Source organism: Halomonas sp. H33-56 (assembly GCF_040147035.1).
In the GTDB taxonomy this organism is placed as follows: Bacteria; Pseudomonadota; Gammaproteobacteria; order Pseudomonadales; family Halomonadaceae; genus Halomonas; species Halomonas litopenaei.
Map to the genome: position 1 here is coordinate 2175162 of NZ_JAMSHP010000001.1, position 230686 is coordinate 2405847.

Annotated in this window: 189 protein-coding genes, 2 tRNA genes and 1 pseudogene (2 of these 192 only partly in view); 126 read left to right on the top strand and 66 right to left on the bottom strand. The window is 63.4% G+C overall.

The features are described 5' to 3' along the window. Together NFH98_RS09215 and NFH98_RS09220 are read left to right on the top strand one after the other, a co-directional pair. Positions 1 to 471, top strand: partial view of an HlyD family secretion protein gene (locus NFH98_RS09215; RefSeq protein ID WP_349622584.1) — the end only. 591 nt of this gene lie to the left of the window's left edge; 471 of the gene's 1062 nt are visible here — the last part of the coding sequence; the start codon falls outside the window, past its left edge; its stop codon occupies positions 469 to 471. A 37-nt stretch (positions 472 to 508) separates the two neighbouring features. Beyond that, a complete protein-coding gene (locus NFH98_RS09220) occupies positions 509 to 1588 on the top strand; it encodes a DUF2955 domain-containing protein (RefSeq protein WP_249742878.1) in 1080 nt (359 codons plus the stop codon). A gap of 184 nt (positions 1589 to 1772) precedes the next feature. Here NFH98_RS09220 and NFH98_RS09225 read toward each other — a convergent pair whose 3' ends face one another. The 3 genes from NFH98_RS09225 to NFH98_RS09235 form a co-directional block, all read right to left on the bottom strand. After that, positions 1773 to 3038, bottom strand: a complete 1266-nt coding sequence (locus tag NFH98_RS09225) for a lactonase family protein (RefSeq protein ID WP_349622585.1) — start codon at positions 3036 to 3038, stop codon at positions 1773 to 1775. Positions 3039 to 3488: 450 nt separating this feature from the next. Continuing rightward, positions 3489 to 4757 (bottom strand): Y-family DNA polymerase, encoded by a 1269-nt coding sequence (locus tag NFH98_RS09230; protein WP_349622586.1) that lies wholly within the window; start codon positions 4755 to 4757, stop codon positions 3489 to 3491. Then, positions 4754 to 5203: a LexA family protein gene (locus tag NFH98_RS09235; RefSeq protein ID WP_349622587.1), complete on the bottom strand. Its 450-nt coding sequence runs from the start codon at positions 5201 to 5203 to the stop codon at positions 4754 to 4756. The genes NFH98_RS09230 and NFH98_RS09235 overlap by 4 nt, the downstream gene beginning before the upstream one ends. 785 nt (positions 5204 to 5988) lie before the next feature. On the opposite strand from NFH98_RS09235, the gene NFH98_RS09240 reads away from it, so the two are divergent. Together NFH98_RS09240 and NFH98_RS09245 are read left to right on the top strand one after the other, a co-directional pair. Then, positions 5989 to 7107 (top strand): ParA family protein, encoded by a 1119-nt coding sequence (locus NFH98_RS09240; RefSeq protein ID WP_349622588.1) that lies wholly within the window; start codon positions 5989 to 5991, stop codon positions 7105 to 7107. Next, entirely contained in the window at positions 7104 to 7769 is a 666-nt protein-coding gene (locus NFH98_RS09245) for a RelA/SpoT domain-containing protein (RefSeq protein ID WP_349622589.1), read from the top strand. The genes NFH98_RS09240 and NFH98_RS09245 overlap by 4 nt, the downstream gene beginning before the upstream one ends. A gap of 182 nt (positions 7770 to 7951) precedes the next feature. Here NFH98_RS09245 and NFH98_RS09250 read toward each other — a convergent pair whose 3' ends face one another. The 7 genes from NFH98_RS09250 to NFH98_RS09280 form a co-directional block, all read right to left on the bottom strand. Continuing rightward, positions 7952 to 8947, bottom strand: a complete 996-nt coding sequence (locus NFH98_RS09250; protein WP_349622590.1) for an ion transporter — start codon at positions 8945 to 8947, stop codon at positions 7952 to 7954. Between the two features lie 210 nt (positions 8948 to 9157). Continuing rightward, complete coding sequence (recD, locus tag NFH98_RS09255; RefSeq protein ID WP_349622591.1) at positions 9158 to 11365, bottom strand: exodeoxyribonuclease V subunit alpha; 2208 nt, start codon at positions 11363 to 11365, stop codon at positions 9158 to 9160. After that, positions 11362 to 15354: an exodeoxyribonuclease V subunit beta gene (gene recB, locus NFH98_RS09260; RefSeq protein ID WP_124804710.1), complete on the bottom strand. Its 3993-nt coding sequence runs from the start codon at positions 15352 to 15354 to the stop codon at positions 11362 to 11364. The genes recD and recB overlap by 4 nt, the downstream gene beginning before the upstream one ends. Then, complete coding sequence (gene recC / locus NFH98_RS09265; RefSeq protein ID WP_185696453.1) at positions 15351 to 19073, bottom strand: exodeoxyribonuclease V subunit gamma; 3723 nt, start codon at positions 19071 to 19073, stop codon at positions 15351 to 15353. The genes recB and recC overlap by 4 nt, the downstream gene beginning before the upstream one ends. Before the next feature lie 617 nt (positions 19074 to 19690). After that, positions 19691 to 19912, bottom strand: coding sequence for a hypothetical protein (locus tag NFH98_RS09270; RefSeq protein ID WP_124804712.1), 222 nt, complete (start codon positions 19910 to 19912; stop codon positions 19691 to 19693). A gap of 220 nt (positions 19913 to 20132) precedes the next feature. Continuing rightward, positions 20133 to 20492, bottom strand: coding sequence for a hypothetical protein (locus NFH98_RS09275; RefSeq protein WP_108133728.1), 360 nt, complete (start codon positions 20490 to 20492; stop codon positions 20133 to 20135). A 553-nt stretch (positions 20493 to 21045) separates the two neighbouring features. Next, a tRNA-Pro gene (locus tag NFH98_RS09280) sits at positions 21046 to 21122 on the bottom strand. A gap of 205 nt (positions 21123 to 21327) precedes the next feature. On the opposite strand from NFH98_RS09280, the gene NFH98_RS09285 reads away from it, so the two are divergent. The 7 genes from NFH98_RS09285 to NFH98_RS09315 all read left to right on the top strand — a co-directional run bounded on the left by NFH98_RS09285 (position 21328) and on the right by NFH98_RS09315 (position 27260). Then, the gene (locus NFH98_RS09285; RefSeq protein WP_045991507.1) at positions 21328 to 21681 is read left to right on the top strand and encodes a CidA/LrgA family protein; all 354 of its coding nucleotides are present in this window, start codon (positions 21328 to 21330) and stop codon (positions 21679 to 21681) included. Then, positions 21681 to 22409 carry an LrgB family protein gene (locus NFH98_RS09290; RefSeq protein WP_045991506.1) on the top strand — a complete coding sequence of 243 codons (729 nt, stop codon included), beginning with the start codon at positions 21681 to 21683 and terminating at the stop codon, positions 22407 to 22409. Before NFH98_RS09285 ends, NFH98_RS09290 begins: the two co-directional genes overlap by 1 nt. A 75-nt stretch (positions 22410 to 22484) precedes the next feature. Then, positions 22485 to 22658, top strand: coding sequence for a DUF2970 domain-containing protein (locus tag NFH98_RS09295; RefSeq protein ID WP_083970217.1), 174 nt, complete (start codon positions 22485 to 22487; stop codon positions 22656 to 22658). A 129-nt stretch (positions 22659 to 22787) separates the two neighbouring features. Next, positions 22788 to 23906: a cytochrome c oxidase subunit II gene (coxB, locus tag NFH98_RS09300; protein ID WP_502878739.1), complete on the top strand. Its 1119-nt coding sequence runs from the start codon at positions 22788 to 22790 to the stop codon at positions 23904 to 23906. Positions 23907 to 24117: 211 nt separating this feature from the next. Continuing rightward, positions 24118 to 25749, top strand: a complete 1632-nt coding sequence (gene ctaD / locus NFH98_RS09305) for a cytochrome c oxidase subunit I (protein WP_045991505.1) — start codon at positions 24118 to 24120, stop codon at positions 25747 to 25749. A gap of 15 nt (positions 25750 to 25764) precedes the next feature. Beyond that, positions 25765 to 26400: a cytochrome c oxidase assembly protein gene (locus NFH98_RS09310; protein WP_083970215.1), complete on the top strand. Its 636-nt coding sequence runs from the start codon at positions 25765 to 25767 to the stop codon at positions 26398 to 26400. Beyond that, positions 26397 to 27260, top strand: coding sequence for a cytochrome c oxidase subunit 3 (locus tag NFH98_RS09315; RefSeq protein WP_222569057.1), 864 nt, complete (start codon positions 26397 to 26399; stop codon positions 27258 to 27260). Before NFH98_RS09310 ends, NFH98_RS09315 begins: the two co-directional genes overlap by 4 nt. Before the next feature lie 21 nt (positions 27261 to 27281). On the opposite strand, the gene NFH98_RS09320 is transcribed toward NFH98_RS09315, so the two are convergent. Beyond that, the gene (locus NFH98_RS09320; protein WP_045991503.1) at positions 27282 to 27473 is read right to left on the bottom strand and encodes a DUF2909 family protein; all 192 of its coding nucleotides are present in this window, start codon (positions 27471 to 27473) and stop codon (positions 27282 to 27284) included. On the opposite strand from NFH98_RS09320, the gene NFH98_RS09325 reads away from it, so the two are divergent. The 13 genes from NFH98_RS09325 to ihfA all read left to right on the top strand — a co-directional run bounded on the left by NFH98_RS09325 (position 27472) and on the right by ihfA (position 40270). After that, entirely contained in the window at positions 27472 to 28227 is a 756-nt protein-coding gene (locus tag NFH98_RS09325) for an SURF1 family protein (RefSeq protein WP_349622592.1), read from the top strand. The two genes, NFH98_RS09320 and NFH98_RS09325, sit on opposite strands and share 2 nt — an antisense overlap. A 218-nt stretch (positions 28228 to 28445) precedes the next feature. Continuing rightward, positions 28446 to 29099, top strand: a complete 654-nt coding sequence (locus tag NFH98_RS09330; protein ID WP_185696454.1) for a redox-active disulfide-containing membrane protein — start codon at positions 28446 to 28448, stop codon at positions 29097 to 29099. After that, positions 29092 to 30132 (top strand): COX15/CtaA family protein, encoded by a 1041-nt coding sequence (locus tag NFH98_RS09335; RefSeq protein ID WP_124804716.1) that lies wholly within the window; start codon positions 29092 to 29094, stop codon positions 30130 to 30132. The genes NFH98_RS09330 and NFH98_RS09335 overlap by 8 nt, the downstream gene beginning before the upstream one ends. Further along, the gene (cyoE, locus tag NFH98_RS09340; protein WP_349622593.1) at positions 30125 to 31045 is read left to right on the top strand and encodes a heme o synthase; all 921 of its coding nucleotides are present in this window, start codon (positions 30125 to 30127) and stop codon (positions 31043 to 31045) included. Before NFH98_RS09335 ends, cyoE begins: the two co-directional genes overlap by 8 nt. 154 nt (positions 31046 to 31199) lie before the next feature. Further along, on the top strand, positions 31200 to 31667 hold the full coding sequence (locus NFH98_RS09345) for a DUF2489 domain-containing protein (protein ID WP_045991499.1): 468 nt from the start codon (positions 31200 to 31202) through the stop codon (positions 31665 to 31667). Positions 31668 to 31986: 319 nt separating this feature from the next. Next, complete coding sequence (locus NFH98_RS09350; RefSeq protein ID WP_045991498.1) at positions 31987 to 32799, top strand: OmpA family protein; 813 nt, start codon at positions 31987 to 31989, stop codon at positions 32797 to 32799. Between the two features lie 267 nt (positions 32800 to 33066). Next, positions 33067 to 34965 carry a threonine--tRNA ligase gene (gene thrS / locus NFH98_RS09355; protein WP_045991497.1) on the top strand — a complete coding sequence of 633 codons (1899 nt, stop codon included), beginning with the start codon at positions 33067 to 33069 and terminating at the stop codon, positions 34963 to 34965. A gap of 94 nt (positions 34966 to 35059) precedes the next feature. After that, the gene (infC, locus tag NFH98_RS09360; protein WP_083970214.1) at positions 35060 to 35599 is read left to right on the top strand and encodes a translation initiation factor IF-3; all 540 of its coding nucleotides are present in this window, start codon (positions 35060 to 35062) and stop codon (positions 35597 to 35599) included. Positions 35600 to 35687: 88 nt separating this feature from the next. Further along, positions 35688 to 35882, top strand: a complete 195-nt coding sequence (gene rpmI / locus NFH98_RS09365; protein ID WP_045991495.1) for a 50S ribosomal protein L35 — start codon at positions 35688 to 35690, stop codon at positions 35880 to 35882. Between the two features lie 37 nt (positions 35883 to 35919). Next, positions 35920 to 36273 carry a 50S ribosomal protein L20 gene (gene rplT / locus NFH98_RS09370; RefSeq protein WP_045991494.1) on the top strand — a complete coding sequence of 118 codons (354 nt, stop codon included), beginning with the start codon at positions 35920 to 35922 and terminating at the stop codon, positions 36271 to 36273. 176 nt (positions 36274 to 36449) lie between these two features. Next, positions 36450 to 37469, top strand: coding sequence for a phenylalanine--tRNA ligase subunit alpha (gene pheS, locus NFH98_RS09375; RefSeq protein ID WP_045991493.1), 1020 nt, complete (start codon positions 36450 to 36452; stop codon positions 37467 to 37469). A gap of 65 nt (positions 37470 to 37534) precedes the next feature. After that, on the top strand, positions 37535 to 39916 hold the full coding sequence (gene pheT / locus NFH98_RS09380; protein WP_348828041.1) for a phenylalanine--tRNA ligase subunit beta: 2382 nt from the start codon (positions 37535 to 37537) through the stop codon (positions 39914 to 39916). A gap of 57 nt (positions 39917 to 39973) precedes the next feature. Next, positions 39974 to 40270: an integration host factor subunit alpha gene (gene ihfA, locus NFH98_RS09385; RefSeq protein WP_045991491.1), complete on the top strand. Its 297-nt coding sequence runs from the start codon at positions 39974 to 39976 to the stop codon at positions 40268 to 40270. 270 nt (positions 40271 to 40540) lie between these two features. Here ihfA and NFH98_RS09390 read toward each other — a convergent pair whose 3' ends face one another. Beyond that, on the bottom strand, positions 40541 to 41920 hold the full coding sequence (locus tag NFH98_RS09390) for a uracil-xanthine permease family protein (protein WP_108133571.1): 1380 nt from the start codon (positions 41918 to 41920) through the stop codon (positions 40541 to 40543). A 242-nt stretch (positions 41921 to 42162) separates the two neighbouring features. Further along, positions 42163 to 42369, bottom strand: a complete 207-nt coding sequence (locus NFH98_RS09395; RefSeq protein ID WP_045991489.1) for a DUF2788 domain-containing protein — start codon at positions 42367 to 42369, stop codon at positions 42163 to 42165. 152 nt (positions 42370 to 42521) lie between these two features. Between NFH98_RS09395 and NFH98_RS09400 the strand changes: the two genes are divergently transcribed. Further along, positions 42522 to 42986, top strand: coding sequence for a flavodoxin domain-containing protein (locus tag NFH98_RS09400; RefSeq protein WP_045991488.1), 465 nt, complete (start codon positions 42522 to 42524; stop codon positions 42984 to 42986). After that, on the top strand, positions 42986 to 43354 hold the full coding sequence (locus NFH98_RS09405; protein WP_045991487.1) for a hypothetical protein: 369 nt from the start codon (positions 42986 to 42988) through the stop codon (positions 43352 to 43354). The genes NFH98_RS09400 and NFH98_RS09405 overlap by 1 nt, the downstream gene beginning before the upstream one ends. 139 nt (positions 43355 to 43493) lie before the next feature. Here NFH98_RS09405 and ppnN read toward each other — a convergent pair whose 3' ends face one another. Both ppnN and NFH98_RS09415 read right to left on the bottom strand, forming a co-directional pair. After that, complete coding sequence (ppnN, locus tag NFH98_RS09410; protein ID WP_045991486.1) at positions 43494 to 44867, bottom strand: nucleotide 5'-monophosphate nucleosidase PpnN; 1374 nt, start codon at positions 44865 to 44867, stop codon at positions 43494 to 43496. Between the two features lie 26 nt (positions 44868 to 44893). Beyond that, entirely contained in the window at positions 44894 to 45184 is a 291-nt protein-coding gene (locus tag NFH98_RS09415; protein ID WP_222516845.1) for a YfcL family protein, read from the bottom strand. A gap of 241 nt (positions 45185 to 45425) precedes the next feature. On the opposite strand from NFH98_RS09415, the gene NFH98_RS09420 reads away from it, so the two are divergent. Beyond that, a complete protein-coding gene (locus NFH98_RS09420; protein ID WP_045991484.1) occupies positions 45426 to 46343 on the top strand; it encodes a LysR family transcriptional regulator in 918 nt (305 codons plus the stop codon). A gap of 80 nt (positions 46344 to 46423) precedes the next feature. Here NFH98_RS09420 and gcvP read toward each other — a convergent pair whose 3' ends face one another. Both gcvP and gcvH read right to left on the bottom strand, forming a co-directional pair. Then, a complete protein-coding gene (gene gcvP, locus NFH98_RS09425; protein ID WP_348828043.1) occupies positions 46424 to 49318 on the bottom strand; it encodes an aminomethyl-transferring glycine dehydrogenase in 2895 nt (964 codons plus the stop codon). A 146-nt stretch (positions 49319 to 49464) separates the two neighbouring features. Further along, complete coding sequence (gcvH, locus tag NFH98_RS09430) at positions 49465 to 49857, bottom strand: glycine cleavage system protein GcvH (protein WP_045991479.1); 393 nt, start codon at positions 49855 to 49857, stop codon at positions 49465 to 49467. 564 nt (positions 49858 to 50421) lie between these two features. Between gcvH and NFH98_RS09435 the strand changes: the two genes are divergently transcribed. Together NFH98_RS09435 and gcvT are read left to right on the top strand one after the other, a co-directional pair. Beyond that, positions 50422 to 51813, top strand: coding sequence for an alanine/glycine:cation symporter family protein (locus tag NFH98_RS09435; protein WP_045991478.1), 1392 nt, complete (start codon positions 50422 to 50424; stop codon positions 51811 to 51813). Between the two features lie 83 nt (positions 51814 to 51896). Next, positions 51897 to 53006 (top strand): glycine cleavage system aminomethyltransferase GcvT, encoded by a 1110-nt coding sequence (gcvT, locus tag NFH98_RS09440; RefSeq protein ID WP_045991477.1) that lies wholly within the window; start codon positions 51897 to 51899, stop codon positions 53004 to 53006. Positions 53007 to 53158: 152 nt separating this feature from the next. Here gcvT and NFH98_RS09445 read toward each other — a convergent pair whose 3' ends face one another. From NFH98_RS09445 to NFH98_RS09470, 6 genes are all read right to left on the bottom strand, one after another. Beyond that, positions 53159 to 53791 (bottom strand): alpha-ketoglutarate-dependent dioxygenase AlkB family protein, encoded by a 633-nt coding sequence (locus NFH98_RS09445; protein WP_349622594.1) that lies wholly within the window; start codon positions 53789 to 53791, stop codon positions 53159 to 53161. Between the two features lie 150 nt (positions 53792 to 53941). Then, positions 53942 to 54514, bottom strand: coding sequence for a phosphatase PAP2 family protein (locus tag NFH98_RS09450; protein WP_348816058.1), 573 nt, complete (start codon positions 54512 to 54514; stop codon positions 53942 to 53944). A gap of 150 nt (positions 54515 to 54664) precedes the next feature. After that, positions 54665 to 55825: a glycosyltransferase family 4 protein gene (locus NFH98_RS09455; RefSeq protein WP_349622595.1), complete on the bottom strand. Its 1161-nt coding sequence runs from the start codon at positions 55823 to 55825 to the stop codon at positions 54665 to 54667. A 163-nt stretch (positions 55826 to 55988) separates the two neighbouring features. Continuing rightward, a complete protein-coding gene (locus tag NFH98_RS09460) occupies positions 55989 to 56924 on the bottom strand; it encodes a LysM peptidoglycan-binding domain-containing protein (RefSeq protein WP_349622596.1) in 936 nt (311 codons plus the stop codon). Beyond that, a complete protein-coding gene (yihG, locus tag NFH98_RS09465; RefSeq protein ID WP_222516842.1) occupies positions 56867 to 57742 on the bottom strand; it encodes a 1-acylglycerol-3-phosphate O-acyltransferase, YihG family in 876 nt (291 codons plus the stop codon). Before yihG ends, NFH98_RS09460 begins: the two co-directional genes overlap by 58 nt. Positions 57743 to 57872: 130 nt before the next feature. Further along, positions 57873 to 58775 carry a LysR family transcriptional regulator gene (locus NFH98_RS09470; RefSeq protein WP_349622597.1) on the bottom strand — a complete coding sequence of 301 codons (903 nt, stop codon included), beginning with the start codon at positions 58773 to 58775 and terminating at the stop codon, positions 57873 to 57875. Between the two features lie 182 nt (positions 58776 to 58957). Here NFH98_RS09470 and NFH98_RS09475 point away from each other — a divergent pair, with 182 nt between their 5' ends. The 3 genes from NFH98_RS09475 to NFH98_RS09485 all read left to right on the top strand — a co-directional run bounded on the left by NFH98_RS09475 (position 58958) and on the right by NFH98_RS09485 (position 62025). After that, positions 58958 to 59659, top strand: coding sequence for a CoA transferase subunit A (locus NFH98_RS09475; protein ID WP_045991472.1), 702 nt, complete (start codon positions 58958 to 58960; stop codon positions 59657 to 59659). A 57-nt stretch (positions 59660 to 59716) separates the two neighbouring features. Next, on the top strand, positions 59717 to 60376 hold the full coding sequence (locus NFH98_RS09480; RefSeq protein WP_045991471.1) for a CoA transferase subunit B: 660 nt from the start codon (positions 59717 to 59719) through the stop codon (positions 60374 to 60376). A gap of 356 nt (positions 60377 to 60732) precedes the next feature. Further along, positions 60733 to 62025 carry an MFS transporter gene (locus NFH98_RS09485; RefSeq protein WP_045991470.1) on the top strand — a complete coding sequence of 431 codons (1293 nt, stop codon included), beginning with the start codon at positions 60733 to 60735 and terminating at the stop codon, positions 62023 to 62025. A gap of 9 nt (positions 62026 to 62034) precedes the next feature. Here the strand turns inward: NFH98_RS09485 and NFH98_RS09490 are convergent, their stop codons facing one another. The 3 genes from NFH98_RS09490 to NFH98_RS09500 all read right to left on the bottom strand — a co-directional run bounded on the left by NFH98_RS09490 (position 62035) and on the right by NFH98_RS09500 (position 64312). Continuing rightward, positions 62035 to 62793, bottom strand: a complete 759-nt coding sequence (locus NFH98_RS09490; protein WP_348828050.1) for a VOC family protein — start codon at positions 62791 to 62793, stop codon at positions 62035 to 62037. Positions 62794 to 63030: 237 nt separating this feature from the next. Continuing rightward, positions 63031 to 63294, bottom strand: coding sequence for a GrxA family glutaredoxin (locus NFH98_RS09495; RefSeq protein WP_045991468.1), 264 nt, complete (start codon positions 63292 to 63294; stop codon positions 63031 to 63033). Positions 63295 to 63481: 187 nt separating this feature from the next. Next, positions 63482 to 64312 (bottom strand): inositol monophosphatase family protein, encoded by an 831-nt coding sequence (locus tag NFH98_RS09500; RefSeq protein ID WP_108133581.1) that lies wholly within the window; start codon positions 64310 to 64312, stop codon positions 63482 to 63484. Positions 64313 to 64433: 121 nt separating this feature from the next. Between NFH98_RS09500 and hybE the strand changes: the two genes are divergently transcribed. Next, the gene (gene hybE / locus NFH98_RS09505; protein ID WP_108133582.1) at positions 64434 to 64853 is read left to right on the top strand and encodes a [NiFe]-hydrogenase assembly chaperone HybE; all 420 of its coding nucleotides are present in this window, start codon (positions 64434 to 64436) and stop codon (positions 64851 to 64853) included. A gap of 142 nt (positions 64854 to 64995) precedes the next feature. After that, positions 64996 to 65763 carry a 3-hydroxybutyrate dehydrogenase gene (locus tag NFH98_RS09510; protein WP_375038409.1) on the top strand — a complete coding sequence of 256 codons (768 nt, stop codon included), beginning with the start codon at positions 64996 to 64998 and terminating at the stop codon, positions 65761 to 65763. A 373-nt stretch (positions 65764 to 66136) separates the two neighbouring features. Here NFH98_RS09510 and NFH98_RS09515 read toward each other — a convergent pair whose 3' ends face one another. Together NFH98_RS09515 and NFH98_RS09520 are read right to left on the bottom strand one after the other, a co-directional pair. Continuing rightward, on the bottom strand, positions 66137 to 66676 hold the full coding sequence (locus tag NFH98_RS09515; RefSeq protein ID WP_045991464.1) for a response regulator transcription factor: 540 nt from the start codon (positions 66674 to 66676) through the stop codon (positions 66137 to 66139). Positions 66677 to 66697: 21 nt separating this feature from the next. Next, positions 66698 to 67957, bottom strand: coding sequence for an ATP-binding protein (locus NFH98_RS09520; RefSeq protein ID WP_045991463.1), 1260 nt, complete (start codon positions 67955 to 67957; stop codon positions 66698 to 66700). Between the two features lie 317 nt (positions 67958 to 68274). On the opposite strand from NFH98_RS09520, the gene NFH98_RS09525 reads away from it, so the two are divergent. Together NFH98_RS09525 and NFH98_RS09530 are read left to right on the top strand one after the other, a co-directional pair. Continuing rightward, positions 68275 to 69603, top strand: a complete 1329-nt coding sequence (locus NFH98_RS09525) for an efflux RND transporter periplasmic adaptor subunit (RefSeq protein ID WP_349622598.1) — start codon at positions 68275 to 68277, stop codon at positions 69601 to 69603. Beyond that, positions 69600 to 72752: an efflux RND transporter permease subunit gene (locus NFH98_RS09530; RefSeq protein WP_349622599.1), complete on the top strand. Its 3153-nt coding sequence runs from the start codon at positions 69600 to 69602 to the stop codon at positions 72750 to 72752. Before NFH98_RS09525 ends, NFH98_RS09530 begins: the two co-directional genes overlap by 4 nt. 144 nt (positions 72753 to 72896) lie before the next feature. Here the strand turns inward: NFH98_RS09530 and NFH98_RS09535 are convergent, their stop codons facing one another. Further along, positions 72897 to 74450 (bottom strand): alkaline phosphatase D family protein, encoded by a 1554-nt coding sequence (locus tag NFH98_RS09535; protein WP_349622600.1) that lies wholly within the window; start codon positions 74448 to 74450, stop codon positions 72897 to 72899. Positions 74451 to 74760: 310 nt separating this feature from the next. Between NFH98_RS09535 and NFH98_RS09540 the strand changes: the two genes are divergently transcribed. After that, positions 74761 to 76350, top strand: coding sequence for a peptide chain release factor 3 (locus NFH98_RS09540; protein WP_349622601.1), 1590 nt, complete (start codon positions 74761 to 74763; stop codon positions 76348 to 76350). Between the two features lie 76 nt (positions 76351 to 76426). Further along, the gene (locus NFH98_RS09545; protein WP_349622602.1) at positions 76427 to 77206 is read left to right on the top strand and encodes a TatD family hydrolase; all 780 of its coding nucleotides are present in this window, start codon (positions 76427 to 76429) and stop codon (positions 77204 to 77206) included. A gap of 54 nt (positions 77207 to 77260) precedes the next feature. Here the strand turns inward: NFH98_RS09545 and ygfZ are convergent, their stop codons facing one another. After that, positions 77261 to 78289, bottom strand: coding sequence for a CAF17-like 4Fe-4S cluster assembly/insertion protein YgfZ (gene ygfZ / locus NFH98_RS09550; RefSeq protein WP_349622603.1), 1029 nt, complete (start codon positions 78287 to 78289; stop codon positions 77261 to 77263). Positions 78290 to 78479: 190 nt separating this feature from the next. Between ygfZ and NFH98_RS09555 the strand changes: the two genes are divergently transcribed. The 10 genes from NFH98_RS09555 (at position 78480) to NFH98_RS09600 (ending at position 92630) form a co-directional block, all read left to right on the top strand. Beyond that, complete coding sequence (locus tag NFH98_RS09555) at positions 78480 to 78677, top strand: hypothetical protein (protein WP_045991458.1); 198 nt, start codon at positions 78480 to 78482, stop codon at positions 78675 to 78677. Beyond that, the gene (locus NFH98_RS09560) at positions 78677 to 79096 is read left to right on the top strand and encodes an OsmC family protein (RefSeq protein ID WP_349622604.1); all 420 of its coding nucleotides are present in this window, start codon (positions 78677 to 78679) and stop codon (positions 79094 to 79096) included. The genes NFH98_RS09555 and NFH98_RS09560 overlap by 1 nt, the downstream gene beginning before the upstream one ends. A gap of 77 nt (positions 79097 to 79173) precedes the next feature. Continuing rightward, positions 79174 to 81204, top strand: a complete 2031-nt coding sequence (gene uvrB, locus NFH98_RS09565) for an excinuclease ABC subunit UvrB (RefSeq protein WP_349622605.1) — start codon at positions 79174 to 79176, stop codon at positions 81202 to 81204. Positions 81205 to 81560: 356 nt separating this feature from the next. After that, positions 81561 to 83066: a fumarate hydratase gene (locus tag NFH98_RS09570; RefSeq protein ID WP_349622606.1), complete on the top strand. Its 1506-nt coding sequence runs from the start codon at positions 81561 to 81563 to the stop codon at positions 83064 to 83066. A gap of 161 nt (positions 83067 to 83227) precedes the next feature. After that, positions 83228 to 84661 (top strand): cardiolipin synthase, encoded by a 1434-nt coding sequence (gene cls / locus NFH98_RS09575; RefSeq protein ID WP_349622607.1) that lies wholly within the window; start codon positions 83228 to 83230, stop codon positions 84659 to 84661. Between the two features lie 247 nt (positions 84662 to 84908). Continuing rightward, the gene (locus tag NFH98_RS09580; protein ID WP_108133590.1) at positions 84909 to 85826 is read left to right on the top strand and encodes a LysR substrate-binding domain-containing protein; all 918 of its coding nucleotides are present in this window, start codon (positions 84909 to 84911) and stop codon (positions 85824 to 85826) included. A gap of 881 nt (positions 85827 to 86707) precedes the next feature. Further along, positions 86708 to 88267, top strand: a complete 1560-nt coding sequence (locus tag NFH98_RS09585; RefSeq protein WP_083970689.1) for a TolC family protein — start codon at positions 86708 to 86710, stop codon at positions 88265 to 88267. 11 nt (positions 88268 to 88278) lie between these two features. Continuing rightward, a complete protein-coding gene (locus NFH98_RS09590) occupies positions 88279 to 89085 on the top strand; it encodes an efflux RND transporter periplasmic adaptor subunit (RefSeq protein ID WP_222516830.1) in 807 nt (268 codons plus the stop codon). Beyond that, positions 89082 to 90491 carry an efflux RND transporter periplasmic adaptor subunit gene (locus NFH98_RS09595; protein ID WP_222516829.1) on the top strand — a complete coding sequence of 470 codons (1410 nt, stop codon included), beginning with the start codon at positions 89082 to 89084 and terminating at the stop codon, positions 90489 to 90491. The genes NFH98_RS09590 and NFH98_RS09595 overlap by 4 nt, the downstream gene beginning before the upstream one ends. Positions 90492 to 90494: 3 nt before the next feature. After that, a complete protein-coding gene (locus tag NFH98_RS09600) occupies positions 90495 to 92630 on the top strand; it encodes a site-2 protease family protein (RefSeq protein WP_349622608.1) in 2136 nt (711 codons plus the stop codon). A 1932-nt stretch (positions 92631 to 94562) separates the two neighbouring features. Here NFH98_RS09600 and NFH98_RS09605 read toward each other — a convergent pair. Both NFH98_RS09605 and NFH98_RS09610 read right to left on the bottom strand, forming a co-directional pair. Then, complete coding sequence (locus NFH98_RS09605) at positions 94563 to 95165, bottom strand: hypothetical protein (RefSeq protein ID WP_181248679.1); 603 nt, start codon at positions 95163 to 95165, stop codon at positions 94563 to 94565. 606 nt (positions 95166 to 95771) lie between these two features. Beyond that, on the bottom strand, positions 95772 to 96380 hold the full coding sequence (locus tag NFH98_RS09610) for a hypothetical protein (protein ID WP_348828059.1): 609 nt from the start codon (positions 96378 to 96380) through the stop codon (positions 95772 to 95774). A gap of 288 nt (positions 96381 to 96668) precedes the next feature. On the opposite strand from NFH98_RS09610, the gene NFH98_RS09615 reads away from it, so the two are divergent. Continuing rightward, complete coding sequence (locus tag NFH98_RS09615; protein ID WP_349622609.1) at positions 96669 to 107864, top strand: cadherin-like domain-containing protein; 11196 nt, start codon at positions 96669 to 96671, stop codon at positions 107862 to 107864. A 94-nt stretch (positions 107865 to 107958) separates the two neighbouring features. Here NFH98_RS09615 and NFH98_RS09620 read toward each other — a convergent pair whose 3' ends face one another. After that, positions 107959 to 109050: a bifunctional nicotinamide-nucleotide adenylyltransferase/Nudix hydroxylase gene (locus tag NFH98_RS09620; RefSeq protein WP_348828061.1), complete on the bottom strand. Its 1092-nt coding sequence runs from the start codon at positions 109048 to 109050 to the stop codon at positions 107959 to 107961. Between the two features lie 245 nt (positions 109051 to 109295). On the opposite strand from NFH98_RS09620, the pseudogene NFH98_RS09625 reads away from it, so the two are divergent. Together NFH98_RS09625 and NFH98_RS09630 are read left to right on the top strand one after the other, a co-directional pair. Then, positions 109296 to 110192: pseudogene (locus NFH98_RS09625) on the top strand (YihY/virulence factor BrkB family protein); the annotation flags it as partial. A gap of 231 nt (positions 110193 to 110423) precedes the next feature. Next, on the top strand, positions 110424 to 110705 hold the full coding sequence (locus tag NFH98_RS09630) for an acylphosphatase (protein ID WP_348828126.1): 282 nt from the start codon (positions 110424 to 110426) through the stop codon (positions 110703 to 110705). A 144-nt stretch (positions 110706 to 110849) separates the two neighbouring features. Here NFH98_RS09630 and NFH98_RS09635 read toward each other — a convergent pair whose 3' ends face one another. The 3 genes from NFH98_RS09635 to NFH98_RS09645 form a co-directional block, all read right to left on the bottom strand. Beyond that, positions 110850 to 111791, bottom strand: coding sequence for a nucleoside hydrolase (locus NFH98_RS09635; protein WP_348828062.1), 942 nt, complete (start codon positions 111789 to 111791; stop codon positions 110850 to 110852). 28 nt (positions 111792 to 111819) lie between these two features. After that, positions 111820 to 112731: a ribokinase gene (locus NFH98_RS09640; RefSeq protein ID WP_348828063.1), complete on the bottom strand. Its 912-nt coding sequence runs from the start codon at positions 112729 to 112731 to the stop codon at positions 111820 to 111822. Positions 112732 to 113139: 408 nt separating this feature from the next. Then, positions 113140 to 114084: a D-2-hydroxyacid dehydrogenase gene (locus tag NFH98_RS09645; protein ID WP_349622610.1), complete on the bottom strand. Its 945-nt coding sequence runs from the start codon at positions 114082 to 114084 to the stop codon at positions 113140 to 113142. A 239-nt stretch (positions 114085 to 114323) separates the two neighbouring features. Between NFH98_RS09645 and NFH98_RS09650 the strand changes: the two genes are divergently transcribed. Further along, positions 114324 to 114596 carry an FmdB family zinc ribbon protein gene (locus NFH98_RS09650; protein WP_045994967.1) on the top strand — a complete coding sequence of 91 codons (273 nt, stop codon included), beginning with the start codon at positions 114324 to 114326 and terminating at the stop codon, positions 114594 to 114596. A 45-nt stretch (positions 114597 to 114641) separates the two neighbouring features. Continuing rightward, positions 114642 to 116420: an aspartate--tRNA ligase gene (aspS, locus tag NFH98_RS09655; protein WP_045994968.1), complete on the top strand. Its 1779-nt coding sequence runs from the start codon at positions 114642 to 114644 to the stop codon at positions 116418 to 116420. Positions 116421 to 116487: 67 nt separating this feature from the next. On the opposite strand, the gene ubiM is transcribed toward aspS, so the two are convergent. Continuing rightward, on the bottom strand, positions 116488 to 117759 hold the full coding sequence (gene ubiM / locus NFH98_RS09660) for a 5-demethoxyubiquinol-8 5-hydroxylase UbiM (protein WP_348828065.1): 1272 nt from the start codon (positions 117757 to 117759) through the stop codon (positions 116488 to 116490). Positions 117760 to 117987: 228 nt separating this feature from the next. On the opposite strand from ubiM, the gene NFH98_RS09665 reads away from it, so the two are divergent. From NFH98_RS09665 to NFH98_RS09715, 11 genes are all read left to right on the top strand, one after another. After that, positions 117988 to 118740 (top strand): YebC/PmpR family DNA-binding transcriptional regulator, encoded by a 753-nt coding sequence (locus tag NFH98_RS09665; protein WP_349622611.1) that lies wholly within the window; start codon positions 117988 to 117990, stop codon positions 118738 to 118740. An 18-nt stretch (positions 118741 to 118758) separates the two neighbouring features. After that, complete coding sequence (gene ruvC, locus NFH98_RS09670) at positions 118759 to 119310, top strand: crossover junction endodeoxyribonuclease RuvC (protein ID WP_108133601.1); 552 nt, start codon at positions 118759 to 118761, stop codon at positions 119308 to 119310. A gap of 398 nt (positions 119311 to 119708) precedes the next feature. Beyond that, on the top strand, positions 119709 to 120320 hold the full coding sequence (gene ruvA, locus NFH98_RS09675; protein WP_045992044.1) for a Holliday junction branch migration protein RuvA: 612 nt from the start codon (positions 119709 to 119711) through the stop codon (positions 120318 to 120320). A gap of 2 nt (positions 120321 to 120322) precedes the next feature. Beyond that, positions 120323 to 121351 carry a Holliday junction branch migration DNA helicase RuvB gene (gene ruvB, locus NFH98_RS09680; protein ID WP_045992045.1) on the top strand — a complete coding sequence of 343 codons (1029 nt, stop codon included), beginning with the start codon at positions 120323 to 120325 and terminating at the stop codon, positions 121349 to 121351. 30 nt (positions 121352 to 121381) lie between these two features. After that, a complete protein-coding gene (tolQ, locus tag NFH98_RS09685) occupies positions 121382 to 122059 on the top strand; it encodes a protein TolQ (protein ID WP_181248684.1) in 678 nt (225 codons plus the stop codon). Positions 122060 to 122074: 15 nt separating this feature from the next. Continuing rightward, entirely contained in the window at positions 122075 to 122515 is a 441-nt protein-coding gene (tolR, locus tag NFH98_RS09690) for a protein TolR (RefSeq protein ID WP_108133603.1), read from the top strand. 8 nt (positions 122516 to 122523) lie between these two features. Next, complete coding sequence (gene tolA, locus NFH98_RS09695; protein WP_349622612.1) at positions 122524 to 123741, top strand: cell envelope integrity protein TolA; 1218 nt, start codon at positions 122524 to 122526, stop codon at positions 123739 to 123741. A gap of 95 nt (positions 123742 to 123836) precedes the next feature. After that, entirely contained in the window at positions 123837 to 125096 is a 1260-nt protein-coding gene (tolB, locus tag NFH98_RS09700) for a Tol-Pal system beta propeller repeat protein TolB (protein ID WP_240184157.1), read from the top strand. A gap of 58 nt (positions 125097 to 125154) precedes the next feature. Beyond that, the gene (gene pal / locus NFH98_RS09705) at positions 125155 to 125706 is read left to right on the top strand and encodes a peptidoglycan-associated lipoprotein Pal (RefSeq protein ID WP_045992086.1); all 552 of its coding nucleotides are present in this window, start codon (positions 125155 to 125157) and stop codon (positions 125704 to 125706) included. Between the two features lie 31 nt (positions 125707 to 125737). Next, positions 125738 to 126547, top strand: a complete 810-nt coding sequence (gene ybgF, locus NFH98_RS09710) for a tol-pal system protein YbgF (RefSeq protein WP_348828068.1) — start codon at positions 125738 to 125740, stop codon at positions 126545 to 126547. Positions 126548 to 126560: 13 nt separating this feature from the next. Next, the gene (locus tag NFH98_RS09715) at positions 126561 to 127325 is read left to right on the top strand and encodes a YciK family oxidoreductase (protein ID WP_045992050.1); all 765 of its coding nucleotides are present in this window, start codon (positions 126561 to 126563) and stop codon (positions 127323 to 127325) included. Positions 127326 to 127568: 243 nt separating this feature from the next. On the opposite strand, the gene NFH98_RS09720 is transcribed toward NFH98_RS09715, so the two are convergent. Further along, positions 127569 to 128231 (bottom strand): HAD family hydrolase, encoded by a 663-nt coding sequence (locus NFH98_RS09720; RefSeq protein WP_222516818.1) that lies wholly within the window; start codon positions 128229 to 128231, stop codon positions 127569 to 127571. Continuing rightward, a complete protein-coding gene (gene ubiG, locus NFH98_RS09725) occupies positions 128228 to 128953 on the bottom strand; it encodes a bifunctional 2-polyprenyl-6-hydroxyphenol methylase/3-demethylubiquinol 3-O-methyltransferase UbiG (protein WP_108133608.1) in 726 nt (241 codons plus the stop codon). The genes NFH98_RS09720 and ubiG overlap by 4 nt, the downstream gene beginning before the upstream one ends. Before the next feature lie 145 nt (positions 128954 to 129098). Between ubiG and galU the strand changes: the two genes are divergently transcribed. Together galU and NFH98_RS09735 are read left to right on the top strand one after the other, a co-directional pair. Further along, positions 129099 to 129989: a UTP--glucose-1-phosphate uridylyltransferase GalU gene (gene galU, locus NFH98_RS09730; RefSeq protein ID WP_045992053.1), complete on the top strand. Its 891-nt coding sequence runs from the start codon at positions 129099 to 129101 to the stop codon at positions 129987 to 129989. 4 nt (positions 129990 to 129993) lie between these two features. Beyond that, entirely contained in the window at positions 129994 to 131286 is a 1293-nt protein-coding gene (locus NFH98_RS09735) for a nucleotide sugar dehydrogenase (RefSeq protein ID WP_348828069.1), read from the top strand. A gap of 164 nt (positions 131287 to 131450) precedes the next feature. Here the strand turns inward: NFH98_RS09735 and NFH98_RS09740 are convergent, their stop codons facing one another. Beyond that, a complete protein-coding gene (locus NFH98_RS09740; RefSeq protein WP_348828070.1) occupies positions 131451 to 132017 on the bottom strand; it encodes a Fe-Mn family superoxide dismutase in 567 nt (188 codons plus the stop codon). 234 nt (positions 132018 to 132251) lie between these two features. Here NFH98_RS09740 and NFH98_RS09745 point away from each other — a divergent pair, with 234 nt between their 5' ends. From NFH98_RS09745 to tamB, 3 genes are read left to right on the top strand one after another with little or no spacing between them, the layout of a single operon-like run. Further along, positions 132252 to 133121: a hypothetical protein gene (locus NFH98_RS09745; protein ID WP_348828071.1), complete on the top strand. Its 870-nt coding sequence runs from the start codon at positions 132252 to 132254 to the stop codon at positions 133119 to 133121. A 32-nt stretch (positions 133122 to 133153) separates the two neighbouring features. Beyond that, positions 133154 to 135034: an autotransporter assembly complex protein TamA gene (gene tamA, locus NFH98_RS09750; RefSeq protein ID WP_348828072.1), complete on the top strand. Its 1881-nt coding sequence runs from the start codon at positions 133154 to 133156 to the stop codon at positions 135032 to 135034. A gap of 34 nt (positions 135035 to 135068) precedes the next feature. Further along, positions 135069 to 139172, top strand: a complete 4104-nt coding sequence (tamB, locus tag NFH98_RS09755) for an autotransporter assembly complex protein TamB (protein ID WP_348828073.1) — start codon at positions 135069 to 135071, stop codon at positions 139170 to 139172. Positions 139173 to 139299: 127 nt separating this feature from the next. Here the strand turns inward: tamB and NFH98_RS09760 are convergent, their stop codons facing one another. The 8 genes from NFH98_RS09760 to can form a co-directional block, all read right to left on the bottom strand. Continuing rightward, on the bottom strand, positions 139300 to 140346 hold the full coding sequence (locus NFH98_RS09760) for a hydrolase (protein WP_349622613.1): 1047 nt from the start codon (positions 140344 to 140346) through the stop codon (positions 139300 to 139302). A 30-nt stretch (positions 140347 to 140376) separates the two neighbouring features. Further along, on the bottom strand, positions 140377 to 141306 hold the full coding sequence (locus NFH98_RS09765; protein ID WP_349622614.1) for a LysR family transcriptional regulator: 930 nt from the start codon (positions 141304 to 141306) through the stop codon (positions 140377 to 140379). Between the two features lie 108 nt (positions 141307 to 141414). Then, on the bottom strand, positions 141415 to 142443 hold the full coding sequence (locus tag NFH98_RS09770) for an ABC transporter ATP-binding protein (protein WP_349623109.1): 1029 nt from the start codon (positions 142441 to 142443) through the stop codon (positions 141415 to 141417). Positions 142444 to 142508: 65 nt separating this feature from the next. Next, on the bottom strand, positions 142509 to 143531 hold the full coding sequence (locus tag NFH98_RS09775; RefSeq protein ID WP_349591088.1) for an ABC transporter ATP-binding protein: 1023 nt from the start codon (positions 143529 to 143531) through the stop codon (positions 142509 to 142511). 10 nt (positions 143532 to 143541) lie between these two features. Further along, a complete protein-coding gene (locus NFH98_RS09780) occupies positions 143542 to 144483 on the bottom strand; it encodes an ABC transporter permease (RefSeq protein WP_045992061.1) in 942 nt (313 codons plus the stop codon). Then, positions 144480 to 145526: an ABC transporter permease gene (locus NFH98_RS09785; protein WP_045992062.1), complete on the bottom strand. Its 1047-nt coding sequence runs from the start codon at positions 145524 to 145526 to the stop codon at positions 144480 to 144482. The genes NFH98_RS09780 and NFH98_RS09785 overlap by 4 nt, the downstream gene beginning before the upstream one ends. Positions 145527 to 145630: 104 nt before the next feature. Further along, positions 145631 to 147202 (bottom strand): ABC transporter substrate-binding protein, encoded by a 1572-nt coding sequence (locus tag NFH98_RS09790; protein ID WP_045992063.1) that lies wholly within the window; start codon positions 147200 to 147202, stop codon positions 145631 to 145633. Positions 147203 to 147599: 397 nt separating this feature from the next. Further along, positions 147600 to 148247, bottom strand: coding sequence for a carbonate dehydratase (can, locus tag NFH98_RS09795; protein ID WP_045992064.1), 648 nt, complete (start codon positions 148245 to 148247; stop codon positions 147600 to 147602). 222 nt (positions 148248 to 148469) lie between these two features. Here can and gorA point away from each other — a divergent pair, with 222 nt between their 5' ends. The 12 genes from gorA (at position 148470) to NFH98_RS09855 (ending at position 161372) form a co-directional block, all read left to right on the top strand. Further along, positions 148470 to 149831 carry a glutathione-disulfide reductase gene (gene gorA / locus NFH98_RS09800; protein ID WP_240184148.1) on the top strand — a complete coding sequence of 454 codons (1362 nt, stop codon included), beginning with the start codon at positions 148470 to 148472 and terminating at the stop codon, positions 149829 to 149831. A gap of 311 nt (positions 149832 to 150142) precedes the next feature. After that, entirely contained in the window at positions 150143 to 150721 is a 579-nt protein-coding gene (ectA, locus tag NFH98_RS09805; protein WP_045992066.1) for a diaminobutyrate acetyltransferase, read from the top strand. Positions 150722 to 150806: 85 nt separating this feature from the next. Continuing rightward, entirely contained in the window at positions 150807 to 152072 is a 1266-nt protein-coding gene (gene ectB / locus NFH98_RS09810; RefSeq protein ID WP_045992067.1) for a diaminobutyrate--2-oxoglutarate transaminase, read from the top strand. Positions 152073 to 152266: 194 nt separating this feature from the next. Beyond that, positions 152267 to 152659, top strand: a complete 393-nt coding sequence (locus NFH98_RS09815) for an ectoine synthase (protein WP_045992068.1) — start codon at positions 152267 to 152269, stop codon at positions 152657 to 152659. 258 nt (positions 152660 to 152917) lie between these two features. Further along, positions 152918 to 153889, top strand: a complete 972-nt coding sequence (locus NFH98_RS09820) for a SphA family protein (RefSeq protein WP_348816107.1) — start codon at positions 152918 to 152920, stop codon at positions 153887 to 153889. A gap of 589 nt (positions 153890 to 154478) precedes the next feature. Further along, a complete protein-coding gene (locus NFH98_RS09825; RefSeq protein ID WP_349622615.1) occupies positions 154479 to 155486 on the top strand; it encodes a TRAP transporter substrate-binding protein in 1008 nt (335 codons plus the stop codon). Positions 155487 to 155543: 57 nt separating this feature from the next. Then, positions 155544 to 156173: a TRAP transporter small permease gene (locus NFH98_RS09830; protein ID WP_231498708.1), complete on the top strand. Its 630-nt coding sequence runs from the start codon at positions 155544 to 155546 to the stop codon at positions 156171 to 156173. Between the two features lie 2 nt (positions 156174 to 156175). After that, the gene (locus NFH98_RS09835) at positions 156176 to 157456 is read left to right on the top strand and encodes a TRAP transporter large permease (protein WP_253556326.1); all 1281 of its coding nucleotides are present in this window, start codon (positions 156176 to 156178) and stop codon (positions 157454 to 157456) included. Between the two features lie 74 nt (positions 157457 to 157530). Next, positions 157531 to 158673 (top strand): mandelate racemase/muconate lactonizing enzyme family protein, encoded by a 1143-nt coding sequence (locus tag NFH98_RS09840; RefSeq protein ID WP_349622616.1) that lies wholly within the window; start codon positions 157531 to 157533, stop codon positions 158671 to 158673. Then, the gene (locus tag NFH98_RS09845) at positions 158670 to 159533 is read left to right on the top strand and encodes an amidohydrolase family protein (RefSeq protein WP_222516809.1); all 864 of its coding nucleotides are present in this window, start codon (positions 158670 to 158672) and stop codon (positions 159531 to 159533) included. Before NFH98_RS09840 ends, NFH98_RS09845 begins: the two co-directional genes overlap by 4 nt. Positions 159534 to 159583: 50 nt before the next feature. Further along, the gene (locus NFH98_RS09850; RefSeq protein WP_349622617.1) at positions 159584 to 160396 is read left to right on the top strand and encodes an NAD-dependent epimerase/dehydratase family protein; all 813 of its coding nucleotides are present in this window, start codon (positions 159584 to 159586) and stop codon (positions 160394 to 160396) included. Between the two features lie 217 nt (positions 160397 to 160613). Next, entirely contained in the window at positions 160614 to 161372 is a 759-nt protein-coding gene (locus NFH98_RS09855; protein WP_108133624.1) for a FadR/GntR family transcriptional regulator, read from the top strand. Between the two features lie 627 nt (positions 161373 to 161999). Here NFH98_RS09855 and NFH98_RS09860 read toward each other — a convergent pair. After that, on the bottom strand, positions 162000 to 162683 hold the full coding sequence (locus NFH98_RS09860) for a type 1 glutamine amidotransferase domain-containing protein (RefSeq protein ID WP_108133626.1): 684 nt from the start codon (positions 162681 to 162683) through the stop codon (positions 162000 to 162002). A 450-nt stretch (positions 162684 to 163133) separates the two neighbouring features. Here NFH98_RS09860 and NFH98_RS09865 point away from each other — a divergent pair, with 450 nt between their 5' ends. From NFH98_RS09865 to yidD, 6 genes are all read left to right on the top strand, one after another. Continuing rightward, entirely contained in the window at positions 163134 to 163985 is an 852-nt protein-coding gene (locus tag NFH98_RS09865; RefSeq protein WP_108133627.1) for an ATP-dependent zinc protease family protein, read from the top strand. Positions 163986 to 164046: 61 nt separating this feature from the next. Next, positions 164047 to 165561: an inactive transglutaminase family protein gene (locus NFH98_RS09870; protein ID WP_348828077.1), complete on the top strand. Its 1515-nt coding sequence runs from the start codon at positions 164047 to 164049 to the stop codon at positions 165559 to 165561. Positions 165562 to 165564: 3 nt separating this feature from the next. Continuing rightward, a complete protein-coding gene (locus tag NFH98_RS09875) occupies positions 165565 to 166545 on the top strand; it encodes an alpha-L-glutamate ligase-like protein (protein WP_348828078.1) in 981 nt (326 codons plus the stop codon). 72 nt (positions 166546 to 166617) lie between these two features. Further along, positions 166618 to 167136, top strand: coding sequence for a Fur family transcriptional regulator (locus NFH98_RS09880; RefSeq protein ID WP_348816116.1), 519 nt, complete (start codon positions 166618 to 166620; stop codon positions 167134 to 167136). A gap of 5 nt (positions 167137 to 167141) precedes the next feature. After that, positions 167142 to 167585, top strand: coding sequence for a phosphoribosyl-AMP cyclohydrolase (hisI, locus tag NFH98_RS09885; RefSeq protein ID WP_213227839.1), 444 nt, complete (start codon positions 167142 to 167144; stop codon positions 167583 to 167585). Positions 167586 to 167685: 100 nt separating this feature from the next. After that, positions 167686 to 167985, top strand: a complete 300-nt coding sequence (yidD, locus tag NFH98_RS09890; RefSeq protein ID WP_348816173.1) for a membrane protein insertion efficiency factor YidD — start codon at positions 167686 to 167688, stop codon at positions 167983 to 167985. A gap of 268 nt (positions 167986 to 168253) precedes the next feature. On the opposite strand, the gene NFH98_RS09895 is transcribed toward yidD, so the two are convergent. After that, positions 168254 to 168679 (bottom strand): SufE family protein, encoded by a 426-nt coding sequence (locus NFH98_RS09895; RefSeq protein ID WP_348828079.1) that lies wholly within the window; start codon positions 168677 to 168679, stop codon positions 168254 to 168256. A gap of 173 nt (positions 168680 to 168852) precedes the next feature. Between NFH98_RS09895 and NFH98_RS09900 the strand changes: the two genes are divergently transcribed. Both NFH98_RS09900 and NFH98_RS09905 read left to right on the top strand, forming a co-directional pair. After that, positions 168853 to 169272, top strand: a complete 420-nt coding sequence (locus NFH98_RS09900) for a hypothetical protein (RefSeq protein ID WP_348828080.1) — start codon at positions 168853 to 168855, stop codon at positions 169270 to 169272. Continuing rightward, the gene (locus NFH98_RS09905) at positions 169272 to 169430 is read left to right on the top strand and encodes a hypothetical protein (RefSeq protein ID WP_156088610.1); all 159 of its coding nucleotides are present in this window, start codon (positions 169272 to 169274) and stop codon (positions 169428 to 169430) included. The genes NFH98_RS09900 and NFH98_RS09905 overlap by 1 nt, the downstream gene beginning before the upstream one ends. A 121-nt stretch (positions 169431 to 169551) precedes the next feature. Here the strand turns inward: NFH98_RS09905 and NFH98_RS09910 are convergent, their stop codons facing one another. After that, a complete protein-coding gene (locus NFH98_RS09910) occupies positions 169552 to 170754 on the bottom strand; it encodes a tyrosine-type recombinase/integrase (RefSeq protein ID WP_348828081.1) in 1203 nt (400 codons plus the stop codon). Positions 170755 to 171291: 537 nt separating this feature from the next. Here NFH98_RS09910 and NFH98_RS09915 point away from each other — a divergent pair. The 6 genes from NFH98_RS09915 (at position 171292) to NFH98_RS09940 (ending at position 182251) form a co-directional block, all read left to right on the top strand. Continuing rightward, complete coding sequence (locus NFH98_RS09915) at positions 171292 to 172326, top strand: DNA-binding protein (RefSeq protein WP_213227851.1); 1035 nt, start codon at positions 171292 to 171294, stop codon at positions 172324 to 172326. Positions 172327 to 172719: 393 nt separating this feature from the next. Beyond that, positions 172720 to 175941: a type VI secretion system Vgr family protein gene (locus tag NFH98_RS09920; protein WP_349622618.1), complete on the top strand. Its 3222-nt coding sequence runs from the start codon at positions 172720 to 172722 to the stop codon at positions 175939 to 175941. Positions 175942 to 176048: 107 nt separating this feature from the next. Further along, positions 176049 to 180884 (top strand): RHS repeat-associated core domain-containing protein, encoded by a 4836-nt coding sequence (locus tag NFH98_RS09925; RefSeq protein ID WP_349622619.1) that lies wholly within the window; start codon positions 176049 to 176051, stop codon positions 180882 to 180884. Continuing rightward, complete coding sequence (locus tag NFH98_RS09930) at positions 180881 to 181264, top strand: hypothetical protein (protein ID WP_157033035.1); 384 nt, start codon at positions 180881 to 180883, stop codon at positions 181262 to 181264. Before NFH98_RS09925 ends, NFH98_RS09930 begins: the two co-directional genes overlap by 4 nt. 231 nt (positions 181265 to 181495) lie before the next feature. Further along, complete coding sequence (locus tag NFH98_RS09935) at positions 181496 to 181738, top strand: hypothetical protein (protein WP_108449289.1); 243 nt, start codon at positions 181496 to 181498, stop codon at positions 181736 to 181738. A gap of 39 nt (positions 181739 to 181777) precedes the next feature. Then, positions 181778 to 182251, top strand: a complete 474-nt coding sequence (locus NFH98_RS09940; protein WP_348828086.1) for a hypothetical protein — start codon at positions 181778 to 181780, stop codon at positions 182249 to 182251. A gap of 458 nt (positions 182252 to 182709) precedes the next feature. Here the strand turns inward: NFH98_RS09940 and nfuA are convergent, their stop codons facing one another. Continuing rightward, positions 182710 to 183300 (bottom strand): Fe-S biogenesis protein NfuA, encoded by a 591-nt coding sequence (nfuA, locus tag NFH98_RS09945; protein WP_045992189.1) that lies wholly within the window; start codon positions 183298 to 183300, stop codon positions 182710 to 182712. 320 nt (positions 183301 to 183620) lie between these two features. Between nfuA and metH the strand changes: the two genes are divergently transcribed. The 5 genes from metH (at position 183621) to NFH98_RS09970 (ending at position 192459) form a co-directional block, all read left to right on the top strand. Further along, complete coding sequence (metH, locus tag NFH98_RS09950) at positions 183621 to 187322, top strand: methionine synthase (protein WP_349622620.1); 3702 nt, start codon at positions 183621 to 183623, stop codon at positions 187320 to 187322. Beyond that, on the top strand, positions 187322 to 188737 hold the full coding sequence (locus NFH98_RS09955; protein WP_349622621.1) for an MATE family efflux transporter: 1416 nt from the start codon (positions 187322 to 187324) through the stop codon (positions 188735 to 188737). The genes metH and NFH98_RS09955 overlap by 1 nt, the downstream gene beginning before the upstream one ends. A 140-nt stretch (positions 188738 to 188877) precedes the next feature. Then, positions 188878 to 190530 (top strand): nitrite/sulfite reductase, encoded by a 1653-nt coding sequence (locus tag NFH98_RS09960; protein ID WP_349622622.1) that lies wholly within the window; start codon positions 188878 to 188880, stop codon positions 190528 to 190530. Then, the gene (locus tag NFH98_RS09965) at positions 190523 to 191065 is read left to right on the top strand and encodes a DUF934 domain-containing protein (RefSeq protein ID WP_213227867.1); all 543 of its coding nucleotides are present in this window, start codon (positions 190523 to 190525) and stop codon (positions 191063 to 191065) included. Before NFH98_RS09960 ends, NFH98_RS09965 begins: the two co-directional genes overlap by 8 nt. A gap of 404 nt (positions 191066 to 191469) precedes the next feature. Continuing rightward, positions 191470 to 192459: an AraC family transcriptional regulator gene (locus NFH98_RS09970; RefSeq protein ID WP_349622623.1), complete on the top strand. Its 990-nt coding sequence runs from the start codon at positions 191470 to 191472 to the stop codon at positions 192457 to 192459. Between the two features lie 58 nt (positions 192460 to 192517). Here the strand turns inward: NFH98_RS09970 and NFH98_RS09975 are convergent, their stop codons facing one another. After that, complete coding sequence (locus NFH98_RS09975) at positions 192518 to 192964, bottom strand: hypothetical protein (RefSeq protein ID WP_213227871.1); 447 nt, start codon at positions 192962 to 192964, stop codon at positions 192518 to 192520. Between the two features lie 245 nt (positions 192965 to 193209). Continuing rightward, a complete protein-coding gene (gene smrA, locus NFH98_RS09980) occupies positions 193210 to 193827 on the bottom strand; it encodes a DNA endonuclease SmrA (protein WP_349622624.1) in 618 nt (205 codons plus the stop codon). A 169-nt stretch (positions 193828 to 193996) separates the two neighbouring features. Here smrA and NFH98_RS09985 point away from each other — a divergent pair, with 169 nt between their 5' ends. The 5 genes from NFH98_RS09985 to NFH98_RS10005 all read left to right on the top strand — a co-directional run bounded on the left by NFH98_RS09985 (position 193997) and on the right by NFH98_RS10005 (position 196573). Further along, complete coding sequence (locus NFH98_RS09985) at positions 193997 to 194428, top strand: gamma-glutamylcyclotransferase family protein (RefSeq protein WP_349622625.1); 432 nt, start codon at positions 193997 to 193999, stop codon at positions 194426 to 194428. Between the two features lie 81 nt (positions 194429 to 194509). Continuing rightward, complete coding sequence (locus NFH98_RS09990; RefSeq protein WP_108133412.1) at positions 194510 to 194860, top strand: arsenate reductase family protein; 351 nt, start codon at positions 194510 to 194512, stop codon at positions 194858 to 194860. A 71-nt stretch (positions 194861 to 194931) separates the two neighbouring features. After that, the gene (wrbA, locus tag NFH98_RS09995; protein ID WP_045992200.1) at positions 194932 to 195552 is read left to right on the top strand and encodes an NAD(P)H:quinone oxidoreductase; all 621 of its coding nucleotides are present in this window, start codon (positions 194932 to 194934) and stop codon (positions 195550 to 195552) included. Then, on the top strand, positions 195549 to 195953 hold the full coding sequence (locus NFH98_RS10000) for a DUF2069 domain-containing protein (RefSeq protein ID WP_045992201.1): 405 nt from the start codon (positions 195549 to 195551) through the stop codon (positions 195951 to 195953). Before wrbA ends, NFH98_RS10000 begins: the two co-directional genes overlap by 4 nt. A 131-nt stretch (positions 195954 to 196084) precedes the next feature. Then, positions 196085 to 196573, top strand: coding sequence for a c-type cytochrome (locus tag NFH98_RS10005; protein ID WP_045992202.1), 489 nt, complete (start codon positions 196085 to 196087; stop codon positions 196571 to 196573). A gap of 12 nt (positions 196574 to 196585) precedes the next feature. Here the strand turns inward: NFH98_RS10005 and NFH98_RS10010 are convergent, their stop codons facing one another. Next, entirely contained in the window at positions 196586 to 197413 is an 828-nt protein-coding gene (locus tag NFH98_RS10010; protein WP_349622626.1) for a cytochrome b/b6 domain-containing protein, read from the bottom strand. Between the two features lie 264 nt (positions 197414 to 197677). Here NFH98_RS10010 and pdxH point away from each other — a divergent pair, with 264 nt between their 5' ends. After that, on the top strand, positions 197678 to 198319 hold the full coding sequence (gene pdxH / locus NFH98_RS10015) for a pyridoxamine 5'-phosphate oxidase (protein ID WP_108133409.1): 642 nt from the start codon (positions 197678 to 197680) through the stop codon (positions 198317 to 198319). A gap of 80 nt (positions 198320 to 198399) precedes the next feature. Here the strand turns inward: pdxH and NFH98_RS10020 are convergent, their stop codons facing one another. After that, positions 198400 to 201147, bottom strand: coding sequence for a bifunctional acetate--CoA ligase family protein/GNAT family N-acetyltransferase (locus NFH98_RS10020; RefSeq protein ID WP_045992205.1), 2748 nt, complete (start codon positions 201145 to 201147; stop codon positions 198400 to 198402). 228 nt (positions 201148 to 201375) lie between these two features. Between NFH98_RS10020 and NFH98_RS10025 the strand changes: the two genes are divergently transcribed. Then, positions 201376 to 202311: a histone deacetylase family protein gene (locus NFH98_RS10025; protein WP_348816129.1), complete on the top strand. Its 936-nt coding sequence runs from the start codon at positions 201376 to 201378 to the stop codon at positions 202309 to 202311. A 326-nt stretch (positions 202312 to 202637) separates the two neighbouring features. Next, a complete protein-coding gene (locus tag NFH98_RS10030) occupies positions 202638 to 203270 on the top strand; it encodes a helix-turn-helix domain-containing protein (RefSeq protein WP_045992207.1) in 633 nt (210 codons plus the stop codon). Positions 203271 to 203301: 31 nt separating this feature from the next. On the opposite strand, the gene NFH98_RS10035 is transcribed toward NFH98_RS10030, so the two are convergent. Next, complete coding sequence (locus tag NFH98_RS10035; RefSeq protein ID WP_045992208.1) at positions 203302 to 204159, bottom strand: formate dehydrogenase accessory sulfurtransferase FdhD; 858 nt, start codon at positions 204157 to 204159, stop codon at positions 203302 to 203304. A 223-nt stretch (positions 204160 to 204382) separates the two neighbouring features. Between NFH98_RS10035 and NFH98_RS10040 the strand changes: the two genes are divergently transcribed. From NFH98_RS10040 to NFH98_RS10090, 11 genes are all read left to right on the top strand, one after another. After that, positions 204383 to 204814 carry a DUF3305 domain-containing protein gene (locus NFH98_RS10040; protein WP_349622627.1) on the top strand — a complete coding sequence of 144 codons (432 nt, stop codon included), beginning with the start codon at positions 204383 to 204385 and terminating at the stop codon, positions 204812 to 204814. Then, positions 204811 to 205611, top strand: coding sequence for a DUF3306 domain-containing protein (locus NFH98_RS10045; protein ID WP_349622628.1), 801 nt, complete (start codon positions 204811 to 204813; stop codon positions 205609 to 205611). Before NFH98_RS10040 ends, NFH98_RS10045 begins: the two co-directional genes overlap by 4 nt. A 119-nt stretch (positions 205612 to 205730) precedes the next feature. Next, positions 205731 to 207542 carry a 4Fe-4S binding protein gene (locus NFH98_RS10050; protein WP_349622629.1) on the top strand — a complete coding sequence of 604 codons (1812 nt, stop codon included), beginning with the start codon at positions 205731 to 205733 and terminating at the stop codon, positions 207540 to 207542. Next, positions 207539 to 208198, top strand: coding sequence for a TorD/DmsD family molecular chaperone (locus NFH98_RS10055; protein ID WP_349622630.1), 660 nt, complete (start codon positions 207539 to 207541; stop codon positions 208196 to 208198). Before NFH98_RS10050 ends, NFH98_RS10055 begins: the two co-directional genes overlap by 4 nt. A 2-nt stretch (positions 208199 to 208200) precedes the next feature. After that, positions 208201 to 208413 (top strand): twin-arginine translocation pathway signal, encoded by a 213-nt coding sequence (locus NFH98_RS10060; RefSeq protein WP_349622631.1) that lies wholly within the window; start codon positions 208201 to 208203, stop codon positions 208411 to 208413. Between the two features lie 18 nt (positions 208414 to 208431). Further along, the gene (locus NFH98_RS10065; RefSeq protein ID WP_348816134.1) at positions 208432 to 211287 is read left to right on the top strand and encodes a formate dehydrogenase subunit alpha; all 2856 of its coding nucleotides are present in this window, start codon (positions 208432 to 208434) and stop codon (positions 211285 to 211287) included. Between the two features lie 34 nt (positions 211288 to 211321). Further along, a complete protein-coding gene (gene fdh3B, locus NFH98_RS10070) occupies positions 211322 to 211945 on the top strand; it encodes a formate dehydrogenase FDH3 subunit beta (RefSeq protein WP_045992214.1) in 624 nt (207 codons plus the stop codon). A 9-nt stretch (positions 211946 to 211954) separates the two neighbouring features. Beyond that, on the top strand, positions 211955 to 212998 hold the full coding sequence (locus NFH98_RS10075) for a formate dehydrogenase subunit gamma (RefSeq protein WP_108133400.1): 1044 nt from the start codon (positions 211955 to 211957) through the stop codon (positions 212996 to 212998). A gap of 149 nt (positions 212999 to 213147) precedes the next feature. Beyond that, positions 213148 to 213477 carry a DUF1244 domain-containing protein gene (locus tag NFH98_RS10080; RefSeq protein WP_108133399.1) on the top strand — a complete coding sequence of 110 codons (330 nt, stop codon included), beginning with the start codon at positions 213148 to 213150 and terminating at the stop codon, positions 213475 to 213477. Positions 213478 to 213497: 20 nt separating this feature from the next. After that, on the top strand, positions 213498 to 214010 hold the full coding sequence (moaB, locus tag NFH98_RS10085; protein ID WP_108133422.1) for a molybdenum cofactor biosynthesis protein B: 513 nt from the start codon (positions 213498 to 213500) through the stop codon (positions 214008 to 214010). Then, positions 214000 to 215223, top strand: a complete 1224-nt coding sequence (locus tag NFH98_RS10090) for a molybdopterin molybdotransferase MoeA (RefSeq protein WP_045992217.1) — start codon at positions 214000 to 214002, stop codon at positions 215221 to 215223. The genes moaB and NFH98_RS10090 overlap by 11 nt, the downstream gene beginning before the upstream one ends. A gap of 68 nt (positions 215224 to 215291) precedes the next feature. Here NFH98_RS10090 and NFH98_RS10095 read toward each other — a convergent pair whose 3' ends face one another. The 6 genes from NFH98_RS10095 to NFH98_RS10120 form a co-directional block, all read right to left on the bottom strand. Further along, positions 215292 to 215867, bottom strand: a complete 576-nt coding sequence (locus NFH98_RS10095) for an acyl carrier protein phosphodiesterase (protein WP_045991753.1) — start codon at positions 215865 to 215867, stop codon at positions 215292 to 215294. 10 nt (positions 215868 to 215877) lie between these two features. Beyond that, on the bottom strand, positions 215878 to 216231 hold the full coding sequence (locus NFH98_RS10100; RefSeq protein ID WP_045991752.1) for a TusE/DsrC/DsvC family sulfur relay protein: 354 nt from the start codon (positions 216229 to 216231) through the stop codon (positions 215878 to 215880). Positions 216232 to 216240: 9 nt separating this feature from the next. Continuing rightward, positions 216241 to 216531 (bottom strand): sulfurtransferase complex subunit TusB, encoded by a 291-nt coding sequence (tusB, locus tag NFH98_RS10105; RefSeq protein WP_052704269.1) that lies wholly within the window; start codon positions 216529 to 216531, stop codon positions 216241 to 216243. A gap of 112 nt (positions 216532 to 216643) precedes the next feature. After that, positions 216644 to 217024, bottom strand: coding sequence for a DsrE family protein (locus NFH98_RS10110; RefSeq protein WP_045991751.1), 381 nt, complete (start codon positions 217022 to 217024; stop codon positions 216644 to 216646). Positions 217025 to 217105: 81 nt separating this feature from the next. After that, a complete protein-coding gene (tusD, locus tag NFH98_RS10115) occupies positions 217106 to 217498 on the bottom strand; it encodes a sulfurtransferase complex subunit TusD (RefSeq protein ID WP_045991750.1) in 393 nt (130 codons plus the stop codon). Positions 217499 to 217619: 121 nt separating this feature from the next. Next, positions 217620 to 218291, bottom strand: a complete 672-nt coding sequence (locus NFH98_RS10120; RefSeq protein WP_045991749.1) for a Bax inhibitor-1/YccA family protein — start codon at positions 218289 to 218291, stop codon at positions 217620 to 217622. 319 nt (positions 218292 to 218610) lie between these two features. Between NFH98_RS10120 and NFH98_RS10125 the strand changes: the two genes are divergently transcribed. The 4 genes from NFH98_RS10125 to NFH98_RS10140 all read left to right on the top strand — a co-directional run bounded on the left by NFH98_RS10125 (position 218611) and on the right by NFH98_RS10140 (position 223359). Continuing rightward, a tRNA-Ser gene (locus NFH98_RS10125) sits at positions 218611 to 218700 on the top strand. 397 nt (positions 218701 to 219097) lie between these two features. After that, positions 219098 to 220423, top strand: a complete 1326-nt coding sequence (locus NFH98_RS10130) for an MFS transporter (protein WP_045995203.1) — start codon at positions 219098 to 219100, stop codon at positions 220421 to 220423. Between the two features lie 283 nt (positions 220424 to 220706). After that, entirely contained in the window at positions 220707 to 223091 is a 2385-nt protein-coding gene (locus NFH98_RS10135) for an arylsulfatase (RefSeq protein ID WP_349622632.1), read from the top strand. A 70-nt stretch (positions 223092 to 223161) separates the two neighbouring features. Continuing rightward, positions 223162 to 223359: a hypothetical protein gene (locus tag NFH98_RS10140; protein ID WP_124804775.1), complete on the top strand. Its 198-nt coding sequence runs from the start codon at positions 223162 to 223164 to the stop codon at positions 223357 to 223359. Positions 223360 to 223563: 204 nt separating this feature from the next. On the opposite strand, the gene NFH98_RS10145 is transcribed toward NFH98_RS10140, so the two are convergent. Next, complete coding sequence (locus NFH98_RS10145) at positions 223564 to 224361, bottom strand: M48 family metallopeptidase (RefSeq protein WP_045993710.1); 798 nt, start codon at positions 224359 to 224361, stop codon at positions 223564 to 223566. A 215-nt stretch (positions 224362 to 224576) separates the two neighbouring features. On the opposite strand from NFH98_RS10145, the gene gdhA reads away from it, so the two are divergent. After that, the gene (gdhA, locus tag NFH98_RS10150) at positions 224577 to 225929 is read left to right on the top strand and encodes an NADP-specific glutamate dehydrogenase (protein WP_349622633.1); all 1353 of its coding nucleotides are present in this window, start codon (positions 224577 to 224579) and stop codon (positions 225927 to 225929) included. A 231-nt stretch (positions 225930 to 226160) separates the two neighbouring features. Beyond that, the gene (locus tag NFH98_RS10155; RefSeq protein WP_124804776.1) at positions 226161 to 226937 is read left to right on the top strand and encodes a hypothetical protein; all 777 of its coding nucleotides are present in this window, start codon (positions 226161 to 226163) and stop codon (positions 226935 to 226937) included. A gap of 122 nt (positions 226938 to 227059) precedes the next feature. On the opposite strand, the gene NFH98_RS10160 is transcribed toward NFH98_RS10155, so the two are convergent. Next, on the bottom strand, positions 227060 to 228766 hold the full coding sequence (locus tag NFH98_RS10160) for a potassium/proton antiporter (RefSeq protein WP_349622634.1): 1707 nt from the start codon (positions 228764 to 228766) through the stop codon (positions 227060 to 227062). Between the two features lie 188 nt (positions 228767 to 228954). Here NFH98_RS10160 and NFH98_RS10165 point away from each other — a divergent pair, with 188 nt between their 5' ends. After that, positions 228955 to 230181, top strand: a complete 1227-nt coding sequence (locus NFH98_RS10165; RefSeq protein WP_052704430.1) for an ABC transporter substrate-binding protein — start codon at positions 228955 to 228957, stop codon at positions 230179 to 230181. 25 nt (positions 230182 to 230206) lie between these two features. On the opposite strand, the gene NFH98_RS10170 is transcribed toward NFH98_RS10165, so the two are convergent. Then, on the bottom strand, positions 230207 to 230686 hold the 3' portion of the coding sequence (locus tag NFH98_RS10170) for an alpha/beta fold hydrolase (RefSeq protein WP_045993713.1). 300 nt of this gene lie beyond the right edge of the window; only the last 480 of its 780 coding nucleotides appear in the window; the start codon falls outside the window, past its right edge — the gene reads right to left on this strand; the stop codon is at positions 230207 to 230209.

Genomic DNA, 230686 nt, shown 5'->3' on the forward strand with positions numbered 1-230686 from the left:
ACCCTGGTGCGGGCCCAGCATTCCGGCACGCTGAGCAACCTGCAACTCGAGGTGGGTGACTACGCCACCCAGGGACAGCCAGCGCTGGCGCTGATCACTGATGAGGTCGAACTGATCGCGGATTTCCGCGAGAAGAGCCTGCGCAAGGTCGCCGCCGGCGACGAGGCCCGTGTGGTGTTCGACGCCATGCCCGGCCAGGTCTTTGCCGCCCGGGTAGAGAAGCGCGACGCCGGGGTCTACGACGGACAGATCAGCGCCGACGGAAACCTGGCCGACATCCCCACCACCGACCGCTGGCTGCGCGATGCCCAGCGCCTTCGCCTGCACCTTTCGCTGGCCGGGGACGCACCGACGAGTCTTCCCACCGGCTCCCGCGCCACGGTGCAGCTGTTTCCCGGGGAGCACCCGCAGGCCCATCCGCTGGGGGCGCTGCAGATTCGGCTGATGTCCTGGCTGCATTATGTTTACTAAGCAGCCACGGGCGTCGTCTACCAAGCAGCCACGGGCCTTGTTTGCCAAGAGGCTACGGGCGTCGTCAGGGCAGCAGCAACCGAAGGCCTCGAAGCTCAGCGACAACGGCCTGCGCCAGTGTCTGCGTATCGCGGTGGGGGCCTGGCTCGGCTTTCTGATCAGCCAGCTGATGCACTGGAACTATGGTGTCTTCTTCACCGTCTTTCCGATGTTTCTGCTCGGGATCATTCCGGTGTTCAACGCCCATGTGGTGCGCCAGTTCCTGGGTAACGCCTGCCTCAATGTGGTCGAGATCAGCCTGGTGGTGGGGTTGACCCAGCATCTGCCGGTGGTGATGACGGGACTGGTGTTCCTGATGTTCCTGGGACGCTTCACGCTGATGGCCAGGGGGCCGTTGTTCGTGTTCGGCGCCAACGGCGTGCTGACCCTGAGCATCATGCTGCATTTTGCCAGCTACCCCGACCTCGACCTGTTCGATCTGCTGGCCAGCAACACCGTGGCGAGTTTTCTGGCGGTGGCCATCGCCGCCCTGATGCACTGGCTGTTTCCCGATGTCACGCCGCGACAGCCGCCGCCACGTCAGGCCAAGACGGCGGCGCTGAAGCGCCATCAGGCGTTGATCGGGGCGCTGACCGCGACCCTGTCCTTTCTGGTGTTTCAATTGCTCGATCTGCGCGACTCCCTGTCCGCGCAGATGGCGACCATCCTGATCCTGTTTGCCCTCGGCTACCATGGCGCCCGGATGTCGGCCTGGCGTCGTGCCATCGGCACTCTGTTGGGCTGTAACCTGGCACTGGTGCTGCAACTGGTGCTGTTCACCAAGAGCGACCATCTGCTGCTGGTGCTGCTGGCTTACGCCATTGGTCTTTTGCTGTTCGCACGGGAGCACGTCATCGAGAACGCCGGCTCCGGCATCGGCTTCGGCGGGCTGACAACCCTGGGTATCCTGTTTGGCCAGTACCTGAGACCCGATCAGGATCTAGTCGTCGACGCCGTCTATCGGTTCAGCTCGATGTGCGTGGCACTGCTGGTCACCCTGGCGGTGATGGCGGTACTGCATCGGCTGCTGGATCTATGGCCTGCGGTCTCGAGCCGGGAAGCACCGCACACGAGCTGAGTTTTCTTATGCTGCTTGCAACAGATAAGGGGGCCGTGTCAGCACGGCCCCCTTTTTAGCTACTTTACCTACCCGCCTGATCTGGCGATTTTGGTCAGCTCTCTGGTGAAGCTTTGTGGCATAGCTTTGTGGCCCAGCGTCGTGGCTCTGGTCGCCGACCCCTAGGCCTGCTCCGAAAAGTCGCCTAGCCGCCCTGGGGCAGCGGGATGGTCACCAGTCCGTAGGAGTGGACTTCGGCACTGCCCGGATAGGCATCGACCACGCTCAGGCTGCCGTCGTCGTGCTGGATCTCGAACACCCAGGTCTTGCCGGTGTTGCCGCTGATGATGTTGACGTAGTTGCCGTCAGCGCTCAGGTCCATGTCGGCGAAATACTCGTTGTAATCCTCGGCGCGGTAGGCGGCTTCTTCCAGCAGAGCGATGCTGCCGTCCTCGGGATCGACGCTGAAGGTCGACAGGCTCGAGGTATGGGAGTTGGTGGTCCAGGCGTACTTGCCGTCCTCCGAGGTGGTGACCCAGCAGGCGGCCTGCTCGCCACCCCAGATGTCGTCGCCGGTCATCACATCCGCCGACACCAGGGTCAGCTTGCCGTTCTCGTCGATGTCGTAGGACGACATGGAGCCGGTCTGGCCCTCGTATTCCTGCAGGAAGGGATACTTGGCCTTCGACTCCTCGGAGGACGGGTGGAACTGGTAGCCCTGGGTGATATAGCGGGTTTCGGTCACCAGCAGGGTGCTGTGGCCGTTCGGGCGAGTGACCAGCTTGGTGCCGATGGGCAGGGCGAAGAAGCGCTCCTCGCTCAGGTGCGGCGACTCGAGGCTCGAGATCGGCTCCTGCGACAGGAGGCCTTCGTCGTCCACCGCATAGACATGCACCATGCCGGTAAGAAAGCCGACAAGCGTCAGGTACTTGCCGTCCTCGGTGAACTCCATGCTGACCGGAGAATCATCCAGCGGCCGAACGGAGTCGGGGATCTCGGTCAGGTTGCCATCGCCATCGATGGTAAAGCCCTTGATCACCCCCGGCTCATCGTTGGCACCATCGGTGCTGGCGACGTAGACGATGTCGCCATGGCCGTCGATGGCCTTGGGTTTGGCGCCGCCGGCATCCACCACATTATTGAGCGTCAGCGTCAGGTCATCTTCGACGTGAAGCGACGACAGGGTGCCGTCGCCGACGTTGGCCACCAGCACGTTGCGGTTGTCTGCCGAACGCCACACGCCGTAGGCCGAACCGAGCGGGTCGAGGCCGCCATCCATGCCGTTGCCCGTGCCGCCGGTGGTGTACTCGCCGACCTTTTCCAGGGTGCCATCGTCAAACTGGCGCCAGGCGATCAGCGAGTTCTCGTCGGCGTTGTTGGTGGCGACGTAGACACCACCCGTCACGTCCTTGGCCATGGCAGGCAGGGAAACCGAAAGCAGGACGAGGCCCATCAAGACTGGATTTTTCATAGCGTACCTTGGTCAGTTTTTGCTTTTCTTGTGCCGCGATGCCGGCAGATCCAGGCATTCAGGCTAGTCGTGGTTTACGTAGGTGCTCGCCGGTGAGTCCTTACACTACCCCGGGCAAGGAGCCGAGGTCAGCCGGCTCGCGCCATGGCCTCGACGGCGTCGCTGGGATCAGCGTGCACGTCATTCAATTGCCATCGTTGAAGTTGCCGGAGTGAGAGCATCTAGCAGAAACTGTGCTTTAAAGAATCGTTGTTGAGATAAAGCTTAGGCAAGATTGCGCCGCAATGATGCAGGTGACTGTCGTCAAACGCGCGTAAAGGTTTGAGAATTTCTGACTGCTTCCGGCGATAGCCTGTGTGATGGCCTGGCGCACAGATTTTCCGTTCGTCGTGTTGGTATCTTGGGGGAAAAGAGGGTGGCCGCCCGTCAAGGTGTGTGTCATACCGACTGCTACAGCCTGGCAATTGGCAGCTCATCCCAGCGAGTGGTGTAGCGCGAGGTGCGATGTTCGCACTTGAGCTGCCAGGCCGCGTCCACGCTGGTCTTGCCAAGGCTCAAGGCGCCGCGACCGTGCTTCTGGTTGATCGCGTCCAGGGTGTCCATCAGGCGCTGATTGCGTTCTTTTTTGCCGTCGTCGACGGCAAACAGATCCTGCTGCAGGCTTGCCTTGTCGGCGATGTCGAGTAGCATCACGCCGGCCTTCATGTACTGGTGTCCTGGGCGATAGATACGCGCAAGCGCCCGAGTGGCGGTTGCCACGATCTCGAGGCTGTCGTCGCTGGGACGCTCCAGCGGAACCACCAGCGAAGGATGGTGCTGGGGCAGATCCTGACGATGCTTGTTGGTCTTCAGAAACACCAGTAGCGCCCGCGCCACGCTGCCCTGGCCACGCAGCTTTTCAGCACCGCGGCCTGCGTGGGCGCGCACTGCCTGGCGCAACTGCGCGATATCGTCGGTGGGCCGACCAAAGGAGCGGCTGGTCATGATCCGTTCGCGCGGGGCGCCGACGTCGTCTAGGCGGATGCAGGATTCGCCGCGAAGCTCGCGTACCGTGCGTTCCAGCACCACGCTGAAATGGCGGCGAATATGCTTGGGGTCGGCTTCACGTAGCTGCCAGGCGGACTCGATTCCGAGCTGCCCAAGCCGGGCGGCGGTGCGCCCGGCAACGCCCCAGACCTCGGTGACCGGCAGGCGTTGCAGCAGGGCTCGGGTTGCCGCTGAATCGGCCTCGAGTACGTGGACGCCGTCTGCGCGTGGATCCTTCTTGGCCTGGTGGTTGGCGATCTTTGCCAGGGTTCGGCTGGTCGCCACGCCGACGCCGACGGGAATGCCGGTGTGGCGCATAACCGTATGTCGCAAGCGCCGGCAGTGGGTGTCCAGCCCGGCGGGCGCCATGCCCGCGAGGTCGAGAAAGCACTCGTCGATGCTGTATACCTCGACGGCGGGAGCAAACTCCCGCAGCGTATCGACCACCCGGCGTGACATGTCGCCGTAGAGCGCATAGTTGCTCGACAGCAGGATGCACTGCCTGCGCAGCGCGCCCTCGATCTTGAAGGCAGGCATGCCCATGGCAACGCCGAGGTCCTTGATCTCCTGGCTGCGGGCGATGACGCAGCCGTCGTTGTTGGACAGCACCCCCACCGGCTTGCCGCGCAGTGAAGGATCGAAGACCCGCTCACAGCTGACGTAGAAGTTGTTGCAGTCGACCAGCGCGATCACCGCGCGACTCCCGCTGCCAGGGCGTGGATATTGTGGGTGACCACGCCCCACAGGTCGCAGTCGCGACCGTTGAGTGGGATCGGCGCGAAGGCCTCGTTGGCCGCCAGCAGGTAGGGGCGATTTCCGATATAGCCAAGCTGCTTGCAGGTCAGCTCACCGTCGACGCTGGCGATCAGCACCGAGCCGCTGCGCGGCTCCAGCGAGCGATCCACGATCAGCAGATCCCCGTCGAAGATGCCGAGGCCCTTCATCGACTCGCCCTTGGCGCGCAGATAAAAGGTGGCGCTGGGGTGGGGCACCAGATGCGCCACTAGATCGAGCTGTCCTTCCAGGTAGTCATCGGCCGGCGATGGAAAGCCCGCGCGAACCTCGGCCGCCGCCAGTGGCAAGGCGGTCCCCGGCGCGTGGGGGTCGACCTGCCCCAGCACCTCCACCTCAAGACTCATGGCGCAGGCTCCCGTCGTTGCCATAGGCGCTACACGAAAGGGTTCGCCGAACAAGGGAATGGTCGTCGCGCATGGGGGCCTCCTGAATCGCTGATACTGTTTGGATATACAGTATCAGGAGGTGCATGGCTGCGCCAGCACAGAAGGGTAGGCGGCAAAGTTGGTTTGGTGGGGTGAGTCGGATTTGCGAGAGGCAAGGATGGTGAGGCTTAGCGACCGACGAGGCCTAGTGCGTATGAGTCGGGCCACCAGAGGATAGTGGAAGAAAGCCCGGAGATAGGGCAATAGCGCCAAGGCCGGTGACATTCTGGTGGTTTTGGACGTCCTGCATAGCTGATTGCCGTAGTGCAAATGGGTGAGGAAGCAAAGCAGACGTTGATCAAGCGAATCAACGTTTTCGACGAAAGAGGGGGCATTTTGTGCTGGCGCGATTAGCGTTGGAGACATTAGTCTATAAGTGGTAAGCGAGACGTTGAAAACGTTAGAAAAGCGTGGGGTTTGTGCGAAGCACATTGAGAGGTTGAACGTCCGGTTTCGACCCAAAGCGGTCGTGCCGACAAAGGCAGCAGGCACGTTCGTCGATGTTATGCCGTACGCGCTGCGATTGGTGTTATGTGGCCGAGCAAAACTTAATGTCCGGTTGTTTCAATGGATTAGGTGAGCTGCTAGCGATATTGTAACATTCTTGAACGCGCGTGCTCGTTCAAGTCGATAAACGAGCGTGCTATATAATACCTGTTATGATGAGTTTTTTTCGTTAAACTAGAATGTGCAAAAGGGAAATAATGAAAGTAATATCAGTTTTTAACAATAAAGGAGGCGTTGGAAAGACAACGTTGACTTACCATATTGGTCATGCATTGTCAGAGATGGGGAATAAGGTTTTATTGATCGACGCCGATCCCCAATGTAATTTGACTATATATTCGATAGAAGAAGAGGTTATTCATGGTATTTGGGAGCGAGAAGACCGATTTATTGATGAAGGATTTGAAGCTACAAGAAAAGCTATAAGCCCAGGTGAATTTTCCTCTATTAACAGATCAACAAGAAGCTTACATTATCTTGTACTCCCGACCGAAGAAGGGACTGGAGATTTGGAGGAGACGCCCCCTCCATACAAAATTACCCCTTCCCTTGACATGATACCCGGCAGGCTTTCGCTGCACCTATTTGAAGAAAAGATAGCGGCCCGATGGACAGATTTATATCGAGGAGAGCCGCTAGCTCTGAGAACTATAACCAAAATACGTGAGCTGGCTGAGAAGTATTCCGATGTCCATGGCTACGACTATGTTATCGTTGACACCTCTCCGAGCTTGGGGGCACTTAATAAATCAGTGATCTCTACCGTTGATGGATTCTTTATACCCGCTCTTCCGGATTTGTTTTCACTTTATGGCATTAGAAATATTGGTAAAGCTCTTTACTCATGGAAAGAAGAGTTCGATATTATCTATCAATTAATTTCTACAGAAAAGAGGAAGAGTTTCCCCAGTCAATTTGTAACATTTTTAGGCTACACGATTTATAATGCAAAGAGATATTCCAGCTCTAAAAATGAATGGGGGCTGGCGGAAGCGCATTACAATTACGCAAAACAAATACCGCAGACGATCAGGGAAAATATAAAAGAAAGCTTAAGGGATCATTTAAGCGAACAGCAGCTTATATCTCCTATAGGTGGTAAGGAAATTATGCTTACACATAACACCTTTCCATCTATGGCACAGTATTATCACCAGCCGATGTGGAAAATTCCTGACCTAATCCCCAGTGGCGTCGACGCTGAGCACATAAATACGTTGCGGGGGTCGAGTGACAAATACAGAAAAACGGGGCCGGCGTACAGAAATTTTGCAAAGGATTTAATGAGTCGAATTGCTCTTTTGGGTGAAGTATGAATAGTTCTGTCGATCCACAATCCGTTGTAGAAAAATACATGGAAAATAGGCATGTATTTAAACGATTTTTGAATGCGGTAGTTGATTCTTTTACGCTTGAGCCTTCTCTTAATGAATACGGAAGTCCAGTTATTCATAGCATTAAGCATCGTCTAAAGAACGAGAGCCATCTTGAAAAAAAGTTGCTGCGAAAATCAGATGAGTCAGAGCCGATCACAAATTCTAATATATTCGATAAGATTACAGACTTAGCCGGTGCTCGAATTCTTCATTTACACCAGGATCAATTGCCAAAAATACATATGTTTATAATGAGGATGGTGTCAAATGGAGACTGGTCACTTCACGAAAAACCAGTAGCCTACTCTTGGGATCCAGAATCTCAACAGTTTTTTGAGGGGTTGGATCTTGAGGTAAAAATAAAAGAGAGCTTTTATACCAGTATTCACTATGTTGTTACACCGGCGAATGATAGCCGAATTAAATGCGAAATACAGGTTAGGACTTTATTTGAAGAAATCTGGGGAGAAATAGATCACACTGTGAATTATCCGGAGAAGTCCTCATCACAAGCGACGAGGGAGCAGCTGCGAGTTCTTTCTAAGCTTGTGTCTACAGGGTCACGATTAGCAGATTCAATATTCCGGCTCGATAATAATTAGATATCATAATAAATGCGTCAACGGGACCGTTTTGTTCCGCTACCGCTCCACAAATCGGTCCGTTACGCAGGCGTTAAATATTAGAAAATTTCAATGGCCGCTTCTGGCCGAGACCTGCCAACCGAATGACAGGCCCCCCTGAACCCAGAGGGGCCACAGGACGCACCCGTGGCCCGCTCCCTTCACGCGTACTTGTCGTGCCAGCGCTTGACCGCGATACGTTCCTTGAGCAGCTCCAGCATGTCGACCAGCACCTGTTCGGTGATCTGTTCGGTCTCGGGGTCGGTGCGCAGCCAGGCGTCGAAGCCGCTGTCGGCCATATGTTCGACCAGCGAGGAGAACTCCCTGGACTTGAGACCATTCAGGGCCTCGTCGACCAGGTGGCAGGCGAGGTCGGACATCGATGACTCCAGGCCCTGGGTGAGCTGGGAGCCCATGGGCAGACGCTTGAGTCGCTGAAGCTCCGGCGTTTCGGCCAGGGTGCGGGCGACCAGGCCGCGCACGTAGGCCAGCGTCGCAAAACGGTTGTGGTGGGCGATGTCGCCGACCATGGTCTCGAGGCGTTGGCTGACTTCCCGCACCAGGGCTTCCTTGCGCGGCGTGACGATCTTCTCGATGGCCGGTGAGGCCAGGCCATCGCCACTCTTGAGTTCCTGCTGGACGTTGTCGAGCAGGCGGATGGCGATACGGTCGGTGAGTTCTTCCATCAGGATGTCGGCGTACTTGGCGACAACCGAGTAGAGATACCAGCGACGCACGTCGATCAGTCCCAGGCGGTGCAGGCGGTGCAGCAGCGAGATCACACGCAGGATGCGCAGCAGGCGGAAGCCGGCGAGGGGAATACACCCCAGCACGTCGTACCAGTGCACGAAGGGGTAGAAGAACCAGCGGTGGTAGCGCCGTTGGTAGATGGCGACGGCCCAGCCAAGCAGTACGTCGAACAGGAAGACGGCGACGAAGGCCAGGTCGATGCTGAAGAAGTTGGCATGGATATGCCGGTCGTAGGCGCCGTGAAGGCCGGGGGCCGCCGCCTCGAAGGCGGCGTTGAGCGGTGGCAGCAGAAACAGGCTGTCGAACAGCAACAGCGCCAGGTTGGCGATCACCAGCGCGATGATGAACAGGTCCCACACCAGATGAGCCCGCTCCAGGGCGGGCGAGGTCGTGCGGGTGGCGGGCATGAGTCCTCCTTGGATGCGTGTGACACTCCATTCTCCACCAGCCTAGAGCGTCCTGGCGTTGGTCGCATCCCCACGTCGCCTTGTGCCAAAGCGTCGTTGGCGCTGTGAGGATGCGGCTTTCTGTCGATGGGCAGCATCTCCGGGCTGCTGAACCGGATAAATGCGCCGGGCTACTGAACCGGAACAATATGCCGGGCGATTTTGCAGGGCCTATGTTTCGGGCGACTGAAACAGCCGACTCTGACGCGCAATCCGTCGTTCGATGGCCTTGGCCAGCACCACGTCGCTTGCGCTGAGTAGAGTGAAGGTCTTCTTGGCGCGGGTGACGGCGGTGTAGACCAGTTCGCGGGTCAGGATCGGCGACAGGGTGTCCGGCATCACCAGGGCGGTATGGACGAACTCCGAGCCCTGGGACTTGTGCACCGTCATCGCGAATACCGTCTCGACCCGCTGCAGCCGGCTGGGCAGCACCCAGCGGATGCCGCCCTGGCCGTCACCGACAGGAAAGGCCACGCGCAGGGTGGTACCGGCCTCGGGGTTGGCGAAATCCACCGGCACCTTGAGGGCAATGCCGATGTCTCCGTTCATCAGCTTGAGCGCGTAGTCGTTGCCAGTGACCAGCACCGGGCGGCCTTCGTACCAGTGGGTGCTGTGATCCGGCTTGTCGATCAGTCCGGCCCGCGCCAGCGCCTGCTCGATGCGCTGATTGAGCGATTCGACGCCGTAGTGGCCGGCGCGCAGCGGCGTCAGCAACTGGAACTGGGCGTGGGCCTCGAGGATGGCAGAGGCCCAGCGGTCCCACTCGGCTCGCTCGGATGACAGCGACGGGCGTGGCCGCAGCAGGCCGCTTTGCTCGAGTGCGCCAGCTTCCGGGGTGTCGGGACGCGGGCTGATGGCACCCAGATAGAAGCGATAGCCCCAGGCCGCGTCCTGGCCTCGGCCATCCAGCGCCAGGGTCATCAGGCGCCGCTCGTTGGCGCGGGGCAGGGCCTGGCGCTGCGCCTGGGGAAAGGCGGTGTCGTCCAGCACCGCGAGCGCCCGCCGGCTGTCGCCGGCGTTGATGGCGCGGGCGAGCTGGCCGATACCGCTGGCGTCATCGAAGCGAAAGGAGTGGCGCAGCATGGCGACGGATTGATCCAGCGCACGGCCGTCGCCGTCGTGCAGTGCTTCAGGCAACGACAGCCCGGTAGCCGCTTCGAGCCAGTCGCTGACATCGTTGCGATAGTGACCCTGTTCGGCCCGGGCGCACAGGTTGCCGAGGACCGCCCCGGCCTCCACCGAGGCGAGCTGGTCCTTGTCGCCGAGCAGCACCAGGCGTGCATGGAGTGGCAGGGCGTCGAGCAGTGCCGCCATCATGTCGATGTCGACCATCGACGCCTCGTCCACCGCCACCATGTCCAGCGGCAGGGGGTTGAGGCGATGATGATGGAAGTGACGGGTATCGGGTCGGGCGCCGAGCAGCCGGTGCAGGGTCGAGACCTCGTGGGGAATCGAGGCGCGCACCTGGGCGGCGTCCGGCAGCGGCAGTTCGTCGAGGGCGGCGATCTGGTCGCGAATGGATTCGCTGAGTCTCGCCGCCGCCTTGCCGGTGGGGGCGGCCAGGCGTATCGCCAGGGGGGCGCCCCGCTCAGCGATGGCCTGGGTCTGCAACAGCGCCAGCAGGCGGATGACGGTGGTGGTCTTGCCGGTGCCTGGGCCGCCGGTGATCACCGCGAAGGGCGCGCGTGCGCCCAGCGCACAGGCGAGCTTCTGGGAGGCGGCCTGGTCGGCACGCGGATCGGACGGGGGAAACAGCGTATCCAGCACCGGACGCAGGCGGGCGGCGTCACCGTCGGCGGTTGGATGATCCTTGGTTGAAGTGCCGGGCGTCGACAGCCGCGCGGCAATGGCGCTGGCGACCCGCTGTTCGTTGCGCCAGTAGCGGCGTAGATAGAGGCGCTCTGCCTCCAGTACCAGGGGGCTGGCGCCTGGGCCTTGCGCCACCGCCGACCAGCGCTGAAGCCGGTTTACCCAGTCGTCGCCGAGACGGCCGAGCAGGGCCTCCGGCGGGGGCGGGGCGGCGTCGTCACGTGCCACGTCGCGAGCGACGGCGATCAGTGTCTCGGGCTGGCGGCGGGCCTGATTCAGGTCCAGCAGCAGATGCCCCTGGCCGGCCTGGTGGCTGACCAGCATGGCCGCCAGCAGGCAGCTGGCGTCGCCGTCCGGCGCGAGGCTCGCCAGGCGGTGGGGCAGCGCCGCGTCGAGATCACGGATCCAGCCGTACTCGGCCCAGGCAAACAGCAGCGACAGCAGCGCCTCGGGGTCGGCCAGTGCCTGCTCCGGGGTGGCAAAGGGCGAGGACGGCAGGGCGGTCGAGGCTGAATCGCCCGGTGTCTCGCCGTTCCCCTCGCGGTGTACCTCAGGGTTAGCCTCGCTCATGCCATTGCCTCCCCGCTGGTGTCATTGTCATGGCCGGTGGCGCTTTCGTGGGTTGCTCTCGCGGCGTGGCCCGCCTGTCCCGCCAGGATATCGTCGAGTGCCTCGATAAAGGCTCGGGGCGGCTTGATCGCGGCGACGCCGCGCGAGGGCGCGGTAATACCGCGCAGAAAGACCAGCATGGCCCCTCCAACGTGGCGGTCATAGTCGTAGTCCGGCAGGCTCTGGCGCAGGTGGCGATGCAGTGCCACCAGGTAGAGCGCGAGCTGCATGTCGTAGCGCTTGTCGAGCATGGCGGCGCGCATGGCGTCCTGATGGTAGGCGTCATCGTCGGGGCCCAGCCAGTTGGACTTCCAGTCGATGATATAGAAGCGCCCCTGATGCTCGGCCAGGAGGTCGATAAAGCCCTTGAGCAGGCCGTTGAGGCGCTGATAGCCCAGTTGGGGCCTGGGCTCTCCGGGATACAGATACTGGCGGGTGAGCTTGTCCATGGCCGGGGTGATGGCGTCATGGGTGGCGAACCAGAAGTCGGGCTCGGCGCGGTAGCGCTCAAGGCGCGCCAGCACCGGACCATCGTAGGCATCCTCGCCGTCGGGGCGCTCTTGTGTGGTCGAGGTCAACGGCGTGTTCAGCCAGTGACGGATGCCATCGGTCAGCGCCTGGGTGTGTGCTTCCCAGCCGCGGCGGCGGCAGCGTTGGGCCAGGCGGGCGAGCAGGCCCGCATCGTCAAGCGCGCTGTTGAAGCCGTGCTCGGCCAGCGCTTCCAGCACGCCGTGCAGGAAGGTGCCAGGGCCTGGGCCCCGCGGGAAAGCGTGCAGGGTGCCGGGCTGGGGGGCGCCGGCTTCCCGCGCCGCGGGCACCAGGCGGGCGTCCAGATGCTCTTCCTCGAGCACTTCGGCCTCGGGTGTCTCGGGCGCGGTGGCTCCCTTCTGGGCCAGCGATGAGTAACTCGCGATCCACCAGGGGGCAAAGGGCCGGTGGCTAGGCGTGCGTGCGCCCTTGGTGGCGAGCTCGGTGGTGACCGGGTGGTACTGGATCTGGGGGCTATCACCGCTGGCGTCGATGGCGTCCAGGGCGATGGCGTCGAAGCCACCGCTCATGGTCTCCCAGCGCTCGCGCAGGTTTGTCAGGTCAGGGATCGCCTCGCCGCCGGCCAGCAGATAGCCCAGCGCTGACTTGTGCAGGGTGGCGCTCCTGGCGTTGCCGAGCTTGAGGGGGGCAAGGCCAACGAAGGTGGCGTGACGCGCTCGGGTCAAGGCGACGTACAGAAGCCGTACCTCCTCGGATAGTCGTTCGTCGTCGGCAAGCTCAAAGCCCTCTTTGGCCATCTCCTTCTTGGCCGCCAGTTCGAGCAGCGGCCGGTCGTCGACGTGGTACAGGGGCGTGCCGGACTGGCCGCTGATCTCCTTGTAGGTGCACAGAAATGGCAGGCACACCAGCGGATACTCGAGTCCCTTGGACTTGAAGATGGTCACCACCTGGATCAGGTCAGCGTCGCTTTCCAGGCGCAGGATCTGCTCGTCGTGGCCAGGGTCGTCGAGGTGTTCGGCGAGCACGCGAATCAGGGCGTGGTCGCCGTCCAGGGTGTCGCTGGCCTGCTGGGCCCATTCGGCCAGATGCAGCAGGTTGGTCAGGCGACGCTGGCCCTGGTGGGCGCCGAGCAGTCGCTCGGGGATCCGGTAGTCGTGCAGCAACTGGCGCAGCGCCGGTAATACGCCCCGACGCTGCCAGCGCAGGCGGTAGCCGAGAAAACGCTCCTGTACCCGCTCCCAGGCGGTCTCGTCGCGTTGCAGCCGGTCGAGCTCGGCCAGCCCCAGGCCCAGGGTGGCGGTGGCCAGGGCCGTGCGCAGGGTCGACACCGACTCCGGGTTGGCCATGGCCTTGAGCCAGTGATGCAGGTCGCGGGCCTCGGCGGTGGCGAAGACGCTGTCACGATCCGACAGGTAAACGCTGGCCAGGCCGCGCTCGCTCAAGGCGTTGCGGATGGCGCTGGCCTCGCTGCGATCGCGCACCAGGATGGCGATATCGCCGGCCTTCAGCGGTGTGAGCTTGCCGTCACCGGCGTTCGTTGAGGTGGCGAAACCGGCGCTTGGAGTGCCCTCGCCAGGACTGGCCTGATTGAGCCAGTCGGCAATGCGGTCGGCGCAGTGGCGGGAGGCCTCGTGCAGGTAGCCTTCCTTGTTGAGACAGCCGTTGTCCTTGTTGCCGTCGGCGATCAGCCAGCCGGTCAGCGCGGCGGCGGGTTTGCCATCCAGGCACAGGGTTTCCTTGCGACCGTTGGCGCCGACGGATTGAAATGGCAGCGGATTGTGGTCGTCGGCGGCGAAGCGGAAGGCGGCGCGGGGGTGGCGCTGCTCGGCGAATGCGAACAGCCGGTTGACCGCCGCCACGGCGGCCTCGCTCGAGCGGAAGTTGGTGTCCAGGCTGTGGTGGTGCCCGCGGGTGGCGTGACGGGCGCCCAGGTAGGTGTAGATGTCGCCGCCGCGAAAGCCGTAGATCGCCTGCTTGGGATCGCCGATCAGGATCAGCGCCGTGGCGTCATGCTCAGGAGCGCCTGGCCCATCCAGTTCGTGCTGGGCGTCTGGCTCAGCGGTGGGCGCATCGCCGATACGATAGACCCGCTCGAAGATGCGGTACTGGGCCGGATCGGTGTCCTGGAACTCGTCGATCATGGCCACCGGGAACTGCTGGCGAATGCGCCGCGCCAGGGTCTCGCCGCCGTCGCCGTCCAGGGCGCCGGCAAGTCCGGTGATCATGTCGTTGAAGCCCATCTGGGCGTTGGCCTCGAGCTGCTCGGACAGCCGCCGGCTGACCCAGTCGCGGGCATCCGCCAGCACCTGGGGGTAGAGCTCGCGCTGCAGGGTCTCGACCTGCTCGTCGTTGTGACGACACGCCTCCAGGGCCTCGAACAGCCCAAGCTCGGGCACCTCGGTACCCTTCTTGACCCGCAGCTTGGAGCGCGCGAGCTTCTGCACGAAGCTTGCCTCGGCAAGGGGTCGCTTGCCGTTTGCCCAGTCGCCGAGCTGTTCCAGCCAGCCGTCGAAGGTGTCGTCGTCATCCTTGCCGCGAAAGCTGCCGCCGTGCATCGCCGGGCGCAGCGCGCGCAGGCAGTCGTGCACTGCCTCCTTGTCATCCAGGTAGGCGCGGCGGGCGGCGTCTTCCAGCCTGTCGGCGCTCCCTCGGGCGTCGCTGAACTGGGCGAGATGGGCACCGAAATCACCAGCGGCCAATGGCTCGCCGCAGAAGACCAGGCTGGCATCCTCGCGGCTCAGCAGATTGCGCAGCGCCTTGTTAAGCCCCTGGGGCGAGCCGAACAGCTCGACCATGGACGCGGCCAGGGGCTCGTCGAGGGGGTAGACGCGGGTGCGCCAGTAGTCGGTAACCGCCTCCTGGGTCATCTCGCCGAGATCCTTGACCACCTCCTGGCGAAACAGCTTGCCGCTGTCGAAGGCGTGCTCCTTGAGCATTCGCTGACACCAGCTATGGATGGTCGAGATGGCGGCGTCGTCCATCCATTCGGCGGCAAGCATCAGTCGTCGGGCGCAGGCGGGCCAGGCGTCGCGCTCGAAGTCGTCGCGCAGCGCGGCCAGCAGCGGGTCGCGTTCGGCGAGGCCGTCGTCCGCGGCCGTGGTCGAGCCGTCGTCCCTGTCACCGGCGCGAAAGGCCTCGGCGGCCTGGACCAGGCGCGCCCGGATACGATCGCGCAGCTCCTGGCTTGCGGCCTCGGTAAAGGTCACCACCAGGATATCCGGCGGCACCAGCGGCTGGCTGAAGCCATTGTCGCGTCTGCTGGCCGGGTTGTTCGGCTGGCCGTGGCCCAGCACCAGACGCACGTAGAGCAGCGCGATGGTGAAGGTCTTGCCGGTGCCGGCGCTGGCCTCGATCAGCTGGCTGCCCTGCAGCGGCAGCGCCAATGGCAGCGGTGTCTGGCCGGCGTTGTCCGGGGAAGGCGGCTGGTCGTCGGTGGAAAAAAGGTCGGACGGCAGGCTCATGCGGATTCCTTCCCGGTGGTGGCGTTACTTTTGCCCGATGACTTGTCAGAGCCCTTGTCAGAGCCCTTGCGAGCGCTGCGCGCCGTGCTGATCCAGCCATGCAGGTCGGCGTAGAGCTCACGACAGGCCTCGTCAAAGCCCTCGGCGCCGATCAACTCATCCAGGCTTGGAAACTCGCGCAGCAGCAGCGGGCTTCGCTCCGGCAGTTTTTCCCAGGCCTGCTCCCAGGCCTTGCGCAACGTGGCTGATGACTGGGCGTCTGCCGGTGGCCAGGCTGCATCCTCTGCCACGGGATATTCCTCGAGCAGGGCGAAGGCGATGTCGGGGTGGCAGGGCGTGGCGCCCTGCATGGCGGTGAGCCAGCGCCGCATCAGCGCATCCAGGCGTCTTGCGGCCTGTTCGCGGGGCATGCCGGGGATCTCCAGCACGCCGCTGGGTGATACCAGATGGCTCGGCGAGTTTGGGTAGAGGCACTGCAGCGCCAGGTGCGCCGGCCAGTGACGCAGAATCTGGCTCCAGTGAAAATGCTCGCCCTGGTGGATCTGGCTGGTCAACAGCACGATGCGGGCGACCTCATCCGCACCCGCGTCGCCCTCGTCGCTGGCCCCGGAGGAGGGGGCAGAGTCGGTCGCGTGCAGGTGGGACAGGGCGTCCTCCAGTACCAGGGTCTCACTCGAGTCGGGCAAGGGAAGGCGACTGTTGTGGCGAAGCTGCGGTGCCCGCTCCAGCGAGTGTGGATAGCGCTCTAGCAGTTCACGGTAGTGGTCGAGGGCGTCGGGGATTCGCTCCAGCAACTGGCGGCGGATCACCGGGCCTACCGGTGGCGGCGGGTAGTGGCCGGCGCGTTGCTGGCGCTGGACCTGGCGTTCGATCAACAGAGCCGGGTCGCAGGCGCGGTCGTGGGCCAGACGCTGGCCAAGCGGCTGCACCAGGGCCTCGCGCTGCTGCCATCTGGCAAGGCCGGCGAAGGCGAAGGGTTCGTCATCGTCGCTCAGCGTCTGTTCGTCGCGCATGCTGGTGGACAGGCGCTGCTGGAACAGGGCGCCGACGGGATCGCGCAGCAGGCCAGAAAGCTGCGACAGGCCGATGGCGCCTTCGGGGCGCCAGGGCGGCAGCGCCTCATCGGCTGAGGTGGCCGCCATCGGGTCCGGGTGACGTGAATCACGCTGGTGCAGGGTTTGCCACTCGTCTGCATAGGTATAAAGCGGCGAGCCCGCCAGGAAATAGCCGGCGCCGAAGGGCTGCAGCGGGTGCTCGGTGGTCAGGGCGGTGAGCAGGGCCTCAGTCATCTGCTGCTCTTCGGCCAGCGAGCGCTCATCGTGGGGCGGTTGGTCGGGAAGGCGCCAGCCCTTGCCGAGGTGATCGCGCAGCTGCCCGACCAGCACGCTGGGCGGCTTCTCGCCGTTGTCCTGGGGGCTGCGTCCGCACCAGCTGATGGTCAGTCGGTCCCGCGCTGACAGCAGTGCCTCGAGGAACAGGTAGCGGTCGTCGTCACGCCGGGAGCGGTCGCCGGCGCGATAGTGTCCGCGCATGGCCATCAGGTCGAAGTCCATGGCCTCGGCGCGGCGCGGGTAGGCGCCGTCGCTCATGCCCAGCAGCACGACGTGGCGGAAGGGGATTGCGCGCATGGGCATCAGGGTGGCGAAGGTGATGCGGCCCATCATGAAGCTCTGGGACAGCTGGGGCTGGTCGATGCGCGACAGCCAGCTTTCACGCACCACCGCCAGCGGCAGGCGGATGCCGACCTCGGCCGAATCGACCTCCTCGTGCCAGGTCTCGAGCGCCCCCTGGATGCGCCCGAGCAAGGCCTCTTCGGCACTGGAGCCGGGGGCCAGGGTGCGCTCCAGCATGGTTCCCAGAACCTGGTCCCATTGGCTGGCGGTCTTGGGTTCGAGCAGGCTCTGACGGACCTCGTCGAGGGTCATGATCAGCCGGTACAGCGGTCCCACGAGGGTGGCGTCGAGGCCGGCGACTTCGTCGTAGGGCACGACGTCGCCCCAGTCCTCGCCGTCGTCGCTGGCCTCGCCCACGGCGTAGCCCATCAGCATGCGCTCCAGGCCGAAGCGCCAGGTGTGCAGCTCGTCGTGTTCCGGCAGACCGAGTTCGGCTCGCTGGGAGGCATCGAGGCCCCAGCGTACGTTGGCCTCGCGAATCCAGCGTTGCAGGGTGGATAGGTCCCCCTCGCCAAGGCCAAAGCGCGTGCGGATGGCCGGGATGTCCAGCAGGTCGAGGATCTCGCTGGCGCGAAAGCGCAGACGCGGCAGCGACAGCAGGGTCTCCAGTGCCACCAGCATGGGTTCGCGATGGCGTTCCTGCTGGTCGGCCACGTGGTAGGGCAAGTGGCGCTTCTCGCCCGGGGCGAACTGGCCGAATACCGCGTCGATATAGGGCGCGTAGTCGTTGATGTCCGGCACCATCACCATCACGTCCCTGGGTTCGAGAGTCGCATCCTCGGCGAAGGCCTCGAGCAGCTGGTCGTGCAGGACCTCCAGTTCACGCTGAGGGCTGTGGCAGATGTGAAAACGGATCGAGTGGTCCTGCTCGGGATCAAGCGCTGGCCACTCGGCCTGGGTCTCCGCCAGCGGGCGCAGGTTGAGGATGTCGTCCTGCAGCTGGCCCAGCAGGGTGTCGGTGGGCGGCGCCAGGAACAGATCCACCGAGTCGTCGAGCAGGGCGCTCAACGCCTCCACGTCGGTGTGGTCGTGTTCGCTGAGCAGCTGCAGGTAGTCGCGGCCCTGCTTGCCCCATGCCGCCAGCAGCGGATGGGCGTGCAGATGCAGCTGTTCGAGCGAGTGGTGAAGCTCCGCCGGCATGCCCTGGCGACGGCGCTGGCGCACGTGGCGGCGCAGGACCTCCTGGGTCTCGATGATCTCGCCCCAGTAGAACTGGCAGGGGTTGAGCAGACACAGCACCACCTCGCTGATGCTGGACAGGGCGGCCAGCACCTCCAGGGTCTGCTGGGGCAGCGACGAAATGCCGAACACCACGATACGCGGCGGTATTTCCGGGGGGCAGGCCGTCTCGCCCTGTTCGACCTCGCGGGTCAGCTGCTCGGCGGCCCGCTTGAAGCGCTGGTGCACGGCGCCGCGGTGACTGTGGCGCTGGTCGGCAGGCAGGGCGTCGCTGATCCTGCGCCACAGTGCCGGCTGCCAGCGCTGGTCATCGGGGACCTCTGTGACACGGTTACCGGGCAGGGTGAGCACATCGTCCCCGGCCTCCCAGGCGGTGAGCCAGTCGGCGCGATAGACCTGGTACTGATCGAACAGGTCAGCCAGGCGCTCGGCCAGCTGGTAACGCTTGCGCTGCTCATCGTCTTCGCGCAGGTAACGTGCCAGCGGCTCGAACAGCGGGTCGTCCAGGGCTTCGGGCAGCAGCTTCATCAGGTGCCAGCGCAGGCGACTCTTGTCCCAGGGAGAGGTGGTCGGCACCTGCCCCGAGCCTTCCACCGCCTCGATCACCGCGCGGTAGGCCTGCCACTGAAAGCGCGCGGGCAGGGCAACGTCGGTGCCGAGACAGACGCCGTAGCCCGGTTCGCCCTGGCGCTCGGCGATCGAGGTCTTGAGCCACTGGGCGATACCGTTGCTTTGCACCAGAAAAAGGGTGCGCGCCAGCGGATGCAGCGGGCGTCGTCCCAGCCACTTCAGGGTCAGATCACGCAGATCCTCCATACGGTTGCCCTGCAGGACGATCAAGCCCGAGGCGGCGGTGGTATCGGTCATGGCGAGTTCTCTGTACTGCGTGAAGGCGTGGCAGCCCGAGGCGGTGGCGGCGCTAGCTTGAGCAGCACACGCCAAGGCATCGTCGGGACGTCTCGGCATAGCCTAATGGATGCGGCGGCGGGGATCACCATCACCGGATGACCACAGTGTCTGGTCGTAGACGGGCGTCATCTATAGGCCAACATCGCAAGGTAGGCCTCGTCTGTGATGAAGCGGCGTTTCGATGGGGGCGAGCAAGTGTCGGACTCGGCCAGGCGGCGCTTTGCCGAGCACTACCGAGATGGCAACAGTTCATCGACCGGGGCGATATAGCGGCGAGCCGGGTCGTAGCGCTTTATCAGGCCATCGGCGGGCAACCGTTCAGTCGGCCAGAGCTAAAGATCGATAGTGAGCAGGTAGCGCTTCATGGATGATTTCCATCAAACAACGTTTCGATGACGTCCTCTTCCAGCGGAGCATCCCAGCCAGCCTCCGCCTCGATACGACCCTTGGTCAGTCCATAGAGCTCATTCAGGCCAAATCCTCGATCTTTCAAGGCTTCAATGCGTGCAACCGGCTTCCCGTTCTTGCAGATCAGTACCTCCTGCCCGCGCTGAGCGGCAGCGATCCCGGAGTCCTTATCGAGAGTCCCGATTTCTGACCACGAACCACAGCCAGATAGCGACACTCAGCGACAGATAGACCACCAGCGGAAGGGCGAGAAACAGCGCCAGCACCTTGATCGAGAAACCTTCCTTGAAAAAGTAGACGATCAGCAGCAGCGGGAAGATGCTGGCAACCAGCAGCGGCCCAGCCTCACGCCGTATCCACTGGACGACCGCGGTGGTCTTGTTGCGCATAAGCGTCCTCTGGTGGTCGTGGTTGGTGTTGCAGGAACAGCCGGAGCACCACTGACGACATCTTCCTGCCGGTGATGTCGGCGACGTTGTGCCGGTGATCTTCGCAGGGACTACAACGAGATGGTGACTCGCCTGGCTGCGCGCCTTCAGGGCGTCGAAGAAAGGCCGTCGGCGCACGTGTAATCCTGCAGGCGCTGCCGACGGCCTGCTGCATCGCAGATCAGAGCATCTCTTCGATGTTGTTGATGGTGGGTTCGAGAATCAGCTCGCCTGTGCCCTGTTGCACCACGCGATTGGGTTCGATGAAGCAGGTCACTAGGCACCTGGCGCTTTCACCACCATCAGAGATGGTGAAGGTCTTCTTGGTGGAGACAACCCTGCCCTGCACAAAGACCAGGCTGGTTTTTTCGCCTTCCTCCGCCGTGAAGGGAAGCTCGATCAGATCATCGGTAGCTGGAACTTCCTGCAAGGAGTCGATCTGGTGCTCCGGCATTTCCAGTGGCGTGGGTTTCAGCAACAGTGGCTCTAGGGACTTGGTGTTCAGGGAGTCCGTAAGCTGAAACATCAGTCGGTAGTTCATGTCAGTTCCTGATTGGTGTCGTGAGACGCAGCCACTGCTGTGCGTCGATTTCCTGCCGGCCATTCCTGCTCGCCCTGGCGGCTGCTCGAGACGAGCAGGTCTACCCCGTCTGCTGCCTTGTATCCGTTGGCCGGCAGATGTCGGGTATGGAACGCCAGAGAATTCAACCATTTGTCGAATAAGATCAGGCTAATATATAGCATTGGTAATATCCGATCGCCAGCACTTTACGGTGAGGGTTCGATGCGGCGGCTGGCGGTATAGAGGCACTGAGCGCAGGTCGCGGTAGCACCCTCGGTCCCGCAGGGGCATCGGCTCCAGACAGCGCGATGTAACGGCGCCACGAGGAGGAAAAAGCGAGAAGGGTGAAAGTAGCAAGTGGGCCGAGTGGATAGTGCAGGAGATAGTGCTGTCGATAGCGGAGTAAAAAGAGGAGTGGGGTCAGTTCAGGCGGTGCCCACGTGTGAACTCGATGCGATGAGAAGGGGGGGCGAAAACGACGAAAAACGGCCACCGCTCTGATGAGCAAGGTGACCGTCATTCTTGAATTCAGTGGTCGGAGCGACAGGATTCGAACCTGCGACCTTTGCAACCCCATTGCAACGCGCTACCAAGCTGCGCCACGCTCCGACTTGGCCTATGGGTTGTGTGACCGTCTGGCCTGTCCCCCGAAGACGAGGCGTATACTAGCGCGTTCATTTCAAAATGAAAAGCCCCTTTTGCGCTTTTATTTCAATTGGTTGGAAATTGACCAGTCCCGGGCGTCAGCGCTGCCCACTTTGTCCGTGCTCTGACACACTATTGGTAGGCAATGGGACACGAGGAGGACCAGGGAATGCCGCTGATTCTGGGAATGAGTCTACTGCTGGCGTGTCAGTTCGCTGGTGAGTTGATCGCGCGGGGGCTGACGTTACCGATACCCGGGCCGGTGATCGGAATGGTGATCCTGCTGATCGGGCTGTCGATTCGCGGCAAGGTGCCGAAGAGCCTGCGTACGACAGGGGAAGGTCTGCTGCGTTACCTGACGCTTCTGTTTGTGCCTGCGGGTGTCGGGTTGATGGTGCATGGCCGCCTGATCGCCGATGACTGGCTCGCCATTGCGGCGACGCTGGTGCTGTCCACGGCCTTGACCCTGGCGGTCACCGCCTGGGTCATGGCAAGGCTGGCTGCTCGCCGGGGAGGTCAGTAATGGATGTGGCCGAACTCGATGAGCTGTGGGTCTATCTGTCCGGCAATCCGCTGTTGTCGCTGCTGGTCACGCTGTTGGCGTTCGCCCTGGCGGTGCGCATCAACAAGTGGCTGGGCGGCACGCCGCTGCTTCACGCGGTGACCCTGAGTATTGCCCTGATCATCTCCTTCCTGCTGGTCACCGGGATCGACTACGCCACCTACTTCGAGGGCGCCCAGTTCATCCACTTTTTGCTGGGGCCAGCCACGGTGGCGCTGGCCATCCCGCTGTATGACCATCGCGAGCGGGTGCGTCAGCTACTGCTGCCGCTGTTGGTAGCTTGTGGCGCGGGTATCGTGACCGCGGTGGCCTCGACCCTTGGTATTGCCCTGTTGTTCGGGGCGGCGCCAGAAACCGTGCTGTCGTTGGCGCCGCGCTCGGTAACGTCGCCCATCGCCATGGGGGTGGCGGAGAAGATAGGCGGTATTCCGTCGCTGGCGGCGGGGCTTGTGTTGATTACCGGCTCCATCGGCTGTGCGCTGGGGCCGTTCATCTTTCGTCTACTCGGCATCAAGGACCCGGTGATCCAGGGCTTTACCATGGGACTCTCCGCCCACGGCTTTGGTACGGCCCAGGCGTTCGCCAAGCTGGGGGCCATGGCCGGCGCCTTCTCTGGTCTTGCCATGGGTCTGACGGGCTTGATCACCGCCTTTTTGCTGCCGCTGATTGTGGCGATATTCGGACTCTGACCTTCGTCTAATGCGCAACGCAAATTGTCTCCGGCTGAACTATGGTCAAGCGAAGGGATTGGGCCGGAGGTCAAGATGTGGAAGACCATCAAGTCGGTACTCGCCGCGTTTTTCGGCGTGCAACGCGAGTCCCGGCGTCAGGAAGACTTCACCACCGGCAAGGCGTCCAGCTTTATCGTCGTAGGCATCCTCATGGGGGTGCTGTTTGTCGTGATTCTGATCGTGATCGCCACCCTGGCGGCGGGTTGAGTGACCCGTTGGCAGGGTGGCGTCTTGCGTTGACGGCTCGGCCCGCTACACGCGGGGCAGTGACCAGGCTCTTCTATACTCGAGCCATTGGCGAGCGAACAAGATAACAACGAGCTCCAGGAGGCATCGATGCGCATGCGGCATGTGTGGATGACTGCGGGAACGCTGTTCGCAGGACTCGGAGGGCACCTCCAGGCGTCCGACTGGAACATGCCGGTCGGGGTGACGGACGTCAGTCGTGAGGTGTATTCGCTGCACATGACGATCTTCTGGATCTGCGTGATCATTGGCGTGGTAGTCTTCGGCGCCATGTTCTACTCGCTGTTCCGCTATCGTCACTCCCAGGGCGCAAAGGCCGCCAAGTTCCATGAGCACACCACCGTCGAGGTGATCTGGACGGCCCTGCCGTTGCTCATTCTGGTCGGCATGGCAGTGCCGGCTACCGCCACGCTCAAGAAGATGTACGACGCCTCCGACGCCGACCTGGATGTGATGGTGACCGGCCAGCAATGGCGCTGGCACTACAGCTACCTGGGTGAGGATGTCGACTTTACCTCCAACCTTGCGACCCCCCGCGAGCAGATCTCCGGCGAGAGCGAGAAGGGGGAAAACTATCTACTCGAAGTCGATGAACCACTGGTGCTGCCGGTGGGCAAGAAGGTACGCCTGCTGCTGACCGCCGACGACGTCATCCACTCATGGTGGGTGCCCGAACTGGCGGTCAAGCAGGACGCGGTGCCAGGCTTCGTCAACGAAAACTGGGTGCGCATCAACGAGCCCGGCATCTATCGCGGCCAGTGCGCGGAACTCTGCGGCAAGGATCACGGTTTCATGCCAGTGGTGGTCGAGGCGGTCGAGCAGGAGCAGTTCGATACCTGGTTGGCCGAGCGCAAGGCCGCTGCTGCCCAGGAGGCCCAGGGGGTGGATCGCGAGTGGGCCATGGACGAACTGATGGAGCGTGGCGAGCAGGTCTACGGCTCCATCTGCGCCTCCTGTCACCAGGCCGATGGTAGTGGCCTGCCGCCTGCCTTCCCGGCGCTGGCGGGCAACCAGGCACTGCTGGACGAGCCGGAGCGCCATCTGGATACCGTCGTCAATGGTGTCTCGAGTACCGCCATGCCGGCCTTCCGCACCACCCTGAATCCGGTGGAGATCGCCGCCGTCATCACCTACGAACGCAACGCCTGGGGTAATGAGACAGGCGAGGTGACCCAGCCGGCCGATATCGCCGACATGCTGTCCGAGTAGCCGGACGAACGGCGGTCGGGAACGCGGTTGGAGCAGCGGTTCAGGTGTCGGGAAATGCAAGCTCAAGAGATGAACGAGCAAGGGATTAGCGAACAAGGGATGGTCGGCGAACGACCAGTCCGAGCAACCGGGGGCTCTCAGGAGTCACGTTGAACGCACCATCGACGCCCGCCAAGAGTCAGGCAGGCGGCCAACAGGGGAGATCTTCGCCATGGCGTCACTGCCTCCCAAGCATCGACTCGAGTCGTCGGCCTCCGAGGCCAGCTCGGCGGGACACGACGAGCATCACTATCGCCCAGGCGGTCTGATGCGCTGGGTACTGACCACCAATCACAAGGAGATCGGTACCCTTTATCTGATCTTCTCCTTGACCATGTTTCTGATCGGTGGGGTCTTCGCGCTGGTGGTGCGGGCCGAATTGTTCCAGCCCGGTCTTCAGCTGGTGCAGCCCGAGTTCTTCAACCAGATGACCACCATGCATGGCCTGATCATGGTGTTCGGCGCGGTGATGCCGGCCTTCGTTGGGCTGGCCAACTGGATGGTGCCGCTGCAGATCGGGGCGCCGGACATGGCGTTGCCGAGGCTCAATAACTTCAGCTTCTGGCTGCTGCCGATCGCCTTTACCCTGATGTTGAGTACGCTGTTCATGCCGGGTGGGGCGCCGAATTTCGGCTGGACCTTCTATGCGCCGCTGTCCACCACCTACGCGCCGCCGTCCACCACCTTCTTTATATTGTCGCTGCACATCGCCGGTATCAGCTCGATCCTGGGGGCGATCAATATCATCGCCACCATCCTGAACCTGCGCGCACCGGGCATGCGCCTGATGGACATGACCCTGTTCGTCTGGACCTGGTTGATCACCGCCTTCCTGCTGATCGCGGTAATGCCGGTGCTGGCCGGAGTGGTCACCATGATGCTGATGGACATCAACTTCGGCACCAGCTTCTTCAATGCCGGTGGCGGTGGTGATCCGGTGCTGTTCCAGCATCTGTTCTGGTTCTTCGGGCATCCCGAGGTCTACATCATGATCCTGCCGGCCTTCGGCATCGTTTCGGTGATCATTCCGACCTTCGCCCGCAAGCGGCTGTTCGGCTATGCCTCCATGGTCTACGCCACCGCTTCCATCGCCATCCTGTCGTTTTTGGTGTGGGCACACCACATGTTCGTGGTGGGGTTACCGTTGGTGGCGGAGCTGTTCTTCATGTACAGCACCATGCTGATCGCAGTGCCGACCGGGGTGAAGGTGTTCAACTGGATCACCACCCTGTTCCGGGGTTCGATCAGCTTCGAGCCGGCGATGCTGTTCGCCATCGCCTTTGTGGTGCTGTTCACCATCGGTGGCTTCTCGGGGCTGATGCTGGCGATCTCGCCGGCGGACTTCCAGTACCACGACACCTACTTCGTGGTGGCGCACTTCCACTACGTGCTGGTGCCCGGCGCGGTGTTCTCGATCATGGCGGGGGTCTACTACTGGCTGCCCAAGTGGACTGGCCACTACCCGCACCTGCGCCTGTCCCAGTGGCACTTCTGGCTGTCGATGATCGGGGTCAATCTGACCTTCTTCCCGATGCACTTTTCCGGGCTTGCCGGCATGCCGCGACGGATTCCCGACTACTCGTTGCAGTTTGCCGACTTCAACATGCTCTCCAGTATCGGTGCCTTCATGTTCGGCTTCTCGCAACTGTTGTTCGTGGTCATCGTGATCATGTGCGTGCGGGGCGGCAAGAAGGCGCCAGCCAAGGCCTGGGATGGTGCCGAGGATCTTGAGTGGACGGTGCCGAGCCCGGCGCCTCTGCATACCTTCGAGCACCCGCCTCAGTATCGGCCGGTGGAGCACTGAGTCGGGAGTGTCGCCATGACGGACGTCGTCGAGGATCGCAGTCCCCAGGTTCGACGAACCGTAGTGAAGACTCTGGTGGTGCTGGCGGGGATGTTTGGCTTCGCGTTTGCCCTGGTCCCGCTGTACGACGTCTTCTGCCAGGTGACGGGCCTCAACGGCAAGACCTCGACCAGCGCTCAGACGCTGGTGCACGAAGAGGTCGATACCGAACGCACGGTGACGATGCAGTTCGTGACCCGTGGCAGTGCGGGACTGCCGTGGAAGCTGGAGGCCCACAGTCGCCAGGTTCGGGTTCACCCAGGACAGAGCACGGAGGTGTATTTCACCTTTCGCAATCTGGGTGACCAGGCGCTGGTGGCAAGGGCGGTGCCCAGCGTGACCCCGTCTCCGGCGTCGCTACATCTGCGCAAGCTGGCCTGTTTCTGTTTCGACAATCAACGGCTGGCGCCGGGGGAGAGCTTCGAGGCGCCACTGGTGTTTCAACTGACCCGCGATCTCCCCGAAGAGATCAAGACCGTGACCCTGGTGTACACGCTCTACCCGCAGGACCAGGGACCGGACGTGGCGGTGGCGACGGTGGCCGACGGCGCACCGGGCAGTGACAAGGGACGCCGACCGGCGTCTGGCGAAGATCCAGGAGGTGAAGCATGAGTGGTGGCAGCTACTACGTACCCGCGACCAGCAAGTGGCCGATCCTCGGTTCCCTGGCCATGGGCGTGATGATGGTCGGCGGGGGCACCTGGCTGGTGCACGGGGCGGCGGGGTCGCCGATCATGCTGGCGGGTCTGGTGGGCATCCTGGCGGTGATGGTGCTGTGGTTCAGGGATGTCATCAAGGAGTCCATGTCCGGACTCTACGACGCCCAGATGGATCGCTCCTTCCGCTGGGGCATGGGCTGGTTCATCTTCTCGGAGGTGATGTTCTTCGGTGCCTTCTTCGGGGCGCTGTTCTACGTGCGGACCCTGGCGCTGCCGTGGCTCGATGGTGAGGGGGCGAAGGGCGTGACGGCGCTGCTGTGGCCCGACTTCACCGCCAGTTGGCCGCTGGAGAACCCACCGGACAGCGCCATCTCGGGGCCGACCGAGACCCTGAGCCCGTGGCAGCTGCCGCTGGTCAACACCCTGCTGCTGGTGTCCTCGAGCATTACCCTGACGGTCGCCCACGAAGCGTTGAAGATGGGCGAGCGTCGTGCCACCCACAACTGGCTGTTCGGCACGGTGCTGCTGGGTACCTGCTTCATCATCATCCAGGGGGTCGAATACTACGAGGCCTACCATCATCTGGGCCTGACCCTGGAGGCGGGCATCTACGGCTCGACCTTCTTCATGCTGACGGGCTTCCATGGCCTCCACGTCATCATCGGCACGATCATCCTGGCCAGCATCCTGATGCGTATCCGCAAGGGCCATTTCAGTGGCGACAATCACTTCGGTTTCGAGGCGGCGGCCTGGTACTGGCACTTTGTCGACGTGGTCTGGCTGGGGCTGTTCATCTTCGTCTACGTGTTCTGACGCAGGCGGCGTGGGGGCCGCTCAGCCGATCGTTCCGGTGGCGAAGCCATAGGCCAGCAACGCCAGCAGCAGGGCGGCCAGGGCTACCCGGATCTTGAGCGAGACCAGCAGGCGGCGTGAGTGGCTGTCGTCCTTGAGCAGGAAGCCGACTCCGGCCGCGAGACTGGCCAGCATGGCCACGAACACGATCAGAATCAGGATCTTGAGCAGCATGGTGAGAGTCCGTTCGAGTGAGGGGAAAAGGCGTGGTCCGGGTCGGCTGGTGGCCTGGTGCCTGCTGTGCGCAGCGCTGATGGCGCTGGGTATCGGCCTTGGACTATGGCAGTGGGAGCGCGCCGCCGGCAAGCGCGACTATCTTGCAAACCTTGCCGAGGCACCGACCTTGAACATGCCAGGGACATTGCCGCCGGACGGCAGCCGCCTGTCGCTCGAAGGTGTCTTTCAGGCCGACGAAACCCTCTACCTGGACAATCGGATGCTCGGCAATCGACTCGGGGTGGCGGTGCTCACGCCCTTTGTCGACGTCGAGGGGCAGCGGTGGCTGGTGGAGCGTGGCTTTCTCGAGACAGGGGTGTCGCGCCAGGCGCCCTATGCAGCGACGCCGAAGGGGCTGGTGTCGCTGAGCGGTGACTGGCAGGCGGATGGCCGGCGTACGCCGCGGTTCGGTGACAACCTCGAAGGCACGCGACTGCAGCGCATCGAACTCGGAGCCTGGGACGAGGAGTTCAGCTTTGCCGGTTGGCTGCATCAGCGCCAGGGTCCCGGGCATCTGGAGGACTGGTGGACGCCTAACGTCATGCCACCAGAGCGACATCTGGCCTATGCACTGCAGTGGTGGGGGCTTTCGCTGGTGGCGCTGCTGGCGCTGCTGTTTGGAGGTCGACGACTCTATCGCGATCTTTGCGCGGCGGGCGTCACGAGCGCTGAAAGGTCAATTGTTGATATGTCCGCCAGGCAAGAACGCTAAGGCCGTGAGATGGCAAGACCGCGAAAGAAAACCGCGAAAGAAAACCGCGGAAGACAACAACGCCGCGAAAGACAGGAAAGGGTCGAAAGACAAGCGACATCGGCGAGGGCAAGAGGCTAGCGCGAGAGCACGACACTAGCGCGAGAACGACAGATACCCGATAGCCCAGCGGACACGACAGGACCGAACGTGTCGACGCAAGGAGTGGAGGTGCGAGGATGACGACGATGGGGTGGCAGCGGCTGAAGCTGGTCGCACTGATCGCGATCTTTGTGATGCCCATGGCGCTTGCCTGGGGCATGGTCGAGTTCCGTATCGGGATTCCCGACAACCGTACCGCCCACGGGGCGCTTGATGCCGATGTGCCGCCGCTGTCCCGGTGGCCGGCTCTTGAGCGCACAGACATTGCCAGTCGCGATCGTGGAGGGGAGGTCGCGGCGCATGCCTGGACCCTGGCCTACGATTGCGGCGATAGCTGCGCCGAAGACGCGGATCGCTGGTGGCGCCTGCACCGAGCGCTGGGCAAGGACGCCCATCGTCTGAGTCGGTTGCGCGTAGGCGGAGACGCTGCCGCCTTGCCTGGCGAGTCGCTGATGACCTGGACCGAGTCGCCGGAGTGGGCCAGTCAGGGGCAGGCGTGGCTGCTTGACCCCCAGGGGTGGGTGGCGGTCGCCTATCCTGCCGGGGTGGAGACCCGGGCGGTGATGGACGACATCGAGCATCTGTTCAAGCGCAACCCCGAGCCACCGCTTGCTGTCCTGGGCGAAGATCCCGGTGAGGCCGAGGCTACGCAAGGTGCCACCGAACTGGTCAGTCTGCACGACAGCAAAGGTGCCAGCGAAGACGCCCGCCAGGAGGTGCGCCATGAATGATCGACGCCTGGCGACGCTGCGGCTCTTGAGTCTGGTGGGGGCCCTGTTCACCGCTCTGGTCATCATGGCCGGTGCCTTCACCCGGTTGCTGGATGCGGGGCTGGGTTGTCCCGACTGGCCGGGGTGCTATGGGGCGCTGGTCGTGCCCGATGCAAGCAGCGCTCTGCTGCATAGTCCGGATGCACCGCTGGAGGCATCCAAGGCCTGGATGGAAATGATTCATCGCTACCTGGCCGGATGTCTCGGGGTCATGGTGATGGCCCTGCTGGTGCTGGCCTGGCCCAGGCGGCGCAAGCCTGGGTTTCCCTGGCGTCTGATGCTGATGCTGTTCGCCGCCTTGATGGTGCAGGGGGCCTTCGGTGCCTACACCGTGACCCTCAAGCTGTGGCCCCAGGTGGTAACCCTTCACCTGCTGGGTGGACTCACGGTGATGACGCTGTTCATCTGGCTGCATCTGCGCCTGCGTCGTGTCGCCAGGGGCGAGGCGGCGCTCGCTGCCCGACCACTGGGGGCGCTGATGGGGGTGGCCACCATGCTGCTGGTGCTGCAACTGGCGTTGGGAGGCTGGACCTCCAGCAACTACGCGGGCATCGCCTGTCAGGGGTTTCCCACCTGCAATAGCCAGTGGGTGCCCGACACCGACTGGGGTGAGGGCTTTCACCTTACCCAGACGGTGGGGCCCAACTATCTGCACGGGGCCCTGCACGCCGAAGCACGCACGACGATCCATCTGGCCCATCGGCTGGGAGCGCTGGTGTTGACGCTGGCGCTGGCACTGGTGGTGATCCGTCGCTGGCATCGCCGTGAGATGCGGCCCTGGCTGCTGACGCTGGCCGGGGCGACGGCTTTGCAGGTCGCCCTGGGTATCGCCAATGTGCTGCTGTGGCTGCCGCTGGGCCTGGCGCTTCTGCATACTGCCGGCGCGGTACTGCTGGTCTTCAGTTTTACCCTGGTGGCGTGGAAGCAGCGCCATTCAAGACAGGCGGTGAAGGGACGTCAACGTCAGACCAGAGGAGGGTGGCTCCATGCGTGATGCACAGGCCATGGGGGCAGCGACCCATCCGCTATGGCGTGACTTGCTGACGTTGTGCAAATGGCGAGTGGTCATGGTGATGCTGGTATGCGCCCTGGTGGGGATGTTGCTGGCGATTCCCGGTGCGATATCGCCAGCTGCGCTTAACGCCATGGTGTGCGGGCTTATCGGGATTGCACTGGCCGCCGCCGGGGCGGCGGCGATCAACCACGTGGTGGATCGCAAGCTGGATGCGCGGATGCATCGCACCTCGCGGCGCCCGCTGGCGTCCGGTCGCTTGTCGACGCCACTGGCGCTGGCCTGGGCGCTGTCATTGTCCACCTCGGGGGTGGCGCTGCTGGCGCTGACCGTCAATCCGTTGACCGCTTGGCTTACGCTGTTGTCGCTGGTCGGTTATGCGTTGATCTACACGGTGTTTTTGAAACGGGCCACGCCGCAGAATATCGTCATCGGTGGTGTCGCCGGTGCCGCGCCGCCACTGCTGGGCTGGACCAGCGTGACCGGGACAGTGGGAGCCGAGCCGCTGCTGCTCATGTTGATCATCTTTGCCTGGACGCCGCCGCACTTCTGGGCGCTGGCGATCTACAAACGCGATGAATACGCCGAGGCAGGGGTGCCGATGCTGCCGGTGACCCATGGCCTCGCCTTTGCCAGACTGCAGGTCTGGCTGTATGGCTGGTTGACAGTGGCGGCCACCTTGCTGCCGTTCACCATCGGCATGAGTGGGTGGCTCTATCTGGTCAGCGTCTGTGTGCTCAATCTACGCTTCATGCAGTGGAATCTCAGGGTCTGGCGTGGACACGACGAACAGGCGCCCTTGCAGGCCTTCTGGTTTTCCATTCGCTATCTGCTTGGCGTCTTTCTGGCCTTGTTGCTGGATCACTATCTGAGTATCGCCTTGAGTCCTGCATAGCCCCTGCCGTCATTCAACGGTTCGGTGTCACGGGAGTGTCATCGGCAGGTGGCAACAATGCAGACGGCAGTCACCGGTCTTTCTCGCGATGGATGGTTCAGCCTCTCTGGTAGATGTGTAGAATGCCCCCTTTGACCATCGCACAGGGGGCTGCATGTCCACGACGCTCGCTTATGCCTTGCTCGGGCTTGGCATTGTCATCATTGCCGCGTTGGCGTGGTACGCCTGGTCGTTGAAGAATGAGGTGCGGCGCCGAGAGGGAGTGATTCGGGACGAGGAACGTCGTGCCAGGGAAAATGGCCTGGAAAACCTCGGTCTGGTTGCGTCGGCGCTATTGCAGCGTCAGGTCGATGTGACCGAAGGCTGCTGGCGGTTGAAAGTATTGTTCGAGATCATCGATCCGGCACTGCTTGAGCGGCGCGAGTTCAGAGTCTTTGCCGAGGTCTACGAACAGACCCGTCATCTGCACACACATCAGGCGCGTCAAGAGCTTACGCCCAAGGAGCGGTTCGCTGAAGACAAGCAGCGACTGGCCGTGGAAGAAGCGAATCGCGACGATGTGCTGGCTGCGGCACAGGCTGCGCTGGATTTTCAAGCCCGTTACCCCGACTCTCTCAATTGAGCGATCTCGAACACTGTTCGATGAAGTGAATGACGGGCGGGTATCGCCTGTGCTAGTTTGATTGTACAGAAGCGATACGTCATGATATCGCCTGCAAGGGATTGGTCGTGCAGCAATTGTCTTGCACGATGGGCCGTTGGCAGAAGACGTTGAGATATTGGCGACTAATAGACTGGCTAGGCGCTGTATTTCATGCTTTTCTTGCCTATGAGGAAGTAGGGTACCTATCCTGTTTCTCGATCGGCACAACATTGGACCCGCTGAAGAACAGGGTTACCCGTATTCAGCATTGAGTGTCAGATAGAAGAAGGAGTCTTACATGAAAAAATCAACGACTGGCTTGCTGCTCGGTTCTGCACTGGTTGTCGGCCTCTCCGGCTGCGCCAGCTCCGCCTCTCAGTCCTCCTCCGGCATGAGCGCATCTGACGCCAAGCCGTGGTACCAGCACCCGATGGTGTGTGGTATCGCTGGTGGTCTGATCGGCGGTGGTATCGGCTACGGCACCACCAGCGATGACGACGAGGAAACCGGCGCTGCTGTCGGCGCGACCGTCGGCACCGTGGCTGGCGCTCTGCTGTGTGCCGAGCCGAACAAGGAACCGATGAACGCTCCGAAGGATTCCGACGGTGACGGCGTCTACGACGCCAACGACCAGTGCCCGGGTACTCCGGCCGGTGTCGCCGTGGACGCAGTGGGTTGCCCGCTGGATTCCGACAACGATGGCGTGCCGGACTTCCAGGACCAGTGCCCGGGTACTCCGGCTGGCGTCGAGGTCAACTCCCTCGGTTGCGAAAAGGACCTGGTCCTGCGTGACGTGAACTTCGAGTTCGACTCCGCCGTCCTGACCGCTCAGGCTGAGCAGGTTCTGGCTGGTGTTGCCGAGCGTCTGCGCGCCAACCCGAACGTCGGCGTGCGCATCGAAGGTCACACCGACAGCGTCGGTTCCGACAGCTACAACAAGCAGCTGTCTCAGGAGCGTGCCGCTTCCGTTGCTCGCTTCCTGGCGAGCCAGGGTGTTCAGCCGAACCGCATGCGTGCCATCGGTTACGGTGAAGAGCAGCCCATCGCGACCAACGACACCGATGCAGGTCGTGCGGAAAACCGTCGTGTGGAACTGGGTGAGTGGCAGTAAGTCTGCCCTGACCGAGTCCGTCTCGATCGCCTGATCGAGCACGATGACATCAGCGAGGCGCCTTCGGGCGCCTCGCTGCGTTTCGGGTGGTGGTGGCCAGGCTTGCCATTCCGCTCGCTAAAGGTGTCGCGACGCCCTCCACAGGGGTAGAGCATGGCGCCGGCGGCGCCATTTCTGATATTCTATGTCGCTGTTTCACCCCTCGAATCCATTTTGGCGACACGTGATCCCTGGTATGGATCACCACTGCGCACAAGGACAGCTTGCATGCCCATCGTGACACTGCCTGACGGCAGTCAGAGAACCTTCGATTCCCCCCTTAGCGTCATGGAACTGGCCGAGAGCATCGGCCCGGGACTTGCCAAGGCCTGCGTGGCCGGCAAGATCGACGGCGTATTGGTGGACGCCGCGGACCTGATCGAGACGGACGCCGAGGTGGCGATCCTGACCGCACGTGACGAGGAAGGCCTGGAGATCATCCGGCATTCCTGTGCCCACCTGATCGGGCACGCGGTCAAGCAGCTCTATCCCGAGGCCAAGATGGCCATCGGCCCGGTGATCACCGACGGCTTCTATTACGACATCGATTTCGGCCAGTCGATCACCCCGGAAGACCTCGAGACCATCGAGAAGCGCATGAAGCAGCTGATCGATGAAGAGTACGACGTGGTCCGCGAGTACGTCGATCGCGATGCCGCGATGCTGGAATTCCTGCATCGCGATGAGCCCTACAAGCAGGAAATCGTGCGCGGGATTCCCGAAGGCGACACTATTCGCCTCTACCGCCACAAGGAATATACCGACATGTGTCGTGGGCCCCACGTGCCCAACACGCGTCACCTCAAGGCGTTCAAGCTGACCAAGCTGGCCGGTGCCTACTGGCGCGGCAATGCCGACAACGCCATGCTGACCCGCATCTACGGCACCGCCTGGGGCGACAAGAAGCAGCTCAAGGCCTACCTGCACCGCCTCGAGGAGGCCGAGAAGCGCGATCACCGCAAGCTGGCGCGTCGTCTCGACCTCTTCCACATGCAGGAAGAGGCGCCGGGCATGGTGTTCTGGCACCCCAACGGCTGGACCCTGTGGCAGCGCGTCGAGCAGTACATGCGCGGCGTCTACAAGGAGGGCGGCTATCAGGAGATTCGCTGTCCCCAGATCATGGACGTGTCGTTGTGGAAGAAGTCCGGCCATTGGGATAACTACGCCGACGGCATGTTCTTCACCGAGTCCGAGAAGCGTGAGTACGCGCTCAAGCCGATGAACTGCCCGGGCCACGTCCAGGTGTTCAACTCCGGCCTGCGCAGCTACCGTGAACTGCCGGTGCGCTTCGGCGAATTCGGCGGCTGTCACCGTAATGAGCCGTCCGGCGCGCTGCACGGCATCATGCGAGTGCGCGCCTTTACCCAGGACGACGGCCACATCTTCTGTACCGAAGAACAGGTGCAGCCTGAGGTGACGAGCTTCCATCGCCAGGCACTCAAGGTCTACAGCGACTTTGGCTTCGAGGATATCGCGATCAAGATCGCCCTGCGCCCGGAAAAGCGCATCGGCGACGACGACACCTGGGATCGTGCCGAGAACGCCCTGCGTGGCGCGCTGGAGGCCTGTGGGGTCGAGTGGCAGGAGCTGCCGGGCGAGGGCGCCTTCTATGGTCCCAAGATCGAGTATCACATGAAGGACTGCCTGGGCCGAGAGTGGCAGGTCGGGACCATGCAGGTCGACTTCATGATGCCCACGCGCCTGGGTGCCCAGTACGTGACCGAAGAGGGCGAACGCAAGCCGCCGGTCATGCTGCACCGTGCCATCGTCGGTTCCATGGAGCGCTTCATCGGCATCCTGATCGAGCACTACGCCGGCGCCATGCCGCTGTGGCTCGCGCCGGAGCAGGCGGTGGTGATGATCATCACCGATGCCCAGAAGGAATACGCCGAAGCCTTGACCTCACGACTGCAAAAAATCGGTCTTCGCGTCAAGTCGGACTTGAGGAACGAGAAGATCGGCTTTAAAATTCGCGAGCATACGTTGCAGAAGGTACCCTATCTCCTGGTGGTCGGAGATAAGGAAGTAGAGGCCGACTCGGTGGCTGTGCGTACGCGCAGCGGCGAAAATCTGGGCACCATGACCGTGGACGCCTTTATTGAACGAGTTCAGGCCGAGCGGTACTAACGGGTAGGCGGCATGGGCCGCCCCCTCGTGTGAGGCTCTAGGCACGCACCTTCCCAGCTCTCGCACCTTCCAAAGCTACAGTGGAGACGGAACCATCAAGAGAAGCAACCCCAGAGGACGCCCCCAGGACAAGCGTCCGCCAATGAACGAGCGCATCACCGAAGATCAGGTCCGCCTGATCGCCAGCGACGGCGAACAGCTTGGCATCGTGGATACCCGCGACGCCCTTGAGCGTGCCGAAGCGGAAGGGATGGACCTCGTACAGATTTCCAATGCCGATCCGATCGTCTGCAAGATCATGGATTACGGCAAGTTCGTCTTCGAGCAGAAGAAGCAGAAAGCTGCTCAGAAGAAGAAGCAGAAGCAAATCCAGGTCAAGGAAGTCAAATTCCGTCCTGGCACCGACGAGGGTGACTATCAGGTCAAGATGAAGAACCTGATTCGATTCCTCGAAGGTGGCGACAAGGGCAAGGTCACCCTGCGTTTCCGCGGGCGTGAAATGGCGCACCAGGACATCGGCCGCAAGCTGATGGAACGGATCGCAGCGGATCTCGAGGAAATCGGGACCGTGGAATCCTTCCCCAAGATGGAAGGGCGCCAGATGATCATGATCATTGCCCCCAAGAAGAAGTGATCCGACGGCCGGTTCAACGATTGGTCAGCCTGTGAAGGCTGGCCATTGGCCCCGGATTTTCTAAAGAAACTCGAGCGGAGTTATTCTCATGCCGAAGATCAAGAGCAACAGCGGCGCTGCCAAGCGCTTCAAGAAGACTGCCAACGGCTTCAAGCACAAGCAGTCCTTCCGTAGTCACATTCTGACCAAGAAGTCCACCAAGCGTAAGCGTCAGCTGCGCGGCATGCAGCAGATCCACGACGCCGACAAGGCACTCGTGCGTCGCATGCTGCCGTACGTATAAACCCTTGGTGAACCCCCTTTAACGTCAGGAGAGTGCTATGACTCGTGTCAAGCGTGGTGTCGTCGCCCGTCGTCGTCACAAGAAGATCATGAAGCAGGCCAAGGGCTACTACGGTGCCCGTTCGCGCGTCTTTCGCGTTGCCAAGCAGGCCGTCATCAAGGCCGGCCAGTACGCGTACCGCGACCGTCGCCAGCGCAAGCGTCAGTTCCGTGCCCTGTGGATCCAGCGTATCAACGCCGGTGCCCGTCAGCACGGTCTGTCCTACAGCCGCTTCGTCGGTGGTCTGAAGAAGGCCGGTATCGAAATCGACCGCAAGGTCCTGGCTGACCTGGCCGTTCACGAGAAGGCAGCGTTTGCTGCCATCGTCGAGAAGGCCAAGGCTGCCCAGTAAGCGCGTTCGAATGATGAGCGAGCTCTCCCCATGGGGAGACGAGCGTTCATGATCGCCCCAGGGGAAGAGCAGCCGCTCTTCCCCTGTTTTTTTGGCGACCCCTTTTTCATCGCGATCTCTCTACTATTGCGCGACCACTCCACCACTGAACGATCAACGATATCGGAGCTCAACGTATGGACCACCTTCCCGACCTGGTTCAACAAGCTCGCGACGCCATCCAGTCAGCCGACTCCATGGCCGCACTCGACGAGATTCGCGTCAAGTACCTGGGCAAGAAGGGCGAACTGACCGCGCTGCTCAAGGGGCTCGGCAAGCTGCCCGCCGAGGAGCGCCCGGCGGCCGGTGAGCGCATCAACCAGGCCAAGCAGGAGCTGGCCAAGGAACTCGATACCCGGCGCGAGGCCCTGGCCAAGGCCGAGCTCGACGCCAAGCTTGCCGCAGAACGCCTGGACGTGACCCTGCCGGGTCGTGGACAGCCCACTGGTGGCCTGCATCCGGTGACACGCACCCTGGAGCGTATCGAAGGCCTGTTCCGTCGCATCGGCTACGAGGTGGCGGTGGGGCCAGAGCTCGAAGACGACCACCACAACTTTGAAGCCTTGAACATCCCGGCCCACCATCCGGCGCGGGGCATGGCCGATACCTTCTATTTCGACGCCACTCGGCTGCTGCGCACCCACACCTCGCCGGTCCAGGTGCGCACCATGAAGGCCGAGGAGCCGCCGATCCGCATCGTCTGCCCGGGTCGGGTGTACCGCAGTGACTCGGATCTGACCCATACCCCGATGTTCCATCAGGTCGAGGGCCTGCTGATCGAGGAAGACGTCAGTTTCGCCGACCTCAAGGGCACCATCGAAGACTTTCTGCATGCCTTCTTCGAGCGCGATGACCTGTCGGTACGTTTCCGTCCGTCCTACTTCCCCTTTACCGAGCCCTCCGCCGAGGTCGATATCGCCTGCGTGATGTGTGCCGGTGAAGGTTGCCGTGTGTGCTCCCACACCGGCTGGCTCGAGGTGATGGGCTGCGGCATGGTTCACCCGGAAGTCTTCCGTCACGGCGGCATCGATCCCGAGCGCTATACCGGTTTCGCCTTCGGCATGGGTGCCGAGCGCCTGGCCATGCTGCGCTATGGCGTCAACGATCTGCGCCTGTTCTTTGAAAACGATCTGCGCTTTCTTCGTCAGTTTCACTGAGCGCTGCGGGCCAAAGGGCCCGATAAAGAACATCGAATGCAGGAACAGGACGTCAAGGAGTCCTCATGAAAGTATCCGAACAGTGGCTGCGTGAGTGGGTATCTCCGCAGCTTTCCACCCAGGGGCTTGCCGACCAGATCACCATGGCGGGGCTCGAGGTGGACGCCGTCGAACCCGTGGCGGCGGCCTTCAGCGAGGTGGTAGTGGCCAAGGTGGTCGACAAGGCCCAGCACCCTGATGCCGACAAGCTCAACGTCTGTCAGGTCGACGACGGAAGCGGCGAGACCGTGCAGGTGGTATGTGGCGCCCCCAATGTGGCCGCCGGCCAGCATATCCCGTTCGCCCGGGTGGGCGCGGTATTGCCGGGTGACTTCAAGATCAAGAAGGCCAAGCTCAGGGGCGTCGAGTCCCGCGGCATGATCTGCTCAGCTTCCGAACTGGGCCTGGAGGAGGGCACCTCCGAGGGCATCCTGGTGTTGCCCGAGGACGCTCCGGTGGGCACCGCCCTGCGTGACTACCTGGGCCTGGATGACCACACCATCGAGGTCGATCTGACGCCGAACCGCGGTGACTGTCTGAGCGTCCAGGGCCTGGCCCGCGAAGTCGGCGTGCTCAACCGTCTTGGCCTGGACGAGCCGGAGATCTCCGAGGTTGCGGCCAGTCATGACGAAACCTTCCCGGTCAGGGTCGAGGACGTTGAGCGCTGTCCGCGCTATATCGGCCGTCTGATCAAGGGCGTCGATATCAACCGTCCCACGCCGATGTGGATGGTGGAGCGTCTTCGCCGCAGCGGCGTGCGCGCCATCGATCCGGCGGTGGACGTGACCAACTACGTGATGCTGGAACTGGGTCAGCCGCTGCATGCCTTCGATCGTGCCAACCTCGAGGGTGCCGTGATTGTGCGTCTGGCGCGCCAGGGCGAGGAGCTTGTGCTGCTCGATGGCCAGACCGTCAGCCTCGACCCGAGTACCCTGATCATCGCCGACGAGAAGGGACCGCTGGCCCTGGCCGGCGTGATGGGCGGCGAACACTCCGGTGTCAGCGAGGCCACCCGCGATATCTTCCTGGAAGGCGCCTTCTTCACCCCCTTGGCGGTGGCCGGGCAAGCGCGCTCCTACGGGCTTCACACCGATGCCTCGCATCGTTTCGAACGCGGCGTCGATCCCGAGTTGACGCGCCGTGCCATCGAGCGGGCCACCGAGCTTCTGATCGCCATCTGCGGCGGCGAAGCCGGGCCGCTCAATGAGCAGGCATCCGACGCGCACCTGCCGGCTCAGCGTGAGGTGACCCTGCGCACCGATCGGCTGGCCAAGGCGCTGTCCAAGCGCCTGGACGACGCCGAGGTCGGCGAGATCCTCGAGCGCCTGGGCATGGCGGTGGAAAGCATCGACGCTGGCTTCCGGGTCAAGGTGCCGAGCTGGCGTTTCGACGTCACCATCGAGGAAGACCTGATCGAGGAAGTGGCGCGGATTCACGGCTATAACCGTTTGCCGGTGCGTCGACCCGCCGTGCGCCTGGCCCTCAAGGCAGACCATGAGTCCAGGAGCCCGTTGTCGCGGTTGCGTCGTCAAATGACCGCACGTGGCTACCAGGAAGCGATCACCTACAGTTTCGTCGCCCCGGAGCTGCAGCGTGTGCTGCTGCCCGAAGCGGTGTCGCCGGTGCTGGCCAACCCGATTTCTGCGGATCTGTCGGTGATGCGGGCGAGCCTGTTCCCGGGCCTGGTCAGGGCGCTTGAGCACAATCTCAATCGCCAGCAGACCCGTGTGCGCCTGTTCGAGAGCGGCCTCGTTTTCCGCGGTGAGCTCGATGAACTGGAGCAGGTGCCGATGCTCGGCGCCATCGTCTGCGGCTCGCGCCTTCCCGAAGGCTGGGCCGGCGGTCGCGACAAGGTCGACTTCTTCGATCTCAAGGGTGACCTCGAGAGTCTGTTCGAAGTAACCGGCAGCGCCGACGCCTGGCGTTTCGAGCCGGGCGAGCACCCGTCACTGCATCCCGGACAGTGCGCGCGCATCCTCCATCGCGGCGAGGAAGCCGGCTGGATCGGCACCCTGCACCCGGCGGTCAAGGCCAAGCTTGGTCTCAAGACCGACGCCGTGTTGTTCGAGGTGCGCCTCGACGCGCTCAGCCAGGGCAGCATCCCTGCCTTTGCGCCGCTGTCACGGTATCCCGAGGTGCGTCGCGACCTGGCCTTTGTGGTGGATGAGGACCAGCCGGTGCAGGCGCTGCTCGACCGGGTGCGTGCCGAAGCCGGTGAATGGCTCACCGAACTGGGGCTTTTCGACGTCTATCAGGGTAAAGGCGTAGCCGAAGGTCGTAAGAGTGTGGCCTTGGGCTTGACCTGGCAGCATCCTTCGCGCACGCTAAATGACGAAGAAATCAATCAGTTGGTCGATGCCATCGTGGCAACGGCTCGGCAGGGACTCAATGCCGAGCTGCGTGCCTGACGCTTTCCCCTGACGGGCGCGGACGGTTGGCGTGACCATCACCATGAGGATAAGAACATGGGAGCGTTGACCAAGGCAGAACTGGCCGAGCATCTGCATACCGAGCTCGGCCTGTCCAAGCGGGAGGCGAAGACCATGGTGGAAGCCTTCTTCGAGGAAATTCGCGCCTGTCTGCGGGAAAACGAGCAGGTCAAGCTGTCGGGATTCGGCAATTTCGATCTGCGCGACAAGCGTGAAAGGCCTGGGCGAAACCCCAAGACGGGAGAAGAGATTCCGATCTCGGCTCGGCGTGTGGTGACCTTCCGGCCCGGGCAGAAATTGAAAAGCCAGGTGGGGCATCCCGAGGAAGCCTAGAGGAGTGAAGCCTTGGCTTTGCCGGCCTCGTCCGATCGCCAAGCGTTGCTCCACGATGGTGTCGTCTTGCAACGTCTGTCTTGAAAGGCCCTGGCCCGTAAAGGCGTCACCCTGAAGAAGTGTCGTAACCGAAGGTCGTGACGCAAAGTGTCATCGTAAAATGCGCCGCCCCAAAAGGGCGGCGCTTTTTTTGTGGCGGGGCTGGAGTGGAGCCTTGCAACAGCTCCTTTGCAGCCGTGGCTGATATCAAGGTCATAGGCGTACCGGGCGTCAGCCTTCCTCGGTACTCTGGCGATCGAGATTCGTCTGTCGGGCTTCTTCCTCCCTTTCCTGAGCCTCCTGGGCCAGTGTCTTGCGCGGCAACAGCAGGTTCAACAGGAAGGCGCTGATCGCGGCGATCACGATGGGTGCGCCTGTGACCACGTCCTTGACCGTTTCCGGGAACTGTTCGATCGCCGACGGCACCGAGGTGATGCCCAGGCTCAGGGCCAGCGACAGCCCGACGATGGTCATGTTGCGGGCGGTCATCTCGTCCTTGATCAGCAGCTGGATGCCGGTCACCGTGATCATTCCGAACACGGTGATGGTGGCGCCACCGATGACCGGATAGGGGATGGTCGTCATCAGCGCGCCGAACTTGGGGCTGAGGCCGGCCAGCAGCACGATGACACCCGCCAGCATGAAGACGCTTCTACTGATGACCTTGGTGATCGCCACGATGCCGACGTTCTGGCTGTAGGTGGAGGTCGGCAGGGCGCCGAAGAAGGTGCTCAGGGTGGTCGTCAGGCCATTGCCGAGCAGGCCGCCGGTGAGTTCCTTTGTCGCCAGTTCCCGGTTCATCCCCGCCACGCTGGTCGCGGAGAGATCGCCAATCGTCTGGACTGAATTGATCACGCAGATCACCACCATGGAAATGATGGCCGCGGAGTGAAACTCCATCTCGAACGGCATCAACTCCGGCACCGCCAGCCATGGGGCGTTGTTCACCGGGGAAAAGTCGATCATGCCCAGGGGGATGGCGACCAGATAGCCCACCAGCATGCCGATGATGATGGCCGACAGCTTGACCACGCCGCGCCCGAACTGGGACGCCACCAGGACGGTGACCAGCGTCAGAACGCCCAGGCCCCAGTTGACGAGATCACCGAAGCCTTCGGCGTTGACGTTGCCACTGCCAGCCATGTAACGGATGGCGATGTCGTACAGCGACAGTCCGATCACCAGCACCACGGTGCCCGCCACCACCGGGGGAAAGAGGTGGCGGATGAACTGGATGAAGTAGCCCACCACCATCATGGTGATGCCACCGATCAATTGGGCGCCCAGGATGCCCTCGATGCCGTACTGGGCGCCGACGGCGATCAGCGTTGGCACATAGGCGAAGCCGACACCGAAGATGGCCGGCAGGCGGGCGCCGAACTTCCAGACGCCGTAGAGGTGGAAGAGGGTGCAGACGCCGGAGGCAAGCACCGCTACCTGAATCAGCTGGAGTTTTTCCGCCGGGGTGGCGCCGACCACGCCGGCGACGATAAGCGGCGGAGTGATGACACCGGCGATCATCGCCAGCACGTGTTGAAGCGAAATGGGCAGCGCCCGGGCTATGCCGGGCCGGCCGTGGAAGTCGAACAGTGTCGTGGGGGGTGTCTGCATGATCCTGGCCATTGTGGTTGTTGTCAGGGCGTCTCTAGTCACTGAATACACTATGCAGCGCTAGTGTATCCAATGTAGGACGACAAACTGTATACAACAATGGTTCGATACCTGATATCGGCGGTACGAACAAAACGGCAGAATCGGTAAGACAACGACGCCATGGACAATGGCGATGTCGACCTGGAGGCCAGAGGCTCTGGTGGAAGAGTCGACGAGAGCAAGTGTCGCCAGGAGCGGTGCTAGACCCCCTTGCCTTCCAGATACCAGGTAATGACGACCTTTGCCACGTAGCCCAGCATGCCGGCGCCAAGCACGATGAACAGCATCAGGGTGCCGAAGCGGCCAGCCTTGGACTGCTTCGCCAGGTCCCAGATGATAAAGCACATGAACAGGATCAGGCCGCCGATCATGATGGGGGTGATCCAGGCCTCGAAGGTCTCGCGCATGGGGCTCTCGCTTGTGTGGTGGCGGTGGGCGGGGGAGTGTGAACTGGCCTGCCATGGTATCCGGTCCAGACACGGCTTGCAGCGCCCGAGGGATGCGCAGGCGCCAGCCTACGTGCTAGAATCCGACCAAAATTCTCAGGTAATTCCATCACATGCCTACTCTCAAGATACTGGTTGGCACCATGTACGGTGGTGCTCTCGACGTAGCCGAACAGGTCAAGCCGTTATTCGAGGACGCGGGCTACGAGGTTTCGGTGCTCGAAAACCCGACCCTGGCCGACGTCACAGACGATGCACCCGATCTGGCGCTGTTCTGCGTGTCTACCACCGGCAGCGGTGACTTCCCGGGTAATTTCGTCAGCTTCGTGCGCGAGTTGCAGGACAAGAGTCCCGGCCTTGGGCAACTTCGCTATGGCCTGATCGCCCTGGGTGACAGCTCCTACGGCGAAACCTTCTGCGGCGCCGGGCGTCGCCTGGACCAGCTGCTCGAGGAGCAGGGCGCAACACGCCTCGACGACCGGCTCGAGATCGACGCCATGGAGACCTTCATGGCCGATGACGAGGCGCTGCCCTGGGTCGAGGGCTGGATTGCCCGGCAGAACCTGAAGGTGGCCTGATGGCCAGGGCGATCGCGAGCCCTGCTCGCCTGAGCCTGATGGTCGGCCTGATGCTGGTGCTTGCGCTGACCCTGCCGCGCTACCAGATGGCCGGTCTCGATACCCGCGAGACGCTGGGCTATATCGTGCTCGGCGTACTGGCCCTGGCCAGCCTGTTTCAGTGGCGGTTGCTCGATGGCGCGGGACGCTCGCGCTTTCTACGCATGCTGTTCACCCTGCTGGGCTGCATGGTCGTGGGCCTGGTGGTAATGGCGATCTACAGCACCCTGGTCGATGGCATGGCGCTTGGTCTGGCGGTGCTTTCCCAGGGGGCGACCGCAGGACTGTTGCTGCACGCCGTGGTGCTGGTGTTCTCGAAGCGGGATTGAGCCTTGCGGCGGAGCTCTGGTGACGGCGGTCTTGTTGGCGCCGATGCGCTCTGCACGTTCAGTAAGAAAACACATCGCCCCGAGCCTTGCGGCTCGGGGCGATGTGTTTTTATGGTGCTGCGGATACGGATGAGGGCGATCAGGCGACAGCGCCGCCCAGGGTATAGCAGGGGACATAGTCACCCGCGAGTTTCATGCGACCCTGGGCGACGAAGGACGTCAGCAGGGCGTCGAGCTTCTCCATCAGGTCGGCCTCGGCGTGCAGGCGGAAGGGGCCGTGGGCCTCGATGGCGCGAATGCCCTGTTCCTTGACGTTGCCGGCGACGATGCCGGAAAAGGCGCGGCGCAGATTGGCGGCCAGTTCGTGCTTGGGCAGTTCACGGTTCAGCGCCAGCGACGCCATGGCTTCGTGGGTCGGCACGAAGGGCTCCTGGAAGTTACGCGCGATGGTCAGGCGCCAGTTGTAGTAGAAGGCGTCCTGGCGGGCGCGCCGATACTCTGTGACCTTGTCGATGTTGGCGCGCATGGTGCGGGCCACCTCGGTCGGGTCATCGATAATGATCTGATAGAGCTCGCGCACCGATTCGCCGAGGGTGTAGACCAGGAATTCGTCGATTCGCTGGAAGTACGCGGCGGCGCTGGCGGGGCCGGTGAACACCACCGGGAACTCCATGTCGGCGTTGTCCGGGTGCAGCAGGATGCCGAGCAGGTAGAGGATTTCCTCGGCGGTACCGACCCCGCCGGGGAAGACGATGATGCCGTGGCCCAGGCGCACGAAGGCTTCCAGGCGCTTCTCGATATCCGGCATCACCACCAGTTCGTTGACGATGGGATTCGGCGCCTCGGCGGCGATGATGCCGGGCTCCGACACCCCCAGGTAACGGCCGGGGTAGCGGCGCTGCTTGGCGTGGGCGACGTTGGCGCCCTTCATCGGTCCCTTCATGGCGCCAGGGCCGCAGCCGGTGCAGATGTCGAGATCGCGAAGCCCCAGGTGGTAGCCCACGTCCTTGGTGTACTCGTACTCCTCGCGGGAGATCGAGTGACCCCCCCAGCACACCACCAGGCTGGGATCCCGGCTAGGCTTGAGCGTGCCGGCCTTGCGCAGGATGTGGAACACCGCGTTGGTGGTGCCCTCGCCGGTGGCCAGGTCGAAGCGCGACTGGTTCTGGATCTCGTTGTAGACGTAGACGATGTCGCGCAACACGCTGGAGATATGCTCGCGGATGCCGCGAATCATGCGGCCGTCGACGAAGGCCTCGGCGGGGGCATCGGTCAGCTTCAGACGTACCCCGCGGTCCTGCTGCAAAAGCTCGATATCGAAGTTGGGGTAGGTCTCGAGCAGGGCCAGGCCGTCATCCATGGGGTTGCCGGAATTGAGCACCGCCAGCGTACAGCGGCGCAGCATCTCGTGCAGGCCGGTCTGGGAGCTGTCGCGCAGACGATTGACCTCGTGCTGGGACAGAATCTCGAGGCTGCCCTCGGGGGAGATCGTGGTGGAAATGGTCTCTGGCATACAAGGCTTCCTTGTCTGGGCGGGTGTCAGGGCGCAGGGGCCTTGGCACACGCCTGATTGAAGAGGGCGCGCACGGCGCTCTGATCCGCGTCGCTCATGCCGTCCTGGGCAAAGGCGCCGTCCAGCCATTCATGGAAGACGGCGTCGAAATCGTCACTGGTGACTTCGCTCGGGTCGTAGTCCAGCTGGTCCACCACCAGGGGGATCTGGGGAATCAGATAGCCCAGCGGAAACAGCTCCTCGGCGCTGGCGTCACGCTCCATGTCGATCAGGGCATCATGGATGGCGTCGGCACGGGCGGCGATGGGGTCATGCATGGTGGTGAACTCTTGGTCGGAGGTGGTGTGAAATGAACGCTCTATCATGGCTCGATGCTACCACGGCCGGGCGTCAGGGCGCACCGCTGCGGGCTTCGTGCCGAAGTGGTAGACTATGCCGACCCAAGGAAAGGGCCTCGTGCACTGCGTGGGCATTTCCTCAATTGGCCTTGGTTTGCAGCAGCCATGACCTGGCTTGTCGCTGGCCTGCAAACCGGACGGATCACCCTGGCGTCACTCCATGTTCAATGCCCTGTACTTCCGCACCTTCATCACCCTGGTAGAGACCGGCAGCTTCACCCGTACCGCCCAGCGTCTCGAGATGACCCAGCCGGGGGTGAGCCAGCACGTGCGCAAGCTCGAGCGTTATCTGGACAAGACCCTGCTGGAGCGCCAGGGGCGCCGCTTCCGGCTGACCGAGGCCGGCCGCCGAGCTTACGACTACGCGGTAAAGCTGTTTTCCGAGCATGAACAGTTTCGTCACTCTCTGGACGACGAGAGTCTCGACAGCGGCGAGTGTCGGCTGGCGTCACCCGGCAGCATCGGGCTGATGCTCTATCCGTTTATCCTGGGCCAGCAGCAGCGGCATCCAGGACTGACCGTATCCTATTGCTTCGCCTTTCATCAGGAGATCCTGGCCGATGTGCTGGCCGGTCGGCACGATCTCGGCATCGTCACCGAGGTCACCCGTCACCCGGATCTCGAGTGCGAGGCGTGGCACGACGAACCCTTGAGCCTGGTAGTGCCGGCGGACTTTACCGGCACCAGCCTCAATGACCTGCTGGGGCTCGGCTTCATCAGCTATACCGATGGTCTGGACAAGGCCGGTAGCCTGCTGCGAGCCAATTTTCCCGACGACTTCAGCTCCATGAGCCACTTCCCGCGACAGGGCTTCACCAACGAGGTGGGCATGGTGCTCGACGCCGTGGCCCGTGGCCTCGGCTTCAGCGTGGTCTCGCGCCTGGTGCTCGAGACCTCGCCCTGGCAACGTCAGGTGCGCGAGATGACCCTGACCCACCCCATGGACGAGACGCTCTACCTCGTCAGTCGACGCGGGGCGCGGGTCCCCAGTCGCTACCACCACCTGCTCGAGGCCTTTCGCGAGCAGCGCCATCTGGAGCGCTTCGGCCACCCCGAGGGTCGCCAGGCCGAGGGCTGAGGCGTCAGTCCTTCCTGCACACATGCGATAAACGACAGAACCCCGCCGTGGCGGGGTTCTGTGCTTTGCCTGCGACGGGATCAGTCGCGGTATTCGTCGATGCTCGGGCAGGAGCAGATCAGCTGGCGATCGCCCAGCACGTTGTCGACCCGGTTGACCGCCGGCCAGTACTTGGCACCCTTGACCGCCTCGGAGGGGAAGGCGCCGATCTCGCGGGAGTAGCCCCGGTTCCAGTCCGCGTCCATCAGGTCGGCCATGGTGTGCGGGGCCTTCACCAGAGGGTTGTCCTCCAGGCTCCACTCGCCGCTCTCGACCCGGGCGATCTCCTCGCGGATGCCGATCATGGCGTCACAGAAGCGGTCCAGCTCATAGAGTGACTCCGACTCGGTGGGCTCGATCATCAGGGTGCCGGCCACCGGGAAGGACATGGTGGGGGCGTGGAAGCCGTAGTCCATCAGGCGCTTGGCGATGTCTTCCTCGCTGATGCCGGAGGCCGCCTTGAGCGGACGGATGTCGATGATGCACTCGTGGGCCACGGTGCCGTTCTGGCCCTTGTAGAGCACCGGATAGTGCGCTTCCAGGCGAGTGGCGATGTAGTTGGCGCCGAGGATGGCAAGCTCGGTGGCTTCGCGCAGGCCGCGTGCGCCCATCATCTTGATGTAGGCCCAGGAGATCGGCAGGATCGAGGCCGAGCCGAAGGCCGCCGCGGACACCGCGCCGGAGTCCTCTTCGACACCGTCGATCGGGGTCACGCTGTGGTTGGCCACATGGGGCGCCAGGTGCGCCTTGACACCGATCGGGCCCATGCCGGGGCCACCACCGCCGTGGGGGATACAGAAGGTCTTGTGCAGGTTGAGGTGGCTGACGTCGCCGCCGAAGTCACCCGGACGTGCCAGGCCGACCTGCGCATTCATGTTGGCGCCGTCGATATACACCTGGCCACCGTTGGCGTGGACGATGTCGCAGGCCTCGCGCACGCCTTCCTCGAACACCCCGTGGGTGGACGGGTAGGTGAGCATGATCGCGGACAGTGCCTGTGAGTGCTGCTCGGCCTTGGCCTTGAGGTCGGCCAGGTCGATGTTGCCATCCTCGTCGCACTCCACCACCACCACGCGCATGCTGCACATGGCAGCAGAGGCCGGGTTGGTGCCGTGGGCGGAGCTGGGGATCAGGCAGACGTCACGGTGGCCCTCGCCCTGGGCCGCCTGGTAGCGACGGATCGCCAGCAGACCGGCGTATTCGCCCTGGGCGCCGGAGTTGGGCTGCATCGAGATGTGGTCGTAGCCGGTGATCTCCACCAGGAAGGCCGCCAGTTCGTCGATCATCTGGCGATAGCCGGCGACCTGATCCTTCGGCGCGAAGGGATGGATGCGGGCGAACTCCGGCCAGGTGATCGGCATCATCTCGGTGGTGGCGTTGAGCTTCATGGTGCAGGAGCCCAGCGGAATCATCGCGTGGGCCAGCGACAGGTCCTTGTTCTCCAGGCGCTTGAGGTAGCGCAGCATCTCGGTCTCGCTGCGATAGCGCTGGAAGGTCGGGTGCTCAAGGAAGTCGCTCTCGCGTCGGCAAGCCGCAGGAATGCCGCTGGCCTGGGACTCGAGGATGCCGTCGTCGAGTTCGCGCACGCCAAGGCCGTGCTCCTCGCCCAGCAGCACGTCGAACAGCGCGTCCAGATCGTGGGCGGTGGTGGTCTCGTCGAGGCTGACACCCACGTCGCCGTTGTCGAAGTAGCGCAGGTTGATCTCGTGGGTCATGGCTCGACCGTGGATCTTGCCGCGATCGACCCCGGTCAGACGCAGGGTGTCGAAGTAGCTGTCGTTGGCCAGGCTGACGCCTTTCTGGGCCAGGCCGGTGGCCAGGATGGTGGTCAGCCGATGGATGCGCCCGGCGATGGTGCGCAGGCCCTCGGCGCCGTGATACACCGCGTAGAAGCCGGCGATGTTGGCCAGCAGCGCCTGGGCGGTGCAGATGTTGGAGGTGGCCTTCTCGCGACGGATGTGCTGCTCGCGGGTCTGCATGGCCATGCGCAGGGCGGTGTTGCCGCGGGCATCCTTCGACACCCCGATGATACGGCCGGGGATCGAGCGCTTGAGCTTGTCGGTGGTGGCGAAGAAGGCAGCGTGGGGGCCACCGAAGCCCATCGGCACGCCGAAACGCTGGCTCGAGCCGACCACGATATCGGCGCCCATGGCGCCGGGCTCCTTGAGCAGTACCAGGGCCATCAGGTCGGTGGCAACGCAGGTCATCACGCCACGCTTCTTGGCCTCGGCGATCAGCGGTGCCAGGTCGTGGACGCGGCCGTCATTGCCGGGGTACTGCAGCAGTGCGCCGAAGACGTCATGGCTTGCGAGTTCTTCCGCCGGGGCGATGACGATCTCGTAGCCGAACCAGGAGGCGCGGGTCTCGAGTACGTCCAGGGTCTGGGGGAATACATCGTCGGCAACGAAGAAGGCATTGGTCTTGGCCTTCTTGTTGGAGCGTCGGCACAGCGCCATGGCCTCGGCGGCGGCGGTGGCTTCATCCAGCAGCGAGGCGTTGGCCAATTCCATCCCGGTCAGGTCCATCACCATCTGCTGGAAGTTCAGCAGGCCTTCCAGGCGGCCCTGGGAGATCTCGGGCTGATAGGGGGTGTAGGCGGTGTACCAGCCCGGGTTTTCCAGCACGTTGCGCTGAATGACCGCCGGCAGGTGGGTGTCGTAGTAGCCCTGGCCAATGTAGCTGCGGGCGACCTTGTTCTGGCGGGCCAGACGATACAGGTAGTCCAGCGCCTCGGCTTCGGCCTTGGGGGGATCCAGATCGAGCTCACGGCCCAGGCGAATGTTGGCGGGCACCGTCTTGTCGATCAAGGACTCCACGCCTTCGACACCCAGGGCCGACAGCATCTTGGCCCTGTCGTCCCCATCGGGACCATTGTGACGACGGAGAAAGGCATCGTGATCGGCCAGTTCGGCCAGGCGACGTGTATCGAAAGCCATGGAACACCTTGAGTGTGACGGACCCCGAAGATCCGGATGAATAACGGGTTGCCTCGCGTGGTGGCGGGCGCGTTGGCCGGGGCCACATGGCCCCGGCGAGGGGAGGGAGTGGCTCCCCCTGGTGGCGCGGGTCGCAGAGGCCCGGCTCAGCCTTCGGCGTCGACCACCGCCTGATAGGCGTCGGCGTCGAGCAGGTCGTCGAGGGCGCTCTGGTCGTCGAGGCGCACCTTCATGATCCAGCCATCCTCGTAAGGCGCTTCGTTGACGGTCTCCGGAGCGTCCTCGAGGGACTCGTTGACCTCGACGATCTCGCCGTCCACCGGCGCATAAAGGTCAGAGGCGGCCTTGACCGACTCGATAACGCCGAATTCGTCGCCCTTGGCGAGGCTGGTGCCGACCTCGGGCAGGTCGACGAAGACCACGTCACCCAGGGCTTCCTGAGCGTGATCGGTGATGCCGATGGTGACGGTTCCGTCGCCGTTGTCCTGAATCCATTCGTGGCTGTCGACATAGCGCAGGTTGGCGGGGATTGAGCTCATCTCGATTTCCTATACGAAAAAGGTTTTCCGGTTTCGCGCATGCTAACGCCATTCTCGGCGTTTGGCGAGTCCATGATGAGAGAAAAACGGGGTGGTCGCCGCACTCTCAAGACATAGGGTGGAACGACTCGCGGTTGGCGTCCAGTCCACGCCCGTGGCTGAAGCCACGGTGAGGTGATAGGGATGGGCGGATGGCACGTGATGGACGCGTTGGTGGCGAGACCCGGCATGATTCGACGTTGGCGACTATGCTACAGACGTCGAAGAGGCGCGGGGGCCTTCAGCGACCAAAGGGGGATTTGCCAAGACCAAACGCCTTGGCTAAGGTGGCAAAAGTTTCCAATAGGAAACACGGTTGACGTTCATGCAAACAACGGCTGGCGAAGCGGCGTTAGCGTGGACAAGCGTTGCTGGTGCCCTTGCGACAATATCCGCTATCGTAGGCGGGTCCGTGCTGTCGATTCGTCTGACATGCCTGTTATTCCGATAACAATTCACGGTAAACAGGCTTTCTGCTGGTCGACAGCGCATAACAACAAGTGCCGAGTCAAAAGGGAGACTTCCGTGGAAGCACTCAACAATATCTTCTCCGCCATCAATGGGGTGGTGTGGGGACCGATCATGCTGATCCTGTTGCTGGGGGTGGGTATCTACCTCCAGTTGGGTCTCAAGCTCATGCCCATCCGCAAGCTGGGGATGGGGTTCAAGCTGATGTGGGGCGGGCGTGACAGCAAGTCCGAAAGCAAGGATGAAGGCGAGATCTCGCCGTTCAACGCCTTGATGACGGCGCTGTCGGCGACCATCGGTACCGGTAACATCGCCGGTGTGGCCACGGCGATCGCCCTGGGTGGCCCCGGTGCGGTGTTCTGGATGTGGATCACCGCCCTGGTGGGCATGGCGACCAAGTTTGCCGAGGCGGTGCTGGCGGTGCGCTATCGCGAGACCGATGACACCGGTTTCCATATCGGCGGACCGATGTACTACATCAAGAACGGACTCGGCCGCAAATGGCTGTGGCTGGGTGGCGCCTTCGCCTTCTTCGGCGCCGTGGCCGCCTTCGGTATCGGCAACACCGTGCAGTCCAACTCGGTGGCCGACGCCCTCGAGTCGAGCTTCGGCATCGAGCCCTGGATTACCGGTGTGGTGATCATGGTGCTGGCCGGTGCGGTGATCCTCGGCGGCATCAAGCGCATCGCCAAGGTGGCCGGCAAGCTGGTCCCGATCATGGGTATCGCCTACATCATCGCCGGTGTCAGTGCCCTGGCGGTCAATGCCGACCAGATCGGCGGCGCCCTGAGCAACATCTTCTACTACGCTTTCAATCCCCATGCCGCCATGGGTGGCTTCGCCGGCGCAGCCGTGATGGCGGCCATCCGGTTCGGTGTCGCTCGGGGTATCTTCTCCAACGAGGCCGGTCTTGGCAGCGCGCCGATCGCCCACGCCGCGGCCCAGACCAAGAACCCGGTTCGCCAGGGGCTGATCGCCATGCTCGGTACCTTTATCGATACCATCATGGTGTGCACCATCACTGCCCTGGTGATCCTGACCGCGCCGATCTGGGAGACCGGTGAGGCCGGCGCCTCGCTGACCGCGCTGTCGTTCGACAATGCCCTACCCAATGGCTGGGGTGAGGCCATCGTGTCGATCGCCCTGGCGATCTTCGCCTTCACCACCATCCTTGGCTGGTCCTTCTATGGCGAGAAGTGCTTCCAGTTCCTGTTCGGTACCCGCTCGATCATGATCTACAGGGTACTGTTCGTGCTGGCCATTCCGGTGGGTGCCCTGGCCCAGCTTGGCTTCATCTGGCTGATGGCCGACACCTTCAACGCCATGATGGCGATTCCCAACCTGATCGCCCTGGCGCTGCTGTCGCCGGTGGTGTTCAAGCTGACCAAGGACTACTTCGACGGCAAGGACATCCTGCCGGGCGAGGCCCTTGATCACGACAAGTCCTGAGCCTGAGCCGACCACGGGAGGTGCCCTCAGGGGCACCTCCTGTCGTTGCAAGGGTTCTTTCACGAACCACGAGACGAAACGCCATGAGTGAACTCAAGACGACACCGCTGAATGCCCTGCATCGAGAGCTGGGGGCCAAGATGGTCCCGTTCGCGGGCTATGACATGCCCGTTCAGTATCCGCTGGGGGTCAAGAAAGAGCACGAGCATACCCGCGCGGCCTGCGGCCTGTTCGACGTCTCGCACATGGCGCAGATCCTGATTCGTGGCGAGAACGCGCTGGCCGCGCTGGAGACCCTGGTGCCGGCGGATCTGGTCGGCCTGCCCGAAGGCATGCAACGCTATGGCCTGTTTACCAGCGAAGACGGCGGGATCCTCGATGACCTGATGACGGTCAACGCCGGTGACCACCTTTACCTGGTGGTCAACGCGGCCTGTCGTGATCAGGACATCGCCCATCTGCGTCGCGGGCTGCCCGACCACGAAGTCGAGGTGGTCGATCGCGGCCTGCTGGCGCTGCAGGGGCCGAAGACCGCCGATGTCATGGCGCGCCTGTGTCCGGCAGCCTGCGAGATGGTGTTCATGCAGCATGGTCGCTTCGACATCGACGGTATCCCGGTGTGGATCAGCCGCAGCGGCTATACCGGCGAGGATGGCTTCGAGATCTCGGTGCCGGCGGATCAGACCGACGCCCTGGCGCGCAAGCTGCTGGCCGAGGAAGAGGTCGAGGCCATCGGCCTGGGGGCGCGTGATTCTCTGCGCCTGGAGGCCGGGCTCTGTCTCTACGGCCACGATATCGACACCACCACCACGCCGGTGGAGGCGGGGCTGATCTGGGCCATTGGCAAGCCGCGTCGTCGTGGCGGCGAGCGCGCCGGTGGATTCCCGGGGGCTGATCTGGTGCTGCACCAGGTCGAAGTCAAGGACCACCAGCGCAAGCGCGTCGGCCTGCTGGGCGAGGGACGTGCCCCGGTGCGCGAAGGTGCCGAGCTCTACAGCGAGGACGATCGTCTACTCGGGCAGGTGACCTCCGGTGGCTTTGGCCCCAGCGTCGGCAAGCCGGTGGCCATGGGCTACGTCAGCCTCGATCACGCCGAGATCGGCACCACCGTGTACGCCGAGGTGCGTGGCAAGCGTCTGCCGATGACGGTGACTCGCATGCCGGTTATCACGCCGGGTTACTATCGCGGCTGACAACGCTGCTGACATCTCGATAGACAACGCGTTATACCGTTATCTTGGATGGCGGAAAGTTGCCATCGGATGAACGATCAACGGCGCCCACAGGGCGCCGTTTTTATGTCCTGGGGAAAGAGGCTGCACGAGTCTGGCGCCAGCATTGCAGGTCAGGCGACAAGTCGACGAAAGGTCAGGTTGATTCGCTCACCCGGGATCTTGCGCGGCAGCAGGGCGTGTTCGAGCTGTTCCTGGCAGCCTGGCCCCATCCATAGCAGGCTGCCGCTTTCGAGCCAGGCGTTGAAGGCCGCGGACGAGCGGTCCTTCCAGCGAAAGCGCATGGGACGGGTCGCCCCCAGGCTGATGGAGGCGATGGTAGGGCAGTCGCCAAGTTCCGCTTCGTTATCGCAGTGCCAGCCCATGCGGTCCTCGCCGTTGCGATAGCGGTTGATCAGTACGCTATTGAAGGCGGTGGTCGGTGTGCTCTTGTCGACGGCCGAAAACCGTTCGAGGAGGTCATTGAGACGATCACGCAGGGCCGCCACCGACGGATGCCAGGGGCAGGGCGCGAAGTCCCTGCCGGAGTAGCGATAGGCGTGATCGCCCATCCATACCTGCTGGCGGGGAATGGGATGACTGCGCCCGTAAAGGGTCAGTTCGGGCTGCTGCCAGTCGAGTTCCTGGCGCAGCCTATCCTGCAGGTCGCTGGCGTCGGACTCGCTTATGAGCCCGGGCAGGTAGTAAAGCGGCGGGGTCTCGACCAGGGTTTGGGGTGGCGCTTCGAGTGGTGCTTCGTGTAGCAATTTGAACAGCGCTTTGGGGTCATGTAGAGGCATTCAAGCAGGATGCCAGTGAAGGCTGGCTGGCGCCACCGATCAGGAGCGGTGGCGCTTGTTCTGGAGGTGCGGGCGAGATGCGGGCGAGCGGCAGTGATGCCCCCCCCCGAGGCGGCGTCAGTGGGACGCCGCGATCAGCAGAGTGGTCGAGGAAAGCCCGAGGCTAGCCAGGGCCATGCCATAGCCGAGTGCCGCGCCGGCAAGGACGTCACTGTAGTAGTGCAGCCCCAGGCCCACCCGCGAGATAGCGATCAAGCCCGCCAGCGGCAGCAGCCAGGGCAGCAGGGCGGGGCTGTGTACCGCGACCAGGGTACAGAACATCACCGCGTGCATGGTGTGGCCGCTGGGGAAGCTGTAGCGGTCCCTGGCCGGTTCGTTGCACTGGATGCTGCCGCCAAAGGTGATGAAGGGCCGCTCTCGACACAGACGGGTCTTCAGCAGCTTGTACACCGCGATAGCCACCACGGCGGTGAGGGTGTATTCGAGCATCAGGCGCAGACCGATATCGCGGCCGTGGATCGCCGGCAACGCCACGATCAGCGCCACCCAGATCGGCCAGTCGCCCAGCTTGCTGGAGATCTTCAAGGTGGATAGCCAGGGGCGGTGAATGCTGAGGCCGGCGGTGCGCTGGCACAGTTGCCACTCGAGCATATCCAGGCGGTCGAACATCTGCGGGATTTTAGTGGGCATGTCACATCTCCCTGGCGGTAAGTCGTCTTCTATCGTCTTTTGTCGTCATGTGTCGTGCTAGGGCCCGCTGCCTGTGGCCTCCACGCCGCCGCTCGCTCTGGCGGCGGGGGTGTTCGCTCTGGCGGCGGGGTGTTCGAGCCACTGCCTGATCTAGGCCTTGGCGGGGTCCGACAGGCCGGTTCCCGACGTCAGGGCTTGGTGATGGGCGTCGAGGAAGGTCTGGGCGATGGATGGCCAGCGGTAGGCCAGGGCGCGTTCCCGGGCGGCGCGGCCCAGGCGGGCGTAGCGTGCCTGCTGCTGGCATAGGGCTGTCGCCTGCTGGCGGAATTCGGCGTTGTCACCGGCGGCGACGCTGACACCATCCTTGTCGGTGGTGATCAACTCGGCGCCGGCCGCGTGGCGGAAGGCTACGACCGCCAGGCCGCTGGCCATGGCTTCGAGAATGACGTTGCCCCAGGTCTCCGACAGCGAGGGAAAGACGAAGATGTCGGCGCTGGCGTAGTGGATCTGCATCTCGGCGGAATCGATGAAGCCGGTAAAGATGGCGTCCGGCTGGGCCTTTTCCAGCGATGCCCGGCCGGGGCCGTCGCCCACCACCACCAGGCGCATGTCGGGGCGCGCCTCGAGCATGTCGAGAAAGGTGTCGCGCAACAGCTCCAGGTTCTTCTCCGGCGCCAGTCGGCCCACGTAGAGCGCCACCGGCTGGTGCTGGCCGACACCCCAGCTGTCGCGCAGTTGCTGACTACGCTTGGCGGGGGTGAAACGCTCGCCTTCGATGCCGCGTGCCATGACGCTGACGCGCTCGAAGCCTCTTTGCGTCAGCTCCCGGGCTTGCTGATGGGTCGGTACCAGGGTCGCCGCACAGCGATTGTGAAAATGACGCAGGCGATCGCGTACCAGTGGCGCCAGCCACGGCAGACCATAGTCCTGGCAGTAGTGATCGAAGTTGGTGTGCCAGCCGCTGACCACGGGGATGTCCAGCTTTTCTGCCGCGCGCAGCGCTGACCAGCCCAAGGGGCCTTCGGTCGCTACATAGATGGCGTCGGGACGATTGTCGCGCCATAGCCTGCGCAGACGACTGGCGGAGGTCCAGCCGATACGCACTTCCTTGTAGCGCGGCATCGACATGCCGCGTACACGAAGTTCGTGGGCCATCCCGGTGGCGGGTTCGGTGGAGCCGTCGACGGGGGCCGGCCGGACCAGCTGCAGCGTCACGCCAAGAGCACGCAGTTCCTGGCTGATGCGCCCCAGCGTATGGGCGACCCCATTGATATCAGGAGACCAGGTTTCGCTGACCAGACAGATGCGCATGGAATTCCTCGTACCGGTCGGGCCCCGTATGGCCCGCTCCCGAGACAGAGTGATGCTCCAGCATGACATCTCTAGGTCAGCGATATGAACAGGCTGTTACGGTGTCGATGGGGCCGGGCGACGGACAAGCGGTCTGTGCTTGCGTCGACTCGGCCCGCAGCGCTCAGCGAAGGATGGTGTCCGGGTCGATGGGCTTGCCGCCATGGCGCATGTCGAACAGCAGATCGTGGCGGCCGGTCGAGGCATGCTTGCCGACCACGCATAGTGGGGTGCCGCGGCTGACCTGTTCTCCCTGCTTGACCAGCAGGTCGTCACATAGCGCGTAGACACTCTGCAGGTTATCGGCGTGGTGCACGATCACCACCTGGCCCAGTTGGCGCATGCCGTCGGCAAACCGCACCTGGCCATCGGCAACGGCCTTGGCCCGGGCGCCCTCGTCGGTGGCCAGCAGCATCGGCTGCAGGCTGCCGCGGCTGTCCTTGCCGTAACGGCGCACCACCCGGTAGTCGTCCAGCGGCCAGGGCCAGCCACGAGCGTTTGAGGCGACCGGACCGGGATCCGGCAACGAAGCGGAGCGAGAGGGGCTGGACGTGCCTGAGCTGCTGGATGATGAGCGGCTGGCGACCGATCGGCTGGCCAGCGGCACCTGGATCACCTGGCCGACCTTGAGGTCGGTGGCGCGGACGCCAGGGTTGGCACTCTGGATGCGCTGAGCGGTGGTGCCGAAGCGCCTGGCAACGGCGCTATAGGTGTCGCCGGGGCGGATCTGATAGCGATAGGGGCCACCGGACGGCGCCCGCTCCTGATGAGAGGGCACCAGCAGGCGCTGACCCACGGCCAGGTGGCGGGCGTCGACACCCGGATTGAAGCGCTGCAGCCGCAATAGCGGTACGCCGGCGCGGCGGGCGATGGAGCCGAGGGTGTCGCCGCGCTGTACGCTGATCCAGTCGCCGGCAATGCTGCTGCCGGCGACGCTGGCGCTGCGTTGCGATGACGTCGGGGATGCCCCCTGACCGGCGCAGCCGGCCAGCAGCAGGGCGATCACCAGCGGTGCGAGTCGAGTGAGGCGTCCTTGTTCTGCCACAGGGCGTTGAGCCATGAGTGGAAGCGTTCCTTGTAGTGCGGGTCGTCGTGATAGCGCCCCTCCAGCATCCACGGCGCCACGTCGAGGCGGCGTGCATCAAGGCGAATGGCCTTCTCCTGGCCGCACAGAAAGCGCCAGAAGCTGGGTTGGCTCGACTGGTAGTCGATGGTGAGGTCGATGATGGCGTCGAGACGATCGCCGAGCAGGTTCAGTACCTGGGCGATGCCGCCGGCCTTGGGGCGCAACAGATGGCGAAAGGGGCTTTGCCTGGCCTCGCGCTTGGCCGGGGTGAAACGGGTCCCTTCGACAAAGTTGATGATGGCAATGGGGACGTCGCGGGCGCGCTCGCACATGCGCTCGGTGGCCTTGCGATCGCGCTCGGCCAGGCGTGGGTTGGCGGCCAGGCGCTCCTTGCTGTAGCGGCGCATGAAGGGAAACTCCAGTGCCCACCAGGCCATGCCTACTACCGGGATCCAGATGAGCTGCTGCTTGAGAAAGAAGCGCGGCATCGGGATCTTGCGATGAAACGCCATCATCAGCAGGAAGATGTCGGTCCAGCTCCGATGGTTGGACAGCACCAGATACCAGGCGTCCGGGCTCAGCCCCTCGGGCACCGACATGCGAAGGTCGGGCTTGACCCAGTGACGCATCCACCACAGGTTGAAACCGATCCAGTTGAGGGCGATGGCGTTGAGTCCGGCCAGCACGCGCCGCTGCCAGCGCCGCCCGGGGGTGACCACCTTGAGCAGGGTCAGGATCACCAGCGGGATGGTCCAGAATAGCGTGTTGCCAACCAGCAGCAGAACGCTGATCAGGCCCTTGAGGGTCGACATTCCTAGGATAACCTCGCAACAGCAGATAGAGCGGGTGTCGCCTGGCCGTGACAGTGGGCGAGGCAGGCCCGCCAATCCTAATGGATCCGGTGCCGGCTGCCCAGTGCGAGGGTCCACGGCCATGTCGGCGTCATGCTTCTGAGAGGGCCGGTGTCTCGATATTGTCGACCAGTACCTGGAGCATGGCGCGGGCGGCCACCGACAGCTCATGGGGATTCCAGGTGACCACCCCCACGGCGCGCTCGATGACGGGATCCTTGAGCGGGCGGCAGACCGCGCCGGCCTCCTGCATCTGACGCAGGCACAGCGAGGGCACCGCGCTGACGCCCAGGCCATTGGCCACCATGCGCCCGACGCTGGCGAGCTGATGGGTCTCGAAGGCTACCTTGAGGGCCCCGTGTCGGGCACCGAGCTGCTGCTCCAGCAGGCGGCGTACCATGGAAGGCCGTTGCAAGGCCACGAAGTCCCAGCTCATCAGGCTTTCCCAGTCGAGGCTTGAATGCTGTACCAGAGGCGAGCGTGGGGGCAGCACGGCCACGAAGCGGTCGTGAAACAGCGGAGTGAAGTGCAGGCTGCCGGTGGCCTCCGGCTCGAAGGCGATGCCCATCTCCACCTGGCGCTGGCGCACCATGTCGATCACCTGCTCGTTGACCACGTCATGTACGGTGACGTTGATGCGCGGGTGCTGGCGGTGAAACACCCCCAGCGCCGGGGCCAGCAGATTGCCGGCAAAGGCCGGCATGGCGGCCAGGGAGAGCCGCCCTAGTTGCAGGGTGAAGCGTTGGCGCAGGGCGTCCTCGGTGTTGTCCCATTCCACCAGCAAGCGTTTGGCCAGTGGCACCAGGGACTCACCTTCGGGGGTCAGGCGGACGCTTCGGGTCGTGCGGATCAGCAGTCTACCGCCTAGGCTGTCCTCGAGACCCTTGATCGCCAGGCTCAGCGCCGGCTGGGAGAGGTGGAGCTGTTCACAGGCCTGGGTGAAGCTCAGGGTTCTGGCTACTGCCAGAAAGGCACGCAGTTGCTTGACGGTCACGACATGCTACCAAGGTCAAATTTATTTAAAGATATAAATAATCAATAAAGAAAACAAACTTAACAAATATATGGGGGCGAGCAACACTGCCTTCAGTGCTACCTTGAGGCAGGGCGGGGCACCCGAACGGTGCCGGTTCGCCACCTCTCCTTTCACTTTCATCGACAGACGAGGCGCCCCACATGGCCGGATTCGACAAGCGCGTGTATTCCTATGAAGAGGCGATGGACGGCATCGAGAGCGGTATGACGGTGCTGGCCGGAGGCTTCGGTCTCTGCGGCATTCCGGAGAACCTGATCGCCGAGATCAAGCGTCGCGGGGTCAAGGACCTCACGGTGGTCTCCAACAACTGTGGCGTCGATGGCTTTGGCCTCGGGGTGCTGCTGGAGGACCGTCAGATCAGCAAGATCCTGGCCTCCTACGTGGGCGAGAACGCCCTGTTCGAGCGTCAGATGCTCGACGGCGAGATCGATGTGCAGCTGACCCCGCAGGGGACCCTGGCCGAAAAGATGCGCGCCGGTGGTGCCGGTATTCCCGCCTTCTACACGGCGACCGGCTATGGCACCCCCATCGGTGAGGGCAAGGAAGTGCGCGAATTCAACGGTCGCCACTATATCCTTGAAGAGGCCATCGTCGGTGACTTCGCCATCGTCAAGGGCTGGAAGGCCGATCGCTACGGCAATGTGGTCTATCGCAAGACCGCCCAGAACTTCAATCCCATGGTCGCCACCGCCGGCAAGATCACGGTGGTCGAGGTCGAAGAGATCGTCGAGCCGGGCGAGCTGGATCCGGCCGAGATCCACACGCCCGGTATCTACGTCGACCGCCTGATCCAGGGCACCTTCGAGAAGCGTATCGAGAAGCGCACCGTACACCAGGGCTGATCAGGCGCATCGCCCTGACGCAACGACTTCTCCAAAGAACAGCAAAGAGGCATCAAGATGGCACTCACTCGTGAACAGATGGCGCAGCGTGTCGCGCGCGAACTCGAAGACGGCTTCTACGTGAACCTGGGCATCGGCATTCCGACCCTGGTGGCAAACTATATTCCGGAAGGCATGGACGTGATGCTGCAGTCCGAGAACGGTCTGCTCGGCATGGGGCGTTACCCCACCGAGGAAGAGGTCGATCCGGACATGATCAACGCAGGCAAGCAGACCGTCACCGCGCGTCCGGGCTCGGCGATCTTTTCCTCGGCGGAATCCTTCGCGATGATTCGCGGCGGTCACGTCGACCTGACGGTGCTGGGCGCCTTCGAGGTTGACCAGAACGGCAACATCGCTTCCTGGATGATCCCGGGCAAGCTGATCAAGGGCATGGGCGGAGCCATGGACCTGGTGGCGGGTGCCGAAAACATCATCTGCACCATGACCCATGCCTCCAAGGACGGCACCTCCAAGCTGCTGGAGTCCTGCAGCCTGCCGCTGACCGGTGCCGGCTGCATCAATCGTGTGCTGACCGATCTGGCCTATCTGGAGATCGATAACGGCGCCTTTATCCTCAAGGAGCGGGCACCGGGCGTCAGTGTCGAGGAGATCAAGGAAAAGACCGCCGGCAAGCTGATCGTGCCGGATGACGTCCCGGAAATGGTCTTCGACTGACCGAAACGCCCTTTGACGAGCGTCACCCTTGCCGAGCCAGCATGTTTTGCTGGCTGATACCTTGAGCGAGAACAAGGTTTTGGCACCCTCGCAGCGGCCCGGCTTACGCCGGCCCGCTGGCGTTTGCGAGACCCTGTCGCGGTTGCCGAATTTATGACCATCTTGAGTCCGGTGCCGCAGTGATCGGGCTTTTGGACGGTTCAAACGCCTTGATGCACAGCTTTATCCACAGAATCTGTGGATGAACCTCGTGGGAGGGATGGAGAGTCTAGCCCTGGCAGGTACAATGCGGCGCCCAGGTCACTGGTCGAGACGGGCTCTCGGCCGGCCATTCGCCATCGCCACGGAGGTCTGTGTTGCGCGCACTCCCTGCCACTCTCCCGGTTCTGTTCCTGTGTGAGATCAGCTTCCTGCTGGGTCACGGTCTGATCATGACCCTGCTAGGGGTCCGCATGTCGCTGGAGGGCTTCCCCTCCCAGATGGCGGGGCTTCTGATGTCGAGCTTCTCGCTGGGGTTCGTGGCCGGAAGCTACTGGCTCGAGAAGCGCATTCGCAGCGTCGGCCATATTCGCGTGTTCGCCGCCTGTGCGGCGTCGCTGGCGGTTACCGCCATGCTTCATGGACTGTGGATCAATCCCTGGGCCTGGCTGGTCTGGCGGCTGATCGGGGGTGGTGCCACGGCGGGCCTGTTGATGGTCATGGAGTCCTGGGTGTCGGGGGAGTCCAGCAACGACAATCGCGGTCGCGTGCTGGGCTGGTACATGGTGATTTCGACCACCTCGCTGGCCGGCGGCCAGTGGATGCTCAATCTGGCCGACCCGGGCGGCCCGGTACTGTTCTCGGTGGTGGGGATGCTGTTTGCGCTGTCGCTGGTCCCGTTGTCGATTCATCGTATCCAGGGGCCCAGTCGTCACCACGATGTGACGCCGCGCAAGATTCGTCTGTCGACCTTGTATCGGCGGGCGCCGGTGGGCCTGGTCGGTGCCTTTACCGGCGGCCTGATGGTGCAGGCGTTCTTCGCCATGACTCCGTACTACGGTCAGGAAATCGGCCTGACCACCGCCCAGACCGCCAAGTTCATGGCGGTTACCACCCTGGTGGCGCTGGTCGCCCAGTGGGGGCTGGGACGGGTTTCGGATCGTCTCGACCGGCGTCGCGTCATTCTGTGGATGGCGATCGTGATGACCGTCACCGGTGCTCTGATCTCGGCGGCGGCCGGTGCCAGCTTCTGGCTGCTGCTGGCGATCGCCTGCGGCCACACTGCCATGCTGCACACCCTGTATTCGCTCAGTCTGGCCCATACCAATGACTGGCTCGAACCCGAGGAGGTGGTCGCTGCCAATGCCAAGCTGATGATCTGGTACGGGATCGGCTCGGTCATCGGGCCTTTCAGTGCCTCGCTGGTGATGCAGGCGGCGGGTCCCGACGGACTATGGCTGTTTCTCGGCATGGCGGCCTTTGCCCTGGCCATGTTCGTGATGGTCAGGCTCCACGGTGAGCGGGGCAAGTCGGTCGAGCAGGAGCCCTTCGTCGCTCAGCCGGTGATGGAGACTCCGCACTTCGCCGAGATCGATCCCCGCTACGAGCCCCAGCAGCTTGAGCTGGACCTGGAGGGTGAAGAAGAGCACACAGCCGACGCCGTCGGCTAACGCCCGGCGTCAGGTGATTTCGCAGCGGCTGTGGGGTGGCAGCATCACGTCGGCGGTGCGCTGCTGGCCCGCACTGGCCTGTTTTTCCAAGAGCAGCAGGCCGCCGAGCTGCACCCGATGTTCATCTCCCTGGGCGAACGCCAGACGCCGAGAGCAGGTCGGGTAGAAGCGGTGTTCGACCATCGCCGACAGCGGGAGCGCCAGATCCTCGTTCTGTCCGGCGTGCAGGCCATGTTGCTGGAGTGCCTGGTCCAGCTCGACCAGGCTTCTGTCGAGTCTGCGGCAATCGAAGGCGACGTGATGCACCCGGGGGCCCATGACCGCCAGCCAGCCGGCCAGTGGATGGGCGCGATGAAGCTGCTGGTAGCTGTCCCAGTCAGGCATCGACCAGGGTCGGTTGGCGCCAAGCAATGGGGTTCGTTCTGCGTTGCCGGTGGCGACCAGCTTCAGCAGAGTATCGCGAGGCTGACGCGACAGACGGGTGGTCTGCAGCTCGACGATGTTCAGTCTCGGCCCTTCTTCACGGCCGGCGAACAGGCAGGCGAGCAGGCCTCGGTCGGGAAGGGCGTAGCGATATAGAGGGCGGTAGCCGTGCTGTTCAAGATCCGGCAACAGGGAGGCCAGGCTCCAGGGGGACTGGCTCACGGTGACCAGCGTGAAGCACTCGACCGGCGCATCCACCGGCCACAGGCGCAGCGCACCGATGTCAGGGTGCTGATGGACGTAGTCCAGCCACAATTGCTGAACGAAGCGCTGCTGCTCTGTCATTGCCGATCCTTGCCTGCCAGGAAGCCTGTTCTGTGAGTATAGGCAGGAAGGAGGGACGATCTTTCAACGACGGGCGAACGTTCAACGGTTTCGGCGGCCAGACGGGTGAGGGCAAGCTCTGTTGGCCAGGATGGGCAGGGCAGGTGGCATGACCAGGCGCACGTTTCGTGGGGTCTTCAGCAAGAAAACGGGAAGCCCGTGTGGGCTTCCCGTCTTGTTACCGGCTGTGCCGTCGGTTCAGGCAGGCATCAGCTCATTGTCGCGAACGTACTGGTCGAACTCGGTAAAGCCGCCCACGTGGGTCTGGTCGACGAAGATCTGCGGCACGGTGGTGACCGGCTTGCCGATGGTCTTTTCCATATCGGCCTTGGTGATGCCTTCTTCGTGGATGTCCACGTAGCGGTAGCCCTCGATGCGACCGGCGTCGCTCAGGGAGTTGGCGAGCTCCTTGGCACGTACGCAGAAGGGGCAGCCGGGGCGACCGAAGATGACAACAATCATGAAAGCTCCTCGCATCGTTGATGCAGTGGGTAGTGTTGAATCAGCGACCTGTCCGGCGCCATGCGGCGGGACGGTCAATGAGTAAGTGGATGGCGCGCATTGTGACGGATTGCGTCGCGGAAGGCCAATAGCGTTGCTGAATGCCGTCCGATCGAACACGGCTATCGACATGGCGAAAAGTCGACGCTCAACCGATACCGATATCGCGCAATTCCCCTGCGTCGGCCTGGCGCAGCAGCTCTCCGAGTTCGTCGAAGATCGCCGGGGCGCTGACCAGCAGGTTCTCGCCGTAAAGGTCCTCGGGCAGGCCCTCCGGGCAGGGATACAGGTGCCCGGTGCGGGCGCCGGCCTCTCGGGCGATCAGCCAGCCTGCGGCGAAATCCCAGGGAGAGACGGTTTCGTAGTAGGCATCCAGGCGACCACAGGCGACATCGCACAGGTCCAGGGCGGCGGCGCCGTTGCGACGCACATCGCGACAGTGGTGAAGCACCGCGCCAAGGCGTCGCATCAGGGGCAGACGGCTGTCACGCCGGTACGGAAAGCCGGTACCGACCAGGCTCTGCTCGAGGGACTCGCTCTGGCTTGCGCTGATCGACTGTCCATTGCGCCAGGCACCCTTGTCGCGTATCGCGGTGAAGGTCTCGCCGAGGAAGGGGGCATGGACCACGCCCAATTGGGTGACGCCATCCTTGACGTAGGCGATGGACACCGCCACATGGAAAAGCCCGTGGGCGAAATTGACGGTACCATCGATGGGATCGACCACCCACAGGGCGCCATCTTGTTCCACGGCATCCTTGTCGGGGGCCAGCTCCTCACTGAGGCGGTCCTCGCCGGGGAAGGCCGATTCCAGGCGTTCGGTGATCATGGTGTCCACCGCCACGTCGGTATCGGTGACCAGCTCCTGGCCTTCCTTGAAGTGATGCTTGAGGTCGTCACCTTCGCGGGCATCGCGGATCATCTTGCCAGCCGCCGTGGCGATGTCGATGGTGGCTTCCAGACGTTCCTCGAGGGTCATGGGCGACTCCTTGCAGGGGGAGGGATTTTGGCTGAAGTCTAACATTCCCGTTCGGCGCGTGCCTGTGGGAGTCGAGGACAGTAACGGGGTATCAAGGGTTCAACAGTGACAGGAAGGTGTGATGTCTGCGTTATCGATGGAGCAGTACCGGCGGCTGGAACGTCTTGCCAGGGAATTCAGTGATCGTCACCTGCGGGCGTTCAAGGCGCGCCCGGAGTTTCACCCCCGGCTTGCGGTGGATGCCTTGTGTTTTGCGCCCTGTCCTGGCCGTCCTGGATGGCTGGTTGGCGCCTGGCTGACGCCCTGCGACCTGTCGCTGGCGCTGGTGCGGGAATCCGCCGAGGCGTGCGATACGGGCACGGCCGGGCCTCAGGTGCTGGAGCTGCCAAGGGGGGAATTCGAGCTGGAGCCGGAAATCATGGCCGGGGACATATTGTGGCGCTGCCTGCTGTTGAACGACCTTGGCGATGTCGACGACATGGGCGAGGCCTGTCGCCTGGCACAGCGGCTGATGGACAAGGTGATGACGGCCCCCGAGTGAGCGATCGAGACCTTTGTCCGGCTGGCGCTGCAATGCAGCACTGGCATATGCTGGGATGCTGATGTAGGCATTGGCAGGCATCGTCATCAGCGACGCCACCCGTTCGACGGGTGATGTGTTCCAGACCCAGAGGAGAGCAATAGTGAGCGATCATTCCACTCCCAGAGTTGCCCTGGTGACAGGCACCAGCAGCGGCATCGGTGCGGCGGTCGTCGCCCATCTGCGTGCTCAGGGGCATCAAGTCCTGGCGGTCGACTTCAACCCGGCCGGACGGGAGGTGGCCGAGGCCGAGGGTGCGGTCTTCCACGAGGCCGATCTCACCCAGGCCGAGGCCTGTCGCGGCGCCGTCGATGAAGCCCTGAGGCGCTTCGGGCGGCTGGATATTCTGGTCAACAACGCCGGCATCCAGCACGTCGCTCCCATCGAGGAGTTCCCCCAGGAAAAATGGCGTCAGATCATCGATCTGATGCTGACCGCGCCCTTCCTGCTGACCCAGGCGGCCTGGCCGTCAATGCGCGAGAATGGTTGGGGGCGCATCGTCAATATCGCCTCGGTCCATGCCCAGGTGGCCTCGCCCGGCAAGGCCGCCTACATCAGCGCCAAGCATGGCATGATCGGACTGACCAAGACCGCTGCGCTGGAAGGCGGCGCCCAGGGCATCACCGCCAACGCCCTGTGTCCGGCCTACGTCAAGACGCCACTGGTGGACAATCAGATCGCCGACCAGGCCAGACTCCATGGGATGGAGGAGCAGGAGGTGATCGAACAGATCATGCTCAAGAATGCCGCCGTTAAGCGCTTGATCGACCCCTCCGAGGTGGCGAGCCTGGTCGGGTATCTTGCCTCGGATGCGGCCGGTGCAGTCACCGGCGCCAGCTGGAATATCGATCTGGGCTGGACCGCCCAGTAAAGCACGCTGTTGCAGAGCCTCCGTTGCAGACCTTTCTGTTTCAGACCCTCTGTTGCAGACCCCCTGGCGCTTGGCCCTTCGTGTTGAGAGCCTGGGGGTAAAATGCACGGGTGCAAGAACCTCTGATCTAGAGGTGCCTGGCGCAATGAAGGACGGTAGGGAAGGCCGGTAGAGAGAAGGACGGTAGAGAGGGCCGGTAGAGAAGGACGGAGAGACACCCGACGTCGGGCATGCACTAGCGTGCTGAGCTCAAACAAGAGACGCAGCCCTTGGGCTGCGTCTCTTTTGTATCGGGTGTCCGCTGTATCGGGCGTCTGCTTTAGCGCGGGGCTACTGTCTCGAGAGCTATCACCAGCGGCGTACGATGGTTTCATCAACGCCGGACTGGCCGCTTCTGCAGCTTGCGCTGCAGGGTGCGACGGTGCATGCCGAGCGCTCTGGCGGTGGCCGAGATGTTGCCGTCGTGTTCCTGCAGCACCTTCTGGATATGCTCCCAGGTCAGGCGGTTGATCGACGGGGGATTGTCCGCCACCTCGGTCTCGGGATTGCCCTCACGCTGTTCCAGGGCGCTGAGTACCTCGTCGGCGTCCACTGGCTTGCACAGGTAGTTGACCGCGCCGAGCTTGATCGCCTCCACCGCCGTGGCGATGCTGGAGTAGCCGGTCAGCACCACGATGCGGCAGTCGGGAACCACCTCCAGCAGTTCGGGCAACAGCTTCAACCCCGAGTCCTGGTCGAGCTTGAGGTCCAGGGTGGCGACCTCAGGCTGGTGGCGACGCGCCAGTTCCAGCGCCTGGGTGGCGTCATGGGCCACCTCGACCTCGTGGCCGCGGCGCTGCATGGCGCGTTCGAGTACGTGGCAAAAGACCTCATCGTCATCGATGATCAGTAGCCGGTGTGCGGTGTCTTGCATGATGTCCTCGTGAATGGAGACTCAGCCGACGCGGGGCAGGGTGACCTCGGTCAGGGTGCCGCCGTCGTGATGATTATACAGACTGACGCCCCCGCCGAAGCGATTGATGGTGGCATGGGTCAGGAACAGGCCGATTCCCAGTCCCTTGCTCTTGGTCGACACGAAGGTCTCGCCGAGCTGGTCGGCGATCGACATGGGGATGCCTGGCCCATGATCGCGGATATCGATGATCACCTTGTCGGCGGTCCAGTCGAGCTGGATCTCGATATCGTCTGGCTGGGCGTCGGCGGCGTTGTTCAGCAGGTTGGTCAGCGCCTGGTCCAGGGTGGTATCCACCGCGATCGATGGCTGGCCGCGTCGGCGTGCGACCTCAAGGCGATGGGTAACGTCCGGGCGCAGCACCAGCCAGCGGTCGATCACGCCATCGAGCCAGCTCTGGGCGTCGCGGGTCTCCGGCTCGTCCTTGCGCCTGAGGTCGGCGCTTTCGACCAGGTTGCGCAGGCGCGCCTTGCAGGTGTCAACCTGCTGGCGCAAGAGGTCGATATCTTCCACCAGCCTGGGGTCGTCGTGGTGTTCGTTCTTGAGTTCGGACAGTACCACCGCCATGGTCGACAGCGGCGTGCCGAGTTCGTGGGCGGTGCCGGCGGCCTGGGTCGCCACCGCCAGCACCTGCTCCGAGCGCAGCGCCGCCTCGCGAGTCCGAGCCAGGGTCTGGTCGCGATGGCGCAGGGCGTGGGCCATCTTGTAGATAAAGAAGGTCACCAGGCCTGCCGACAGGAAGAAGTTGAGCCACATGCCCAGCACGTGAAGGTTGACGCTGGAGGCATAGTGGGAGCCCAGCTGCGGCACCGGATGGTAGACCACCATCAGGGCGCTGTAGGCGGCCATGGCGGTGAGTGCCAGGATCCAGGCGTGACGCCAGGGCAGGGTGGCAGCGGCGATGGTCACCGGCACCAGATAGTAGGTGATGAAGGGATTGGTCGCACCGCCGGTGAAGTAGAACAGCAGGGTCAGCCCGGCCACGTCCAGCAGCAGGTGGATCAGGTACTCGTGATGGCTGACATCCCTGGGCCGGCCCAGGCGCCACCAGGTGGCGATATTGATCAGGCCCATGGCGACGATCACCGCGATCACCGCAGGAACGTCGAGGGCGAAGTCCAGCAGCTCGATGCCGACGATGATGGCGACCAGGAAGCCGGTCCAGGTGATGCCGCGTACGAAGGTCAGGCGGATCAGATTGCGGTTGGGCGTCGACAGCGGCAATGGAAGGGCGGCAGGCATGATCTCTCCCTCGATGAGTGGCGGCATGATAGCGCATCGCAGCCCCGGCCGTCGTGGGGCGCGCGCTACAGGCACGGCGCCCGGATCGGTGGCTCCGCTCCCAGGGGCATGCGCACAAGGGACAAGGTCGTTGGCGGTGAGCGATTGCGTCTCGCCCGTGGCTGGGCAACAGTGGCAGGAGCCTGTGCAGCGAAGACGCCAGGTGGTGTCTTCGACGTGACTGTCGGCTTGAGCACACTACCAAGTGGCTTTATCGGCATGCGTTGACACAGCGCTTCATCGGCAAAGGGCGCGGTCTGAACAAGGGAATGGATGGAATGCTGAAGCGACTGCTACCGATCGTGGTTCTGGCGATCGGCGTGGGTGGGTTCTGGCTGTTGAAGGTGACGCGGCCGGCGCCGCCTCCGGTAACGGTGGAAGAGCGAGAGTGGCCGGTCGCCGCCATGACGCTGTCGCTGGGCCGCCACGCACCGACCCTGGCGCTCTACGGCGAGGTGCTGGCGCCGGATCGCCTGAGGTTGGTGGCGTCGCTGGATGGCCACGTCGGGCAGCGCCCGGTACATGATGGTGACCGGGTCGAAGAGGGCGACCTGCTGGTAGCCCTGGCCGAGGAAGACGTGGTGCCGGTGGTGACGCGGGCCGAGGCGGAGGTGGCACGGCTGGAGGCTGAGATCGAGGCGGAAAAGATTCGCTTCGAGAGCGATCGACAGGCGCTGGCCCGGGAACAGTCGCTGCTCGACAACGCCCGCAGTCAGCTCGAGCGTATGCGCTCGCTGGTGCGGCGTAATCTGGCCTCCCGGGCCGAGCTTGACGCCGACGAGAACGAAATCGCTCGAGCCCAGGTGACGCTGGTCAGTCGCCAGGGCGAACTCGACGGACACCCCGCCAGGCTGACCAGTCTCGAGGCCCAGCGGCGCCAGGCCGAGGCGTCGCTGGCCGAAGCCCGTCGCGATGCGCGAAGGGCCCGGGCCGAAGCGCCTTTCGCCGGTATCGTCACCGCTGTTGAAGTCGCGCCGGGCGACCGGGTGCGCGAGGGTGACGCCCTGCTCGATCTGATCCCGCTCGATGGCCTCGAGGTACGTGCCCGGGTGCCCAGGGGCGTACAGTCCGAACTGGTGTCGAGCCTGGCCGATGGCGCTCGCCCTGAGGCCGTCGACGACGAGGGCGGGCGCTATCGGCTGAGAGCACTGTCGGGCCAGGGGGATCCCGCCGGCACCGAGGCCATCCTCGAGGTAGTGTCCTCGCCGGCCCGCCTGCGGCCTGGTTCGCTGGTATCGCTGTCGCTTGCCCGTCCCGAGGTGGCCGAGAGTGCGGCGATACCCTTCAGTGCCCTGTACGGTGCCGATCGGATCTACGTCATCGAACAGGGGCGCCTGCGGCCGATTGAGGTCAGGCGTCACGGCGAGACCAGCGGGCCTGACGGGGGCTCCTGGGTGATCGTCAGCGGTGACGGTCTGGCCGACGGCCAGCGCCTGGCCACCACCCATCTGCCCAACGCCATCGAAGGATTGAGAGTGGTGGACCTGTCCCGGGGCAGCGGGCCCGCCGATATCAGCGCAACCCAGGTGCCGGCTGGCCAGAGGTCTGGTGAGTCTGTGAGCTCACCGTCCGCGGGCGACGATGTTCGGGCGGAGACCGGCCCGTGAGCGAAGATACCCAACCGAATGCCCCCAGAGGCCCGATTGGCTTCTTTGTCCGCCACCGGGTCGCGGCCAACCTGGTAATGCTGGTGATGCTGATCGGCGGCGCCCTGGGCCTGTCGCGGATGAACATCCAGTTCTTCCCCGATTTTGCGCTGGACATCGTCTCGGTGCAGACCGTCTACAGTGGCGCCTCGGCCGAAGACGTGGAGCAGGGCATCACCATCCCGCTGGAGCAGCGCCTGCGCAATCTCGATGGCCTGAAGCGGATGACCTCGACCTCGGCCCAGGGGGTGTCGAGCATTACCCTGGAGTTCTACGAGGGTACCGACCCGGTGCTGGCGCTGGATGATGTGCGCGAGCAGGTCGATGGCTTCACCAATCTGCCCGGGGACGCCGAGGAGCCGCGCGTTTCGCGGGCCCAGAACTTTGAGCCGGTGGCCCGCCTGATACTGTCCGGTGACGTCGATCGCGAGGCGCTGCGTCGGCTGGCCCGCCGTTTCGAGGACGAGCTGCTGTCGGCCGGGATCGATCGGGTCGAGCTGGTTGGACTGCCGGAGCAGCAGATCAGCGTGGAGGTGCCGGTGGAGCGGCTTGGCGAGCTGGACCTGAGCCTGCCGGAGATCGCCGAGCGCATCGAGGGACTGTCGCTGGACCTGCCCGCGGGGCTGCTTGGCAGTCAGGACGGCGAGCGCGAGCTGCGCGCGGTGGAACAGCGCCGCAGCGCCGAGGAGTTTGCCGATATCGCGGTGCGCGGGGGCCAGCGGGTGCGTCTGGCGCTCGGTGACATCGCGGTGATCCGCCAGGAGAACCGTCCGCGTCAGGTGGAGGTGCTCCACCATGGACAACCGGCGGTGGAGCTGATGCTGCAGCGCTCGGAGAGCGGCAACTCACTGGCCGCCGCCGAGGTGCTCAATGGCTGGCTGGAGCAAACCCGCGCGGAACTGCCGGAGAGCATCACGCTGGAGGTCCACGACGAGACCTGGCAGCTGATCGCCGATCGCATCGGTCTGCTGATCAACAATGGCCTGGGCGGCCTGGTGCTGGTACTGGCGCTGTTGTATCTATTCCTGCCGGCGCGGGTGGCCTTGTGGGTGGCCATCGGTATTCCCACCGCCTTTCTCGGCGCACTGGCGGTGTTCTGGGGCATCGGCGGCTCGGTCAACATGATCTCGCTGTTTGCCCTGATCATGGCGTTGGGGGTGATCGTCGACGACGCCATCGTCGTCGGCGAGGACGCCGATGCCCACTTTCGCGCAGGCGAGGCGGCACGCCTGGCCTCGGCGGGTGCGGCCCGCAGGATGCTGTGGCCGGTGGTGGCGTCGTCGCTGACCACCGTGGCCGCCTTCATGCCGCTGTTGATGGTGGGGGGAATCATCGGCAACATCCTGCGCGACATTCCGGTGGTGATGATCTGCGTGCTGGTGGCATCGTTGCTTGAGTGCTTCGTGGTGCTGCCGGCCCACCTGCGCAATGCCTTCTCGCCTCGCGCCGGCGGCGAGCGCCGTCCGGGGCCGCTGGGGCGTCTTCGAGGTGCCTTCGACAGCGGCTTCGATCGTTTTCGCCAGGGGCCCTTCCGACGCTTCTCCGCCAGCACCCTGCGCCATCGGGCGCTGACCTTGAGCGCGGCGCTGGCGCTGGTGCTGGTGACGGTGGGACTCCTGGCGGGCGGGCGTCTGGCGTTCAATTTCTTCCCCACGCCGGAGCCGAACATCCTCTACGCCAACCTGAGCTTCGTCACCGGCACCTCTCGAGATAGGGTCGAGGACTATCTGGCCACCATGCAAAAGGCCCTCGACGACACCGAACAGGCCCTCGGCGGGGATCTGGTGCGCAGCGCCGTGGTGCGCGTGGGTGGCACCCTGTCCGCCGACGCCAGCGGACGGACCGGTGACAATGTCGGCTCGATCATGGTCGAGCTGGTGCCGTCCGACCGGCGCTCGGTGCGCAATCTGCCGTTTATCCGTGCCTGGCGAGAGCGTCTGTCCGAGGTCCCGGGACTCGACACCCTGTCCATCGTCGAGCGCAGCGGCGGGCCACCGGGGCGTGACGTCAACGTGCGCCTGGTCGGCGAGTCCGCCGAGTCGCTGAAGCGGGCGGCGGAATCACTGACCCGCAGCCTCGGACAGTTGCCCGGGGTGCTGGAGCCCGAGGACGACATGCCCTGGGGGCGCGAACAACTGATCTACTCGGTCAACGCCTATGGTCACGCGCTGGGCCTGACCACCCGGGAACTCGGGCGCCAGTTGCGGGCAGCCTTCGATGGCGTGCTGGTGCAGACCTATCAGGACGGTGCCGACGAGATCGAGGTGCGGGTGCTGCTGCCGCAGGACCAGCGTGAGCACCTGGCGACCCTGCCGCGGCTGATGGTGCGAGTGGACGATGGCCGCCTGGTGCCATTGGACCAGGTGATGGCGCTGGATCACCGCCAGGGCTTCGAGGCGCTGCGTCACGCCGATGGCCGTCTGGCCGTGGAGGTGAGTGCCGATCTCGACACCGAGGTGACCAACACCGCCACGGTGGTCGAGGCGCTGCAAGCCGAGGTGCTGCCGGCGCTGACCGAGCGCTACCACCTGAGCTACACCTTCGAGGGCCAGGCGGCGGACCAGCGCGATACCTTCGCCGACATGCGCACCGGCCTGATCATCGGGCTGGGCCTGATGTATGTGGTGCTGGCCTGGGTATTTGCCTCCTGGAGCCTGCCGCTGATCGTGATGGCGACCATTCCGCTGGCGCTGGTGGGGGCTTTGCTGGGCCATTGGGTGATGGGGCTGGATCTCACCATCCTGTCGATGTTCGGGCTGTTCGGGCTGTCCGGGATCGTGGTCAACAATGCGATCATCCTGGTGACCTTCTATCGTCACGAGCGTGACGCCGGGCGGGATATCGACGCGGCTCTCAACGAGGCGGTGGTGCAGCGGGTCAGGGCCATGTTCCTGACATCCCTGACGACCATCGGTGGACTGACGCCACTGCTGTTCGAGACCTCGCTGCAGGCCCAGTTCCTGATCCCCATGGCGGTGACCATCGCCTTCGGCCTCGGTGTCTCGACCCTGCTGGTGCTGGCGGTGATCCCGGTACTGCTGAGCTACCTGGAACACCTCAAGGCCGCGTTGGCCTCACGGACATCACGTCACACCACGTCTGAGGGCTAGGCCGCTATAGGGGGGGGCGGTCGGACCTGCGCATGGTGGGCCTGTCGTGCGCTCCATTGGGCCCGTGGCCTCAGGGGCAAAGGACAAGCGCCGCCTTGACGGCGGCGCTGTCGGGTCTTGGCAGCGACAGGCGGCATCGCCTGACTAGCTGGCCTGCTGGGGCGTCAATACCTGCTGGTGCAGGCTGTTGCCCTCGGTGTCCTTGAGGGTGACGGTGAGCGCCAGGCTGTCGCCATCCAGGTCCACCTGGCCGAAGAACTGAAAGCCTTCGCTGGGCGGCAGGTTGGCTCGACCATCGGCGGGGGCCTTCTGGAACACCACTTCCGGGCCAAAGGTGGCGTCCAGCGTATTGGGGCCGAAGGTGCCGGCGTGCAGCGGGCCGCTGACGAATTCCCAGAAGGGCGTGAACTGCTTGAAACTGGCACGTTCTGGCGCATAGTGATGGGCGGCCGTGTAGTGGACATCGGCGGTCAGCCACACCACGTTGGCGATGGCGTTGTCGTGGATCGCCTTGAGCAGTCGGGCGATCTCGTGCTCGCGCCCGGAAGGGGCGCCACCCTCGCCATTGGCCACCGCTTCGAAGTGCTCGCCGTCGGCGACCACCAGGCCCACCGGCATGTCGGAGGCGATGATCTTCCAGGTGGCCGTCGAGGCCTTCAGCGCCGCGATCAAGTCGTCCACCTGGCGAGCCCCCATCAGGCTCGAGGCCGGGTCGTCGGCGCCCTGGGTATTGGTGCTGTTGGCCGCGCGATAGGTACGCATGTCGAGCATGAACACCTCGAGTTCGGGACCGTAGGTGAAACGACGGCGAATCATCTCGGGGGCCTCGGGGCGCTGACGGATCGGCATCGACTCGAGGAAGGCGCGGCGGGCACGCGCCGCCAGCAGCGAGACGTTCTTCTCGGTGTAACGCGGATCATCGAGGATCTCGCCGGGGTACCAGTTGTTGACGGTCTCGTGGTCGTCCCACTGGGCGTACATCGGTACCTCGGCGTTGAAACGCTTGAGGTTGTCGTCCAGAAGGTTGTAGAGGTACTGGCCGCGATACTCGTCCAGGGTCTCGGCCACCTTGCTCTTGGCGTCGGTCATGCGGTTGCGCCAGACGCTGCCGTCCTCCAGGTTCACGCTTTCTTCGAGCGGGCCATCGGCGTAGATGGTGTCGCCGGAGTGCAGGAAGAAGTCCGGCGACTGCTTGAGCATGGTGTCGTAGATGCGCATGCCGCCGCGGGATTCATCGATGCCCCAGCCCTGGCCGACGGTATCGCCCGACCACACGAAACGTACCGAACGGCGTGAGTGTCCCGGCATGACCAGCCGGCCGATGACCGGCTCGCTGATGGCGCGGTCGTCGCCGAGGGCGGCGAAGCGCACTCGGTAGAACACCTCCGGCAGGTCGGCAAGGCCGGTGACGTCGAGCTTGGCGGTCAGCCCGCTGGCAGGCAGGGCGGTGGGTCCCTGCAGGGTACGGGCGTTGTTGAAGGCAGCGTTGTCGGCGATGTCCAGCAGCATCCGCGAGGGGCGGTCGGCACGCGACCAGATGATGGCGCGGTCGGTGCCGACGTCGCCGCTCATCACCCCGGAGGTGATCACGGGTCGACGGGATTCGGCCAGCACGATGCCGGGGGCGGCAGTGATCAGGCCGAGGCCGGCACCGGCCTTGAGGCCGAGTCCAAGAAACTGGCGTCGGGTGGGTTGCATGGGGCTCTCCTTGTCGTTGCGTCCGGTGGTCTTGGCGGGGTGGCGCGTCGCCCTTCGCGGGGGGCGGTCGCGGCCAGTCGTCTAGCATTGCGGCCGTCGATGACAGCTTGATCGCGAATCTATTGCATTAATGCGAAGCGCAATGAACCGCAGAGCCGCAACGAAACGCGAGAGGCCTGGGAAGAGAGGATGATGGTGCCAGTATAGTCAGATGCAGCCAGGGCCCCTGTCGCGGTATCATGGCGCCCTTGCGCATGGGGCCCCTGTCCCCGTGCCCCACTTTTTTACGAGCAAGCAGGCAACCGTCTCCATGTCCAACCCCAAGCAGGCCCAGGAAACCGGGCTTCGGCGCACCTTTGCCATCATCAGCCACCCGGACGCGGGCAAGACCACCATCACCGAAAAGATGCTGTTGTTCGGAAACGCCATCCAGCTGGCCGGTTCGGTAAAGAGCAAGCGTGATGATCGCCACGCCACCTCGGACTGGATGAAGATGGAGCAGGAGCGCGGTATCTCCGTGACCACCTCGGTGATGCAGTTCCCCTACGGCGGTCGCATGGTCAACCTGCTCGATACGCCGGGCCACGAGGACTTCTCCGAGGATACCTACCGCACCCTGACCGCGGTGGACTCAGCGCTGATGGTGATCGACGGCGCCAAGGGCGTCGAGGACCGCACCATCAAGCTGATGGAGGTCTGCCGCCTGCGCACGACGCCTATCCTCACCTTCGTCAACAAGATGGACCGCGACATCCGTGACCCCATCGAGGTGATGGACGAGGTCGAGACGGTGCTCAATATCCAGTGTGCGCCGATGACCTGGCCGATCGGCATGGGGCGTCAGTTCAAGGGGGTCTACCACCTCTACAATGACGTCATCCACCTGTACACCCAGGGACAGGGCAACCGGATTCCGGAAGACAAGCGCATCGAAGGCCTCGACAATCCCGAGGTGGACGAGGTGCTCGGCGAGGATCTGGCCGAGGAACTGCGCATGGAAGTCGAGCTGGTGCGCGGTGCTTCTCACAGCTTCGACCTCGAGGCCTATCGCCGTGGCGAGCTGACGCCGGTGTACTTCGGTACCGCCATGGGCAACTTCGGTGTGCGCGAGATGCTCGATGGCTTCGTCGAGTATGCGCCGCCGCCCCAGGCGCGGGAAACCGACGTGCGCGAGGTACCAGCCGAGGACGAGCGCTTCACCGGCTTCGTGTTCAAGATCCAGGCCAACATGGATCCCAATCACCGTGACCGCATCGCCTTCCTGCGGGTGTGCTCGGGCAAGTACCAGAAGAACATGAAGATGCGCCACGTGCGCATCAACAAGGACGTCAAGATCGCCGACGCCCTGACCTTCATGGCCTCCGATCGCGCCCACGTGGAAGAAGCCTGGCCCGGTGACATCATCGGCCTGCACAACCATGGCACCATCCAGATCGGTGACACCTTCACCCAGGGCGAGGACATGCGGTTCACCGGCATTCCCCACTTCGCCCCGGAGCTGTTCAAGCGGGTCAGGCTCAAGGACCCGCTGAAGATGAAGGCCTTGCAGAAGGGCCTGCAGCAGCTTTCGGAGGAGGGCGCCACCCAGGTATTCATGCCGCTGGACAACAACGACCTGATCCTTGGCGCCGTCGGTACCCTGCAGTTCGATGTGGTCGCCCATCGTCTCAAGGAAGAGTACAAGGTCGACTGCATGTACGAAGGGGTGAACGTCAACACCGCCCGCTGGATCTACTGCGACGATCCGAAGATGCTCGAGGAGTTCAAGCGCAAGGCCAGCACCAACCTGGCCATCGACGGCGGTGGCTACCTGACCTATATCGCCCCGACCCGGGTCAACCTGCAGATGACCCAGGAGCGCTGGCCGGATATACGGTTCAGGGAGACCCGCGAGCACTGAGGAGACACCGGAAAAACTGCTGCGCTCGAATCGCTCGCGACGTTTTTACGGCGCCTCCGTGGAAAGAGGAGCTCTGATGCTGATCGACGCCCACTGCCACCTCGACTTTGCCGACTTCGACGCCGATCGCGACGCGGTCCTGTCCAGGGCCAGGCGGGCGGGCGTCGAACATCTGGTGGTCGCCGGTACCCACCGTGACGCCTGGCAGGGCACCCTGGAGCTGGCCGAGCAGACGGAGTTGCACGCCTGTCTCGGTCTGCATCCGGTGTTTCTGGAGCATCATCGCCTGGATGGCGAGGATGACGACATCAGCGCGCTGGGCCAGGCGCTGAAGGCTCACCCTCGCTGCGTCGCCCTGGGGGAGTGCGGGATCGATGCGCGCTTTGCCGACACCCTCGATCGCCAATGGCACTTGTTCGATGCCCAGCTCAGGCTGGCGCGGGATCTGCGCCTGCCGGTGGTGATCCACTGTGTGCGTGCCAACGACGAAGTCGCCAAGCGTCTGGCCCAGTTGGGCCTCCCCGCAGGGGGCCTCATCCATGCCTTCGCCGGTTCTCCGGAGCAGGCGAGCCGCTTTGTCGATCTGGGGTTTACGCTGGGGCTCGGTGGGGCGGTGACCTATCCCCGGGCCAGGAGGGTGCGGCGCGCAGTGGCGTCGCTGCCCGATGACGCCTACGTGCTGGAGACGGATAGCCCTGACATGCCGTTGTCGGGCCACCAGGGCGAGCGCAATGAACCTGCCCTGGTGGCCGAGGTGTGTCGCCACGTGGCCGAGATCAGAGGGCAGACACCGGAAACCGTGGCGCTGCACTCAAGTGACAACGCCCGCCGGCTGTTCGGCCTGCCGGCACCCTGATCAGGGCGACGGCGGGAATATCGCCCGGGTCGAAATACCCGGGCGTCAGCGAAGTCAGACCAGACTCTCGGGGTCGAGGCGATCGATGGCGTAGGGCAGCTGCAGAAGCTTCAGACGTTGATCCTCGCAGCTGAGGGCGGCCTCATCGGCGCGGGTGTTCAGCACCGCCAGTACCTCGGCCTGCCCATAGGCATCGAGGGCGCTTGCCACCACCTCGCCCTGGCGCTTGCCGCTTTCGTCGATCACCTCGCTGCCCAGCGGCGGCAGTCGAGTCCCCTCTAGCTGGGCGCGATACAGGCGCTTCTTGACCTGGCCGCGGAAGTGGGCGCGAGCCACCACTTCCTGCCCGGTGTAGCAGCCTTTCTTGAAACTGATGCCTGCCAGCGCCTCCCAGTTGAGCATCTGGGGCAGGTAGGCATCCTGCTGATCGGCGTCGATGAAACACAGCCCCGCCTGGATATCCGCCAGCCGCCATACCTGGTTGCCCACCGGCTGACACTGCTCGATCAGGCGCGAGAACAAGGCCTCTGCCTGGTCTTGCGGCAGCATGATCAGGTAGCGGGGGCGAGGGCCAGGCTGGCCGAGCACCAGGGTGTCGCCGTGGCTCGCCTGGCGCCAGGGATCGGGCGGTGTCAGGTCGCAGTCGACCTCGGTCAGGGCGGGTGCTTCCTGGCCGATCAGGCCGATCAGCGCCAGGTCATCGCGAGCCGTCAGCTCGGCCTTGTAGAAGGCGGCGAACTTGCCCAGGTGCTGGGCCAGCGGAGCCACCAGACTGCGATGCAGCACGATCCTGAAGCGTTCGTCGTCGACCTTCATCAGCTGGCCGTTGGCCAGCATGCGGCCCTTGGGGGTGCAGAAGCAGGTCAGCGGGGCGAAGTGGCCATTGGCGTGGGCGAGCTGGGCACTGGTCTGGCCCTGCAGAAAGCGCTCAGCGTCGGGGCCGACCACGTCCAGCGCGCCGAGATGGACCAGCGGGGTGGCCACGGTGCTGTCCAGGGCAAGGCGAGCCGCGTCGGGGGTGTCGAAGTCGACCTGGTCCGAGCCGGTCAAGCGGCCGCCGTGGGCGGTGATCCAATCCGTCATGAGCAATCCTGTTGCGCGTATCGAAAAAGGTGAAGTTTGCGCCTGTCAGCAATGTGAGGGTGAGACGCCCCTTTTGCAAGGTACGGGCAGAAGAACCCGCACGGGGTGTCGTGCTAAGCTTTTCCACCAGTTTCAAGCTTGCGTTACGATCTTCGGTCCTTCCGCTTTACCCGCCAAGGAGGCGCGCCTCATGTCCCAGCAATCCCTGACCTTCCAGGGCGTCGATAACGCTGACCAGGTCAACCAGATCACCACCGCCTTGATGATGCTCGACGGCGTCGACAGCGTGGAGGTTGGCCGCCATGGCGCCGAGGTGGAAGGGCGCGCGCGTCGCGAGGCCCTGATCGAGGCGATCAAGCGACTCAAGCTCGGCATCGAGGTGAAATGATGAGTATCGAGATTACTACCGAGAAGGATGGCAAGCTGCGCCAGCGGGTCAGCATCGACAGCTTCGACGACCTGCTGGTCGATGTGCCCACCGCCTTCGGCGGCGACGGCCTGGCGCCGGACCCACACGACTACTTCGATCTGTCGCTGGGGGCGTGCAAGGCGATCACATCGCGCATGTACGCGCAGCGCAAGGAGTGGCCGCTGGATGGCGTCAGCGTCAAGGTCACCAGAGACGAGCGCGACGAGCGCAAGGGCGTCTATCGGCTCGATGTGGCGATGACCTTCCACGGCATCGAGGATCCCGAGCGGCTGGCACGGCTGGAGGAGATCAGCCACAAGTGCCCGATCCACCGCTTGATGACCACTTCCACGGTGGAAATCACCACGCGAACGCTGGCGCCAACGGCCCAAACCTGACGTCGGCGAGCGTGCGCGAGACTTGAAGTCGGCGTCAGCCGCCCCGATCTGGGTGGTGTCCCCCAGCAGGAGTCATGATGAGCAAGTCCTTTCGTCTGTCGTCGAAGTTCCAGCCTGCCGGTGACCAGCCGAGCGCTATCGAAAACCTGGTAGGGGGGCTCGATTCGGGTCTGGCCCACCAGACCCTGCTCGGGGTGACCGGCTCGGGCAAGACCTTCACCATGGCCAACATCGTCGAGCGGCTGCAGCGGCCGACCATCGTCATGGCGCCGAACAAGACCCTGGCGGCCCAGTTGTACGGGGAGTTCAAGGCGTTCTTCCCGGACAACGCCGTGGAGTACTTCGTCTCCTACTACGACTACTACCAGCCCGAGGCCTATGTGCCCTCGTCGGACACCTTCATCGAGAAGGACGCCTCGATCAATGACCATATCGAGCAGATGCGACTGTCGGCGACCAAGGCCCTGCTGGAGCGTCGCGATGCGCTGATCGTGGTGTCGGTGTCGGCGATCTACGGCCTGGGTGATCCGGACCAGTATCTGAAGATGCGCCTGCACTTCACCCGCGGCGAACTGATCGATCAGCGCGGCTTTCTGCGTCGTCTGGCGGAACTGCAGTACACCCGCAACGACATGGACTTCAAGCGCGGCACCTATCGGGTGCGTGGCGACGTCATCGACATCTTCCCTGCCGACGCCGAGGATGAGGCGGTCAGGGTGGAGCTGTTCGACGACGAGATCGACACCATCAGCCTGTTCGATCCGCTGACCGGCGAGGTGCGCGGCAAGGTGCCGCGCATGACCATCTATCCCAAGAGCCACTACGTGACCCCGCGGGAGACCATCCTGGCGGCGGTGGATCGGATCAAGGAGGAGCTGGTCGAGCGACTGACCTTCCTGCGCAAGGAAGACCGTCTGGTCGAGGCCCAGCGGCTGGAGCAGCGTACCCTCTACGATATCGAAATGATGCTGGAGCTGGGCTACTGCAACGGTATCGAGAACTACTCGCGCTACCTGTCCGGACGCAACCCCGGCGAGCCGCCCCCCACCTTCTTCGACTACCTGCCCGCCGACGCGCTGCTGTTCATCGACGAGTCCCACGTCAGTGTGCCCCAGGTGGGCGGCATGTACCGCGGCGACCGCTCGCGCAAGGAGACCCTGGTCGAGTACGGTTTCCGCCTGCCGTCGGCCCTGGACAACCGTCCGATGAAGTTCGAGGAGTGGGAGCGGATCTCGCCCCAGACCATCTTCGTCTCGGCCACGCCGGGTCCCTACGAGGCCGAGCACGCCGGCCAGGTGGTGGAGCAGGTGGTACGTCCCACCGGCCTGCTGGATCCCGAGATCGAAGTGCGTCCGGCCTCGACCCAGGTGGATGACCTGCTGTCGGAGATCCGTTTGCGCACCGCCGTGGGCGAGCGGGTGCTGGTCACCACCCTGACCAAGCGGATGGCGGAAGACCTGACCGAGTATCTCGACGAACACGACGTCAAGGTGCGCTACCTGCACTCGGACATCGACACGGTGGAGCGGGTCGAGATCATCCGCGACCTGCGCCTGGGCAAGTTCGACGTGCTGGTCGGTATCAACCTGCTGCGCGAGGGGCTGGATATTCCCGAGGTGTCGCTGGTGGCGATCCTCGACGCCGACAAGGAAGGTTTCCTGCGCGCCGAACGTTCACTAATTCAGACGGTGGGGCGGGCCGCGCGTAACGCCAACGGCAAGGCGATCCTCTACGGTGATCGCATCACCGACTCGATGCGCAAGACCATCGACGAGACCGAGCGGCGCCGCGCCAAGCAGACGGCACACAACGAGGAACACGGCATCACGCCGCAGACGGTGACCCGCTCGGTGGCGGATATCCTCGAAGCCGCCCAGGCTCCGGGCAGCCGCAAGACTCGTGGACGCAAGGGCGAGCGCAAGGTGGCCGAACCGGAAGCGGTCTACGATCCCGCCAGCCTGTCCCCGGAGGAGCTGCGCAAGGAGATGACGCGGCTCGAGGACGCCATGAGCGAGGCCGCCGCCAATCTGGAGTTCGAAGAAGCGGCGCGGCTGCGCGATCGCCTGCATGGGCTCAGAGAGCGTCAGCTGGCGCTCGGAGCGGTATAAAGGAGGAAGCGAAAGCGGGGCGGGCGAACCTGGCAGTCCGTCCTGCCTTGACCGCGCTCCTGGTGCCTTTATTCGAACGTTATACCGTTATCTTACCGATTGGCCTGATCTGCCGCCTGGCTGCCCTTGCTGGCGCATCCTGTTCAATTGGCGCAGCGCAGGCTCGTTCTCCAGAGTGAGGCGGGATCTCCGCCAGCCGGCAAGCAAACGCCGGGTCAACAGCGCGTTAAACGAACCGGCACAGACGGCTGCCGAGCCGTGGCGTAATGCGCTACACTACGGGCCCTCGCAAGCCCGCCATGTCGCCTACGGGACGCCAAGAGAGCGGGCGTATCGACCCAGCCAAGGAGTCTGCCATGACCGTGATTCGCCAGGACGACCTCATCACGAGTGTCGCCGATGCCCTGCAGTACATCTCCTACTACCACCCCAAGGACTTTATCGACGCCATGGCGGCCGCCTACGAGCGGGAGGAGAATCCGGCGGCGAAGGATGCCATCGCCCAGATCCTGATCAACTCGCGGATGTGTGCCACCGGCCATCGTCCGATCTGCCAGGATACCGGCATCGTCACGGTCTTCGTCCATGTGGGCATGAACGTGCGCTTCGAGGCCGACATGAGCCTCGATGACATGATCAACGAAGGGGTGCGCCGGGCCTATAACTTCCCGGACAACGTGCTGCGCGCCTCGGTGCTGGCCGACCCCGACGGCAAGCGTCAGAACACAAAGGACAACACTCCGGCGGTGATCCACCACAAGCTGGTGCCTGGCGATACCGTCGAGGTTCACGTGGCGGCCAAGGGCGGCGGCAGCGAGGCCAAGTCCAAGTTTGCCATGCTCAATCCCTCCGACTCCGTGGTCGACTGGGTCATGGAACAGCTGCCGAAGATGGGCGCAGGCTGGTGTCCGCCCGGCATGCTCGGCATCGGCATCGGCGGAACCGCCGAGAAGGCCATGGAGCTGGCCAAGGAAGCCCTGCTCGATCCGATCGACATCCAGGACCTCCAGGCCAGGGGCGCTGCCAACCGCGCCGAGGAGCTGCGCCTGGAGCTGTTCGACAAGGTCAACCGCAGCGGCATCGGTGCCCAGGGGCTGGGTGGCCTGACCACGGTGCTCGACATCAAGGTCAAGGATTACCCGACCCACGCCGCCAACAAGCCGGTGGCGATCATCCCCAACTGCGCGGCGACCCGGCATGCCCACTTTACCCTGGACGGCAGTGGCCCGGCGGCGCTCAAGGCGCCCAAGCTCGAGGATTGGCCGGAGATCACCCGTGAAGCCGGTGGCAACGTCAAGCGCGTCAATCTCGACGAGGTCACCCCGGAAGAGGTGAAGACCTGGCAGCCGGGCGATACCCTGTTGCTCAACGGCAAGCTGTTGACCGGGCGCGACGCGGCGCACAAGCGCATGGTCGACATGCTGGCCAAGGGCGAGTCGCTGCCGGTGGATCTGAAGGGGCGCTTCATCTACTACGTGGGGCCGGTCGATCCGGTCGGTGACGAAGTAGTGGGGCCGGCTGGACCGACCACCGCCACGCGCATGGACAAGTTCACCCGCACCATGCTCGAGCAGACAGGACTGTTGGGCATGGTCGGCAAGGCCGAGCGTGGTCAGATCGCGATCGAGGCCATCCGTGACAACCAGGCGGTGTACTTGATGGCGGTGGGTGGTGCGGCCTACCTGGTGTCCCAGGCGATCAAGGCCTCCAGGGTTGTCGGTTTCGAGGACCTGGGCATGGAAGCCATCTACGAGTTCGAGGTGGAGGACATGCCGGTGACCGTGGCGGTGGATAGCCAGGGGGCATCGGTGCACCAGACCGGTCCGGCCAAGTGGAAGGAAATCATCGCCGAGAGCGTCTGATCTCCCCATGCCATGTCTCGCCCCGGTGCATGGCGAGACACGATAGGCGGCCCCGTCATCTGGCGGGGCCGCCTGCGTTACGGGTATGCTGGAGTCCGCAATAACGCTAGCAAGTGCGCCCCGGCCGATGTGGTGCGGTGTCACACGGATGGAGACCTTCGATGACCTCATGGCTGCTTGGCCTGGCCATCTTTCTGATTCACCTGGGCGGGGCCATCTCCGCCGTGCTCGCGCTGATGTCGAGTCGAACCTCTCAGGGGGCGATCGCCTGGATCATTTCGCTGGTCGCCATGCCGTATCTGGCGTTGCCGGCCTACTGGGTCTTCGGCCGACCACGCTTCTACGGCTATGTGTCGGCGCGCGGCCAGCGCGATACGCTGCTGCGGCGCGTGTTGTTGCGCTATCGAGATCGCTTCGATTCCTATCTGGTGGGGGCCACCGACGCCGACGTCAAGGCGGTCGAAAAGCTTGCCATGATGCCGCTGACCCGCGCCAACTCGACGGAGCTGCTGGTCGATGGCGATCAGACCTTCGACAGCCTGTTTGCCGGTATCGATGCGGCCCGCTCTTATATCCTCATTCAGTTCTTCATCGTGCGTAATGATGAACTTGGTCGTCGGCTGCAGGAACATCTGGTGCGGGCGGCACGGCGCCAGGTACGGGTCTACTTCCTGTACGACGAGATCGGTAGCCGGCAGCTTGGCGACGGCTATCTGGGCGAGCTGCGCGAGGCGGGCATCCACGTCAGCGCCTTTCACTCCTCGCGCGGATGGCGTCACCGTTTCCAGCTCAATTTCCGCAACCATCGCAAGATCCTGGTAGTGGACGGTCGCGAAGGCTGGCTCGGTGGTTTCAACGTGGGGGTGGAGTATCTGGGACAGGATCCTCGCCACGGACCCTGGCGCGATACCCATCTGAAGCTGGTCGGGCCCAGTGTGCTGGGGCTGCAGGAAGCCTTCTGGGAGGACTGGCACTGGGCCACCGGCACCATGCTGAGTCTGTCCTGGGCGCCCCAGGTGGATCAGCCCACGCTCGATGAAGGCAACGGGCGCCATGTGGTGATCGTCCCCTCGGGCCCGGCGGATCCCCAGGAGACCGCGAGCCTGCTGGTCCAGCACCTGATCCACAGCGCCCATCAGCGTCTGTGGGTGACCAGTCCGTACTTCGTTCCCGACGAAGGCGTCCAGGACGCACTGCGCCTGGCCGCCATGCGCGGGGTGGATGTGCGCATCATGATGCCGGAACGTCCCGACCATCTGCTGGTGTTCCTGTCGGCCTTCGCCTTCCTGCCGGACATGATCCGCGCCGGGGTCAAGGTCTATCGCTATCAGCCGGGATTTCTCCATCAGAAGGTCATGCTGATCGATGACAGCGCCGCCAGTGTCGGTACCGTCAATCTGGACAACCGCTCCTTCCGATTGAACTTCGAGATCACCGCTCTGGTGCCACATCAGGCGTTCGCCCTGGAGGTCGAGGCCATGCTGGAAAAGGACTTTGCAAACTGCCGCGAGGTCAGCCTCGACGAGCTGCGCTCGCGTCCGCTGTGGCGCAAGCTGGTGTCTCGGGCCGCCTACCTGCTGGCGCCTGTGCAGTAGCCTGTGCAGTCGCCGCCGCTGCCTTGCCATCCCCCGAGGCAAAAAAATCACGGCTCTGCTGGAGGCTGGTCAATGTCCGGCACAGTGGCGCGCAGCGTAGCGGAGCAATAAAGCGTCACTATTCCCTTGGGAAGGTGGGCGCTTTCCGGTACATTTAGCCGTTTTATCGGGCGGTCTGATGTGGCTCCTTCGGTCACGTTCAAGGCGATGGCGTCCCGTGTGGTTGGTGTCTTGACAAGGAGTGCTGGTGAATCTAGAAACGAAATGGCTCGAGGACTTCGTTGCGCTGTCCAACACCCGCAGCTTCTCGGCCTCCGCACGCCAGCGCCACGTCACCCAGCCGGCCTTCAGTCGCCGTATTCGCTCACTCGAACAGGCGGTGGGCGTCACCCTGGTGGATCGCTCGACCACGCCCATCGACCTGACCCCTCAGGGGCAGCTGTTTCTGGTGACCGCTCGCAATATCGTCGAGCAGCTCAACGAGTCCCTCGGCCATCTGCGCGGCCTGGCCATGGCCAACGAGGCGCTGGACGTGGTGGCGGCGCATTCGCTGGCGCTGAGCTTCTTCCCTCAATGGATCTCGCGGCTGCAGAAGGGGCTCGGGGAGTTGCCGACGCGGCTGGTGGCGATGAACGTGGGGGAGGCCATCCATGTGCTGCGCGAAGGCAACTGCGACCTGATGCTGGCCTACTACGACCCCTACGCCAGCATGCAGCTTGACGGGGAAGTCTTTCCGTCCTTTTCCATCGGGCGGGTCAAGATGATACCGGTGAGCCTGCCGGATGAGCAGGGGGCGCCGCGCTTCCCTCTGGACGGTGACGACTCCCTGCCGTACCTGGCCTACACCCAGGGTGCCTTTCTCGGGCGTAGCGTGCGCATGCTGTTGAAGAATGACCCGTTGCGCATGCGCCTGCGTACCGTCTACGAGACCGCCATGGCCGAGGGGCTCAAGGCCATGGTCATGCAGGGCGTGGGCATGGCCTGGATACCCGATTTCTGCCTCAGGCAGGAGCTGAAGAGCGGGGCGGTGGTGCGCGCCGGTGGCGAGCAATGGGACGTCCCCCTGGAGATCCGCCTGTATCGCTGTTCACTGGTGCATAAGCCCGGTGTCGAAAAACTGTGGCGCCAGATGATGAAGCTGCCGCGAGACTTCCTCGAGGCCTGATGTAGGTGCGATCAGGCCAACCAGATCAGGCCAACCACTGTCGGCCACGCACTGCATCGCTGTTCACTACTCCTGGTTGCATTCAGTAAGCCCGGCGTCGAAAAACTGTGGCGCCAGATGATGAAACTGCCGCGAGACTTCCTCGAGGCCTGATCGCCTTTACCTCTGACAAGTGCCTGCGGGCCTGTGCCCGTCAAGCGCTATCCCCTCCTTGTACGACGACAGACACCACACCCAGCTGCTGGACCCGGCATGGAGGCCCCATCTCGCTCAGTGGTTGTGAAGACCCCCGTGTCTTTTTTCATTTCCTGTCTTTGATCCCGCTTTGTATTCCTGGTTGATCCTGACTTCCGCGTATTGACGTTTCACCATGCATTCCTGACTGATCCAGGCTGTCGCGTACCGACGATTTCGCTCTACATGGCTTGGAAGTTCACGATGATGGCTGGTGGCGCTTGTCCCGTTAAGCGAGGGTTTCGCATTTGATGGCATTCAGTTCGTTCATGCCTTTATCGCGCTACCTGCTGCGTGTGTATCCGTACCACGCCAATGAAAAGGAGCATGAAAGGTGTAACAAAGGAGAGCCTTTCTCGCCCAGGTGACACTCTGTGCACTACCGAACGTTGTCGGTCATGACTGTGATCAAGGTCAAGAAACTGGGCCAACCTTTGCGCTCTTCGGGTTTTCATATTGACCCATTGTCCAGCTCTCTGGATAGTTGATTACACGAAGTAACATAAGTTATACGCTCGCTTTCTCGACGTTTGTGCGCTGTTGCAATGTTGGGCGCCTGTCGGTGGCGGCCGGTAGGCAGGTGCGCAACCAGCAGGCAAGACGCGTCACTCTTGAAGGCTGAGGTAATTTCGGCAGGGGGCACAGGGATGGTCGATAAAAAGTGTGGAGTGGCAGGCCAGAGGGCCTCGTGCTTCGGAAAGCAATATGGAAAGACCTGGGTCGGCGTCGCAACGGCGCTGGTGCTGTCCGGCTGCGCTGTCACCCCTCAACCGATGTCGCAACAGGCCAATGAACAACGCGCCGACGACCTGTTGGCGAGGGTCACGGCCAGTCAGGAACCCGTTATTGCCCCTATCGATCTCTATTCGGCAATGGCCCGCGCCATCAAGTACAACCTGGACTATCGGGTGGAAGTGATGGAGCAGGCCCTGCGCACCAAGGAGCTCGATCTGGCGCACTACGATTTGCTTCCAAAGGTGGTCGGCAACCTCAACTATACGGGACGCGACAATGAACCCGGCAGCTCCAGTATTTCTCTGTTGAGTGGTCAGGAGTCGCTGGAACCTTCGTCCTCCAGCGAACGCAACCAGTTGGCGACCGATCTTACCATGAGCTGGGACGTGCTCGATTTTGGCCTGTCCTATGTGCGGGCTCAGCAGAGGGCCGACAGCGTCATGCTGGCCGAGGAAAGCAAGCGCAAGGTCATCCAGCGCATCATCGAGGATGTACGCGCCGCCTACTGGCGAGCGGTCAGCGCAGAACGTCTGTTGGCCAAGACTCGAGAGCTCGAGGAGAGCACACGAAGGGCGCTGGATCAGGCCCACCGGCAGCAGCGCAGTGCTTTGACGGCGCCGCTTCCTGCGCTTAGCTATGAACGTGAACTGCTGACCATACGCCGCGACCTCGAGTCACTGACGCGGGAACTGCGGGTGTCCAAGCAGCAGTTGGCAGCGCTGATGAACCTTCCGCCCGAGCAACCCTACCAACTGGTGTTGCCGCCGCGTGACCTGGCCTGGAAAGGGATCGACCTTTCCTACGACACCATGTTGAAGCTGGCGGTGATGAATCGCCCGGAGCTGCGCGAAGTCGCCTACCAATTGCGCAACAACGAGCGCGAAGGCACCACCGCGATTCTGGAAACCTTGCCGAGTCTCAAGCTGTTCGTCGGAGCCAACTATAGCGACGACGACTTTCTCTACAACAGTGACTGGGTCAGCTATGGCGCTCGCGCCAGCTGGAACCTGCTGAAGGTGTTCAGTCTGCCGGCCCGTCAGGATCGTATCGACGCCCAGAGCGATCTGCTCGATGCACGGAGCCTGGCATTGACCATGGCGGTGGCGACTCAGGTATCGGTGACCCGAGCACGCTATGAACTGCGGCGTGGAGAACTCGGCACGGCCAAGCGATTCCTTGAGGTGCAGCGAGCGATCGAGCATCAGGTGGAAGCCGGCTATCGTGCCAGGCACGTCAGCGAGCAGACCCTGATTCGCGAACAGATGAATACCCTGCTGGCCGAGGTGCGGATGGATCAGGCGCTGTCGGACCTCCAGGGGGCCTACGCCAATGTCTATACGGCCACCGGCATCGACGCCGTGGATGCCGGCATGAGCAGCAACGAAAGCGTCCTGGAGCTTGCCGATGATCTGCGTGCTCTGTGGGCGCAGCGTGGCGATGCCTTGGCCATTGACGTGGTGGCATCGCCATGAGGGCGCACGGGATGAACAGCAGAAGCCTGGGGGCGGGGCAGTGTGGCCAGCGGACTCGCACGCTCTGGCCGGGACTCGTGCTGGCAGTGCTGCTGTCGGGGGCTGCCCAGGCCAGCGACATGGGCGAGGCCAGAGGCATCCTGAGGGCCGAGCACGAGGCGATACTGTCGAGTCGTCTATCGGCCAGAGTGCTTGAGGTGCCGTTCAAGGAAGGCGACCACTTCGATGCCGATGAGGTACTGGTCGGCTTTGACTGCGCCGGACTCGACGCCGAGTTGCGTGCGACGGAGGCTAAGGCCGCAGCGGAATCCCGCAACGCCGCCATGCAGAACGAGCTGTTGCAGATGGGCGCCACCGGACAGGCGGATGCCGACATTGCACGTTTCAAGGTGCGTGAGCAGCGGGCCCGGGTGGCCGCCATCCAGGAGCAACGCAAGGATTGTCAGATCAAGGCACCTTTTGCCGGGCGAGTGGTTGAGCCCATGGTACGCCCCAACGAGACGCCGGAAGCCAACGCTCCCCTGATCCAGGTGGTGAGTGACGGCGCACTGGAATTGCATATGGTGGTGCCTTCCTGCTGGTTGAGTTGGATGACCCGGGGTAGCGCCTTCGGCTTCGAGGTGGACGAGACCGGCGACAGGCTTGACGCAGAAGTGTCGCGCATCTCGGCTGCCGTCGATCCCGTCAGCCAGACCGTCAAGGTGATCAGCCGAGTGGACAATGCACCGGCACGGGTTCTTCCCGGGATGAGCGGCACCGCGACCTGGCCCTCCAGGGGGGGCGGTGAGGGCAGGCGCTGTGGAGTGACCTCCTCATGACGAGTGTGGCGATTGAGCGCCAGTCTACTACCGAGGCGCAACACCCGGTGGCGGAGGGTCAGGCCAGAGCGAGTGGCTCGGAGGTGGGGCCAGGTGGCGAGCGGCTGATTCGTATCGAAGGCGCCTTGCGCCACTGTGACAGCCTCGACCAGCTGTGGTGCCACCTGGCCAATGAGGGGCAGAGCCTGCTCCAGGCTCGCCAGTCACTGGTGTTTTGCCTGTCGGGCAGAAATCGCTGGCGAGTCAAGGCGGTGGGAGGACTTGCGCGGGTGCCTCATGACAGTGCTCAGGTGCTTGCCTACCAGCATCTGGTGGGCAGTGACTGGCGTGAACACCGGGACGAGACGCAACCGCGCTTGCTGGATCTTGCCAACGTCCTGGAGGACGAAGGCATACCCGCCATGCGCCATGGGCTGTGGATACCGCTAAGCTATGGCGACCGGCCCATCGGCGCCGGTTGGTTACTGACTCGCGAGCGTGCCTGGGAAACACCGCACCTGGCCCTGGCCAGTCGTCTTGCCCAGGCCTACGGTCACGGCGCCAGCGCGATCCGAGGTCGACGCCGTGTGTCTCTTGGGCGAGCACGGGGGGCGCGCGGACTGGCGCTGGCTACGGTGCTGGGCCTGGGGGCAGCCTTGGCGCTGGTGCAGGTACCGCTGACGTCGAGGGCGCCCGCTGAGGTGGTCGCCAGTGAGCCGTTTGTCGTGGCGGCACCGATGGCGGGCGTCGTCGACCGCATCCTGGTCGCTCCCGGCGCCCGGGTGGCGCTGGGTGATCCGCTGGTGCAGCTGGTGGACGTGGAACTACGCAATGACTTCGAAGTTGCCCAGCGCAAGGTTCAGGTGGCCCAGTCCAAGGCGTTGAGGCTACAGCAGGCTGCCATCGCAAGCAGTGAGGCCAAGCGCGAGCTCGCCATCGCTCGCAGCGAGCTGAGAGTTGCCGAAGCCGAGCGAGATTATGCCCATGACCTGCTCGACAAGGCGGTAGTTCGCGCCGAGCGCAGCGGGGTCGCCCTCTATGGCGACCCGCAGGATTGGGTAGGGCGTCCCGTGCGGGTGGGTGAAGCCGTGATGCAGGTAGCGGACCCGGCGGATATTGCTTTCCGGCTCGAAGTGGCGGCCGCCGACGCCGTCACCCTCGAACGTGGAGCCTCGGTGGATGTGTTTCTTGATGCAGCACCCCTCGAACCGGTGTCGGCGGTCGTGGCACGGGCCGCCTACAAGGCCGAAAAGAACGCCAGCGGTATCGCCAATTTCAAGGTGATGGCGATACCGGAAACGCCGAGAGAAGACATGCCGCGGCTGGGTCTCAGAGGCACGGCGCGAATCCATGGTGAGCCGGTATCACTGTTCTACTATCTGTTCCGGCGCCCGATCGTCACCTTCAGACAGTTGACAGGCGTCTAGGCCGTGGCCAGGGCAATGGAGGGCACGTCTGATTCAGCAAAGCAGGAGCTGCTTGGGTCGCTTCGTCAGGAGCTCGAGCTGATCGAAGGTGGGGCAGAACCAGGCAAGGCCGCTCGCTGGAAGATTCATGACCCGCTGGCCGGACGTTTTTTCGAGATTGATGCCAGGGTCGTCGATATTCTCGCCTGCTGGTCGGCGGGGACGGTGGAGGCTTTGAGGCGACGTCTTGACGCCCGCGGACACGTTGACATCAGCGAAGATGATATTCGCCAGATCCAGCAATTTCTGGATCACAACGACCTGCTCGAGGCCAGCGAAGGCCGCAGCTTCGACAAGGCTCGGCGATATCGTGAGGCCAGCCGGCCATCCTGGTGGAAGTGGCTGCTTCATCACTACCTTTTCGTGCGTATCCCCCTGGTGTATCCAGGGCGTGGGTTGAAGCGATGCCTACCGCTGGTCGCCATCTTCTTTCATCGAGGCTTTTGGCTCTTCACGGCGATCCTGGGTGTCATTGGCCTCTACCTTGTTTCTCGCCAATGGGAGAGCTTCTTCACCACCTTGCCGGCGATGTTCAGCGTTTCCGGTGTGGTCGCGTTTTCCCTGAGTCTGGTGCTGGTGAAGACGCTGCATGAGCTTGGCCACGGCTTCTGTGCGACCCGCTTTGGGGTTCGTGTGTCGAGCATGGGGGTGGCGCTGATCGTGATGATGCCGGTGCTGTTTACCGACACCACCGATGCCTGGCGGCTGCCCCGGCGGCGCAAACGTGTGCTGATCGATCTGGCCGGGGTGGCGGTGGAACTGGTCATCGCTGTCTATGCCACTCTGGCCTGGGTTTTTCTACCGGATGGCGCTCTGCGGTTCGTGGCCTTTGCGCTTGCCACCACCGGTTGGGTGCTGAGCCTGGCGGTGAACCTCAATCCCCTGATGCGCTTCGACGGCTACTACCTGTTCAGTGACCTGCTCGGCATTGTCAACCTGCAGGAGCGGGGCTTTGCCATGGGGCGCTGGTGGTTGAGGGAAGGGCTTTTCGGTTTTAGCGATACGCCGCCGGAAGCGCTGAGTCGTGCCAAGCGCCGGGTATTGATCGGCTATGCCCTGGCGGTATGGGTGTATCGCTTCTTTCTGTTTCTCGGGATTGCCCTGGTGGTCTACCACCTCTTTTTCAAGGTGCTGGGCGTCTTTCTCTTCAGCGTGGAAATTCTATGGTTCATTGTCATGCCGATACTGCGTGAGCTGATGGTCTGGTGGAAAAGACGCAGGGAGGCCGGCCGGCGCGTTCTGATGACCCTGGCGGTGGCCGCCGGCATCGCTGTCTTCGTTGCCTTGCCTCTGCCTCATCGAATCACGGTGCCGGTGGTGTTCGGTGCCAGTCAACAGGTTCCGGTGTTTGCCCATCGCGCCGCCAGGGTCGAGCAGGTGCTGGTCCGCGTCGGCGATGTCGTCGAGCGGGGGCAGGTACTGGTCAGGCTCGAAGTGCCAGCGTTGCAACAGCGGGAAAGAACGGTGCAGGAACATCTGAATCTGGTGGATAGACGCCTGGACCGACGAAGTGCCGACAACACGGACCTGTCCCAGAGTCTGGTGCTGGAGAGCGAACGGGACATGCAACGCCAGCAGCTCGCTGGACTCACCGATCAACGTCGTCGGCTCGACGTCATCGCCCCCATGGACGGCACGGTGGTTGAGCTTGCCGACTACCTGCATCCGGGCCGCTGGGTCGGCACAGACCTTCGTCTGGCGTTGGTAGCCAGTACGGATCGGCTATCCGCCCGTGGCTACGTCAGCAGCGATGATCTGGGATTGCTGGCGCTCGGTCAGCCTTGTTTTTTTGTCGATGACGAACGTCTCTGGCCGCAGACCCCCATGCACGTCGAGCGAATCGCCGCCGCCGCTTCCCGTTACGTCGATCAGTGGATGTTGGCGTCAGACCACGGCGGGCCCATCGCGGCACGGCCCGATGACCAACGCTCCGTACCGGAAGGTGCGCTATTCGAACTGATGGCGGTCTCTGACCAGGACCAATCGTCGCCGCTCACCGAGCTTCGCGGGGAGCTTCACCTGGAGGGGCAACCGTCGAGCCTGGCAGCCAGCATGGCACGCCGCGTGGCCCAGGTGCTGGTGCGTGAGTGGGGGTCATAGGCGTCGCAGTCATTTAAACCTGACACGTCCAGGTGACGGTCAGCCCGAATTCAAAGAGGGAGATCCGACATGATCAAGGACGACTTGTTGATTCGCGAACTCGAAGCCCGGGTGTTGCTGGATGCTGCCAGTACCGCCACCGTCGATAACGTCAAGCAAGCGGCTGACGCCGCGGTCGCAACGACAGATGCGGGCTCCGCGGATCATGATGCAGGCCATGATGTATTGATGAGCGCCCTGCAGCACGTGGAAGCCCAGAAGGGCGGGCGCGAGCGTGCTGCCGGGGGCTCCGACATCGATGGAGATGGCGTCCTGGATGTCGACGATATCGATGATGACGGGGACGGTATTCTCGATTCAGTGGAAGGTGGGTCACAGAAAATAACCTGCAACGGCGTGACGAGCGGCGGGGCTTCTTCGAGTGATCTGGATCGCCTGGTAGACGGGAAAACAAACACTTACTTTATCTCGTCCACTGCAGAGCAAATCAGCGATTTTACGTTCAACTTTGATCCACCCATCGATCGTATCTATGGGATCGATCTGTGGAACAATGCGGGAAGTATACTTAATGATTCGCAATCTATTGGCTCGATAGGTGAGATCAGGTTTTATAATTCTTCCGGGGACTTGATCTATTCAAGCACTCGATATGCTGCCACTAACTCTATCCCCGAAGGGGCGGCGGGTTGGCCACTTCATATGGATATACCGAAAGATATTCACGGCGTGGCAAGTATTCAGTTTTTCAATATTAAAGAGCAGGCGGGAGGTGGATCAGGTATTGCGGTGACAGAAGTCGAATTCTTCGGCAGGATCGACAGTGACGGAGACGGAGCCGCTGATTCTGCTGACCTGGATAGCGACAACGATGGTATCACCGACAACATCGAGGCCCAGTCCAGCAAGGGGTATGTGGCGCCCAGCGGCATCGACAAGGACAAGGATGGCCTGGATGACGCCTACGATGCTGCCACCGCCAATACCTCCGCTACGGCCAGCAAGGGCCTGGCGCCGGTCGATACCGATGGCGACAGCACCACAGACTACCTCGACAGCGACTCCGACGACGACGGCAAGCAGGACATCGCCGAGCGCGACGCTGGGGCCTGGTCCATCACTAGTGAAACCGATACCGATGGCGACGGTCTGCTCGACATCTTCGAGGGAGCGGATGCCAATGATGGCTTTGACGCCAACGACGAGCTGATCAAGGATGGGAGATTTACCCTTTCCGATAGTGACAACGACGTCAGCGCGGATGGCTCAGACGCGGTGCCGAGCGTAGCTGACTTTGACTATCGTGATAGCGCTCGCCTCGACCCGGATGGTGATGGTATCGATAACAGCGTCGATATCGATGATGATAATGATGGGATTATCGACGATAACGAGTATGACTTTAGTCGACCAAATCTGGTGGAGAATGGCGGATTTTCCGGTGGGGATTCCTCTGGTTGGTATTTCAGCGGCTCAGACCTTGTTGATAACAATACTTCAAAGCCTAGTTGGGTTAATAGTGCAAAAAACTCATCGCTGAGCGGGGGCCTCTTTGATGAGATCAGCCCTGGTGAGAATGGTGGGAATCATAGTCTGGTAAATGCAGCGGATGGCAGCGAGTCACTTGTCTACAAGTTCGGCAAGGAGTTGGCGGCAGGTGACTATCGATACAGCTTCGATCTCTCAAAAACGTATTCGCGTGGTTCGGATGGCTATAATATATTTATCTGGGATTTTGATGCTGGGAAGCGCGTCAAGACGCTTGCGTACGGCCTTATCGGCGATCTTCCTGGAAGCGGTATTTTCAAGACGTTTAGCGGTGTGTTTGATCTGAGCAAGGCCGGCAACTATGGCATCGTGATGGTGGTCGATCAGGACGGGGACGGAGGAAACGGTGACTACGCCATGGACCGGGTGGCGTTTCAATATATTTCAAAGGATACCGATGGTGATGGTATCTGCGATGACAAGGATATCGACAGCGACAACGATGGCATCACCGATAACGTCGAGGCGCAGACGACCCAGGATTATATAAAACCTTCTGGCACCGATGTCGACAAGGACGGACTCGATGACGCCTACGACAAGGACACCAGCAATACCTCCGCTACGGCCAGCAAGGGGCTGACGCCGGTCGATACCGATAGGGACACCACGGCAGACTACCTCGATCGTGACTCCGACGACGATGGTAAGTTGGATATCGCCGAGCGTGATGATGGGGCCTCTTCCATTACGGATGCGACCGACACCGATCATGATGGCCTGTTGGATATCTTCGAGGGAACGAACGCCAACGATGGCTATGATGCAAACGATGAAAATGTCACGGAGAATGGTTTTACGCTGGCTGATTCCGACGACGATCTGCCGGCGGATGGCGACGGAGCACAACCACTTGTTGTCGATTTTGACTATCGGGAAAATGCTGTCTTGGATCGTGACGGCGATGGTATCATCGATACGGTTGATATCGATCAGGATAACGACGGCATCATTGATGTTACCGAAGGAAAAGATACCTCTGTACAAGAACAAATCGACACGACCGATATCGCCAACGACAAGATACCGGATCTTGACTTTAACGGCACAAAGGTAGAGGTGACCTCAAATACCACCGAGGGTAGCCTCAGCTATGGTCAAGAAGCCGGAGCGGTAAACTTTGACTATTCCGCGGATAATGTGGCAACGGTCAGTCTTGCAACAGATACCTTTGTGGACTTCGTTATCGACAGCAAGAACGTACCTAGTAGCAGACAGTTTGATAGGTATGACCAGCTTACCGTATCGAGCCCCGGTGCCTATATCGTGGTCTACGATCCCAACAATGTCCTGAATGTCGCTCAGGGGATTTATCTCAACTCGCTCACATTCAGCATGAGAGGATTGGGGAACCTGTACGGACTGTCGTGGTCAGTAAGGGTCGTTGATGTAAAAACGGTGACCCTGAGCATGGGGTGGCATCCTGACTACAATGTGGCTGCCAATGTAGGGTCATGTGTCAGGATTGGTATCGGTGGTGTGGCGAAGGACACCGACCGTGACAATATCGCCGATCACCTGGATGTCGACAGTGATAATGATGGCATCACCGACAATGTCGAGGCGCAGACGACCCAGGATTACATAAAGCCTTCAGGCACCGATGTCGACAAGGACGGACTCGATGACGCCTACGACAAGGACACCAGCAATACCTCCGCTACGGCCAGCAAGGGGCTGACGCCGGTCGATACCGATGGCGACAGCACGGCAGACTATCTCGATCGCGACTCCGACAACGATGGCATGCCGGATATTGCCGAACGCGATGATGGCGCCTGGGCCATCACGGATGCTACCGACACCGATCATGATGGCCTGCTGGATATCTTCGAGGGAACGAATGCCAACGATGGCTATGATGCCAACGATGACAACCTTGTTGACGGCAACTTTGCGCTCTCTGACAGCGACAACGACGTCGCGGCCGACGGCAGCGACGCTTCGCCCCCCGGTTCCGACCTGGATTATCGGGATAGCCAGATTGATACCGATGGTGACGGAATCGCAGATAGCTTGGACATCGATGACGACAATGATGGAATCCTTGATATCAATGAGTGGGGTGAGGGTGTCGCGGGAAATTGGATAGGAACAGACTACTGGGACAACTCTTCCATCAAGGTGGATGGCGGCGAAATCGTCGTGGGTGAAGCCGGGGATGTATTCGACGGTGATGATTCGAGTAGCGATTACATACATATCGATACAGGAGGCAGGAAAGGGGAGCTTGATCCGCCGATAGTGATATCTGTCTCTGTAGTAGATTCCTTGTCGAATTCTGGTTTGACGGTCGATCAGTTTTATATTGCCAATGATCGCGGTATTGTTGGTGATGGGATAAGATCAGCTACTATCAGGGTGTATGGGAAGGATGGGCTGCTGGGCGAGGAAGTTTTAGCGAATATTGGTGGTGATAATACGAGTACGCACGATATTTATAACTTTAGTCATGTGTATCGCGGCGTTCTCCGGTTTGAAGTTGTTATCATGAGTACCTATGAAACTGGCCCCTCAATAAAAGGATATAAGCTTCAGCTAAGGGAATTGGGGCTTGCCAGTTCCGGCAACCATGCGGCCTACAGGGACAGTGATAAAGACGGCGTCTTTGATCACCTGGATATCGACAGTGACAATGATGGCATCACCGACAATGTCGAGGCGCAGACGACCCAGGATTATATAAAACCTTCTGGCGCCGATGCCGACAAGGACGGGCTCGATGACGCCTACGACAAGGACACCAGCAATACCACCGCTACTGCCAGCAAAGGGCTGACGCCGGTCGATACCGATGGCGACAGCACGGCAGACTACCTCGATCGCGACTCCGACAACGACGGCAAGCTGGATATCGCCGAGCGCGACGATGGCGCAACGTCGCTCAGTGACAGCACCGATACCGACGGCGACGGGCTCCTCGACATCTTCGAGGGATCGGACGCCAACGATGGCTTTGATGCCAATGATGAGAACCTTGTTGACGGCAACTTTGGGCTCTCTGACGACGACAACGATATCGCAGCAGACGGTAGCGACGCCTCGCCACCCGGTTTCGACCTGGACTACCGTGACAGCATCGATCCGCCGACGGCGGTGGAAGACGCCGGGAAGACCAATGAGGATGTGGCGCTGGTGGTCACCAAGGATAAGGGCTTGTTATCCAACGATACCCTGGCGGGGGCCACCGAAATCGCCTCGGCGGCCATCGACACCGACGGTGACGGCGTGGCCGATACCGCCCTGGTACTGGGGCAGGCCAATACCGTCAAGGACAGTGACGGCAATGTCATCGGCAAGCTGACGCTGGCCAAGGATGGCTCCTACCGGTTCGATCCGGTGGCGAACTTTTTCGGTGCACTGCCGATCATCAGCTACACCCTGAAGGGATCCGGAGGCTACGCCAGTTCGACGCTTACGATTACGGTGAACGCCGTCAATGATGCCCCTGTGGTCACCAACGACAGGGGCGATGCCAAGGAAGACGAGACGCTGAGTGTCGACAAGAGCGAAGGACTTCTGGCCAATGACAGCGATGTGGACGGGGATAGTCTGGCCATCTCCGGTTTCAGAGTGGCCGGAGTCACCGGCAGCTTCGCTGCGGGTGAGACCGCCAGCATCCCCGGCAAGGGGACGCTAACGCTCAACGCAGATGGCTCCTACAGCTTTACCCCGGCGCCCAACTACCACGGCAGTGTCCCGGAGATCACCTACACCGTCAGCGACGGCAAGGGCGGGACCTCCAGCGGTTCCCTGACCATTACGGTTGCCTCGGTGGAAGACAGCGTGTCACTTGGCGGCCTCGGGGATGGCAGCGACGGCAGCGATGGCAGCGTCAACGAATCGGCCTTGACCGGGGGCTCTGCCGCCGGCGGCAGTGGTAGTGTGCACACGGGCTCCTTTACCCTGGGGCCTGCCTCGAGCCTCGACAGCCTGACCATCGGTGTCACGATGATAACCCGGGCACAGCTGGAGGCCAGTGGCACCACCGCGATCACCATCACGGGTAGCTACGGTGAGCTGTCGATTAACGGCTATGACAGCGATACCGGGGTCGTGTCCTACCGCTACGTCCTGTCGTCCGTCGCCGATCATGGGTCGGATCCGGTCCTGGACAGCTTTACCATCGGCACCACCGACAGCGATGGCGACGAGACCTACAACGCAGGCACGCTGGCCATCCTGGTGGTCGATGACGTATCGACCGCCAAGGCAGACCAGGGCAGCGTCGACGAAGACGCCAGCGGCGGCAGTTCGCTGACGGGCAATGTCGTTTCCAATGACACCCTGGGGGCCGATGGGGCCGCCGACAGCGGTGCACTCAGCGCGGTTGGCAAGGGCGAGGCTGCGCCTTCGGGGGGTGTGGGCAGCAGCATTGCCGGTGACTACGGTAGCCTGGTGATGGACGCCAGTGGCAAGTACCTCTACACCCTGGACAACGCCAACGCTACGGTCAACGGCCTGCAGAAGGGGCAAACCCTCACCGAGACCTTTATCTATCAGATCACCGACGCTGACGGCGATACCAGCACGGCGACCCTGACCATCACCATCAAGGGCGCCAACGACGCCCCGACAGCGGAGGATATCACCGCCAAGTGTGCAGAGGACGGCGAGACCACGGGCACCATCGTCGGCGAGGACCCTGATGGTGACTCCTTGAGCTTTACCCTTGATGCTCAGCCCGAGGGGGGAACCGTCACCCTCGACGAGGACACCGGCGCCTTCACCTTCGTGCCGGACGCCAACGTCAACGGCGACATCACCTTCAGCGTCACGGTGGATGACGGCCACGGCGGCAAGACCCAGGTAGAGGTGACGGTCAAGGTTAGTGCGGTCAATGATGTGCCGGTCGCGTCAGACGACAGCGCCAGCACAGCGGAGGACACCCCCTTGATCGTTGGCAAGGACGAGGGCGTGCTGAGTAATGACAGTGATATCGATGGCGATGCCTTGTCGGTGGCAAGCTTCAGCGTCGAGGGGCTGACGGGCACTTTCACGGCAGGGGAAACCGCTACCATTGCCGGGGTGGGGACCCTGACCTTGAACGCCGATGGTTCCTACCGCTTCGATCCCGCGCTCAACTACCATGGCAGCGTACCCAAGGTGACCTATGTGCTCAGCGACGGGCACGTCAGCGACACCGCCACCCTCAGCATCACGGTCGATTCGGTCGACGATAGCGTGTCGGTGGGCGGGCTCGGTGATGGCGGGGACGGCGTCGACGGAGAGGTCAAGGAGTCAGGGTTGGTCGATGCCGAGGGCACAGGACTGACCCACGACGGCACCTTTACGCTGGGTCCGGCGGACAGCCTGGCGAGCTTTACCCTGGGTGGTTCAACCATAACGCTGGCCCAGCTCGAGGCCAGTGCCACGACGCCGATCAAGGTAAGCGGCAGCCACGGGACCCTGACGATCAAGGGCTATGATCGCCAGACCGGGACGCTGAGCTATCGCTACACCCTGACTTCCGCCGCCGACCACTCAAGTGGTGCGGTGAAGGACAGCTTTACCATCGATGTGACCGATGTCGAGGGAGATATCACCAGGGGTATCGGTACCCTGTCGATCCGCATCACCGATGATGCGCCGTCGGCCACCGCCGATACCGGTTCGGTGACCGAGGACGGCGCCGCCTCCACAGGCAACGTTCTGAGCAACGACCGGCAGGGCGCTGATGGCAGCAAGGTGTCAAAGGTGGGTGTTGCCGAATCCACCGATGGGGGAAGCGTCGGCAGCGCCCTTGTGGGCAGCTTCGGCACCCTGACGCTCAACGCCGATGGCAGCTATGTCTATGCGCTGGACAACACCAACGCCATGGTCAATGCACTGCAGCAGGGCGAGACCCTGACCGAAACCTACAGCTACCAGATCATCGACGCCGACGGCGATACCAGCACCGTCACCCTGACCATTACCATCAAGGGGGCCAACGATGCACCGACCGCCTCGGTCGACGCCTTGACCACATCGGAAGATACGCCGGTGGACGGCAGCATCGTGGCCGAGGACGTGGATGGCGATAACCTGTCCTTTGATCTGGTCGCCCAGCCGGAAGGCGGTACCGTCAGCCTGAGTGAGGATGGCAGTTTCACCTTCACTCCCGACGCCAACGTCAATGGTGACATTACCTTCAGCGTAACCGTCTCCGACGGCAACGGAGGCACCGTCACCGTCGAGGTCAGCGTCACGGTGACGCCGGTCAATGACGCCCCGACGGTGGTGGATGACAAGGCCGAGACCAACGAAGACACGACACTCGAGGTCGCCAAGGACAAGGGGGTACTGGCCAACGATGCTGATGTGGAAGGCGATAGCCTGAGCGTCAGCGGCTTCAGTGTCGAGGGCGTGACGGGCAGCTTCAAGGCGGGCGAAACCGCCACCATTGCCGGGGTGGGGACCCTGACCCTGAACGCCGACGGTTCCTATACCTTCGTGCCGGCGACCAACTACAACGGCAGCGTGCCGAAGGTCACCTACAGCGTCAGTGATGGAAACGGCGGGACCACCAGCGGTGCGCTGGCTATCACAGTCAAGCCGGTGGATGACGAGGTCAGCCTGGGCGGGCTTGGCGATGGCAACGATGGCAGTGACGGCAACGCCATGACCGACGGCTCTGTCAAGGAGTCGGGCCTGACCGGTGGCTCGGATGTGGCGGGCGGCGGGATATCCCACAGCGGCAGCTTCACGCTGGGGCCCGCCGATAGTCTGGCAAGCCTGTCCATTGGCACTACATCGATTACTCGGGCGCAGCTGGAGGCCAGCGCCACCACCCCGATCAAGATCAACGGCACCCATGGTCGGCTGACCATCACCGGCTACGACCAGAAGACCGGTATCGTCAGCTACACCTTCACACTGACCACCAATGCCAGCCATGGCGATGGTGCGATCCACGAAAGTTTCGTCATTGGGGTGACCGACGTCGAGGGAGATGTCACCGCCAATGCGGGCACTCTGACCATCGCCATCATCGACGATGCACCGGTGGCCAAGGCCGATACCGGCCAGGCCGTGGAGGACGGTGGCAACATCAGCGGCTCGGTCATCGGCAACGATCTGGCTGGAGCCGATGGTGCCCCCAGCAAGGGGCTGGTCAATGCGGTGGGCAGCGGCAAGGAATCGCCGAGCGGCGGTGTCGGCAGCAGCGTCGCCGGTAGTTACGGTAGCCTTATCCTCGATGCCAACGGCAACTACCTCTACAAACTCGATAGCACGAACACTGAGGTGAACGCGCTGGCGGTGGGGGCGCACCTGACCGAGGTCTTTACCTATCAGATCATCGATGCCGATGGTGATACCAGTACAGCGACCCTGACCATCACCATCATGGGCGCGAACGATGCCCCTGTGGCCAGCGTGGATGCGATATCCACGCCTGAAGACACGCCGGTCTCCGGCAAGATCACCGCCAGCGACGTGGATGGCGATTCGCTGTCCTTCGATCTGGTGGCCCAGCCGGACGGGGGCACGGTCTCACTGAATGAAGACGGCAGCTTCACCTTTACCCCCGACGCCAACGTCAACGGTGATGTCAGCTTCAGCGTCACGGTAGACGACGGTCACGGCGGTACCACCACGGTGGAGGTCACGGTTGCGGTGGATGCGGTCAACGATATCCCTGTCGCCAAACCGGACACCAACAGCACGAGTGAAGACACCCCCCTTGTGGTGAACAAGGACAATGGGGTACTGGCCAACGACAGCGATGTGGATGGTGACAGTCTCAGCGTCAGCGGCTTTTCCATCGAGGGCGTGACGGGAACCTTCGAGCCGGGCGAGACGGTCGCCATCGAGGGCGTCGGCAAATTCACCTTGAACGCCGATGGCTCCTACCGCTTCGAGCCGGAGCTGAACTACCACGGTGACGTGCCAAAGATCAGCTACAGCGTCAGCGATGGTGCCGGCGGAACTACCACCGGAACGCTCCAGCTCACCGTCGAGGCGGTCGACGACAAGGTCACCGTCGGTGGTCTGGGCGATGGTAGTGATGACGGTGATGGTGCCAACGATGGACAGGTCAGCGAGTCCGGCCTGGCGGGGGGGACCGGTACCCTGGGTAGTGGCGTCTCCCATACCGGCAGCTTCACCCTGGGACCGGCGGACAGCCTCGCCAGTATCAGCCTTGGCGGAACCACCTTGACGCTTGACCAGCTGGTCAACAGTGCCGGTACGCCGATCAGGATCCAGGGTGGCCACGGCGAGCTGGTGATCAATGGCTACGACAGGGCCAGTGGCACGGTCAGCTATATCTATACCCTCACGGCACACGCCGACCATAGCCAGGGGCCTGTCAGTGACGATTTTGCGATCGCCGTCACCGACGTCGAGGGTGACGTCACTGCGGATGCCGGTACCCTGTCGATCGCCATACTCGATGATGCACCGAAGGCCGTGAACGACGTCGACGACGCGATCAACAAGCCGAATCAACCCAGCAGCATCGCCGATGGAAACGTCTTGACCGGAGACGGAGGCGACGATCCCGATGCCATGGACGGTGACGCCGATCTCCTGGGCGGTGACGGTGGCACGGTCAGTGCAGTGGGGGCAGGATCAGATGGGCCGTCGGCGTCCCATATCGGACAGGGGCTTCAGGGCGAATACGGCACCCTTGTCCTGAACGCCGACGGCAGCTACCGCTATGTACCCGATTTCGACTCGGACACGGTCAAGGGGCTGCCTGCCGGGCGACACGTTTCAGACACCTTTACCTACCAGATCACCGATCCTGACGGAGATACGGCCACCGCTACCCTGACCATTCGCATCTACGGCACGACGGCGGTCGTTGGCACGGAAGGGGGCGAGGTAGACGAAGCTCAACTCAACACGGATGGCGCCACCGGCACAGACCCTGGAGACTCGGGTGAGGTGATCTACGAGGGATCATTCTCGGTGGTGGACCGAGTGGAGCAGCAGCTCGAGACCCTGACCATCGGCGACACGAGTTTCACCCCGAGCGAGTTGGCAGCGTTGTCCGCCGACAATCCGTCGGTACGCATCGAGACCGATCACGGCTATTTCGAGATTATCGGCTACCAGCTAGGCGACGGCACCGACGTGCGGGAAAACACCGTGACGTTTCGTTTCGTGCTGACCGAGCAGGCCGATCACTCCGGAGGCGCGGTGTTCGACCACGTCGAGGTGTCGATGACCGATACCTTCGGCAACGACACCAAGGGTTACGGCAAGGACCTCAAGGTCGAGATTCTCGATGACGCGCCGATCGCCGCCAAGGACAGCGTCAGCGTCGCCGAGGACGGCGATGCCGGCGCCGGTAGTGTGTTGACCAATGACCGCGAGGGTGCCGATGGAGACGTCACGGTGACGGCGTCGGGCCCGGGCTCCAGCGTCAGCTCAGACGGTGTCGGTAGCGAGGTTGTCGGCAAATACGGCAGTCTGACCCTGGCCGCCGACGGCAGCTATATCTACACCCTGGACAACACCAATACGGAGGTCGATAGCCTCAAATCGGGTGGTTCGCTGACCGAGATCTTCAGCTATCAGATCACCGACGCCGACGGCAGCACGTCCACCGTGACTCTGACCATCACCATCGAGGGGGCCAACGACGCGCCGACGGCCAGCGTCGATGCATTGACGACCCAGGAGGATACCCCGGTCAGCGGTACCATCGAGGCCAGTGACGTTGAAGGAGATGACCTCAGCTTCGATCTGGTCGCGCAGCCCGACGGGGGCAAGGTCACGCTCAACGACGATGGCACTTTTACCTTCACCCCCGACGACAACGTCAATGGCGATATCACCTTCAAGGTCACGGTTTCCGATGGCAATGGCGGTACCACCACTGTCGAGGTCACGGTCAAGGTGGAGGCGGTCAATGATCTACCGAAGGTGACCGGCGAGACCGCCAGTACCCCCGAGGACACGCCGCTTGACTCGTCGAGCGACGACAGTCTGCCTGGTCTGCTCGACAACGACAGTGACATCGAGACCGATCACGACAGCCTGGTGGTCGTGGACGTTCGCGTCGACGGCATGAGCGAGAGCATCGATGTCGGTGAGACCGTCACCATCGATGGTGTCGGCAAGCTGACGGTGGAGGCCGATGGTGTCTGGCGATTCGAACCGGCACTCAACTACCACGGCAAGGTACCAACGATCACCTACACCGTCAGCGATGGCGAGGGTGGGACCAGCACCGCCACCCTGGACATCACGGTCACGCCGGTGGATGACCAGGTCAACCTGGGCGGCCTGGGCGACGGTAACGATGGCAGCGAGGGAGGCAACATCAGTGACGGCTCCGTCAGCGAGGCCGGCCTGGCCGGGGGCAGCGATGAAGGTAACGGGCTGATCCATAGTGGCAGCTTTACCCTGGGGCCGGCGGACAGCCTGGCGAGCTTTACCCTGGGCAGTCGCAGCATCAGCCTTGCCGAGCTCGAGGCCAGCGCGTCGTCACCCATCGCGATCGAGGGCCGCTACGGCACCTTGACCATCGAAGGCTACGATCGCGCCACCGGTACGGTCAGCTACCGCTATCTGCTGACCTCAAACGCAGATCACTCCAACGAGCCGGTCAGCGACGACTTCATGATCAGCGTGACCGACGTGGAGGGTGAGGTCACCGCCGACGCCGGGACGCTGGTGATCGACATCGACGATGATAGTCCGAGTGCGACCAATGACAGCGGCGTAGTCGTCGAGGACGGTGCTGCCGGCGCAGGCAGCGTCTGGGCCAATGATCGCCCGGGTGCCGATGGTGCGGATGCCAATGGGGCGGTGGTCGGGGTAGGTGTGGAAGGCGGAAGTCTCGATGGGGCCACCGGCGTCTCGCTAGAGGGGAGCTACGGCAGCCTGATCCTCAACGCCGATGGCAGCTATAGCTATACGTTGGACAACACCAATGGCGAGGTGGACGGGCTCCAGGTCGGTGACACGCGGACCGACACGTTCAGCTATCAGATTCGCGACGCCGACGGCGATCTCGCCACCGCCACCTTGACGATCACCATTCGTGGAGCCAACGACGCGCCGGAGGCTTCTGCGGAAAAGGTGACCGCCAGCGAGGATACTCCGGTGGATGGCAAGATCATCGCCACCGACGTCGATGACGATGAGCTCACCTTCAGTCTGGATGCGCAGCCTGAGGGTGGCACCGTTAGCCTCGATGAGGAAGGTAACATTACCTTTACCCCGGATGCCAACTTCAACGGCGACACCAGCTTCACCGTCACCGTGACCGACCCTTCCGGTGCCACCGTCACGGTGGAGGTCGATGTCTCGGTGACACCGGTCAATGACGCGCCGTCCGCCAAGAACGACCAGGCCACGATCGCCGAGGACACGCCTCTGACGGTCGCCGCCGAAGACGGCCTGCTGGCCAACGATAGCGATATCGAGGGCGATAGCCTCAGTGTTACGGGCTTCAGTGTCGATGGTATCGAGGGAACCTTCCTGGCAGGGCAGACCGCCGTCATCGAAGGCGTCGGCGAGCTGACCATCAGCGCCAATGGCAGCTACCGTTTCGTGCCGGCGCTGAACTACAACGGCGAAGTGCCACTGGTCACCTACACCGTCAGTGACGATGGGGGCGCGACCTCCGACGCGAGCCTGAGCATTTCGGTCACGGCGGTGGACGACAAGGTGACTGTCGGTGGGCTGGGGGATGGAGGCGGTGAGCCAGGAGGGGGCGATTCAGCAGGCGACGCCACCACCGATGGGTCGGTTGACGAGGCCGGTCTGACAGGAGGCAGCCACGAGGGCTTGGGCCTGAGCCACAGTGGCACCTTTACCCTTGGACCAGCCGACAGTCTGTCCAGCCTGACCCTGGGGGGAAGCACCATCAGCCTGGATCAGCTCAAGGACTGTGGTAGCCATCCCATCGAGGTGACCGGCGATCACGGCACCCTGGTGCTGCGCTACTACGACCCCGCCACCGGAGAGGTGAGCTATACCTACTATCTGGCCTCGAGGGCCGATCACTCCGGCGGCGCGGTCAACGACAGCTTCGCCATCGGCGTCACCGACGTGGAGGGCGAGACCACCGCCAACATTGGTACCCTGGCCATCGCCATCATCGATGATGGTCCTGGCACCGGCAATGACCGTGGTGAGGTGAGCGAGGAAGGCTCAGAGCCGGGAAGCGACTGCAGCGGTAACGTCCTCCTCAATGACCACTATGGTGTCGATGACGTTGCGGTGGATGGCGGGGTCACGGCGGTCGGGTCAGGTCAGTCATCGCCCGAAGGTGGCGTTGGCGAGCCGGTGGAGGGCCGTTACGGTAGCCTGGTGCTGAACGCGGACGGCAGCTATTCCTATACGCTGGACAACAGCAACCCGGTGGTGGACGCGCTCAAACCGGGGCAGACGCTCACCGAGACCTTCAGCTACACCATCACCGACAGCGATGGCAGTGTTTCGACCGCGACGCTGACGATCAGCGTTCTCGGCGCCAACGACGCCCCTGTCGCCAGCGTAGATCCCATCGTCACCACCGAGGATACCCCGGTCGAGGGGCGTGTCGTCGCCACCGACGTGGACAATGACGACCTGACCTTCCGTCTCGACCATCAACCGGGCGGCGGCAGCGTCACGCTCAATGAGGATGGCACCTTCACCTTTGTGCCCGATCCCGACGTCAGTGGCGATATCAGCTTCAGCGTGACCGTGACCGACGCCAGCGGTGCCACCACTACCGTGGTAGTCACCGTCTCGGTTGAGCCGGTCAATGACGCCCCTGTGGCCAGTGCCGATCCTATCGTCACCGGTAGCGGTGAAGCCGCCGCTGGTCAGGTGGTGGCATCGGACGTTGAAGGGGATGATCTCACCTTCGCGCTGGATGACGGTCCTCGACACGGTCAGCTTACCCTGAACCCGGATGGATCCTTCGTCTATGTGCCGGAAGCAGGCTTCTCCGGCAGCGACAGCTTTGTCGTCGCGGTGTCGGACGGGCAGGGCGGTGTAACCTACGTGACCGTCTCGGTGACGGTGGAGCCCCTCAATAGCTTGTATATCGGTGACCGTGCGCCCGAAGTCCCGTCGCAGGATGTCGAGTCGGATGCTGAAGGGCCCTTGATGCATGCCGATGGCATGGTCGATGAGGTGGTCAATCAGTACGGAGGCCTTGGTGGCCTTGCCGACCTGTCTGCGGATGGGGCAGTAAGAGCGGCGGTACACGGCATCTCGGCGCTGACCGACGCTGAAATGGAGGTGGTAAACAAGGATCAGCCGAGAGAATCCAGCGCCTGGAACTCCTCGATGCTGCAGGAAGCCAGGTCGCTGGCTCATCCCGGTGAGGTGCGAGCGACGTCGTGGGCAAGCAGCGATGGCCGAGCGACGCTGGAGGCTCTGGTCGAGAACGAGCGGGCGTGGCTCAAGCTGCCGGAAGGGCAACGCGACATCAAGGTGTCATTACCCGGGGGACGAGCCTTGCCGGACTGGATTCAGCGTCCCTCGATCGGTCAGTTGCTGATCGAACGCTCGGCGGCGCTGGAAAAGGTGACGCTGGATATCGATAGCCGAGGCAGTGAAGGGGAAGCACATCACTATCGCCTGGTGCTGGACCTGGACAAGGTGCGGCTGGAGGTGAGTGAAGGTGAGCCATCGTTCCCTGTGGCCGCGCCAGGCTTCAGCGAGCAGCTCAGTCGGGCCCATCACCGGTCGAATGACCTGGACCCGAATCTGCTTGAGGCATTGTCGCTGCTGACCGAGGACGATTGACGGTTAGCCAGGCCGTCACAAGCAGGAAACTTGGCGGACAGGGGGCCTCCCTTGTCCGCCATGTCGTTACCGCCGTTGGATCTTGCCGCGTGCCTCAGGAGCGTCGATCGGCAGGCAGCCCGAGAAAGTTCTGGATGATGAAGAAGTGATCCTCGAACAGGCTTTCCGGCTCGAGTTCCGCCAGGGGCACCCAGCGCGCATGGTCGCCCCCCTTGACGGGCTTCAGCCTCGGCAGGTTCTGATCCGGTCTCAGGGCAAAGTAGAAGGCTTCTGCCAGGGTTCGTCCACGCCAGCTTCGGTGCGGCTCGTCGAATAGCCGTTGACCGCGTAGCGATCCCTTGAGCACCGGCTCCGGCACCTTCAGCCGAATGCGTTCGCGCAGCTCTCGCAGACAGGCGTCCATCAGTCGTTCCTGGGCGCTGATAAAGCCCCCGGGCAGGGCATAGAGTCCCTTGCCGGGTGCCGAGGTGCGCCGCACCAGCAGCACATGGCCCGACTGCACCACAACCGCACAGACGGTGACGAAGATCGGCGGGTAGGGCGCCTGGGCCCAGGCCGAACGGTACTGGTCGAGCAATTGCTGTTCTTCACCGAGCTGGCGGTAGGGCTTGCCGCTCATGAAGCGCCGGATATGCTCCACCACTCCCGGTGGAAGATCGTGGCTTGCGTTGGTGGAGAGATACTCTACCGCCGAGCCCTCGGAGCGAAATAGCCGTTCTCGAATCTGGCTGGCGGAGATCGCTTCGACCAGCGGTACGCTCACCGACTCCCACTGGGGGAACAGTGACAGGTAGTAGCTCGACTGACCGCGGCTGGCGCCGATCAGCCCGATACGTGGTAACCGTGCGCTCTCGGGATGGGCTAGATCGCGCACCTTGCGCTGGACGTCGTGTACCCAGACATCGTCGTTGTAGAGCGCATCCAGCAGCGGCACGATCTCGAGGCGAGCGTTGTCGTCTTCGTCGAAGGCGCTGCGCAGCATCTGGCGGCGTTCGTCGAAACGCCAGGGGTTTCGCAGTGAGCGCGCCTGCCACGCGGAGCCTACCAGCACGATGACCTGTCTGGCCTGCTTGAGGGCCGCCCGAATCACCGCCAGATGGCCGAGGTGCGGGGGCTGAAAGCGTCCGATGAACACCAGGCAGTCGAACTCGGTCTGCGGCGGAGAGGTGACCAGATCGGTGGGCATGGAGGACTCCTGGAAAACGTCGCCGCCATTATGGTGGCGACGACTGGCAGGCGCAAACAGACCGGTGCAAACAGACAGGCTCCAGGGATAGGTGAATGAGGCTAGATGAAGGAGGCTTGATAAACCCGTCACGATGATCCGGTCGTGATGAACTGGCAGCGCTTGGGCGTCGCGTTGGCGCATGTTTCTGCGTATACCGTCGGTGTTAGGTATGCTGAGGGCAACGATAATGACGAGGGAACGCCATGATCATTCAGTTTTTCGCCTTCTGGTGGGGGGTGCTGCGTCGCTCGGTGGCGTTGTGGCTGGAGCGCAACGCCTTCAGCTACGCCGGCTCGCTGGCGTTCTATACCCTGTTTTCGCTGGCGCCGACGGTAATCATCGCGGTAACGGTGATCGGTGTGGTGCTGGGCGAGGAGGCGGCACAGGGGCAAATCTTCGCCCAGTTGCAGGGCACCATGGGCCCCGAGGCGGCCACCGCCATCGAGCATGCCGTCGCCCAGTCGCGCATCCAGGAGTCCGGCCTGTTGCCGACGCTGCTGGGTTTTGCCGCCCTGGCGGTTGGTGCCACTACGGTGTTCGGCCAGATGCAGTTCTCGCTGAACACCATCTGGGGTGTCGCGGCACGCCCCAGCAGCAACAGTCTGTGGATCTTCGTCAAGAATCGCATGCTGTCACTGACGATCGTGCTGGCGATCGGCTTCATCCTGCTGGTGTCGGTGGGGCTCGGGGTGTTCGTCAGGGCGGCACTGAAGGCCGCCGACGATGTGCTGCCCTACGTCAGCCTGCTGACACGAGGGGTGGAGCTGCTGGTGTCGATCGGCGTGATCGCCGCGCTCTTTGCCACTATCTTCAAGGTGTTGCCCGACGTGGTGCTGCGCTGGCGCGACGTCATCGTCGGTGCGGTTGTCACGGCCTTGCTGTTCTCGATAGGGCGCACCGGTATCGCGCTCTATCTGGCCTACAACGCGACTGCCTCGACCTACGGCGCGGCGGGGTCGGTGGTGGTGGTACTACTGTGGGTCTACTACTCCTCGCTGATCCTGCTGTTTGGCGCCGCCTTTACCAAGGTCCATCTACTCGCCCGGCACAAGCCCATCATCCCGCGCAACAGCGCCGTGCTGGTCAAGCAGGAACTGCTCGATCAGCAGAGCGTGCGTGCCCAGTTGAGCGCCGAAGAAGAACGGGAATTCGAGCAGGAGGCTCGCGAGCGTCAGCATGAGGCGGAGCTGGAGGCAGGGGGAGCGGAGACTGCTGGCACGGTGGAGAGTCGTCAGGCCAACGAAGATGACGAGGTCAGCGTCGATGATACCGTTCAAGATGCCGATGTCGCCAGAGAGGAACCAATGGACGAGCAGCAGGAGGCAGCCACGATGTCCGATGACACCCTATGCCTGGAGGCCCTGGTGGAAGGGCGAGTACAGGGCGTGAGCTATCGCGTTGCCACCAGGCAGCAAGCCGAGGCAGAGGGGCTTGCGGGGTATGCGCGCAACCTGCCGGACGGCAGTGTCGAGGTGTTGCTGTGTGGACCTCGTGACGCGGTGGAACGGGTCGCCGACTGGCTTGAATATGGGCCCGAGCAGGCCGAAGTGACCCAGGTCACCACCCGTGAGGTGACGCTGGATAAGCCGCCGAGGGATTTCACGACGGGCTAGAGCCCGGTGTAGAGCGCCCGCGGTCGTCGCCGCTGGCGCCATGACCTCAAAGGTCCAGCGATAGAAGAGCCCCGGGCGGGCACGACGGATAATGTCGAGGGACAGTGTCGTGCCCGCCCGGGGCTTTTTGCTGGCTTGAGTCGTTCAGGCCAGGGTGTCCGCGATCCAGTCGCTGACGGCCTTGCCGTCTACCTTCATGCAGACGTCGACCACGGGTGTCTGTGACCAGCGGTCGGCGATAAAGCCTCTGCCTTCCGGCGCGAGGATGGTCTGCCCCTCGGCCGGCCCTTCGGTGACCACACCGAGGTGGCCGCGGGTGGTCTCGAACAGGTCCGGGCGCAGTAGCCAGGCCAGGGCCACACTGTCATGGGGGCAGCAGCCGTCGATGCCGAGGGCTTCACGATAGAAGGCGCGATAGAAGTCGTAGCTGCCGGCCAGAATCTTGCCGAGCTCGCCCTGGCCTGCCTCGATGCGGGCCATGTGTTCCGGCGTCAGGATGCAGCGATGGGTCACGTCGAGCCCCACCAGGGTCAGCGGCCAGTCGGCGGTCAGGACGCGCTGCGCGGCGTGGGCATCATTGAAGATGTTGGCTTCTGCCACCGGGGTGACGTTGCCGCCTTCGCGAATGGAGCCGCCCATGATGACCACCTGCTTGACCAGGCGGGTGATCTCGGGGTCCAGCTGCAGCGCTGCAGCTAGGTTGCCCAACGGGCCGACCGCCACCAGGGTGACCTCGCCCGGACGCTGGCGCACGGTGTCGACGATAAACTGGGCGGCGCTGCGAGCGTCGGCCTGTCCCTTGACCTCGGGCAGGCTGATATTGCCCAGGCCGTTGTCGCCATGGATATGCTTGGGTGCCGGATGACGAGGCTTGACCATGGGGCAGGCCGAGCCCTGGGCCACCGGCACCGGCTGGCCAGCGATCTCGCCGAGCAGCAGGGCATTGTGGGTCGCCGTCTCGATGTCGACGTTGCCGAAGGTGGTGGTCATGCCGAGCAGCTCAATGTCGGGATGGCGCAGGGCGATGGCGATGGCCTGGGCGTCGTCGACGCCCGGGTCGGTATCGAAGATGATCGGGGTGCTCACGGAAGCTCCTGTGATTGGCCTGAAGGTCTCAACGGATGGCGTGCTGGCCGCTCGCCAGCGCTGTGTCGACCTCGTCGCGGGTCGGAATGCTGGCGGCCGCGCCCTGGCGCTGAACGCCGAGGGCGGCGGCGGTGGAGGCCAGCGCCAGGCAATCCGCCACGGTCTTTTGTTCCTGCATCGCGGCCAGATAGTAGCCGATGAAGGTGTCCCCGGCGGCGGTGGTGTCAACCGCCTCGACCCGACTCGCCGCCTGGAACTGGCGCTGTCCGCCGTGCTGATGCCAGGCGCCTTCGCCTCCGAGCGTCAGCACCAGTTGGGTGCTGGGCAGGCGCTCGGAAAGGGCGGTGAGCAAGGCGTCGGCATCGGTATCCTCTGCAACACCGGCCAGCCAGGCGGCCTCGCCCCGATTGACGAAAAGGAGATCGCACCGGTCGAGCGGCAGGTCCAGCACGGCGTCGCTCATCGGCGCCGGGTTGAAGGCGATGTTCAGTCCCTTTTCATGTCCGAGCCGGATCGCATCGGACAGGGCGCTGCATTCATTCTGCAGCAGCAGCCAGTCGCCGGCCTGAGTGCCCTCCATCAGCCTGGAAAGGTCGTCGGCCGCGTGGTGGTGGTTGGCTCCGGGGAACAGCAGGATGGCGTTCTCTGCGCCGTCGTCGACCTGGATGATGGCGTGGCCGGAGGGGGCGGCCACCTCGGCAATACCATTGACGTCGACCCCGGCATCGGCAAGCTGCTGGCGGGCCCAGCCATCCTGGGCATTCAGGCTTCCCCAGTGAGCCACCTGACCTCCGGCCTTGGCCAGCGCGAGCGACTGGTTGGCTCCCTTGCCTCCAAGGCCGACTCGGTGCTCATGACTCGCCAGGGTTTCCCCCGGGCGAACGAGATGGGGAACGCGATAGACATGGTCGAGATTGATCGACCCGTAGTTGTACAGCATGGGGTGTCCGATGAGGGGGTGGGCTCAGCGCGAAGTATCGGAGTGATGCCGGGCCGACGCAAGGGTGCAACCGCCATCGGTAACGAGGCTGCTGTTTTTTTCCAAAGTTATACCGTTATCTTAGTTTAGCAAAACCCGAATGTGCCAATTGCACCGAGTTGTTACTCATAGGCGATGAGGACAGGCCGTTGGGAGGCGTCGCATTCGCTAAACTCGCCCGAACATGCCGATCAGGGGCGCGATAACGTTGCATCGGCGTGGCGATAACGTTGCATAAGCTTGGCATCAGCGTGACGATAACCTTGTATCAGCGTGACGAAAGCCTGGAGAGAGCTCAGCAAGGGGCAGGGTGCCAACAGTGGCCTGGTGTCAGGCGGGCACGGTCTTCTGTGCCCGCCATGGACGGCGTCAGCTCTCTTGCGCAGCGTTCCGCAGATTGTCGACGGTCAGCTTGACGATGTTCTGTCGCGCTTCAGGGGTGATCCAGGCGCTGTGCGGGGTGACCAGCAGGTTCAGGCGCGGCGACTCGTTGACTGCGTCGATCAAGGCGTGGCCGTCACGGGGCGGCTCCGCGGGAAGGACATCGACGGCAAGGCCTCCCAATTGCCCTTCGCGCAGGGCGGCCAGAGCGGCTTCTTCATCGATCACTCCACCCCTGGCGCAGTTCACCAGCAGGGCGCCTTTCTTGATGGTCTTGAGGTTGTCCGCGTTGAGCAGATGACGACTGTGTTCGGTCAACGGGCAATGCAGGCTGACCACGTCGGCCTCGGGCAGCAGCTCGGCCAGTGCCGGGCGCCGGTCATTGGCCTCGTTGCCTGGTCGCGCGCTGAAGCTCACCCGCATGCCGAATGCCTCGGCCAGGGCGGCCACCTTGGAGCCCAGTTCACCCTGTCCCACCAGCACCAGATGCTTGCCTTCGAGTTGCAGGGTCGGGTGGTCCATCAGACAGAAGAACGGGCTCTGTCCCCAACGGCCTTCGGCCACGTCGCGCTGGTACTGCGGCAGGCGAGTGGCCAGGGCGAGGATCAGCATCAGCGTATGCTGGGCGACACTGGCGGTTCCGTAGGCGTTGACGTTGTCGACGCGGATGCCACGCTCTTTCGCCACCTCCATGTCGATATTGTTGGTGCCGGTGGCCAGTACGCAGATATGCCGCAAGGAGGGCAGGGCGTTCAGGGTATCGGCATCCAGCACCACCTTGTTGACGATGGCGACGTCGGCGCCGGCCAGCCGTTCACGCGCCTCGGCGGGGGTGCTGGTGGGGTGAACCTCGAGGCTCTCGAGCTGCTCGCGCAGCGGTGCCAGGTCGATATCAGTACCCAGGCTGTCGGCGTCCAGTAATACAGCTTTCATCGCTTCTCCTGTTGTGTTTGGTGGGTGTGGTGAGTCTGGTGGCGAAGATCGGTGCACAGGGCTGGGCCTTGAGGCGCTCAGCACGCTATAATGCGCCCCTTTGATTTGGGCTTGGAATTGCTGTTGGCCGGCCCTATATCGCATGTCGGGATCGGAAGCGGCGTGATCGAGGGTGTGTCAGGCAGATCAGACGCCGGCTTCCCGCCCCGCAGGAACAATGCGAACGGAGACCTAGAACCATGCCCATCTACGAATATCAGTGCAAGGCCTGTGGCCATCGGCTGGAGAAGCTGCAGCGCATGAGCGCCGCTCCCTTGACCGACTGCCCGGCCTGTGAAGCTCCGGAACTGAACCGCCTGGTCTCGGCGGCTGGCTTCCGTCTTGCGGGTGGCGGCTGGTACGAGACCGACTTCAAGACCGGTGGCACCAAGAAGAATCTGGCGGGTGACAGCGGCGGAGGCGGTGCCTCCTCCGGTGGTGGCTCCGCTTCCGGTGACGGCGCCGCTGCCTGATCCAACGAATTGCCTTTACCTTCACGCAACATGACAGGAACCAACATGCGCAGCCATTATTGCGGCCAGCTCAACGAAACCCTGGTGGACCAGACGGTCAGCCTGTGCGGCTGGGTACACCGCCGCCGTGACCACGGTGGGGTGATCTTCCTCGACCTTCGCGATCGTGACGGTATCGCCCAGGTCGTGGTCGACCCCGATACCGCCGAGGCCTTCGCCAATGCCGACCGCGCCCGCAGCGAGTACGTGCTGCGCATCCAGGGCCGAGTGCGCATGCGTCCCGAGGGAACCCAGAACCCGAACATGCCGACCGGCCTGATCGAGGTGCTGGCCAAGGAAGTGGAGGTGCTCAACACCGCCGCCACGCCGCCGTTCCAGCTCGACGAGCACGGCAAGGTGGGTGAGGAAATTCGCCTCAAGCACCGCTACATCGACCTGCGTCGCCCGGAGATGATCGAGAAGCTGCGTCTGCGCTCTCGCATCTCCCATAGCGTGCGGGCCTTCCTCGAGGGCGAGGGCTTCCTCGACATCGAGACGCCGGTGCTGACCCGGGCGACCCCGGAAGGTGCACGTGACTATCTGGTGCCGAGCCGGACCCACGCAGGCAGCTTCTTTGCGCTGCCGCAGTCGCCTCAGCTGTTCAAGCAGCTGCTGATGGTGGCGGGCTTCGATCGCTACTACCAGATCGCCAAGTGCTTCCGTGACGAGGACCTGCGTGCCGACCGTCAGCCGGAATTTACCCAGATCGACCTCGAGGCCTCCTTCGTCGAAGAGGCCGACATCATGCGCATCACCGAGTCCATGGTGCAGGGCCTGTTCAAGGACGTGCTCGACGTGGATCTGGGCGAGTTCCCGCGCATGACCTGGCATGAGGCGATGCATCGTTTCGGCTCCGACAAGCCGGACCTGCGCATCCCGCTGGAGCTGACCGACGTCGATGACCTGATGAAGGAGGTGGACTTCAAGGTCTTCTCCGGTCCGGCCAACGCTGATGACGGCCGTGTCGCCGCGCTCAAGGTGAGCGGTGGCGCCAAGCTGTCGCGCAAGGAAATCGACGAGTACACCAAGTTCGTCGGTATCTACGGCGCGCGGGGCCTCGCCTGGATCAAGGTCAACGAGCGTGCCAAGGGCATCGAGGGCCTGCAATCGCCGATCGTCAAGTTCATGGAAGGCGTGATCGAGACCCTGCTGGATCGTGTGGGTGCCGAAGACGGTGACATCATCTTCTTTGGTGCCGACAAGGCGCGCATCGTCAACGAGGCGCTGGGGGCTCTGCGGGTCAAGCTGGGTGAGGATCTCGATCTCTACACCCAGCCCTGGGCGCCGCTGTGGGTCGTCGACTTCCCGATGTTCGAGGCCGACGACAACGGTCGCCTGAGCCCGCTGCATCACCCCTTCACCTCGCCGGCGTGCAGCCCCGAGGAGCTCAAGGCCAACCCGGCCGAGGCCCTGTCGCGTGCCTATGACATGGTGCTCAACGGGACGGAGCTGGGTGGCGGCTCGATCCGTATCCACGATCAGGCCATGCAGAGCGTGGTATTCGAGATCCTGGGTATCGGTGAAGAAGAAGCCCGCGAGAAGTTCGGCTTCCTGCTGGACGCGCTGCACTACGGTGCGCCGCCCCACGGTGGTCTGGCCTTCGGTCTCGATCGCCTGGTCATGCTGATGACCGGCGCTCGTACCATCCGCGAGGTCATCGCCTTCCCCAAGACCCAGAGTGCAGCCTGTCTGATGACCGACGCCCCTGGCGAGGTCAGCAACGACCAGCTCAAGGATCTGAGTATCCGCCTGCGTCAGAAGGCCAAGCCCGAAGCCGGCGAATAACGCTACGCTATCGTGCTGTACCGAAAAAGCCCCTGCCCATCGGCGGGGGTTTTTCGTTGATGGGAAATCAGCCCAGCAGCCTGGACAGTGGTGACTGCAAGGAAGACGCCGCGCGACGGGCCAGCGACGGAAGGTTGGTGAGAGGTGATAGAGACGATAGAGGCGTGAGCGGTGAGCCACCATGAGGCTCGGTCAGGTGCTGTCCGATCATTCTACGCGCCGGTGCCAGTCGGTCACCCAGGCGCAGTCCCAGGTGACGGACCATTCGAGCGTGCACTCCGTCATCGGTGTAAAGGCCAACGATGGCCTGGGTGGCTTGATACAGCGGCCAGGTGGCCAGCCGATGCTCGCGCTCGTAGCGCTTCAGCAGTTGCGGGTCGGCGATGTCCTGTCCGAGTTGGTGGGCGCGGATCAGCCGGCGGGCCAGGCGGTGCTGACTCTGGGCGCCAAAGTTGAAGCCGTGTGCCGTCACCGGATGCATGCCCACCGCAGCGTCACCGACCAGGGCAAAGCGTTCGGCCACGAAGCGCTCTGCGTAGGCGCTTACCAGGGGATAGACGTGGGTCTCTCCCTCCAGGGTCATGGCGCCGAGCCTGCCTCCGTAGCGATGGGCCAACGCCTGCGACAGTGCCTCGGGCGGCAGCGCGGTAAGCTCCGACATCTGCTGGCTGGGCAGGGTCACCACCGCCGACGACAGGTGTTCGTGCAATGGCAACAACGCCAGGGTCTGGCCGTGGTCGAACCACTCCCAGGCAGACTGGTCATGGGCGCGTTGGTGGCGAACCCGACACACCAGCATGCTGCGGCCGTTATCGCGCATGCGCGCAGCGATGCCCATCTGACGGCGGGATTCGGAGAAGCGACTGTCCGCGGCCACCGCCAGACGAGCCGACAGGCGAGTACCGTCTTCCAGTGCCAGACGCGCCGCACCGGGGTCGCTGGTGATGCTTTCCAGCGCCGAGAAGTGCCAGTCGATGCCGTCCATGCGTTCGGCTTCCTCGAAGGCGGCGCGGCGTATCAGATGGTTCGGCACCATGAAGCCCAGTGGTCGATCGTTGCCGGAGTCGAAGTCCATGGCAAAGGACGACTGTCCGTTGAACACCTTGGCATGCGTCAGCGGTGCCACCTCGTGCTGGGGGATCCGCTGCCACACACCAATGTCGGCAAGCAGGTCGCAGGATGCCTGGGTCATGGCGATCTCGCGCCCATCGGGCCTGGGTTCGGCCAGTCGAGGGCGATCGATTCGATCGATCAGTGCCACACTCAAGCCGGCACCGGCCAGTGCTCGCGCCAGGCATAGGCCCACTGGCCCTGCACCAATGATGGCCACATCCTTCATTCGTCACTCCTGAGCTGGATTCGCTGGTGAGCTGCACGCGCGGTAGAATGCGCGATAAATCAAGCGCCCGACGCTAGCACAACGGGTGATCAGGTGGCGGGCTTTGTGGCGCGCATTTGATCCAGCGCCGGGTTCAGGTGCTTTTGGCAGGCTCCTTCAGGGCCTTGTCTTCCAATATCGCCCGGCGACGTGCGAAGCGTCGGCTTCCAGCAACCAACGGGATGCACCATGGCAGGACATAGCAAGTGGTCGAACATCAAGCATCGCAAGGCCGCCCAGGATGCCAAGCGCGGCAAGATATTCTCCAAGCTGATCCGCGAGCTGGGCGTGGCCGCTCGTCAGGGCGGGCCCGAACCCGCTGACAATCCGCGTCTGCGGGCCGCCATCGACAAGGCCCTGTCCAATAACATGACCAAGGACACGATCCAGCGGGCGGTGGATCGCGGGGCAGGGCAGAATGATGGCGATGACATGGAGGAGATCACCTACGAGGGCTATGGTCCGGAAGGCGTCGCCATCCTGGTGCAGTGCATGAGCGACAACCGCAATCGAACTGTCTCAGATGTGCGACACGCGTTTTCCAAGCATGGCGGTAACCTGGGCACCAGCGGATCGGTCGCCTTCATGTTCCATCACCAGGGGCGACTGACCCTGGCACCGGGAACCTCTGAGGAGGCAGCCATGGCGGCCACCCTGGAGGCGGAGCCCGAGGATATCCTGACCGACGAAGACGGCAGCCTGGAGGTGGTGACATCACCGGAGCGCTTTGGTGCCGTCAAGGATGCCCTGCTGGCCGCGGAGCTTGAGCCCGTCTACAGCGACGTCGGACTCTTCGCCGATACCACCACGCCCATCGAGGATGCCGATCTCGCGCGCCGTGTGCTCGCCCTGATCGATCAACTCGAAGACCTCGATGACGTGCAAAATGTTTTCACCAATGCGGACTTCAATGATGCCATTCTTGCCGAACTGGAGCGCTGACCTGCCGGGGAACCCGGCATGATCGTGCTGGGGATCGATCCTGGCTCGCGTATCACCGGCTACGGGGTACTCGACGCCAGCGAGCGGCAGCCGCGCTACATCGCCAGTGGCTGCATCCGGCTCAAGGATGAGTCCCTGGCCCAGCGCCTGGCGCAGGTCTATGCCGGGATCAGCGAGTTGATCGGGATCCACCGTCCCGCGGCCTTCGCCATCGAGCAGGTGTTCATGTCGAAAAATGCCGACTCTGCGCTGAAACTGGGCCAGGCGCGGGGCGCCGCCATCGTCTGCGCCGCCAATCACGGCCTGGATGTGCACGAGTATGGGCCGCGCCAGATCAAGCAGGCGGTCACCGGCAGCGGTGGTGCCGACAAGACCCAGGTGCAGCACATGATCACGGCGACGCTGGGACTGTCCGGCACGCCCCAGGCGGACGCCGCCGATGCTCTGGGAATCGCCCTGACGCACTGCTACGCGTCACGTGGCTTGATCACCCAGGGCTCCTTCGGTGGGCGGCCCAGCGGCTCCAGGGGGGGCGGCAAGGGGACGTCCTGGCGCCAGTATCGTCCCTAGGCGCTGTCCGAAAAGTCGACGAGCGAAGGTTAGACAAGGCAAAAATCGGTGAGAAAGCGCAGTTTACGGGGTGTAAATGAGCATTTTGACCGGGCTGGCGCACCAGCCGATTTTTAACGCCGTATTACCGAGCGCAGGCACTTTTCAGACAAGCCCTAGGTTTTTTTACGCCGATGCGCCGGGTTGTTGTTGCTGCATCGGCTGACGTTCAGGCTGTCGCAAAGTGGCGACGGAAGCATTATCGAACAGCGTTTGTTTGTGCTGGCGGGGCCCAGGCTGCCACCGTATAGTGGGATGCAAGGTACGCTTGCAGGGTAGCCGCTCCCGCGATTCGTGACCGCCGTCTCAGGTACACTGGCGATCACTTTTACCGCCGAGATCAAGGAAGTATTCGCGCCATGATTGGACGCATCACGGGCACACTGCTCGAAACCCAACCACCCTGGCTGGTGGTCGACGTCAATGGCGTCGGCTACGAGATGGAAGCCTCCATGACCACCCTGGTCGCCCTGCCGGGCGCCGGGGAGCGGGTGTCGCTGTACACCCATCTGACCGTGCGCGACGATGCCCATCTGCTGTATGCCTTTGCCCGCGAGCAGGAGCGCGCGCTATTTCGCGCACTGATCAAGGTCAACGGTATCGGCCCCAAGCTGGCCCTGGCGATTCTCTCCGGCATGGACGAGGACGCCTTCATCCGCTGCGTGATGGAAGACGACGTCAAGGCGCTGACACGTCTGCCTGGCGTCGGCAAGAAGACGGCCGAACGTCTGGTGATCGAGATGCGCGATCGCTTTCCCCACTGGCAGCATCCCGACAGCCTGCCGCTCGAAGGGAACGCTCAGCCGTCCACACCGGTATCCGGCAAGACGGCATTGGCTGACGCCGAGGCGGCGCTGGTCAGTCTGGGCTACAAGCCCACCGAGGCAAGCCGCATGTTGTCCGGCCTCGAGGATGAGGGCAGCACAGAAGCCATGATCAAGGCGGCGTTGGCGCGCCGCATGGCGGGTTGACCATGATCGATACCGACCGACTGATCGCCGCCGATCCGCAGGAAGGAGAAGGGCGGGTGGACCACGCCATCCGCCCCAGGCGCCTGGCCGACTATATCGGCCAGCCCCGGGTCAGGGAGCAGCTCGAGATCTTCATCCACGCCGCCCGGGCCCGGGACGAGAGTCTCGACCACACCCTGGTATTCGGCCCGCCTGGACTCGGCAAGACCACCCTGGCCAATATCATCGCCACCGAGATGGGCGTGGGCCTGACCTCGACCTCCGGACCGGTGCTCGAGCGTGCCGGCGACCTGGCCGCCATGCTCACCAATCTCAAGGCCGGTGACGTCCTGTTCATCGACGAGATCCATCGACTCTCGCCGGTGGTGGAAGAGATCCTCTATCCCGCCATGGAAGACTTCCAGCTTGATATCGTCATCGGTGAGGGCCCTGCGGCCCGCTCGATCAAGCTCGATCTGCCCCCCTTTACCCTGGTCGGGGCGACCACCCGAGCCGGGCGTCTGACGTCACCGCTGCGTGATCGTTTCGGTATCGTGCAGCGCCTCGAGTTCTATGCCATCGACGAGCTGACCGAGATCGTGGCACGCTCGGCGCGCCTGCTCGAGGTGCACACCGACACGGACGGCGCCCGTGAGGTGGCCAGGCGCTCCCGTGGCACACCACGTATCGCCAACCGGCTGCTGCGGCGGGTTCGCGACTTCGCCGAGGTCAAGGCGGCAGGGCGCATCACCGCCGAGGTGGCCGACCAGGCGCTCAACATGCTGCACGTTGACCACCATGGCCTCGACCATATGGACCGTCGTCTGCTGCTGGCGATGCTCGAGAAGTTCGACGGTGGCCCGGTGGGCGTGGATTCGCTGTCGGCGGCCATCGGCGAGGAGCGCGACACCATAGAGGACGTGATCGAACCCTACCTGATTCAGCAAGGTCTGATGATGCGCACCGCACGAGGCCGGGTGGTGACGCGCCAGGCCTGGACCCATTTCGGCATGGCCCCTGACGACCAGGCCTTCGACGCTTCCAACGACTGACCCGAGACGAGGATTTCCGTGAACGACTCCATGTCCATTCCCCATCTGATCATGAACGCCAGCGGCGTGGTGCAATTTGTCATGCTGCTGCTGATGATCGGTTCCGTGCTTTCCTGGATCGTGGTGTTCCAGCGCAGCTTTGTGATGCGCCGTGCACGCAAGGCGCATCGCGCCTTCGAGGACCGCTTCTGGTCCGGCGTCGACCTCAACGAGCTGTATCGAGACGCCCCGGCCGAGGGCGAGACCCAGGGCGCCGAGCACATCTTTCGCGCCGGCTTTCGCGAGTTCAATCGACTGATGCCGAAGACCCGCAGCCCCCAGGCGATCCTCGACGGCGTCCAACGCAGCATGCGGGTGGCCTGGTCACGTGAAGAAGAGCGCCTGAACCTGCACCTGGTGTTCCTCGCCACGGTGGCCTCGGCCAGCCCCTATATCGGCCTGTTCGGCACCGTCTGGGGCATCATGGGCTCCTTCCAGTCGCTGTCGATGGCCCAGCAGGCGACCCTGGCCACGGTGGCACCATGGATCGCGGAGGCGCTTGTCGCGACCGCCATGGGCCTGTTTGCAGCGATCCCCGCGGTCATCTTCTATAACCGCCTGTCGGCGGAATCGTCGCGCCTGCTGGGTAAGTACGAAGACTTTGCCGAGGAGTTCCACTCCATCCTGCACCGCAACCTGCAGGGCCGGCCCGACGCCGGCGCCGCCTGATCAAGGAGACGCCGCATGCTTGGACCCTTCAATCGCCGTGGGCGCAGCAAGCCCATGGGGGAAATCAATGTGGTCCCCTTTATCGACGTCATGCTGGTGCTGCTGGTGATCTTCATGATCACCGCGCCGATGCTGACCCAGGGGGTCAAGGTCGACCTGCCTCAGGCGACATCGGAGCCGATCGAGGACACCGAAGACACCGACCCGATCATCGTCTCGGTGGACAAGGAAGGGCAGTACTTCATCAGCCTCGGTGGCGACGAGACCCAGGTCAGCCTGGACGAGTTGAGTGACCGCGTGGTCATTCTGCTCGAGCGCAACCCCGGTACGCCGGTCATGGTGCGGGGTGATCGCAACGTCTCCTACGGCCAGGTGGTGACCTTGATGAGCACGCTGCAGGTGGCCGGCGTCGCCAACGTCGGGTTGATCTCCGAACCCCCGCCCCAGGACGGTTAGGAGCGCTCATGGCGAAACCACAGCGGCGAAAGACACTCAAGCGTTCCGCCGGGCGAGTTGGCTATGGTCTGCCGACGGTGCTGGCCGTTGCCCTGCACCTGGGTATCCTGGTCATCAGTGTGATCAAGTGGCCGAGCAGTGAACCCGAGGCGCCCAACAACGCCATCGTGCAGGCTACCCTGATCAGCACCGAGACACGTACCGATCAGGCCCAGCAGGCGGCCGAGGCACGCACCCGCGCGGCCGAACGTCAGGCTCAGGAAGAAGCCGAGCGCCAGGCCCAGGAGGAGGCCGAACGTCAGGCCCGCGAGGCCGCAGAGCAGCAGGCCGCCGAAGAGGCCGAGCGTCAGGCGGCAGAACAACAGGCTCAGCAGGAAGCCGAGCAGCAGGCAAGGGAAGAAGCTGCCGAACAAGCCCAGGCGGAAGCCGAACGGCGGGCCGCCGAGGCCGAAGCCGCCGCCCAGCGCAAGGCCGAAGAGGAAGCCGAGCGTGAAGCCGCTCGCCAGCAGGCCGAGCAGGAGCGCCAGGCCGAAGCCGAGCGACGTCGTCAGGAAGAGGCGGCGCGACAGCAGGAGGCCGAACGACAGGCCCGCGAGGAAGCCGAGCAGAAAGCAAGAGAGGAAGCCGAGCAGCAGGCAAGAGAGGAGGCTGAGCGCAAGGCACAGGAAGAAGCCGAACGTCAGGCCCGCGAGGCAGCCGAGCAGAAAGCAAGAGAGGAAGCGGAGCAGCAGGCAAGAGAGGAAGCCGAGCGCAAGGCACAGGAAGAGGCCGAACGTCAGGCCCGCCAGGAAGCGGAACGCAAGGCACAGGAAGAGGCCGAGCGCCAGGCCCGCGAGGCCGCCGAACAGAAGGCCAGAGAAGAGGCCGAGCGGCAGCTTCAGCGGATCATCGAGGGCGATTCCAGTGCCGTCTCCAACGCCGAACAGGGGAACGAGGCCGCCAATGGCTTTATCCAGCTGGTGCGGCGTGCGGTGGAGCAGGCCTGGGTCATCCCGCCCAATGTGGGCGACGGCACCACCGCCGAGGTACAGGTCAGGTTGGGGCCCTCGGGTGAAGTATTTGCTGCAACGGTCACACGTTCGAGCGGAAACGCCGCCTTCGACAACTCCGCCATCCAGGCGGTGGAGTCTGCTGCTCCGTTCACCGAACTGCGAGACCTTCCCAGCGGCGTGCAACGCGACTATCGTCAATTCAATCTGCGATTCAGACCGGGAGACATTCGCTGATGAGAGCCTTGAATGCGAGTTGGTGGACCAGGAGGGTCAGCATGACCGTCGCTCACACAAGCCTTGCCAAGCGTCTGCTTGCTGTTGTGGCAGGCATGCTGGTATGGCTGGCCGGGCCAGCGGCCCAGGCCGATCTGACCATCGATATCACCCGTGGCAACGAAAGGGCCACACCGATCGCGGTGGTGCCCTTCGCCGACCAGGCGGGTGGGCTACCGGAGGATATCGCCCAGGTCGTCTCCGATGACCTGGAGCGCAGCGGCTACTTCGAACCGTTGCCGCGCTCAGAAATGTTCAACCAGCCCTCGAGCAGCGAAGAGGTCACCTACGGTGACTGGCGCAGTCTCGACTCGCGCTACCTGGTGGTCGGCAGCACCAGTCAGGAGGGTGGCCAGGTCAAGGTGCGCTTCGAGCTTCTCGACGTCAGTGGCGAGACCCGGCTGCTGGGCGAGACGGTCACGGCATCGAGTTCCGATCTGCGCGGCGCGGCGCACTATATCAGTGACCAGATCTTCGAGGAGATCACCGGAATTCGTGGCGCCTTCTCGACCCGCATCGCCTATGTCACCTCGCAGGGGGTGGGCGACAACACCCAGTACGGGCTCTATGTGGCCGACGCCGATGGGCGCAACAGCCAGCAGGTCCTGACGTCCGATGAACCGATCATGTCACCGGCCTGGTCGCCGGATGGCGGCAAGCTGGCCTATGTGTCCTTCGAGACCGAACGGCCGGCCATCTACGTGCAGAATCTGGCCACCGGTCAGCGCGTCAAGCTGACCGACTTCGAGGGGCTCAACAGCGCACCGAGCTGGTCGCCGGATGGTCGTCGCCTGGCGATGGCGCTGTCCCGGGACGGCCAGCCCGAGATCTACGTGATGGATATCGGCTCGCGCAACGTTCAGCGTGTCACCAACTCCTCGAGCATCGAAACCGAGCCGGCCTGGGCGCCGGACGGCCGCTCCCTGATCTTCACCTCGGACCGCTCGGGCGGCCCCCAGATCTATCGCCAGAGCGTGTCCGGTGGTGAGGCCGAGCGTCTGACCTACACCGGCAACTACAATGCTCGTGGTCGCCTGTCGCCGGATGGCGAAACGCTGTTCTTGATCCACCGCGGCAACAATGGCTATCAGGTGGCCAAGCAGGACCTCGAGAGCGGGCGTCTGGTGGAAATCAGTGATGCCCAGCAGGCCGAATCTCCCAGTATCGCGCCCAATGGCACCATGGTAATCTTCGCCACCCAGCAGGGTAGCACCGGGGTGCTGGGAGCGGTCACCGCCGATGGACGTGCGCAGTTCCGTCTGCCCGCCGCCCAGGGCGATGTCCGTGAGCCGGCCTGGTCCCCGTTTCTGAACTGATTCGACGGCCATATGCCGATGAATCGACTTTGATGCATCACGCAAGGAGAGTGACACGATGTTTCTCAAGCCCTACGCCCGTTCGCTGGCCATCGCCGCTTCCCTGGCCGTTCTGGCTGGCTGTTCCAGCACCGGCGGCACCCAGGACGGCAGCGCCGCAGGCACCGGTACCGGCGGTACCATGGGTGGCACCGGCGTCGGTACCGGCACCGCCGGCAGCGGCCAGGTCAGCGGCTCCGGCTATGGCACCGACGGTGCCGGCCAGATGGCCGACGGCCGCATCCCGGAAGTGCGCACCATCTACTTCAACTACGACAGCGACGCCATCCGTCCCGAGTTCGAATCGGTGGTCAACGCCCACGCCCAGTACCTGAGCAGCAACCCCAACGCCTCCGTCGTGCTGCAGGGCCACACCGACGAGCGCGGTACCCGCGAGTACAACCTCGCGCTTGGCGAGCGTCGTGCCGGGTCCGTCGAGCGCTACCTGCGCCTGCAGGGCGTCAATCCCTCGCAGATGGAAGTGGTGAGCTACGGCGAAGAGCGCCCCGCAGCTCGCGGCAGCAACGAGGATGCCTTTGCACAGAACCGCCGTGTGGTCTTTGCTTACTGAAAGCCACTGACGTCGGACGTGGGAGAAGTCAATGAGACACAGTCTTAAGGGACTGTGCGGCGCGGGAGCCCTGGTGCTCCCGTTGTCCGTCATGGTACCCGCCATCCTGTCACCTGCACTGGCTCAGCAGCCGGTCGTCAGAGACCTCAGCGGTGGCAACAGCTTTTACGATCAGACGGCCACCCAGGCCCAGGCCAGCGGCAATCTCGCACTGTTCAACCAGGTCGAGCAGCACCAGCGCGAGTTGCGAGAATTGCGCGGGCAGATCGAAGAACTGCGCTACCAGCTCGATCAGCTCAAGCAGCAGAGTCGCCAGCAGTACATGGACCTCGATCAGCGCATGTCCGAGTTGCCGCGCCAGGCAGCGCCGCCAAGCGCCCCGAGTGAGCCCTCGGAGCCGCCGAGCGAATCCGCAGACAGCAGCGGCAGCGGAGCATCCTCTTCGTCCTCTGGCCAGGCCAGCGATGATGCCAGGGAGGCCTATCAGTCGGCGTTCTCCAAGGTGCAGTCGCGAGACTTCGATCAGGCGATCAGCGACTTCGATACCTTCGTCGATCGTTATCCCGACTCCAGCCTGACCGCCAACGCCTACTACTGGCTCGGTGAATTGCATTCGGCACAGTCGTCCTTTGGCGATGCCGCCGTTGCCTTCGAGACCGTACTGGACCGTTTTCCCGACAGCAGCAAGGTTCCCGACGCCATGTACAAGCTGGGGCTGCTGAAAGCGCGGCAGGGAGATACCGAAGGCGGCCACGCACTTCTGGAATCCGTCCAGCAGGACTATCCTGACAGCAATGCGGCATCTCTTGCCGATGACTATTTGCGTCAGGCCGGGGCCTGATCAAGGAAGCGCCATGACCGAGTGCAAGATTGATTACCAGGCACCTCAAGACCTGCTAAAGGATCGCATTCTGCTGGTGACCGGTGCCGGAGACGGCATCGGGCGTACCGCGGCGATCGAATACGCACGTCGCGGGGCCACCGTGATTCTGCTGGGCCGTACTACCGCCAAGCTCGAGAAGGTGTATGACGAGATCGAGGCCGCCGGAGGTCCGCAACCTGCGATCTTCCCGTTGAACTTCGAAGGGGCGACGCTCAAGGATTACCACGATATGGCCGAAGCGCTGGACAAGGAGTTCGGCCGGCTCGACGGTATCCTGCACAACGCCGGGCAGCTAGGCCGGATCACTCCGTTCGAGCAGTACAATCCGGAACTGTGGGATCAGGTCATGCAGGTCAACATCAACGGGCCCATCTGGATGACCCAGGCGCTGTTGCCACTGCTGACCAAGTCTGCCGACGCCTCGGTGATCTTTACCTCGTCGAGTGTTGGCCGCAAGGGGCGGGCCTACTGGGGTGCCTATTCGGTCTCCAAGTTCGCCACCGAAGGCTTTGCCCAGGTACTGGCCGAGGAGATCGATCATCTGGGGACCCTGAGGATCAACACCCTCAACCCCGGGGCGACCCGCACCGCCATGCGCAAGAGCGCCTACCCGGGCGAGGACCCCATGAGCCTGCGGACCGCAGAGGACATCATGCCGACCTATCTGTGGCTGATGGGCCCTGACAGCAAGGGCCGCAACGGGGAAGCCTTCGACGCCCAGCCGCCGAGAAGCTGACGTCACAGGCGAGCGAAGCGAGCAACGAGCGTTGCAAAAGGAACGGCGAGCCGATCGGCCCGCCGTTCCTTGCGTCTCACCGCCGAAACTGCCGATCCCGCCCCCAGCGCCAGCGAAGCTCAGGTCGCGCCTCGTGTCGTCGTGCAGCGCCGCCCTGGCCTCGTCGACCTCTGGCTTCCAGCAACGTCTCAGTGGCCTCTCAATGGCCTCTCAATGGCCTCTCAGCGTCCTCTCACTAGACTCTCAGTGCCTTTTCAGCGCCTCGAGAACCGCCTCCGCGGTATCGAACCAGCGGTCGGCCGGCCAGTCCCGGTAATCTTCTTCCTCGGCAATGTAACCATAGCCCACGGCGATAGCCGGCATGCCCGCGGCTTTTGCCGCCTGCATGTCGCGCACGTGGTCGCCTAGATACCAGCACGCCTCCGGCGCGACGTCGAGGCGCCTGGCCGCCTCCAGCAGTGGCTCTGGATGTGGCTTCTTCACCGGCAGGTCATCCGCGCAGAGCATGACGCCTGGCGCGAGTCCCAGCGCCTCGACCAGGGGCTCGGCATACAGACGTGGCTTGTTGGTGACGATCCCCCAGGGCCGGTCGAGGCCATCCCAGTGGAGCAGCAGACGATCGAGCGGCGGGAACACCTGGCTGTGTTCGGCCACCGCTTCGGCGTAGAGATCGAGCAGCTGCTGACGTGCTGCCGCGTGGTCGGGATGCTCGCTTTCGAGCCCCAGCGCGAGGGTGACCAGGGCGCTGCCACCATTGGACACCTGGGCGCGAATGGCAGGGTAGGGCAGCTCGTCCAGACCATGCAGCCGGCGCAATCGATTGGTGGCCTGGGCCAGGTCAGGGGCGGTATCCACCAGGGTGCCATCAAGGTCGAACAGCAGGGCGTGAGGTAGCGAATCGTTCACGCGGTCTCCTTGCGACAGATCATCAGGTAGTTGACCGAGACGTCGTTGGCAGACAGCGAGAAGCGACGAGTGATCGGGTGGTAGACCAGACCGCTTTGCTCCTCGATCTCGAGTCCTGCATCGCGACACCAGCGGGCCAGTTCGGCTGGGCGGATGAAACGGGCGTAGTCATGGGTACCACGAGGTACCATGCCGAGCACGTATTCCGCGCCGAGAATAGCCAGGGCGTAGGACTTGGGATTTCGATTGATGGTCGACAGCGCGAGCTGTCCGCCGGGCTTGAGCAGGCGAGCGCAGGCACGCACGATGGCTTCGGGATCGGGCACGTGCTCGAGCATTTCCAGGCAGGTCACCACTTCGAAGCGCTCCGGCGCTTCCTCGGCCATGTCTTCGACGCTGATGTAGCGGTATTCGAGAGCGACCCCCTGCTCATCGGCGTGTTGACGCGCAACCGCGAGCGACGCCTCGGCCAGATCGATACCGGTCACCCGAGCGCCGCGGCGTGCCATGGCCTCGGAGAGGATGCCTCCGCCGCAACCGACGTCCAGCACTTCGCGTCCGGCCAGTCCCACTCTGGCGTCGATGAAATCGAGCCTCAGCGGGTTGATGGCATGCAGCGGTTTAAATTCGCCTTCGGGATCCCACCAGCGTTCGGCCAGCGCGGAGAACTTGTCGATCTCGTTGTGGTCCACGTTGGCGGAAGGGGTATCGGATATGCTCATCTGTATCTCCAGGGCGTTCCATGCCGCCGATGTCAGCGGACCGAGTTCGTCTGGTACGCTATTCTACGCATTCCCTGTTCCGAGTCCCATGGCCCAGATCGCCATGGACGACAGCCGAACCCAATTTCGAGAAGAAGGAAGTCTCATGATCCGCAAGGCCGTTCTCCCCGTCGCAGGTTTTGGCACACGGTGTCTGCCGGCGTCCAAGGCCATCCCCAAGGAAATGATCACCATCGTCGATCGCCCGGTGATCCAGTACGTGGTACAGGAGGCCGTTGCGGCGGGCATTCGTGACATCGTGCTGGTGACCCACGGCACCAAGAGCGCCATCGAGAACCACTTCGACAAGCATTTTGAACTGGAGGCCGGGCTCGAGGCCAAGGGCAAGACCGAGCTGCTCGAGGAGCTGCGTGCCATCGTTCCTGCCGACGTCAACATCATCAGCGTGCGTCAGCCTGAACCTCTGGGCCTCGGCCACGCGGTGCTGTGCGCCCGTCCAGTGATCGGTGACGACGAGCCCTTTGCCGTGCTGTTGCCCGACGTACTGGTCGATGATGATGGCCTTGAGCGCAATGACCTTGCCGGCATGATCGACGCCTTCGAGCGCACCGGGCGCTCCCAGCTGATGGTGGAAGAAGTTCCGCGCGAGCTGGTCTACAAGTACGGCATCGTCGCACCCAAGGGCGAGTCCCCCGAGCCCGGTGAGTCCTGTGAGCTTTCCGGCCTGGTCGAGAAACCCAAGGTTGAGGAGGCGCCCTCCAACCTGTCGGTGATCGGACGCTACATGTTGCCGGGTCGTATCTTCCCGCTGCTGGCCAAGACCCCGCCCGGCGCCGGCAACGAGATCCAGCTTACCGACGCCATCGAGGAGCTGCGCGTCGCCGAAGGGGTGGACGCCTACCGCATGCAGGGCACCACCTACGACTGCGGCCACCAGCTCGGCTACCTGGAGGCGATCCTGGCCTATGGTCGGCGCCACTCCCGCTACGGCAAGGGCTTCACCGAGCTGCTGAAACGCTACGCCGCCGAGGACTGAAGCCATGAAGGTCGTGATACATGGAAGTGAGCTTTCGGCAGCCACCGCTGCCGCCGCGCTCTCCTGGGTGGGGCATGATGTCTGCTGGCAACCGCTGGATCGCCGCTGGAGCGAGCTCAAGGATAGTGACTGGCTGATCCGTGAGCCTTCGGTACTGCAACGCCTGACGGAGGCCATGGAGGCCGGGCACCTGACCCTGGAACGGAACAGCGAGGCCGACGGCCCGGATATCGATGTGCTGTGGCTGGCCTTGTCACCGACCCAGCGCGACGATGCCAGCCGTCTGGTGGAGGAGAACGCCTCACGTCTTGCCGACGGTGCCATCATCGTCAACAACGCGACCTTTCCGGTAGGGGACACCGAGCGGCTCGAGTCTGTGCTCGAGGGCCAGAATGTGACCTCGGTGGCACTGCCTGACACCCTCGAGGAAGGGCGCGCCTGGGAGACCTTTACCCGCGCCCGCAGCTGGCTGCTAGGCTGCGACGATGACCACGCCGAGCGCCAGGTGCGAGAATTGATGCGTGCCTTCAATCGGCGTCACGAGGTGTTCAAGCGGATGCCTCGACGTGCCGCGGAGCTGACCAAGCTGGCCATCAATGGCATGCTGGCGACCCGTATCAGCTACATGAACGAGATGGCCGGGCTAGCCGACACCCTGGGCGTGGACGTGGAGTACGTGCGTCAGGGCATGGGGGCAGACCAGCGCATCGGCTATGAATACCTGTACCCCGGATGTGGCTTCGGTGGCCCCAATTTCAGCCGGGATCTGGTGGGCCTGGTGGATGTCCAGTCGGCCAGCGGCCGCCACTCCGAATTGCTCGACCAGGTGCTCGAGATCAACGAGCACAAGAAGGAGACGCTGTTCCGCAAGCTGTGGGCTCACTATCAGGGGCGTCTGGAAGGGCGCACCGTGGCCATCTGGGGGGCTGCCTTCAAGCCCGGCACCGCACGCATCGATCATGCGCCCGTGCTGACCCTGCTGCGCGCCCTGTGGGCCCAGGGTGTGCACGTCAGATTGCATGACCCCGCTGCGCTCCCTGCCGTACGTGCGGTGGTCGGTGACCACCCGCTGTTGAGCCTGCATCAGGACGACCCGCTCGACGCCTGCCGGGGCGCCGATGCGCTGATGCTGGTCACCGAGTGGAAGGCCTACTGGAATCCTGACTGGATGGCGCTGAAACGACAGCTGGAGGGCGCCCTGATCCTCGATGGTCGCAATATCTATGACCCCCAGTACGTCGCCGCCCAGGGCTTTCACTATCGCGGCATCGGCCGACGTGCCGATCCGTCAACCTGATATATCGATCAGGGCCTGACAGCCGAACCATCGGCCCGGCACCGGGTCTGTCCCGTAAAGAGCGCAGTATTTACTGCGCTCTTTGCTTTGGTGCCTTGTTCTGTCTTGGCCAGACCAGACCAGACCAGACCAGGCCCAACCTGAGCTGCTCGAGGTGTCATCGGTCAATGACAGTCGCCGAGATTCTGGGCGACAAAGTCCCAGTGAATCAGCGGCCAGAGTTGCTCCACCGGAGATTTTCCACAGCCAAGATCCATGACCAGCAGCGGCCTGCCCGATGCGGCATCAAGCCGCTGGCCACGCGCACTGATCGTCAGGCTCATGCCACGGTTGGAGTGCAGCAGCCACAGCCAGCCTGGCCGCCGGCTCCCTTGCTCCAGTTCGTCCTCGACCCGCCCGTGCATCGCCTCTCTCAATCCTGTAAAGGAACCGAACGTCTGTGTCAGTTCCTCGTTCAGTCGACCCTCCGGTGCTGTCGGGCGCGGTAACAGGCAGTGCCAGAACAGGGTAAGGTTCCAGGCTTCGACCGCATGTTCGAGCACCTCACCATGGGCCTTTGACACTACGTCCTCGAGGGACCTCGTAGCCGTGCCTGAGCCGCTCGCCCAACGATTGAGCGCTGTCAGATGACGTTGATGGTCCCCCTGATAGCGATCCTCGACCCAGGCCTTCGAGAGGTAGGGTTCCAGTTGGTGGCTATCGAAGGGCAGCGCGGGCAATTCAAGGATCATGGGGACTCCGGGGTCGTGAACGTCATGGTGAAGCGAGGTATGGCAGGTGCCCCACAGCAAGGCGTTGATAGGGATAGCGCTAACGCGTTATCCGTCTGCCGTGCGTAAATATGGTAAAAAACCTTACACTATCAGCCAACTTTGGCCGCCAAGGCCCGTGGCACGTGATCGGCCCTGAGCCAGCGACGTCATCCGGTGCCACAGTGCCACACGCTGAACCGCAAGGAGAGTTTCATGGGGTATCCACCGGAAGTCGGCCGTCCGGGCGCTATCGTACCCGATCCAGGAGAGAGTGTATCCGCCGCTCGCTATCGCCGGCCCCCGGCGCCTAGACTTTGGCCGTTATGGCTACTGGTGCTGTTGATTATCTGTGCAGTGGGGGCCGCTGGCTGGCTGGCCTGGCAGGAACGTCAGCGGCTCGAGGGTGAGCTGACCCGCTTGAGGGGGGAGTTGTCCAACATTCATGCGCGGTTCGATGCCGAGCAGGGAGAAGGGGACCTGGTGGCGGACATCCAGCGTCGAGTGGCCGAACTCGAACAGCGGGACGATGCCCTGGCCCAGCGACTCGAGTCGACCGCCGAGGATATAAGAAACACTGTTTCCGAACAGGCACAGACAACGCTGGACCAACACAGCAACAACGCCGACACTCTGCAGGATGTCGAAGAGCGTATCGCCTCCATCGCCGATACGCTGGCGGCGACACGCACATCGCTGGGTGCCGTTGAACGAGCCGGCGACAATGCCCGAGGTGCCCTGGAGGCTCGCATGGACCGCTTCGATGATGCCCGCGAGTCCTTTGCCGGCCGGTTGGGGTCGCTGACCACCAGGGTCGATGAGGTGGTAACGCGCCTGGATACCCGACTGGGCCAGCTATTGCCGCGGTTCGACACCCTGGAGCAGCGGCTTGCCTCCCTGGACGAGGACGTTGAAGGCCTGCGCCAATCGCGCCAAGATGGTGCGGAGGAACGTCGCGCAATGGAAGCCAGGCTCGAGCAGCGCCTGGATGCGCTGGATGACAGCGCCCGGTCGCTTGGCGCCGATCTTCGCGAACTGCGTCAGTCCCAGCTCGCGTTCAGCGCCCAACTGGAGGCGCTGCGTTGATCCAGCACCCACGTCAGGAAAGCCAGTCTATTATGGAAAATCGCGTTCCCGCTTGTTCGGGTCTGGGTCCGTTCGTCCGTCGATCAGGGGCCGCCCTTTGCCTGGTCTCGGTGTCGGTGCCGGCCCTGGGCATGGATGCCGAGATCGTCGGTATCGAAGGGGATATGGCCAACAATGTCGAGGTCTACCTGCAGGGGCTCGACGGCAGCCAGTATCGTGTGGAGCGGCTGCGCAACGAGGTGGTTCGACTGACCCAGGAGGCGATGCGGGTCTACGGCTACTATGAACCGCAGATCGAGATGCGTTTCGACCGCGATGACGAGCCCCAGGAGGTCTTCCTCACCATCGACAAGGGGGAGCCGGTCAAGCTGGAAGTGATCGATTTCACCCTGGAGGGCGACGCCCGCGATGACGCCCCCTTTCAGTTGGCGATCGACGCCTATCCGCAAGAGGAAGGCGACATCCTCAAACACGCCCCCTACGAGAGTCTCAAGGGCAGGCTGCAGGGCCTGACCGTGGAGCGAGGCTACTTCGATTGGCAGTTCACCGATGAGCGTATGGAAATTCGCCCTTGGGCCAACAGCGCCCGGCTGTACCTGGGCATGGACAGCGGGCCGCGCTATCGCTTCGGCAGGGTCAATTTCAAGGGCCATCACATCGTCGAGGAACGCCTGCGCAATCTGGTGCCCTTCGACTACGGCGATCCTTACCTGGCAAGCGACGTCGCCGAACTCAACAACCAGTTGAGCGAGACCGAATGGTTCGGCTCGCTGACGGTACGCCCCCGCCTGGAACGCCAGAAGGGCTCCCTGGCGCTGCCCGAGAACGACAACTGGTGGTACTCGGTGGACGTCGCGGAGATCCCGACGCCGTACCAGGGGCCGCGGATCAGCCGCGACGCTCTGGCGGTGGCGCTTGGACTGTATCCGCCGGAGTTCCCGACCATGCCGATCGATGTCAGCGTGACGCCGGCGGATCGTCACCAGTTCGAGGCGGGTATCGGCTTCGCCACCGATGTGGGGCCGCGCCTGCAGTTCTCCTGGGAGCAGCCCTGGGTCAACCGCTACGGCCATAGCTGGACCAATCAGCTATATCTGTCGGCACCGGATCAGCAGTTCAGCGGCACCTACAAGATCCCGCTGGAGGATCCGCTCAACGATAGCTACCGACTGCAGTACGGGCTGCGCCAGCAGGACATCGAGGACACCGAAAGCTTCGAGAGTACTGTCGATTTTGGTCGGCACTGGGTGTTCGAGAATGACTGGGAGCAGACGGTCTATCTGCGCGCCACCTACGAGGACTTTACCCAGGGGGAGCAGTCCGATCAGGTGCTGCTGCTTTATCCCGGGGTAAGCTGGTCGCGTACCCGTACGCGCAACCCTCAGTTTCCCACCTGGGGCGATCGTCAGAATCTCGAGCTGCAGTACTCCAGCGATGCCTGGGGCTCTGATGCCGAGTTCTTCCGCATGACCGGCGATACCGCCTGGATCCGCAAGTTGGGTGACGACAACCGCTTTATCGGCCGACTGGGTGTCGGCGCGATCAATACCGACGATTTCGAGAAGATTCCCCCTTCGCTTCGCTTCTTTACCGGTGGTGACTCCAGCGTGCGTGGCTACAGCTACGAGTCGCTGTCGCCGGAAGACGAGAACGGCGACCTGGAAGGCGGTCAGCACGAGTTCACCGCCAGCGTCGAGGCCCAGCGCCGGATCACCGGCAAGTGGTGGGGCGCTGCCTTCTTCGATGTCGGTGACGCCTTCTCCGAGTGGTGGCCGGGCGACCTGAACAAGGGCGCGGGTCTGGGCGTGCGCTGGATTTCTCCGGTCGGCCCGATCCGCTTCGATGTCGCCCATCCCTTCGATGACGAAGACGACAATTTCCGGCTGCACTTCGCCATCGGGCCCGAGTTTTGAACCCGATGCCGCTGGCCCCTGACACGAGGCTTCAATGAGAAAAGGACGCGCCCTGTGGGCCCTGACACGTCTGCTGATCTGGCTGCCGTTGACCCTGGTTGGCCTGGTGCTGCTGATTGGCGGCCTGGTGCTGAGTCCCTGGGGCACCCGAATGGCGCTGGATCAGGGCCAGCGCATGGGCTTTCTCGAGTACGAGGCGGTCGAAGGCGCGCTGCTCGACACCTTTGCGCTGGATGGCTTTCGCATGGAGATGGGCAGCCTGCGGCTGTCGGTGGACGCGTTGTCGCTGTCCTGGGCAGAGGACTGCGTTCTTGATGGCCGGCTGTGTCTTGATTACCTGAGGGTGTCGGGTACCGACGTACGCCTGGGCGAGAGCGAAGCCGCGGAGGAGCCTCCCGTAGAACCCGAGCCGACCAGCGCCGAGCCGGGGCCCCTGGCGCTGCCGTTTCCCGTCGAGATCCGTGAACTGGCGGTCGAGGACGTCGCCGTGCAACTAGCCGACGGCACTCGACTGGCCTGGGACAGCTTCACCACCGCGGCGGTGGCCGAGGGCGATACCCTTAGCGTTCGACCTACGCGCCTGGCGGGTCTTCATCTGACCCTGCCGTTGACGCCCGGCGCCATGCTGGCCCTGAGCGACGCCGAACACGAAGGGCCCATCGTCAGCGCCGAGGCCATCGACGCCGCCATCGCGGTGCGCTCGCCGTTGCCGAGCGAGGCCGCCGCCGAGATGGAAGGGGCCGCAGCCAAGGCCGATGACATCCCGCTGGGTGAGCGTGAGCGTCTGGTGCTGCCCGAGGTCACCTTGCCACTGGCCATTGAAGTACCCGAGCTGGTGGTCGAGGACACCACCGTCGACGGTGCCTTCGACTACCACGTCGAGCGTCTGGACCTGAGTCTCGATGCCCGCGGCCAGACCGTTACCATCGAGCCCCTGGCGGTGGCCTCCGCCGATGCCGACGCCGAGCTCCAGGCCCGCGCCACGTTGAGCGGCGACTACCCGCTGGAGCTCAATTTTGCCGCCGATCTGTACCTGCCGGAAATCTTCCCGGCGCTGTCCGGCGAGCGGGTCGAGCTGAGTGCAGCCGGCAGTCTGGCCGACCTGGAAATCGACCTGAAGACCTCGGGCCCGGTGGACACCCACCTGGTCGCCCGACTCGACGCCCTCGACCCCACGTTGCCCTTCAGCGCCACCTTCCAGAGCCCCAGACTGCAATGGCCGCTGCCTGGCATGGACAGCCCCCTGCCTGAAGGCATCGAAGAGACTGGCGAGGTGAGCGACGCCGAGACAAGCGCACCAGACAATGCTGAAGCAAGTAATCCCGAAGCGGACAATGCCACCGCTGCCACGGCCGAGGTGGGGCCGTGGATCGCCCGCGATCTGGATCTCGCCATCGAGGGTTCCCTGACCGGCTATACGCTGCAACTGGCCCTGGCCGCCGAGGGACCGGATGTACCGCCAACCACCCTGGCCCTTCAGGGCCAGGGGGATCTTTCACAGTTTGCCTGGGCGCCGCTTGAGGTCGCACCGGAGGGCGCCGGCGCGCTCAGCACCGAGGGACGTGTCGACTGGTCTGACGGCGTCTCGGTGGAGGCGGCAGCGACCCTCACGGGCCTTAATCCGGAACCCTTCGTCGAAGGGCTCGCGGGGGATATCGACGGCACCCTGCAGGTGGCTTTCACCCAAACCGATGAGGGTTGGCGGGTGGAGGTGCCGGCGCTGGATATCGAGGGTACCCTCGATGGCCGACCGCTGTCGCTGGAGGCCCAGCTCGCCGGCAACAGCAATATGCAATGGGACATCGACAGCCTCGATTTCCGCCAGGGCGACAATCGCATCCAGGCCGTCGGCCAGGTCAGCGAGTCCAACCTCGACGTCGACGCCGAGATATCACTGCCGGACATGGCGAGCCTGTATCCGGGGCTTGCCGGCGAGCTATCCGGAGACATCACGGCCAGCGGCAGCCTCCAGGCGCCCCAGCTTGACCTTGCCTTGAATGGCAGCGGGGTAGCGTTCGAGGAAAATCGTGTCGGCGAGCTGTCGCTGTCCGGCCGTGTGGCCGGAATCGACGACCCCGAGCTCGATATTGGTCTTGAGGCAAGACAGGTCGAAGCCGGCGGTCAGCGATTCTCCGATATCGCCCTGGATCTCGATGGGCGGCTGTCGGATCACCGCCTGGAGCTCACCGTGGAAGGCAGCGAGGAGGGGCCACTCAACCGTCTGGTGCTGGCCCTTGACGGGGCCATGAACGAGGCCCGCGACCGCTACCAGGGGACCCTGTCGCCGCTGGAAGTCACGCTGCCCCAGGGCGATATCGCCCTCGATGATCCGCTGAGCTTCGAGGCCGACCTGGCCGCGGGGTCGGTCCAGGCCGAGCCCTTCTGCCTGGCACGTCGCCAGGGCGGCGCCGTGTGCATCAGTGAGCCGCTGAGCGCCTCGGCGGACGCCGGCTCGCTGACCCTCGAGATCAATGAGCTGCCCATGGACCTGGTCAACGAGGCCTTGCCTCAGGGCTGGGCCATCGACGGCGACACCGGCGCTCGTGTCGTCGCTGGCTGGTCGGCCGGCGGCAGTCGCTGGCAGGCCGACGTCCAGGTCGACAGCGAGGTCAGCGTGACCGGCGAGGACGCCTATGGCCAGCCTTGGTCGGTGCCAGCCACCAGCATGTCGCTCAGTGCAGACGCCAGCGAGGCCCGCATCGACATGGACCTGGCGCTGTCACTGGCCCAGAGCGGCGATATCGACCTGGCCCTGGCCATCGACGATCCCATGGGACGCGGCGGCCTGGACGGTACCCTGACCATCACCGACGTGCGCCTGGCACCCTATCAGCCATTGGCGGCCGGCCTCGATAAACTCGAGGGCAGTCTTGGCGGCACCATCCGTATCGCCGGCAGCCGCGAGGCCCCCGACCTCAGTGGCGACATCAGTCTGACCGGGCTCAGGGTCCACGGTGGTGATATTCCCCTGGCGGTCACCGACGGACGGCTGGATATCGCGCTGTCCGGCGACAGCGCGCGGATTTCCGGCCATGTGGACGCCGAGGAAGGGCGCCTGAATATCAGCGGTGACGCCGCCTGGCCTGACGGTAGCTGGGAGGCCAACATGGCGCTGTCCGCGGTGCAGGATCCACTGCTCGCCGCCATGCCGGCCTTCGGCAAGCTGAAGCTGGCCCCGGACCTGACCATCACCGCCAACCCCTCGCGACTGCGGGTACGTGGCGAGGTGCGGATCCCCTGGGCCAGGCTCAAGGTCGGTGACGTTCCGGCGTCCGCGGTCACCCCGAGCGGTGACGAGATCATCATCACCCGCGAGATGGACGAGGAGGCCAAGGAGGCCGAACGGCGTGCCCAGGAAGACCCGGTAGGAGAATCCACCGCCGAGGCCATGGCCGAGGCGGGCATGGCCATCGACATCCGCGTACGGCTGCTGCTGGGACCCGACATGCGCCTGAGCGCCTACGGTCTGCAGACCGAGCTCGAAGGGGATCTGGAGGTGCGCCAGAACAACGGGCCGCTGCAGTTGTTCGGCGACGTCAGCCTGGTCGATGGCCGCTTCCGTGCCTACGGCCAGGATCTGCAGATTCGCCAGGGCAAGCTGATCTTCGCCGGCCCGCCGAGTCTGCCGACGCTGGACTTCGAGGCCATCCGTAACCCGGCCAGCACCGAAGACGGAGTGATCGCCGGTCTCAAGGTCACCGGTACCGCCAGCCAGCCCGATCTGGAGATCTTCTCCGAGCCGTCGATGGACGAGTCTCGGGCGCTGTCCTACGTGCTGCGCGGCCGGGCGCCGGATGACAGCGGCGACTCCAGCGGCGCCCTGACCTCGGCGCTGATCGGCCTGACCCTGGGCAAGACCGGGGGGGCGGTAGGCGCCATGGGTGAGGCCTTCGGCATCCAGGATCTGTCACTGGATACCTCCGGCAGTGGCGAGAGCAGTCAGGTGGTGGTCAGCGGCCGTCTCACCGACCGTCTGGAGGTGGGCTACGGCGTCGGCATCTTCTCGCCCATCGCCGAGCTGACCCTGACCTACCAGCTATGGAGGAGCCTCTACCTGGAAGCCGTCTCCGGCGCCGCCCAGGCGGTGGACCTGATCTACACCTGGAGCCTGCCGGGAGATCCTCCGGAACTGCAGTGACCAAGCGCGCAGCACTCCACGCAACACACGGCGTAAAGCACAAGAGCCCCGGCCATGGCCGGGGCTCTTGTGTGATGATGCGTGACATTGTTTGATCTGAGTTGCCCTTGCATGAGCAGGAGCCATGTCATTGCTGGTCCAGCGACAATTCCTGCAGGTAGCGCGCCAGCCGTCGGCCAAGCCAGGGGCGAGGGCGGCGAGGGCCTGGCTCCATGAATCCGACATGGCCGCCGCGTTCGGCGACTTCGAGGGTCACCAGCGGCGAGCGAGCCGGGAAACGCTCGATTAGGTCGGCCGGCATGAAAGGATCGTCACGGGCATGCAGCATCAGGGTGGGAACGGCCACCCGATCGAGCACCGGGCCGCTGGAGGCACGGGCATAGTAGTCATCGGCGTCCCGGAAGCCGTGCATCGGCGCCGTGATGACGTCGTCGTAGTCGCGCAGGCGCTTCAGCCGGCGCACCTGCTCGACGCTGACCTTGAGGGAAAGCTCGCCGCGTTCGAGCCGAGGTATCACCTTGCGCTTGAGCGAGGCCAGCAGGTGGCGTTCGTAGACCCGCGAAAAACCCTCGCCCAGGCGCTGGGCGCAGGCCGCCAGATCCAGCGGCGCGCTGATCACCACCGCGGCGTCGAGCCCCAACGAGTTAGCGTCCTCTTCGGCGACCAGCCGAAGCAACATATTGCCCCCCAGCGACACGCCACCGGCGACCTTGGGTGCCTCGGGATAGCGATCGCCCAGTACCTCAAGCAATACCTTGGCGTCGCCGGTATCGCCGCTGTGGTAAGCGCGCGGCAAGCGGTTGGGGCGTGAGCCACAGCCACGGAAGTGCATCAGCAACGCCCGATAGCCCTGGTCTCTGGCGGCCGCCAGCAGATCGTGCGCGTAGGGCGAGGTGATTCCCCCCTCGAGGCCATGGAACAGCACGAACAGCGGGGCGCTCTGGTCATCGGGTTCCGGCAGCACCCAACTAAGCTCCACCTCGTCACCGTCGGGCAGGTCGAGAAATTCCTGTCGCCAGTCCACCTCCGCGGGACGAAGTACCCTCGGCAGCAGGGTCTGGACATGCGGATTGGACAGCCAGCGGGCGGCACGAAAGCCGCCCGGTGTCGCTGCATCCGCGCGAAGGCCCGAGGTGGCAGGGGACAAGCTTGAACGGGCGTCAGGCTGGGGCAAGGCTAGGTCTCCGCTGGGTGGTCGGGGGCATCATGGTTGAGCCTCGGTCTCGAGGGCGTGAGCACACAGCTCCTGCCAGGCGGCGTCGACCGCCGCGCGACGGGTCGAGAGGTGGCGATACAGGCGAATATCGAAGGACACCGTCCAGCGTGGCGGTCCTGCCGCCACCAGCGCGCCGGAGGCCAGCGCCTCGCCCAGGCTGCGCTCGGGCAACCAGCCCAGCCCATAGCCCAGCGCGACGAGTTCTCGGATATTGCCGCTCTGTACGCTCTCGTTGAGCACCGTCAGGGTAGGGGCGTCGCCGAGTCGGTCCAGGTGGGAGCGGATGGCGGCATCGATCATGCCCCGGGGATGATAGGCGATCAATGGCAGGGCGCGCCCTTTGCCGCCTTCCAGCGCAAAGCGAGGCTGGCCGCTGGCATCCGGCAGGCACACCGGTATAAAGCGCTCGCGGCCGATGACGCAATAATCGGTGTCCTCGTTGGCCAGCTCCAGCGGATTGCCGCTGGTCGGCCAGTAGCACAGGGCAAGATCGATCTCGCCGGAGGCAAGTCCCTGGAAATAGTCGCCCACCAGCCAGGCGGTGGCACGCAGGTAGGGCTGCAGCGGCGGTGGCGACTGCCAGCCGCTGAGCCACTGGGGCAGGAACTGCGCCAGCAGGCTCTGGGGTGCCCCCAGGCGTAGCTGTCCGGCCTGTTCCTCAGCCATCTGCGCCAGTCGCTGGCGGGTCAGGTCGACCCGCCGGGTGACGTCGTGACACATGGCGAGGAAGGCCTCGCCGGCCGGCGTCAGCGACAGCGGCAGGGTCTGACGGTTGATCAGGGTGGTGCCCATCTCCTCTTCGAGCAGCTTGATGCGCCGAGAGAAGGTGGGCTGGGTCACGTTCTGTTCTTCGGCGGCACGGGAAAAATGACGCGTGCGGGCCAAGGCGAGAAAGTCTTCCAGCCAACGTATTTCCATGGAAGTATCACCTGTCCTGCGAAACGTCGATTGTGCCAGATAACCCGACGCCGGGCGTACCCGGCGTCGGCGTGTTGCAGGTGAAGGCGATGGAGGTCAAGGCAGCGGTCAAGACAGACGACCTTCCTCGACACCATGACAGGCGACCTGGCCGCCCTCGTCGGTGGCGATCAGACGGGGAATCTCCCGGCGGCAGCGCTCGTTGGCGTGGGGGCAGCGCCCGTGGAACACGCAGCCCGAGGGCAGGTTCACCGGGGTCGGCACCTCGCCCTGCAGACGCAGGTGCTGGGGACGGTCGTCCTCCAGGCGTGGAATCGCCGACATCAGCGCCTGGGTGTAGGGGTGACGCGGGCGGGCGAACAGCGTCGCCGTGGGCGCCACCTCGCACACGCGGCCCAGGTACATCACCGCCACCCGGGTACCGAAATGCTCCACCACCGCCAGGTCGTGGGTGATGAACAGGTAGGTGAGATGGTGCTCGCGCTGGGCTTCCATCAACAGGTTCAGCACCTGGGCCTGGATCGACACGTCCAGCGCCGAAATCGGCTCGTCGGCGACGATGAATTCCGGGTCCACCGCCAGTGCCCGGGCGATGGCGATACGCTGTCGCTGTCCACCGGAGAATTCGTGACCGTAGCGCGAGCCCCAGTCCGGCGCGATGCCCACCGAACTCATCACCTCGTGCACCTTGTCGACGACCTGCTGCGGCTTCCAGTCCGGGTGGTGAAGGCGGATCGGCTCTTCCAGCGTCTGCTGGATGGTCATACGCGGATTGAGCGAGGCGTAGGGGTTCTGGAAGATCATCTGCATGCGCTGACGGAAAGGCAGCAATGCTTTCGAATCGAGATGATCGATACGCTCGCCGTCGTAATGGATCTCGCCGGCGCTGGGCCGCAGCAGGCCCATTACGGTGCGCGCTACCGTCGACTTGCCGCAGCCGGACTCGCCCACCACGCACAGCGACTCCCCGCGGCGGATGTCCAGGTCGACCCCGTTGATCGCGTGCACGTGCTGTTGCTCGCGCACGATACGACCACGCCGAAACTTGAGCTGCTCGAGGAAATCCCCGGACAGCGAAAAGCGCTTTTCCAGCCCGCGGATCTCGAGCAGGCTGTCGCCTCCAGCGGCAGGGGGCATGTTGGCGGGGCCGTCCTGCTGAATCGGCTCGGTCGGCGGTTTGACGGCTGCCTGAGTGGTCTGGCTCATGAGTTGTCCTCCCTGGCCACGATGCGCTCGGCATCCTGCATCTCGGCGACCATATGGCAGGCCACCTCACAGTTGCCGGAGCGCACGAAGGCCGGTACCTCGGTCTTGCAGGGTGTCCGTTCGCTGCCGTCGTGGCGCTGGGTAAAGTCGCAGCGCGGATGAAACGGACAGCCGCTGGGGAGCTGGCTCAACGACGGCATGCTGCCACGTATCTGGTTGAGCCGCTCGCCCGGGGTCGCCATCTGGGGCAGGGCGTTGATCAACCCCTGGGTGTAGGGATGCTGCGGATCATTGATGATCTCTCGGGTCGGGCCCTGTTCGATCACCCGTCCGGCGTACATCACCAGCATGCGCTGGGTCACCTGGCTGACCACGCCGAGATCGTGGGTGATCAGGATCAGGCCGACGTTGTGCTTCTCGCACAGCTCCAGCAACAACGCCATGATCTCCGCCTGAATGGTCACATCCAGGGCGGTGGTGGGCTCGTCGGCGATGATGATATCCGGGTCGAGCAGCAGCGCGATGGCGATGATGATGCGCTGACGCATCCCGCCGGACAGCTCATGGGGATACTGGTCCAGGCGCTTTTCCGGCGACGGGATCTGCACCTGCTCGAGCTTGCGCAGTGAGATCGCACGGGCTTCCTTGCCGGAGATACGGCGGTGAGCCTTGAGGCATTCCACCATCTGCTCACCGATGGACAGCACCGGATTGAGCGTCATCATCGGATCCTGGAAGATCATCGAGATGCGGTGGCCGCGCACCTTGCGCAGGGCGCGCTCGCCGAGCCCGGTCAGTTCCTGGCCATCGAAGGTGATGCTGCCACCGGCGATATAGCCCGGCTTGGCGATCAGGTTCAGCAGGCTGAAGGCGGCGACCGACTTGCCGGCGCCGGATTCGCCCACGATGCCCAGACGCTCTCCACGATCCAGGCTGAACGACACATCGCGCAGTGCCTTCACGTCGCCCTGTCGCAGGGCGAAGCGCACGTCGAGGTGATTGACGTCGAGTAGTGCCATGATGTCTACCTCAGCCCTTGTACAGTCGTGGATTGAGCACGTCGCGCAGCCAGTCGCCGAGCAGGTTGATCACCAGCACCAGCACCACCAGCACCAGGCCCGGAATCAGGGTGATCCACCAGGAACCGGACTGGATGTAGTCGAAGCCGGACTTGATCAACGAGCCCAGCGACGGCTGGGTCTCGGGCATGCCGAGGCCGAGAAACGACAGCGCCGCCTCGGAAATGATGGCGTTGGCCACCTGCACGGTGGAGATGACGAAGATCGGCGACAGGGTGTTGGGCAGGATGTGACGGAACATGATCCGCCGGCTGCGCAGGCCCATCACCCGGGCGGCGTCGACGTACTCCTTGGAGCGCTCTGCCAGCACCGAGGCACGCACGGTACGGGCGTACTGGGGCCATTCGGCCAGGCCGATGATCAGCACCAGCAGCCACATGGCATAGTCGGAGTAGGTGGCGCCGCCGAAGATCGCCTTGAACAGGGCGCCCACCACGATGGCCACCATCAACGTCGAGAACGACAGCTGGATATCTGCCAGGCGCATCAGAAAGGCGTCGACGCGCCCACCCAGATAACCCGCCAGCAGGCCGAAGCACACCCCCAGGGTGGCCTGCAGCGCCACGGCGCCGAAGCCGATGACCAGCGACACCCGCATGCCGTAGAGGATGGTCGAGAGCAGGTCGCGCCCCTGGGAATCGGTACCCATCAGGTACTGGGGGTCGGCGCCGTCGATCCAGAACGGCGGCAGCTCGGATGCAAGGATGTCGATCTGGGCCAGGTCGTAGGGATCGGCCGGCGCAAGCCAAGGCGCCAGCAGCGCGGCCAGGACCATCACCACGAAGATCAGAAGACTGGTCTGGGCGATCAGGTCGCGTTTGAAACTGTACAAGAGGTAGGAGTCGCGAAACCGCTCCCACCGGCTGCTCGTCGCAGTGCTCTGGGTGCTCATGCGGGCTTACCTGTCAGCTTGACGGTGGGATTGACCAGGCCATAGATCAAGTCGACCAGGGTGTTGGTGATCACGAAGATCAGGCCGACGATCATCAGGTAGGTCACGATCAGGGGGATGTCCGAGCGCTCGATGGCGTCGAGGAACATCAGGCCCATGCCGGGCCACTGGAACACCGTCTCGGTGAGGATGGTGTAGGCCACCAGGGTACCGATCTGCACGCCGCCGACGGTGATGACCGGCAACATGGTGTTCTTCAGCGCGTGCAGGAAGTAGATGCGACGCATCGAGATGCCCTTGGCCCGGGCGAACTTGACGTACTCCGACTGCATCACCTCGAGCATCTCTGCGCGGATCAGGCGAATGAACAGCGGCAGCATGATCGAGGCCAGCGAGATGGCCGGCAGCACCAGGTAGGTCAGGCCTTCCAGCGAGGCGAAGTTGGTGGTCCAGGTGCCGAACACGTGGATAGGGTCGCCGCGACCGTAGGCCGGCATGCCGCCCTCGGTGGACAGCAGGCCGTTGAGCCAGGCGCCCCAGCCGGTATCGGCGGGGAAGGGCGTGAAGCTCACGCCGATGGCGAACAGCTGGATCAACACGATAGCGGTGAGAAACACCGGGATGGAGATGCCGATGATCGACACCCCCATGAAGAAACGGGACAGCCAGGCGCGGGGCTTGATCGCGCTGTAGACGCCGATCGGCACCGACAGGAAGATGATCAGGAGGGTCGAGGCGAATACCAGCTCCAGGGTCGCCGGCAGGTGTCGCAGGACCACCTCGGTAGTCGGCTCGTTGTAGATGTACGAATAGCCGAAGTCGAACTGGGCGGCGTTGACGGCGAAACGGAAGTACTGCACCAGGAAGGGATCGTTGAGCCCCAGTTCCTCGCGCAGCACCTCGCGCTCGCTCTCGGGCACCGACTGACCCACCATCTGCTGGATGGGATCACCCAGGTTGTCCTGGATGGCGAAGGCGATCACGCTGATGACAAACATCACCAGCAGCGCATGAAAGAGGCGCTTGATCAGAAATGCGATCATGGGGATTGTCCAGGGTACAGGCGCTCGACTCCGCGACCATGTCACGGAGCCGAGGCAGCTGCTGAATGGGAGCTTGCAGGCACCGCGCGGCGGTGCCTGTCGTCTTACTCTTCTTCGATGACCAGATCCCCGAGGTAGGGGAAGTTCATCACGTTGACCACCGGCTCGATGTCGACGTTGGCCGCAGAGGCCCAGGCCAGGTTCTGCCAGTGCAGCGGAATGAAGGCGGCATCGTCGTAGAGGCCCTGCTCGAGTTCACGCAGCATCTCTCCACGCTTTTCCAGATCCACCTCGAGGTTGGCGTCGACCATCAGCTGGTCGAGCTCCTCGTTGCAGTAGTTGCCGGCGTTGTACTGGCCGCCACCGCTGTCGGCGTCCGGACACTCGGTCAGGTACTGGTGGAAGTTGGCGGAGTCTTCGGTGTCGGAGTGCCAGCCGATCATCATCATGTCGGCGGCGCGATCATCGTACTCGCCCCAGTACTGGGCCTTGGGCAGGGTCTTCAGGTCCACCGTGACGTTGATCCGCGCCAGCATGGCGGCTACCGCCTGGGCAATCTTGGCGTCGTTCACGTAGCGGTTGTTGGGCGCCATCATGCTGACCGAGAAGCCGTCCTCATAGCCCGCTTCGGCCATCAGTTCCTTGGCCCGGTCGAGATCGAAGCGCGGCTCGAGATCCGGGTTGTGGCCGGAGTAGCCCTCTGGCGAGAACTGGGCGGCCGGGGTGGCGAAGCCCTTCATCAGACGATCGGCGATGCCTTCCTGGTTGATCGCGTAGTTGAAGGCCTGACGCACGCGCGGGTCCTGGAAGGCCTCGACCCGCTCCTGGTTCATGTGGAACAGGATGATGCGGGTGCCCGACATGGTCACCAGATTGGTGTCCTCGTCGCTCTCGATACGCTCCAGATCGTTGGGCGGTACCGGCGCGATGAAGTCGACGTCACCGGACAGCAGGGCGGCGACGCGGGTGGCGTTCTCGCCGATCGGGGTCAGGGTGATGGCGTCGACGTTGCCCGGGGACTCGCTGTCCCAGTAGTCATCGAAGCGTTCGAAGTCGACCCGAACGCCCTGCTGGCGGTTGGTCACCTGGAAGGGGCCGGTACCGGAGATGTTGCGCGAGGCGTAGGAGTTGCCGTTCTTGACGATCTCGTCCTTGGCCTTGCCGCCGTCGGTCTCGCCGGAATAGAACTGGCTGTCCATCGGGAAGATGTAGGTGGCCATGTTCAGCAGCAGCGGGTTGGGCCGCTTGGAGACGATCTCCACGGTGTGCTCGTCGACCACGTTGACCGTCTCGATGGGCTCGAAGATGGCCTTGAAGTCCGGGCTGCGCTTGAGGCGCTCCACCGTCCAGGCGACGTCCTCGGCGGTGAAGGGGTTGCCGGAATGGAAGGTGACCCCTTCGCGCAGGCTGATGCGCATGGTGGTGTCGTCGACCTGCTCCCACTCGGTGGCGAGTCTGGGCTCGAACTCGAAGTCCTTGGTCCAGCGCACCAGCGGATCGAAGGCCATGTGCGACAGTTGCAGGATACCGCCGGAGAGCTGCTCATGGATGTCCAGCGACACCGGATCGGCGTCGTAGGCCATGCGCAGGGTGTTTTCGGCCAGTGCGGTCTGGGGCAGGGCAGCCGTCAGCATGGCGGCACCGAGGGCACCGGCCAGAAGGGTCTTCTTGAACATGGAAGGAGTTCCTGCTTGTTGAGGTTGTTGTAATTGCCAGTCGGACGCCTTGGTCAATGTTGTAAGCGCCGGCTAGTCAATGTCCTGCATCAACATAGTGAGGTGTCGCGTTTAAACACAATCGAAATTGTGACAGCACCCATGCGAGGAACGAATATGGGCCCGGGGAGCGTGTCTTCAAGGAGCAGACAAGCGCTGAGCGACGAGAAGGTGGCGCAGACAGAAAAGTAAGGGGAAATAGAGGAGCTGAGGTAGCCGGCGGAGGCGAGTGAGGTAACCGCAAGTGCAAGCGCCCCCGAACGAGATTCGGGGGCGCGAAAGGGCAATCGACACAGCGCCGAGGCGACAGTGGTGTCCAGGGTCGCCTGGCGGTCAATCGGTCAGTTCAGACCAGCCGTCACTGCTGGGGCGGGCAGACGCGGTCGATGCGATAGAGCTGGGCGACCTGATCCAGGCCGTGCACGCTGCATTCCAGATCGGTGACACGACCGTCGCTGAGGCCATAGACCCAGCCATGCACCGACAGCGCCTGGCCGCGCTGCCAGGCACGCTGGACGATCTTGGTACGACACAGCGTCTTGACCTGAGACTTGACGTTGAGCTCGCACATGCGATCCACCTGTTCGTCCAGCGGCAGATGCTCGAGTTCCGAGCGATGCATGCTGTAGAGTTCGCGTACGCTGTGCAACCAGTTGTCCACCATACCGTTCTCGCCGCCGGTGACCGCAGCGCGCACGCCGCCACAGTTGTAGTGGCCGACGATCATGATGTGACGTACCTTGAGCACGTCCACCGCGAACTGCACCACCGACAGGGCGTTCATGTCATTGTGATAGAGCAGGTTGGCGACGTTACGGTGGACGAACACCTCACCCGGGGGAAGGTCGATGATCTGGTTGGCCGGCACGCGGCTGTCGGAACAACCGATCCACAGATACTCCGGGCTTTGCTGCTGAGCAAGGCGGGCAAAGAAATCAGGGTCTTCCTGGCAGATTCTGTCGGCCCAGGCCCGATTATTGGCGAGCAGATTGTCGATATCACTCATGAACTTTCCCCGTGCAAGCAGTGGATGGCTAAAGTGGTGCATGTTTTTACCCCCCTCGGTCAAGGTGGTCAAGCACCCTCCCGTGGTAGCCAGCCCGCTGGTATCATGGGAAGGTTTCCCATCCTGGTGGGCCTCGAGGCAGGTCCCTGGTAGGCCAGGCCCCTAATGATCCGACAGCGGTCCCGACAACAAGGGCCCCAGCAACAGAATCAGGAGACGCAAGTGTCACAATTCGACTATGACCTCTTTGTCATCGGTGCCGGCTCCGGTGGTGTCCGCGCTGCCCGTACCGCGGCGGCAACCGGGGCCAGGGTGGCCGTCGCCGAGGATCGCTACCTCGGCGGTACCTGCGTCAACGTGGGCTGCGTGCCCAAGAAGCTCTACTCCTACGCCGCACACTTCCACGAGGCTTTCGACGACGCTCGCGGCTTCGGCTGGCAGCTCGACCAGGCGCCGAGCTTCGACTGGGCGACCCTGCGCGACAACAAGATCGGTGAGATCAAGCGACTCAACGGCATCTACGGCAAGCTGCTGGACAACGCCGGGGTGCGCCTGATCAACGGTCGCGCCAAGGTGGTGGACGAACACCGTGTCGAGGTCGGCGGCGAGACCATCAGCGCCGAGAAGATCCTGGTGGCGGTGGGTGGCTGGCCCTGGGTGCCGCCGTTCCCCGGCAGCGAACTGGCAATGAACTCCAACCAGATCTTCGACCTGGACGAGTTTCCCAAGCGCTTTCTGGTGCTTGGCGGCGGCTATATCGCCGTGGAGTTCGCCAGCATCTTCAACGGCCTGGGCGCCGACGCCCACCTGCTGTATCGCGGCGACCTGTTCCTGCGCGGCTTCGACCAGGAGGTGCGCGAGTTCACCCGCGACGAGATGGCCAAGAAGGGCGTCAACCTGCACTTCAACACCAACATCGAGTCCCTCGAGAAGGTCGAAGGCGGGATCAAGGCCACCCTGACCAACGGCGAGACCCTTGAGGTGGATGCCGTGCTGTCCGCCACCGGCCGCAAGCCGCATCTGGAAGGCCTGGGCCTGGACCAGCTCGACATCGCGCTCAACGAGAACGGCTCCATCCAGGTCAACGATCGCTTCGAGACCTCGGTGCCCTCGATCCTGGCGCTGGGCGACGTGACCGGCGGTCCTGAGCTGACGCCGGTGGCCCTGGCCGAGGCCATGCATCTGGTTGCACACCACTACGGTGACGCGCCCAAGGCGCCGATGAACTACGACAACATCGCCACTGCGGTGTTCTGCCATCCCAACATCGGCACCGTTGGCCTGTCCGAAGAGAAGGCCCGCGAGGTGTGCAAGGCGGTCCGCGTCTACAGCGCCGACTTCCGTCCCATGAAGCACACCCTGTCCGGCAGCGATGAACGCTGCCTGATGAAGCTGATCGTCGACGACGAAAGCGACGTGGTGGTAGGGGCGCACATGGTCGGCGAGGAGGCCGGCGAGGTGATCCAGGGCATCGCCATCGCGGTGCGTGCGGGCCTGACCAAGGCAGATTTCGATGCGACCGTCGGCATCCACCCGACCGGCGCCGAAGAGTTCGTCACCATGCGCACGCCGACGCGTACCTGAGACCGGCGTCACGATACGACAAGGGCACCTGTGGGTGCCCTTTTTTGTGGCCTTTTCTCGCCGATCCGAAAGGGCCGACTATACTGCTTCAGGCGGACGAAATCGTCTCGTTGGAGAGGCAATCGATTACGCCAAAGGGATAGGGGAGGTGAGCGGCAGCGATCGCTCCGAGCCGCCATGAGACGTGGCCTGGCGCTGCTCGCATAATTTTTTTTTATGCTTCCAGGGGTTAAGAATAATCCAGATTTTGAAATGTCATACTCGACTGTTATAATGGTTGTCCAAATTCGCTACAGCGAAGCATAACGAACATGACCGCAAGCACTGAGCCCTTCACACCATCAGCCGACCTCGCCAAGCCTACGGTGGCGGACGCGGTGGTGGGTCACGAAGCGGCGCCGCTGTTTATTCGCAAGTCCACTCCCGAGGATGGCTGGGGCATCTACGAGCTGGTCAAGTCCTGCCCGCCCCTGGACGTCAACTCCGCCTACGCCTACCTGTTGCTGGCCACCCAGTTCCGTGACAGTTGTGCCGTTGCCACCAACGAGGAAGGCGAGATCGTCGGCTTTGTCTCCGGCTACGTGAAGTCCAATGCTCCGGACACCTACTTTCTGTGGCAGGTCGCGGTGGGCGAGAAGGCCCGCGGTACCGGCCTGGCCCGCAGACTGGTCGAAGCCATCCTGACCCGCCCTGAATTTGCCGAGGTCCACCACCTCGAGACCACCATCACACCGGATAACCAGGCTTCCTGGGGCTTGTTCCGCCGCCTGGCCGATCGCTGGCAGGCGCCGTTGAACAGCCGCGAGTACTTCTCTACCGACCAATTGGGTGGAGAGCACGATCCGGAAAACCTGGTGCGCATCGGTCCCTTCGACACGACGCGTATCTAACGGCTTCCAGGGTGGTGACAGGGCGCCAGCGTCCGTCGCCACCGATACCCGATAACTTCCCCTACGAACCCGACAGGAGGTCGCAATGCAGACCCAGATCCTCGAACGCATGGAATCCGAAGTTCGTACCTATTCCCGTTCCTTTCCGGTGGTCTTCACCAAGGCGCAGAACGCTCGCCTGACCGACGAGGAAGGCCGCGAGTACATCGACTTTCTGGCCGGTGCCGGCACCTTGAACTACGGCCATAACAACCCGCACCTGAAGCAGGCGCTGGTCGACTATCTGGCCACCGACGGCATCATCCACGGTCTTGATTTCTGGACCGCCGCCAAGCGCGACTATCTGGAGACCCTGGAAGAGGTGATCCTCAAGCCGCGTGGTCTCGACTACAAGGTCCACCTCCCGGGGCCGACCGGCACCAATGCCGTCGAGGCTGCCATTCGCCTCGCTCGTGTGGCCAAGGGTCGTCACAACATCGTGACCTTCACCAATGGCTTCCACGGCGTGACCATGGGGGCGCTGGCCACCACCGGCAACCGCAAGTTCCGCGAGGCGACCGGCGGTATTCCGACCCAGGGTGCGGCCTTCATGCCCTTCGATGGCTACATGGGTAGCGAGACCGATACCCTGGACTACTTCGAGAAGCTGCTCGGCGACAAGTCCGGTGGTCTCGACGTGCCCGCCGCGGTCATCGTCGAAACGGTCCAGGGCGAGGGCGGCATCAATGTGGCCGGCCTGGATTGGCTCAAGCGTCTCGAGGGCATCTGCCGCGACAATGACATCCTGCTGATCATCGATGATATCCAGGCGGGCTGTGGTCGTACCGGCAAGTTTTTCAGCTTCGAGCATGCCGGCATCACACCGGACATCGTTACCAACTCCAAGTCGCTGTCCGCACTCGGCCTGCCGTTCGCCCACGTGCTGATGCGCCCGGAGCTCGACAAGTGGAAGCCGGGTCAGTACAACGGTACCTTCCGTGGCTTCAACCTGGCCTTCGTCACCGCTACCGCTGCCATGCGCAAGTACTGGAGCGACGATACCTTCGAGCGTGACATCCAGCGCAAGGCGCGGATCGTGGAAGAGCGCTTTCAGAAGATCGCCGCCTGGCTTAGCGACAAGGGGTATCCGGCTTCCGAGCGTGGCCGCGGCCTGATGCGCGGCATCGACGTGGAAAGCGGCGATATCGCCGACAAGATCACCGCCAAGGCCTTCGAGAACGGCCTGGTGATCGAGACCAGTGGCCAGGACGGTGAGGTGGTCAAGTGCCTGTGTCCGCTGACCATCACCGACGAGGATCTGATCGAAGGTCTCGATATCCTCGAGCGCAGCACCCACGAGGCGCTAAGCTGAAACAGGATACGCCCGCAGGCTATCTGCGGGCAGGCGCCAGCAGCAAGGTGCCGCTGATCCTGCCCTGAGCAATATGTAAAGCGAGGGCTCGCCCTCGCTTTTTCTGCGGACGCCACCAGCGCTCGAAGCCTCGCACAGGGCCTTTCGATGCCCGGCACCGCCGACGCCCCCGACACCCGACAACGGAGAATTCGATGATCGTTCGCAACCTGGAAGAAGCCCGTCAGACCGACCGCCTGGTAAAGGCAGAGAACGGTAACTGGGACAGCACCCGCCTGATGCTCGCCGATGACGGCGGTCAGTGTTCCTTCCACATCACCCGTATCTTCGAGGGTACCGAGACCCACATCCACTACAAGCATCACTTCGAGGCGGTGTTCTGCATCGAGGGCGAAGGCGAGGTGGAGACCCTGGCCGACGGCAAGATCTGGCCGATCAAGCCGGGCGACATCTACATCCTGGATCAGCATGACGAGCACCTGCTGCGTGCTTCCAAGACCATGCACCTGGCCTGCGTGTTCACTCCGGGCCTGACGGGCAAGGAAGTGCACCGCGAAGATGGCTCCTACGCGCCCGCCGGCGAGTAAGGGCGTACCGCCAGGATTGAACCGGAACTCGCTTCCCGCACCCGACAACGGCGCCCCTTGGGGCGCCGTTGTCGTATCTGGCCAATCGACCGAAGTAATCGCAGGACGACCGAAGTAGTCGCAGGACGCTGGAGGTAGACGTCACGGGAAGAGCAGCAGGGTACGTGGGGGCATAGGAGGCAGGTACGTCAAAATTGTGCCCAAAAGTTCGTAGTGCTTCCTATACTTTGCAGCAAACTTCTCAATGGAACCGTCCCCATGGCCATTTGTCGCCCCCGACTCCTGACCTCCGGTATGTATCACTACCTGCTGGCAGCGCCGATCCTTGGTGCAGCACTGCTGGCCCCAGCGACGGCTCATGCCTCGGAAGGTGGCAGCAGCATCTATGTACCGGGCGCCTATAACGACTTTGCCGCAGGCTTGGCCCCGCCACCCGGGGTCTATGCGCGCAACGACCTGGTGCGCTACGAGGGCGATATCGGCGCGCGCCCCCTGGGCGGGCGGCTGTCGGCGGGTCTCGACCAGACGCTGTGGTTCAACCTGCTCAAGCTGACCTGGGTGACCGACGTCGAGTGGCTCGGTGCCACCTACATCGCCGGGATCAATCTTCCCTACGTGTTTGACGTCAGCGTCGATCTCGAGGCCAGCATCCCAGGCCAGGAACGCTTCAACACCGGAAGCAACAGCGGCTTCGGTGATCCGTACCTGGTGCCGGTCGCCCTCAACTGGGCCAACGGGACTCACCACACCACGGCGGCGGTGGGTATCAATATTCCGGTGGGGCGCTACGACGAGAACGATCGGATCAACCTGGGGCGGCACTACTGGTCGATCGATCCCACCATTACCTACAGCTGGCTGCCCGAAAGCGGATGGGACCTGTCGATGACCGCGGGCATCCTGTTCAACTTCAAGAACGATGCCACCGACTACACCACCGGCGACGAGTTTCACTTGGACGTGCTGGCGGCGAAGTACCTGACACCAAGCTTCGGACTGGGTCTGGCCGGGTACGTGTACGAACAGCTCGAGTCGGACTCGGGACCGGTACCGGATCGCCTGGAAGATGGTTTTCGCAGTAGCGGGGCAGGGGTAGGGCCGGCCTTCATGAAGAGCGTCTCACTCGGCCAGGCGCCGGTCACCTTGATCGGCAAGTGGCTTCACGATGTGTCATCGGAAAATCGCTTCGATGGCGATACGGTGTCGCTGTCGGCGGCCTGGGCCTTCTAGCCATCTCCCGACCAGCGCCCGATCCGATGGTTCGGGCGCGCCGCCTCGATCCTTCCCCCGAACGAATCTCCGCCATGTTCTCGGGCGCTCAGCGGCGCCCGATTCTCCCTTTGTTCTGCATTGATATTGTCTGCGCTGAATGTCTTTATCAGCCGAGGCCTTGCACGTCCCTCGAGACTTCCTGCCGCCTATGCAGCTCAGGCGGCACAGGGACACAGCAGGCCACGCGTCACGCTCGAAAATGACAGCATTTTACAACTAAGCTGCCGCTGCAGCGGGGCCTCTCTGCACCAGAAACAGGTTTCGGACAGATCGTTATTGCCCGCTAATAAAGGGCTTTTCCGAAAAATGTCGATCATGTTGGCCGCCTTGGCTAACGCACCTCGACAGTGGCATTGCACTTTAGTCAAAAAGTGTCAGGAAGGGGTTGCAGCCAGGAAGTCCTCTCTTCTACTTTGTCATACATAGTATGCCATGGTTTCCAGAAAACGGCTCAGGCCATCGCCATGTGATGGCAGTACGAGAGGGCCGGACACTTGCCCATCCGGGTATGACAACAACGCCAACAAGGTCAACCAGAGGACTCGCCATGAATCCCGCTGCTTCACGCAAGCTCACCCGCGCCATCCATCTTGCCGGCCTGGCCGCGACCACCGCCTTGCTGGCAACGCCAGCCCTGGCCGAACAGTGGCGCGGCTGGAACATTCATCCTCCCGAGTACCCCAACAGCATTGCGCTGGAGACCTTCGCCAAGGAGGTGGACGAGCGAACGGAAGGGCGCATCACGTCAAAGGTCTATCACAACGCCGTGCTGGGGGATCAGCCCGATGCCATCGAGCAGACCCGCAACGGTGCTCTGGATTTCGGCAACTTCAACATGGGCCCCATGGGTCCGATGGTGCCGGCTGCCAACGTACTCTCGCTGCCCTTCATCTTTGAAAGTGAAGAGCGCATGTACGAACTGATGGATGGCGAGATCGGCGAACGCTTCGCCGAGGCGATGGAGGAGCAGGGCCTGGTCGCGCTGGGTTGGTTCGGGGCAGGCTCGCGCAGCCTCTACAACACCGACCATCCGGTCGAGACTCCGAAAGATGTCGAGGGCATGAAGGTCCGGGTCATGAACAACGACCTCTACGTCGACATGATCGATGCGCTGGGTGGCAACGCCACCCCCATGGCCTACGGTGAGGTCTACCAATCGCTGACGACCGGTGTGATCGACGGCGCCGAGAACAACTTCCCGTCCTACGAATCCAGCGGCCACTACGAGGTTGCCGGCTACTACTCGCTGACCAACCACCTGGTCATTCCCGAGTGCCTGTGCATGGCCCGCAGCACCTGGGACGAGCTGTCCGAAGAGGACCAGGCGGCGGTCCGGGAGGCCGGGCAGGTCGCCACCGAGCAGCAGCGTGAACTGTGGGAAGAGCGTACCGCCGCCAGTCGGCAAACGGCGCTGGATGCAGGCGTCGAGATCAATGAGGTTCCGGACAAGTCAGAATTCCAGGCGCTGATGCAACCGGTCTATGAGGGCTTTCTTGCCGAGAACCCGGACCTGGCGTCGCTGGTCGACGACATTCGCGCGGCTCAGGCCGACTGATCCCATTGATACGAGAGCCCCGTCCCCGGTGCCGGGGGCGGGCGGGGAGGCTGATGCGTGAACGCACCCACCGACACCTCTGACGTCGGGTCCGAGCAAACCGAGTCAGAGCAAGAGGGCGCCACGGTACGCCGTGGTGCCTTTCCTCCGGCATCGCCGGAGTCACGAAGCATACGCTACAAGCGTGAAACACCCAGCCGACTGGACCGCATCCTCGACAGTATCGCCCATGGTTGCATCATGGTGGCCGGGGTGCTGCTGGTGTTGCTGATCATCACCTTTGGCTGGCTGGTATTTGGCCGCTACGTGCTCAATGACACCCCCACCTGGGTCGAGCAGACGGCGCTTCTGAGCGTGGCCTACATCACCTTTCTCGGCGCCGCTGCCGGCGTTCGTCACAACAGCCACCTGTCCATCGACCTGCTGCGCGACAACATGCCGGCGCCGATCAAGGGTCTGATGCACCATCTGGCGGATCTGTTCGTGGTGGCCTTTGGCGGCTTCATGGCCTGGCAGGGCTGGCAGTTGATGATGACCAACCTGGCACGACCTATCCCGATGCTCGGACTCTCCGAAAGCTGGCGTGCCGCGCCGCTGGCGATCTGTGGCGCGCTGATGGTGCTGTTCGCTGTGGCCAACATCGTCAAGCGGCTTGGCGGCCGGCACAACCCGACCCAGGAGGACTGAGCATGGGACTCGCTATCGTTTTTGGACTCTTTGCCCTGGGACTGGCGGTCGGCGCTCCGGTGGCCTTTGCGGTAGGACTGGCAGCAGTAGGGGGCTTTCTCTATGAGGGACTGCCGCTGTTCGTGGCATTCCAGCGCATCCTCTCGGGCATTTCGGTGTTTTCGCTGCTGGCGATTCCGTTCTTTATCTTCGCCGGCGAGCTGATGCTGCACGGCGGAATTTCCCAGCGCCTGGTGCGCCTGGCCTCTGCCGCAGTGGGCCGGGTGCGCGGAGGGCTCGGGGTGGTCAATGTGACCTCTTCGATGCTGTTCGGCGGGATTTCCGGTTCCGCGGTGGCGGACACCTCGGCGCTCGGCTCCATCCTGATTCCGGTGATGAAGGAGAAGGGCTACGACGCGGACTACGCGGTCAACGTGACGGTGACCTCGTCGGTGGCCGGGGTGGTGATTCCGCCCAGCCACAACATGATCCTCTACGCCGTGGCGGCCGGCGGTGGCCTGTCCATCACCAAGCTGTTCATGGCGGGCATCGTGCCGGGCATCCTGATGTGTGGCCTGCTGGCCCTGGCCGCCTATCTGGTAGCGGTCAAGCGTGGTTACCAAGGCGAGCGCTTTCCGGGCTGGCAGGCGCTGGCGATCAGCTTTGCCGCCGCACTGCCAGGGTTGCTGACCGCGGTCATCATCGTGGGCGGCGTGCTGTCTGGCGTGCTGACGGTGACCGAGTCAGGCGCCTTCGGGGCCATCTACGCCATCGTCATCACCGCACTGGTCTATCGCGAGCTGCGCTGGGCATCGTTCAAGCAGGCGGTCTACCAGTCGGTGCGCACCACCGCGCTGGTGATGATCCTGGTCGGCTGCGCCTCGGCGTTCTCCTATCTGCTCGCCCTGTATAGCGTGCCGGAGTTGCTGTCCAACACACTGCTCGGGATCACCGACAATCCGCTCGCCATCCTGCTGATGCTGAACCTGATCCTGCTGGCACTCGGCATGATCATGGACATGGCGGCGCTGATCCTGATCTGCACGCCGATCTTCCTGCCGATTGCCGCCCAGTTCGGCATGGATCCGATCCAGTTCGGCATCATGATGATGATGAATCTGGGGCTCGGGCTGTGCACACCGCCGGTGGGTGCCTGCCTGTTTGTCGGCAGCGTGGTCGGCAAGATCAAGATTGAGCAGACCGTTCGCACCATCTGGCCGTTTTACCTGGCGTTGTTCGCCGCTCTGATGCTGGTGACCTACGTTCCGGCACTGTCCATGGCGCTGCCCAACATGCTGGAGTGATGGCGACCATGCCAAGCCAGCCTTTGACGAGGCGCCACACACCGCTGACCACCTACAGGAAAAGAGGCACACCGATGAAGATCGCCAGGGTCGAGACCCATCTGCTGGATCATCCCCTTGAACAGGCCTTCGAAAGTGCTTCCATGCGCTTCGAACGCCGCCAGCACTGCCTGGTGGAGATCACCTGCGAAGACGGCACCGTCGGCTGGGGGGAGTGCCTCGGTCCGGCCCAGGCCAACGCCGCGGTGGTGACCACCTACGCCGACACCCTGATCGGCGCCAACCCGCTGGAGCATGAAAGACTGTGGCTCGTGCTCTACAACCGGCTGCGTGACCAGGGCCAGCGGGGGCTGACCATGACCGCCCTCAGCGGCATCGACATCGCGCTGTGGGACATCAAGGGCAAGCACTACGGTGCCAGCGTGTCGGAGCTCTTGGGAGGGCGTTTTCGCGAACGCGTCCAGGCCTACGCCACCGGCTCCTTTCGTCGCGATGGCGTGGACCGGGTCAGTGATATCGCCGCGGAGGTGGCGGGCTACGCCGAGGAAGGCTTTCACGGGGTCAAGATCAAGATCGGCTTCAACGTCGAGGAAGATCTTCGGGTCATCGCCGCCGTGCGCGAGGCCATCGGTCCCGATCGGCGTCTGATGATCGATGCCAACCACGGCTATGACCTGCTGGAGGCCCTCGAGGTCGGCAAGCGGGCGGCGGCTTACGACGTCGACTGGTTCGAGGAACCGGTACTACCGGAGCAGATTCATACCTATCGCGCGGTGCGCGATGGCCAGCCTCTACCGGTCGCCAGTGGCGAGAACTGGCATGGCCGCTACGCCATGCAGGAGCCGCTGGCCAGTCGCGCCATCGATATCTGCCAGCCCGACATATGCGGCGTCGGCGGCTTCACCGAGATGCGGCGCGTCGTGGATATGGCGGCGCTTCATGGCGTGCGCCTGATTCCCCATGTGTGGGGCACCGCCGTGTGCATCGCCGCCAGCCTTCAGGCCATGGCGGCGCTGCCGCCCAATCCGCCGAGACGTGAGCCGATCGAACCCATCATGGAGTTCGATCGGACCCACAATCCCTTCCGCCAGGCAATTGTCACCCAGCCGCTGGAGCATCATCAGGGCTGGGTCGATATCCCTGACGGCCCTGGACTGGGCATCGAGATCGATCGCGACGCCCTGACACGTTTCGCCCTCAAGGAGACAAGACAGTGATACCGGCCAATACCCGTCCGCTGGAAGGGCGCGCGCCCAGGCTGAAGGCACCCGCCGGCGCCACCGATTGCCATATTCATCTCTTCCTCGATGGCTACAAAGGCCAGCCAGGCGGGCCGCCGATCAAGGAGTTGGCAACCGTCGAGGATCTCCGGCGCTTCCAGCGCTGGATGGGGCTCGACAGGGTGGTCGTGACCCAGTCCAACGCCTATCAGTTCGACAATGGCGCCTTGCTTGCTTCGCTCGATCAACTGGGCCTGGACAAGGCCCGCGGGGTCGCCGCCGTCAGTCCTGACACCCCTTTGAAAACCCTCGAAGACTGGCATGGCCGAGGTGTACGCGGCGCACGCATCATGAACCTGGGCGGAGGCGCCATGCCGTTGGCTCGCCTGCCCGAGGTCGAGCCGTTGATCGCGCCCCTGGGCTGGCACCTGATGGTACAGTTCAATGGCCGCGAGCTCGACCAGCACCTGCCGATGCTGGAACGTATCGAGTGCCCGTACATCATCGATCATATCGGCAAGTTCATCGATCCGGTGCCGGCCGATGATCCTCGCGTCGATGCCATTCTCAGGCTGCTTGACCGCGGCAACGCCTGGTTCAAGGTCTGCGCCGGTTACGAGACCAGCCTGAGCGGAGGGCCCGACTACGACGACGTCGGCGCCATCGCCCGGCGGGTCATCAACCACGCACCGGAGCGCATCCTCTGGGGCAGCAACTGGCCCCATGTTGGTGTCCCGCGAGATCAGTACCCCGACGACCCTGACCAGCTCGACGTACTGCTGGCCTGGGCCAATGAGCAGCAGCGCCAACGCATCCTGGTCGACAATCCCGCCGAACTGTACGGCTTCGGTCGCTGAAGGCGCGTATCACGAGACACGAGACACGACACCCGAGAAGGAATTCTGACATGTTGAATCGACTGCTGGTCACCGGCGCCGCCGGGGGCCTGGGCACCGCTCTGAGACCTCATTTGAGTCGCCTGGCGAAGGAGGTCCGCCTGTCCGACATGGTCGCCGTCGACCAGGACGTGACCCACGACACCCGCCATGAAGAGATCGTCACGGCAGACCTGACCGACGTCGATGCTGTCGCTCGCCTGGTGGAAGGCTGCGATGGTGTTATCCACCTGGGCGGTGTATCGGTGGAGCGCTCCTGGCAGCAGATCCTGCCGGCCAACATCATGGGCACCTATCACCTCTATGAGGCGGTGCGCCGTCATGACAAGCCGCGGGTGGTATTCGCCAGTTCCAACCACGTCATCGGCTTCTACCCACAGCATCAGCGGCTGGACGCCAAGGTGCCGAAACGCCCGGATTCGCTCTATGGCGTGTCGAAAAGCTTCGGCGAGGACCTCGCCAGTCTGTACTTCGACAAGTTCGGGGTCGAAACCCTGGCGGTGCGTATTGGCTCCTGCTTCCCTGAGCCCGCCGATGCCCGCATGCTGGCTACCTGGATGAGCGTCGAGGATTTCATGGCGTTGCTCGAGCGCGCCTTCTGCGTCCCTGAACTGGGCTACACCGTGGTCTACGGCGCCTCCAACAACGCCGAACAATGGTGGGACAATCGCGAAGCAGGCTTTCTGGGCTGGGTGCCCAAGGACAGCTCCGAACCCTGGCGTACCGAGATCGAGGCCAGGGGAGGGCGGCTGGCTCCCGATGATCCTTCGGTGCGCTTCCAGGGCGGCAAGTTTGCAGGCCAGGGCCATCCTGACGATGAATAGCCACTGAATCGTCGCGGAAAGCCACCAGGCATCCGTGTCCGGCACTGGCAGAGGGATAGAGGATCGAGCAGCCAGACACCGGGGACCTGACGCCATCGCCTTGATACACTGGCGTCCTGATAGTCAGTGCTGATCTACAGCCCTGATAAATAGCCCTGAAAAATAGCGCTTTGCGGCACGTCGCGTCATCGCCACGCGAACTGAAGAGGAATCGACCATGGCAGCCAAGCCAGCACCCCGCACGGAACCGGCACCGCTAAACGTCAAGAAGCTGACGCGTGAAGGCAGTCTGTCGATGAACGTGGCCGACCAGCTGGAAGGTCTGATCACCGCCGGAACCATCGCCGTCGGCGAGAAGCTGCCGACAGAAAGCGGCCTGTGTGATTCCTTCGGTGTCAGCAGGACGGTGATTCGCGAGGCGGTGGCTCACCTCAAGTCGCTGGGCCTGGTCGAGGCACGGCGTGGTGTCGGCACCACGGTGATCCGGGCCGCACCGGCCGAGGCCATGCCCGCCAAGCGGATTCGCCCGACCACCGTCGAAGATATCCTGCATGTCATCGAGCTGCGGCTTAATCTGGAGCCTGCGGCGGCAGCACTGGCCGCCGAGCGCTTCGAGGCCGACGACGAGACTCGCCTGCGTGATACCCATGCGGCCTTCGTCAAGGCCCGTCAGCAGCGTAGTCAGGCTCGCAACGAGGACTTCGAGTTCCACCACGCGATTGCCAGGGCCACCCACAATCCGTTCTTCCCTCAGGCGCTGGAGCAGCTCAACCTGAGCGCGATTCCACGCTCGAAGCTCGCGACCAGCGAGGTCAATACCGACTCCACCAGCACCTATCTGAAGCGCGTGGAAGCCGAGCATCAGGACGTTCTCGACGCGATCCTGTCACGCCAGCCCGACGCCGCCAGAGCCGCCATGGCACGCCACCTGGAACGCGCCCGGGAGACCTACCAGCAGTTCAAGGAGAAGGGTTGAGTCAGTGCCGGCCACCAGAGCATCAGATCGTGCTCGTGTGAATGTGAGTGGCCGCCACGTAGGGATGCCAGCTCGATGATCTGAATCCGTTGGGCTCGGTGGGAAGCTACCGCCGGGTTCGAGGTAAGTTCGAGGTAGATAAGGACAGCGATTGATGCGGGGTTCTGGTGACAAGAGGCTGTTATCAGCCTTCACAAGCTTTCATGACCCATGGTTCGCATAATCTATATTATGTTAAATGAGGTGTTTGCCGGTTCTCCCGGACAAGCCTCTGATGCTCTGCTGCCTCCCCTTTGGCGCTTGCGGCCTCCATGTCGATCGTCTGGCTGATTTTCCATCCTGCACAACCCAGCGACGCTTCCTCTCCGCTTGCGAGCACAGGCTAGCTGGCAGGAACCTCACGTTCGATGTCACATCGTGCCACACCGTCGTCTGAAACCCGTCCTCCGGCATCCAGGCAGGCGTCCTGGAGATGCCAGAGCTGGTAACGGCTTCCTGCGTAGAACCCCATGACGAGTCCGGCGACCAGCGCCGTGATGACGATAATCGCTATCGTGCGTCTTCCCTGACGATGTCTGGCTGCCATGGTGATGTCCGGATAGAAGAGATCTTGCTGACCGACGGTGATCAGTCGCCCAACGCTTCCAGCACCAGTTCGGCCACGCGTCGGCCCGAGGCTGGATTTTGCCCGGTGACCAGCCGCTCATCGACTACGGCGAATGGCTCCCAGGCGCGATCCGCCTTCAAATAGAGCCCGCCACGCTCGACAAGCTCCGTTTCGGTAAGAAACGGCACGATGTCGTCGAGCTTGGCCAGGTGCTCCTCGTGATTGGAGAAGCCGGTCACCTTCATGCCCTTGATCAGGTATTCCCCATCATCCCGGGTCACATTGAGCAAGCCCACGGCACCGTGACACACAGAGGATACGATACCGTCTGCCTCGTAGATGTCCCGACACAGGCGTTGGAGCGTCTCGTTGCCCGGAAAGTCCCAGATGACTCCATGCCCGCCCGCCAGATAGATTGCCCGATAGTCCGCTGCGTTGACCTCGTCCAGGGCCAGCGTCGTACCCAGGCGGTTCATGAAGTCCTTGTTCTGATAGTAGTCCCAGTCAATCGCTTCGGCGGCCGCCAGACTGTGGGGATCGATGGGCGTATAGCCCCCCTTGGGGCTTGCGATGTCGCAGGTCCAGCCAGCCTGTTCGACATGATCGATGAAATGCACGGCTTCACCTAGCCACAGACCCGTGGCTCGATCATGATTGGGATACTTGGCGTGACTGGTCACTACCACAAGAATCTTGTTATCCATGGCGAGGGCTCCGACGAGAACGTTGAACCTTGTAGTCGACTCTGTCGCTATCTTGTTGCGTTATTGTAGTCAGCCTCGTGCTAGCTTCAGCAAAGCACGAAAGGTTCTGCATAGTGGAAGCGGAATGCCCAGGGGCGTGTATAGGGACTTGTGTAGCCGCCAATACTCAGGCAACTCCTTGGGTCTATTGTCCCGATTTCTGATGAGGTAGACATGGGCCCCGCTCAGTAGACACCCTTGCGCTTTTCCAGGGGTGCGGGCTCGGGATTGTGGGCGGTTCTCAGCAGTACAGCGGAGCACCTGAGGCGTGATCAACCCGGCCCCAGCATGGACAGCGCTGGCGTCGCTCCTTATCATCGCTTCAATTTGTCTCGTTCGATTAGCTTCCTCGGAAGTGGTCTTGTCGAGTCACACCATTTTTGTCGATGCCGATACAAGGACGCTAGCGTCATGCCCCTCCGACCGACTCGTTTTCTTTCTTTGGCCGCCGCCGCGATGCTCGGTGGCTGTGCTCTGGCACCGGTCGACGCTCCGCCTCCTCCTGAGCCTCTCACGCCTTCGGAATTTCACGCCGAGATCCGAGGGCTCGAGACGCGCCTGGCGGGACGCTGCGACCTGACCCACGACATGCTCAGTGAACAGGCGGCGCAGGATCGCCGCATGACCGCCGATATCCGCGAAGTCGGTAGCCTGCTGCGCGGCGTACGCCAAGATCTGGCCGGGCTCGAGCGCGGCAGCGCGGAGCCCGGTCCTCGGACGACGCAGTGTGAGGCCAGCACCGAATCCGGTATCGACAACAAGGAACTGCTGGGACGCAGCGAGTGGGTTGGCTTGCCCGATGTGGGCACCTATCTGAAGGCGCGGATCGACTCCGGGGCCAATACCTCATCGCTGTCCGCTACCGATGTCACCACCTTCGAACGGGATGGTGACGAATGGGTGCGCTTCAAGCTGGGCCTCAATGAAGAGGATTCGGTGGTCGAGGCCGTGCGCGATGAATGGATCGAGGCGCCGGTAGAACGCAAGGTGACCATCGTCCAGGCCAACGGTGAAGAAAGCCGCCCCGTGGTCAGCCTGCTGATGACCCTCGGCCCGCTGCGTGAACAGGTCGAATTCACCCTGAACGACCGCACCCACCTGAGCTATCCCGTCCTGCTTGGCCGTCGTTTCCTGTTGGATATCGCCGTCATCGACGTGGCACGCCACTACCTGCACGACCGTCCCGAATTCCCAGGAGGGGAATCGGCCAGCGAAGCCGCCGACGAGGAAGCGGCCGATCGTGATGATCAGGAACAGCCCTGAGATAACGCTGTGTGCCGACGCCCCGGGGCGTCGGCCTTTCGCTCCCGATTAAGGAAGACCCATGTCCAGACTGCCCTTTTATCTGATCGTCGCCCTGCTGATGGTGGTTGGCATCGCGATGAGCATTCACCGCCACGTGGAATTCGAGGTCCCCTGGACGCCGGGTGAACAGCGCCAGGTCTGGGAAATCGAGGCTCAGGTCACCTTCGATGGCCAGGGCGAGCCGGCCAAGGTGGACATGGCCCTGCCCTCCTCTCAGGCCGGTTTTCGGGTGCTGACCGAGCACACCGCCTCTCCGGGTTATGGCCTGGCGTTCCTGCAGGAAAACGGCGCACGTCGCGCCGAGTGGTCCACCCGCGAGGCGGTGGGCGATCAGCGCCTCTACTACACCGCCCAGGTACTGGTGACCGAAGGTGCCCGCAAGGCAACCGCTCCGCCCCCGCCGCCGCCGGTGACCGATGTCGCCTGGGAGCGTCCCTACGACACCGCCGCCCAGCAGGTGATCGACCGCGCCTGGGCACGCTCGTCCGACGCCTTTACCTTCGCCCGTGAATTGCTGAGCGAATTCGCCGATGACCGCCAGGGGGAAAATGCCAGGCTACTGCTGACCCAGTTCGATCGTGTGCCGCTAGCCGTGCGCCTGTTGAACCAGGCCGGCGTTGCCGCCCGTGAGGTCAGTGGCCTGATGCTCGACAGCGGCCGTCGGCGCCAGAGCCTGACCTCGTGGATACAGGTCTATGACGGCGACAGGCGCGCCCTGTTCAATCCGGCTACCGGCGAACAGGGCAAGCCCGACAACCTGTTGATGTGGGAAAGCGCTGGCAATGCCGTGCTCGAGGTGGAAGGCGGTCGCGATTCACGTATTTCCTTCTCCATGCTGGTACGCAATCAGCCCGCCGCGGCGGCAGTGCGCAGCCAGCTCGCCGAGGACAGCGATACCCTGCTCAACTTCTCGATTCACAGCTTGCCGCTCGAGGAGCAGGCGCTGTTCCAGACCATCCTGCTGATCCCGATCGGTGCGCTGGTGGTGGTGCTGCTGCGGGTGCTGATCGGCATCAAGACGTCCGGTACCTTCATGCCGGTACTGATTGCCCTGGCCTTCATCCAGACCACCCTGCTCACCGGCCTGGTCGGGTTTCTGCTGGTGGTGGCCGTCGGTCTGGTCATCCGCAGCTATCTGTCACACTTGAATCTATTGCTGGTGGCCAGGGTGACGGCGGTGATAATAACGGTGATAGCGATCATCTCGATCTTCACCGTGCTGTCCTATCGCTTTGGCCTCAATGCGGGCCTGACGATCACCTTCTTCCCGATGATCATCCTGTCCTGGACCATCGAACGGATGTCGATCCTGTGGGAAGAAGAAGGCCCCAAGGAGGTGCTGATCCAGGGCGGCGGCAGCCTGCTGACCGCGGTACTGGCCTATCTGGCGATGAACAATCCGTGGATTCGCCACATCACCTTCAACTTCCTCGGCCTGCAGCTCATCCTGATGGCGCTGATCCTGCTGCTGGGCAACTACACCGGTTACCGGCTGCTCGAACTGCGTCGTTTCAAGCCAGTCACGGAGGACTGAGCCATGCTCAACTGGACCAGTCCCGGCAAGCTCAAGGCCAAGGGCATCATCGGCATGAACCGGCGTAACATCCGTTACATCGGTCGCTACAACAGTCGCAAGCTATATCCGCTGGTGGATGACAAGCTCAAGACCAAGCTGCTGGCACAGGAATACGGCATCACCACGCCGGAGCATATCGGTACGGTGTCGACCCAGTTTAGTGTCAAGCACATCAGCGAGATGCTGGCGGGCCACAACGGTTTTGTGATCAAGCCGGCCAAGGGCAGCGGCGGCAAGGGCATCCTGGTCATCGAGCGCGTCGAGGGCAAGCACTTCATCAAGCCCAGCGGCGCGGAGCTGGATATCGAGGATGTCGAACGCCACGTCTCCAATATCCTTTCGGGGCTCTATTCGCTTGGGGGCTCCCCGGACGTTGCCTTGGTCGAGGGGCTGATCAACTTCGATACCACCTTCGCTGCCTATACCTACGAAGGCGTGCCGGATATCCGTGTCATCGTGTTCAAGGGCTACCCGGTGATGGCGATGATGCGGCTGTCCACTGCCGCCTCCGACGGCAAGGCCAACCTGCACCAGGGCGCGGTGGGCGTCGGTATCGATATCGCCAGCGGGCGCGCCGTACGAGGCGTCCAGTTCGATCGTTCGCGCACCGATCATCCCGATACCGGCCATGAACTGGCCAGCCTGCAGATCGCTGGCTGGACCACCCTTCTTGAACTCGCCTCCGGCTGCTACGAGATGACCGGGCTTGGCTATCTCGGCACCGACATGGTGCTCGATCGTGACCGCGGCCCCATGTTGCTCGAGCTGAACGCCCGCCCTGGCCTGGCGATCCAGATGGCCAATGGCGAAGGCTTGCGGCGACGCCTCGATCTGATCGAGGCGCAGACCGAGGAGCGCAGCGCTGCCGAGCGGGTGGCCTTCGCCCAGCACCACTTCGCCCGCCAGGGCGAGCTGCAGGAAGCCCCGGCAGAAGCCATTTGACAGTTTCGCGTGTCTGGCCCGCCGGCGGGCCAGCGCGTAGACTAGGTTGCCGCTTCGTGAATATTGGACCCCATGACCGAAACCGCCCTGCTACAACAGGCTGAAGCTCACTGCGCACATCGTGGCGTGCGCTTCACCCCCATCCGGCGACGTGTACTGGAACTGATCGGTGAGGCCAGTGGCGGCCTCAAGGCTTACGATCTGCTGGATCGGCTAGCCAAGGATCACGCCGCCGCGCGCCCCCCGACGGTGTACCGTGCGCTGGAGTTCCTGATCGAACAGGGACTGGTACATCGCATCGAGTCGCTCAATGCCTACGTCGCTTGCCCCTGCCCCGAGCATGCCCATCGCTTCCAGTTGCTGATCTGCCGGGACTGCGGGCGCGTCGAGGAATTGCACCTCGACGAGATCAACGAGCAACTGGCAAGTCGTGCCAGGACACTGGGCTTCCAGGTACAGCGCCAGACCATCGAACTGCTTGGCCTGTGCCAGGCCTGCCAAGGCAGCCGCAACGATGGTGCCGAGGAGCGTGCCGACGCGACCGTTGATCCAGTCAATACAGCCTCTTCCACCCCCAAGGACGCCACCTGAGCCCCATGACCGACCTGCTCAAACGCCTCGAGCGCGAACCCTGCGATAGCCGTCATTCTCTCGAAGAGGTGCTGGCCAATGTGCGATTCAACGGCGATGGCCTGCTGCCGGCGATCGCCCAGCAGCACGATAGCGGCGAAGTGCTGATGATGGCATGGATGAACCGGGAAGCGCTGGAGGAAACGCTGCGCACTGGCCGGGTATGCTACTACTCCCGCTCCCGCGCCAAGCTGTGGCGCAAGGGCGAGTCTTCCGGCCAGCAGCAGCATCTCAAGAGTGCGTCGCTGGACTGTGACGGCGATACGCTGCTGCTGCAGGTCGAGCAGACCGGTCCAGCCTGCCATACCGGCCGTCGTAGCTGTTTCTATCTGTCCCTGGAAGCTGACAGCGCCCGCATCAACAGCGCTGCGCTGATCGATCCCGATGAGCTCTACACCAAGGGATCCTGAGTCACCGGCGACGGCCGGGGCTGACAGCAGTCGTGGTCGCGATGATCGATCGCCCCCCGCGCAGGAGCCATCACCCCGGGCGCGCGGACCGAAGCGCTGGCTGGCATGGCCGTTACTGGCGCTGATTCGCCTCTACCAGGGTGTCATCAGCCCATTGCTGGGCCCACGCTGTCGCTACTGGCCAAGCTGCTCGCACTACAGTCACGAAGCCATAACGGTTCACGGTCCGATACGGGGCGGTTGGCTAGCGCTCAAGCGTATTCTGCGCTGCCATCCTGGCGCCAAGGGCGGCATCGATCCCGTGCCTGGCGGGCCCAGCGAGAGGCTTTGCCGCCAGGATCCGGAGCTCGACGAGTGGTTTGAGGTGCGCGGCGACAGCGACTCGAGATCAGCGGACTGACGCGGGCGCCTCGTCGATGCCCAGGGTTCAAGCGTCAGGCAGCTTCCTGCTCCGCGACGCGATAGATGCGCTCGAGCATGGCGTTGAGGCCATTTTCTGCGCTGCCATCCTGGCGCCAAGGGCGGCATCGATCCCGTGCCTGGCGGGCCCAGCGAGAGGCTTTGCCGCCAGGATCCGGAGCTCGACGAGTGGTTTGAGGTGCGCGGCGACAGCGACTCGAGATCAGCGGACTGACGCGGGCGCCTCGTCGATGCCCAGGGTTCAAGCGTCAGGCAGCTTCCTGCTCCGCGACGCGATAGATGCGCTCGAGCATGGCGTTGAGGCCATTGCTGCGGGTCGGCGACAGGTGCTTGTCGAGACCCAGGTCCTTGAGAAAATGCGGACTGGTGGCGAGGATGTCGCTGGGCTTTCGCTCGTTGTAGATGCGCATCAGCACGGCGATCAGCCCTGACACGATGGCGGCGTCCGAGATGGCGGCAAAGTGCAGGGTGTCGCCCTGGCGCTCGTGGTGCATCCACACATTGGACTGACAGCCCTGAATCTTCAGCTCGTCACGCTTGTGCTCATCGGGGAAGGCCGGCAGTGCCTTGCCCATGTCGATGATGTACTGATAGCGGTCCATCCAGTTGTCGAACAGTTCAAACTCTTCCAGCAGCTCCTGCTGGGCCTGTTCTGCGGTACTCGTCGTGGTCATGGTGACTCCCTAGAATGCTGCCAGGATTATACCTGCCAGGCCCCGCCGTCGTCCTCCCCCGGTCAGCCCCGGTTCGGAGAACCCGGCCAGGCGTCATGCTAGAATTCGCCTTGAGCGGGTGACAACGGAGCACTCGCTGTCGCTCGCCGCCTAAGCTACATAAAGAGATCGACATGCAAGCGCCAGACCCCCAAGGACAGGGCCCGCATCGCTCACGTGATAGACGACTCGATGCACTGGAAAAGGAGCTCGACCAGTACCTGGGCTCGTCACGGGCCGGCAAGACTGGCACGCCGGCCTCCGAGCGAGGCCTGACGCAGCAGCAGCTGGAAGAGATCATCGCTCACCTGGCCGCCCAGCGACGGGCCAAGCGAGCGGTCATCCTTACCAATCTGCTGGATCTGGCCGATCGCGCGGGCACCACCGTCGGCGCGCTTTCGCTGATTGCGCTGTTCTTCGCCGACAAGGATAGCTCGGGGGCGACGCTGGTGGTGGCCAGCACGGCCAAGCCGCTTTGGGGCGCCTTCGTTGGCTTTGGTCTGGCACTCGTGGCATCCTATGCCAAGGCCCTGCTCACCTGGAGGGACAAGTGATGACATTCCATATCGCCATGCTGATCATGCTGGGCGCCACCTTGGCGCTGGCGGTGGCCGCCTACCGACTCGACCGTGGCTACAAGTCCGACGTCAAGGCGCTCACCGAGCACGCCAATCGTTATATCGCCCGAAAGCGCGGCCCCCTCGAGCACTAGGATTGCCTGGTTGGCTCCATTGGCGGGCTCCACTGGTGGGTTCTACTGGCGGGTTCTACTGGCGGATTCTGCTAGCCGCCCCCAGCCAGAAACCTGTCCAGGGGGGCTGTTTCTTCATTCCTTATTCTCCCCCCTTCCCTTGCCCCCATTTTGGTCCCTCTGCCTGGCCAAGGCCGTGCAGCGACTGCTGGCGATGCCATTCCTCGTCTTCGGTGTGAAGGTAGCGTGTCGTCGTCTCCAGGCGTGAGTGACGTGCCGACTGCGCCAGATAACGAAGCTCCACGCCCGCCTGGGCCTGATGGGTCAGAGCGGTATGCCTGAGCCAGTGCGGCGTAGCCTGTCGTAGCCGTGCCACCGCCTGGGGATCTCCGCCCTGCTCTTCCAGGCAGTCCGCGGCCTGGCTGAAGGTCGTGCGTATCAGTCGGTACAACTGGTTGTCACCTAGCGCGGTCTTACCATCCAGGCGTCTCAACAGTGGCGCTGGATCCCTGGCGGGATCGGCCGGCTCGCCGTAGAGCGTCCGCGCCTCCCGGACCAGCTCGATCATGTCGGGCGGCACCGGAATCTCGGCAAACTTGCCGCCCTTGCCGACCACCTGCCACCACCAGCGCCCTTCCCGCCTCACCAGATCCCCCATGCGCGCCTGGCTCATCTCGTTGATCCGCGGGGCCAGCAGGTAGGCAAAGCCGAACACCAGTCGCCGCCTGATCCAGAGAAATCTGGCTCGTCGGTCGGCACCTGGCTCCAGTGGCTCATTGAGCCAGGCCCACAGCCAGTCCCACAGCGGACGCTCCAGATAGCGCTCGACACGCCGCTGGCCATTGTTGAGTCGCCTGCGCTTGTCGCGCATCAATCGAAACGGGTTGCGCGACAGCCAGCCCGCCTCGACCAGCCAGGCCATCATGCCTTGCAGGATCACCAGACTCTGGCGTCGACTTGCCGGCGACAGTGGGCCACGAAACGGTCGCCAACGAGGATCCTGACGCGGCCTGACCGGTCCTACCCACTGCTCACGGGGGCGCGGGTCGGCGAGAAAGGTCTCGAACTCATCAAGGTGACCCCGGGTCATCTGGGCCAACGAAAGGCGGCGCTCTTCAAGCCACAGCAGCAGCCGCTCGGCCTCGCGGCGGTAGGCGCGCTGGGTCTGCGCACTGCCGGCGTATTCGGCAAACCAGTGAGCCACCGCCTGCCAGTCATCTTCCGCCTCGATCAGGGCCTTCGGGGACGACGAAGACGGTAATTCGCCGTCGACCAGGGTGCCCCCCGGCGTGCTGCCGACGATCGCCCTGCCGTCCTGTGCCGGTACTGTGGGATGGTTACTCATGCATTGTCACACCTTGAATCCACATCAGACCAAAGACCCCTTTTTCATGGATGATCGCTGAAGTTGCAGTGCTTTTCGCGTCCTTTCCTGTCGCAGCACGCGTGATATCACGCGTCGCCTTTGTTCTACTCTCTGGCTCTGGCCACGCCATTTGCCACCCCCTCTCGCTACACCCGGGCCTCTATGCGCCCTTATGCGCCCTCTCCCCTTTGAATACTGCAGCTGTAGGAGCAAAAACTCAAGATAAGGCGCGTAATCTTGATTTATTGTCGCATATCATAAATATTCCTACGTATTTACGCATTATGTAATTACACGTACTATCGCCTTTGTTTAATGGAAATGATGGCTGGCGGCATCAGCCGCCCCCTCACGAAGCAGGCAGGGGTTCGCAGGGATGTGAGCACCGCTCACGTGACGTCACCGCACGGCAGTGCCAACGGGTGTCACAGAAAGCGAACCGGAGCATGGCGAGCGAGGGGGCATTCAGGCATGATCAGCCGCTGGCGGAATCGACCACCGCACAAGGAGAGCTTCATGGCCCGTACCGGGATCACCTACGACGACGTTCAACGAGCGGTGGATACCCTGCTCAAGCAGCAGGAAGCCCCCAGCGTTCAGAAGGTCCGAGAGATACTCGGCACCGGCAGCTTCACCACCATCAGCGAGCACCTGCGCGAATGGCGTTCACGCCGGGAAGAGCGACGAGACGTTCCGCCCCCCCAGGGGATGCCCGTGGAGCTTCAGGGACTGGCCGAAGAGCTCTGGAGCAAGGCCCAGGAGGCGGCGGCGGAAAACCTGGCCCACTATCGCCAGGAGGCCGATCGCAACGTGGAAGGCGCGCTTGAAAAGGTGGCCGCCGCCGATCGTCGCGCCGAGGACGCCGAACAGCGCGAAAGCGCCCTGTCGGCCCATCTGTCATCCATGGAGCAGCGTCTGCAGGAGGCGGCCTCGGAATCGGCACGACTAGCGAGCGCCAATCAAGCGCTGGAGCAGCAGCTCATCAAGGAAGGCGAGCGCGCCACCCAGCTCGAAGCGCAGCTTGATCGTCTGCAGCAGGACAAGGAGCGTGAAGGCAGGGAGTACCAGCAGGCGCTGGATGATCAGCAGAAGCAGCATCGCGAGCGCCTGGCCCAGGAAGAACAGCGCCACGAGGCCGCCGAGGCGCGGCTGATGGCTATGCTGGACGAGGCACGCCAGGAACGACAAAGTGCGGAAAAGGCCCATGCCCAGCGCCTCAAGCAGGCCGATCAGCGCCAGGAGGTGTTGCAGCAGCAGCTTCAGGCACTGCGGGGCGAACTGTCAGAAGAGGAAAAGCGCCACCGCGAGACGCAGATGGAGCGCTCGCGAGCCGAGGAGAACCTGCGCGCTCGAGGCCACGAGGTAGACCTGCTCAACGAGCGTATCGAAGAGCAGAGGCGCCTGCTGGCGAATCAGTCAGAGCGACTCAAGGCGCTCGAGGCCAAGCTTGACGAGAAGATCTGGGCGCTGGCCAGACAACAGCGCGAACGCGCCGATGACAACGAAGGCACATCCAGCGGAAACGCCAAACAACAGACCTCTTCGCCCTAGGGCTGCGCCTCCTGGTATTCAGGCAGCGGCCTGGCCGTGTGATTGCATAGGATGGCATTCGCACGGCACGCCCGGGATCCAGCGCAACGGCACTGCAAACCACAAGCCCCATTCAGGGCCCAAGCGACGTGCACCGCCTCCTTCAATGCCCGATTTGCGGCGTTGCCAAGGCACAGCTTGCTCGACATGTCGTTTTCCTGCGTAAGCCCTTTCTGAAAACGCCTTTCCCCTGCTGCCCGGGCCCCGTCCCGCCGGTAAGATCCTCCAGATTCGGACTGACGGAATCGTTCAGGGAGGAACCGCCATGCCATCTGCTCCCCATCATTTGCGCTCATCGCTGCGTCTTCCATCGGCGCCCACCGAGTGGGCACGTTTGGCAGGAGGATGCTGAGCATGGACGACCCCTCCTGGTCCTCGTATCGCCCAAGCGACCTGCTCGGTGCCTTTGACGTCACACTGAGTCAGGATCAGCGCCTGCTCAAGTTTCATCTGGCCGGGCAATCGCTGATCCCCCATCGCTTGGTCGGTGAAGAGGCCATTTCGCGCCCCTTCTGCTACACCCTGGACGTGATCTCCCAGCGTGGCGACATCGAACTCAAGTCGCTGATCGCCCAGCCAGCGCTGATCGAGGTCCGCCAGGCCGACGGCGGCTACCGGCCGCTTTCCGGCCTGGTCGATACCGCAGCCCTGCTCGGCGAAGACGGTGGCGTCTACTACTATCAACTGGTGCTGGTGCCCTGGCTGTCGCTGCTGAGCCTCGGTCGCGATAGCCGCATCTTCCAGGACAAGACGGTCATAGAGGTGATCGAGGCGGTGTTCCAGGGCCACGAGATCGCCAAGGGGCGCTACCGCTTTGATCTTCGTCGCGACTACCCCGCGCGCAGCTACTGCGTGCAGTACCGAGAGAGCGACTTCCACTTCGTCAACCGGCTGATGGAACAAGAAGGACTGTTTTTCTATTTCAGCCATGGCGAAGGCGATCACTGCCTGGTGATCACCGACAGCGTAGATACCTGCCCAGCGGTAACCCCCCAGGCCATCCGCTTCCATCGCCAGGCCGCCACTGAGGCCGAGGACGCACTGACCCAGTGGGGTGGGCGCCGTCAACAGCAGCCCACCCGCGTAAGCCTCGCCACCTTCAACTACAAGCAGCCTCGCCACCCCAGCGACATCGCCCAGGACACCATCCGTGACCAGGTCCACCTGCCGGACACCGAGGTCTACGATTATCCAGGCGAGTACAACTACCCGGACCACCGTCGCGGTGAACGACTGGCGGTCAATCGTCTGGAAGCCCTGGAGTCCCGCGCCAAGCGCTTCCATGGCGCCGGTGGCGCCCGCCAGCTTCAGGTAGGCGGCCACTTCACCCTGACCCAGCATGGCCAACATGAGCGCGGCGACGACACCGAGCGCGAGTTCCTGGTGCTGGGCCTCAGCGTGCATGCCGAGAATGCCCTGCCGGTATCGGCGCATCTGTCGACCCTGCCCGGCAGCTTGCAGGAACAGCTCGATCAGGCGCGTTGCGCCCACGGGCTGGGTCTCTCGGATAAAGGCTCCAGCCTCCACCGTGACGATTACCAGCGCGCCGGCACCGGCCACTATCTGGTCGACATCGAGACCCAGCGCCTGTGCCTGCCCTATCGCTCGAGCCTCGACCATCCGCGCCCGGTGATGGGTGGCCCCCAGACCGCCACCGTGGGGGGGCCGGAAGACGAGGAAATCCACACCGACGGGCTCAACCGGGTCAAGGTGCAGTTTCACTGGGACCGGCTGGGTCACCACGACGCTGGCTCGAGCTGCTGGCTGAGGGTCAGCGAGCCCAACGCCAGCGCCGGCTGGGGCGCGGTCTTTGTCCCGCGCATCGGCCAGGAGGTGATCGTTGACTTCCTCGAGGGCGACCCGGATCGCCCCTTGATCACCGGTCGAGTCTACAACGGCGATGAACGTCCGGAATGGCACTCCAACGGTCTGCTGTCGGGCTTCAAGTCGAAGACCTATCGCGGTGGCAAGTACAACGAGCTGGTGTTCGATGACGCCACCGACCAGGAGCGGGTGCGGCTCAACTCCGAGCACGCCAAGAGCCAGTTGAACCTCGGCTATCTGATCCACCAGCACGGCAATACCCGCGGCGACTTTCGCGGCACCGGCTTCGAGCTGCGCACCGACGCCTACGGCGCCGTGCGCGCCAACCAGGGCCTGTTGGTCAGCAGCTGGGGACAGCTTGGTGCCAACGGTGAGCAGCTCGACATGCGCCCCGCCTGGCGCGAGCTACAAAGCGCCTGGCAGCTTGCCGACAGCCTCAGCAACAGCGCTGTCGACCACGACGCCGAGGCGCTTGCCAGCCGCACCGACCTGCACAAGGCCAGCGACGACGCCCAGGGGCGCCACGGTAGTGCCGACTCTGCCACAGCCTTCGACGGCAGCAGTGCGACAACGGCAAGCAAAGGTGGGCGTGGCGAGGCCGCGCGACTCAAGGAGCCCTGGCTGCAATTGGCCTCCCCGGCGGGCATCGCCATCAGCACCCCCCAGTCCACCCACCTGGCCCAGGGCAAGTCGCTGAGCGTCACCGCAAGCGAAGACATCAACCTGGCCGCCGGCAAACGCCTGGTCGCCAGCATCGCCGACCGGCTGTCGCTGTTCGTTCAGCGCGCCGGGATCAAGCTGTTCGCCGCCCAGGGCAAGGTCGAGGTGCAGGCCCAGAGCGACGAGATGGCGCTCACAGCAGAGAAAAAGCTCAGCATCACCTCCACCGAAGACGCCGTGCACATTGCCGCTGCCGAGGAAGTGCTGCTGACCTGCGGTGGCGGCTATATCCGACTCAAGGGCGGCGACATCGAAATTCACGCCCCCGGCACTATCGACGTCAAGGGCAGCCAGCACCTGTTTGGCGGGCCCACGAGTCTGAGTTATCCGCTGGACAACCTTCCAGAAACCGAACCCTCCAACCTGGATCTTGAACACCTCTATGGCAACGGTCGGCCGGTGCCCGGCGCCCGCTATCGCGCTTTCCTCGCCGATGGCTCAGTACGCCAAGGGGTGCTGGACGCCGCCGGCAAGGCAACGCTGTCTGGGCTGCCTCTGGGGGGAGTCCAGGTCGAGTACTTCCAGGACCCGCGAGAAATCGACAAACGGCCCCAGGCATGGCCCGTCAAGGTGCCGATCAAGCCAACGTACGCCACCACGTCCAGCGACAGCCAGACCGCCGTGTCAGGCAGCGCCAGAGATCAAGGATCGCCCCCCCAAGCGCCCAGCCTCCTTCAGTCTCCCGGCTGGACAGGTGGTACGCCTGGAGGAAGGCCAAGCACTTCCAGCGCGGGTCTATCGTCGCCAGGTTGGCCCAAGGGGCCTCCGTTGCCAACCATCCCAGGTGACATTCCGAGCGATCTTGCGGGGCGAGTCGAGCAGCAAGCCAGGGCACAACTCGAAAAGATCGCGCAGGAGAAGCTTCAGGAGCAGCTCCCAGGCCTTGGCAATACCGAGCTGTCATCACCCGGCTGGAAGGGTGACGTCCCCACCAGGCCGACATTCGGCGACCTCAAGGACACCCCCCACGCTCAGGACACCGACCTGACGTCGCCAGGCTGGCCTGGTGGATCACCGAAGAAACGCTCCTGAGTCGACAGGCCAATATCGCCAAGGGGCTCGGTGGGTAGCGGTCAATACCTCACTGAATGCATCAGGGATGGCGCCCTCTTGTGGGGACATAAGGAAGGAAACTTAGCATGGCCGCGAGAACAAGCTGGGGCAACCACGTCATTCCAGGTTTGGACCACGATCCTCTGAAAGAGGCACTCAACCATCGCCGGGTGATCACCGCCGAGCCCTACAGCGAAGGCGAGACCCCGGAAGCCGTGATCATGATGGACGTGGAGGAGGGATCCGTCACGGTACTCGACGTGGTCGTCCAGGCCGCCTACATGCTGCCGGTAGTCGGTAACGTCATGGCCATCGGCGACGTCGCCCGCGACGTGGTTGACCTCGATGGCAACGACGCAGACGGCACGCCGAACTACCAGAACGTCTGGCTCTGGGCGGTGCTGGTGATCGACGCCATCGGTCTGGTGCCCGCCTTTGGCAACGCCTCCCGACCTGCACGTGCGGGGATCCGCGAAGTCATACAGGCGTTTGCCCGCGGTGAAGGCGTCGACATCGCCGCTCAGATTCTGGTCAACCAGGCCAGCGGTGCGGCGATGGATTTTCTGGCAGAACTCGAATCCAAGCTCGAGGAACAGAAACCGAAGCTGTTGCGCGAAATTGACACCATCGTCGGCAAACTCGCCGAGTTCATCAACAACCCGGTCGATGCCGCCACACAGCTCAAACTGATCGACGAGAACCCCGAGTGGTGGAACCTTCTCGAGAAAGGCAAGCGTGTCGTATTCATTGCCTTTGACCGCCTGCTCGAGGCCTTTGGTGACGACCGTCAGCGCCTCATCGCCTTCCTCGGCCAGCTCGGCGGGATGGCCAGGTCCATGGTCAACGCCGGGTTCGAGCGCCTGTTGCCGATGATACGCGACCTGGCCCAGGCGACTCGCCGCCGGTCGTCGCAAAGTAGGGGCGTCAATCACCAGGGCACCGCCGTCACCGGGCAACATACGGTCCACTACCTGTCGGCAGACAATCGCCAGACCACCCGCCACGAAGCCGAGCCAAGCGCCACTCCGGCCGGCTGCGTGTGCTCGCTGCATCGCCCCACCCCCACCAGTCCCAACCCCGTGGACTATGTGATGGGTGACGAGAACCTGTGGCACACCGACTTCAGCGTACCGGGGCTGATCGACGTCGAGTGGACCCGCTACTACCGCTCCAGCATCGACGAACTCGATGACAGCGAGCTGGGCGCCCGCTGGAGCAGCCCGTTCCATACCCGCTTCGAGGCCCTGGGCGAGCAGTTGACCTTTATCGACAGCCTGAACCGCGCCCTGCCCATCGAGCCCATCGAGGTGGGCGGCAGCCGCTTCCTCCCGCGTGAAAGCGTGACCCTGGAACACCCCGACAGCGAGCACTACCGGCTTCACTACCTCGACGGCAGTCAGGAGCTCTACCGCCGCATCGGCAAGTCCGGGCCGGGCGAGCGCGTCCATTTCCGCCTGGTCGAGCAGCGCGAGCGCGACGGCCGCGCCCTGCACCTGAGCTATCGCCAGGGCCGACTGGACCGGCTGACCGACGGCGCCGCCCTGCTGCTGCGCTTTCACTACAGCAGCGCGGGGCTGCTGGCCAAGGTGGTGCGCCACTATCCCGGGGCGGACGTCACCAAACACAATGACGAAGCCGCCGAGGCGCACGAGCCCGAGGTGCTGGTCCGCTACCAGCACAGCGCCGACGGTGATCTGATCGAAAGTCGTGATATGCGCGGCTACACCCGCGAGTACCAGTACCAGCACCATCTGGTCACCCGCTACACCCACCGCAGTGGCCTGGCGGTGGAGCTCGAGTGGGACTGGCCGGGCAAGGCCGAGGGCGCCCTGCCCGCCGCTCACGATGCGCGCTGCGTACGCAACCGCCTGGAAGACGGCAGCGAAGACACCCGCTTCGAGTACCATCGCGGCCTGTGGTACACCCGCGTCACCGACGCCGACGGCGTGGTGACCTTCTACCGCTACAACTATCACAACCAGATCGAGTCGATCACTCACCCCTTCCACCCGGCGCTGGGCAGCGAGCACTGGCGCTGGGACGAGCACGGCCGGCTGATCCGCCATATCGACGGCGAAGGACGCACCACCCACTATCGCTATGACGACCAGGGTCGGCTGATCGAGACGGTCGATCCCCAGGGCCTGAGCACCCGCATCGACTACGACGACAAGGGCCTGCCGGTGCGCGTCACCGAGCCTGACGGACGCGAACGCTCGCTGCGCTTCGATGAACGCGGGCTGCCGCTGCAAGAAATCGCCCCGAGCGGGCGTGTCACCACCTTCAGTCACAACGCGCGCGGCCTGCTCACGGCGATGACCGACGCCGCCGGCAACACCTACCAGTACCGCTGGAACGACCAGGGTCGGCTGACCAGTGCCAGCGACTGTTCACGCAAGACCACCCAGTTTCGCTACGACCACCGCGGCTGGCTGATCGAGCGCCGTGACGCCGCCGGGCATCGCACCCATTACACCCGTGACGCCACCGGCCTGCTGTTGAGCGTCGAGCACCCCGACGGCGCCATCGAGCACTTCTCCCACGACGGCGAAGGCCGGCTGACCCAGTATCTCGATCCCACCGGGCAGCGCACCCGCTATCGCTACAATGGCAAGGGCCAGCCGATCGAGCGCCGCGACCCCATGGGCCAGCGTTTCGCCTACCACTACGACCGCCTGCTGCGGCTGTCGGCGCTGACCAACCAGAACGGCGACCGCTGGCAGTTCCGCTATGACGGCGGTGGACGACTGATCGAGGACACCGGCTTCGACGGGCGCACCCGCCACTACCGCTACGACGATGGCGGCGCCCTGATCGAGCGTCGCGAAGGCGAGCTGGTCACCACCTTCACCCGCGACGCCATGGGCCGGGTGCTGGAGCGCGAGAGCCAGCGACCGGGCCAGCCCGCGCTGACCACCCGCTACGGCTACGACCCGCTGGGACGCCTGACCCGCGCGGCCAGCCGCCACAGCGAGACGCGCTTTCACTTCGACACCGCCGACAACCTGATCGCCGAGGTGCAGCGTCATCAGCTGCCCAACGGCGGTGACTACTCCAGCGTCACCCGCCACACCCACGACGCCCTGGGCAACCGCGAGACCACCACCCTGCCCGACGGCCAGACCCTGGCCTGGCTGCGCTATGGCTCCGGCCATGTCCACGCCATGACCCTGGACCAGCGCGAGCTGATGGCCTTCGAGCGCGACGACCTGCATCGCGAGGTGCGCCGCCACCAGGGCAGCCGCGAGGTCGAGTCACGCTTCGACCCGCTGGGACGCCTGATCGAGCAGCACATTCGCACCCTCGAAGCATCCGTCGAGGACCGCCCCCGACACCCCACCGTCAGGCGCCAGTGGCACTACAGTGCCAACGGCCTGCTCAGCCAGGTGGACGACAACCTGCGTGGCACCACCCGCTACGGCTACGACCCGTTGGGCCGGCTGCGCCAGGCAAGCGCCCCAGGGCTTGAGGAAGTGTTCGCCTTCGACCCGGCCGGCAATCTGGTCGATCCCGTGCCGCCAGAACGAACCAGCGAAAACGGCAGCAACACCCTGCCCTCCGACGCCACCCGCTGGCGACGCGAGCGCCCCCGTGATCACCTCGACCACGGATCCGAGGAGCGCATTCGCCTCGACTACCCAGGCGCACCGGCCAGCCTGTCGCCGGCCATGGGCAACTTGCTCAAGCGCTACGCCGGCACCCACTACCACTACGACGCCAGCGGCAACCTGACCCGACGCATCGCCCCCAGCGGCGAGACCTGGCACTACCAGTACGACCCCGAACACCGGCTGATCGAGGCCTGCCACTACCCCCATGCCCCCGCCGCAGGCGATGACATTGTGCCGCGCATGCGTGCCCGCTACGCCTACGACGGCCTCGGCCGACGGGTGTGGAAAGAGGTGAACCGACTAGGCCAGCCCAGTGAGCTGACGGTGTTCAACTGGGACGGTGACCTGCTGCAAAGCGAAGAGCGTTTTGTCGGAGGCCTGCCGCCGCTGTTTCGCCCCGAACGCCTGGAACTGGCCCGCGAGAACCCCGAACGGCCTCACTCGCTACCGATCGCCCAGCGCTGCCATCGGCTCGAGTACCCCGGCCTCACCCCCGAACGGCGGGTGGTCTACCTGTTCGAACCCGACAGCTTCGTGCCTGCCGCCAAGCTCGAAAACCGCTTCGAGGCCCTCCACACTCGCAGCGGCACCGGGGCGGTGCTCTACACCGAACACCAGCCAACCGAGCCGACGCTCTACAGCATCCACACCGACCACCTCGGCACCCCGATGGAGCTGGCAGAATGCGACGGCAAGCTCGCCTGGGTCGGCCACTACCGCGCCTGGGGCGAGCTCACCAAGGCCAGTGACGGCCACGGCAACCCCAGCACCACCGACAATCCGCTGCGCTTCCAGGGTCAGTACCTGGATGAAGAAACCGGGCTGCACTACAACCGCCATCGGTACTATGATCCAGAGACGGGACGCTTCACCACCCAGGACCCGATAGGACTGGCCGGCGGCGAAAACCTGTACATGTACGCCCCCAATCCGACAGGATGGGTGGATCCGCTGGGGTTGAGTAGGGACAATGGGTGTAACTGTCCTGATTCGGGGGTTCCTCGGCGGGGTTACCACAATGAGACCTACAGTAATAAACCTGTCAAACCAGAGGACGCAACAGACCGATGGGACGAATTTTTGGGTCCGGGACCTCACACTGATATTCATCCTCGAACGGGTGCTCCCGACCGCGATAGAATCGTATCTTCAGATGGTGCTCGCAGTATCCGTTACGGTTCCCATGAAATGAATAGTTCCTCCACCAAACATCATTATCACGAAGAAATCTGGTCGCTGGATACAGAAAACAATGTTATGAATGTAGATAACACTGTTATTAGGGTTCCACAGAGAAAGACATCGCGATGAATGTAAAAATCGAAGAGATCAAAGTACTCAATAAAAATACTTTTGTTAACTTTGCCAGCCCCTTAGGAAGAGGGAAGGCTATATGGCTGGGAAATATGCCAATAAAAAACGAGAATTATGATGTTGAGATAGATATTGACGAGAAACTCTGGTGGGGATCAACAATACTTGGTGCAAACTCAAAACAACCAAAAATAAAGGAAGGAAAAGATAGTATTGAGCTAACTGGGGAGGTGGTAGCAATTGAAGAAGATGGACTATTAATTGTATCTATTGGGGGAAGTCTAATATTTGTGGAAACAGATTTAGAAAAAAACCCACAAAAACCGTTCGTGACAATGAGAACACATCATTTAACTATGCATGACAGCAATTATTAATTGCAATGTCTCGTATATTATCAAACGGCCAACAAACCCCATCTTCTGCAACTAAATAGGGCTCTTCGTAGCTGGATGTGGAATGCAACCGGGAAAATATCGAGAGCTCATAACCCCCCCCTACCGACTAACGCACCCGCTATTGGCTCTATCTAACGACAGGCGGCAAGGGCCAGCCGCCACAGCGAGACGCGCTTTCACTTCGACACCGCCGACAACCTGATCGCCGAGGTGCAGCGTCATCAGCTGCCCAACGGCGGTGACTACTCCAGCGTCACCCGCCACACCCACGACGCCCTGGGCAACCGCGAGACCACCACCCTGCCCGACGGCCAGACCCAGGCCTGGCTGCGCTATGGCTCCGGCCATGTCCACGCCATGACCCTGGACCAGCGCCAGCTGATGGCCTTCGAGCGCGACGACCTGCATCGCGAAGTGCGCCGTCACCAGGGCAGCTCGGCATGGTGCGGTTGATGCATTCAGGCATACAGTACCTACCACAAAAGGAATCCTATGAATAATAACGATGAATTTCATCAGACAGTGTCCGTAATTATTGACTTACCTAGGGTGTACTCCCCTGGTGAGTCAAACAGAATCCTTAAGACCGCCGGAGCAAACTTAAATTATGACACTTATAGTTTTTATCGGAAAGAGAAAGCCCCTGCGTGGCAATCTGAAACAATCATACAGCTAAAGCTTTTTCTTTCCGGAAAACTTGTGGACGCACAAGATCCGATCGACAAAATTGAACTTGAATACCCGCTGGCAACATTAGACTCTAAATATATAGGACAATTTGGTGCTCTAGTCGATGAAATCTCCAACATATTTGGTGGTGCTTTAACTTTGTGTGGGAATAAAGTTTCTGGAAAAGATGTAATAGCACATTGCGACAAATTATCTTCAGAGCTAATGGAGTCATGGGGAGAAGAACCTGGAAGCAAACATCTTAGAATAATGATTGAATCCATGTATTCAGGGTAAGTGGCTTTCTCAAACTCTTGGATGCAGAAAACATCCGGCTCTTCGACGCTGGATGTGGAGTTCGCCATATAAAGTTTCGGGAGGTCACGCCCCTACCAACCAGCACTATCGACTCTTCACAACGACAAGCGGCAAGGGCGAGCCGACCGAACGCCGTGCCCCCATGGTCCAGCTCTTATTATTTATATTCGAGCTACCACTACGACTGCCTGCTGCGGCTCTCGGCGCTAACCAACCAGAACAGCGACCGCCGGCAGTTCCGCTATGACTTCGGTGGAGGGCTGATCGCAGACACCGGCTCGACAGGGGGGGTGCCTGTCGCTCCCCAACCAGTCTCGCGCGCCCCTACCCCTAATGGTTTACCCAAACACCACAACGCCGCTCCATGGAGCGGCGTTGTTGATTCACCTTTGATCCTGAGGGCGGAACCTCAGTGCGCCAGTCGGCGCGGTTGAACGTCAACGGTAGTAGGCGTTGGTGGTGTCGGTGTGGTCGGTGACGTCGCGGATGCCGGCAAGTTCCGGGATGCGCTCCATCAGCGTCTTCTCGACGCCTTCCTTGAGGGTCAGGTCCACCGCGGCGCAGCCCTGACAGCCGCCGCCGAAGGCCAGCACCGCCACCTGGTCGTCGGTCAGCTGCATCAGCTTGATCTCGCCACCGTGGGCCGCCAGGCCCGGGTTGATCTCGCTGTAGAGGATGTAGTTGATGCGATCCTCGAGCGGGCTGTCGGCGTTGACCTTGGGCATCTTGGCGTTGGGCGCCTTGATGGTCAGCTGGCCGCCCATGCGGTCGGCGTTGAAGTCGACCACCGCCTCTTCCAGGAACGGAATGCTGTTGGCGTCGAGATAGACGGCGATCTTGGAAAGCTCCAGGCGCTCGTCGCTGGGCTCTTCCTCGCCCGGCCGGCAGTACGCCAGGCAGGTCTCGGCGTAGGGCGTGCCCGGCTGGGTGATGAAGATCCGCACCGCGATACCTTCGACGTTCTGCTTCTCGAGCAGCTCCGCCAGGTAGTCCTGTGCGCTGTCGGTGATCTGGATATTCTCGCTCATGGGTCTCTCGCTAGTTCGCCCCGCCTGACAGCGGGCGCTGTGGCCCCGCGGGTTTGGTCAGGACCATGGTAAGCGACACCTGCGTCAGACTCAATCCCGAGTATTTTACTCGGATTTTGGTTTCCGCCTGCGCAGGTACGCTGCCCCTGCCGCCAGGCCCGGTGCTTTGGTACCATATGGCCCCTTCGACCGACTCCCGAGACATCGCCGTGTATTCCGGCATGCACATGGGGGTCCTGCCGCGTGGACACAAGCGCTGGCCCATAAAAATTTTATCGTTCGTCGACCTGACAAGCGTCTAGCTGGAGACACACCCGCCCATGGCCGTAGCAGCACCGACCCCTCAGACAGCCCGCCTCATCGATAGCCTGAAAGACCGCATTCTGATGCTGGATGGCGGCATGGGCACGATGTTGCAGAATGCGGCCTTGAGCGAGGAAGACTTCCGCGGCGAGCGCTTCAAGGACTGGCCGTCGGACCTCAAGGGCAACAACGATCTGCTGGCTCTGACCTGCCCGGACCTGGTGGCGCGCATCCATCGCGACTATCTGCTGGCCGGTGCCGACATCCTCGAGACCAATACCTTCAACTCGACCCGCCTGTCCCAGTCGGACTACGGCATGGAGGAGCTGGTCCCGGAGCTCAATCGCGAAGCCGCTCGGCTGGCCCGCCAGGTGTGCGACGACGTCGGCGAAGAGACCGGGGTGCCCCGCTACGTGGCCGGGGTGCTTGGCCCTACCTCGCGCACCGCCTCGCTGTCGCCGGACGTCAATGACCCGGCCAAGCGCAACGTGACCTTCGATGCCCTGCGTGACAACTACCGCGAGGCAGCCCTGGCACTGATCGAAGGCGGCTCCGATCTGATCATGATCGAGACCATCTTCGACACCCTGAACGCCAAGGCGGCGATCTACGCCCTCGAAGAGATCTTCGACGAGACCGGCGAGCGCCTGCCGGTAATGATCTCGGGCACCATTACCGACGCCTCCGGGCGCACCCTGTCGGGCCAGACCACCGAGGCCTTCTGGAATTCGGTGCGCCACGCCCAGCCGCTGACCGTGGGCCTCAACTGTGCCCTCGGCGCAGAGGAGCTGCGCCCCTACGTCGAGGAGCTGTCGACCAAGGCCGACACCTTCGTCTCGGCTCACCCCAACGCGGGCCTGCCCAACGAGTTCGGCGAGTACGACCAGACCCCCGAGGAGATGGCCGAGATCGTCGCCGAATTCGCGCGCAGTGGCCTGGTCAACATCATCGGTGGCTGCTGTGGCTCCACACCCGAGCATATCGCCGCCATCCACCGCGCGATCAAGGATCTGCCCCCGCGCCAGATTCCGGACCGCAGCAGAGCCTGCCGTCTGTCCGGCCTTGAGCCGTTCAACATCGAGCATGATTCGCTGTTCGTCAACGTCGGTGAGCGTACCAACGTCACAGGCTCTGCTCGCTTCAAGCGACTGATCAAGGAAGAGGACTACACCACCGCCCTGGAGGTGGCGCTCGAGCAGGTCGAGAACGGCGCCCAGGTGATCGACATCAACATGGACGAGGGGATGCTCGAGTCCCAGGAAGCCATGGTGCGCTTTCTCAATCTGATCGCCGGTGAGCCGGACATCGCTCGGGTGCCGATCATGGTCGACTCCTCCAAGTGGGAGATCATCGAGGCCGGCCTCAAGTGCATCCAGGGCAAGGCGGTGGTCAACTCGATCTCGCTCAAGGAAGGCGAAGAGGCCTTCCGCCACCAGGCCACCGAGTGCCGCCGTCATGGCGCCGCCGTGGTGGTGATGGCCTTCGACGAGTCCGGCCAGGCGGACACCTTCGCGCGCAAGACCGAAATCTGCCAGCGCGCCTACCGGGTGCTGGTGGACGACATCGGCTTCCCCGCAGAAGACATCATCTTCGACCCCAACATCTTTGCCATCGCCACCGGCATCGACGAACACAACAACTACGCGGTGGACTTCATCGAGGCTACCCGCTGGATTCGCGAACACCTGCCCCACGCCATGGTGTCGGGCGGCGTTTCCAACGTGTCCTTCTCGTTTCGCGGCAACAATCCGGTGCGCGAGGCGATCCACTCGGTATTTCTCTACCACGCGATTCGCGCAGGGCTCACCATGGGCATCGTCAACGCCGGCCAGCTGGCGGTCTATGACGACCTGCCGGAAGAGCTGCGCGAAGCCGTCGAGGATGTGGTGCTCAATCGCCGTGATGACAGCACCGAGCGGCTGCTCGATATCGCCGACAAGTACAAGGGCGACGGCTCCGGCGGTGAGAAGAAGGAGGACCTCGAGTGGCGTAGCTGGGAGGTCGAGAAGCGCATCGAGCATGCTCTGGTCAAGGGCATCACCGCCTACATCGAGGATGACACCGAACTGGCCCGCCAGCGCGCGACCCGCCCCATCGAGGTGATCGAGGGGCCGCTGATGGACGGCATGAACGTGGTCGGCGATCTGTTCGGTGCCGGCAAGATGTTCCTGCCCCAGGTGGTCAAGTCGGCACGGGTGATGAAGCAGGCGGTGGCCTACCTGATCCCCTACATCGAGGCGGAAAAGAGCGAAGACACCCAGGCCAAGGGCAAGATCGTCATGGCCACGGTCAAGGGCGACGTCCACGACATCGGCAAGAACATCGTCGGCGTGGTGCTCCAGTGCAACAACTACGAGGTGATCGACCTCGGCGTGATGGTGCCCGCCGACAAGATCCTCAAGACCGCCCGGGAAGAGAACGCCGACATCATCGGCCTGTCGGGACTGATCACCCCCTCGCTTGACGAGATGGTCCACGTGGCCAAGGAGATGCAGCGCCAGGGCTTCGAGCTGCCGCTGCTGATCGGCGGCGCCACCACCTCCAAGGCGCATACCGCGGTCAAGATCGAACCCCAGTACGAGCAGCCGGTGATCTATGTGACCGACGCCTCACGTGCCGTGGGCGTGGCCGGCAAGCTGCTGTCACCGGGGCTGAAAGAGGCCTACGTCAACGAGATCAAGGAAGAGTACGTCAAGGTCCGCGAGCGCAATGCCAAGCGCCGCCCCAAGGCCGCCGACCTGTCCTACGCCGATGCCCGGGCGCGCAAGCCGGCGCTGGACTGGCAGGGGTATACCCCGCCGGCGCCGACCTTTACCGGTCTCAAGGTGTTCGAGGACTACGACCTCAACGAACTGGTCGATCGTATCGACTGGACGCCCTTCTTCATGAGCTGGGAGCTGGTCGGCAAGTATCCGAAGATCCTCGACGACAAGGTGGTCGGCGAAGCCGCACGCCAACTGTTCGACGAGGCCCAGGTGATGCTGCGCAAGTTGATCGACGAACGCCTGATCCAGGCGCGCGGGGTCATCGGCCTGTGGCCCGCCAACAGCGTCGATGACGACGTCATCGAAGTCTATTCAGACGAGACCCGTGGCGAGGTGATCGAGCGTCTGCACCATATTCGCCAGCAGACCACCAAGAACCGAGAGGGAGTCTGCTACAGCCTGGCCGACTTCATCGCCCCGAAGGACAGCGGCAAGCCGGACTGGATCGGTGGCTTCGCGGTCACCGCCGGTCACGGCGTCGAGGAGCTGTCTGCGGCCTACAAGGCCAAGGGCGACGACTACAACGCCATCATGGTGCAGGCGCTGGCCGATCGCCTGGCCGAGGCCTTTGCCGAACTGATCCATGAGCGGGTGCGCAAGGAGTTCTGGGCCTACGTACCCGAGGAACAGCTCGACAACGAGGCGTTGATTGCCGAGAAGTACCAGGGCATCCGCCCTGCCCCCGGCTACCCCGCCTGCCCTGACCACACCGAGAAGGCGACGCTGTTCCGCATGCTCGACGCCGAGGCCAGCACCGGACTCGAACTGACCGAGAGCTTTGCCATGTGGCCGGCGGCGGCGGTATCCGGCTGGTACTTCTCCCACCCGCAGTCGAAGTACTTTGCCACCGGCAAGATCACCCGGGATCAGGTCGAGGCCCTGGCCAGCCGCAAGGGCATGGAGCTGGACGTCATGGAACGCTGGCTGTCGCCGGTACTGTCCTACGACGCCTGATGCGTTCCCTGCAACAACAGGCCCTGCTGCCCGACCTGACGCGCTGGCGTCTGATCCTGCGCCTGGCGCTGCCGATCATGGCCGGCATGTTGAGCCAGAGCCTGATGAACCTGGTCGATGCCGCCCTGGTGGGCCGGCTCGGCGAGACCGAGCTGGCCGCCGCCGGCATCGGCGGCTACGCCATGTTCATGGTCACCGCCTGCCTGTTCGGGCTGTCGTCGGGGGTTCAGGCCCAGGTAGCGCGGCGCCATGGCGAACGCCATCAGACGCCCGTTGCCTCGGCGGCCGCCGATCTTGGCGTTGAGCTGCGCCACGATCCACGCGGGGAGCCGCTGGCGGCGGGACTTACCCTGGCCGTCATGATCGGCCTGCCGTTGATGGTCCTGTGTCTGTGGCAGGCCGGTCCGATCATGGCCTGGCTCAACGACGATCCGCTGGTGACGTCGATGGCGGTGGACTACTTTCGCTGGCGTCTGATCGCGCTGCTGCCGGTGGCGATGATCTTCTGCTACCGAGGCTACTGGAACGGCATCCAGCAGACCGGCCTGTACCTGCGGATCATGCTGGTAATGCATCTGGTCAACCTGCTGGCCAGCATCGGCCTGATCTTCGGCTACTGGGGCCTGCCCGCCATGGGCGTCAGCGGTGCCGGGCTCGGCAGCAGCTTGTCGCTGTTTGCCGGTGTCGCCATCTGGGCCTGGTTGAGCCATACGCCTGGCCATCGCGGCACTCGTCACAGGCCGTGTCATTCGCCTTGGCGACTCGGCGGCAGCACCATGGCCACCACCCTGAAGCTGGCCACGCCGCACTCCTTTCAGCAGCTCTGGTTCGCCGCCGGCTACGCCGTGCTGTTCTGGATCCTCGGCCAGGTCGACACCGCCAGCGTGGCGGTTGGCCATGTGCTGGTCAACTTATCGCTGTTGCTGATTCTGCCTGGCGTGGGCCTCGGCATGGCAGCGATGAGCCTGGTCGGCGAGGCGCTGGGGCGCGAGTCGCCGGAAAGAGCCCACCGCTGGGGCTGGGAGGTGGTGCACATGGCCTGGTTGCTGCTCGCTGCCCTGTCCCTGCCCATGGCGTTGATGCCGGAAGCCGTGCTGGGCCTGTTTCTGCATGACCCCGAACTGATCGCCCTGGGCGTCGATCCGCTGCGCCTGACCGCGCTGATGATCGTGCTCGACGCCGCCGCCCTGGTGTTCACCCAGGCATTGCTCGGCGCCGGCGCCAACCGTACGGTGATGCAACTGACCTTGACCGGTCAGTGGCTGGTCTTCCTGCCGCTGGCCTGGTGGTTCGGCGTGCATGAAGGCTTCGGCCTGGCCGGCATCTGGTGGTGTCAGCTAGGCTACCGCGCGCTCAACTCGCTGTGCTTTGCGGTGATCTGGCAACGCCGCCGCTGGCAGAGTCTGAAGGTGTAGCGCCCCGCACGACGCCTATCAACACCTTTTAATTACCTTTTGCACCCAAACTATGACTATTTATTCTTTTATAGCATAATGGCGTGCAGGTAGAGTAACCCGCAACGTCCCGTCATTCCCTGGCTGCAGGAACGCGCTGAATGTATCGCTACGACAACCATGATCAGACCCTGGTCGACGAACGCGTCGCACAGTTCCGCGACCAGATGCGTCGCTACCTCGAAGGCAAGATCAGCGAGGAAGAATTCCTCCCGATCCGGGTGCAGAACGGTCTGTACGTACAGCGTTACGCGCCCATGCTTCGCATCGCCATCCCCTATGGCATGCTGGCCTCCTACCAGCTGCGCAAGCTCGGTGAGCTGGCCGCCCGCTATGACCGCGGCTACGGCCACTTCACCACCCGTACCAATCTTCAGTTGAACTGGCCGAAGCTCGAGGACGTGCCCGAAATGCTGGCACAGCTCGCCAGCGTGCAGATGCACTCGATCCAGACCAGCGGCAACGATATCCGCAACACCACCACCGACCAGTTCGCCGGCATCGCCGCCGATGAAGAAGTGGATCCGCGTCCCTGGTGTGAGCTGATTCGTCAGTGGTCGACCTTCCACCCGGAGTTCTACTACCTGCCGCGCAAGTTCAAGATCGCCGTGACCGGCGCCGCCGAGGATCGTGCCGCCATTCAGGTCCACGACATCGGTCTGCGTCTGTGGCGCAACGACGCCGGCGACGTCCGCGTAAAGGTGCTGGTCGGTGGCGGTCTCGGCCGTACTCCGATGATCGGCGAGACCATCTGCGAGGACCTGCCCTGGCAGCATCTGCTGACCTACCTCGAGGCAGTGTTGCGGGTCTACAACCAGTTCGGTCGCCGCGACAACAAGTTCAAGGCGCGCATCAAGATCCTAACCAAGGCACTCGGCATCGACGAGATGCGGCGGCGCGTCGAGGAAGAATGGGCCCACCTCAAGGACGGCGCCCAGACCCTCAATCAGCAGGCCATCGACGACATGGCGGTGCACTTCGTCGATCCGCCCCGTCGCAAGGTGGATGACGCCGCCATCGAGGCCTTCGAGGCGTTGCGTCGTGACAACCGGGCCTTCGCTCGCTTCGTCACCAACAACGTCACCGACCACAAGGTACCGGGCTACAAGGCCGTTACCCTGTCGCTCAAGCGCAGCGGTCATTCACCGGGTGACGTTACCTCCGAACAGATGGCTCAGATCGCCGACCTGGCCGACGAGTACAGCTTCGGCGAGCTGCGGGTGACCCACGAGCAGAATCTGGTGCTGTCCGACGTGGCCGTCGACCGTATCGAGGAACTGTGGCACAAGCTCGAGGAGCTGCGCCTGGCCAACCCCACCGTGGGCACCCTGGCGGACCTGATCTGCTGCCCCGGCGGCGACTACTGCGCCCTGGCCAACGCCAAGTCCATTCCGGTGGCCCAGGCGATCCAGGAGCGCTTCGACAGCCTCGACTTCCTCTACGACCTTGGCCCGCTGGATCTCAACATTTCCGGCTGCATGAACGCCTGCGGTCATCACCACGTCGGCCACATCGGCATTCTCGGCGTGGACAAGAAAGGCGAGGAGTATTACCAGATCTCCCTCGGCGGCAGTCAGGGCAACGAATCCTCGCTGGGCAAGATCCTCGGCCCCTCCTTCTTCCGCGAAGATGTGCCGGAGGTCATCGACAAGGTGCTGCAGGTGTATGTTGGCGCCCGCGAAGCCGACGAAACCTTCATCGACACCTATCGCCGCATCGGTCTGAAACCCTTCAAGGAGCACGTTTATGCCTGAGCAGACGCCGCAACGCCCGCTGATCAAGGAACGCCGCCTGGTGGAAGACGCCTGGGTGCTCCAGTCTGACGTCGATGACGAGGGTGCAACCCCCGTTAACCCCATGACCATCGTCCGCCTGGACGTCTGGCTGGCCGCCGAGCGTCGCGACGACCTGGCGCCCTGGCTGCCCAGCGACACCCAGCTCGATGAGGACACCGTCGCCGCACTCAGAGACGCGCCGCTGATCGCCATCGACTTTCCCAAGTTTACCGACGGCCGCGGCTATTCGCTGGCCCGGGTACTCAGGGAGCGTCACGGTTTCAAGGGCGAGATCCGTGCCGTGGGCGACGTGCTGATCGACCAGTTGTCCTATATGGCGCGCTGTGGTTTCGACGCCTTTTCGCTGCGCGAAGACCAGGTCGTGGAAGACGCCCTGGCTTCGCTCACGGTGTTCTCGCGCCACTACCAGGTGTCCGTCGACAACCCGGAGCCGATGTTCCTGCGCCGTCAGCGCGAGGCGCGTGAACGCCAGCGGGAAACTGCCGTCGCCTGACCCTATCCGGGTTGGACAGCTTGCCTGGTTCGACCGACCTCCTGCCAGGCAAGCAGGAAGCATCACCATCAACAATGCCGCGATCTCCGGCGCCATCGCCCCAGTGGTGACAGGCTGGCGCCAGCAGGAATCGCGGCATTGTCGTGTCTGGTGGGAGGGGCACCAGCAGATGGGATATCGATGTGCCGCGCTTTATACCCGTTCATGCCCATCCATGCTTATTCATGCACAATATGTAAGCCATAGATCCTGAAAGACGAGCCAATCTCATCTTTTTCTCAGGCATTGGAGGTAGCTCGCCACTGGCCGCCGAACCAGTTGGCGTAGTGATCTATGCTGAACAAGCGCTGCTCGAACGCGCAACAGATGATGATCACGCACCCCAGACCTTGTTCAGGCTCCTTATGTCCAGCGAAGCGCCATCCCCCCTGGCGGCCTTTCAGCGTCACTCGACGATGGTGGTTGCACCAGAGTTACGCTTTGACTACTGGCGCAGTCTGCATCCCTCCATAGCGCTCGACCTTCCCCAGGGCCGCCATGCCGGCGACTATCGTGCCAACCTGATCAACGCTTCAAGCACCGAGGGCACGGTCCTTGGCTGGTGCACCAACGATGACACCAGCGCCCACTTCGCCCAGGACAATAGCGACTTTGTGCTGGTCAGCCTGACGCTCGCGGGGGAAGCACGCCTACAGCAAGCCGACGGCCAGCGACATCGTGTCACCAGCCAGAGTGGTCTGGTGGTGCTGGATAGCCTCCAGCCCCTGTCCAGCCTCGCCATGCAGCACTCGATGCTGTACCTGATGATTCCCCGACCCCAGGTCAAGGCCAGGGCGCCTGATGCGCTGACGCGGGCCGAGTCGAGCCCTTTCTCCCTGCCCGACAACGCCATGACCCGGTTGCTCACGACCCATCTGCTTGGCGTCATCAAGGAGCAAGAGGCCCTCGCCGGCGAGGACTTGGCCTGCGCACTGGATACCGCTCGCGACATGAGCCTGGTAGCGCTGGCGCAGTTGAAAGGGCCGCTGTCGCTCGAGTGGGAGGCGACCCAGCGCCAAAGCCTGCTGAAGGCCGCCTGCCGCTATATCGAACTGCATGCCAGTGAACCGGGCCTGGACGTCGCTCGCATCGCTCACGCTCTTGGCTGCTCCCGTGCCGGGCTCTACCGCGCCTTTGCGGCCCATCCAGAGAGCGTGGCCGAGACCCTCAGGCGAACCCGGCTGGAACAGGCAAGGGCCAGGCTCAAGACTCGCCAACCGCCCAGCATCGATCAGCTTTCGTACCACTGTGGCTACCTGAACGCCGCCAGCTTCACCCGTGCCTTCAAGCGTCAATACGGTGCCAGCCCCCAGGACTGGCACCGAGAGTGGTGCGAGCGTCAGTTGCTGCTCTGATGTCTGGCGACATCAATGTCCGTGTCTGGCGTCACCCCCACCCGATGCCAGAGGTCGACTAGCCAAGCTCTTCGAGCAGATGGGCCCGGGCATCCTCCAGAGGCTCGATGACGTGAAGCGTGTAGAAAGACAGCAGCAAGGCCCGCTCTTGCTCGTCAAGCGGTCGAGAGCTCCCCTGGTCGCCCAGCGCCAGCCGCTGCTGACACCTTGTCGCCGTTTCACTCGCCTGCTCGACAAGTGCCATGGCGCGATCACGCAGATGATCCAGCTTTTGCTGGTCATGGTCGGTGAATACCGGGCCGAAGTCCTGAATCCGCCGGTTCGCCCGGTCTAGCCGGCGCAGCAATGGCATCAGCTCATCACAGTGCCAGTAGCGGTGCCCCAAGGTAGGTATCGAGTGATGCTTGAACCACTGCCAGTGATCGTGAAGTTCCGCGATGATCATGTAGCCCCCTGCCAACTGAATGACGTCGTAAGGCCACTGCACCGACAGTGGATGACTCATCAAGTCGCTCCCCACCTTGCCGTGACCCTGCCAGCGCATTGCTTGCCACTATCGCGCTATAGGAACCCTAGTCGCGGCAGCCAGTGCAGACTGTTCCAACTTGATGCCGATTGTCTCGATGGCGTCCTTGGCGAGGCCACGCAAGCGACCCGGCGCCATCTGCAGGATGGCGCCGGGTGGAAAGGAAGTAACAAGAGGATCGATGCAGGAAAGCGGCCGGGAAGCCGCAACAGGCTTCGCCAGGTCTATCCGCGACGCTTCTGCTGGCGTTCACGGTTCGCCGCGCGGGCACGCTCGCTCTTTCTGAGCATCACCCAGGTGGCGCCGAGTCCACCGTCAGCCTCCTGAGCAGACACGAACGCCTGGACCTCGTCGAGGGCGGGTAGCCACTTGGCCAGACAGGAGCGCAGCACATTGGCGGCGCCATCGATCTCGCGGCTGCGTCCATGGACGATCAATACCGAGCGCAGATCGGCCGCGTAGGCGTCGCGGATGAACTGGGGCAGACTCCCCCGGCATTCATGCAACGGGCGCCGCAGCAGGTGAAAACTGGCCTGCACCGGATAGCCGCCCTGCCGCAGGCGCTCGACCACCCCGGTCTGAATGCCATCGCGGCGGTATTCCAGCGGATCGAAGGGAGGCACCAGGTCGACGAAGTCGTCACTGAGACCATCAAGCCCGTCGTCTCCACTCAGGGCATGACGACGCCTGGCCAGCTGTGATTCGGTTGGCGCGCCTCGGCGACGGCCGGCATCGGCACGATTGTTGGCCTGGCGCAGTGGTTGGACGTCCCCCATCATGGCCTTGAAGTCCACATCATCATGGGCACCATCAAAAGACTCGGCGCGGAGAAATTCGCTCATGGGGCACCTCCTCGTCTTGGCGGGAATCTTTATCCTAGCAAGGCCAGGACCGCCGCCGATAGAGGGAAACCTCGGTTCGACAAGCCGGCCGCCTGGTGAGAGGCTAGTCAAGCAAGACACGCCACCTTTCGATTTCCTGCATGCACCGCTCATTTGTCACTGGTCCCCCATGAACACCCTGACGCTCTGGCTTGCCCGCCTGCTCTGTCTTGTTGGCGCACTGATCATCGGCCTTTACGGCTGGTTCTGGTACACCTACCAGAGCCCCTATGGCTATACGTCTCCGGCCGCCATGGAGCAGTCCGCTGACGGCCCCCACCCAGTCTTTGTCTACGGCACCCTGCGCTCGCCCTGGGTGCGCTGGCTGGTGACCGGAGAAAGACTCGAGTCGACGCCCGCACTGCTCCCGGGGTATCGCCGAGAGGGGCTCGACCTGGAGGTCGCTCGTGACGACCAGGTGGCCGGACAGCTACTGGCGGTGGATAGCGAGACCCTGGCCGAACTGGACCGCTACGAGCGTCTGGGCGTGCGCTATGAACGCGTCAGGCTAACCCTCGCTCGCGGCGATGAGGTCTGGGCCTATCGCCTTCTCGAGCAATGACCTGTCTTGGCGGCGCGTCGTTGTGGCCGGTCGCGCCGGCGATCTACAATAGCCGCCGATTCCCACTCGACCGGAGCTGTCATGGCCGCACTCACGCTATTGCATAATCCTCGCTGCTCGAAGTCCCGCGAAGCCCTTGCCCTGCTGGAGCAGGCCGGCGCCGAGGTCCAGGTCCGCCGCTACCTCGACGATCCCCTGGACGGTGAGGAATTGCGTGGCCTGATCGCCCGACTGGACGGCAAGCTCAGTGACCTGGTGCGCGCCAACGAGACCGAATGGAAGAGCCTGGGGGCCGACCGTGAAGATGAATCCCAGGTGGTGGCTGCCATCCTGGCCCATCCTCGAATCCTCCAGCGCCCGATTCTCGACAACGGCGAGCGAGCGGTAATCGGCCGCCCGCCCGAGGCCATCACGTCACTGCTGGAGAGTTGAGGCCAGCCAGCCTCTTCGCCCGTTGCCTCGGGCTTTCGTCAACCCATAGGCTCTTGCCATAAGGAAAGTGCATGTCGGATCTGCCCTACGTTCTGGTCCTCTACTACTCCCGCCAGGGCGCCACCCGGGCTCTGGCCGAGCGCATCGCCGCCGGTGTCGAGTCTGTCGCCGGCGTCGATGCTCGCCTGCGTACCGTGGCTCCGGTGTCGCCGACCTGTGAAGCGGTGGACCCGGAGATCCCCGCCGAAGGCGCTATCTACGCTGACCTCGACGATCTTCGCAACGCCAGTGGCCTGGCGCTCGGCAGCCCCACACGCTTCGGCAACATGGCGGCTCCTCTCAAGCACTTTCTCGACGGCACCAGCGAGCTGTGGCTGTCAGGAGCGCTGATCGACAAGCCCGCCACCGCCTTCACCTCTACCTCGAGCCTGCACGGTGGCCAGGAGACGACGCTGGTGACGATGCTGATGCCGCTGCTCCACCATGGCATGGTCTACGCCGGGCTGCCCTACAGCGAGACGGCCCTGACCCGCACCCAGGGCGGAGGCACCCCCTACGGCGTCAGCCACCTGGCAGGCGTTCGCAGCGATCGCCCACTGGATGAACACGAGCGTGAGCTGGCCTTCGCCCAGGGCGCGCGCCTGGCGCGGCTGACGCTCGCTCTGGCTGACGCCCGCAAGGGGGCCTCATGAGAGCCTGGCTTGAGGGGGTAGAACAGCGCCGCGGGCTTGACCGCCTGACCCGACAGTCGCGCCAGCTGGTGCTGGTCGGCTTTGGCCTGCTGCTGGCAATGATGGTGTACCGCGGTATCGCGGTGGAAGCCGACGGCAATCGTTTCGGCCCGATGATCGCCTTTGTGCTGCCTCTTGTGCTGTTTCTGCCATCCATCCTGACCCGCCGTCCACGGGGCCATGCCTGGCTGGCCTTCGTCAGTCTGCTCTACTTCGCCCAGGGGGTGATGATCGCCACCCTGCCGGGACTCGGTCTGCGTGGCGTGGCAGAGGCACTGGTGGCGCTGGTGCTGTTTACCGGCTGCATGGGCTACGCACGCTTTCGCTCTCGTCAGATGCGACAGCACCAGGGCAATTCATAGCTCTTGTTCAGCCCGACCGTCATGCCCTTCTGGCGGCAGCCGCTCTCCTTGCTATCTTGAGGATGTCGTTGCATTCGCGACGCCATCCTCGACAATGCCCGGCCCATGTCGCCAGGCAAGGAGTAAGGACAATGACCGTGACCCCGTTGCATGCCCTCGTGACCGGACTTGGACTAACGTTGGCCAGCGCCTGTGCACTCGCCGAGGAACTCCCCGATGCCAGCGTCGAGATCGAAGACGCCATCGAATACCGTCAGGACGCGCTGGGCGTGATGGCCTGGCAGATCGGCCCGCTGGGCGCGATGGCCCAGGGCAAGCGCGACTTCGACGCCGAACTGTTTCTCGAGAAGGCGCGTCGCCTCGCCGCCGTGGCGCCGCTACCCTGGGAAGGTTTCGTCAAGGGCTCACTGCAGGGAGACGACCATGGCGTCGAGACCGATGCCCTGGCGGACATCGCCGATGACTACGAAGACTTCGACCAGCGCTACCACACCCTGATCGAGGAAACCGCAAAACTCGCCGAGATGGCCGACGGTGGTGACCAGGACGCGCTGTTCAAGCAGGTGGCCACCGTCGGCAATACCTGCAAGGGGTGTCACGACAACTTCCGCGCCGAGTGAGCCTTCGGCGTTTCACAAGCGCCCCCACAGCCACATCACACACCCCGTACTGAACAGGGCCAGCAGCGCCGCTCGCACCATCAGGGCCGAGCGGCCAGGCTCTACCCCCTTGCCGCTGCTTCCACGTTGCCCTTGCTGGTGATCTGACGCCCGATCTGACTCTTGATCTGACTGTTGCTCTGGTTGCTGGTGGGTCTCTGCGTCCGTCTCGGCCCAGTGCGCACCCCGCGGCAGCGTCTTGCGGCCGCTGAACATGGCGCCTACCAGTCGCTCGCCGAGGCAGCGATGGGCCACCAGTGCCCCCAGGTGAAGCACGATCAGCGCCAGCAGCACATTCGCGTTGAGGTGATGAATCCACAGAGCCGTGTCGCTGACTGCTGCTGGCACCAGGGTATGCAGCGGCGCCTCGAAGAAGATGTCATCGGTGACAAAGAGCCCCGTCAGTGCCTGAATCGTCAGGCTCGTCAGCATCGCCAGCACCGCCCATCCCCCCAGCGGATTGTGACCGGCAAAGATATCGGCACGTCGCTTCATCAGGTCTCTGGCATAGGACAGCGTTACCGAGGGAGATCGCAACCAGGAGCCGATGCGCGCGTGGTGATCGCCGACCAGCGCCCACCCCCAGCGAAACAGCAAAAGCCCAAGCGCTATCAGCCCAGCCCTGGCGTGCACGTTTTGCGGAAAGTCGAACAGGTCGGTCTCCACCTTCATGGTCAGAAATGAGAGTACAACGCAGGCCACCAGTCCCCAGTGAAATAGCCGGATGACCAGGCTCCAGACACGCCGGCTACGCCCTGATGGCCTGTGCTCGGCGGCTGACGTTGACTCGATAGATGGCATGGTCGCTCCCCCTCGCTGATAAAGGCACAACGCCTGGCGCCAGTGACGATATACTCAAGATAGCCACTCCCTGTGGTGGCGCCTTGCCAAAGCGGTACTTGCTAAAGCTGTAGCAGCTGACATTCATCATGACTCGCGACGATGACGGTGGTGTTCCCGGCGACGCGGGGCGACATCTCGGACACAAGGTGCGATGATTTATCAATTGGACGACGGTACCCGTAGTGGCCGTCCTTTTTTTGTCTGATTCCACCGGAGATACCGATGACCCGTGATATTGCGGACATTCGACGTGACTATGAAGGCGGCAGCCTGGACGAAGGCCAGGTACCCAAGGATCCCTTCACCATGTTCGATGAGTGGTTCGCCCTGGCCCTGGATACCGATCCCCAGGATGCCAATGCCATGACCCTGTCGACCGTGGACAGCCAGGGCCTGCCCCACGCGCGGGTGGTGCTGCTCAAGGGGTTCGATCAAAACGGGATGGTCTTCTACACCAACTATCACAGCCACAAGGGTAGCGAACTGGCCAACGTCCCCCATGCGGCCCTGACCTTCTGGTGGCCCAAGCTGGCGCGCCAGGTGCGCATCGAGGGACGCACCGAGCAGGTCGCCGAGCAGGAGTCGGACGAGTATTTTGCAAGCCGTCCCCGCGGCAGTCAGCTCGGGGCCTGGATCGCCACCCAGAGCGTGGTCATCCCCGATCGCGACTGGATCGAGCAGCGCCAGCGGCGCTTCGAGAAGGCCTACGAAGGCCAGGATATCCCGCGCCCGGTGCACTGGGGAGGCTACCGCGTCGTCCCCGAAATGATCGAGTTCTGGCAAGGACAGCCCAGTCGCCTGCATGACCGGGTTCGCTACGGCCGCCGCGATGGCCACTGGGAAGTGGTGCGGCTGGCACCCTGAACGAATCATCCGACCGGCTCCCGCCTTGCAAGCACAGGCGGGAGGCCAGGCCGGCGGTCCTGGAATCGAACGCCGACCTGCTACTCCATCGGCCGTTCCAGGCGGTGGCGCTGCCAATCGTTACCCGGCTCGTTGAGGCGCAGCACTGCGTCCACCACCTGCTCCTCCATGTTGAAGCTTTGTCGGAACCCGAGGTGCTTCATCAGTGCGCGCATGGGGTGATTGTCGATCATGATCTTGCCGACCATCTCCAGGGTGCCGACCCCCTTGCAGTAGCGGATCATCTTTTCCATCAGACGACTGCCGATACCGAGCCCCTGAAGGTCATCGCGGATGATGATCGAAAACTCGGTTCGGATATTGTCGGGATCGTTCCAGACCCGAACCACCCCCAGCATCTCCTTGCTGCCGTCTTCGCAAAGGCGCTCGGCGATAAACGCCATCTGTCGGTCGTAGTTGATATGGGCCAGGCGCGACAGATCGCCCTGGCTTAAATCGGTCTTGTTGTGGAAGTAGCGAAAGCGGATGCTCTCCTCGGACAACTGCCCGTGGAAGTCGGTAATCAGAGGGGCATCTTCAGCCCGAATGGGCCTGAACTCGACGTCCCAGCCGTTTCTGAGCTTGACCCACTCCCTCAGTTCTTCGGGATAGGGCATGATCGCGAAGCGTGCAGGAGAACCGAGGTCCATGGCGAAGTCCACCGCCACCATGCCGTCTCGATTGAGCAGCAGCGGGTTGATCTCGAGACCACGCAGCCGAGGCAGGTCGGTGGCCATCTGCGACAGGGTCACCAGTAGTTGGCACAGCCTTTGTTCATCGCGCTCTGGATCACTCGAGTGCTCACGAATCAGCCGCGCGGCGTGGGTACGAGACACCATGTCCGCGGCCAGCGTCATGTTCAAGGGCGGCAGGGAGACCTGTCGATCCGCCAGAATATTGACCTTGTAGCCGCCGATGCCGAATAGAATCAGTGGTCCGAAGACCGGGTCCCGGGTGATGCCCGCGCACAGCTGCATCGAATGCTTGCCACGTTGCATCGGCTGGAGACAGAACTCTCGCACGCGAAAGCCGGGAAATTTCTCGGAGACCTTCTCGCTGAGGCGATCCACCGCCTCGGCCACGTCGCCGGGTCCGGCCAGATCCTGGACCAGCCCCGCCGACAGCTTGTGAGGATGCCGCCGGTAACGAAACGGCCGACTGTTGCCGTCGTGCACGATCTTGATCGCGAAGGGTCCCGTCAGCTCCCGGGCGGCCTCCTCGGCGGCCTGGGCACCGTCGGGATAGCGACTCTCCGCCACCGGCAGGCCGTAGGCCTTGAGCACCTGGGCGGTCTCGCTATGGGTCAGGCTCTCGCGACCATCGGCGAGCACCTCGTCGATCAGCCGGTGGCAGCGCTCTCGCACCTCGGCCGAGGTCGAAAACGGCAGGCTCGGGGGCGTCTGCTGCAATAGCGACTGGACCCGCTGATAGTCGACCATGTGCATGAAGGCCTTCACCGCCTTCTCCGGCGACAGATAGGTGGGTACACCCGCTTCGTGACACAGGTGACGAGCGCCGATCGCCTGTTCGAAGCCCATCCAGCTGGTCAAGAGGTTACGCCGAAAGCGCTTGCGTTCACGGATCAGCGCCTCGGCGGTCGCCTTGGAAGGCGCCAGACGTGTCGGAGCATGGACCACCAGTACGGCGTCCACATTGGGGTCGGCGGCGACGATCTCCAACGCTGCGACGAAGCGTTCCGGGGTGGCGTAGCCCCCGAGATCCACCGGGTTTTCGCCGGGCTTGCTGATATCGAGGTCTCGCTCGCGCAGCGATGCCTGGGTAGCCTCCTCGAACTCGGCCAGACGACCTCCGGCGTTGATCAACTTGTCGATGGCCAGCATGGCCGGCCCCAGCCCGTTGGATACGATCGCCAGACGGTCACCCTTGAGTGGGCGCATCCGTGACAGTGTCTCCAGGGCGTCATACAGCTCATCGGAATCGTTGACCCTTACCACGCCCGCACGCGCGAAGGCCGCATCGAAGACCCGATCACGATGGGTGACGCCTGGCGTCGGTGGCAGGCCGCTGAGGTCGGCTTGGCTGGTCCTGCCACTCTTGATCGCCAGTACCAGCCGATTGCGCGACGCATCACGTACGGCGGTCATGAAGTGCTGGGCGTCGTGGACCCGTTCAAGGTGCAACAGGATCGCCTGGGTAGGCGAGTTCTGATTGATGTAGTCGATCAGGTCGGGAAGCATGACATCGACGCTTTCCCCCAGCGTCAGCAGGTGAGAAAAGCCGATCCCGCGCCCGGCCGCCCAGTCGATCATGGCGTTGGCCAGCATGCCCGACTGCCCCAGATACGCCACCTTGCCTCTGGGCACCGTATGACTGGAGTAGGACGCATTGAGCCGTCGTCCCGGCACGATCAAGCCCATGCACTCCGGCCCCAGTATTCGGATGCCGGAGGACCGGGCCGCATCGAGCATGCGCTGGCGGATCGACGACTTGCCGCCTTCGTCCTGTTCGAGCTGACTGCCACCGGACAGTACCAGGGCCGCGCGCACCCCGCGTTCACCCAGCCGGCTCAACAGTTTCGGCAGGGTCGAGACCGGCGAACACAGGATCGCCAGGTCCACCACCTCGGGAAGTTGAGAGGTGCGAGCGACGCACTCGACCCCGTGGACGCTGGCGTACCCCTTGGGGTTGACCGCCCACAGCTTGCCGCCGTAGCCGCCGTCAAGCAGATTGCGAATGACCTGCCCACCCGTGGACTCTGGCTTCTCGGAGGCACCCACCACGGCGATCGAGGCGGGATCGAAAAAGCGACGAAGAAACTGGGTGCTCACAGGTGGTCTCCTCAGGCGACGGGTAGCCGACACCCTGGCGGCGAATTGTGCGGACTTGCGCACTTGAACGTTATGGAAATAGTGCCGGAGTGTGGCGCTACCCCACAACCACGTCCAGCGCTAGCTTGACCAGGAACAAGGCATCCTTGGCATCACGCTTCGACCATTTGCCACTGTCTCGGGGTTCGTATTACTCCTAAGGTGGCGCCAGACCAGTCGGAGATATCGATGATCACAGCCTTTCTCAGTCACCCGTACTGCCAGCGTCATGACATGGGGCCGGATCATCCCGAGAGTCCCTTGAGACTCGATGCCATCAGGGCGCAACTGATGCGCTCTGGCGTGCTGCAACACGCGATGCAGGCAGACGCTCGGGAGGCCACTGAAGAGCAGTTGCAGCGCGTGCATCCCGAGGCGCACCTCGCTCGGCTGGAGCAGACTTCGCCCCAGGAGGGGCACGCCTCGATCGACGCCGATACCCTGATGAACAGCGACAGCCTGCAGGCCGCACGTCTGGCCGCCGGCGCCGTGGTCAAGGGGGTCGATCAGGTGTTCCGCGGTCAGGCCGACAATGTCTTCTGTGCGGTCAGGCCTCCCGGTCACCACGCCGAGGCCCAGGAGGCCATGGGCTTCTGCTTCTACAACAATGTTGCCGTCGGCGCAGCCCACGCCCGCGCCGTCCACGGAGCGCGGCGCATCGCCATCCTCGACTTCGATGTCCACCAGTGCAACGGCACCATCGACATCTTCAAGAATGACCCCGAGGTGATGGTCTGCACCAGCTTCCAGTATCCCTTCTACCCCTGGCGCTATCTGGATACCCCTTACCCCAACGTGGTCCACACGCCGCTGCCCGCCGGCACCGAAAGCGCTGGTTTTCGCGCGGCCATCGAGCGTGACTGGTGGCCCGCTCTTGAAGACTTCGGCCCTGAGCTGATACTGGTCTCGGCGGGCTTCGACGCCCATCGCGACGACCCCATGGCAGAGTTGTGTCTCGCCGACGAGGACTACCACTGGATCACCCAGGGTATCCTCGATATTGCCCGGCGACATGCCGAGGGCCGCGTCGTCTCGGTGCTGGAAGGGGGCTATGACCTGGCGGCGCTGGGACGTTCGGTGGAAGCCCATCTGCGGGCCCTGCTGGGGTTGGCCTACCAGCCCTGACGACGGCGACTGGAGCCGTCTTGGCGAATCGCCTTTCACCTGGTGGCTTGGCTCACCCCTTGCCCTTGCTTTGCCTTGTCCTTGCTTTGCCCTGCCCCTGCCATCGGCCTGTGTTTCCCGATGCCGGGAAACATGTCCGGGAAATATCGACGCGCCGAACCGCCTCATGGTGGACTCGGACGCCAGGCTGTCAGCAAACTCCAGTAGCAGGCCGGGGCAGATAGTCCAGATAGAAAACCCGAGTCGAAGGCCCGCCGAGACACAGGCAGGGAGTGGCGACGCTGTGGTAGCCTAGAGGAAACCTGGTTTCCTATTGTGAACACGACATGGCGCAACACACCGATCAGGAGGCGGCACTCAAGATCGCCTCCGGCCGCAAGGCCTTCGTCGAACCCCTTCGTCTGGGGGAGCGACTCAAGGAGATTCGTCTGGCCAACCAGTGGACCCTGGAGGACGTCAGCCAGAAGACCGGTCTCGCGCGCTCGACCCTGTCGAAGATCGAGAACGATCAGATCTCGCCGACCTTTACCGCCGTGCAGAAGCTGATCGGCGGCCTCGACATCGACCTGCCCCAACTGCTGTCACCGCCCAGGCAGCAGACCCGCACCATGGGCAGGCGAGACATGACGCGCCGCGGCGAAGGCCAGCGCCACCCTACCCCAACCTACGAACACGAGCTGCTCAGCTGTGAGCTGGCGCAAAAGCGCATGATCCCGTTCAAGACCATCGTGCGCGCCAGACACTTCGAGGAATTTTCCGAGTGGGTGCGCCATGATGGCGAGGAATTCCTGATGGTGCTGGACGGCGAGATTCTGCTGTACTCGGAATTCTACGAGCCGCTGCGCCTGGTTGCAGGCGACAGTATCTACTTCGACAGCGACATGGGTCACGCGCTGGTTTCGGTGAGTGAAGAGGACGCCACCGTACTGTCGGTCTGTACCCGTCGCGAGAACACCTGAGCGACAACGTCTGGGAAGCCCCCGATGGCGCCTAGTCTTTCGTCTGCCGGCGCTTGATATCTCCGGGACGCCGGGCCGGCTGTGCGTCGAAGTCGAAGCGCTCGCGCCCATGGACAATCTGGAGCCTGCGCCCCTTGGCCCGAGCGATCAGCAGCACGCCGAAGCGCCGGGCCAGCTCCACGCCCTTCTGGGTAACGCCTGAGCGCGACACCAGCACCGAGATACCCATCTGGGCCACCTTGAGCACCATCTCAGACGTCAGCCGTCCGGTGGTATAGAAGATGTCCGCCTGGCCGAGCGGAAGGTCGTCGAGCCACTCTCGGCCAGCCAGGGTGTCCACCGCATTATGCCGGCCCACGTCTTCGACAAAGTCGAGCACCTCGGTCTGGCGACATAACGCACAGCCATGGACCGCCCCCGCGCTGCGGTAGGTCTCGTTGTAGTCTCCCAGGTTGTCGAGCAGCCGATAGATCACCGACTGACTCACCCTGGCCTGGGACAGCCGGGTCTGTGGCACCGCATCGAGCAGGCGGCCGAATACCGTGCCCTGACCGCAGCCGGTGGTAACGGTGCGCTGGCCTAGCCGTTGCTCCAGATCCTCCGGCGAATGGCGAGTGACCACCGCCGCAGCCTCGACTTCCCAGTCGACCATCACCGCCTCGAGGTCTTCGCGCTGCGTAATCAACCCCTGATTGCGCAAATAGCCCACCACCAACGCCTCCGGGTCCGCTCCCAGCGACATCAGGGTGACGATCTCCCGCCGATTGAGGTACACCGTCAGCGAGCGCTCCGCGGCGATAGCCTGACGGTGCGACTCGCCGAACTCATCGACGACGTCGATCTCGATGGTGGGCGGCAACAGGGCGTGACTACGTTGTATGGTCGACATCTCGATCCCCGATAAACATTTCCGATAGGCCTTTCCGATCGACCTTCCCATCGGACAATAAGCGCTGAGGTGGCCGGATAACGTCGAATTGACGGCGTGATGCGGAAACTGCTTTGCTAATACTGCTTGCTGACACGAGTCGGCCGATAAAAGCAGTCGGAACCACGGATCAGGTTCGACGGCATGACTGACCGCATCCTGCCATTGCCAAGGACATTACGCCATGACGAGGCTAGCCAATCGCCGGCCACTCAGTGTGACGATCACGCCACAGGACAAGGTAATCAAGGGCTTTCGCCAGCGCAGCTGGGCAGTCGAGCGTCTGGAGCCTGGCGATCAGGGGCCCAGCGTCGTGACGCTGGTGCTCAGCCTGACCGAGCGGGCGGCTTATCGGTTCAACCTTCAGGCCGCTGCCCCACGTCTGTTTATCCGCGCCGGACACAGCGACGGAGAGCCCCATGTCGATGCCATCACCGCAAGTCAGGACGTCGCGGCCAATTGGATGGACGGAGAACACCGCGTGCTCGCCACAGAGATGCCACTGGCGATCCAGGCCTGGATAGAGGCCTATCTGGTGGCCCATGGCGAGGCGCCGATCGAGGGGCGCAAGAAAAAGCGCAAGGGTGCCGGACGTGCCCGGGAGAACACCCCATGAGTCGCCTGTCACAGTGGTCCCGCAGAAAGCTCAAGGACCCGTCGGTTGTTGACGGCACACCCCCTGACGCCACCGCCGCCAGTGATGCTGCTCTCGACACGCAGGGAGCCCCCGCCGCCCCAATTGCCAGCAGCGATGCCAAACCGTGCCACTCCGAGGTCGATACCGCTGCCGCGCCCGAGCACGATGCGCACGACGGCGCACCACCCGCGGACGCGACCTCTGATGCGGACGTCGAGCTACCGCCTCCCGAGTCGCTGGCGCCCGGCAGCGATATTCGGGCATACCTCGCCTCGGGCGTGGACCGGGCGCTCAAGAAACGCGCCCTGCGCCAGCTGTTTCGCGGTGAACGCTACAACCTGCGCGACGGGCTGGATGACTATGATGATGACTTTCGCGCCAAGCTGACCCCCTTGCCCAGCGAGACCGCCCAGCGCCTGCGCCGGTGGTGGGATAACGTCGATGACGAGGAGGCCGCGGAAGATAGCGTCGCCGACTCTGCGGGCGAAACGCCAGACGCTCTTTCAGACACCCCGCCAGACGCTCTGCCAGACACCCCGCCAGGGCACAGCGATCAGGGAGACGGCGCTAGCGACGAGGACGTCGCCGATACCACCACGACGCCATCACCGTCACCGGACGACGCCACAACGTCGGAGGCCATGACACAAGCTGGCGAACGAGGTGTCAGCCACACCTCCGCATCCGCCAAGGCAGGCCGCGCAGCGCCAGCCGCTGGCCGGGCGCTGGCTGCCAGCGAGGAAGATCCCGAGGGGCCTGGTCCCACCTCGTCATAGCGGTGCTTACCGCCTTCGACCAAGGAGTGTTGGCGCATTTGATGTACAGCGCTCACACTTGGGGATGACACATAAGAAAAAATTCATAACGAACACAAAGTTTTCGACCGTGAGTCAGCATGAACCAGAAAATCGCAACCGTGCCGGTGGACACCGAGGTCAACCGGCAGGCCCGTGAGCGAGCCCTTGGCGCCGTCTCCTGGCCGCTCAATCTCGTCGCAGCAACGGTGGGTTACCAAAGCCATGGCCATCTACTGGCGATTGGCGACAGCGCGTCCCTGCTGGAAGTGCTGGAAGTGCTGGAGCGTGCACGAGGGCTTGAACAAGGGCTTGCCAGTATCACGCTGGTGGTGACCGATGTGCCGGATGATGCTCTGTTGCAGCGTGCCGAGGCTGCCGATGTGCAGCTCCAGCCGCTACTCGCCTCCCAACTCGGACGGCTGCACCTGGAAGGCTACCTTGGCCACTTCAGCGCCTGGCTCGACGGCCATGAGGGCCCCATCGAGCTTGCCCGGGCACTGCTGGGCCGAGAACACCATGACCTGGTGCTGGATCTGACACCGACACCGCGCCTGCCCCTGGAACTGCCACCTCCCGGCTATTTTCATGCCCCGGTCGCCGGTGAAGCGCGCACGACACTGATCGACGGCCTCGGCGACTATATCGGTGAATTCGAAAAGCCCCGCTACTTCGAGGTCCACGCCGATCGCTGCGCCCACTCCACTCGTGGCTTCGGTGGCTGTACCCGCTGTCTGGAAGTGTGTCCCGCCGACGCCATCAAGAGCGTCCCCGGACGCATCGATGCCCGCATCGAGATCGATCCCTACCTGTGTCAGGGGGTCGGTAGCTGTACCAGCGCCTGCCCCACCGGGGCCATCGAATTCCGCCAACCGCATAGCCTGCGTCAGCAGGACACCCTGCTCGCCTGGCTCGACCACTACCACGCGGCCGGCGGCCAGTCGGCGGTGCTGCGCTTCGTTCAGGCCGATCACGCCCAGCACCTGCAACCCGACGCGGCCGGCCACGTCATCGATGTGGCGCTGGAAGATCTGGGTTCTGCCGGCGTCGACCATTGGCTGTCGGCCATTGCCGCCGGCGCCTGCGAAGTGCGCATCCAGGCCTACTCCGACATGCCGGACAGGCTGGTCGCTCACCTGGAGGATCAGCTGGCCCAGGGCAGAGCGATCCTCGAGGCGCTGGGGCAGGATCCCGGCCGACTGCAGTGGTTCAGCGACGAGGAGCAGGAAAGCTCGCTCGCCCTGCCTCGCCATGCGGGTCTGACGCCCCGGCTGCGCTCCCTGGAACAGGCTCAAGCGTTCGGGAGCGACAAGGACACCCCGTCGGCCACGGTACAAATGGCCGGCGGACGACCCGGCAATACAGGGGCAACAGATGGCGCAGAAGCGCCCGGCAAGCGCGAGCGTCTCACCCTGGTACTGGACCATCTGGCCGCCACTGGCCATGTCGACGGCGAGCGGCACCCGATGCCTCCGGGCAGCCCATTCGGGGGCATCGAGGTCAATGCCGATGCCTGCACTCTGTGCATGGGCTGTGTTGCCAGCTGCCCGACCGGCGCGCTCGGCGCCGGAGGCGACACCCCGCGCCTCGACTTTCGCGAAGCAGACTGCGTCCAGTGCGGCCTGTGCAGCAAGAGCTGTCCAGAATCCGCCATCCGCCTGTCTCCCGGCTTCCTTGCCAGCGCGGAACGCAGCCAGTGGCGAGTGTGCCACGAAGACGCACCCTTTCACTGCATCGTCTGTGGCAGCGCCTTCGCCAACGCCCGCACCATCGCCGCCATCCAGCAGAAGCTGGCCAACCATGCGTACTTCAGTGGTGACCAGGCACGTCGGCTGGAAATGTGTCAGGACTGCCGGGTCAAGGACGTATGGCACGAGATGGCGACCAATCCGGAGGCCCAGGTCAAGCTATGACCACGCACGACATTCCTGACTCCCGCACCGAAGAAGCCGAACTGCGGGCCGACATCTACGCCCTGCTGGCGGCACTGCTGCGCGAGCCCCCCAGCGAAGCCCTTCGCCAGTGGCTTGCCGGCCTCGAGGGAGAGCCGGACGACATTCGTCTGAGCCAGGCCTGGAGCCGGCTGGCCGCCGCCGCTGCCGACAGCGACGTCGAACGCCTGGAGCGTGCCCACTTTCGTCATCTGATCGGGGTCATCCAGGGCGACGTGCTGCCCTACGCCTCCTACTACCGCGAGGGCGGCCTGATGGAAGCATCACTGGTCGCACTGCGCCGAGATCTCAAGACGCTGGGCATCCAGCGCTCTGGCGACGTCTCGGAGCCGGAGGATCATCTGGCGGCAATGTGCGAGGTCATGGCGATGCTGATCGGCCAGAACGATCAGCGAGCCGGCAGCTTCTTCCATCGCCACCTGGCACCCTGGGCCAGCCGCTGCATGCACGACCTAGCCCGTGTCGACACCCCCTTCTATGCGGCGCTGGGTGAACTGGCGACGCTGTTTTTCCAGCGCGAGAGCGCCATCCTGATCGACAACACTACCCTTGGAACCCCTGTGCCCGGCACCAGTGTCCACGAGGACCGAGGCCAGGCCCTTGGAGCAGGAGAATGAGCATGAGCACAACGCCCAACACTCAACGCCGTCGTCTTCTCAAGGCCCTGGGAGGCGGCACCGTGGCCGCCGGTGCCGCGGTGGTGGTCGGCCAGGCCTCGGTTGCTGTGGCGCGCGATGACAGCGCCACGACCGCCACCGAGAAAGCCGATGACAGCGCCGGTTACCGCGAGACAGAACACGTACGTGCCTACTACGCATCCCTGCGCGACTGACAACAAGGAGAGCCTGCCATGCGACTGACACGTACCTCCACCACACCCAAGGTCTCCGGTCTCGGCATTTCCCGGCGCCAGTTCCTCAAGCGCAGTGGCGCAGCGACCAGCGGTGTCGCCGGTCTTGGACTGTTCGGCTCACCGATGATGCAACGCGCCGAGGCGGTCGAGAAGACGCCCTACAGCGATGCTCCGGTGGAAACCCGCCGCACCATCTGCTCCCACTGTTCGGTGGGCTGTGGCGTCTACGCCGAGGTCCAGGAAGGGGTCTGGACCCACCAGGAACCGGCCTTCGATCACCCGATCAATCGCGGTGCCCACTGCGCCAAGGGCGCTTCACTACGCCAGCACGGTCACTCCACCCGCCGCCTCAAGTACCCGATGAAGCTGGTCGGGGGCGAGTGGCAACGTCTGTCCTGGGACCAGGCCATCGACGAAATCGGTGCCAAGGTGCTGGAACTGACCGAGCAGCATGGCCCGGATAGCGTCTACTGGCTCGGCTCGGCCAAGTTCAGCAACGAACAGGCCTACCTGATGCGCAAGTTCGCGGCGCTGGCCGGGACCAACAATACCGACCACCAGGCGCGCATCTGCCACTCCACCACCGTGGCGGGCGTCGCCAATACCTGGGGCTACGGAGCGATGACCAACTCGCTCAACGACCTCCAGAACAGCCGCTCGATCATGTTCATCGGCTCCAACCCCAGCGAAGCGCACCCGGTGGCGATGCAGCACATCCTGCTGGCCAAGGAGCGCAGCCAGGCCGAAATCATCGTCGTCGATCCGCGCTTCACCCGCACGGCGGCCAAGGCCGACCACTACGTGCGGATCCGGCCGGGTTCCGACGTGGCCTTCATCTGGGGCCTGCTCTGGCACATCTTCGAGAACGGCTGGGAAGACCAGCAGTACATCGACCAGCGCGTCTACGCCATGGACGAGGTCCGCAACGAGGTCGCCAACTTCCCGCCGAGTGAAGTGGAGCGCATCACCGGGGTGCCGGAAGCCGCCATGTACGATACCGCCAGGCGGCTGGCGGAAAACCGTCCCGGCTGCATCGTCTGGTGCATGGGTGGCACCCAGCACACCACCGGCAACAACAACACCCGTGCCTACTGCATCCTCGAACTGGCGCTGGGCAATATCGGCAAGTCTGGCGGCGGCGCCAACATCTTCCGGGGGCACGACAATGTCCAGGGGGCGACCGATCTCGGCCTGATGTCGCATTCGCTACCCGGCTATTACGGTCTGTCGGAAGCCGCCTGGAAGCACTGGGCGCAGATCTGGGACCTCGATTACGAATGGCTAAAGAGCCGCTTCGATCAGACCGAGTACGCCGACGGCTACCCCATGCACTCCAGCGGCATCACGGTATCGCGCTGGATCGATGGCGTCCTCGAGGAAGACCAGGACATCTCCCAGCGCACCAGCCTGAAGGCGATGTTCTACTGGGGCCACGCGGTCAACTCCCAGACCCGCGGCACCGAAATGCAGAAAGCCATGCAGAAGCTCGAGATGATGGTCATCGTCGACCCCTATCCCACCGTCGCCGGGGTCATGCACGATCGCAGCGATGGCGTCTATCTTCTGCCGGCGGCCACCCAGTTCGAGACCTACGGCAGCGTCACCGCCACCAATCGCTCTCTGCAGTGGCGTGACCGGGTGGTGGAGCCGGCCTTCGAGGCCAAGCCCGACCACACCATCATGTACCTGCTGAGCCAGCGCCTCGGATTTGCCGACGAGCTGTTCAAGAACATTCAGATCAACGGCGAGGAGCCGCTGATCGAGGACATTACCCGGGAGTTCAACCGCGGCATGTGGACCGTAGGTTACACCGGGCAGAGCCCCGAGCGGCTCAAGACCCACCAGCAGAACTGGCATACCTTCAGCTTCCGCGATCTGCGTGCCGAAGGCGGCCCGGCAGATGGCGATTACTACGGCCTGCCATGGCCCTGCTGGGGTACCGCGGAGCTCAATCACCCCGGCACCCCCATTCTGTACGACACCAGCAAACCGGTGTCCCAGGGCGGCCTGACCTTCCGTGCGCGTTTTGGCATCGAGCACGAAGGCACCCCGATTCTCGCCGACAACTCGTTCAGCGCCGGTTCCGACCTCGAGGACGGCTACCCCGAGTTCAGCGCCCAGATGCTCAAGGACCTGGGCTGGTGGGACGAGCTGACCGACGAAGAAAAGGCCGCGGCGGAAGGCAAGAACTGGAAGACCGACCTGTCCGGCGGCATCCAGCGCGTTGCCATCGCCCATGAATGCTCACCTTTCGGCAACGCCAAGGCGCGCTGCAACGTCTGGACCTTCCCCGACCCGATTCCCAAGCACCGCGAGCCGCTCTATACCTCACGCCGGGATCTGGTCGAGGACTACCCCACCTGGGATGACGTCGCCTCGCACTACCGCCTGCCGACGCTGTACCAGAGCATTCAGCAGAATGATGCCAGCAAGAAGTACCCGATCATCATGACTTCTGGCCGCCTGGTCGAGTACGAAGGCGGCGGCGAGGAAACGCGCTCCATGTCCTGGCTGGCCGAGCTGCAGCAGGAGATGTTCGTCGAGATCAACCCTGCCCTGGCCAACGACCTGGGGGTCAAGGACGGCAACATGGTGTGGGTGGAAGGCGCCGAAGGCGGCCGTATCAAGGTCAAGGCCATGGTGACGCCTCGGGTAGCGCGGGAAGTGGTGTTCATGCCCTTCCACTTCGGCGGCATGTTCCAGGGCGAAAGCCTGGCCGATCGCTATCCGGATGGCACCACGCCCTACGTGATCGGTGAGGCGGTCAACACCGCCACCACCTACGGCTACGACTCGGTGACCCAGATGCAGGAAACCAAGTGCACCCTGTGTCGCATCGAACTCGCCAGCTAGACACCGACGTCACCGAACCAACAGGAGTTTCGACATGGCCCAGATGAAATTCATGTGTGACGCCGAGCGCTGCATCGAGTGCAATGGTTGCGTCACCGCCTGCAAGAACGCCAACGAGGTCGAGTGGGGCATCCAGCGCCGCCGGGTGGTCACCCTGAATGATGGCGAGCCGTCCGAGGTGTCCATCTCGGTGGCCTGCATGCACTGCGATGACGCACCCTGCATGGCGGTCTGCCCCACCGACTGCTTCTACAAGACAGACGACGGCATCGTGCTGCACGACAAGGATCTGTGCATCGGCTGCGGTTACTGCCTGTACGCCTGCCCCTTCGGCGCGCCGCAGTTCCCCCAGCAGGACGCCTTCGGCGAGCGCGGCAAGATGGACAAGTGCACCTTCTGCGCCGGTGGCCCCGCCGACAGCCCCGAAGAAGAGTACGAGAAGTACGGCGCCAACCGCATCGCCGAGGGCAAGCTGCCGCTGTGCGCCGAAATGTGCTCGACCAAGGCGCTGCTGGCAGGCGATGCCCAGACCGTTGCCGACATCTTCCGCGAGCGGGTGGTGCGCCGTGGTCACAAGGATGGCGCCTGGTCGGATATCGGCAATGGCTCGCCCTCGGCGATCGACGCCATGGCCTACGACGCCACACGTAACCAGTGAGGAGGCCCCATGAACCTTCGTGATGCCTTGCCTCGACCGGGTGGAGCCCTGGGGCTGGTGCTGCCGGCACTGCTGCTGCTGTTGCTGGCCTGCGCCGCTCCCGCCATGGGTGCCGACCCCAATGCCGAGATCGCCACCGCCGTACCCAGCGCCGACGCCGACACCTGGCGCCAGGTGAAGGATGGCGAGTCCTTTATCGATACCCGCCACGATTCGACCTACAGCCTGATCAACCAGAGCGGCGAGAGCTGGCGCCAATGGCGCAACAAGTGGGTCTCGCCCTTCGGGCTGATCGCCGTGGGCGGCATGCTGGCGATGATCACCATCTTCTATCTGATCGTCGGCCGCAGCCGCCTCGATGAGCCACGCACCGGGCGTAAGCTGTTGCGCTGGTCGGTACTCAGCCGGGCGCTGCACTGGACCCTGGCGACGCTGTTCATCATCCTGGCGCTGACGGGCCTCAACATTCTCTACGGCAAGTTCGTGTTCAAGCCAGTGTTTGGCGACGCCTTCTGGGCTGCGATGATCAGCGGCACAAAGTTCCTGCACAACTACATCGGTCCGTTCTTCGGTCTGCTGCTGATCTTCGTGCTGTTGCGCTTTCTCAAGCACAACTGGATCAAGGCCCACGATATCGAGTGGTTCAAGCAAGGCGGCGGCATGGTCGGCGACAAGCATCCAGACGCCGGCTTTGCCAACGGTGGCGAGAAGGCCTGGTTCTGGCTGTTGGCCACGGCCGGCATGGTTGTCTTCGTCAGCGGCCTGGTACTGGACTTCCCGAACTTCGACCAGAGCCGGGACACCATGCAGTGGGCCAACATCATCCATGCGGTGGGTGCCCTCGCGCTTACCGCCGTCTCCTTCGGTCACATCTATATCGGCACCCTGGGGACCGAGGGTGCGCTCGAGGGCATGACCACCGGCTACGTCGACGAAAGCTGGGCCAAGCAGCACCACAACCTGTGGTACGAAGAGGTCAAGGATCAGGCCGAGGCCCCGGCTGACGTCGAGGCAACGGACGATACCAAACCGGAATCTCCCAGCCCCTCCTGAGCGCAGCCCCACCCACGGTGACCGCTATCCCTCTCGCCGCCCCGGGCTCACTCGGGGCGGCATTCTTTTGCCGCTGTTCTTGTGACGGTCTTGCGTTACCATCGTGGGACAGTCGCCCGACTGATCGTTTTCTGTTACTGGAGTCCCCCATGCAGCACCTCGATGAGGCCACTCGCACCGAACTCGAGGCGGCCGCCTTCCGCCGCCTGCTTCGCCACCTTGACGACAACAAGGATGTGCAGAACATCGATTTGATGATTCTGGCGGACTTCTGCCGCAACTGCCTGTCCAAGTGGCTGGTCGCCGCCGCCGAAGAGCGCGGTGAGACGCTCGACTACGAAAGCGCCCGTGAACACGTCTACGGCATGCCCTACAGCGAATGGAAGGACATGTATCAGGCCAAGGCCACCCCAGAACAGATGGCGGCCTTCGAGGCTCGCCAGCAGGCCAAGCAGCAGCGTACCGGTGACAAGGAGTGACGCCAGTGAGTCAGGACACCATGATCGGGTTGAAGGTGGCGGTGCTGACCGTCTCCGACACCCGCACCGAAGACACCGATCGCAGCGGTCAGGCGCTGGTGCAGCGGCTCGAGGCCGCCGGCCACCAGCTCGCCGACAAGCAGATCGTGATCGATGACATCTATCGTATCCGTGCGGTGGTGTCAGGCTGGATCGCCGACCCCGAAGTGCAGGTGATCCTGACCACCGGCGGTACCGGCTTCACCGGACGGGATTCCACCCCGGAGGCGGTATCGGCCCTGCTCGACAAGCGCATCGAGGGCTTCGGCGAGCTGTTCCGCCAGCTGTCCTATCAGGAAATCGGCAGCTCCACCGTGCAAAGCCGCTGCCTGGGAGGCATGGCCAATCACACCGTGGTGTTCTGCCTGCCGGGCTCCACCGGCGCTTGCCGCACCGCCTGGGACGGCATCCTTGCCGAGCAGCTCGACAGCCGTCACCGGCCCTGCAACTTCGCCAATCTGGTGATACCGGAGCGGGGGCAGCATGACGTCTAGCCACGCAGCGTCACTGGCGCCCATGGAGGACGCCCTGGCCACCCTGCTCGATGGCGTCGCGCCGCTGCCGGTGGAGCGCCAGCCCTGCGAACAGGCCGAAGGCCGTGTGCTGGCAGCCCCGGTCGTGGCGGCCCTGGATGTACCGCCGTTCGACAATAGCGCCATGGACGGTTACGCCCTGCACCATGAAGACGCCGGACAACGCCTGCCGGTGGCCCTGCGAGTGGCCGCCGGGGCCCCGGGCGAGCGACTGGAGCGCGGCCGCTGTGCCCGCATCTTTACCGGTGGCCAGCTGCCCGAAGGCGCCGACTGTGTGGTTATGCAGGAGAAGGTCCAGCGCGAGGGTGATGAGGCCGTCATTCCCGCCGACATCCCGGCGGGCGACAACGTGCGCCGGCGGGGCCGCGACGTACGCGCAGGCGCCCCGCTGCTGGACGCCGGCACTCGGCTGGACGCCGCCGCACTTGGCCACCTGGCAGGCCAGGGTATCGTCGAAGTGGACGTCCACCGCCGACCCAGGGTGGCCTTGCTGTCCACCGGCGACGAGATCATCGATCCGGGCAAGCCCCTGGCAGCTGGCCAGATCTACAACTCCAACCGCCCCATGCTCAAGAGCCTGCTGGAGCGCTTCGGCGCCGAAATAGTGCTCACGCGCAGCGTGCCGGATAGCCCGGAGGGTACCCGCGCCTGTCTGAAGGAGGCCGCCGAGGTAGCGGACCTGGTGGTCTCCACCGGCGGCGTCAGCGTCGGTGAGGAAGATCACGTCAAGGCGGCGCTGGAGTCACTGGGCACGCTGAACCTGTGGCGCCTGGCCATTCGTCCCGGCAAGCCGCTGGCCCTGGGCCAGATGGAAGGACCTGACGGCACGCCGGTGCGGTTTGTCGGCTTGCCCGGCAATCCCGTGTCCAGCTATGTCGGTGCCTGGCTATTCTTGCGCCCGCTGCTGGGTGCCCTGCAGGGCTGTGAGTCCATGGCGGAGCTACCGCGGCTATGGGCCCGCAGCGACTTTGCCACCTCCACCGGTCCGCGCCAGCATTACATGCGGGTGCGCCTCGCCTTCGGCCCACAGGGCGTCAGCGCCCTGGCGTTTTCCGACCAGAACTCCGGGGTACTGTCATCCTGCATTGATGCCGACGCCCTGGCGGTGATCCCGCCCCATTGCGAGATAGCGCCGGGCGACAAGGTGGAATGCCTGTGGCTGCGTACCTGGTAGCGGTCCGCTGAAGCAGCGCGGTAGTCGCTAGGCGCGGTCCGAAAAGTCGACGAGCGAAGGTTAGAGCCCTAGGAACCCGAGGTCTCGAGTTCCGCGCGGGTATCGCGCCACAGGGTCGCGAAGTCGTCGTCCAGTTGACGATAGTCATCGCGCAGATGCGGTACCAGTTCGGCCAGTCGGTTGGGCCCGGACAGTCGTGAGCCAATGCCGGCGATGGCACGGCAGGTGAAGGCGAGGCTGGCGTAGCGGCGCAGCCAGTCCTCACGCACCAGTACAGGCACCATGGTGGCCAGCCGCTGCGGTGCGCCGTGGTACTCGAACAGTCGATAGCATCGCTCGATCACGACCTCGCGCTCGTGCGGGTCGCTGGTAGCCAGATCCCGAGCGAGAAAGTGGTCCCACATCAGATCCAGGGCAATACCGGCCACGCGACGACTCGCCGCCGGCGCCCGGCGTCGAGCGGCAAGTACCGATGGATGGCGATCGACGAAGGCGTCCACCCGCCGGTGATGATGTATGCCGGCTGCGACGCCTTCGGGCCACTGGCCGAGATCGCGCCCCTTGACGCCGTCGGCGATCAGGTTGCCGAGCAGAAAGTCGTCGTCACCGGCACGAGCGAGCCAGGCGTGGGCGAGAAAGTTCAACGCCGCACGTCTACAGGCAGTTGGTTGGTTTGGGCAGGCCCGCCAAACGGGCGCCCAGCTTGGGGGGGCTGCCGGGGAACAGCTTCATCAGGTACAGCGAGCTCCCCTTGTCCTTGCCCAGCGCCTGGCCCACCGCCTTGACCAGCGGGCGCATGGCCGGTGCCTGCTCGAAGCGCGCATAGAAGTCTCGCAGGACGTCGATCACCTGCCAGTGTTCGTCGCCGAGGGTGATGCCCTCTTCCGCAGCCAGCGCCTCGGCGACGGCGGGACTCCAGTCATCGAGATTGACCAGATAGCCTTCCGGGTCCAGGGGGACTGAGGCCTGGCCGAGATCCAGGGTTCGTGCAGTTTCAGTGCTTGCCATCGTGTTACCTCAGTACCAGCTGACCACTTTATCGGCCTCTTCGGTGAGCCTGACAAAACCGTCCACGTCGACGACTTCGATGCCGGTGGCACAGTGTTCGCTCAAGCCGCGCGCCTCGAGATCTTCGGCCAGCGCCAGTAGACGACCGGGCAGAGAGGACCACAGCGCCTGCTGGGCCGGCAGAGCGCCAAGCACGCCGTCTTCGATCAATAACAGCTTGTCGTCTTCTGCCAACGCCCGTAGCGCCTGCCGATAGACCGTCGACTCCAGCGGTGAACGATTGAGGGTGTGCAGTATCATCCCGATTCCTGGTAGTGGTCGTGGGTGAGTCCAGTGGCTGACGTCGATGGGTGAAACCTGGTGGGAGCGAGCCCCGACAGAGACGCGGTCTCGAGTCGTCTGTGACGCCAATTCAGAAGGTCAGCACCAATGCGTGCTCCGCCATCAGGGCGGCAATGGCGTCACCCTCGATGACAGTGGCATCCGGCGTCAGCGTCTCGGGCGCCACGCCCAACTCGGCAAGTCCTGCCCCATCCACGAACAGCCGGTCGATGTCGTACATCTCGAGCATGGCCAGCGTCGGCTGGGTGCCCTTCTGCCCCAGCGGACCGGCGCCCTGCCCCGGCACCAGTGCCGCCACGCCACTGGCCATGAACAACAGTGATACCCGGCGTCCGAAGGCGGCGGCCACCAGCGCCGTGTCGAGACCTTCTTTCAGGTAGCTGGTGCCATGGGGGCCATGACGAAGAATCACCAGCAGATCCCCCGAATCGTCGTTGGGTTCCTCAATCATCGACCTTCCACTCTTCTCGGTTCAGCGTTGCCCTGCTCGGGACCCATTGTGTGGCGGCAGTCGGCAGCAGCTCGGTGTTGTTCAGGCACCAAAGGTTACCAGCCTGTCACACTCGAGGCCCAGGTCCACCAGCTGCCCGAGGCCGGTCAGCTCGAACGGCGCCTGGACGCTGTGGCCTTGCTTGCCGTGCCTGGCCGCCTCGTCGGCGTCGACGATGCCTCGGCGCAGTGCGGCGGCGATGCACACCTCGAGACGCACGCCATGCTCCTGGTTCAGCGTGGTCCAGCCGTCGACCAGATGAGGCTCGTCCTGGGGCGGCGATGCCAGGCGCGCGGCGTTGTGAACGCCATCGCGATAGAAGAAGACGGCCTCCAGGTGGTGACCGCGGGCGATCACCGCACGGGCGAAGCGCAGCGCGCTGTGTGCGGCCTGATGGCTGTAGGGGGCACCCAGCAGCAGGATGGCATAACGCATGGTATTCCCTTGGCTCCCGCCAATGTCGGGAGTTGAACAAAGCGGGTCATCAAAAACACGTCGGCCCCGCCAAGGCGGGGCCGACAGTGTACGACAGTTGTGCCAGAACGTCTTGCGACGATCAGTCCTGGCTTACCACGCCCAGCAGCGACAGCAGGCTGATGAACAGGTTGTAGATCGACACATAGAGAGTGATGGTGGCGAGGATGTAGTTGGTCTCGCCGGCACGGTGCACGATCTCGCTGGTCTGGTACAGGATCGCCGCGGAGGAGAACAGCACGAAGCCAGCCGATACCATCAGCGACAGCGACGGAATATTGAAGATCAACGCCGCCACCATGGCCAGGATCAGCACGATGGCGCCAGCCATCATGAAGTTCGCCAGGAAGCTGAAGTCCTTGCGCGTGATCAACGCCACCGCCGACAGACCAAAGAAGGTCAGGCCGGTCATGCCCAGTGCGGTCATGATCAGCTCGGGACCGTTGGACAGCGTCAGATAGGCGCTCAGGATCGGGCCGAGGGTGAAGCCCATGAAGCCAGTGAAGGCAAAGGTCGCCAGCAGGCCGAGGGCCGAGTTGGCGGTCTTGTGGACCAGGAACATCAGGCCGTAGGCGCCGATGAAGAACACCAGAATGTTCATCTGCTGTACACCGAGGGCCACGGCAGCCCCTGCGGTGATGGCAGAGAACAGTAGTGTCATCGCCAGCAAGCCGTAGGTGTTGCGCAGAACCTTGTTCGTCGCAGCGACCTGCGTCTGGGTCTGACGATTCACCTGTGACTCTTGATAAGCCATGTATCCAGAGCTCCCTGTTGGTTGACATGCATTCGACACAGCATGCCCCCAGCAAGTTCCCGACGCAAGCCGCCTGGCGACGGGGTTTCAACGCCATTCAAGCGATCAGACTGGCCCATGGGCCCGCCATGGGCGGCGCGAACACTGTTTCCTATCGGCGACAAAAAATTGCTTAGCTGCACAATTTTTGCGCAGTCACCCTATTGCAACAGCTCCTTTGAAGGCATCAGGGAGGGGTGTCGCTCTATCGCGTAAGACATTGATCGCACAGAAGTGTTGACGTGAGGAGAAAAGCTGGTAAAGTACACCGCCGTGAGCCGGAGGGATGGCAGAGCGGTTGAATGCACCGGTCTTGAAAACCGGCAAGGGTTAACGCCCTTCCAGGGTTCGAATCCCTGTCCCTCCGCCACCTCGAATCCAGAAGGGGATCAGTCGACAGACTGATCCCCTTCTTCGTTTCTTCCCTCTTCCCTCTTCCCTCTTCCTACAACAGCTCCCTGCCTGTCGGCACGCCAGTCCTTCGACGGTCTCGAGGCGCTGCCCCGCCATGGTTCTTCACACCAGGGACTGCACACCAGCTACTGCACACCTGGTTCTGTACACCAGCCCCCCCAGCAGCAAGGTTTGTTCACCGGTTGTCGTGAAAAGGTCACCGATTGTCGTTGATGGATTGGCGACAACGCCGCAAATCGTGCACCCTGCTTGCATCTGTTGCTCCAGGCAGCACGACAGGGACGAACCAGACACGATGCATCAAGGCGCCAGAGCACTTCAGGTGGCGCAACGTGCATGTCGGAGGAGCTAGCATGAGGTCTCTTTCCAGCACCGGTTTTGCGATTTTCGGCGCGGCCCTGGTCGCCATCAGCTACGGACTCGCCCGTTTTGCCTTCGGCCTGTTTGTCCCCCAGATTCGCGATGAGCTGTCGCTGACGCCTGATGCCATCGGCATCATCGGCGCCCTTCCCCTCATCAGCTTCCTGCTGTCCACGGCGGTGGCGCCTTACGCCACCGATCGTCTTGGCGCCCGCTACGCAGCGGTACTGTCCGGGCTTTTCGGTATCGTCGGCCTGGCACTGATCAGCCGAGCGGCCGATGCGACCATGCTCAGCATCGGGGTGTTCGCCTGCGGCATCTGTACCGGCCTGATGATGCCCGCACTCACCGCCGGGATGCAGGCGCTGGTGAGACGCTCACTGCATGCTCGTGTCAGTTCGGTCATGAATGCGGGAACCAGTATCGGCGTGATCGTCGCCGTACCAACGGTACTGTTCATGGCCGACGCCTGGCGACTGGCCTATCTGTCCTTCGCCCTGCTGACGGTCATCGGCGTGTGCGCTACCTGGCTGTACCTACCCTCGGTGTCGCGCATCACGCCTTCCAACGCCGCCGACCCACCTGCATTGCGTGAACTGCCGTGGTCACGGCTCGTGAGGCTCACCCTGTTTTCCTACGCGATGGGCTTCATCTCGGCCGCCTACTGGATCTTTGCTCCGGACCTGGTGGTGACGCTTGGCGGTCTGTCACCAAGCGCCACGGGGTGGTTGTGGCTCGCCGTCGGCATCGCCGGTCTAGGCGGTGCGGTGGTGGCGGATCTGGCCGACCGCAACAATCCGCCCATCACCCAGGCCTTGATGCTGACCATGCTGGCGGCAAGCCTGGCATTGCTTGCCGCCAGCCCCGCCCAACCCGTGCTGGCGGCATTCTCCGCTCTGGTCTTTGGCCTCGCCTACATGAGCTTGACGGGTCTTTACCTGATGACCGGCATTCGCCTGCTGCCCGGACGCCTGGCGATGGGGCCGGTGCTGCCTTTCATGGCCGTGTCGCTTGGCCAGGCCACCGGCTCGCCGGTCATCGGCGCTCTGCTCAATGTCGTCAGCTATGCCGAGGGGTTCGCCATTTTCGCGTCAATCGGCATCCTGGTTGCCCTGCTGTCGCCCTTGTACCCAGGCCATATTCATCAGGTGGGCGATGAAGAGGTGGAAGATCCGCCGGGCCTCCAGTCCGCCTACGATCTACAGCTTCAGAACGAAGCGGGCGAGCCACTGGAGGACCCTGAATACTTGGCTGGAGAAGACCCACGAGATGAGCCGACCGCCGGTCTTGAACACAGCCATAAAGAAGAACGGGGCTGACCCACGGCGCAGCCCCAAATAGCGCTATGCCCGGCATAAGCCATGCCCCTGCCAGGACCATGCGGCAATCCTGACCGGGGTCAATCACCCCAGATAACGTCGCGTCATCTCCCCTCAGTGTTATCGCCGCCGATAGCTCGGCCTGCTGTGATAGGCGCTCAACGATTTCTGAACGAGTCGCTACCGAAACACAGCAACGATTGTCGCCAGGGACACGCCCGTCGAGCCAGCGTTTCCATGCGCAGCAATCCGCTATCGAGGAAGGTGTGTCATGCAGAGGTCCATGCAAGTCATGGTCGGCGTCCTCGCCGGCCTGGTACTGCTCTCTCCCGTATCGGGCCCGGTCGGGGCAAGCCAGCCCGAGACCGGTCGGCCCGAGACGGACGGAGCGTTATTACCCTTCGCCCCCGCCCCCATGCCGAGCGATGTACCACCTCGCCTCCAGGACGCCACCATGCAGTGGCCGGACGAGCCGTCCCACCTGCCGGAAGACGCCCCCAATGTTCTGATCGTCATGCTGGACGATGTGGGCTTCGGGGTGTCCGAGGTCTTCGGTGGCGAGATCAGGATGCCAGCGCTGTCGCGCCTGGCCGATGAAGGCATCGAGTACACCGGCTTTCATACCACGTCCATCTGTTCTCCCACGCGGGCGTCTCTGCTGACCGGTCGCAATCATACCCGGGTGGGCTCCGGGACCATTGCTGAACGAGCGGTGGCCTTCGACGGCTATACCGGCGTGATTCCGAAGAATGCCGCCACCATGGCCGAGGTGCTCAAGCAGTACGGCTACCACACCGCCGCCTTCGGCAAGTGGCACAATACCCCGGCGGTCGAGACGACAGCGATCGGCCCCAAGGATCGCTGGCCCACCGGCTATGGTTTCGAGCACTTCTATGGCTTTCTGGGGGGCGAGACGTCCCAGTGGGAGCCACGCCTGACCGTGGACACCCTGCATATCGAGCCCCCCGAAGACGATCCCGACTACCACCTGACCGAGGACCTGACCGACCAGGCGCTCGCGTGGCTCGCCGACTACCGGGCCTTCGATCCGGACAAGCCGTTTTTCATGTACTGGGCGCCGGGTGGGGCCCACGGCCCCCATCACGTTGCACCGCAATGGGCCGATCGCTACGACGGCCAGTTCGACGATGGCTGGGATGCCTACCGCGTGCGCACCCACCAGCGACAGCTCGAGATGGGCATCATTCCGCCGGGCACAGAACTCACGCCACGCGACGACAGCCTGCAAGGGTGGGACGAGATTCCCGAGAGCCAGCGCGACTTCCAGACTCGCCTGATGGAAATCTACGCCGGCTTCGTGGAGCACACCGACAGCCAGGTCGAGCGACTGCTCGAGGGCATGGCGGAAATGGGGCTCAGAGACAATACCCTGGTCATCTACATCGTCGGGGACAATGGCTCCAGTGCCGAAGGCCAGCACGGCTCGATCAGCGAACTGCTGGCCCAGAACAATATCGGCAGCAGTGTCGCCCAGCAGCTGGAGGTACTGGATCGCATGGGCGGCCTCGATGTTCTCGGCAGCCCCCAGACCGAAAACATGTACCACGCCGGCTGGGCCTGGGCGGGCAGCACTCCCTTCAAGGGCACCAAGCTGCTCGGTGCCTATTTCGGCGGGACCCGCAACCCCATGGTCATCTCCTGGCCCGGCCATATCGCACCGGATGAGCAGGTACGTCACCAGTTCCACCACGTGGTGGATATTGCCCCGACCCTCTACGACATTCTGGACATCCCGCTGCCGGACGTCGTCAACGGCTACCCGCAGATGCCGATGGACGGTATCAGCCTGGCCTACACCTTCGACGACGCCGATGCCCCCGGACGCAAGCACCACCAGTTCTTCGACAATAACGGCAGTCGAGGGCTCTACCTGGATGGCTACTTTGCCGGTACCTTTGGCCCGCTGGTTCCCTGGGATACCTCGAGCGCGGCACAGCGGATCGCCGACTGGGATTCCGCCGAAGATGTGTGGGAACTCTACGACCTGCGAAGCGATTTTTCCCAGGCCAGAGATCTGGCCCACGCTCAGCCTGAGCGACTGGCCATGATGAAACAACGCTTCATGGATATCGCCGAGGACAACAAGGCCTTCCCCACCGGTGCGGGCAACTGGCTTCGCGTCCACCCCGAGGACCGGGTCAAGACGCGCTACGATCACTGGACCTTTACCCAGACGACCCAACGCATGCCGGAATTTTCGGCCCCCGGCGTTGGTCGCCAGAGCACCCGGGCCAGCCTGCGTATCGACACCGGCCAGGGCGATGCCGAGGGCGTGCTGTATGCCATCGGGGGTGCCGGCGGCGGGCTCAGCGTCTATCTTGATCAGGGCAGGCTGACCTACGAGTACAATATGCTGCTGATGGAGAATACCCGCATTCGCACAGCCGCCCTGGCCCCGGGCAGCCACGACATCGTCATCACCACCCGGATCCCGGTGCCCGGTAAAGCGGCGCAGGTGACGATCGAGGTGGATGGGCAGACCGCGGCGGAAGGTCAGGTGCCCTCGACGGTTCCCCTGGCCTTCAGCGCCAGCGAGACCTTCGACGTGGGCCGCGATCTGGGCTCCCCCGTCTCACGCCACTACGCAGAGCGACGCCCTTTCGCCTTTGGCGGCAAGCTAGAAGCCTTTACGATCGAGCTGCTCTAATTGGTGAAGCTTTCGAACTTTACATCGGCAATCAGGGTCATACCCGTGAACTATGCCGAGATGGATGGACATGAAGCATTATCGTGTGGAGAGTTATCAAACAAGAACAATGAAGCGCACCCGCTGGGCGGTGGTGGCATTTTCGGATTCCTCTCCCAACGCCTCACGGCGGGTGGTCTCTCGCCACGATGGACAGGACGAAGCCAGGGCCGCCGCCGCGGCCCTGGCCTTTGAAGACAAGCTCGGCCGCACGCCCACCAACGTCTGACCCACCTGTTGATCTGATTTTCACGCCGTCTTAGCGAGCGCAGGCACTTTTCGCACAAGCCCTAGGCGCTGTCCGAAAAGTCGACGAGCGAAGGTTAGACAAGGCAAAAATCGGTGAGAAAGCGCAGTTTACGGGGTGTAAATGAGCATGTTGATCCGATTTTTAACGCCGTATTACCGAGCGCAGGCACTTTTCAGACAAGCCCTAGCAGCGGCTGGGCGAAACGCCTCTGTAAACCTCCTTGGCCTGCACCATCTCGGCACGCAACCCTTCGATACGTGACTGATGCCCCGGATGGGTGGACAGGATCTCCGGCGGTTGATCACCGCCAACCGATGCCATATTGCGCCAGAGGGCGACGCTCTCGCCGGGATCGAATCCGGCGCGCGCCATGATGGCCAGCCCCATCACGTCGGCTTCGGACTCATGGGCACGACTGAACGGCAAGGCGATACCGAGCTGGCTGCCGATGCCCAGCGCCTGGAGCAAGGGCTCCTGACCCACGTCGCCCTCGCTCATCAGTCCTACCACCAGCAGCACGGCCTTGATGCCCAGTTGCTGGGTCAATCGTTCGTTGCCATGGTCGGCGAGCACATGGGCGATCTCGTGACCGACCACCGCCGCCAGCTGGGCGGGCGTCTGAGCGACCTGCAACAGCCCCGAGTGCACGCCGATGCGCCCTCCCGGCAAGGCAAAGGCATTTGGCGAGGGATTGTCGAACACGACCACCTGCCAGTCGTCAGGCATCTCGACCTTGGGATAGACGAGCCGCGCGGACTTGATCAAGGCGTCGCTGACACATTGGACCTCGGCCTTGATGGCGGCATCGGTGGAAAGCGGTAGCTGGCTTCGCATCTGCTCAAAGGCGTCACCCCCCATGTCGCTCATCACGAAGCCAGGCACCAAGGCAAGCTGGCTACGCCCGGTGGGTGTCTCGTCGCAGCCCCCCAGCCCGACGGCCAGCAATAGCGTCAGTACCACGGGAAAATAGGATCGTTTCATCGAGCCTGACCTTTTCATGAAAAGCTGCTGGGCGACCATCGCCCTATCGTCTGAATGATGCCGTTTGTCACGGTGTTTGACTACGGCCGAAGTCAGACGCATCTGGAATTCGCCATAAAGCGCATCCTGCTGTCTGACCAGCCGCCCCACTCCTATAGTGAACGAGCCAGCGACGGCACAACGCCGAAGGAAGCCTCAAGAAAGGAGACGCGGCCGTGGATTACCTGCACAACACTCTGGAAGGGCTGAAAGCCACCAGTCCCGCCCAGGCGGAGTTCTATGCCGCTGCAGAGAAGATCCTGGCGTCCCTGAGGCCTCTGCTGGAGTCAGACTCCCGCTACCTCGAGCACGCCATCATCGAGCGACTGGTGGAGCCCGAGCGCCAGCTGATGTTTCGCGTCTGCTGGACCGACGACAACGGCAAGATCCAGGTCAACAAGGGGTACCGTGTCCAGTTCAACTCGGCTCTCGGCCCCTACAAGGGGGGCCTTCGCTTTCACCCCAGCGTCAACGCCAGCATCATCAAGTTTCTCGGGTTCGAGCAGATCTTCAAGAACGCTCTGACCGGACTCGCACTCGGTGGCGCCAAGGGCGGCGCCAACTTCGACCCGCGCGGACGCTCCGACGGGGAAATCATGCGCTTCTGCCAGGCGTTCATGACCCAACTGGTGGATCATCTTGGGCCCACCGTGGATGTCCCTGCGGGCGATATCGGCGTCGGCGCCAGAGAGATCGGCTACCTCTATGGCCAGTACAAGCGACTGACGCGACGTCACGAAGGGGTGATTACCGGCAAGGGGCTGGACTGGGGCGGATCGCTGGGCCGCAAGGAGGCCACCGGCTACGGCGCCGCCTACTTTGCCCAGCACATGCTGGCAGCCCGGGGTGAAGAACTGCGCGGCAAGACCTGCCTGGTCTCCGGCGCGGGCAATGTCGCCATCTATACCATCGAGAAGCTCCATCAGCTGGATGCCCTGCCGGTCACCTGCAGCGATTCCGGTGGCTGCCTCCACGACCCGGACGGCATCGATCTGGAGGCTCTCAAGCGCTTGAAGGAGGTCGAGCGCGTCTCGCTTGAAGGCTACCTGAAGGATCACCCCCGGGCCCGCTTCATTGCGCTGGACGACTACCCCGCCGACGGCCACGCCGTCTGGCGCATCCCTGGCCAGGTCGCCTTTCCCTGCGCGACCCAGGGCGAGGTCACCCTGGCCGACGCCGAGGCGATGCTCGCCAATGGGCTCGAGTGTCTATGCGAGGGGGCCAACCTGCCGACCCTGCCGTTGGCGGTGGACCGTCTGCTGGAGGCCCGCATCGCCTACGCCCCCGGCAAGGCGGCCAACGCCGGCGGCGTCTCCACCAGTCAACTGGAAATGGCGCAGAACGCCAGCATGCAGATCTGGCCGCTGGAGAAGGTCGATGCCCACCTCCAGGCGATCATGGCCAATATCCATCGCTGCTGTGCGTCCACCGCAGAGGAATTCGGCGAGCCCCACAACCTGGTGCTGGGCGCCAACATTGCGGGATTCAGGCGCGTCGCCAATGCCATGATCGACCAGGGGGCCTGGTAAATCCTGGGACAGGTTTGTCCGGGGGACGGTTGGCAACAAGGACCCTGCCGATCCGCCCGCCGGCAGATAAGCACAAAAACGCATATTACATGCAAGACCGACTACACTATGCCGAAATAGCAATCGAGCCCGCGTTGCAGGGGCTCTCTCATCGGCTGGGGGAATGTCGGGATGCATCAGGGAAGAGTCAGGATTCGGGGCGGCGAGCTCTGCGAACAGAATGGCCTGAGGGTGAACGTTCCGTTAGCCAGCAGATCCGTTGGTGCCGCGCTGCTGATCGGCACACTGGCGATCAGCCCCGGCGTCCTGGCCGAGCAGGAACTCGGACAGGCCGCCTCCGACCCCACTGCGCCACTGATGAACTTCCAGCTACAGAATTCCTGGAGCCCGGAAGTCCACGGCACCAATGATTCACAGAACATCGTCCAGTTCAGAACGGCGCTGCCCTACCGGCTGGCGGGCCACCAGCACATCTTTCGCCTGACGGTGCCCTCACTGACCGAGGATCCCGGCGGTTCCACCGGCCTTAGCGATTCTACGGTGTTCGACCTCACCACCTTCGAACACTCCTGGGGTCGTTCTGGCTTCGGTGTGGTCGCCCTTCTGCCGACCGGCGGTGAGCATCGTGGCGCCGAACAGTGGGGTCTGGGTCCGGCGGTCGGGTTTGCGGCCTCGCGGGGCTCCTTCCTGTATGGCGCCTTCAACCAGAACATCTTCAGTGTCGCCGGTGAGGACGATCGCGAGGACGTCAACCTGAGCATCCTGCAGCCCATCATCAATCTCGGGCTCGGCCAGGGCTGGTCAGTGGGCACTTCGGAGATGAACATCACCTACGACTGGGAGCACAGCGACTGGAGCAGCCTGCCCGTGGGTGGCCGACTCAGCAAACTGGTAAAGCTGGGAGACTCCCCGCTGCAGATCAGTGGTCTGTATGAACACAACTTCGCCGACGACTACGCCGTGCCCGAAGACCAATTTTCGCTGCAGTTCAAGTTGCTGGTGCCCTGACGGGCTCTTCCAGGGCATCTTGGCAAGGGGCTTTCTCGACAGACCCCGCTCGATAATTTCCGCCCGGTTATTTCCGCTCGATGCTTTCCGCTCGATTCTTTCCGATACTGGAACGCTGCGCCTCAGTAGAGGCGCAGACCCACACGGGTGATATGGTTGCCTTCCATCTCGCTCACCACCCAGTGGATGCCATGCCAGTCGACGTCGTCGCCTACCACCGGATGCCCGCCCAAGCGTAGCCCCATGAATTCGCCCAGTGTCAGCGAGGCCTCGCCGGGGCTCAGGGTCAACGCATAGGCATCGGCCACATCGCCCATCCTGGCGTCCGCATCCAGGGTAAAGGTGCCGAAGAAGGCTCGCTGCTGGCGATGCTTGGCGTCGCCGTTGAACAGCCGGTTCAATGCTGGCAGATCGTCGCTCTTGCCGATGACACAGATGATATCGTCGATGCGCAACTGTGTACTGCCCTTGGGGTGCAGCATCACGTGCTGGCGGAACAGGGCAGAGATCAAGGCACCTGAGGGAAAGCGCAGCAGCCGAATCGGGACGTCTTCGAGATCGGCATTTTCGACCTTGTAGACGAACATCTCGAAGTCGTTTTCAGGCAGGATGCCAAGTGGCCCCCGATGATTGGGAGTGGCACTGTCCGGCACCATGACCTTCATGCGGCGTGCCATCCAGGGCAAGCTTCCGCCCTGGATCAACAGCGACAGCAACACCACCGCGAAGGCCACATTGAAGTAGAGGCCGGCTTGCTCGACGCCACCGATGACAGGAAAGATCGCCAGCACAATGGGAACGGCACCGCGAAGCCCCACCCAGGAAATGAACCCTACCTCTCGCCAGCGGAAATGGAAGAACGGCTTGAGCGTCAGCACCACCGCCAACGGACGCGCCACGAAGATCAGCGCAAGGGCCACGATCGAAGCTGGTAACAGCACCTCCAGCAGTGCCGAAGGTGTCACCAGCAAGCCAAGCACCAGAAATAGCCCGATCTGACTTAGCCAGGCCAGTCCGTCATGCACCGGCAAGATGAAGTTGAGGTGCCGCCCCGGCTGATTGCCGATCATCAATCCGGCCAGATAAATCGCCAGGAAGCCACTGCCCCCCAGGGCACTGGTCAAGCCAAAGACGCAGAACCCCAACGCCAGGGCCAGCAGCGAGTAAAGTCCCGGTGCAAGATCCACATAGCGCAGCAAGCGACCGATCAGCCAGCCCGCGCCAAGCCCGATGGCGATGGCCATGGCGAACTGCTGAACAAAGAACAGCAGCATGTCCATGGGGCCACCGAGGTCCCCCACCAGCGCCTCGACCAGCACCAGGGTGAGAAAGATCGCCATGGGATCGTTGGTGCCGGACTCGATTTCCAGGGTGGCGCCGACCCGTTCATTGAGGTTGAGCCCTCTGCCACTGAGCATCGAGAAGACCGCCGCAGCGTCGGTAGAACCGACGATGGCCCCGACCAGCAGGCCCTGCAGCAACGATAGATCGAAGACCCACATCGCCAGCAGACCGACCAGACCGCTGGTGATGAAGACCCCGACGGTAGCGAGCCCCAGGGCGGGTTTGAAACCGACACGAAAGGTCTTGAGCCGTGTCCTCAGGCCACCATCCAGCAGGATCATCGCCAGGGCGAGATGGCCGATGACAAAGGCCAGCGAGTAATTGTCGAAGTCGATACCCAGCAGGCCGTCTTCACCCGCCAGCATGCCGAGTATCAGGAACAGCACCAGCAGTGGCACACCGGCCAGAGCGGAAAGCCGACTGGCCAGCACACTCAGCGCAATCAGCGTTCCACACAGAAGAAAGAGACTATTGATCGAATCCATGCGCATCCCTTGCAACGTTCATCATGATTGTCTCACGCCCGGCCCCACGCCGCGATCTGTCGAGTGTAACGTGATTCATCGAGCGCACTTCGAATTACCAGGATGTTGATGGATGCCGCTGGTGAACGAAGCTCGCCCTTGGATACACTAGCGCGCTGGTACGAATGCCTGACCCATGGAGATTGTTGATGCCCAAGTCGTCGCCCAGGCAACACCGGCTAATCCGGCTTGCGGGCTTGAGCTTGCTGCTGGCAAGCCTCGGCGCGTTGCCCCCTGCCCTGGCCGAGCCGGAGGCGCCCGCTGAAGCCGCAGCGCAGCAACAGGCAGCGCCGCCCCTTGCCCAGGAGCAACAGGTCGAGACTTCTTCCGAGCAGATTGGCGGAACGCCCCCTACAAGCGCCGAAGCGGCGGTGGTGAGCGATATCCTCGAGCGCTACCGTGGATTGCCTGGTGGACCCGGTATCGACACGCCCGCGATGCCGGTGGCACCGTCGGCCACGGCGGCTCCTGCCGATCCGATCGCACCGCCACCGGTCACCGAGCTGACTCTAGTGCTGGAATGGTCACCCGGGCCGCAGCACGCTGCCTTGCTGGTGGCTCAGGAGAGGGGGCTGTTCTCGCGGCGCGGACTGAACGTCGTGCTGCAGACCCCCGCCGATCCCGACGTACCTGCCAAGCTGGTGGCGGCATCCCAGGCGGATCTGGCACTGACCGACCAGCTGACCCTGCACCGGCTGGTGGACCAGGGGCGCCCCATCATCAGGGTAGCCACCTTGAGCGAATTGCCACTGTCGGCGCTGCTGGTACGCGAAGATGCGGACATCGACTCGGTGCTGGGACTGATCGATCACCGGATCGGCTACGCGCAGCGCGCGGGACAAGACGTCTTGCTCAGGGCCATCCTTCAACACGAAGGATTGAACCTGTCCCATGTCGAGGCCAAGGACGTGCACTTCAGCGTGATACGCGCGATGAACGAAGGCTGGATCGATGCCTTTATCGGCGGCGCGGCACTGTCTCTGCCGCGAGAGCTCGCCGATCTCGGCATCGCTACCCGCGCCATGCCGACCGAGACACTGGGTATCCCGGTGCATGACGGCCTGGTCGTCGTGGCCAACCAAGACCACTTTCAGGCACAGAAGGACGCCATTCGCGCCTTCGTCGACGCACTGGAACAAGCCACACGCTGGATCATCGACCATCCCGCCGCGAGCTGGGAGATCATGACTCGACTCGAGCCGACCATGGACAGCCCCGCCAATGCCGAGGCCTGGCCCGACATCAGGCGCCGACTCAGCCTGCGCCCCGGCGCCATGGATCACGGCCGCTATCGTCGCCTGGAGCGCTATCTACATGACCAGAAGATCGTCGAACGCTTGACCCCGATCTCGCGCCTGGGCAAGGACCCCGGCTAAACCACAGACGCCTTGATTGCAGTGGCTAGTCGTCCAGAGAGGCCAGAAACTCGGCCACTTGCTCCTGAAACTCCTGCGCCCGCTCGGTGTGCAGCCAGTGACCAGCGTCCAGGGTCTTGACTTCGGCCCTGGGCAGGACGGCGCGCAGCGACTCAAGCAGGTCATCGGCGACGTAGTCGGAGCGACTACCGCGCAACACCAGCGTCGGCACATCGATGCTTCCTTCGCCACCGGGCGGTGCCATGATCTGGCCGTAGCCGGCTTCGATCGCATCGAGATTGACCCTTAGGCGTAGTACGCGATCGTCGTCGCGCACCAGATTGGTAGCCAGAAACATGCGGGTGGGCTTGTCGTCGATCACCTCAGCCATCAAGGCATCGGCCTCTCGCCGGTCGGTAGGCTCACCCTGTTCGACACGCCGCAGTGCGCTGAAGACGCTATCGTGACGGTGTTCATAGGCGACCGGCGCGATATCGGCAACGATCAGCGACGCCACCAGCTCAGG

What these genes read in the sequence shown, in the direction of transcription:
- NFH98_RS09965 (WP_213227867.1), top strand. Translation starts at nt 190,523, where the DNA reads ATGCCTGAGCAGACGCCGCAACGCCCGCTGATCAAGGAACGCCGCCTG.
- NFH98_RS09545 (WP_349622602.1), top strand. Translation starts at nt 76,427, where the DNA reads ATGCTGATCGACGCCCACTGCCACCTCGACTTTGCCGACTTCGACGCC.
- NFH98_RS09970 (WP_349622623.1), top strand. Translation starts at nt 191,470, where the DNA reads ATGTCCAGCGAAGCGCCATCCCCCCTGGCGGCCTTTCAGCGTCACTCG.
- pheT (WP_348828041.1), top strand. Translation starts at nt 37,535, where the DNA reads ATGAAAGTATCCGAACAGTGGCTGCGTGAGTGGGTATCTCCGCAGCTT.
- can (WP_045992064.1), bottom strand. Translation starts at nt 148,247, where the DNA reads ATGAGTGATATCGACAATCTGCTCGCCAATAATCGGGCCTGGGCCGAC.
- ubiM (WP_348828065.1), bottom strand. Translation starts at nt 117,759, where the DNA reads ATGAAGGATGTGGCCATCATTGGTGCAGGGCCAGTGGGCCTATGCCTG.
- galU (WP_045992053.1), top strand. Translation starts at nt 129,099, where the DNA reads ATGATCCGCAAGGCCGTTCTCCCCGTCGCAGGTTTTGGCACACGGTGT.
- moaB (WP_108133422.1), top strand. Translation starts at nt 213,498, where the DNA reads ATGATCGGGTTGAAGGTGGCGGTGCTGACCGTCTCCGACACCCGCACC.
- NFH98_RS09570 (WP_349622606.1), top strand. Translation starts at nt 81,561, where the DNA reads ATGACCGTGATTCGCCAGGACGACCTCATCACGAGTGTCGCCGATGCC.
- ppnN (WP_045991486.1), bottom strand. Translation starts at nt 44,867, where the DNA reads ATGCCAGAGACCATTTCCACCACGATCTCCCCCGAGGGCAGCCTCGAG.
- cyoE (WP_349622593.1), top strand. Translation starts at nt 30,125, where the DNA reads ATGCGTGATGCACAGGCCATGGGGGCAGCGACCCATCCGCTATGGCGT.
- rplT (WP_045991494.1), top strand. Translation starts at nt 35,920, where the DNA reads ATGACTCGTGTCAAGCGTGGTGTCGTCGCCCGTCGTCGTCACAAGAAG.
- NFH98_RS10130 (WP_045995203.1), top strand. Translation starts at nt 219,098, where the DNA reads ATGAGGTCTCTTTCCAGCACCGGTTTTGCGATTTTCGGCGCGGCCCTG.
- NFH98_RS09595 (WP_222516829.1), top strand. Translation starts at nt 89,082, where the DNA reads ATGACGAGTGTGGCGATTGAGCGCCAGTCTACTACCGAGGCGCAACAC.
- NFH98_RS09865 (WP_108133627.1), top strand. Translation starts at nt 163,134, where the DNA reads ATGCCCCTCCGACCGACTCGTTTTCTTTCTTTGGCCGCCGCCGCGATG.
- NFH98_RS09320 (WP_045991503.1), bottom strand. Translation starts at nt 27,473, where the DNA reads ATGCTGCTCAAGATCCTGATTCTGATCGTGTTCGTGGCCATGCTGGCC.
- NFH98_RS09745 (WP_348828071.1), top strand. Translation starts at nt 132,252, where the DNA reads ATGGGGTATCCACCGGAAGTCGGCCGTCCGGGCGCTATCGTACCCGAT.
- NFH98_RS09460 (WP_349622596.1), bottom strand. Translation starts at nt 56,924, where the DNA reads ATGGCTCAACGCCCTGTGGCAGAACAAGGACGCCTCACTCGACTCGCA.
- wrbA (WP_045992200.1), top strand. Translation starts at nt 194,932, where the DNA reads ATGTCGGATCTGCCCTACGTTCTGGTCCTCTACTACTCCCGCCAGGGC.
- NFH98_RS09925 (WP_349622619.1), top strand. Translation starts at nt 176,049, where the DNA reads ATGGCCGCGAGAACAAGCTGGGGCAACCACGTCATTCCAGGTTTGGAC.
- yihG (WP_222516842.1), bottom strand. Translation starts at nt 57,742, where the DNA reads ATGTCGACCCTCAAGGGCCTGATCAGCGTTCTGCTGCTGGTTGGCAAC.
- NFH98_RS09940 (WP_348828086.1), top strand. Translation starts at nt 181,778, where the DNA reads ATGAATAATAACGATGAATTTCATCAGACAGTGTCCGTAATTATTGAC.
- ybgF (WP_348828068.1), top strand. Translation starts at nt 125,738, where the DNA reads ATGAGACACAGTCTTAAGGGACTGTGCGGCGCGGGAGCCCTGGTGCTC.
- NFH98_RS09610 (WP_348828059.1), bottom strand. Translation starts at nt 96,380, where the DNA reads ATGTATGTAATCGCTACTCGAATCATCACCGTCGAATACATCCCCGGC.
- NFH98_RS10140 (WP_124804775.1), top strand. Translation starts at nt 223,162, where the DNA reads ATGAAGCATTATCGTGTGGAGAGTTATCAAACAAGAACAATGAAGCGC.
- NFH98_RS09310 (WP_083970215.1), top strand. Translation starts at nt 25,765, where the DNA reads ATGACGGACGTCGTCGAGGATCGCAGTCCCCAGGTTCGACGAACCGTA.
- NFH98_RS09290 (WP_045991506.1), top strand. Translation starts at nt 21,681, where the DNA reads ATGGATGTGGCCGAACTCGATGAGCTGTGGGTCTATCTGTCCGGCAAT.
- NFH98_RS09345 (WP_045991499.1), top strand. Translation starts at nt 31,200, where the DNA reads ATGTCCACGACGCTCGCTTATGCCTTGCTCGGGCTTGGCATTGTCATC.
- NFH98_RS09645 (WP_349622610.1), bottom strand. Translation starts at nt 114,084, where the DNA reads ATGAAAGCTGTATTACTGGACGCCGACAGCCTGGGTACTGATATCGAC.
- NFH98_RS09840 (WP_349622616.1), top strand. Translation starts at nt 157,531, where the DNA reads ATGAAGATCGCCAGGGTCGAGACCCATCTGCTGGATCATCCCCTTGAA.
- NFH98_RS09870 (WP_348828077.1), top strand. Translation starts at nt 164,047, where the DNA reads ATGTCCAGACTGCCCTTTTATCTGATCGTCGCCCTGCTGATGGTGGTT.
- NFH98_RS09405 (WP_045991487.1), top strand. Translation starts at nt 42,986, where the DNA reads ATGGCCAGGGCGATCGCGAGCCCTGCTCGCCTGAGCCTGATGGTCGGC.
- nfuA (WP_045992189.1), bottom strand. Translation starts at nt 183,300, where the DNA reads ATGAGCGAGAATATCCAGATCACCGACAGCGCACAGGACTACCTGGCG.
- NFH98_RS09905 (WP_156088610.1), top strand. Translation starts at nt 169,272, where the DNA reads ATGACATTCCATATCGCCATGCTGATCATGCTGGGCGCCACCTTGGCG.
- NFH98_RS10025 (WP_348816129.1), top strand. Translation starts at nt 201,376, where the DNA reads ATGATCACAGCCTTTCTCAGTCACCCGTACTGCCAGCGTCATGACATG.
- NFH98_RS10060 (WP_349622631.1), top strand. Translation starts at nt 208,201, where the DNA reads ATGAGCACAACGCCCAACACTCAACGCCGTCGTCTTCTCAAGGCCCTG.
- NFH98_RS09285 (WP_045991507.1), top strand. Translation starts at nt 21,328, where the DNA reads ATGCCGCTGATTCTGGGAATGAGTCTACTGCTGGCGTGTCAGTTCGCT.
- gcvH (WP_045991479.1), bottom strand. Translation starts at nt 49,857, where the DNA reads ATGAGCTCAATCCCCGCCAACCTGCGCTATGTCGACAGCCACGAATGG.
- NFH98_RS10135 (WP_349622632.1), top strand. Translation starts at nt 220,707, where the DNA reads ATGCAAGTCATGGTCGGCGTCCTCGCCGGCCTGGTACTGCTCTCTCCC.
- NFH98_RS09225 (WP_349622585.1), bottom strand. Translation starts at nt 3,038, where the DNA reads ATGAAAAATCCAGTCTTGATGGGCCTCGTCCTGCTTTCGGTTTCCCTG.
- NFH98_RS09400 (WP_045991488.1), top strand. Translation starts at nt 42,522, where the DNA reads ATGCCTACTCTCAAGATACTGGTTGGCACCATGTACGGTGGTGCTCTC.
- rpmI (WP_045991495.1), top strand. Translation starts at nt 35,688, where the DNA reads ATGCCGAAGATCAAGAGCAACAGCGGCGCTGCCAAGCGCTTCAAGAAG.
- NFH98_RS10010 (WP_349622626.1), bottom strand. Translation starts at nt 197,413, where the DNA reads ATGCCATCTATCGAGTCAACGTCAGCCGCCGAGCACAGGCCATCAGGG.
- hisI (WP_213227839.1), top strand. Translation starts at nt 167,142, where the DNA reads ATGACCGACCTGCTCAAACGCCTCGAGCGCGAACCCTGCGATAGCCGT.
- NFH98_RS09325 (WP_349622592.1), top strand. Translation starts at nt 27,472, where the DNA reads ATGGTGAGAGTCCGTTCGAGTGAGGGGAAAAGGCGTGGTCCGGGTCGG.
- NFH98_RS09540 (WP_349622601.1), top strand. Translation starts at nt 74,761, where the DNA reads ATGTCCAACCCCAAGCAGGCCCAGGAAACCGGGCTTCGGCGCACCTTT.
- NFH98_RS09515 (WP_045991464.1), bottom strand. Translation starts at nt 66,676, where the DNA reads ATGCAAGACACCGCACACCGGCTACTGATCATCGATGACGATGAGGTC.
- NFH98_RS09535 (WP_349622600.1), bottom strand. Translation starts at nt 74,450, where the DNA reads ATGCAACCCACCCGACGCCAGTTTCTTGGACTCGGCCTCAAGGCCGGT.
- NFH98_RS10090 (WP_045992217.1), top strand. Translation starts at nt 214,000, where the DNA reads ATGACGTCTAGCCACGCAGCGTCACTGGCGCCCATGGAGGACGCCCTG.
- NFH98_RS09920 (WP_349622618.1), top strand. Translation starts at nt 172,720, where the DNA reads ATGGACGACCCCTCCTGGTCCTCGTATCGCCCAAGCGACCTGCTCGGT.
- NFH98_RS09330 (WP_185696454.1), top strand. Translation starts at nt 28,446, where the DNA reads ATGACGACGATGGGGTGGCAGCGGCTGAAGCTGGTCGCACTGATCGCG.
- NFH98_RS09480 (WP_045991471.1), top strand. Translation starts at nt 59,717, where the DNA reads ATGGCACTCACTCGTGAACAGATGGCGCAGCGTGTCGCGCGCGAACTC.
- NFH98_RS10050 (WP_349622629.1), top strand. Translation starts at nt 205,731, where the DNA reads ATGAACCAGAAAATCGCAACCGTGCCGGTGGACACCGAGGTCAACCGG.
- ihfA (WP_045991491.1), top strand. Translation starts at nt 39,974, where the DNA reads ATGGGAGCGTTGACCAAGGCAGAACTGGCCGAGCATCTGCATACCGAG.
- NFH98_RS09555 (WP_045991458.1), top strand. Translation starts at nt 78,480, where the DNA reads ATGTCCCAGCAATCCCTGACCTTCCAGGGCGTCGATAACGCTGACCAG.
- NFH98_RS09875 (WP_348828078.1), top strand. Translation starts at nt 165,565, where the DNA reads ATGCTCAACTGGACCAGTCCCGGCAAGCTCAAGGCCAAGGGCATCATC.
- NFH98_RS09825 (WP_349622615.1), top strand. Translation starts at nt 154,479, where the DNA reads ATGAATCCCGCTGCTTCACGCAAGCTCACCCGCGCCATCCATCTTGCC.
- NFH98_RS09455 (WP_349622595.1), bottom strand. Translation starts at nt 55,825, where the DNA reads ATGCGCATCTGTCTGGTCAGCGAAACCTGGTCTCCTGATATCAATGGG.
- NFH98_RS09820 (WP_348816107.1), top strand. Translation starts at nt 152,918, where the DNA reads ATGGCCATTTGTCGCCCCCGACTCCTGACCTCCGGTATGTATCACTAC.
- NFH98_RS10100 (WP_045991752.1), bottom strand. Translation starts at nt 216,231, where the DNA reads ATGGCAAGCACTGAAACTGCACGAACCCTGGATCTCGGCCAGGCCTCA.
- NFH98_RS09275 (WP_108133728.1), bottom strand. Translation starts at nt 20,492, where the DNA reads ATGAACTACCGACTGATGTTTCAGCTTACGGACTCCCTGAACACCAAG.
- NFH98_RS09350 (WP_045991498.1), top strand. Translation starts at nt 31,987, where the DNA reads ATGAAAAAATCAACGACTGGCTTGCTGCTCGGTTCTGCACTGGTTGTC.
- NFH98_RS09560 (WP_349622604.1), top strand. Translation starts at nt 78,677, where the DNA reads ATGAGTATCGAGATTACTACCGAGAAGGATGGCAAGCTGCGCCAGCGG.
- NFH98_RS09500 (WP_108133581.1), bottom strand. Translation starts at nt 64,312, where the DNA reads ATGACCCTCGAGGAACGTCTGGAAGCCACCATCGACATCGCCACGGCG.
- pdxH (WP_108133409.1), top strand. Translation starts at nt 197,678, where the DNA reads ATGACCCGTGATATTGCGGACATTCGACGTGACTATGAAGGCGGCAGC.
- NFH98_RS09590 (WP_222516830.1), top strand. Translation starts at nt 88,279, where the DNA reads ATGAACAGCAGAAGCCTGGGGGCGGGGCAGTGTGGCCAGCGGACTCGC.
- tolA (WP_349622612.1), top strand. Translation starts at nt 122,524, where the DNA reads ATGGCGAAACCACAGCGGCGAAAGACACTCAAGCGTTCCGCCGGGCGA.
- NFH98_RS09620 (WP_348828061.1), bottom strand. Translation starts at nt 109,050, where the DNA reads ATGCCCACCGATCTGGTCACCTCTCCGCCGCAGACCGAGTTCGACTGC.
- NFH98_RS10045 (WP_349622628.1), top strand. Translation starts at nt 204,811, where the DNA reads ATGAGTCGCCTGTCACAGTGGTCCCGCAGAAAGCTCAAGGACCCGTCG.
- NFH98_RS09915 (WP_213227851.1), top strand. Translation starts at nt 171,292, where the DNA reads ATGGCCCGTACCGGGATCACCTACGACGACGTTCAACGAGCGGTGGAT.
- NFH98_RS09525 (WP_349622598.1), top strand. Translation starts at nt 68,275, where the DNA reads ATGCTGAAGCGACTGCTACCGATCGTGGTTCTGGCGATCGGCGTGGGT.
- smrA (WP_349622624.1), bottom strand. Translation starts at nt 193,827, where the DNA reads ATGAGCGAATTTCTCCGCGCCGAGTCTTTTGATGGTGCCCATGATGAT.
- ubiG (WP_108133608.1), bottom strand. Translation starts at nt 128,953, where the DNA reads ATGAGCATATCCGATACCCCTTCCGCCAACGTGGACCACAACGAGATC.
- NFH98_RS09335 (WP_124804716.1), top strand. Translation starts at nt 29,092, where the DNA reads ATGAATGATCGACGCCTGGCGACGCTGCGGCTCTTGAGTCTGGTGGGG.
- NFH98_RS09735 (WP_348828069.1), top strand. Translation starts at nt 129,994, where the DNA reads ATGAAGGTCGTGATACATGGAAGTGAGCTTTCGGCAGCCACCGCTGCC.
- NFH98_RS09615 (WP_349622609.1), top strand. Translation starts at nt 96,669, where the DNA reads ATGAGTACCTATGAAACTGGCCCCTCAATAAAAGGATATAAGCTTCAG.
- NFH98_RS09900 (WP_348828080.1), top strand. Translation starts at nt 168,853, where the DNA reads ATGCAAGCGCCAGACCCCCAAGGACAGGGCCCGCATCGCTCACGTGAT.
- hybE (WP_108133582.1), top strand. Translation starts at nt 64,434, where the DNA reads ATGTCTGCGTTATCGATGGAGCAGTACCGGCGGCTGGAACGTCTTGCC.
- NFH98_RS09765 (WP_349622614.1), bottom strand. Translation starts at nt 141,306, where the DNA reads ATGGAAATACGTTGGCTGGAAGACTTTCTCGCCTTGGCCCGCACGCGT.
- NFH98_RS09930 (WP_157033035.1), top strand. Translation starts at nt 180,881, where the DNA reads ATGAATGTAAAAATCGAAGAGATCAAAGTACTCAATAAAAATACTTTT.
- NFH98_RS09860 (WP_108133626.1), bottom strand. Translation starts at nt 162,683, where the DNA reads ATGGATAACAAGATTCTTGTGGTAGTGACCAGTCACGCCAAGTATCCC.
- NFH98_RS09420 (WP_045991484.1), top strand. Translation starts at nt 45,426, where the DNA reads ATGTTCAATGCCCTGTACTTCCGCACCTTCATCACCCTGGTAGAGACC.
- pheS (WP_045991493.1), top strand. Translation starts at nt 36,450, where the DNA reads ATGGACCACCTTCCCGACCTGGTTCAACAAGCTCGCGACGCCATCCAG.
- NFH98_RS09955 (WP_349622621.1), top strand. Translation starts at nt 187,322, where the DNA reads ATGCGTTCCCTGCAACAACAGGCCCTGCTGCCCGACCTGACGCGCTGG.
- tusB (WP_052704269.1), bottom strand. Translation starts at nt 216,531, where the DNA reads ATGATACTGCACACCCTCAATCGTTCACCGCTGGAGTCGACGGTCTAT.
- NFH98_RS09850 (WP_349622617.1), top strand. Translation starts at nt 159,584, where the DNA reads ATGTTGAATCGACTGCTGGTCACCGGCGCCGCCGGGGGCCTGGGCACC.
- NFH98_RS09895 (WP_348828079.1), bottom strand. Translation starts at nt 168,679, where the DNA reads ATGACCACGACGAGTACCGCAGAACAGGCCCAGCAGGAGCTGCTGGAA.
- NFH98_RS09715 (WP_045992050.1), top strand. Translation starts at nt 126,561, where the DNA reads ATGACCGAGTGCAAGATTGATTACCAGGCACCTCAAGACCTGCTAAAG.
- NFH98_RS09770 (WP_349623109.1), bottom strand. Translation starts at nt 142,443, where the DNA reads ATGCCCCCTGCCGCTGGAGGCGACAGCCTGCTCGAGATCCGCGGGCTG.
- gcvP (WP_348828043.1), bottom strand. Translation starts at nt 49,318, where the DNA reads ATGGCTTTCGATACACGTCGCCTGGCCGAACTGGCCGATCACGATGCC.
- thrS (WP_045991497.1), top strand. Translation starts at nt 33,067, where the DNA reads ATGCCCATCGTGACACTGCCTGACGGCAGTCAGAGAACCTTCGATTCC.
- NFH98_RS09665 (WP_349622611.1), top strand. Translation starts at nt 117,988, where the DNA reads ATGGCAGGACATAGCAAGTGGTCGAACATCAAGCATCGCAAGGCCGCC.
- NFH98_RS10145 (WP_045993710.1), bottom strand. Translation starts at nt 224,361, where the DNA reads ATGAAACGATCCTATTTTCCCGTGGTACTGACGCTATTGCTGGCCGTC.
- ruvC (WP_108133601.1), top strand. Translation starts at nt 118,759, where the DNA reads ATGATCGTGCTGGGGATCGATCCTGGCTCGCGTATCACCGGCTACGGG.
- cls (WP_349622607.1), top strand. Translation starts at nt 83,228, where the DNA reads ATGACCTCATGGCTGCTTGGCCTGGCCATCTTTCTGATTCACCTGGGC.
- tamB (WP_348828073.1), top strand. Translation starts at nt 135,069, where the DNA reads ATGAGAAAAGGACGCGCCCTGTGGGCCCTGACACGTCTGCTGATCTGG.
- NFH98_RS10160 (WP_349622634.1), bottom strand. Translation starts at nt 228,766, where the DNA reads ATGGATTCGATCAATAGTCTCTTTCTTCTGTGTGGAACGCTGATTGCG.
- NFH98_RS10000 (WP_045992201.1), top strand. Translation starts at nt 195,549, where the DNA reads ATGAGAGCCTGGCTTGAGGGGGTAGAACAGCGCCGCGGGCTTGACCGC.
- NFH98_RS09985 (WP_349622625.1), top strand. Translation starts at nt 193,997, where the DNA reads ATGAACACCCTGACGCTCTGGCTTGCCCGCCTGCTCTGTCTTGTTGGC.
- ctaD (WP_045991505.1), top strand. Translation starts at nt 24,118, where the DNA reads ATGGCGTCACTGCCTCCCAAGCATCGACTCGAGTCGTCGGCCTCCGAG.
- tusD (WP_045991750.1), bottom strand. Translation starts at nt 217,498, where the DNA reads ATGCGTTATGCCATCCTGCTGCTGGGTGCCCCCTACAGCCATCAGGCC.
- NFH98_RS10165 (WP_052704430.1), top strand. Translation starts at nt 228,955, where the DNA reads ATGCCCAAGTCGTCGCCCAGGCAACACCGGCTAATCCGGCTTGCGGGC.
- NFH98_RS09640 (WP_348828063.1), bottom strand. Translation starts at nt 112,731, where the DNA reads ATGCTGTACAACTACGGGTCGATCAATCTCGACCATGTCTATCGCGTT.
- coxB (WP_502878739.1), top strand. Translation starts at nt 22,788, where the DNA reads ATGCGCATGCGGCATGTGTGGATGACTGCGGGAACGCTGTTCGCAGGA.
- NFH98_RS09245 (WP_349622589.1), top strand. Translation starts at nt 7,104, where the DNA reads ATGAATAGTTCTGTCGATCCACAATCCGTTGTAGAAAAATACATGGAA.
- ygfZ (WP_349622603.1), bottom strand. Translation starts at nt 78,289, where the DNA reads ATGACGGATTGGATCACCGCCCACGGCGGCCGCTTGACCGGCTCGGAC.
- NFH98_RS09450 (WP_348816058.1), bottom strand. Translation starts at nt 54,514, where the DNA reads ATGCCCACTAAAATCCCGCAGATGTTCGACCGCCTGGATATGCTCGAG.
- tamA (WP_348828072.1), top strand. Translation starts at nt 133,154, where the DNA reads ATGGAAAATCGCGTTCCCGCTTGTTCGGGTCTGGGTCCGTTCGTCCGT.
- NFH98_RS10065 (WP_348816134.1), top strand. Translation starts at nt 208,432, where the DNA reads ATGCGACTGACACGTACCTCCACCACACCCAAGGTCTCCGGTCTCGGC.
- tolB (WP_240184157.1), top strand. Translation starts at nt 123,837, where the DNA reads ATGCTGGTATGGCTGGCCGGGCCAGCGGCCCAGGCCGATCTGACCATC.
- NFH98_RS09880 (WP_348816116.1), top strand. Translation starts at nt 166,618, where the DNA reads ATGACCGAAACCGCCCTGCTACAACAGGCTGAAGCTCACTGCGCACAT.
- pal (WP_045992086.1), top strand. Translation starts at nt 125,155, where the DNA reads ATGTTTCTCAAGCCCTACGCCCGTTCGCTGGCCATCGCCGCTTCCCTG.
- NFH98_RS09790 (WP_045992063.1), bottom strand. Translation starts at nt 147,202, where the DNA reads ATGTTCAAGAAGACCCTTCTGGCCGGTGCCCTCGGTGCCGCCATGCTG.
- NFH98_RS09270 (WP_124804712.1), bottom strand. Translation starts at nt 19,912, where the DNA reads ATGCGCAACAAGACCACCGCGGTCGTCCAGTGGATACGGCGTGAGGCT.
- NFH98_RS09910 (WP_348828081.1), bottom strand. Translation starts at nt 170,754, where the DNA reads ATGAGTAACCATCCCACAGTACCGGCACAGGACGGCAGGGCGATCGTC.
- NFH98_RS10030 (WP_045992207.1), top strand. Translation starts at nt 202,638, where the DNA reads ATGGCGCAACACACCGATCAGGAGGCGGCACTCAAGATCGCCTCCGGC.
- NFH98_RS10035 (WP_045992208.1), bottom strand. Translation starts at nt 204,159, where the DNA reads ATGTCGACCATACAACGTAGTCACGCCCTGTTGCCGCCCACCATCGAG.
- NFH98_RS09475 (WP_045991472.1), top strand. Translation starts at nt 58,958, where the DNA reads ATGGCCGGATTCGACAAGCGCGTGTATTCCTATGAAGAGGCGATGGAC.
- recB (WP_124804710.1), bottom strand. Translation starts at nt 15,354, where the DNA reads ATGAGCCTGCCGTCCGACCTTTTTTCCACCGACGACCAGCCGCCTTCC.
- fdh3B (WP_045992214.1), top strand. Translation starts at nt 211,322, where the DNA reads ATGGCCCAGATGAAATTCATGTGTGACGCCGAGCGCTGCATCGAGTGC.
- NFH98_RS09775 (WP_349591088.1), bottom strand. Translation starts at nt 143,531, where the DNA reads ATGGCACTACTCGACGTCAATCACCTCGACGTGCGCTTCGCCCTGCGA.
- NFH98_RS09785 (WP_045992062.1), bottom strand. Translation starts at nt 145,526, where the DNA reads ATGATCGCATTTCTGATCAAGCGCCTCTTTCATGCGCTGCTGGTGATG.
- NFH98_RS09235 (WP_349622587.1), bottom strand. Translation starts at nt 5,203, where the DNA reads ATGAGTCTTGAGGTGGAGGTGCTGGGGCAGGTCGACCCCCACGCGCCG.
- recD (WP_349622591.1), bottom strand. Translation starts at nt 11,365, where the DNA reads ATGAGCGAGGCTAACCCTGAGGTACACCGCGAGGGGAACGGCGAGACA.
- NFH98_RS09975 (WP_213227871.1), bottom strand. Translation starts at nt 192,964, where the DNA reads ATGAGTCATCCACTGTCGGTGCAGTGGCCTTACGACGTCATTCAGTTG.
- ectA (WP_045992066.1), top strand. Translation starts at nt 150,143, where the DNA reads ATGACCGCAAGCACTGAGCCCTTCACACCATCAGCCGACCTCGCCAAG.
- tolR (WP_108133603.1), top strand. Translation starts at nt 122,075, where the DNA reads ATGCTTGGACCCTTCAATCGCCGTGGGCGCAGCAAGCCCATGGGGGAA.
- NFH98_RS09490 (WP_348828050.1), bottom strand. Translation starts at nt 62,793, where the DNA reads ATGACAGAGCAGCAGCGCTTCGTTCAGCAATTGTGGCTGGACTACGTC.
- NFH98_RS09295 (WP_083970217.1), top strand. Translation starts at nt 22,485, where the DNA reads ATGTGGAAGACCATCAAGTCGGTACTCGCCGCGTTTTTCGGCGTGCAA.
- aspS (WP_045994968.1), top strand. Translation starts at nt 114,642, where the DNA reads ATGCGCAGCCATTATTGCGGCCAGCTCAACGAAACCCTGGTGGACCAG.
- NFH98_RS09585 (WP_083970689.1), top strand. Translation starts at nt 86,708, where the DNA reads ATGGTCGATAAAAAGTGTGGAGTGGCAGGCCAGAGGGCCTCGTGCTTC.
- NFH98_RS09630 (WP_348828126.1), top strand. Translation starts at nt 110,424, where the DNA reads ATGTCCGATGACACCCTATGCCTGGAGGCCCTGGTGGAAGGGCGAGTA.
- NFH98_RS09415 (WP_222516845.1), bottom strand. Translation starts at nt 45,184, where the DNA reads ATGCATGACCCCATCGCCGCCCGTGCCGACGCCATCCATGATGCCCTG.
- NFH98_RS09780 (WP_045992061.1), bottom strand. Translation starts at nt 144,483, where the DNA reads ATGAGCACCCAGAGCACTGCGACGAGCAGCCGGTGGGAGCGGTTTCGC.
- NFH98_RS09315 (WP_222569057.1), top strand. Translation starts at nt 26,397, where the DNA reads ATGAGTGGTGGCAGCTACTACGTACCCGCGACCAGCAAGTGGCCGATC.
- NFH98_RS10055 (WP_349622630.1), top strand. Translation starts at nt 207,539, where the DNA reads ATGACCACGCACGACATTCCTGACTCCCGCACCGAAGAAGCCGAACTG.
- tolQ (WP_181248684.1), top strand. Translation starts at nt 121,382, where the DNA reads ATGTCCATTCCCCATCTGATCATGAACGCCAGCGGCGTGGTGCAATTT.
- ruvB (WP_045992045.1), top strand. Translation starts at nt 120,323, where the DNA reads ATGATCGATACCGACCGACTGATCGCCGCCGATCCGCAGGAAGGAGAA.
- NFH98_RS10080 (WP_108133399.1), top strand. Translation starts at nt 213,148, where the DNA reads ATGCAGCACCTCGATGAGGCCACTCGCACCGAACTCGAGGCGGCCGCC.
- NFH98_RS09240 (WP_349622588.1), top strand. Translation starts at nt 5,989, where the DNA reads ATGAAAGTAATATCAGTTTTTAACAATAAAGGAGGCGTTGGAAAGACA.
- NFH98_RS09815 (WP_045992068.1), top strand. Translation starts at nt 152,267, where the DNA reads ATGATCGTTCGCAACCTGGAAGAAGCCCGTCAGACCGACCGCCTGGTA.
- NFH98_RS09990 (WP_108133412.1), top strand. Translation starts at nt 194,510, where the DNA reads ATGGCCGCACTCACGCTATTGCATAATCCTCGCTGCTCGAAGTCCCGC.
- metH (WP_349622620.1), top strand. Translation starts at nt 183,621, where the DNA reads ATGGCCGTAGCAGCACCGACCCCTCAGACAGCCCGCCTCATCGATAGC.
- NFH98_RS09495 (WP_045991468.1), bottom strand. Translation starts at nt 63,294, where the DNA reads ATGATTGTTGTCATCTTCGGTCGCCCCGGCTGCCCCTTCTGCGTACGT.
- NFH98_RS09650 (WP_045994967.1), top strand. Translation starts at nt 114,324, where the DNA reads ATGCCCATCTACGAATATCAGTGCAAGGCCTGTGGCCATCGGCTGGAG.
- uvrB (WP_349622605.1), top strand. Translation starts at nt 79,174, where the DNA reads ATGAGCAAGTCCTTTCGTCTGTCGTCGAAGTTCCAGCCTGCCGGTGAC.
- NFH98_RS09395 (WP_045991489.1), bottom strand. Translation starts at nt 42,369, where the DNA reads ATGCGCGAGACCTTCGAGGCCTGGATCACCCCCATCATGATCGGCGGC.
- NFH98_RS10040 (WP_349622627.1), top strand. Translation starts at nt 204,383, where the DNA reads ATGACGAGGCTAGCCAATCGCCGGCCACTCAGTGTGACGATCACGCCA.
- NFH98_RS10005 (WP_045992202.1), top strand. Translation starts at nt 196,085, where the DNA reads ATGACCGTGACCCCGTTGCATGCCCTCGTGACCGGACTTGGACTAACG.
- NFH98_RS09740 (WP_348828070.1), bottom strand. Translation starts at nt 132,017, where the DNA reads ATGATCCTTGAATTGCCCGCGCTGCCCTTCGATAGCCACCAACTGGAA.
- NFH98_RS09390 (WP_108133571.1), bottom strand. Translation starts at nt 41,920, where the DNA reads ATGCAGACACCCCCCACGACACTGTTCGACTTCCACGGCCGGCCCGGC.
- NFH98_RS09250 (WP_349622590.1), bottom strand. Translation starts at nt 8,947, where the DNA reads ATGCCCGCCACCCGCACGACCTCGCCCGCCCTGGAGCGGGCTCATCTG.
- NFH98_RS09855 (WP_108133624.1), top strand. Translation starts at nt 160,614, where the DNA reads ATGGCAGCCAAGCCAGCACCCCGCACGGAACCGGCACCGCTAAACGTC.
- gcvT (WP_045991477.1), top strand. Translation starts at nt 51,897, where the DNA reads ATGAGTGAACTCAAGACGACACCGCTGAATGCCCTGCATCGAGAGCTG.
- NFH98_RS10110 (WP_045991751.1), bottom strand. Translation starts at nt 217,024, where the DNA reads ATGATTGAGGAACCCAACGACGATTCGGGGGATCTGCTGGTGATTCTT.
- ruvA (WP_045992044.1), top strand. Translation starts at nt 119,709, where the DNA reads ATGATTGGACGCATCACGGGCACACTGCTCGAAACCCAACCACCCTGG.
- NFH98_RS09835 (WP_253556326.1), top strand. Translation starts at nt 156,176, where the DNA reads ATGGGACTCGCTATCGTTTTTGGACTCTTTGCCCTGGGACTGGCGGTC.
- NFH98_RS10075 (WP_108133400.1), top strand. Translation starts at nt 211,955, where the DNA reads ATGAACCTTCGTGATGCCTTGCCTCGACCGGGTGGAGCCCTGGGGCTG.
- NFH98_RS09960 (WP_349622622.1), top strand. Translation starts at nt 188,878, where the DNA reads ATGTATCGCTACGACAACCATGATCAGACCCTGGTCGACGAACGCGTC.
- ectB (WP_045992067.1), top strand. Translation starts at nt 150,807, where the DNA reads ATGCAGACCCAGATCCTCGAACGCATGGAATCCGAAGTTCGTACCTAT.
- recC (WP_185696453.1), bottom strand. Translation starts at nt 19,073, where the DNA reads ATGACCGATACCACCGCCGCCTCGGGCTTGATCGTCCTGCAGGGCAAC.
- NFH98_RS10120 (WP_045991749.1), bottom strand. Translation starts at nt 218,291, where the DNA reads ATGGCTTATCAAGAGTCACAGGTGAATCGTCAGACCCAGACGCAGGTC.
- NFH98_RS09520 (WP_045991463.1), bottom strand. Translation starts at nt 67,957, where the DNA reads ATGCCTGCCGCCCTTCCATTGCCGCTGTCGACGCCCAACCGCAATCTG.